The organism is Kitasatospora humi (genome assembly GCF_020907985.1).
GTDB classification, from domain to species: domain Bacteria; phylum Actinomycetota; class Actinomycetes; order Streptomycetales; family Streptomycetaceae; genus Kitasatospora; species Kitasatospora humi.
Genome location: NZ_JAJJPA010000003.1, coordinates 57672 through 286591, shown reverse-complemented (window position 1 = coordinate 286591; position 228920 = coordinate 57672). Strand labels below are relative to the sequence as shown.

Sequence of the window (228920 nt, the reverse complement as noted above, 5' to 3'; positions counted from 1 at the left end):
CCCCTGGTCGGTCAGCTCCTCCCACAGCACGTCCGGCACCGGGTGCCGCAGCATCGCCGCGGCGTCCTCGGCCTGCCCGGCGCTGCGCAGGCCGACCAGCACGCTCGCCACCGCCGGATGCCCGAACGGGAACCGCAGCGCAGCCGCCCGCAACGGGACCCCGTGCCGCTCGCAGACGGCCTTCAGCCGCAGCGCCCGGGCCAGCAGCTCGGCGGGCGCCGCCGCGTAGTCGAAGGTTGCACCCGGCGCCGGGTCGGCGAGCAGGCCGGAGTTGAAGACCCCGCCCACCACCAGGCCCACCCCGCGCTCCGCCGCCACCGGCAGCAGCTCGGCGAGGCCGCGCTGGTCGAGCAGGCTGTAGCGGCCGGCCAGCAGCACCACGTCGATGTCGGTCTCGCGCACGAACCGCGCGGGCAGTTCGGCCTGGTTCATCCCGACGCCGATCGCGCCGAGCACGCCCTCGTCCCGGAGCCGGTGGAGTTCGGGGTAAGCCTGGTCGAGCGCCTGCTCGGCGTGGTCGTCGGGGTCGTGCAGGTAGACGATGTCGATCCGGTCGAGGTCGAGCCGGGCCAGGCTCTCCTCGATGGAGCGGCGCACCCCCGCCGCGCTGAAGTCCCAGCGCCGCCGGTGGGTGGCCGGCACGGCGAAGCCGTCGGCCAGGTCGTCGCCACCGGCTCCCGGCGCCGGTTCCAGGATGCGTCCGACCTTGGTGGAGAGCACGTACTCGGCCCGGGGCCGACCGCGCAGCGCCTCGCCGAGCCGGTGCTCGGAGAGCCCGAGCCCGTAGTGCGGCGCGGTGTCGAAGTAGCGGATCCCCGCCTGCCAGGCGGCGTCCACCGCCTCCTCGGCCTGCGCGTCGCCGACCGGGGTGAAGAGGTTCCCGATCGCGGCGGCTCCGAAGGCGAGTTCGGTCACCGCCACGGCGCTGTGGCCGAGGCCGTGACGGCGCAGCGTCACGCGGTCGGCTGCGGGCCGAGCGCGCCCTCCCGGACGGGCCGTCACCCCTTCTGCTCCGGCCGCAGGCGCAGGCCCACCATTCCGCCGTCCACTGCGAGGGCGGTGCCCGTGGTGCTGCCGGCGGCCGGGGAGGCGAGGTAGGCGATGGCGGCCGCGACCTCCTGGGCCGTCACCAGCCGGCCCGTCGGCTGACGGGCGTTCAGCGCGGCCCGCTCCGCCTCCGGGTCCGCCGCGGCATCCAGCAGTCGGCCCACCCAGGGCGTGTCCACGGTGCCGGGGTTGACGCAGTTCACCCGGATCCCCTCCCGCACGTGGTCGGCGGCCATCGCCAGCGTGAGCGAGAGTACCGCTCCCTTGCTCGCCGAGTAGAGCGCGCGCTGCGGAAGGCCCGCGGTGGCGGCGATCGAGCAGGTGTTGACGATCGCCGCGTGGGCGGAGTGGCGCAGGTGCGGCAGGGCCGCGCGGGTGGTGCGGACGATGCCGAGCAGGTTGACGTCCAGCACCCGGTGCCACTCCCCCTCCGGGTTGTCCTCGACCGTGCCGGCGGCACCGATGCCCGCGTTGTTGATCAGGATGTCGATGCCTCCCAGGCTCTCGGCCGCACCGGCCACCGCGTCCCCGACCGAGACGCCGTCGCTGACGTCGGCGGTGAAGCCGAGCAGCGGTGCGGTGAGCCCGCTCGGGTCGAGGTCGAGCACGGCGACGTCGGCACCGCGTCCGCTGAGCAGCTCGGCGACGGCCAGCCCGATGCCCGAGGCGCCGCCGGTGACCACCGCCTTGAGACCCTCGAGTTCGCTCCGCTCGCTCATGCGGTCAGCTCCTTCGCGGATTCGACGGTGGCGGCGAGGTCGGCGTCGGCGAGGTCGGCGGCCCAGAACGCCCCGGTGGGGTAGGTGTAGGTGGCGATGGTGGCCGGGCGCAGCTCGGCGGAGAAGCCGGGCAGGCTGGGCGCCCGGTAGTGGCCGTCGTCGATCACGACGGGGTCGACGAAGTGCTCGTGCAGGTGGTCCACGTACTCGATGACCCGGTCCTCGATGGTGCCGGAGAGCGCGACGTAGTCGAACATCGACAGGTGCTGCACCAGTTCGCACAGGCCCACCCCGCCGGCGTGCGGGCAGACCGGGATGCCGAACTTCGCGGCCAGCAGCAGGACGGCCAGGTTCTCGTTGACCCCGGCGACCCGCGCGGAGTCCAGCTGGAGCACGTCGATCGCACCCGCCTGGAGCAGTTGCTTGAAGACGATCCGGTTCTGCACGTGCTCGCCGGTGGCCACCTTGACCGGGCTGACGCCGCGTCGGATGGCCGCGTGGCCGAGGATGTCGTCGGGGCTGGTGGGTTCCTCGATCCAGTACGGGTCGAACTCGGCGAGAGCGTTGGTCCACTCGATGGCCTCGGCCACGTTCCACCGCTGGTTGGCGTCGATGGCCATCCGGACGTCCGGGCCGACGGCGGCACGGGCGGTGCGGCAGCGGCGGATGTCGTCGGCCAGGTCGGCGCCGACCTTCAGCTTGATCTGGGTGAACCCGTCGGCCACCGCCTGCTGGGCGAGCCGGATCAGCTTCTCGTCGGAGTAACCGAGCCAACCCGGCGAGGTGGTGTAGGCGGGGTAGCCGCGCCGCAGCAGCTCGGTGGCCCGCTCGGCCGCGCCCTCCCTGCCCCGGCGCAGCAGTTCCAACGCCTCGTCAGGGGTGAGCGCGTCGCTGAGGTAGCGGAAGTCGACCTGGGAGACCAGCCACTCGGGGTCGGCGTCGGCGAGCAGTTGCCAGAGGGGCTTGCCCTCGCGCTTGGCGGCCAGGTCCCAGACGGCGTTGACCACGGCGCCGATGGCCATGTGCATCACGCCCTTCTCGGGCCCGAGCCAGCGGAGTTGGCTGTCGCCGATCAGGTCGCGGTAGAGCGCCCCGGGGTCGGCGCAGAGCTCGGCGACCGACCGGCCCACCACGTGGCCGCGCAGCGCCTGGATCGCGGCCACCTGCACGTCGTTGCCGCGTCCGATGGTGAAGGTGAAGCCGTGGCCTTGCGGGCCGCCGTCCGAGGTGCGCAGGACGAGGTAGGCGGCGGAGTAGTCGGGGTCGGGGTTCATCGCGTCCGACCCGTCCAGCTCCCGGGAGGTCGGGAAGCGGATGTCGTGGGTCTCGATGGCGGTGATCAGGGACAACATGCGGCCTTTCAGGCGGAGGCGAACGTCTGGCGCTGGGTGCCGAGGCCGTCGATGGACAGCTCGACGGTGTCGCCCGCGCGCAGGTACGGGTTGCCGGGCAGGCCCAGGGCCACGCCGGCCGGGGTGCCGGTGTTGATCACGTCGCCCGGGTTGAGCACCATGTACTGGCTCAGGTACCAGACCAGGTGGTCGACGGCGAAGATCATGTGCTTGGTGTTGCCGGCCTGCCGGGCCTCGCCGTTGACGGCGAGGCCCAGGTCCAGCGCCTGCGGGTCGCCGATCTCGTCGGGCGTGACCAGCCAGGGGCCGAGCGGGTTGAAGGACTCGCAGGACTTGCCGAGGTCCCACTGGCCGGAGTACTCCAGCTGGAACTCGCGCTCGGAGACGTCGTTGCTGATCGCGTAACCGGCGATCACCCCGTGGGCCTGGGAGGGTTCGGCGAGGTACTGGGCCCGGCGGCCGATGACCACGGCGAGTTCGACCTCCCAGTCCGTCTTCACGGAGCCGCGCGGGATCGGCACCCGGTCGTAGGGGCCGACCACGGTCGCCGGGTCCTTCAGGAACACCACCGGGCGCTCGGGGATCGCGGCGCCCGTCTCTTCCGCGTGGTCACGGTAGTTGAGGCCGATGCAGACCACCTTGCCCGGACGGGCGACCGGCGCGCCGACCCGCAGGCCGTCCGGGTGCAGCAGCGGCAGCGTGCCGGCCCCGAGCTCCCGGCGGACCCGCTCGATGCCGCCTCCGGCGAGGAAGGCGCCGTCGATCCGCGCGGTCAGCCCGGACAGCGCGTAGCTACACCCGTCCTCGGCGAGGACCGCCGGCGTCTCCGCTCCCGGATCGCCGAGCTGCATCAACTTCATGTCCGAATCTCCTCACGCTTCGAGGGCCACCGCCCCCGTCGCCGAACGCGTCTCGCGGTGACTGCCGCACCGGGCATGCGGGTTGCGCACATCCGACGCCTACCCAGGCGGATACATCCGATCTATGGGCGTGATCTGACAATACGTTTCACCTCCTTGGCGCCGCAAGGAGTCATCCGACGTCTATTCAATCCGTCGGGCTCAAGAGGAGAATTCCGCCTCCACCGGCAGGTCTTGACTCCAGCGCTAGGGCCGAGCCGCCGCGATGTCACATTTGCGAATCTTCAGAGGTCTCCCCTTGTCAGCCGGATTTCCGCCTCATAAGGTCCTGCCTACCACGATCCATCCGATGACTCCAGGAGGGCTCGGCAGCGCCGGCACCCACGCTCCGGCAGCGGCCGGCCCGCCGGGAGACCGTCCTGCCACGCTCCCCACCGGCGGTCCCGACCATCCGTCCCGGCCCCCGCCCCGGGCCCCAGGCCTTCCCAGCCAAGGAGACCACCCACCATGAAGTCTCGCTCCGTCAGAATCGCGGCCACGGCCGCCACCGTCGTCGTGCTCGCGGGCTTCGCCACGGCTTGCGACCGGGGCAGCTCGGCCGCCGCCGGCAAGCCGAAGATCGGCATCGACCTGCCCCGCGCCGACACCGACTTCTGGAACTCCTACGCGCAGTACATCAAGTCCGACGCCTCGTCCCAGGGCCTGGACACCCTGCCGGTCAGCAATTCGCAGAACGACGTGACCAAGCTGGTCGCCAACGTGCAGGTCTTCGAGAACACCGGCGCCAAGGCCGTGGTGATGGCCCCTCAGGACACCGGCGCCATCGCCTCCACCCTCGACGCGCTCGCCTCGAAGAAGATCCCGGTGATCAGCGTCAACACCCGCCCCGACAAGGGGCAGGTCTACATGGTGGTGCGCGCCGACAACCGGGCGTACGGCACCAAGGCCTGCGAGTTCCTGGGCAAGCAGCTCGGCGGCAAGGGCAAGGTCGCCGAGCTCCAGGGCGCCCTCGACTCGATCAACGGCCGGGACCGCTCCGAGGCCTTCGCCTCCTGCATGAAGAGCGAGTTCCCCGGCATCCAGGTGATCGAGCTGGCCACCGACTGGAAGGGCGACGTGGCCTCCGCCAAGCTCCAGTCCACCCTGGCCGCCAACCCCGACCTCAACGGCATCTACATGCAGGCGGGCGGTGCCTTCCTGCAGCCCACCCTCGCCCTGCTCCAGCAGAAGGGCCTGCTCAAGCCCGCCGGCCGGCCCGGCCACATCACCATCGTCTCCAACGACGGCATCCCGCAGGAGTTCGACGCGATCCGCCAGGGCCAGATCGACGCGACCGTCTCCCAGCCCGCCGACCTCTACGCCAAGTACGCGCTCTCCTACGCCGAGGCCGCCGCCGAGGGCAAGACCTTCCAACCCGGCCCCACCGACCACGGCTCCACCATCATCTCCATCCCCAACGGCCTGGAGGACCAGCTGCCCGCCCCGCTGGTCACCAAGGACAACGTCGACGACAAGAGCCTCTGGGGCAACAACGTCGGCCACTGACCGGCCCCGCGCCGCCTCCGGCCGCACCGTGCGGCTGGACCAGCCGGGACCGGGAACCTCCGCGAAAGGACACCCGCCATGGCGGACCCCAGCCCCGTCGTCGAGGCCGACGGGATCACCAAGCGCTTCGGCGCCACCGTCGCCCTCAGCGACGCCCGCATCACCGTCGCCCCCGGCGAGTCGCACGCCCTGGTCGGCCGCAACGGAGCGGGAAAGTCCACCCTCGTCTCGATCCTGACGGGCCTTCAGCAAGCTGACGCCGGCACCCTCCGCTTCAACGGTGAACCCGCGCCGGCCCCTGGCGACACGGATGCCTGGCGGTCCCGGGTCGCCTGCGTCTACCAGCGCTCCACCGTCATCCCCGCGCTCACCGTCGCGGAGAACCTGTTCCTGAACCGGCACGGCCTGAACGGGCAGCGCACCGGCCTGCTGCGCCCCGTCAGCTGGAGGCGCCTGCGGACCCGAGCTGCCGGACTCCTCGCCGAGTACGGCGTCGACGTGGACCCCCGGCTGCGGGCCGAACAACTCACCGTGGAACAGCGCCAGTTCGTGGAGATCGCCCGCGCGCTGTCGTTCGGCGCACGGTTCATCATCCTCGACGAGCCCACCGCCAAGCTGGACGCGCGCGGCATCGAGCTGCTCTTCGCCAAGCTCCGGGAGCTCCAGCGGCAGGGGGTCGCGTTCCTGTTCATCTCGCACCACCTCCAGGAGGTCTACGACCTCTGCACCACCGTCACCGTCTACCGCGACGCCCGGCACATCCTGACCGCGCCGGTCACCGAACTCGCCCACCACGCCCTGGTCGAAGCGATGACCGGCGAGCGGTCCACCGCCACCGAGCCGGCCTGGTCGGCCGGCGGCCGGGCGACCGCCGCAGGCGCAGCGCTCCTGGAGGTCGCGGACCTCGGCCTGGCCGGCGCCTACCGGTCCTGTTCGCTGACCGCCCGCGCCGGCGAGGTGGTCGGCTTGGCCGGCTCGGCCGCCAGCGGCAACGTCCGACTCGGCGAGACCCTGGCCGGACTGCACCGACCGCACACCGGCACCGTGACCGTCGCGGGCCGCGCGGTGCGCACCGGCAGGGTCCCCGCGGCGCTGGCCGCCGGGATCGGATTCGTCCCCGAGGACCGGCACCTCCAGGGCCTGGTCCCGCAGCGCAGCGTCGCCGAGAACGCCACCCTCACCGTCACCGACCAGCTCGGCCCGTACGGCACCGTGCTGCCCTCCCGCACCCGGGCCTTCGCAGCACGGATGATCAGTGACCTGGACATCAAGACGCCCGGCCCCGCCACCCCGGTCGCCGCACTGTCCGGCGGCAACCAGCAGAAAGTCGTCATCGCCCGCGCGCTCGCCACCGAGCCGCACGTGCTGGTCGCGGTGAAGCCGACCAACGGCGTGGACATCAAGTCCAAGGAGTCCCTACTCGGCACGGTTCGCCAGGTCGCCGACGCGGGCCGGACCGCGCTGATCGTCTCGGACGAACTCGACGACCTGCGCGTCTGCGACCGGGTGCTGGCGATGTTCCACGGGCGGATCGTCGCCGAGTTCCCGGCCGGCTGGCGCGACGAACAGCTGGTGGCCGCCATGGAAGGCGTGGCCGACCCCATCGAACCGAAGGACCGTCATGACATCCACTGACCTCGGCCGGCACCCGGACACGCTCGCCCCGGCCACCGGCGGTCGCCGCATCGACCTGGCGCGCTACCGCGACCTGTCGCTCGTACCGGTCCTGCTGGTCCTCGGGATAATCGGCTTCGCGGTCTCACCGGCCTTCCTCACCAGCGACAACCTGCTCGGCGTCGGCCAGCAGGCCACCGAGCTCAGCCTCCTGGTGCTGGCCGAGGCGCTGATCCTGATCGCCGGCCGGATGGACCTCTCGCTGGAGTCCACCATCGGCGTCGCCCCCGTGCTCGCCATGTGGCTGGTGCTGCCCGACCACGGCGGACGGTTCAACGGCATCGGCCTCTTCCCGACCTGGACCGCCATCCCGCTCTGCCTCGCCATCGGCGCGCTGATCGGCGCCGTCAACGGCTTCCTGATCCTCAAGCTGCGGCTGAACGGCTTCATCGTCACGCTCGGCGCGCTCACCCTGCTGCGCGGCCTCCAGGTCGCCGTCTCCCAGGGTCAGTCGATCGTCAACGTGCCGCCCTCGTTCCGCTACCTGGGCTCCAGCAGCTGGCTGGGCGCCCCCGCCGCGATCTGGATCTGCGCCCTGCTCTTCCTGATCGGCGGCTGCGCGCTCGGCTGGCTGCGGCACGGCCGGGCGCTGTACGCGATCGGCGGCAACGCCGAGGCGGCCCGGGCGGCGGGCATCCGGGTGGACCGGATCGTCTGGACCGTGCTGATCCTCGGCGGCACCCTCGCCGCTTTCGCGGGCATCCTCTACACCGGCCACTACGGCTCCATCTCCGCCGACCAGGGCAACGGCTGGATCTTCCAGGTCTTCGCCGCCACCGTCATCGGCGGCGTCAGCCTCAACGGCGGCCGCGGCACCCTGTTCGGCGCCCTGACCGGCGTGCTCACCCTCCAACTGGTCGTCAACGTCATGACGCTGGCCGGGGTCCCGCCGCTGTGGAACCAGTTCCTCAACGGCGCCATCATCATCCTCGCCCTGATCGTCTCCCGCTTCGCCTCCGGCGAGAAGCAGGAGTGACTGATCGTCAGTTCCGAAGTGCCGGCGCCGGCCGACCGGACCGGTGCGATCGACGCCGGCGAGGAGCCGCGATCGCGCCGGTCCGGCAGGCACGGCCGGCGGCCACCCACCCAGCAGGGCCCGGCGGACGCGCGTCTCCCGGAGCCCGATCAGAACGGAGGAACCGTCCCTTGTCCTACAGCATCCGAACGGGCGGACTGGAACGGCACACCGCCGCCGAGATCCTTCGCATCGAGCCCTGGGGGCCGGACGCCGTCCGGGTGCGGGCCTCGGCCGGGACCATCGATCCTGCCGCCCCCGGTGCGCTGGAAAGCCCCGCGCCGTCGCCGCACTGTCGGTGTCCGGCGACGGATGTGCCCGCCTGGTCAACGGCCGCCTCGCCGTCGATGCCTCACCGGACGGTCGGCTGACGTTCCGTCAGGTCGGTCGAGCCGCGAACTCCTCGCCGAGGTCGACGGTGACCAGGTCGACGAAGCCCGGCACCGCGGTCCTGGCCAGTTATTCGGCGGTGCCGACCACGTCGAGGGTCTGTCCGATGCCGCTGGTGGCGTCGTTGAGGATGAGCAGGCGCTGCCTGGCCCAGTACTCGGCGCTCATGTCGAAGCCCCAGTTGGCGACCGCGTGGACCCTGCCCTCGGCGTCCCGGACGGGCCACATGCTGGTGGCCCAGGCATTGGCGTAGGCGCTGCCCAGCGGGCGGAAGACCGTGATCAGGCGCGCGGCTTTCCCGGTCCTGGCCACCTCGGAGAGCTTGTTCGTGTACGCAATGTCATCGAGTTCGGGGATCAGCTCGCGGTACTTCTCGCCCAGCACCTGCTCCTCGGAGTGCGCCATCACCTCGCAGGCGACGGCGTTGACCCAGAGGAACCGCAGCTCGGGGTCGTACACCCCGAGGGCGAACGGGCACTGCTTCGAAGGCGCGGTCGGCGATCACCGGGCGCCGGCCCCACTGCTGGACGGTCATCGCGCGGCCCAGCGTCCGGCCGTCGGGGCCGTGCAGCGGATGGACCGTCACCACGGCGTCCACCGTCGAACCGTCCCGGTGGCGGAAGCTGACGGGGCCCGCGGGGTCGGGGCCGGTGCCGCAGCCCTCGGGGAACCCCTCCGGCGGATCGACGAGCAGGGCGGCGGCGGGTTGCCCGACGGTCTCCCGCGCCGTCCAGCCGAGCAGCTGCCGGCCGCCCCCGCTCCAGCCGGTCACCACGCCGCTGGGGTCCACGACGACGACGGCAGTGGGCGCATCCTGATTGCCGACCGTCTCCACGCGCCACGCCTCCGTCCGGGCAGCCGGGCACGCCGGAAGCGTTCCGGCGCCTGACCTCCAGCCTAGGGCGGGGCCCCGCCCGACGCGCTCCCACTCGGCGAGCCCATTCGGGGCGGCGCGCGGGCGGGGCTGACCGCCCGCCGCCGGTCGGGGCGGCAGGGCGGGGCGGAACCGGGTGCGCGCGTGAACGGGCGGGCCCACCCGGGGTCGGTCGGGACGTCGGTGGACCAGGACGTCGGCCGGCCGAGACGTCGGCCGGCCGAGACGTCAGACGGCCAGGAAGGCGGGGTGCAGCCGCCTGGTGTGGTCCACCTCCCGCACCGGCCCGCTCAGCCGCAGCGGCACCGTGTGCCGGACGTCGGTGCTGGAGGCCGCCAGCCGCAGCTCCAGGCCACCGGGCTCCACGATCCGCCGCCCGGCCCGCCCGGTGAACGACGCCAGGTCCGCCGGCACGGTGATCCGCAACCGGACCCGCTCCCCCGGCTCCAGGCCGACCCGGTGGTAGCCGATCAGCCGCTGCACCGGCTGCACCACCGAGGCGACGGGGTCGTGCAGGTAGAGCTGCACCACTTCGTGGCCGGCCCGCTGCCCGGTGTTCGCCACCGTCAGCAGCAGCTCGAACTCGCCGCCGGTGTCGGTCCGGTCGCGGGTCACCTCGGGTTCGGACCAGGTGAACTCTGTGTAGCCCAGCCCGTGTCCGAAGCCGTAGGCCGGCGTCGGGTCGCTGCTCGACACCGTGCCGGCCTGGGCGAGCCGGGGTGCCAGGTAGCCGGCGGGCTGTCCACCGGGCCGGGCCGGAATGCTGATCGGCAGCCGCCCCGACGGGTTGACTCGGCCGCTGAGCAGACCGGCGACCGCACGGGCGCCCTCCTCCCCCGGGAAGAAGGCCTGGACGATGGCGGCCGCCTCGCCCACCGCCCGCCCGAGCGCGTAGGGGCGACCGGCCAGCAGCACGAGTACCACGGGCGTCCCGGTGTCCAGCAGTGCGTCGAGCAACTGCCCTTGAACTCCCGGGAGTTCGAGGGACTCGGCGTCGCATCCCTCGCCGCTGGTGCCGCGGCCGAACAGCCCGGCGCGGTCGCCGAGCGCGAGCACCGCCACGTCGGCCCAGCGGGCCGCCGCCACCGCCCCGGCGAGGCCCGAGGTGTCGGTGGTGTCGACGCCGGTCCCGGGTGCGGTGACCACGTCCGCCTCGGGGAACTCCTCTCGGACCCGCTGCAGCAGGGTCGGCAGCTCGATGCCGGGCGGCAGGTCGGGGTGCCGGCTGCCGACGTGCACCGGGAACGAGTAGCAGCCCAGCAGCGCCTGCGCGGTGTCCGCGTTCGGTCCGACGACCGCGATCCGGCGCGGCCGGCCCAGCGGGAGGGTGCCGTCGTTGCGGACCAGCACCACCGCCGCCTCGGCGATCCGCTCGGCGAGGGCACGGTTGGCGGGGCCGTCCAGATCGATCCGCCCGCGCGGGTCGGCCTGCTCGCCCTCCTCCCCGTCCAGCACGGCCAGGCCGGCCAGCGCGCCCGGCAGCGGCGACCAGTCCGGGTCGAGCAGTCCGAGCTGCGCTTTCTGCACCAGCACCCGGCGCAGCGCGCGATCGACCAGGGCCTCGTCGATCCGCCCGTCGAGCAGGCCGTCCAGCAGGGGCTGCCCGAAGGTCTTGACGGTCGGCAGCTCCACGTCCACCCCGCTGGCCAGGGCCGTCACTGCGGCCTCGGTCCAGTCGGCGGCGACGCCGTGCAGGAGCTTCAGGAAGGCGATGCCGAAGTAGTCGGCGACCACCGTTCCGGTGAACCCCCAGCGCTCCCTGAGCAGCCCGGTCAGCAAGTCCGGGTCGGCTGCCGAGGGGACGCCGTCCGTGTCGGTGTAGGCGTGCATGACCGAGCGCGGCCGACCCTCCCGCACCGCCATCTCGAACGGGGGCAGCACCACGTCGGCGCGCTCGCGCGGGCCCATCGCGACCGGTGCCAGGTTGCGGCCGGCGCGGGAGGCGGAGTAGCCGGCGAAGTGCTTGAGGGTGGCGACGATCCCGGCCGACTCCAAGCCCCGCACATAGGCGGTGGCGATGGTGCCGACCAGGTACGGGTCCTCGCCGATGGTCTCCTCCACCCGGCCCCAGCGGGCGTCGCGGACCACGTCGAGCACCGGGGCGAGGCCCTGGTGGATCCCGACCGAGCGCAGGTCCCGCCCGATCGCGGCCGCCATCCGGCCGACCAGCTCCGGATCGAAGGTGGCGCCCCAGGAGAGCGGAACGGGGTAGGCGGTGGCGCCCCAGGCCGCGAACCCGGCCAGGCACTCCTCGTGGGCCAGCGCCGGGATGCCGAACCGGTTGGCCGCGGCGATCCGCCGCTGCGACCGGGCCAACGACAGCGCGCCGAGTGCCGGGTCGACCGGCGCCGTACCGAACGGGCGCGTCAACTGGCCCAGCCCGTGCGGCAGTAGGGCTTCGAGATCGACCGGCTCCTCCAGCTCGTGCTGGTGCGGGGCGACTTCGCCACCGTCGCCGGCGGCGCCGACCCAGACGCCGACCAGTTGGGCGATCTTCTCACGGGTCGTCATGACGGCGATCAGGGCGTCGGCCCGCGCCTGCGGGTCGAGCTTCGGGTCGCGCCAGGGCTGGGCGTCTTCCGTCACTGGTTCCCTCACTTTCCGCCGACCCCCATCAGCCCCTGGACCAGGGCGCGGCGGGCGAACAGGTAGACGCCGAGCACGGGCAGCATCGACAGCACCACGGCACTGAGCAGGCCGGGCGCGTTGACCCCGTGCTCGGTCTGGAAGCTGTAGAGACCGAGGGTGACGACCTTGGTCGAGTCCGACTGGGTGAGCACCAGGGGGAAGAGGAAGCCGTTCCACGCCTGGAGCGAGGCGAACACCACGATGGTGGCGAGTCCGCCCCTGGACAGCGGCAGCACCAGTTGCCGGAACACCCGCCACGGCGAGGCGCCGTCCACCGCCATCGCCTCGTACAGCTCCGGGGTGATGTCGCGCATCGCCCCGGTGAGGATCAGGGTGCAGATCGGCAGGCTGAAGGCGGCGGTGGGCAGCACCACGCCGGTCAGGTCGTCGTACAGGCCGGCCTTGCTGATCAGGTAGAACATCGGGACGATCACCGCCTGGGCCGGCACCGCGAGGCCGAGCAGGAAGACCCGGAACACGGTGCGCACGCTGCGCCGGCGGCTGCGCACGATGGTGTAGGCCAGCGGCGGCACCAGCAGCAGCACCAGGGCGACCACGCTCACCGTGACCACGCAGGTGTTGACGAAGTCCTGGGCGAAGCCCTGGGACAGGGCGTCGGTGTAGTTCGTCAGGGTCAGCCGCTTCGGGAGGGTCAGCGGGCCGTTGGTGGCGTAGTCCGACTGGGTGCGCAGGGTGGTGGTCAGCAGCACCGCCAGCGGCAGGCCGACGATGCCGAGCCAGAGCAGCGAGCCCAGCCCGGCCAGGTAGTTCGGGCGGACCGGCCGGCCGGTGCGGGATCCGGGCATTCGGGGATGGCTCATCAGATGCCCTCCGCGCCGGCGCGCATGGCGTCGTAGCCGGACAGCCGCACCATCGCCAGCGAGACCAGCGTGGCCACCACCACCAGCACCAGCGCGATCGCCGAGGCCCCGCCGAAGTCGAAGCTCTTGAAGCCCTGTTGGTACATGTAGTAGGCGCTGATCGTGGTCTCCGTCCCCGGGCCGCCCTGGGTGAGGATCAGCACGGTGTCGAAGGTGGTCAGGCCGCCGACGACCATCAGGACGGTCGAGGTGACCATGGTGGTGCGCAGTTGCGGGAGCGTGACGTGCCAGAACTGCCGTAGCCGACCGGCGCCGTCGATGGCGGCCGCCTGGTGGAGCACCTGCGGGATCGCGCGGGCGCTGCCCTGGTAGATGAGCGTGTGCAGCGGGGTCCACTGCCAGGCGCCGACGAAGGCGAGCACCCCGATGGCGCCGTCACGGCTGCCGAGCAGGTTGCCGTCGCCGAACAGCCAGGGTGCCTGGGCGGGCAGGCCGAAGTTGGGGTCGAGCAGCGCCCGCCAGAGCACCGAGACGGCGGTGGCGGAGAGCAGCAGCGGCACGAAGTAGATCGCGGACAGGATCGCCCGGTTGCGCTGGTGGCCGGCGGCCCAGACCCCGAGCAGCAGGCTGATCGGGGTCTGCAGCAGCACTCCCAGCGCGGTGAGCAGCGCGCTCAACCAGAGGCTCTTCAGCATCACCGGATCGTGCAGCAGGGCGGTCCAGTTGGCCAGTCCGGCGGCGCGCGGTGCGCCGATGCCGTTCCAGGTGGTGAACGAGAGCACGGCGACCAGGGCCAGCGGGACCAGGGCGAACACGGTGAAGAAGGCGGTGGCGGGCAGCGCCCAGACCAGGCCGGGACGGGTCAGGCCGGCCGGGCCCGAACGGGTCCGGGCGGCGCGGTCCGCCCGGGTCCGGTCGGCCCGGCCTGGACGGGTGGGGCCGGCGCGGTCGGGCGTGGGTGAACGGGTCATCGGTCCAGACCTCCGTACTCGGCCGGGTGGCTCAGGGGGTGGGGAGGGCCTGCATCGCCTGGATGAAGCCGTTGGCGTCCAACTGGCCGTCGAAGAAGCGCTGGACGGCCTGGTGGATCGGGGTCATCGCGGACGGCGGGTAGGCCTGGTCCCAGGAGAGCTGGAAGGAGGGGGCCCGCTTCACCAGGTCGTACTGGTACTGCGAGTACGCCGGACTCGCCGAACCGGACAGGAAGTCGGGGGTGTTGGTGGTGGTCGGCAGGTTGCCGATGGCCAGCTGCGCCTTCACGAACTCGTCCGAGTACATCAGCTTGAGGAACTGGGCCACGGCGTCCGGGTACTTGGTGGTGCTGCGCACCGAGTAGAAGTTGTTGGTGTTGCCCACCAGGTCGTTCGGGTCGCCCTGGCCGTCGGCCACACCCGGGAAGGCGCCGTAGCCGAGCTGGTCCTTGGCGAAGTCGGGGTTTGCGGACTGCTGGGTGGCGTACTCCCAGGAGCCCATCAGCTCGAACGCGGCCTTGCCCTTGGCCAGCAGGGCCGGTGAGCCGCCGTCGGTGAACTTGACCGAGTCGTAGGTGGTGCCGAAGGCGCCGGCGTCGATCAGTTGCTTGAGCAGGCCGAGCGCCTTGGTGCTCTCCGGGCTGTTCCAGGCGCTCTTGTCGCCGCCGACGGCCTTCTGGAACAGGCCGGGGCCGGCCTCCCGGTCGAAGAGGTACTCGAACCACATCAGTTCGGGCCACTGGTCACCGCCGCCGAGCGCGATCGGGGTGATCCCCTTTGCCTTCAAGGTGCGGATCTCGTCCAGCAGTTGGTCCCAGGTGGTGGGCGGGGTCAGTCCGGCGTCGGCGAGCACCTTCTTGTTGTCGAAGAGCAGCACCGGCTGGGTGCCGCGCATCGGGACACCGTAGGACTTGCCGTCCACGACGGCGGTGTTGAACACCGAGGGCAGGAAGTCGGCCTTCAGCGCCGGATCCTTGGCGATCATGTCGTCCAGTGGCATCAGCAGCCCGGCCTTGACGAACGGCGCGATGCTGCCGCCGCCCCAGTTGAAGAACACGTCCGGAGCCTGCGGGTTGTTGATGACGGTCTGCAGCTTGGTCTGGTAGTCCGCGCCGGGAATGGTGTCGAGCACCGCCCTGACCTTGGAGGTCTTGTTGAACGTGTCGACGATTCTCTTCTCGACGGTGTTGCCCGCGTCCCCGTAGACGAGGACGTGGATGACGCCCGAGCCGCTCGCCCCGCCGGCGCTGCCGGAGCCGCAGCCGGTGACCAGCGAGAGCGCGGCCGCGCAGACCACGGCGGTGGCGGCCAGGGAGGTGCGGGAAGGCCCGGGGGCGCGGGAAGGGCGGGAAGGGCGGGAAGGGCGGGAAGGGCGGGAAGCCCGACGGTGGAGGGCGGTCGAGACGTGCCTCATCGCCTGCTCTTTCGATTGTTTCGGATTGATGACCGAATGTTGTGGGGAAACGTAAGCCGGGTGCCTGAGTGCGTCAAGACTTCGCACAGGCCCACCTTGCCGCTCCCGGGCGTCGAGCAGGGGGCTACCATCCGTGCTGTGAAGCGTTCAGGAAACGGGAGTTCGCAGGCAGCAGCCAACGAGGAGGCGGCCGTGACGGGAACGGCGACGCTGGCGGAGATCGCCAGAGAGGCCGGGGTTTCGGCTCCGACAGTTTCGAAGGTCTTGAACGGCCGGGCCGACGTCGCCCCGGCCACTCGGGAGCGGGTGGAGGAGCTGCTCCGGGCGCACGGCTACCGCCGGCGGCGGGGCACCGGCCACGCCGCGCCGCTGCTGGAGCTCGTCTTCCACGAGCTGGAGAGCCCCTGGGCGATGGAGGTGATCCGCGGCGTGGAGAACGTGGTCCGCGAGGAGGGGCTGTCGGTGGTGCTGTCCGAGTCCTCCGGGCGGCTCAGCATCGGCCAGTCCTGGGTGGACGGGGTACTGGCCCGCCGGCCCACCGGCGTGGTGCTGGTGCTCTCCGGCCTGGACCCGGCCCAGCGGGAGCAACTCACCAGCCGGGACATCCCGTTCGTGGTGATGGACCCGGCCGGCGACCCGGGCCAGGAGGTGCCGGCGGTCGGCGCCACCAACTGGACCGGCGGCCTGGCGGCCACCCGCCACCTGCTGGAGCTGGGCCACCGGCGGATCGCGGTGATCGCCGGGCCGGGCCGGATGATGTGCAGCCGGGCCCGGGTGGACGGCTACCGCGCGGCCCTGGAGACGGCCGGTGTGCCGTTCGACCCGGCGCTGGTGCGCGAGGGCGACTTCCACCACGAGGCCGGCTACCTCGCCGGCCTGGAGCTGCTGCGCGGCCCGGACCGCCCCACCGCGGTCTTCACCGGCAACGACCTCCAGGCGCTCGGGCTCTACCAGGCGGCCCGCGAACTGGCCCTGCGGATCCCCGAGGACCTGAGCGTCGTCGGCTTCGACGACCTCCCGCTGGCCCGCTGGGTCGGGCCGCCGCTGACCACGGTCCGCCAACCGCTCACCGAGATGGCCGAGGTGGCCACCCGGATGGTCCTCGACCTGGCCCGCGGCAGCCGACCGAGCACCCTACGGGTGGAGCTGGCGACCACCCTGGTGGAGCGCGGCAGCACCGCCGCGGCGCCGGCCGGCTCCTGACGCCCCGTCGCGCGCTCGCCCGGGCTCCCGTCCGTCTGGCGATCGGCAACGGTATCGAAACATTCGAAGCCGGTTATGCTCGGTCGTCGCCATGAAGTCAGGCCGGCGGCGCGGGGCCGAAGAACCGACTCTGCCGGTGTCGGTTCGCCGTCCGAGTGGACGGAGTGCACGTGGCAGTCCCCGCGGCACCGATGCGCCCCACGGCCCGGCGCACCCCACTGGCGGGTGGGGTGCGCCGGGCCGCCGACGGACTGAGGCGGCGTCACTTGGCGTGGGCACCCCTGCGGCGGCGTCCGCGCAGGACCAGCACGCTGCCGGCGCCGATGGCGATCAGGCCGCCGACAGCGCTGTAGAGGACCGCGCTGCTCATGCCGGTGAAGGCCAGGCCGCCGGCCGTGCTGGTCTCGGTCGGCTTGGCGTTCGGCGTGGCGCCCGCGCTGCCCTGGGCGGGCCGGCCGACGGCTCCGGCGGCCGCGGCCTGGGCGCGACTGCCGACCGTGCCGGCGGCCGAGGGAACCGGCGCGGCGGCGGTGGGCGCGGGGGCGGTCGCGGTCGGCGGCGCGGCGGGCGACGGGCTGGTGGCCGCGCCGGCCGTCGAGGCGGGCTTGAGCTGGAGGGTGGTGATCGAGTACGGCGGGAGCGTCTGACCGGCCGCCGTGCCCTGCGCCGCCGTGGTCAGGGCGGTGGCGCCCTTGGTGTAGGAGACGGTGGTGACGGTGCCCGGAGCCGGGGTGTACCCGGTGTAGGAGAGCGACACCTGCGCGGCGTTCCGCGGGTCCTTGTTGATCAGCATCACGTTCAGGCCGCCGTTGGCGGTGCGCACGGCGTGCACGGCGACCGAGGGGTTCGCAGAGGAGGACTTGACCATGGTGTCGCCGGGCTGGGCCAGCGCGGTCAGCGAGCGGATGCCCCAGTAGCTGGGGAAGGGGGTTTCGCGGGCCGGTTCGCAGGTCCCGCCGGAGCATCCTCCGACGGAGAGCACGCCGCCGTCCTGGTAGTCGGTCTCGCCGTTGACGATGGTGGGCTTGCCCGGGCCGTTGTGCAGGTCCCACCAGTCGACGTTGACGGCGCCCTGCTCGAGCCAGCTCATGTACGTGTCCGGCGCGAACAGCGCCGCGGTCTGGCTGGTCTGGGCAGGCGACATGGCGCTGTCGGTCTCGGTGATCGCGATCTCCACCGAGGCGGCGTGCGGGCCCGCGTAGGCGTTGAGCAGGGAGCGGACCGCGGCGGTGGTGCCGGGGATCTGTGCCGGGGTGTTCAGGATGTCGGCCGTGCCGGCGCCGGTCGGATACCAGTGGATGATCACGAAGTCGATCGACTTGCCCACGATGGAGAGCACCGTGCGGTTCCAGTCGGCGTTGTCGCCACGGGCCGTGATCCCGTCCGGCCAGGAGCCCGGGGTGGTGAGCACCGCCCCGATCTTCACCGTCGGGTCCACGGCCTTCATCGCCTTCGCGTAGGCGAGCAGGTTGGTGGCGTACGCCGTCGGGCTCGTGTCGGCGTGGGTGTCCACCTCCCATTTGCTGCCGTAGTGCCCGTTGCCGGGGATCTCGTTGCCGATCTCCCAGTACTTGACGCCGTAGCCCTTGTCGACGTTGGCGTACTTGACCCAGTCGGCGGCCTCCTGGGCTGTGCCGGAGCCGTAGTTGGCGGTGATGATCGGCTGGGCGCCGACCGCCTTCGCGGTGGCCATGAAGTGGTCGAAGTCGGTGCCGGGTGCGGCCCAGCTGCCGCCGGTGACGGTGTGGGTCTTCCAGTGGTAGGCATCGGCGACCGAGCCGCCGGGGAAGCGCAACTGCCGCACCCCGGCCGCCTTCATCAGCGAAGCCGCCGAGGAGTCGTTCATGTAGGTGTCGTAGACCGCGGTGTTGAGTCCGACCGCGCCGCTGGGCACGGTGCCCAGCGCGGCGCCGGCGTCGACGGTGACCGCGACGGTCGGCGCGGCGCTCGCCCCGGGCGCCAGGGCGCCCGCGCCGGCCCCGGCCAGCAGAGCCGCCACCGCCCCGGCCGCGATGCGGCGGCGGGTGCGGCCACGGCGGTGCGTGCGGCCCCCGGGCTCGGGCTGCTGCAGGGGCCGCGCGGCGGTTGTCGGGTCGTCAGGTGACACGTGTGGCTCCCGATCGGAGTGCGTGGATACGGCCGGGCGCGGCGAGCTGACAGCGGCTCACCCGCGTCCTTCACCCCTCAGTGGCCGCCCGGCGCGGAAAGGTTGCCGTCCTGCTCGATTTCTTTCGGACCGTCCCGCCCGGCTCGATCGCGTCGCCGCGGGTGCGGACTCGCGTACGGTCATCCTGGTCGGGAGGATGGGCGGGCTCGGCTCCTGCCCCTCGACGGCTGCCACGAGCGTGCGCGCCGGTTCGTGTCCGAGCGAACGCGCCGGTTGGTGAACGGTCGTCAGCGGCGGGTCCGCGCACGAGGCGGCGGCGAGGTCGTCGAAGCCGATCCGGCGACGTTCTCGGGGAGGCGCCGACCGTGCCGGCGCAGCGTGCGCAGCGCGCCCGGCGCCATGCCTCGTTGGCCGCGGCGGCTACTGAGCGGGGGAGACCCTCGTGAGTCCGCGCATCCCGCGCTCGTTGCTCCCCGCCGACGGCACCCGCCGCCGGCCGCACGCGTCCCGCGGCGGCTCACAGCGTCCGGCGGCGCCGGTCACAGCGCCTTGCGCAGCCAGTCCACCACGCCGCCGACGTGCACCGCCGCGCGGACCTTGGCGGTCTCCACGTCGTGCGCCACGAGCGCGTCGAGCAGCGCACGGTGCTCGGCCATGGTCCGCTCCGCGGCCTGCGCCTGCGTGACGCCCCGCCAGATCCGGGCGCGGGCCGTCCGGTGGGCCAGTGAGTCCAGCAGCGAGGCGAGCACGGCGTTGCCGCTCGCCCGGGCGATCAGCCGGTGGAACTCCAGGTCGTTCGCCACCAGTTCCTCGACCGTCGCGTCCGGTCCGACGCCGTCGAGCAACTCGGCCATCTCGGCCAGTTGCTCCTCGGTCGCCCACTGGGCGGCCAGCCCGGAGGCCGCCGCCTCCAGCACCGACCGCACCTGGAACAACTCCACCACCGACTCGTCCTGGTGCAGGTCCAGGATGAAGGTGAGCGCCTCCAGCAGCAGCGACGGCTCCAGACTGGTCACGTAGGTGCCGTCGCCCTGCCGCACGTCCAGCACGTTGAGCAGGGACAGCGCCTTCACCGCCTCCCGCAGCGAGTTCCGCGAGAGCCCCAGCTGCGCCGCCAGGTCGGGCTCCTTGGGGAGCCGGTCGCCGGGCTTGAGGTGGCCGGAGAGGATCATCGACTTGATCTTCTCGATGGCCTCGTCCGTCACTGCCACGTCAGTGCCTCCCAGCGCTCGGATGTCCGACCGGCCATTATGCCCCTCCGCCCGGGCAGGGGCCGGGCCGCGGTGGTTCCCGCCCAGCACCGCCGACGGGACGGCAGCAGACCAGCCGCCGGTCCGGCGAGCCGGGGAGCCACCGGGCCGGCCCCGGTGCTGCGGCCGGGTGAGCCACCGGGCCGGCCGCGGCACTGCGGCCGGGTGAGTCGTCGGGCAACCGGGTCGGGCCCGGCCGACCAGGCAGCCGGGTGGCTCGGGACCGCAGCCGTCGAACCGGTCGAGCGACACGCCACCGGATCGAGTTCGACCAGCCCGTGGCAGGGCAGTCGGCACGGCGAGGCCACAGCCGGGCGAGCCGGTCAGGCGAGGGGCAGCCGGGTCGGGTCCCCGATGATCTGGCGGGCCGTCAACAGGGCGGCGCCGAGCAGCGCGCCGCGCCGCCCCAGCGCCGAGGGGCGCAGGGCTTCGGGCGGCCACGGCCGGACCGTGACCCGGGCGGCCAGCTCCGCCCGGACCGCCGGCAGCAGCCAGTCGGCGAGCTCGGCGTAGGCGCCGCCCAGCACCAGGCCGTCCGGGTCGATCAGGTTCACCGCCGAGGCGAGCGCGAAGCCCAGGGCGCGCCCGGCGCGTTCCAGGGCCCGCAGGGTCGCCCGGTCCCCGGCGCCCGCCCGCTCGGCCAGCAGGGCGACCGGGTCGCCGGACCCGGCGAGCCCGGCCTCGCGCAGCACGGCCGCCTCGCCCGCGTACTGCTCCAGGCACCCGCGCGAACCGCACGGGCAGGGCTCGCCGTCCGGGTGGATGGGGATATGGCCGAGCTCGCCGGCGAAGCCACGGGCGCCCCGGAACAGCTGCCCGTCGACGACCATGGCGGCGCCGATGCCGGCCTCGGCGGAGACGTGCACGAAGGTCTCGGCGCCGTGTTCGGCTTGCCAGTACTCGGCCAGCGCGCCGAGGTTGGCCTCGTTCTCCGGTACGGGCACGGTGTCCGGTTCGGGCCAGTGGTCGGCGGGGCGGACGGCGTGCCACCCCAGGTTGGGGGCGTGCTCGATCAGCCCCTGCCCCGCGTTCGGCACCACGCCCGGCACGGCCAGCACCCGGCCTTCGACGCGCAGGCCGAGCCCGGCCGCCTCGGCCTCCGCCTCGGCGCCGAGCGCGGCGACCTCCGCCAGCACCCGCCCGGCGGGCCGGCCCGCGTTGGTGCGCTCCACCCGGCGCCACACCCGGGGTTCGCCGCGCAGGTCCACCACGCACGCACCCAGGTGCGTGACGCCGACCTCCAGTCCGAGGCCCGCCGGTCCCCGGTCGTTCACGGACAGCGCCCGGCCGGGCCGGCCGACCCGGCCGCTGGGCGCGGTCTCCGCCTCGGTCAGCGCGCCGCGGCCGATCAGCTCGTCGACCAGCGAGGAAACCGCCGCCCTGGTCAGCCCGGTGAGCCCGGCGACGTCGGCCCGGGAGAGCGGACTCTGGCCGGCGACCGTCCCGAGCACCACGGCGAGGTTCTGCCGGCGCATGTCCTGCTGCGAGGCCGGCCCGCCCTCCGAACTCCTGAACACTTCGCCGACCGCCACTGAGCGCCTTCCCTCCTACCCGTCCCGCGCCGGGGCGCCCAGCGACGCTCCCGCCCGACGCAGGGTATCCGTGATCCTCTCAAGCGCCGCACCGGCCGGCGCCACCGGCTCCAGCGCCGGTCTCGCGCCTTCGCTGCTCCCCCACCACAGCACCCTGCAACGCCCCTGCCCGGCGCAGCGTGTCCGCGATCCTCCCAACCGCCACACCGTCCCGCGCCACCGGCTCCAGCACCAGCCCGTCGGCCGTCCGCCAGCGCCGTGCCACCGCATCGGCCGCCTCGCCGGTCAGCAGCGCGGCCGCCTGCGCCGCGGCGCCGAGTGCCACCAACTCACCGGCGGCCGGCACCTGGACGGCGCGGCCGCTCAGGCGCAGGACGGTCCGCTGCCATGCCCTCCCTCGGGCGCCGCCGCCGATCAGCAGCAGCGGTACGTCCTGGTCGGGGCTCTCCCCCGCCACGCGCAGCACATCGTCCAGGGCGGTGAGCAGGGCGTGGGCCGCGCCGTCGTAGGCGGCCTGGAGCAGCTGGCCGGGAGTGGTGTCGTGGCGCAGGCCGTGCACCAGGCCGGAGGCGCCGGGCAGGTCGGGGGTGCGCTCGCCATCGAGGTAGGGCAGCACTACGACGGTGCCGCCGGCCTCGACGTCCTCGCGGTCGCGGCCGAGCAGCGCGGCGAAGCGGTCGACGGCCAGCGTGCAGTTGAGCGTGCAGGCGAGCGGCAGCCAGTCGCCGAGGGCGTCGGCGAAGCCGGCCACCGTCCCGCTCGGGTCGGTGGGCCGTCTGCGGCCGACGGCGTAGACGGTGCCGGAGGTGCCGAGGCTGAGCACCGGCTGACCGGGCGTCAGACCGAGTCCGAGCGCGGCGGCCATGTTGTCCCCGGTGCCGGTGGCGACCAAGGCGCCCTGACGCACCGGCAGGTCTGGGCCGACGGCTCCGGCCCGCTCGCCCGGGGGGAGGACCGGCGGCAGCAGCGCGGGGTCGAGGCCGATCCGGTCGAGGACCTCCCGGTCGTAGCCGTCCGGGCCCCACCATCCGGTTCCCGAGGCGTCGCCACGGTCCGTCGCCGGCTGTCCGGTCAGACGCTCCGTCAGGAAGTCGTGCGGCAGCCGGACGGCGGCGACCCGGTCGGCGGCCGCGGGCTCGTTGGCACGCAGCCAGGCCCACTTGGCGGCGGTGAAGGCGGCGGTCGGGACGCTGCCGGTGCGGCGGGCGATCTCCTCCCGCCCGAACCCGTCGCGCAGCACCGCGGCCTGGGGCGCGGACCGGACGTCGTTCCACAGCAGCGCCGGGCGGACCGGCCGGCCGGCCGCGTCCAGGGCCACCAGGCCGTGCTGCTGCCCGGCGACCGACACGGCGTCCGCCTGGCCCGCCCAGCCGGTCCCGGCCACCGCCTCGCCGAAGGCCCGCCACCACTGCTCGGGGTCGCTCTCCCGGCCGGCCCCGTCGCTGACCGTGTGCGCGGCGCGCCCCTGGCCGAGCACGGCGCCGGTGTCGAGGTCGACGGCGAGGGCCTTCGTGGACTGGGTGGAGCTGTCTACTCCGATGACGACCCGCTGTGTGGCCATGTCTTCCTCCGGGGGTTTCTTCTGACGCCTCGGCATACTAATTTGTTTTTCGCCATGACAAACAGCCCCACGGCGAAAGAACTGGAGCCGCTCCGATGACCAGCGACCCGCTCGTCCCCACCCCCGCGCACAAGTTCACCTTCGGCCTGTGGACCGTCGGCTGGCAGGGGCGGGACCCGTTCGGCGACGCCACCCGTCCGGCCCTCGACCCGGTCGAGACCGTGCAGCGGCTGGCCGCGCTCGGCGCCCACGGCGTCACCTTCCACGACGACGACCTGATCCCGTTCGGCTCCTCCGGGGCCGAGCGCGAGCAGACCGTCAAGCGGTTCCGGGCCGCCCTGGAGGCGGCCGGCCTCAAGGTGCCGATGGCCCACCACCAACCTGTTCACCCACCCCGTCTTCAAGGACGGGGCGTTCACCGCCAACGACCGCGACGTGCGCCGCTACGCCCTGCGCAAGACCATCCGCAACATCGACCTGGCCGCCGAGCTCGGCGCCTCGGTCTACGTCGCCTGGGGCGGGCGCGAGGGCGCGGAGTCCGGCGCGGCCAAGGACGTGCGCACCGCGCTCGACCGGCTCAAGGAGGCCTTCGACCTGCTCGGCGAGTACGTCGAGCAGCAGGGCTACGACCTGCGCTTCGCCATCGAGCCCAAGCCCAACGAGCCGCGCGGCGACATCCTGCTGCCCACCGTCGGCCATGCGCTTGCCTTCATCAACGAGCTGGAGCACCCCGACCGGGTCGGCCTCAACCCGGAGGTCGGCCACGAGCAGATGGCCGGCCTGAACTTCCCGCACGGCATCGCCCAGGCGCTGTGGCACGGCAAGCTGTTCCACATCGACCTCAACGGCCAGTCCGGCATCAAGTACGACCAGGACCTCCGGTTCGGCGCCGGCGACCTGCGCCAGGCCTTCTGGCTGGTCGACCTGCTGGAGTCGGCCGGTTACGAGGGCCCGAAGCACTTCGACTTCAAGCCCCCGCGCACCGAGGACTTCGACGGTGTGTGGGCGTCGGCGGCCGCCTGCATGCGCAACTACCTGCTGCTCGCCGAGCGTTCCCGCGCCTTCCGCGCCGACCCCGAGGTGCAGGCCGCGCTCGCCGCGTCCCGCCTGCCCGAACTCGCCGTCCGCACCGCCGAGGACGGCCTGGCCGGCCTGCTGGCCGACCGCACCGCCTTCGAGGAGTTCGACGTCGAGGCGGCGGCGGCCCGGGGCATGGCCTTCGAGCAGCTCGACCAGCTGGCCTTGGAGCACCTGCTCGGCGCCCGCTGATGCCCGACGCCCGCTGACCGGGTGCGTGCCGCTGCCGGCGGAGCGGCACGCACCTGCCCGGAGGACGCCCTGTCAGAGCGGCCGGGGGCCCGCCGACCTGTGACGAAGGCGCTGTCACAGGCCGCATCCATCGCTCTGATTCGTAAAGTGCGGAAGGAATACCCGTGACCCCCACGCCTGAGTGGTTCAAGTCCAGCTACAGCAGCAACGGCGGCGCGTGCGTCGAGGTGGCCGCCAACATCCTGGGCACCATCCTCGTCGGGACTCCAAGGACCCCGTCGGGCCCGCACTCGCCTTCAGCCCCGAGGGTTTCGAACGCCTTCGTCCAGGGCGTAAAGAGCCGCGCCTTCCGCGGCGCCTGACGCCCAGCAGCGCCGGCCGGCCGAGAAGCCGGCTGGCCGGAGCTGCTGAACCCGCCGGACATGACCGGGCGGACCACCGCCCGACCCTACGGCAACCGTGTCGACTGGCCCACGGCTTGATTCTCCGATCCACCGCGGATGGCGCGCGGGGAGGCGCCGAGGTCGCGACGGCATGCCTTGTTGAAGGCCTGGAGGTCGGGTATTCCGACCGACGCCGCGATGGCGGGGATGGACAGGGTGGTGGCCTGCAGGAAGTGGCGGGCCCGCTCCATCCGTCGGGTGCGGAGGTGGCCGACGACAGTGCTCCCGGTGGCGGCGCGGAAGAGCCTGGTCAGGTGGTTGTGCGAGATGCCCGCCGCCTTCGCGATCTCCGCCACGCTCAGCGGCTCGGCCAGGCGTGCCTCGATCACCGCCAGAGCGGTTTCGACCGCCGGATGGGTCGCGGATGTACCGACCGTGCTCGGCCGCGCCAGCTGGGCCACCCGCCACAGCGCGGCCCAGACCTCGGCCGTCGCCCGCGCCGGCGAGTGCGGCCAGGCCGACAGCGCACTGTTCAACTGCGCGGTGAGCGGCGCGAGTTCGGTGCCGGTGTCCTGGATCACCGGGATGCCGAGCGGCGCGCCGGTCGATCCGAGGCGCAGGTGCACGTAGAGGTGCTCGGACCGGCCCCGGTAGCGGTAGCGCACCGTGGTGCCGGGCGGAACGAGGCTGACCCGGCCCGGGCGGATCGTGTGCGTGGTGTCGTCCAGCGTCAGGTCAGCCTCGTAGCCGTAGAGGTGCAGCTGCCACAGGTTCGGCAGCGAGAACACGTCCGCGCGACTGGCGCAGCCGTGCACGCCGATGCCGACGGCAGCCACACCGGGAGGCTCGTCGAGACGGGCGAGTGCGGTGTCCATGCCCGAGTTCTATCACCCCTCGCCACAGCGCTCCATGTGCCAGTTGCGACTTCCGAGCGGGCAGCGTGTGGTGAAAATTGACCAGTTGATGGCGAACCACGCCAACTCGCAGACCGGGTCCGCGGGTCTAGCGTCTCTCGCCATGGACAACAAACCGATCCTGCTCAACTCGGTTCAGATGGCCCGCTTCGTGGCGCGCGGATCCCTTCGGCTGGACGCGGTCGTGCCTGCGGACCTGAACGCCGAGGGGTTGGGCATACTGGCACAGGGGGTGCCGCCGGTCCGGTACGGTACGCCCCTGTCGCAGGCGTACACCCCGGACTCCTTCACCGCCAGGCTGCTGGCGATCCCGCAGGTCGAAGGCGCGTTGCGCAGCCTGGTCGGCCCCGAGCCGCTGGTGGACCACCACGCCGTCCACATCCGCGAACCTCGGTGCGGGGACGCGCAGCCGCTGCACGCGGACGCCATCATCGACGTCCGGCCGGACGCCTTCGACGTACAACTGATGTACTACCCGCAGGCGGTGACCCTGGAGATGGGCGGCACCCTCAGTGTCCCCGGCAGCCACCTGCGCCGGACCAACGAGACGGACACCGGCCGCTACCAGAACCTCCGCGGCCAGGACCGACTCGTCTGTCCGGCCGGAACGGTGGTGTTCCTGCACCACGGCATCTGGCACGGCGGCCGCCGCAACGACAGCGACACGACCCGCTACATGTTCAAGATCCGCTTCAATCCGACCGTCCGCCAGCGACTCCTCTGGGACACCTCGGACCTGAACGACCCGCGCGTGCGCTCCGAACTGGGCATCGCGTTCCCCTGGTACGAACAGGCCACCGGGCGCCTGGAGTTCTACAACCGTGCCCTGCTGTGGCGCGAACTGACCGGCGATCCCGACTTCGACCTCGACCACTGGGTGACCAGGGTCTCCAACCGGCCCCAGGAGGCAACGTCATGACGGTCGACCCGCAACTGACCACCGTCCCCGCTCCGGTGCTCCGCCAGCAGGTGCTCGTGCTGTACCTGCTCACTTCCGCGCTGGACTCGGAGGTGCTCGGCTGGTCGCGTTACGACGGCACCGGCCACACCTCTCCCACCACGGGAGACGGCGAGGAGCCGCCCTACGGCACCGGACTCGATGCGCTCAAGGACGGCTGGCGGCTGATCCAGGCCTCCCAACTCCTCCCTCCCCATCCGGGCCATGAGTACGACGTCTCCTTCCTCAAGCACGAGTTCTTCTTCGAGCGGATCGAGAAGCTCCGATCCAGCCCGTGAACGGTCCCGGGACGCCCGGACCGCTTTTGCGGCGGCCTGGTGGTGTGCCCGTCCGGGGCCGCTGCGTGGGTCGACGCACCCTACGACCTCCGGCTGTGAGTTCCTCGCTCAGTGCCGCCCCCTGCTCCCGGACGGGACGGCGATCGACACCGTGTTCGTCACCCACGCCAACGGGGACCACCTGTGGGGGCCGCCGCAGTGCCCGACGCACAGGTGATCACCAGGACGGAGGCCCTCGACCACCTGGACTACGACGACCCCTCGCCCCAGGCGATGCAGGGCCCGGTGCACGGCGGCGGTGATTCGGTGCTCGCCCGCTACCTGGAGCGGAACTCCGGGCGGTTCGACTGGTCCTCGGCCGCTCCGGCGGTGGTGAGATATCACGCCCATCCGGGTCCTGAACATCCCATGTATGCCGGAATCTCGATGTCGGCAACGGGCCACAACTCTAAAGCCTTCCGGCAGATCTGGCGCACCGTCACGGACATTGGCCCCGCTGGCACACACCGCGACTCACCCACCTGCGCGGATACATCCTATGTATGGCCATCCAGCAACCGGCCGTGCCCGATGCCTTGACAGTCGCCATGGGGCTGCCAGAATCGGCTGGACCCAATTGTTAACGCTCACATTGTCAACGTCATGGCTCGCGCGCTGCAGCCCGTGGCGAGCCGCACGGCACACGCCGCCCGAGCCTCGGTGCCGCGGACCAGCATCCCCCTCCCCCACCCGAACGACGAAGGGCCAGCCATGGCTATCAACAGACGTCTGTTCCTCTCCAGTGCCGCCGGCATCGTCGCCGCCGCGACGGCGAACCTGACGATCGGAACGGCGACGGCGCTCGCGGCTCCGTCGTCCTACTCGCCCACCTGGGCCTCGGTGGACCAGCACCCGCCGGCGCCGGAGTGGTTCCAGGACGCCAAGTTCGGGATCTACTTCCACTGGGGCGTGTTCAGCGTCCCGGCGTACGGCAGCGAGTGGTACCCGCGGAACATGTACATAGCCGGAAGCGATGTGAACAACCATCACATCGCCACCTACGGCGACCCTTCCGTCTGGCCGTACAACAACTTCATCGACGGGGCCCGCGACAAGGCCGGCAACTGGGTGCAGTTCGCGCCCAAGCTGGCCTCCCAGGGCGGGAACTTCGACCCGGACGCCTGGGCCCAGCTGTTCGTGGACGCGGGCGCCAGGTTCGCCGGGCCGGTCTCGGAGCACCACGACGGATTCTCGATGTGGAACAGCTCCGTCAACGAGTGGAACTCGGTGCAGCGCGGGCCGCAGCTGAACCTGCTGCAGATCTTCCGCGACGCCATCCGGGCCAAGGGCCTGAAGCTGCTGGTGGCGATGCACCACGCCTACAACTTCAACGGCTACTACGACCACGTGCCGGCGCAGCCGACCGCCAGCCTCCAGAAGCTCTTCGGCCAGCTCGACACCGCGACCGAGAACCAGCTCTGGTACAACAAGCTCAAGGAGGTCGTCGACCTCGCCCAGCCGGACATCCTGTGGGAGGACTTCGACCTCTCCAAGGTCGACGAGACGCAGCGGCTGAACTTCCTGTCGTACTACTACAACCAGGCCCTGAGCTGGGGCCGGGAGGTGGTGGCCACGTACAAGGACGGCTACGACAACCTCGGCGAGGTCTTCGACTACGAACGCGGCGGCCCGGGTGACATCGTCAACCCGTACTGGCTGACCGACGACAGCATCAGCAGCTCCAGCTGGTGCTACACCGTCGGCATCGGCTACTACACCACCCAGCAGATGCTGCACGCGCTGATCGACCGGATCAGCAAGAACGGCAACATGCTGCTCAACATCGCTCCCATGGCGGACGGCACGATTCCGCAGGGGCAGCAGGACGTCCTGCTCGGCATCGGCGACCACCTCAAGCGCTTCGGCGAGTCCCTGTACGCCACCCGCGCCTGGACGGTCTACGGGGAGGGCCCGACCAAGATGGGCGGGGGCTCGTTCACCACCCCGGTGGCGGGCACGAACAAGGACTTCCGGTTCACCCGCAGCAAGGACAGCACCGTCCTGTACGCCACGGTCCTGGGCTGGCCCGGGAGTTCCACGACCATCAGCACCCTGGCGAGCGGCCGCATCGACCTCAGCTCGCTGACCTCGGTCCAACTGCTGGACTCGAACGCCGGCACGTACGTCAACCTGCCCGCGCCGACCCAGGCCGGCGACGGGCTGCACCTCACCCTGCCGTCGTCCCCGGCCCCGTTCAGTGCCCTGGCCTACGTGCTGAAGTTCACCTTCTCCGGACAGATCCCGGTTCTCAAGCCCGGGGGCACCGGCGTGGTCACCGCGTACAGCGACGTCTCGTACGCGGGTACGGCGGCCGGGCTGGTGCTGGGCACCTACACGGCCGCCCAGTTGCAGAGCGCGGGTCTGGCGGCGCGGACCATTTCCTCCGTGCGGGTACCGGCCGGCTACCAGCTGATCGGCTACTCCGGCGACAACTTCACCGGCACCGCGTGGACCTTCAGCGCGGACAACCCCGACCTGCGCAACACCGGCGACAACGACGCCATCACCTCGCTGAAGGTGATCTTCAACCCGTCCACCTACTTCCGGATCAGCAACGTCACCGACGGACTGGCCCTGGACAGCGGCGGCAACGTCGCCTACGGCAGCAACTTGAAGCAGTGGACCTGGGACGGCAGCACCAACCTCCAGTGGCAGGCGGTCGATCTGGGCAACGGGTACTACCGGTTGGTCAACCGCACCAACGGCATGGTCGCCGACGGCTGGGGCGCCACCGGCTACGGGGCACCCGCGCAGCAGGCCACCTGGAACGGCGGCAACAACCAGCAGTGGCAGATCACCGACCACGGCAACGGCCTCTACAGCATCGCCAACCGCACCACCGGCCTGGTCCTGGACGGCGGCGGCCAGGTCGCCTCCGGCTCCGTCACCAAGCAGTGGGGCTGGAACGGCAGCCCCAACCTGCAGTGGTCCTTCATCCCGCAGTAGCCCGGCGCCCAGGCGGTTCGTGACCCGCTCCGGAGACCTGCGGCGCCGACCCGGATCACCCGCCGACCCGTCGACGTGGCTGCCGCACACCACGAGTGGTGTGCGGCAGCCACGTCGTTCCGGGCCGTTCCATTCGCGCGGGCTGCTACTTCAGCGGCGCCCTCGGCGTCACGGAGAAGTGGGAAGAGTCCGGGAACGGCTGCCAGGTCCCGACCTGCCGGTATCCCCACGACTCGTAGAGCCGCCGCACCTTCGGGTGCTCCGAATCGACCAGCAGAACCGCGAGCGCTTCGGACCTCTCCGTCAGCAACGCCTCGTCCAGCAGCTGGGACGTCCCGGTCCCGCGCCGTCTCGGAGGTCGGTCGGCAAGTCGCCGTAGCGGTAGTGCCGCAGCTCGATCAAGGTCGGCTCCATTCTGCTCGAAGCGGTCCGCCCCTCGGCACCGCGCAGAACGCCAACCACGTCGGGCGAGGCTGGTCGGTGGCACTGCCGGGCGTTTCCACCGGCCGCCGGACCGATGGGAACGCCCGGCTCCGCGTCAGTCCGCGAAGGTCTCGCGCAGGCGCTTCTTGTCCGGTTTGCCGACGGACGTCAGCGGGATGGCGTCCACCAGGTGGAGGGCCTCCGGGGCGTAGATCCGGCCCTTCTTCGCGGTGACGAAGGCGCGGATCTCGTCGAGCCGGGGCTGCCGGCCGGGGGCGGGGACGACGGCGACGTGGACGTGTTCGGCCTGCTGGGCGTCGCGCACGCCGTAGACGGCACACTGGGCGATCGCCGGGTGGCCGAGCAGGAGTTCCTCGACCTCGGTCGGGTAGACGTGGCCGCCGACCACGATGATCAGGTCCTTGGCCCGGTCGGCGAGGTGGAGGTAGCCGTCCGCGTCGAAGTAGCCGATGTCGCCGGTGTCCAGCCAGCCGTCGCGAATCACCTGGGCGGTGAGGTCCGGCCGCTTCCAGTAGCCGGCCATCAGGCCGGCCGAGCGGACGTGCACCGCGCCCTGCTCGCCGGTCGGCAGCTCGGTGCCGTCGGCGGCACGGATCACCACCTCGACGTCGGGGAAGGGCCGGCCGACCGGGAGCGGGCCGTCGGCGAACCGGGCGTGCTCGGCCGGGGTCAGCACGGCGATCTTCTGCGCCTCCGACATGCCGTAGAGGCCGACCAGGACCGGTCCGAACACCTTGACGGCCTCGCGCACCCGGGTCGGCGAGGCGGCGCAGCCGCCGTAGTCGACCCGCTGGAGGCTGCTCAGGTCCGTGCGCCCGATGTCCGGGTGGTCGAGCAACTGGTAGAGCAGGGGCGGCAGCAGCCACAGGTCGGTGATGCGCTCGCGCTCGATCGCGGCGAGCACCTCGCCGGGGTCGAAGGAGCGCTGGATGACGACCGAGCCGCCGCGGTGGAGCACCACGTCGGTGAGGATGCCGGCGAGGTGGGCGAGCGAGGTGGCGGCGAGGAGCCGGGGCGGCTCCTCCTCCGATCGGCCGGCGAACGGGGTGTCGAAGTTGCTCCGGTAGGGGCCGTGCAGGCTGAGGATGCCCTTGGGGATGCCGGTGGTGCCGCCGGTGTGCCGGATGCCCAGGTCGTCGTCGGGGCGGATCGGGACGGCGGGCTCCTCGGCGGGCCGGTCCGCGGCGGCGGCGATCGCGTCCTCGCCGATGCCCTCCGGCGCCGGCCCGAGGGTGAGGACCGTCGGCACGTCGATCAGCGGCAGCAACTCGACGGCGTCCGCGTACCGTTCGGCATCCACGAGCAGGACGGTGGTGTCGACGCTGGCCACGATCTCGGCGAGGACCGGTATGCCCATGCCGTCGTACAGGTTCACCACCCGCGCGCCCGCCAGACCCGCGGCGTAGCGGGCGCTGAGCGCCTCGGCGGTGTTGCCGGTGAGCAGCGTGACGGTCGCGCCGCGGGCCACGCCCCGGGCGATGAGCTCGTGGGCGAGGCGGTAGGTGGCGGCGGTGAAGTCGCCTGCGGTGATCTCGACGCCGTCCGGGGTGGTGACGGCGCGTCGGCTCGGGGTTGCGGAGAGGGAGCGGAGGATCAGGGCGGGGGCGCTGACGAACTCCTGGTCGGTGGCGGCCGCTTCTTCCTTGTGGTTTACAACCATGTCGTCAGGCTAACTCCACCACCCGCCCGGCGGGGGCGAGTTCCGGCCAAACTGTTCGTCTGCAACTCAACTGTCAGCACGCCCCACTGAAAACACGTCAGCCGGCCGCACAGCAGACCGGGAGCGGCCTACCCCAGCGCGCGGACCCGCTCGACGGAATCGGCCGGCAGGCGGCGGCAGAACTCCAGGTGGTCGCCCCCGTAGCCGCGGGGCCCGCACTCGACGACCAGCAGCAGGCCCAGGTAGAGCTGATAGAGGGTGAGCCGGCGCCGGAAGGCCGGGCCGAAGTTCAGGGTGCCGCCCGCCGCCGTGCAGCCGGCCACCAGGTCGCTCTCCGGACCGGCGTCGCCGCCGAACGCCAGGGAGACCAGTTCGGCGGCCGGATCGCCCCAGAACGCCCGCTCGTGGTCGATGAGTCCGGTGATCCGGGCGGCCGTTCGCTCGTCGCCGGGGTGGACGAAGACGTTGCCCGGCCACAGGTCGAAGTGGACCAGCCGGGGCTCGGTGACCTGGTCGGGGGCGTGACCGCCCTCGGCCACCAGCGTCCGCAGCTCGGCCGGTGGCACGTCCAGCGGCGACCAGCGGTCCGGTCCGGGCGGCGGGGTGTCGGTGTCCCTGTCGTCCGGACCGGTGTCCAGGCTGGCGGTGGGTCAGCCGAGGGTCCACTTCTGGTTGCTCTGGCCGCTGCAGGTCCACAGTTGGGCGAGGGCGCCGTTGGCGGTGGAGGCGCCGGACACGTCCAGGCACAGGCCGGACTGGACGCCGGTGATGCTGCCGTCGCCGTTCAGGTGCCACTGCTGGTTGGTCTGGCCGTTGCAGGGCCAGACGTCCACCTTGGTGCCGTTGGTGGTGCCCTTGCCGTAGGCGTCCAGGCACAGCCGGTTGCCGCCGCCGTAGACGGTCAGCTGGTCGGAGGCGGTGTGGGTCCAGATCTGGTTCGAACCGCCCCAGCAGTCGTAGACCTGCACCTGGGTTCCGGCCGTGGTCGAGGCGTTCGGCACGTCCAGGCACTTGCCCGCACCCACCGCGTGCACCTCACCGGTGGTACCACCGCCCCCGGAGCTCGAACCGCCGAGCGCGGAGAGCGCCGCGCCGTACGCCGGCTTGGGCTGGTCGTTGCCGTCGTACATGGTGGCCGCGCCGTAGCCGGGGAAGGCGCCCGGGATCCAGGAGTGCGCGTCGTCGATGCCCCACTGGCTCACGCCCACGCAGCGGGAGACGGCCAGACAGTCCCGCACCACGGCGGCGTAGTCGGTGGCCTGCTGCTGGAGGTCGCTGCCGGATGCCGGGAGCTGCACCCGGTCGTCCAGTTCCGTGACGGCCACGTCCAGGCCCAGGTTGGCGAACCGCTGCATGTTGGCCTGCATGTCGGAGGGGACCTGTCCGACGATGAAGTGGCTCTCGAACCCGATGCCGCCCAGCGGAACCCCCTGGGAGAGCAGGGACTGGGCGAGGTTGTAGAGGGCGTTGCTCTTCGCGTTCTCGCCCTCGATGCCGTAGTCGTTGATGTAGAGCTTGGCGGCCGGGTCGGCGGCGTGCGCGGTGCGCAGCGCGTCGGCGATGTATCCGGAGCCCATCGCCTGGTAGAACACGTCACCGACGAGGGACCCGTCGCCGTTCATCGGCTCGTTGACCACGTCCCAGGAGTAGACCTGGCCCTTGTAGTGGGTGGCCTCGGTGGTGATGTGCGATTCCATGGCGGACTGCACCTGGTTCCGCGGCAGGTCGGACACCCAGGAGGGCAGCTGGTTCTGCCACACCAGGTTGTGGCCGCGCACCCGCATGCCGTGCGCCTGGGCGTACTGCACGAGCTGGTCGCCCGGGCCGAAGTCGTACGAGCCGTTCGACGGCTCGATGGTGTCCCACTTCATCTCGTTGCCCGGGGTCAGCGCGTCGAACTGCGCCCCGGCGACGGCCGTTTCACCGCTGACGCCGAGGTCGCTGTCGTCCAGGGCGGTGCCGAAGTACCGGCCGTCCGCTTCCGCCGCCGCCTTCAGCGTGCTGCCGGCCGCCTGGGCCGGGGCCGTCGCGGCCAGCGCGCCGGTTCCGAGCACCAGCGCCAGGGCGGCTGCGGCGGCCGAGGCGTGTCGAAGTCTGATCATGGTCTTCCTGCGGGGCATGTCCGACCTCCAGGGTCGCTCAGGGGAAGGCGCGCACCCGCGAGGTGGGCGGGTCGTGGCGCGCGGGCGAGCGGGCGGCGGCGCGGGGTGGGCGCACCGCCGGTTCCGGGGAACAGGAGCATCGCGGCGACCGTCCGGCAACGGCACTCGTCCTCGTCGGGGAGGTGCTCCCGTGGCTTCCCGTGGCTAGGTAACTCGGAGCCCGCGGGAACCGTCAATACGCTGTTGAAAGTTTCGCGGACGTTTCGGAAATCCTTCCTGGCCAGAGCACTTGAAGGAGCGGCTGAACCCCGCGGCCCAGGTGCCGACGCCGTCGGAGCGTCCACCGCGATCCTCACCCGAACACTTGACAGGTACTCGGCTCTGGCTGCACCGTCTCCTCCCAGAGCATCTCCACGCCCGACGGACCGGCATCCTCGGGCGTAGGTATGTTAGCGCTAACAACACCCACCCGCTGCGCTGTTCAGGGAGTCCACATGAGCAACATCCGTCTACGGCACCGCCTGCGGCGGCCGCTGCCACCCGGCATGCTGGCCCGGGCAGGCGCGGCGGTGGCGATCCTCCTCGGCGGTCTGGTCACCGCCGGGGCCACCGCCGGCCCGGCCCAGGCCGCCGCCCAGGGGCCGTGCGACATCTACCAGGCCGGCGGCACGCCGTGCGTGGCCGCACACTCCACCACCCGCGCGCTGTACGGCTCGTACGGCGGCCCGCTCTACCAGGTCCGGCGCGCGTCCGACGGCAGCACGGCCGACATCGGCGTGCTGAGCGCGGGCGGCTACGCCAACGCGGCCGCGCAGGACTCCTTCTGCGCCGGCACGTCCTGCGTCATCACCGTCATCTACGACCAGTCCGGCAAGGGCAACAACCTCACCCAGGCCCCCGGCGGCGGGGCCGCCGGGGGACCCGACAACCTCGCCAACGCCACCGCCGCGCCCATCACCGTGGGCGGCCACGAGGCGTACGGCGTCTACATCCCGCCGGGCACCGGCTACCGGAACGACCACACCAACGGCATCGCCACCGGCGACCAGCCCGAGGGCATGTACGCCATCCTCGACGGCACCCACTACAACGGCGGCTGCTGCTTCGACTACGGCAACGCCGAGACCAGCAACACCGACACCGGCAACGGCCACATGGAGGCCATCTACTTCGGCAACATCAAGGTCTGGGGCTACGGCACCGGCAGCGGCCCCTGGGTGATGGCCGACCAGGAGAACGGCCTGTTCTCGGGTGTGAACGCGGGCTACAACGCCAACGACCCGAGCGTCAACGACCGCTTCCTGACCGCCATCGTCAAGGGTGAGCCCAACCAGTGGGCGATCCGCGCCGGCAACGCGCAGTCCGGCGACCTGTCCACCTTCTACAGCGGGCCCCGCCCCAACGTCCAGGGCTACAACCCGATGCACAAGGAGGGCGCCATCATCCTCGGCATCGGCGGCGACAACAGCAACGGCGCCACCGGCACCTTCTACGAGGGCGTGATGACCTCCGGCTACCCCTCCGACGCCACCGAGAACGCCGTGCAGGCCAACATCACCGCCGCCGGCTACGGAACGTCCAGCAGCGCCGGCGCGACCGGTGAGGTGCACGCGGTGGGTGCGGGCAAGTGCCTGGACGTGCCGAACGCCTCGACCACGGCCGGTACCCAGGTGCAGGTCTACGACTGCTGGGGCGGTTCGAACCAGATCTGGACCCACACCGCCTCCGACCAGCTGACCGTCTACGGCGGCGGCAGCCGGCTGTGCCTGGACGCCTACGGCAAGGGCACCACCAACGGCACCAAGGTGGACGTCTGGCCCTGCAACGGCCAGACCAACCAGCAGTGGCACCTGAACGGCGACGGCAGCATCACCGGCGTCCAATCCGGCCTGTGCCTGGACGTGTCCGGCGCCTCCACCGCCAACGGCGCCCTCGCCCAACTGTGGACCTGCAGCGGCCAGAGCAACCAGAAGTGGACCCTCGGCTGACCCACCGCCAGCCTGGACACCGGTCCGGACGACAGGGACACCGACACCCCGCCGCCCGGACCGGAACGGCACACCGTCAGCGGCCCGAGCCGGCCGCCCGCCGCCCGCCGCCCGCCGCCCAGGGAACCCCGTGGATCCGGGCGCGCGCGTACACGGTCCGCCCGCCAGGCCGGAGTGCGCCTGCCCGTCCCCGACCACGGGGACGGGCCCCGGACCGCGTGACACCACCGGTCCGGAGCGGCGAACGGCCGCCCCGGACCGGGGCGTTCCCATCACCACTTTCGGAGCCCACCACCCCGCAGCCCACCACTCCGCAGCCCACCTCGACCGGGCCACCCTCACCGTGATGAGCCGCCGGCTCGCCCGTCGACGGGCTGTGAGTGGCTCCCGACGTGGTCGGACGGCCCGATCAGCCGCGCGAGGTTCGGCGGGCACCCCGTCGTGCTCAGCGGGACTTCCCACGTGCCGCAGGTCAGGTGGGCGTCACGGGTCTGCCCTCGGCCGGCGCCGGGCACGTGCCCCAGGTGATCCTGGCCGCGGTCTCGTCGGCGTTCTTGGCGGAGGCCGCGGCCGGTTGCGCGCCCTTCGCGTTCGCGCCGCACGCGACCAGCGTGGTTCCTGCCAGCGTGCCGGCCAGCACGGCGGCGGCCAGTCGGCGGCCCCTGGGGAGAGGGCGCTTCGCGGATCCGCGTGTCGTGGTCATCGTTTTCGTCCTTGGCTACTCGGCTGGGCGGCCTGCATGGTCCGGCCGTTGGGGTGACCGTTCGAGTCAACAAGAGACCGCCGTCCGCGCGTCACCGTGCAGAGGACAAGCCGGGTAGCTCGCTCGGGGGACGCCGGGCCGAGCCGTCGGGAATCGACGACAGGCGGGAACGCGGGACGCCTCGGCCCAGAAACGGTGGTAGCGCCCGCCAGGCTGGGCGGTGCCGACCGGTGGGTCCGCCCCCGGCGTAGCACTGCGGGGACCAGCACGGAGCCGCTTTCCGGGGCAGCGGGCCGCCCGGCTTGACGGGATGTAAGTTACAAGGCCTTTGTGGGAGCGCTCCCGCGCATCTTGACGGCATTTCAGAACAGCTGGCTTGATGTGAAGGGGGTCGACAGGCCCGAAGTGGACGCGCTCCCACGATCCCCCCACCACCCGTCAGGAAGCCCACCCGTCTGAAAGGACCCGGACGTGCCCCATCCCGTCCTGCGTCGCCTGCGCACGGCAGCGGCCACCGCGCTGCTCGGCGCCACCGGCCTGCTGCCGGGCATCGGCGCTGCCACCCCCGCGCACGCGGCCACCGTCCATGTCGCCAACCCGTTCGTCGGCGCGACCGGTTATCTCAACCCCGACTACGCGGCCGAGGTCAACGCCCAGGCCGCCGCCGACGGCGGCGCGCTGGGCGCCCTGGAGTCCCAGGTCGCCGCCAACCCGACCGCCGTCTGGTTGGACCACATCGGCGCGATCACCGGCGACGCCGGCCACCTCGGCCTCCAGGCCCATCTGGACCATGCCCTCGCCGAGCAGCAGGGCACGACGCCCGTCGTCTTCCAGGTCGTCATCTACGACCTGCCGGGGCGGGACTGCGCCGCTCTCGCCTCCAATGGCGAACTGCCGGCCACGGCAGCCGGGTTGACAGCCTACGAGACGCAGTACATCGACCCGATCGCGGCCATCCTGGCCAACCCGAAGTACGCCGGCATCCGGGTCGCGGCCGTCATCGAGCCGGACTCGCTGCCCAACGCCGTGACCAACCAGTCCAAGCCGGCCTGCGCCACCGCCACCCCGTACTACGAGTCGGGCATCGAGTACGCGCTCGACAAGCTGCACGCGGTCCCCAACGTGTACGACTACCTGGACATCGGCCACGCGGGCTGGCTCGGCTGGTCCACCAACATGGTGCCCGCGGGCCAGGAGTACGCCAAGATCGCCCGTGCCACCACGGCCGGGTTCGCCAGCGTGGACGGCTTCATCAGCGACACCGCCAGCACCACACCGCTCAGCGAGCCGTTCCTCCCCGACTCCAACCTGACGGTGGGCGGGCAGCCGCTCAAGTCGGCCAACTTCTACCAGTACAACCCCGAGTTCGACGAGTACCACTACGACACCGCGATGTACTCCACCCTGGTGTCCGACGGCTTCCCGAGCACCATCGGCATGCTGGTCGACACCTCGCGCAACGGCTGGGGCGGCTCCGCCCGGCCCACCGCGCTCAACTCCGGCCCCACCACGGTCGACACCTACGTCGCCGCCAACAAGGTCGACCAGAAGCCCTTCCGCGGCGACTGGTGCAACATCAACGGCGCCGGCATCGGCGCACGTCCGCAGGCCCAACCGTACGGAGCCAACAACCCGATCATCGCGTTCCTCTGGGTCAAGCCCCCGGGCGAGTCGGACGGCGACTACCCGACCGCCACCCACCCCCACGGCGACCCGCACTGCGACCCGAACGGCACCCAGACCGACGGCAACGGCGGCACCTACCCGACCGACGCGATCCCCGGCTACGACGTCCCGGCCGGCCAGTGGTTCCCCGCCCAGTTCCAGCAGCTGGTGCAGAACGCCTACCCGGCGTTCGGCGGCTCCGGCGGCAGCACCGGTCCGACCGTGCCGAGCGGGCTGACCGTCACCGGCACCACCAGCAGCAGCGTGTCGCTCAGCTGGACCGCGTCCACCGACCCGGCCGGCGTGACCGGCTACTCGGTCTACCGCGACGGGGCCAAGATCGCGACCGTGACCGGCACCGGCTACACCGACTCCGGCCTCTCCCCCGCCACCAGCTACCAGTACACCGTCACCGCGCAGGACGCGGCGGGGAACGTCTCCGCCGCCTCGACCGCGGTCCGCGCCACCACGGCGGCATCCGGCGGTGGCGGCGGAAACGCCGGCTGCTCGGCCGCGTACACGGTCGCCAACGACTGGGGCAGCGGCTTCACCGCCAACGTCACGGTGACCAACACCGGCACCGCGGCGACCAAGTCCTGGACGGTGACCTGGAGGTGGGGCGGCAACCAGCAACTCACCAACAGCTGGAACGCGACCACCGCCCAGAGCGGCACCGCGGTGACCGCCGCCAGCGAGTCCTACAACGGCGCGCTGGCGCCCAACGCCACCACCGGCTTCGGCTTCCAGGCGAGCTACTCGGGCGGCAACACCGCACCGACCTTGACCTGCACCGCGAGCTGACCTCACTCGGCCGGGGCCGCACGGGCGGTCCCGGCCCCACCCCCGAGGAGTTCGGCATGCCCCGCACCGCCCTTCCCCGCACCGCCGCACTCGCGGCCGCCGCCGTCGCCTGCGCCGCCCCGGCGCTGCTCCCCCTCACCGCCTCGGCGGCCTCCTCGGCTCCGGCCCCCGCCGCCGGCATGTCCTGCGGCGTGAGCTACGCCGTCAACGACTGGGGCAGCGGCTTCACCGCCAACGTCACCATCACCGACACCAGCACCACACCCATCACCGGCTGGACCCTCGGCTACGCCTACACCGGCAACCAGACCCTCCAGAACGGCTGGAACGGCACCTGGACCCAGACCGGACAGACCGTCACCGTCACCGATCCCGGTTACGCCACCACCATCAACCCCGGCGCCGGCTACACCACCGGCGCCAACTTCACCTACACCGGCACCAACACCGCCCCCACTGCCTTCACCGTCAACGGCACTCCCTGCGGGCCCCAGTCGAGCCCGTCGCCGAGCCCCAGCCCCACCCCGACCCCCACCCCTACCCCCACTCCGACGCCGAGCGGACCGGCCCCGGCCGTGCACGTCTCGGGCAGCACGCTGGCGACATCCGACGGCACCCCGATCACCCTGCACGGCGTGGACCGCTCCGGGGCCGAGTTCATGTGCGTCCAGGGCCACGGCATCTTCGACGGCCCGGCCGACCAGGCGTCGGTCACCGCGATGAAGTCCTGGCGGATCAACGCGGTCCGCGTGCCGCTCAACGAGGACTGCTGGCTCGGTCACTCCAACGTCGATCCCGCTTACGCCGGTTCGGCGTACATCAGCGCGGTGCGCGGCTACGTCGACCTGCTGCACCGCAACGGCCTGGTGGCCATCGTGGACCTGCACTGGACCGACGGGCTGTACACCGGACCGTCCGCCGGCTGCTCGGACGCCAACGCAACCTGCCAGAAGCCCATGCCGGACGCCGCCGGCGCGATCCCGTTCTGGACCTCGGTGGCGCAGACCTTCAAGGGTGACGACGCGACCGTCTTCGACCTGTTCAACGAGCCGTACCCGTCACGCGCCACCGGGAGCGAGGCCAGTGGCTGGGCCTGCTGGCGGGACGGCGGCAGCTGCCCGGGGATCGGCTACCAGGTCGCCGGCATGCAGGCGATGGTCGACGCGGTGCGCTCGACCGGCGCGGACAACGTGCTGATGCTGGGTGGCCAGGAGTACGCCAACGACCTGACCCAGTGGGCCGCGTACCGACCGACCGATCCTGACCGCAATCTCGCGGCGTCCTGGCACTCGTACAACTTCAACGCCTGCAGCAGCAGTTCCTGCTGGGACTCGCAGATCGCCCCACTGGCGGCCCAGGTCCCGGTGGTGGCGGGCGAGTTGGGTGAGAACGACTGCGCCCACGGCTACCTGGACACCCTACTGCCCTGGCTGGACCAGCACGGCGTCTCGTACCTCGCCTGGGCCTGGAACACCTGGGACTGCGGCAGCGGACCGGCACTGATCAGCGCCTACGACGGCACGCCGACGGCGTTCGGTGCGGGCTACCGGGCCCATCTGGCCGGCTCGTAGTCATGCCGACTCCCGCACCACCAGTTCCGTCGGCAGCACCACCTGCCGACGGAACCGGCCCGGCTCCGCGACCTCCTTGATCAGCAACTGGGCCATCAACCTCCCCATCTCCTCGGTCGGTTGACGGACGCTGGTGAGCGGCGGCTCGGTGTGGCGGGCCACCACGGAGTCGTCGAAACCGACCACGGCGACGTCCTGCGGCACCCGCCGGCCGGCCTCGCGCAACGCCTGCAGCGCACCCGCCGCCGTCAGGTCGGAGGCGCAGAACACCGCGTCCAGGCCGGGCCGGCGGGCGAGCAGTTCGCGCATGCCCTCGCGCCCCGCGTGCTCGGTGAAGTCCCCGTGGGCGACGAGCCCTTCGTCATACGGCAGTCGGGCCTCGGCGAGCGCCTGCCGGTAGCCGGCCAGGCGCTCCGCGGCGCCCTCCATGTCGAGCGGGCCCGCCACCGTCCCGATGGCCGTCCTGCCCCGGGACAGCAGGTGCCGGACGGCCGCTCGGGCACCGCCCGCGTTGTCGGCGTGCACATAGCTCAGCGTCTCCTGCGCCGAGCGGCGGCCGCCGAGCACGGCGGGCAGCTCCAGCCGTTCCAGCAACTCGGGGAGCGGGTCATCCTGGTGCACCGAGACCAGCAGGACGCCGTCCACCCGGCGGGCGGTGAGATAGCGGGTCAGGCGCTCCCGCTCGTGTTCGTCGCGAACCAGGACCAGAAGCAACTGCAGTTCGGTTCCGGCGAGTTCGGCGGAGACACCGGTGATGATGTCGGAGAAGTAGGGTTCGGAGCTCAGTTTCGCGACGCTCTCGGGGATGACCAGCGCTACCGCGTCGGTCCGGGAGGTGACCAGGGAGCGGGCCGCCTGGTTGGGGACGTAGCCGAGTTCCGCGATGGCCTGCTCGACCGCCGCCCTGGCCTTGGCGCTCACCTTGGGCGAGCCGTTGACCACCCGGGACACCGTCCCCCGGCCCACCCCGGCCCGCGCGGCCACCGCCTCCAGGGTGGGGCGGGCAGCGGACTGCTGCTGCTCGGCTCGGCTCATGCTCGATCTCCCGGCGGACGGTGGGCGACTGACGGCGGACGACCGCGACGAGGGCTGCCCGACGACACGGTCCGGTAACGGAGCCGGTGCACGCCCTTGACACGCCATCATGCGGCGAAGCAATCTTCCCACATCGCAAATGGGAGCGCTCCCACAGCGGTCCCGCCTCCGGCCGGCACCACGCGGCGCAGTCACGAAGCACTCTGTTGCAAGGAGATTCGGCATGCGGAACCCAGGCACCCCCCACGGCGGCGGAAGGGCCGCCGCCCTCCCCGTGCGCAAGCCGCTGACGAGCGCCGCGGCCGCGGCCCTGTGCGCCCTGCTGGTCGCCGGCTGCGGCAGCTCGGGCTCCGGCTCGGCCACGACCGCGGCCTCCGGCGCCAGGATCACCCTGACCGTCGGCGACTACGGCACCTTCGGCTACAAGGAGGCCGGCCTGTTCGACGAGTACATGCGGGAACATCCCGGGGTCACCATCGTCGAGCACACCGTCGAGCAGGAGAGCGACTACTACCCCGCCCTGGAGACGCACCTCGCCTCCGGCAGCGGTCTGGACGACATCCAGGGGATCGAGGTCGGCCGGATCGCCCAGGTGGTGAAGAGGCAGGCGAACCAGTTCGTCGACCTCGGCAAGGCGGACGGGGTCGACAAGAGCGACTTCCTGCCGTGGAAGTGGCAGCAGGCCACCACCTCGGACGGCCGCACCATCGGCCTGGGCACCGACATCGGCCCGATGGCGATCTGCTACCGCAAGGACCTGTTCCAGCAGGCCGGTCTGCCCACCGACCGCGACCAGGTCGCCAAGCTCTGGCAGGGCGACTGGGCCAAGTTCGTCGAGACCGGCAAGGAGTACCAGGCCAAGGCACCCGCCGGCACCTTCTTCACCGACTCCGCCGGCGGCCTGTTCAACGCCGTGGTCTCGTCCGGCACCACGCAGTACGACAACGGCAGCGGCCAGTTGGACTACAAGGACAGCCCCACCGTCAGGACCGCCTGGAACCTGGCGACCGGGGCGATCCGGGCCGGGATCAGCGCCGGGCTCAAGCAGTTCGACACGCCGTGGTACCAGGCGTTCGCCAACTCCAGGTTCGCCACGGTGGCCTGCCCGTCCTGGATGACGGCCATCGTCTCGGACAAGTCGGGGAGCGCCAACAAGGGCAAGTGGGGCATCGCCGCGGCCCCGGCGGCCGGCAACTGGGGCGGCTCCTTCCTCGCCGTGCCCAAGGCCGGCAAGCACCAGAAGGAGGCCGAGGCGCTCGCCGCCTGGCTCACCGCACCCGCACAGCAGGCCAAGGTCTTCACCACCGTCGGCAACCTGCCCTCCAACGCCAAGGCGCTGAGCCGGCCGGAAGTGCAGAACGCCGAGCTCGACTACTTCGGCGACACCCCCACCGGCCAGATCTACGCCGCCACCGCGCAGTCCATCCAGCCGACCGTGATCGGCGAGTGGGACGGCCTGGTCAAGGACACCCTCACCAACGGCGCCCTGCTCAGCATCGAGCAGCACCAGAGCGACCCCGCCAAGGCGTGGAACGAGGCCGTCAAGGAGATCGACGACAAGGTCGGCGACTGACCGGCGGCTGCCCGCCGCCCGTCCGTCCGTCCCAGCCCTGCCCGGCCCCGCCGGGTCAGCCCCGCTCGTCAGAGAGGTCACCGCCATGCTCGACGAGGCCGTCCCGGCCACCTCCGTCGGCACCCCGCACCACGCTCCCCCATCGACCCGTGCCTGGCGCACCCGGCTCTACCGGTGGGACCTGAAGGCCTCGCCGTACCTGTACATCGCGCCGTTCTTCGTCTGCTTCGCGGCGTTCGGCCTGTTCCCCCTGGTCTACACGGGCTGGGTGTCGCTGCACGGCGTCGACCTGCAGACGCCCGGCCAGATGCAGTGGCGCGGCTTCGGCAACTACACCCGGCTGCTCCACGACGACCTGTTCTGGAACGCCCTGCGCAACACCGTCACCATCGGCGTGCTGTCCACCGTGCCGCAGTTGCTGATGGCGCTCGGACTGGCGCACCTGCTCAACTACCGCCTGCGCGGCCGGGCGTTCTTCCGGATCGCGATGCTCGCACCCTACGCGACCTCGATCGCGGCGGCGACGCTGGTGTTCTCGCTGCTGTTCGGGCGGGACTACGGGATGGTCAACTGGCTGCTGGGCCAACTGGGCGTGGGCCACATCGACTGGGAGGGCGGCACCTGGAGCTCCCAGATCGCCGTCGCCACGATCGTCACCTGGCGCTGGACCGGATACAACGCGCTGATCTACCTCGCGGCCATGCAGGCGGTCCCGCACGACCTGTACGAGGCGGCAGCACTCGACGGTGCCAACCGGTGGCAGCAGTTCCGGCACGTCACCGTGCCGTCCATCCGGCCCACCATCCTGTTCACCATCGTGGTCTCCAGCATCGGGGCCACTCAACTCTTCGGCGAGCCCCTACTGTTCGGCGGCGGCGCGACCGGCCACAGCGGGGGTTCGGCGCACCAGTACCAGACCCTCGGGCTGTACCTGTACGACCAGGGCTGGTACGCCTTCCACCTCGGTCGGGCCGCCGCCGTGGCCTGGACGATGCTGCTGATCCTGCTGGCCATCGGCACGCTCAACCTGCTCCTGGTCCGCTTCCAGCGCGCCCGGAACGGGGGTTGAGCACGATGGCCGTCAACCTGGGACGGCGCGCGGGGGCGCGCGGCCTCACCGGAGCCGGTCCGGTCACCTACGCGGTGCTGACCGCGGTCGCCGTCCTCTCCCTCTTCCCGCTGTACTGGACCCTGGTCGGCGCCTCGACCTCCGGCACCCGGATCGCGCAGACCCCGCCCCCGCTGCTGCCCGGCGGCAACCTGTGGCACAACCTGGACATCGCCTGGAACCAGGTCCACATGGGACGGGCGCTGCTCAACTCGGTGGTGGTGTCGGGCTGCGTGACCGCCAGCACGGTGCTGTTCGCGACCCTGGCCGGCTTCGCCTTCGCCAAGCTGCCGTTCCGGGGCCGCAACGCGCTGCTGAGCCTGGTGGTGGCGACCATGACCGTGCCAGCCCAGTTGAGCGTCATCCCGCTGTACCAGATCATGGCGCGGCTGCACTGGACCGACCGGCTGCAGTCGGTGATCCTGCCCAATCTGGTGGCCGCCTTCGGGGTGTTCTTCATGCGGCAGTTCCTGTCGCAGGCCCTGCCGGTCGAGCTGGTCGAGGCGGCCCGGGTGGACGGCGCGGGCAGTCTGCGGATCCTCCGGAGCGTGGTGCTGCCGATCGCCCGGCCCGGCATGGCCGTGCTCGGCATGCTGGTCTTCGTGCAGTCCTGGAACGACTTCTTCTGGCCGCTGATCGCGCTGAGCCAGAGCAATCCCACCGTCCAGGTCGCGCTGGCCGGGCTCGGCGGCGGCTCGTACGACTCGGACCAGGCCGTCATCCTCACCGGCGCGCTGGTCGGGACGGCGCCGCTGCTGCTGGTGTTCGCCCTGCTGGGCAGGCAGGTCGTCGGCGGCATCACCGCCGGCGCGGTCAAGAACTGACGTAACGTCAATTCGTCCCGACTGGAAGGAGCTATCCATGACTGCCGCACGGGCCGGGTCGGCCCCGGCCGACGCCTCCGGTTCCGCGTTCCCCGCCGGTTTCCTCTGGGGAGCCGCGACGGCGGCGTACCAGGTCGAGGGGGCCGTCGACGTGGACGGCCGGACGCCCTCGATCTGGGACACCTTCAGCCGGATCCCGGGGCGGACGGCCGGTGGCGACACCGGCGACCGCGCCACCGACCACTACCGCCGCTACCGCGAGGACGTCCGGCTGATGGCCGAACTGGGCCTGGGCGCCTACCGGTTCTCGGTGTCCTGGTCACGGGTGCAGCCGACCGGGCGCGGGCCGGCGGTCGAGCGGGGCCTGGACTTCTACCGCCGCTTGGTGGACGAGCTGCTGGAGTACGGCATCGCGCCGGCCGTGACGCTCTACCACTGGGACCTGCCACAGGAGTTGGAGCAGCTCGGGGGCTGGCCGGCCCGCGACACCGCGGAGCGCTTCGCGGACTACACCGCGCTGGTGGCCGACGCGCTCGGGGACCGGGTGGGCCTCTGGACCACCCTCAACGAGCCCTGGTGCTCGGCCTTCCTCGGCTACGGCTCGGGCGTGCACGCTCCGGGCCGCGCCGACTGGGCCGCCGCCCTGCGCGCGGCCCACCACCTCAACCTGGGCCACGGCCGGGCGGTCGAGGTGCTGCGCGCCGCGCTGCCCCGGGACGCGCGGATCGCGGTGTCGCTCAACCTGCACGAGGTGCGGCCGCTCACCGAGTCGGCGGCGGACCGCGAGGCCGCCCGCCGGATCGACGCGGTGGGCAATCGGATCTTCACCGGGCCGATGCTGCACGGGAGTTACCCGGAGGATCTGCTCGCCGACACCGCGCAGCTGGTCGACTGGCCGGCGCTGGTCCACGACGGCGACCTCTGCCGGATCGCGCGGCCGATCGACCTGCTGGGCGTCAACTACTACACGCCGGCGGTCGTTTCCGCGCCGGCGGACGACCAGCCCAGGCGTGCCGGGGCCGCACGTGACGCCGGCCACGGCGATGGTGCGCAGTCGCCGTTCGCGGGCTGTGCCGACGTGCTCTTCCACCGGGCCGCTGGCGAGCGCACCGCCATGGACTGGTCGATCGACCCGACCGGCCTGTCCGATCTGCTCCTGCGCCTGCACCGGGAGCACCCCGGGCTGCCGCTGATGGTCACCGAGAACGGTGCGGCCTTCGACGACCGGCCGGCTCCGGAGGGCGCGGTGCACGATCCGCGGCGCATCGACTACCTGCGCGGACACCTGGCCGCCGTCCGGCGGGCGATCACCGCGGGCGCGGACGTCCGCGGCTACTTCGTCTGGTCGTTGATGGACAACTTCGAGTGGTCCTACGGCTACGGCAAGCGGTTCGGCCTGTACTACGTGGACTACCCCACCCAGACCCGGATCGCCAAGGACAGTGCCCGCTGGTACGCGGAGGTGATCCGGCGCGGCGCCCTGCCCGACCGGGCGTGAGCGCCGGCGTCGGATCTCTTGACGCTGATCGCTCAACCGACCAAGCTGGCAGGTGTGGTGGCCCGGCGGGGTGACGGGTCCCGAAGGGGTGGGTTCCGGTGTAGAGGACCGACCTAGGACGGCCCCATGCCCCAGTTCATCCGCAGCGATGACCCTGCTCCGACGCTTGCCGAGGTCGCCCGCCGCGCCGGTGTCTCCACCGCGACCGCCTCCCGGGTGCTGAACCGCTCCGCCCGGGTCTCCAGCGAGGTGGCGGCCCGAGTGGAGCGCGCGGCGCGCGAGTTGGCGTACGTCCGCCGCAGGGCGCCCAGTGCCCGGGAGACCGGCGTGGTCGCCGTCGTGGTCTTCGCTGATCCGCCGCAGTACCACGCGGACGCCTTCCACGTCCGGCTGCTGGCCGGGCTGCGGCGCTCACCACCGGGCGCTGAACGGGAGTTGGCCGTCTTCACGGTGCCCAGGCGGTCCCGGCGGCCGCCGCTGGTGCGCTACCTGTGCGGCGGCCACGTCGACGGGGTGCTGCTGGTAGGGCCTTGGGGTGACACCGCGCTCGCCCGGTTGCTGCACGCGGCCAGGGTGCCCGTGGTCTCCCTGGGCCGGCCGCCGGAGCCGGGCGCGGTGGCGTTCGTGGACGCGGACAACCTCGCTGGCGCCATGGACGCGGTGCGTCGGCTGTGCGCGTCCGGGCGCCGCTCGGTGGCCACCATCGCGGGACCGCCGGACACCGCGGCCGGCGCGGACCGGCTGGCGGGCTACCGCCAGGCGGTGGCCGCGGTGGCCGCGGTACGGCCCGCCGTGGCGTACGGGGACTTCAGCAGCGCCTCCGGCGAACACGCGATGGAGCGGCTGCTGGACCGGCGCCCCGATGTGGACGCGGTGTTCGCCGCCTCCGACCAGATGGCCGCGGGAGCCCTCCGGGCCTTGCGGCGACGCGGCTTGCGGGTACCCGAGGACGTGGCGCTGATCGGCTTCGACGACGCTCCCGTCGCGGCCCGGTCCCGGCCGGGGCTGACCACGGTCCGCCAGCCGGTGGAGGAACTCGGCTCGCGTGCCATGGAGTTGCTGCTCCGCAACCCGGCGCGCGGCGAATCGCTGGTGCTCCCCACCCGGCTGGTCGTCCGGGTGTCGGGCTGACCGCACCGCGCGCCGCCGGCGCCGGGACTTCCTGCGCGGCGGTGTTGGCGCAGCCGCCCGCCGTGCGTGTCGTGGCGTCAGCCGCGGCTGGAGAAGTGCTTGGCGCGGAGCCGGTCGGCGAGGATGGCGATGCCGAGGACCGCGCCGAGGACGATGTTGGTGTAGTTCGAGTTGACCTGAAGCGTGGTCAGGCCGTTGTTGATGAGCTCCAGCAGCACGGTGCCCGCGACGATGCCGAGGATCCGCCCCTGCCCGCCGGTGAGGCTGACGCCGCCGATCACGGCGGCCGCGATGGCCGAGAGCTCCCACCCGACGCCGACACCGCTCGCGGAGCCGACGCCCATCCGGCCCAGCACCAGCATGGCCGCGAAACCCGAGAGGAGCGAACTGGTCACGTACATCGAGACGATCCGCCGGTCGCCGCGGATGCCGGCCAGCCGCGCCGCCTCGGGGTTGCCGCCGACGGCGTAGACCTGGCGTCCGGCGAAGGTGCGTTCCAGGAAGAACCAGGCCGCCACCGCCACGATCACGAAGAGGATCAACGGGACCGGGATCTGGGCGAGGTAGGACTGCCCGATGTCACCGAAGAAGCCGGAGATGCCGACGATGGACGTCCCGGAGGTGATCGCCAGGGTGACGCCCTGGGCGACGGTGTAGGTCACCAGGGTGACCACGAACGGGGGCATCTTCAGCCGGGTGACCGCGAGCCCGTGCCACAGGCCGACCAGTCCGGTGATGGCCAGGGTGGCCGGCACCGCGACACCGGCCGGAAGTCCGGCCCGCACGTTGAACCAGGAGATGAGGATCACCGAGGTGCCCAGCAGCGCACCGACCGACAGGTCGATCCCACCGGTGAGGATCACCAGCGACTCGCCGATCGCGATCAGGCCGTACTGGGCGAGGTCGAAGCCCATGCCCTGCAGGTTGACCGCGCCGGCGAAGGTGGACCGGGCCAGTGCGAGGGCGATGAACACCGCGGCGCACGCCACGACGACGCCCACCTCGGGAGTCTCGACCAGCGAGCGCAGCCGGTTGCGCGAGGTCACTCCGGCCCCCGCGGCGACGGGGGTGGTCTGGGTGGTCATGCCGTTGCCTCCGAGCCTGCTGTCAGCGGCTGCGTGCCTGCCGCCGCCGTCATGATCCGTTCCTTGCTGAAGTGTTCGCGCGCCAGATCGGCGACGATCCGCCCCTGCGCCATCACGACGATCCGGTGGCACATCCGCAGCAGCTCCTCCAGTTCCGAGGAGGCCACCAGGACCGCCAGGCCGTTCTCCGCGGCGGTGTCGATGAGCTGGTAGATCTCGGCCTTCGCGCCGACGTCCACGCCCCGGGTGGGTTCGTCCAGGAGCAGCAGATCGGGCTTGGCGTGCAGCCAGCGCCCGAAGACGACCTTCTGCTGGTTTCCGCCGGACAGGTCGCCGATCGGCTGCTCCTGGGAGTGCAGCCGCACCCCCAGGTCCTTGACGATCTGCCGCGAGCGCTCCTTGTCCCCGCTGGGGGTGAGGACGCCGTGCCAGGAGTCGCGGCGCAGGGTGGCAAGGGTCGCGTTCCACCGGACCGGGTGCTGGAGCAGCAGGGACTGCTCCTTGCGGTCCTCGGGGACCAGGCCGATCCCGGCCGCGACGGCCTCGGCCGGGTGCCGCGGCCGGAACGGCTTGCCGTTGAGCTCGGTCTCGCCGCCGGTGCGGGGCTGCGCGCCCATGATCGTGTGCAGCAGGCGGCTGCGGCCGGAGCCCATCAGGCCGGCGACGCCCACGATCTCGCCGGCTTTCAGTTCCAGGTCGACGGGGCCGAGGCCGTCGGCGGTCAGGGAGCGGGCGACCAGGACGGTGCGATCGGTCCGGGAGGCGGGCGGAGCGGCGTCGGACTGGGCGAGCTCGCTGCCGACCATCTCGCGGATCATGCGTTCCTCGGTGGCCTCCTCGGGGGTGAGGTCGGCCACCAGTCGGCCGCCGCGCAGCACGACCACGCGGTCGGCGATGTCGCGGACCTCGTCCAGCCGGTGGCCGATGAACAGGACCGCGCCGCCGTTCGCGGTGTGCCGGCGGGCGAGGCCGAGCACCTTGGCGGCCTCGACCGGGCCGAGGGAGGAGGTGGGCTCGTCCAGGATGAGGACCAGCGGCCGGTTGCCCCAGGCCTTGGCGATCTCGATCATCTGCCTCAGCGGTACCGGGAGTTGATCGACCGGGCGGTCGACGTCGATACCGTCCACGCCGACGTCCGCGAGCAGGTCCCGGGCCTCCTGGCGGGTGCCGGACCGGTCGAAGAGCGCGCGCCGCAGCCGGCCGGCCCGTTCGGTGGCCCGGGTGTGGCGGCCCAGCAGCAGGTTCTCCGCTATGCTGAGCCCGCCCACCAGGGGGAACTCCTGGGCGACCAGGCTGACGCCGAGCGCCTTGGCGTGGTCCGGCCGGCCCGGCTGGAGGGCCTGCCCCGCGATCAGGACCTCCCCCGCGGTCGGGGAGACGGTGCCGGAGAGCACACCCATCAGGGTGGACTTGCCGGCGCCGTTCTCCCCGACGACACAGGTGATCTGGCCGCGCTTCAGGTCGAGCTCGGGAATGTCCAGCACGGTGACCGGCCCGTAGCTCTTCCGCACCGCGCGCAGGACCGCGGCCGGTCCGCTGCGCGTGGGGGAAGCGTTGGTGGTCACGTGGCTCACCCCGTGATGCCGAGCTGGGTCTGCTTGGCCTGGTAGTCGCTCAGGTTTCCCTGGGTGACCACGCCGACGCCGGAGCTCAACGTCGTCCCGTCGGACTCCAGGTACTGCTTGACCAGCCCCATCGTGGCGTCCTTGCCGAGAACCTTGAGCGCGGCCAGCAGGTAGGCGCCGGTGTAGCCCTGCTGGTAGGGCGACTGCACCACGGTGGCCTGGATGACGCCCTGCTGGATGAACTTCAGGGTCTGCGCGTCGGAGTCGTCCGAGATGACCTTGACCTTGCCGGACCTGCCGGCGGCCTGCACGGCCTGGGCGGCGGAGGGTCCGTCGTAGGAGTAGACGCCGTAGAGGCCGGTCACGTCGGGGTCGGTCTGGATGGCCGTCTGCGCGTTGGTCAGCGCCTTCGAGGCGTCCATGCTGTCGGACAGCTTGTTGACCACCTTGATGCCGCTGCCCTTGAGCGCGTCCTCGAATCCCTGGATCCGCTGCACGGCGTTGGATGCGGTGAGCGAGCCGACCAGCACCACCACCTCGCCCTTGCCGCCGAGCGCGGCCTTCATCGCCTCGCCGGCCTTCTGCCCGGCCTGGTAGTTGGGGGTGCCCAGGTAGAGCGCGGCGCCGTCCTCGGGGGGCAGCGGGGAGTCGATCGCCAGCACCGGAATGCCGGCCGAATTCGCGGCCTGGATGGGCGCCTTGATGGCGGTCGGGTCGATCGCCGATACCGAGAAGGCGGAGATGTCCTGGCCGCGCATGGTCTGGATCATCGAGAGCTGCTGGTCCAGCCGGCCGTTCGCCGGGGCCTGGAAGGTGCCCTTCACGCCGAGGTCGGCCAGGCCCTTGTCGAAGCCGACCTTGCCGGCGTTCCAGTAGTCCACCGAGACGTTGACCACCATCGCCAGGTCCAGCTTGGACAGGTCCTTGCCCTGCAGGGCGGCCTTCAGCGCGTCGTCCAGCTTGACCAGGTTCGCGTCGTTGAACGTGATGTCACCCTGGATCACGGGTGCGGCCGCGGTCCCGGTGGGGCCGGCACCGCTGCCGCCGCTGCCGGCCCCCTGCTTGGAGCAGGCGGTCGCGGTCAGGGCGAGCGAGGCGACGGCCGCGATGGCGGCGAGGCGGAGGCCTCTGTGGGAGCGGATGCTGATGGCGCTCATGTGTGGTGTCCTCTTCTGGTCTCTTGCCGGGCGGTGCGGGGTGGTGCGGGGTGGTGCGGGGTGGTGCGAAAAGCTGCGGTGAACAGGAAGATCCCGGCAGGGGCTCCTGTCCTTGACCGGTTGCGGGGTCGGACCGACCGGATCCGCGACCGCTGGGGTCAGCGGTCGGGCCTCGCGCTACTGGCTCTGACGATCAGTTCGGGTGCGACGATGGCCACGTGGTGGTCGCCGTCGAGCCCGGCGGCTTCGGAGTCGGGGAACTGGATGCGGTGCAGCAGCAGTCCGAGGCCGCGGCGCCCGAGTTCTCCGAAGTCCTGGCGGACGGTGCTGAGCGGCGGGTTGAGGAACCCGGCTTCGGGGATGTCGTCGAACCCCACCACGCTCACGTCCTCGGGAACCCGGCGCCCCCTTTCGTGGAGGGCCCGCACGAATCCGAGCGCCATGTGGTCGTTGGCGCAGAAGACCGCGGTCATCCGCGGGTCGTCGACCAGTCGCAGGGCCGCCCGGTATCCCGACCGGGCCGACCAGTCCCCCACCGTGCTCTCGGGCACCGGCCGCTCGCGGTCCTCGAGCGTGCGCCGCCAGCCCGCCTGACGGGCCTTGGCCTCCAGCCAGTCGTCGGGTCCCGCGACGTGGTGGACCGTACGGTGCCCCTGGTCGAGCAGGTACCGGACCGCGGCCCGGGCGCCGGCTTCGTTGTCCACCCCCGCTCCGGACAGCCGGCCCGGGTCCGCGGGCCCGACCGTCACCATGGGGACGGTGGTGATCTGGCGTGCCAGCGCCGCCATCGCGGAGGCCCGCGAGGCGATGACGGCGATTCCTTCGACGGCCTGGTCCCGGAGCCGGTCCACGGCTTCGTGGACGGACCGGGTGTCCTGGTGGCGCAGGCTCGCGATGCTGAGGAAGTAGCCTGCGCCCCGCGCGGCCTGCTCGATCCCGTAGAGCATTTGGGAGGGCCCGTAGAGGGTGCTGTCGAAGCTGATCACACCGAGGGTCCGGGAGCGACGGGTGACCAGCGCTCGAGCCGCGGTGTTGGGACGGTAGTCCAACGTCCGTATTGCCGCGAGCACGCGTTCCCGGGTCTGCGCGCGGACGTTCGGACTGCCGTTCAGCACCCGCGAAACGGTCTGGTGGGATACGCCGGCCAGCGCGGCCACGTCCGCCATCACCGGCTGTGCGCCGCTAGCGGATCTGGCTTCCGGCATGGCCTCTCCCGAATCAGGGCTTGCGAGGTTCTCAAGGACGGTGCGAGGGCGGCAGCTTGCCGTCCCGTTTCGACGTCACGGTATTGTTAGCGCTAACAAAACTCTCCGTCAATGGGTTCGGTGGGTCACGTTTGGATCTCTGGCACCCCGTGGTGACTCCTCGGGAAGCGATGTCTCCCCGCCGCCGGGGCAGGGTTGAGTAGGCTGCGGGGTGCAGCCGGTCCGTGGGTGCCGCAGCAGTGGGACAGAGCCGTGGAGGGCATGTGAGTGAGGCCGCCGACAGGCGCGCACCGACGATGGCGGATGTCGCCAAGGTGGCGGGGGTGTCCCACCAGACGGTGTCGCGCGTCCTCAGCGATCATCCCAATGTGCGCGAGTCCACCCGCATCCGGGTGCGGGAGGTCATCGCCGAGCTGGGGTACCGCCCCAATCCCGCCGCGCGCGCCCTGGTCACCAAGCGCTCCCGCACGCTGGGCGTCGTCGCCGCGAACACCACTCTGTACGGGCCGGCCAGCATCCTGGCCGGCCTCGAACACGCCGCCCGCGACCAGGGGTACCTGGTCGCGGCGGTGAGCCTGGACGAGCTGAGCGAGACGGCGCTGCGGAAGGCCCTGGAGCACCTGGCGGCCTGGGGCGTCGAGGGCGCCGTGGTGATGACGCCGCACGAGCGGACGGTCACCGCCCTGCTGCGGCTGGCGGCGCCCTTCCCGATCGTGACCGTCGAGGGCGGCCACGACCTGGATGTGCCGGGCGTGGCGCTGGACCAGTACGCCGGCGCCCGGATGGTCACCGAGCACCTGCTGTCGCTGGGACACTCCTCGGTGTGGCACGTCGCCGGGCCGCGCCAGTGGCTGGAGGCGGAGGGCCGCTACCAGGGCTGGCGTGCGGCCCTCGACGACGCCGGGGTCCCGGTCCCGCAGTCCCTCAGCGGGGACTGGAGCGCCGCGTCGGGCTACCAGGCCGGGAAACTGCTGGCCGCGGCCCACGCCAGCCTCGACGAGGCCTCGAAGCCGACAGCGGTCTTCGTCGCCAACGACCACATGGCCCTCGGGGTGCTGCGCGCACTGCGGGAGGCCGGGCTGCGCGTCCCGGAGGACCTGGCCGTGGCCGGGTTCGACGACCTGCCGGAGTCGGACTACTTCGTTCCCCCGCTGACCACCGTCCGGCAGGACTTCGCGGCCATCGGCAGGGCGGGGGTCGGCCTGCTGCTGCAGCGGATCGAGGCCCCGTCGGCCGCGCCGGTTCACACCACCCTCATGCCGGAGCTCGTGGTCCGTTCCAGCACGGGTGCACCGGCCGGCCGCTGACCCGCCGCGGCGGTGCCGAAGCGGTAGACGGTGGTGGAGCGGTACTCCTCCCCGGGGCGCAGGACGGTGGAGGGGTAGTCGGGGCGGTGCGGGGAGTCGGGGTAGTGCTGGGTCTCCAGCGCGATGCCCGCGTGGCGCCCGTGGGGGGCGTCGGCCGGTCCGGTGGTGCCGTCGAAGTGGTTGCCGGCGTAGACCTGCAGTCCGGGTTCCGTGGTGTGGCACTCCAGCCGGCGGCCGGTGGCGGGGTGGTCGAGTTCGGCCACCAGGCGCGGGCCTGCGTCCGGTCCCGGGCGGAGCAGCCAGTTGTGGTCGAACCCGCCACCGGCGAAGTTGAGTTGCGGGTGGTCGGCGGTCAGGCGGCCGGCCAGCCGAACCGTCCGGGTGAGGTCGAACGGCGTGCCCGCGACCATGGCGGGCGGGCCGAGCGGGATCAGCTCGGCGTCGACCGGCAGGTACGCGTCCGCGTGGACGCGAAGCGTGTGGTCGCCCACCGTCCCACCGCCGGCGAGGTTGAAGTACGCGTGGTTGGTGAGGTTGACGACCGTGGGGGCGTCGGTCACCGCGCGGTACCGGATGGTCAGCGTGCCGAACGGGTCGAGCAGGTAGCTGACTTCCACCTCCAGGGTGCCGGGGAACCCCTGGTCCCGGTGCGGGCTGGTCAGCTGGAAGCGCACGCCCGCCTGGTCGGCCTCCTGGATCGGGCTGCTCCGCCAGAGCCTGGTGGCGAACCCGTCCGGTCCGCCGTGCAGGGTGTGGCCGGTGCTCTGGGAGTCCAACTGGTGGAGGGCGCCGTCGATCGGCAGTTCGCCACGGGCGATCCGGTTGCCGTACCGGCCCACGGTCGCCCCGAAATACGCTCCCCCACTGATCAGTTGGTCCCAGCCGACCGCACCGAGCACGACGTTGGCGGTGCGGCCGTGCCGGTCCGGCGTGCGGACGGCTTGGAGCCTGGCGCCGAAGTCGAGCAGGTCCGCGGTGACACCGGATGGCGAACTGACGGTCCACAGCACCGATGTGCGCCCGTCGGGCAGGAGGTCCACGCCCGTCTGGCGGAAGGTGGGGCGTCGGTCGGGCATGGGTGCGGTTCCCTGGGGTTCGGGCGTCCGGCGGAAGGTGGCCGCCCGGACCGGCTCCGGTGTCGGGGCGGCGGGAGTTCCGGCCCGGGCGGCGGACTGGGGGCTAGAAGCCCTGGGCCAGGCGGTAGTAGGCCTGGTTCCAGCGCAGTTCGCGGGTGAAGCGGCGGATGCTGGTGCTCTCGTCGATGACGACGAGCTCGACGGCGAGCATCTCCGCGAGGTCGTCCAGGACGTCGGTGCCGAACGCCCGGGTGAGCACGGTGTGGTGCGGGGCACCGGCGGTCAACCAGGCCTCGGTGGAGGTGCGCAGGTCGGGCCGCGGCTTCCAGACCGCGCGGGCCACCGGCAGGCTGGGCAGCGGCTCGGCGGGCTCGACGACCTCGATCTCGTTGGCGACCAGCCGGAAGCGCTCCCCCATGTCGGCCAGGCCCACCACGACGGCCGGACCGGGCTCGGCGTCGAAGACCAGGCGCACCGGATCCTCGCGGCCGCCGATGGAGAGCGGGTGGATCTCGCAGGACGGGGTGCCGGTGGCGATGGAGGGGCAGACCTCCAGCATGTGGGCGCCCAGGATCAGTTCGTTGCCGGGCTCCAGGTGGTAGGTGTAGTCCTCCATGAAGGAGGTGCCGCCGGGCAGGCCCTCGGCGGCGGCCTTGAGGGTGCGCAGCAGGACGGAGGTCTTCCAGTCGCCCTCGCCGCCGAAGCCGTACCCGTCGGCCATCAGGCGCTGGACGGCGAGGCCGGGCAACTGGCGCAGACCGCCGAGGTCCTCGAAGTTGGTGGTGAAGGCGCGGAAGCCGCCGTCGGTGAGGAAGCCGCGCAGGCCCAACTCGATGCGGGCGGCGTAGCGCAGCGCGTCGTGGCGCTCGCCGCCGGCGCGGAGTTCGGGGGCCAGCTGGTAGAGCTCGTCGTAGTCCTTCACCAGGTCGGTGATCTGCGCGTCCGCCACGGCGTCCACGACGGCGACGAGGTCGTTGACGCCGTAGGTGTTGACGGAGACGCCCAGGCGCAACTGCGCCTCGACCTTGTCGCCCTCGGTGACGGCGACGTCGCGCATGTTGTCGCCGAAGCGCGCCAGCTTGAGCGTGGCGAGTTCGGCCCGGCCGGCGGCGGCGCGGGCCCAGTCGGCGATGCGGCCGGCGACGGCGGGGTCGCTCGCGTGTCCGGCGACGGTCTTGCGGGCGACGCCGAGGCGGGACTGGATGTGGCCGAACTCGCGGTCGCCGTGGGCGGCCTGGTTCAGGTTCATGAAGTCCATGTCGATGGTCGCCCACGGCAGCTTCGCGTTGGCCTGGGTGTGCAGGTGCAGCAGCGGTTTGCGCAGCGCGTCGAGGCCGGCGATCCACATCTTCGCCGGGGAGAAGGTGTGCATCCAGGCGATCAGGCCGATGCAGGAGTCCTCGGCATTGGCCTCCAGGCAGACCCTGCGGATGGACGCGGCGTCGGTGAGGACGGGCTTCCAGATCAGCCGGACCGGGATCCCGGCGCGGGCCAGCTGGTTGACGGCCTGGCGGGACTGCTCGGCGACCTGGTGCAGCGTCCGTTCGCCGTAGAGGCCCTGGCTGCCGGTGAGGAACCAGACCTCGCGCCCGGAAAAGACTTCAGTCACTGGGAGTCGCTCCTTCAGTGGGCAGCGGGCTGCTGGCCGTAGACGTGTCGGTAGCGGAAGTTCAGGCTGTCGATGTCCGCCTGGGCGATGGGCAGCGGCTCGCCGAGCTGGCGGGAGATGTGGACCGTGCGGGCGACGTCCTCGCACATCACCGCGGCCTTGACCGCGGCCTTGGCGTCCTTGCCGATGGTGAAGACGCCGTGGCTCATCATCAGGACGGCGGGCGAGCGGTGGCCGCGCAGGGTGTCGACGATCCCGCGGCCGATCGAGTCGTCGCCGATCAGGGCGAACGGGCCGATCGGGATCTCGGCGCCGAACTCGTCGGCCATCGCCGTCAACACGCACGGGACGGCCTCGCCGCGGGCGGCCCAGGCGCAGGCGTAGGTGGAGTGGGTGTGCACCACGCCGCCGACCTCGGGCATGTGCCGGTAGACGTAGGCGTGCGCGGCGGTGTCGGAGGACGGGCTGTGCTCACCGGCGACCACGTTCCCGTCCAGGTCGCACAGGATCATGTTCTCCGGGGCCAGTTCCTCGTACGGGACGCCGCTGGGCTTGATGACGAACAAGTCCTCGCCGGGAACCCGTCCGGAGACGTTGCCGGCCGTCCACACGACCAGGTCGTAGCGGACGAGTTCCTGGTGCAGGTCACTGACTTGACGGCGCATCAGCTCGATGGCATCGGTCATGGCTGGTCAACCCTCACAGTTCGAGTCGCTGGAGGCCTCGCGGACCTCGCTCACGGCGGCGTTGCGGATGGCGCGCAGGCGGTGCAGTTGCTTGTCCGGGCCGGTACCGAAGTGGTCGTGCAGCAGCCGGTACTCCGCGTAGAGGGCGTCGTAGGCGTCGGCCCGCGCGGGATCGGGCAGGTAGGCGTGGCGCTCGACGCGGCCCATGACGGCGGCGGCGGTGCGCACGTCGGGGTGGGCCCCGGCGGCGACGGCGGCATGGATGGCGGAGCCGAGCGCGGGCCCCTGCTCGGAGGCGGCCAGGGAGACCGGACGCCGCAGCACGTCGGCGTAGACCTGCATCAGCAGGGCGTTCTTCTTCAGCCCGCCGGCCACCACGAACTCGGTGACCGGAACCCCGCCCTCGTCCAGGGCCTCGACGATCGCGCGGGTGCCGTAGGCGGTTGCCTCCAGCAAGGCCCGGTAGACCTCCTCGGGCCTGGTGGCCAGGGTGAGGCCCGCGATGACGCCCGACAGGTGGTGGTCCACCAGGACCGAGCGGTTGCCGCCCATCCAGTCCAGCGCCACCAGGCCGTGGCCGCCGACCGGCTGGTCCGCGATCTTGCGGGAGAGCAACTGGTGCAGGTCCTCGCCGGTGGCCTCGGCCTCCCGGAGGTAGTCGGCGGGGACGCCCTGGCGCAGCCACCAGGCGAAGATGTCGCCGACCGCGCTCTGCCCGGCCTCGTAGCCCCAGGCACCGTCGACGATCCCGCCTTCGACCGCGCCGCAGATGCCCGGCACCTCCGCGAGGGCCTGTCCGTTGACGACGTGACAGGTGGAGGTGCCCATGATGGCCAGCAGCCGGCCGTTGTCCACGGCCCGGGCGGCCGGGGCGGTGACATGGGCGTCCACGTTGCCGGCCGCCACCGCGATGCCCTCGGGCAGACCGGTCCAGGCGGCGGCCCGCGGGGTCAGCGAGCCCACCCGGGAGCCGAGCGCGGCGAGCGGGTGCTCCAGCCGGGTGCGGGCGAAGTCGGCGAACCCGGGGTGCAGGGCGGCCAGGTACTCTTCGCCCGGGTAGGCGCCGTCCTGGAAAATGCCCTTGTAGCCGGCGGTGCAGGCGTTGCGGGACTCTTCACCGGTGAGCTGCCAGACGATCCAGTCCGCGGCCTCGATCCAGCGCTCACAGGCCTCGTAGACCCGCGGATCCTCCTCCAGTACCTGGAGCGCCTTGGCGTACTGCCATTCGGCGGAGATCCGCCCGCCGTAGCGGTGGATCCACTTCTCGCCGCGGGCATGGGCCAGGGCGTTGATCCGGTCGGCCTGCGGCTGGGCCGCGTGGTGCTTCCAGAGCTTGGGCCAGGCGTGCGGGCGGGCGGCCCACTCGGAGGTCTCGGCCAGCGGGGTGCCGTCGGCGCGGACCGGCAGCACGGTGCAGGCGGTGAAGTCGGTCCCGATGCCGATGACCGCGGCGGGATCGACGCCCGCCGCGGCCACGGCCGCCGGCACGGCGGTGCGCAGCACCTCGCGCCAGTCCTCCGGGTGCTGCAGCGCCCAGTCGGGCGGCAGCAGCCGGCCGGTGCCCGGAAGGCGGTCCTCGATCACGGCGTGCGGGTAGGCGTGGACGGCGGTGCCCAACTCCTCGCCGTCGCGGACCCGGACGACCACGGCCCGGCCGGAGAGCGTCCCGAAGTCGACGCCGACTACGCAGCGATCGTCCTGGTCGTCGGCGCCGGTGGCCCGGGCGGAGAGCGTCTCGGTCACAGTTTCGTCCTTCGTGCGCGGCGGGGGTGGAAGGCGGCCGGCCGCCGAAACGTTCCGCACGACGGATCGGCGGCCGGCCCGGAGTTCCGCCACCTCACCCTCACAAGGCGCGGAACCGTCACCGGCCGGAGCGGCCAGGCGGGAGCCGCCAACCGGTCGGCTGGGCGCCACGGTAAGAAGCGGGAAGCGGAGGGCGGTTGACGCGTTCCGTCGCGCTCCTCACCGTGCTGCGAGCAAGGATGTTAGCGCTCACAATAGCGACCCACAAGAGCCTCACCAAGGGGACGGACGGCCGGCGCAGCCACTCCGGACCGGACGGATTCCGGTGCAGCCGGGCCGATGGCCCAAGGCGACCGCCGAACGGTCACGGCCGGGGATGGGCGGGGGTGGGCATGCTCCACCAGGCATGGAAGAGCCGCGCCGAGGTGGCGGCATCCGCCCCGGGCCCCGCTCGGCGGCGGGAGCACACCGCCCGCCGGGCGGCCCGCACCGGCAGCGGGCCGGTGCGAGCCGGTGCGCCGACCCGGCTGATCCGCCACCGAGGCGCGGTCACGCCGCCCACCACGAAGAAGACTGGATTCACGCGAAGAGGCGGCCGAGAAAGACGCGGTTCACCGTGCCCTGCTCAATCACCAGGTCGGCCGACGCTACGACGGCCCCTCCCCGAGCGCCAGGTTGCGGTGACGCGGTACCAGGACCCGCCCCGCGACCGGCTGCCGGCGGACTCGCCCGAATGGTGCCGGCAGGTCTTGGCTCACGCGGCACCGGGTATTGGTCGAGTACGGAATGACAGCCTGTCAGGTGATGGGATGGAGGACTCCTCATGGCCCTGAAGCCGGCCTTCGCGACGGTGCTCGCGACCGCCGCCGCTGCCGCCCTGGCCCTCGGGCCGAGCGGTGCGGCCTCCGCCTCGGTCCGGGTGACCGCCGGCGGCAACAACGGCGCCTCGGTGGGTGGCGTCACCGGCGTCCCGGCGGCGGGCACCGGGGAGGACTGCCCGTACACCGCGTTCTGCATCTACACCGGGACCGCCTGGTCCGGCACCCGGTTCGACCTGTACAGCTGCTCCACCTTCAACCTGTACGGCTGGAACGGCGCCGGCTCGTGGGCCAACCACCAGACGGCCGGCCAGGAGGCCTGGATCCTGGGTGCCAACGGCAACGTCATCACCACCGTTCCCGCCACCGGCGGGCCCGACAACCAGATCCTGCAGGGCAACTACGACTGGTCACCCGCGTGGCACGTGAAGCCCTGCTGAGCCGACGGGCCGCCCGGTCGGCGGCCACGGCCGGCGTCAGATCCAGTCCCGGCGCCTGAAGACGGCGTACAGCAGGACCGACAGGACGATCATGATGATGGTCGAGGCCCAGAAGCCGCTCTGGGCGCCGAACCCGGGGTAGGGGACGTTCTGACCGTAGAAGCCGGTGACGGCCGTGGGCACCGCGATGATCGCCGCCCAGCTGGTGACCTTCTTCATGATCATGTTCATCCGGTTGCCCTGCACGGTCAGGTTGGTCTCCATCACGGTGGTGACCAGGTCGCGCAGCGACTCGGTCCACTCGGTGGCGCGCAGCACGTGGTCGTAGACGTCCTGGTAGTACGGCATCATCTGCTCGCTGACCAGGTGGATGTCGCGGCGGAGCAGCGAGTTGACGACCTCGCGCATCGGCAGCACCACGCGGCGCAGCTTGACCAGGCTCTTGCGCAGCTCGAACGAGGTGCGCTGAACCTCCTGGATCTGCTGGGGACCGTCCTCGAAGAGCAGGTCCTCCAGTGCCTCGATGCGGTCGTCCAGTGCCTGGACCGCGTTGAAGTGGCCGTCGACCAGGTAGTCCAGCAGCCCGTGCACCAGGAAGCCGACGCCCTGCTTGGCCAGGTCCGGGGCGTTGTCCCAGCGCTCGACGACGTGGTCCATGTCGCAGTGGGTGCCCTTGCGGATGGTGATCAGGGCGTTCTGGGTGATGAAGGCGGAGATCTCCTCCGATCCGAACTCGCCGGTCGCGTCGTCGAGCGCGACCGCGTAGGCGGACAGGAACAGGTGGGTGCGGTAGCGGTCGAGCTTCGGTCGCTGGTGCTCCTGGCGGGCGTCCTCGACCGCGAGCGCGTGCAGGCCGAACTCCTCGGTGATCATCTCGAAGTCCGCGGAGTCCGGATCGCTGACGTCCAGCCACACCGTGCAGTCGGGGTCTCCTATGTAGTCGGAGATGTCCTGAGCAGGGAAGTCCTCCAGCTCCAGGTTGCCGTTGCGGTACAGGCGGGTGCGCGTCATGGCGGACACCTTAGCCCCGACCCGCGGCGCGGCTCGGACTGGTGCCGCCCCGAGGCGCGTCGACTGGACGAGCAGCGGCCGGCATCAAGAGATCGTTAAGGAAATCAAAGAAGCTCATCCGACTTGACCTACGATCTTAAGGCGCTATGCTCATATCACCTGAAAAACAAAGGACCGCAGCGAGCGGATCCACGACTGAGGGAAGTGCAGCACACCATGGCCGAGTCCACCCGGGTCATCGTCGGCGTCAGCGGTTCGCGGCGTAGCGCGGCGGTCCTGCGACGCGCCGCCGCGGAGGCGGCTCGACGCGGTGTCGAGCTCGTCCCGGTGATCGCCTGGACCCCGGTCGGCGGCGAGCCGGCCTACCGCGCCCACCCCTGCCCCTCGTTGGCCGCCGCCTGGGAGAAGGCCGCCCGCGCCCGCCTCGACCAGGTCTTCGACGAGGTCTTCGGCGGCTACCCGGTGAACCAGCCGATCACCCCGGTGGTGATCCGCGGCGAAGCCGGACCCGCGCTGCTCCAGGTCGCCGACCGGCCCGACGACCTCCTGGTGATCGGCTCCGGCCGCCGCGGGCGGCTCCAGCGCCTGCTGCACGGCGAGGTCGCCCGCCACTGCCTGGCCCGCGCCCGCTGCGCCGTGACCGTGGTGCCCGCCGAGGCCCGAGTGCCCGTCGCGCGTCGCGGCGGCGGGCTGGACCTGGTCAAGGCGGCCTGAGGCCGCCGCCGCACCGGAACGAACCACCCGGTCCGAAGTGGGTGCTGCTCCGTCGGCGGTGCCGCCACGGAGCGGAACGGCCTGGATGCACGAGCACCGGTGCGCCGTGGACCCGTGCTTCCAGCTACCCGGTCATCCGGAAATTGCGAGCAACCGCCTGCCCGAGTACCGCAGACTCGGAGCGAGCACTTCTCACACCGGAGGACGTTTCATGGTTGACCGGCCCTTGACCCTGCTCGCGGTGCACGCGCACCCCGACGACGAAGCCACCGGAACAGGGGGCGTCCTCGCGCGGTATGCGGCGGAGGGCATCCGCACGGTCCTCGTCACGTGTACGGACGGCGGTTGCGGTGACGGGCCGGGCGGCGTGAAGCCGGGCGAGCCCGGGCACGATCCGGCCGCCGTCGCCGCGATGCGCCGTCAGGAACTCGAGGCGAGCTGCGCGGTCCTGAAGGTCAGTCACCTCGAGCTGTTGGGGTACGCCGACTCCGGGATGATGGGCTGGTCCGCCAACGACGCCCCCGGGGCCTTCTGGCGGACACCCGTGGAGGAGGGCGCCGCCCGCCTCGCCGAGCTCCTGCGGCACTACCGGCCCGACGTGGTCGTCACCTACGACGAGAACGGGTTCTACGGCCACCCCGACCACATCCAGGCGAACCGCGTCACGATGGCCGCGCTGGCGATGACCGGGATGACGCCCAAGGTGTACTGGACGACGGCGCCGCGTTCGATGATGCAGCGGTTCGGGGAGGTCATGCGCGAGTTGGGCGCGGACTGGGAGGAGCCGGATCCGGCGGAGGCCACCGCGATGCCCGAGATCGGACTCCCCGACGAGGAGATCACCACCTGGGTGGACACCACCGAGTTCGGCGGCCAGAAGTTCGATGCGCTCGCGGCGCACGCCAGCCAGGGCGAGAACATCTTCTTCCTGAAGATGGGCAAGGAGCGGTTCACCGAGCTGATGGGCGTGGAGACCTTCGTGCGGGTCCAGGACGCCACCGGCGTGGCCGTGCCCGAGGACGACCTCTTCGCCGGGCTGCGCTGACCCCGGCGCGAGCCGCGCCGGTGGCGACCGGGCCTGGCGGAAACCAGGTCCGTTCGCCACCGGTCAGTCGGCCGAGGCGTCGATCGCCGGCGCCGCGTGATCCCCTCCAAAGCCCCCTCCCCCTGGTGGCGGACCAGCGCCATCCGGCGTATCCGATCCCGCCGAGCCGGGGACCGCCGGGGCCGGCGCCCTACGGTGGGTGGATGACGGATCGCCCGACGGGTGGGTCTGCCGCGAGCCGTACGGGCTACCTCTGGGCCGCGGCCGCCTTCGCTGTCTGCATGGCGGGCACCACCCTGCCCACCCCGCTCTACGGCCTGTACCAGCAGCAGATCGGCTTCTCCGAGCTGACGGTGACCGTTGTGTTCGCCCTCTACGCCTTCGGCGTGATCGGTGTCCTGCTGCTCTTCGGCAGCGTCTCCGACTCCGTCGGACGTCGACCGGTCCTACTGTGCGGGCTGGCGCTCGCGGCCGCGAGCGCCGTCGCCTTCCTCGCCGAGCAGGGCCTGCCGCTGCTCTTCGTGGGCCGCCTGCTGTCCGGACTGTCGGCGGGCCTCTTCACCGGCACCGCCACCGCGTACATCCTGGAGCTCGCCCCGCCCGGGCGCCAGGCCCGCGCCGGCCTCGTCGCGACCGCCGCCAACATGGGCGGCCTGGGCTGCGGACCGCTGCTGTCGGGCTTCCTCGCCGAATACGCGCCCGGCCCGCTGGTCCTGCCGTTCGTCGTGCACCTGGTGCTGCTCGCCGCGTCGTTCGCCGTCACCTGGTTCCTGCCGGAGACGGTCCCCGGGGCCCACCCGCTGCGCAGCGCCCGGCCGCAGTGGCCCGCGCTGCCACCCGAGGTGCGCGGGGTGTTCGTGCCGGCGGGGATCGCCGCCTTCGCCGGGTTCTCGCTGCTGGGCGTCTTCACCGCGGTCAGCCCGGCGTTCCTGGCCAAGAGCCTGGGTGTCCAGAACCACGCGGTCGTCGGTCTCATCGTGTTCGCGGCCTTCTTCGCCTCCACCCTCGGCCAGCTCCTGGTGCCCCGGCTCGGCAGTGCGCGGGCCATCCCGCTGGGCTGCCTGGTCCTGATCGCCGGTCTGGCCCTGCTCGCCGCCTCGCTGGCGTGGACCACCCTGCCACCGCTGGTGCTCAGCGCCCTCGTGGGGGGCATGGGCCAGGGCATGGGCCTGCGCGGTGCCGTGGGCGAAGTCGCCGCCGCCGCTCCCGACGAACACCGCGCCCGCGCCCTCTCGGCGCTCTTCGTGGTCGCCTACTTCGGCATCTCCATCCCGGTCATCGGTGTCGGCCTGCTCAGCGAACCACTCGGTCTCGCCCACGCGGGCCTGGTGTTCACCGCCTGCATGGCGGTACTCGCCGCCGTCTCCGGCGGCTACCTGCTGCGCCGCGCCCACGCCCACGCCTGACCGCGTCGAGCCGGCCGGGGCCGCCGTTGCGGCGGACCCGGCCGGCGGGTCACCGAACCGACCGGCCCGCTCGCCTCACCCCTGGATCCGCCGCCACCCCGCCTCCCCCTCCAGTGCGTACCCCAGCTCCAGCAGCAGCCGCTCCTGCCCGTGCGCCGCCGACAGGTGCACCCCGATGGGCAGGCCGTCCGCCGTCTGACCCGTGGGCAGCGAGATCCCCGGCCCGCCGGTCACGTTGTTGACCGGGGTGAACGCCACGTACCGGTGCAGTCGCTCGATCAGCTCCTCGAACGGCACGTTGGGGCTCAGGTGGCCCAGCGGCGGGGTGGTGTGGGCGAGCACCGGGGAGAGGATCACGTCGTGGGCCTCGAACACCGAGGCGTACGCGTGCTCGGTGGCCTGCAGGCGGCGCAACACCCCTGGGGTGCGCAGGAATTCGCGGTGGAAGGTGCGGCGCAGGCCGAGCGTCAGGCCGTCCAGGCGGCGCGACTGGAAGCTGCGGTCCAGCAGCAGCTTTCCGGTGGCGGCGATCAGGAAGGCGATGAAGCCCCAGTAGAGGGTGAAGTCCCGCTGGAACTGCTCGCCGAAGGGCAGGGTGGCCGGTTCGACGTGGTGGCCGAGATCGGCCAGGCGGGCGGCGGTCCACTCGACGGCGACCCGGGTCTCGGCGTCGGTCGACGCAACCGGCGAGTCCACCACCAGGCCCACCCGCAGCCGCCGGGAGCCCGGGCCCTCGACCAGGCCCAGTGGGGGCAGCGAGGACGGGCGGTGGTGCTGCTCGGCGGCGGCGAAGAAGGCGGCGGTGTCGCGCACCGACCGGGTCACCACTCCGTCGGTCACCAGGTCGATCGGCAGCCGCCGACCCTGGTCGTTCAGGACCAGCCGGCCGCGGGTCGGCTTGAGGCCGACCAGTCCGCAGCAGGCGGCCGGGATCCGGATCGAGCCGCCGCCGTCATTGGCGTGCGCGATCGGCACGACGCCCGCGGCGACCAGGGCGGCCGCGCCGCCCGAGGAGGCACCCGGCGAGTGCGTGGTCCGCCAGGGGTTGCGCACCGGTTCTCCGGTGCCGAACTCGGTGGAGGCGTTGAGACCGAACTCGGGCAGCCGGGTCTTGCCGAGCACGGTCACGCCGGTGGCGAGGAGCTGTGCGGCGAAGCCCGACGTGTAGCGAGCGGGACGGGGGTGGAAGGCCGCGCTGCCGTGCCCGGTGGGCATACCGCGCAGGTCGACGTTGTCCTTCAGGAAGGTGGGCACGCCGTGCAGCAGCGCGTCGCGGCGGTGCCGGCCGACCTTCGGCGCCTGGTACGACGCGAACGCGACCGGGGCCAGTGCGTCCTCCACCTGCCGGGCGCGCCGGGCGGCGGCCTCGGCCAGTTCCTCGGGGCTGACCTCGCCGTTTCGCACCAGCCGGGCCAGCGCGACCGCGTCGTGTTCGCCCAACGCATCGTCGCCGAATGCGTGCACCCGCTGCTCCGCGGTACGAGCCATGCGAACCCCATTCCTACCGGCCGGTAATGTCATCGCGGCCGCAGTCTAGAACCGATGAGCGGCAGCGGTCAGCCGAATCATCGTCAGTTGGCCCATCAGCCGTGGCAACTCGGGCCGCGCTCCGGTTCGCCGCCGTGCCCGACGGCGGAACAGCGGGCATGCCGATCACCGTCGTCGCCGCGGAGAGGGTCCTCGCCGAGAACTCCGCGCCGTGGCTGCTGGAGCCGGGGCTGACCGTCGTCGGGGCCGGTCAGGCGTCATGCCGTCCTGCGGATGCCCTGGTACGCCGTTCCGGCATGACGGCGGGGCGCAGAAACGATCATGCCGCGCGAGGGTTGAGCGGGCTCGAACTGGGCAGACGCAAGGACGTCGGCTCGGCCGAGCTCCGGGCCCCAGCCCCCGAGGAGGTCGGATCGTGGATCCCGTCCAGCGCTATGCCGTCTCCCTCCCAGGCCCAGTCTGCGGGCACCGGCCCGCGACCGTGGTCGTGGTGCACTGGACACCAAGATCCGTCGACGGTAACTCCGTCTACACGGACGAGACCGGGGAGTTCCAGGTCTCGATCAACGCTGATGGCGTGGCCAGCCGCTTGGACGCCGATGAGGGCCACCAGCACCAGTGCCTGCACGCAGTACCCCTGCCGCGCACCGGCTCCCCCGTGGGGTGACACCCTCACCCCCGCTGCCCGGCGACCGACACCCGCGGTCGCCGGGCAGCAGTCTGTGGGCTGCCGCCTGCGGCGTTACGATAAGAGAACTGATGATCACAGCAGGTAGCCCGTGTCGTACGCCGCCGGCCCCGGCCCTCCCCGGTCGACCAGGCGCCTCCGCCGAAGGAGCAGCCCCATGCCGTCCACCGCCCGCCGGCTGCTCGGCTGCCTCGGCCTGCTGCTGGCCACCTCCTGCAGCTCCGCCGCACCGGCCCCGGGGAGCGGCGGACCGAGCACCTCTCCTCCCCCGGCCACCACACCGTTGACCGCCGACGCGGCGGCGGCCCTCACCACCCAGCTGACGCCCGACCAGCTGGCCGGCCAGCGGGTGATCTACTCCTACCAGGGGCTGACTCCGCCCGAGCCGCTGCTCACCGCCGTCCGCGCCGGGCGGGCCGCCGGTGTGATCTTCTTCCGCGGCAACACCACGGACCCGGACCGGTTCCGCCAGGCGGTGGCCCAGTTGCGGCAGGCGCAGCAGGAGAGCCCGGTGCACCTGCCGCTGCTGTTGATGACCGACCAGGAGGGCGGCCTGGTGCGGCGGTTGCCGGGCGCACCCGAGCTGTCCCAGAAGGCGGTGGGCCTGCAACCGAACCCGGTCACGGCCGCGGCCGACGCCGGCGCCCGGGCCGCCGCCAACCTCAGCTCCTACGGCCTGAACGTCAACCTGGCCCCGGTGCTGGACGTCTCGCACCAGAACGGCGACTTCACCGACCGGACCCAACGCTCCTACGGGCGGGACCCGGCGGCCGTGGCCAGGCTGGGCCGAGCCTTCATCACGGCCCAGCAGCAGCACCAGGTGGCCGCCACCGCCAAGCACTTCCCGGGCTTGGGAACCGCCGCGGGCGACGCCAACACGGACACCGGCCCGGTCACCCTGCCGGCCCCGCTCAGTCGGCTCGGCCGGGTGGACGAGGCGCCCTATCCGGCGGCGATCAAGGCGGGGGTGGACTTGGTGATGGTGTCGTGGGCGGTGTATCCGGCGCTGGACCCGGCACGTCCGGCCGGTCTCTCAGCGACGGTGGTCCAGGGCGAGCTGCGCGGCCGGCTGGGCTTCACCGGGGTGACGGTCACCGACGCGCTGGAGGCCGGCGCGCTGTCCGGCTTCGGCGACGTCGGCGCCCGGGCCGTCGCCGCCGCGGGCGCCGGCATGGACCTGCTGCTCTGCTCGGCCCAGGACGCGAACCAGGGGGCCGATGCCACGGCCGCGCTGTCCGACGCCCTCGCCACCGGCCGCCTGAACCGCGCCGAGTTCAGCGCCGCCGCCGCCCGGATCGCCGCGCTCCGCGCCCGCCTGGCCTGACGCACGGCCGCGACCGGCCCGTTGACCTGGCTTACAGTCAGCCGTCACCAGACCGCGACCGCCAATATGACTTGATGAAGCGTCAGCAGATCAGCCAGGTACCGGCTCTGGCGAAAACGACGTGACGCTGTCCGACATCGCCACCTAGGGTGGCCGGATGCGACACGACAAGCAGGTCCTGGTCTTCGACGCGGACGACACGCTGTGGGAGAACAACATCCGCTTCGAGCGGGCCATCGACGCGTTCCTGGACCTGGTGGTTCCACCCGCGGCGGGCCGGGAGGCCGCCCGTGCCGAACTGAACCGGATCGAGGCGGCCAACGCCAGGACGCTGGGATACGGCGCCAAGGTCTTCCGGCGCAGCATGGGCGAGTGCTTCGAGCTGCTGCACCGGCGGCCGCTCACGCCTCAGGAGGCTGCCCGGCTGGCCGAGCTGGCCGCCTCGATCACCAGCGCCGAGGTCGAGCTGATCCCGGGCGTGGCCGACACCCTCGCCGCCCTGGCCGATCGGCACCACCTGATGCTGCTCACCAAGGGCGACACCGGCGAGCAGCAGGCCAAGGTGGACGCCTCCGGCCTGGCCGACCACTTCCGGTCGGTGCACATCGTCGCCGAGAAGGACCTCGCCACCTACCGTCAGCTGGTCGACGAGCACGGCCTGCTCCCCGAGCTCACCTGGATGATCGGCAACTCGCCGAAGTCGGACATCCTGCCGGCGCGCCGGGCCGGGCTGAACGCGGTGTTCATCCCCAACCCGCACACCTGGGTGCTGGACGACGCCGAGCTGGATCCGGCGGACACCGGCGTCCTGCGCCTCGCCGCCTTCACCGAGCTGGGCGAGCACTTCTGATGGCCCCGCAGCTGACTCCCTCGGTCTCCTGCGTCTTCGTCTGCCATGACGGTGCGGGACGCGTGCTGCTGGCCCGTCGGGGTGCGGCGGCGCGGGACGAGCCGGGCCGCTGGGACTGCGGCGCCGGGGCACTGGAGTTCGGGGAGAGCTTCGAGGCTGCGGTGACCCGCGAGGTGTGGGAGGAGTACCGCGCCGCGGCGTTGGCGATCGAGGTGCTGGGCGTGCGCAACGTGCTGCGCGGCGATCCGGTCGACTCGCACTGGGTGGCCGTGGTCTGCGCGGTGCTGGTGGACCCGGCGCAGACGACGATCGGCGAGCCGCACAAGTTCGACCGGCTCGACTGGTTCGCCCCGGACGGCCTGCCGGCGCCCCTGCACTCGCAGTTGGCGCCCACCCTGGAGCTGGCGCTCGGCCGGTTGCGGGCGCCCGGGCTCTGACCGGCCGCTCAACGCCGTCACGCCACGGTCACGCCGCCCGCCTGGGTCACGTCGCCCTGACGCCTGACCCGCTGCCGTCAGAGCTCGGCGGGCCAACCGGCCCTCAGAGTTCGGCGGGCCGGCCGGACGTCAGAGCTCGGCGGGCCGGCCGGACGTCAGGGCGACGGCCGCCTCCGGCGAGTAGAGCGAGAAGGTCAGCGACTCCTGGAGGTAGAGCCGCACTTCCTCGGTGTCGTGGGAGAGGTAGCCGATCGACAGGTCCTGGCCGAGGTGGAGCTCGAAGTCACCGCCGCGGGTGGAGAGCACCACCGCGCCGGCCAGCGCCGGGGCCCAGATGATCTCGCCGGTCACCACCCGGGCCAGGTGCTGGCGCACCGGGTAGCCGTGGTTGGAGGTCTCGTTGACGGCGGTGTAGGCGTCGGCCCCGAGCAGCAGCGAGTACGGCCCGTCGACGCCGGCCAGGCGCAGCGTGCTGAGGGCCCGGCTGACCGCGTCGGGGTAGTCGGCGACGTCGTCGGGCAGCGTGATCGGGCCGCTCTGCGCGCCGCTGCGCACCCCGGTGATGCCGGCGGCCGGCCAGCCCTCGAAGACGGCGGTGTCCTCGGCCTGGGCCATGGTGCGGGCGGCGTCCTTGACGGGCTGCCAGTCGGAGTCCTTGCTGCCGCGTTCGACGTTGTCGATCTCCTGGCGGGAGAGGATGAAGGGCACCCGCAGTTCGACCACCGGCCGGGCCTCGCGGGCCCGGGCCTCGGTGCCGGGGACCAGCGGCTCGATCGGCCGCCGGTGTCCGGAACCGACGGCGGCCAGCTCCAGGCCGGCGGGGCCGGACAGGTCGACCACCCGGCGGCCCGCCAGGTGCAGGATGAAGGTGCGGCGGGCCTCCTCCTCGATCTCGGCCCAGGCTTCGCCGGAGATCGGGGCCAGGTCGCGGTGCAGGTTGTTCATGGGTGCGGGCTCCTTCTGAGGCTGCCGATGCCGAGGGATCCGTCGGCGGGGGAGCTGGGTGGTGCGGCGGCCTGCTCGCCGTCGGTAGCGGGCGCACCGGGCGCCGGCGGCACGCCGCCCGGCACGACGGCGGTCGACGCCGCGGCTTCCGGTCTCCCGGCGGCGGGCGGCGGGTCGTCCAGCAGGTCGGCGGACGGCACGAAGAACAGGCCGCCGGTGACCGCGGTGGAGAAGTCCAGGATGCGGTCGTGGGTGGCCGTGCCGTGGCCGAGGAACATGTTGCGCAGCATCTCCTCGGTGACCGCGGGAGTGCGGCAGTAGCCGATGAAATAGGTGCCGAACTCGCCGTCGCCGTAACTGCCGAACGGCATGTTGGCGCGCAGGATCTCCCGCTCGGTGCCGTCGGGTGCCGGGTCCAGGCTGGTCAGCGCGACGTGCGAGTCGGCGGGCTTCAGCTCGTCGGGCAGTTCGATGTCGGCGAGCTTGGTGCGGCCGATGACCCGTTCCTGGGCGTCGGTGCCGAGTTCCTGCCAGGCCGTCAGATCGTGCAGGTACTTCTGGACGATGACGTAGCTGCCGCCCGCGAAGTCCGCGTCCTCGGCGCCGATCAGGGTGGCGGCGTCGGCTTCGGCCTCCTCCGGGTTCTCGGTGCCGTCGGCGAAGCCGAGCAGGTCGCGCCGGTCGAAGTACTCGAATCCGACGGTGTCGTCGGCCACCCGGACCGCGTCGCCCAGCCGGGCCATGATCTGCCCGGCCAGTTCGAAGCAGACGTCGGCCCGTTCGGCGCGCAGGTGGAACAGCAGGTCCCCGGGGGTGGCGGGGGCCGTGTGCCGGGGGCCGTGCAGCTCCCGGAACGGGTGCAGTTCGGCCGGGCGCGGCCCGCTGAAGAGCCGGTCCCAGAGTGCGGAGCCGATCCCGGTGACGCAGCTGAGCCGGCGGTCGGGCACCCGGAACCCGACGGCGCGGCGCAGCCCGGCGAGCTCGGGGAGCAGCCCGCGGACCGCGCCCTCGCCGCCGGGCCGGACGGTCAGCACCAGGAACCGCCCGGCACGGGTGAGCGGGGTGCTGATCGCCTGGGGTCTCGCGTCGGTCACCGCGGCTGCTCGCTGCGGTCGCCGGCCCAGAGGGTGTGGAAGGTGCCCTCGCGGTCGACCCGCTGGTAGGTGTGAGCGCCGAAGAAGTCGCGCTGGGCCTGGATCAGGGCGGCCGGCAGGCGGGTGGCGCGCAGCGAGTCGTAGTAGGCCAGTGCGGTGGCGAACCCGGGGGTGGGGATGCCGAGTTGGGCCGCGGTGGTGACGACCCGCCGCCAGGCGGACTGGGCCTCGCCGAGCGCCTTGGTGAAGTACTCGTCGGCGAGCAGCGTGGGCAGCTGGGGGTCGGCCTGGTAGGCGGCGGTGATCCGGTTGAGGAAGCGGGCCCTGATGATGCAGCCGCCGCGCCAGATCGCGGCCATGTCACCGAGGTTGATGCTCCAGCCGTACTCGGCGCTGCCGGCCTGGATCTCGTGGAAGCCCTGCGCGTAGGCGACGATCTTGGAGGCGTAGAGGGCGTGCTCGACGTCCTCGGCGAACCGGTCGGAGGCGGCGCTGTCCAGCCAGGTCTCGGTGGGGCCGGGAAGGTCGCGGGCGGCCTCGCGCAGCGCGGCGCTGCCGGAGAGGGAGCGGGCGAAGACGGCCTCCGCGATGCCGTTGACCGGCACGCCGAGGTCGAGTGCGGTCTGCACGGTCCAGCGTCCGGTGCCCTTCTGCTCGGCCCGGTCCTGGACGATGTCGACGAACGGCCGGCCGGTCTCGGCGTCGGTGTGGCTGAGCACCTCGGCGGTGATCTCGATGAGGTAGGACTCCAGTCGGCCGGAGTTCCAGCCCTGGAAGATCTTGGCGATCTCGGCGGGCTGGCAGCCCGCGCCGTGCCGCAGCAGGTCGTAGGCCTCGGCGATGAGCTGCATGTCGGCGTACTCGATGCCGTTGTGCACCATCTTGACGAAGTGTCCGGCTCCGTCGGGGCCGACGTGGGTGCAGCAGGGGCGGCCGTCGACCTGGGCGGCGATCGACTCCAGCAGCGGGCCAAGGCTCTGGTAGGCCTCGGCGGTGCCGCCCGGCATGATGCTCGGGCCGTTGAGCGCGCCCTCCTCGCCACCGGAGATGCCGGCGCCGACGAAGTGCAGGCCGCGCTCGCGCAGCGCGGCCTCGCGCCGCCGGGTGTCCTGGAAGTGGGCGTTGCCGCCGTCTACCACGATGTCACCAGGCTCCAGGAGCGGCACGAACTCGTCGATCACGGCGTCGGTGGGGGCGCCGGCCTTCACCATGATGACGAGCCGTCGGGGGCGCGCGAGGCCGGCGACCAGGTCCTGCGGGGTCTCGGCCGGAACGAAGTCGCCTTCCTGGCCGAACTCCTCGACCAGCGCCCGGGTCCGGGTCGGCGTCCGGTTGTAGAGGGCCACCCGGTGGCCGTGCCGGGCGAAGTTGCGGGCCAGGTTGCGACCCATGACAGCGAGTCCGATGACGCCGATGTCGGCAGGTGTCCGCACGCTCATGCAGGGGGCTCCAGTCGTTCGTCTCGTGCCGCGGATGGGCGGTGGGCCGGACCGGCCGGTGTCGTGAGGATGGCCTCTGCCAGCCTGCCGTGCCCGGATGGCGCGCGCACTTCGAAACGCCAGTCGGTACCGCGACGACATCCGTACGGCGCCCGAAGAACGTGTACTACGAGTCTGTCAGCCGCGGCCCCTCCCTCGACCCTGCCCCGCCCCGCCCGCCCGGACTGTCACAAGTAGCCGAGGGCCCTCGGTGACCCTCGGCCGGCAGGGGGCGGGGCGGGGAGCACGGGCGGGGCGCGGCGGGAGCACGGAGGCGCGGCCGGGCGGCGCAGCACGGGCAAGGCGGCGCGGCGCGGCCGGGCGGCGCAGCACGGGCAAGGCGGCGCAGCGCGGGCAAGGCGGCGCGGCACAGCCGGACGGGCGGACGGGCGGGCGGGCAGGCAGGACGGCCGGGCGGCGCAGCACAGCCGGACGGACGGGCGGGCGGGCGGCCGGGCAGGGCGGGAATCGGAGCGGCAGCCCAAGAGGCCGTTCTGAGCATGCCAAGATTGACATTCCGTCAGGGCCCCGCCCGTGCTCCACCCGCCGGGCGACCGATCCAGGAGGCCGCCTTGAGCCCGTTCGCCAAGCACGCCCACGCCACCCACTCCAAGCTCTGCCAGTTCCCGCTCCCCCACGACTACTTCCGCGACCTCGCACCGCTGCGCTACCGGACCCCCGACTTCAGCCGCGACCTGCTCACCACCACGGTGGCCGAACTGCGCCACCGCCGCGGCCGCAGCCGGCTGAAGGTGGTCGACCTGGCCTGCGGTTACGGAGTCAACAGCGCGCTGTTGAAGCACGGCGTGGACTTCGCGGGCTTCGCGCGCCTGTACCGGCGCCCGGCCGGGCCGGAGGGCGCGGTGGCCCGCGACCGCGCCCACTTCGAGGCCCGGCTGATCGACCCGGAGCTCACCGTGGTCGGCGTGGACACCTCGACCGCCGCCACCGGCTACGGCCTGGCCACCGGCCTGCTCGACGCGGTGGTCAGCACGGACCTGGAGCACGGTGAGCCGACCGAGGCCGACCGGGCGGCGCTGGCGGACGCGGACCTGGTACTGGCCACCGGCGGGGTCGCCACCCTGGCCCGGGTGCTGGCGCTGCAGACCACGCCCCCGGTTGTGCTCGGCTGGCCGCTCTACGGGCAGTCCACCGAGGAACTGGTCGACTGCCTCACCACGCACCGCCTCACCGTCTCCAGCCCCGACACCACCCCGCGCCACCAGCGGCACTTCGCCAACCCCCATGAGCGGGAGGCCTACCACTACAGCTTGCGGCGCCAGCGCCTCCAGGTGGCCGGCTCGGCAGCCGAACGCAGCCTGTGCGTCACGCCGCTGCTCGCGCTGCCGCACGCCTGAGCGACCGCTGGGCGTGGTGCCGGCCGGCCCGGCCGTGCGCCCGCTGACCTCGCCGGATGCGCGGCCCGGCCGGCGGCGCCGGCGACGACGGGAGACCGGCGGGCTCGCCCTCGCGCAGAGCCGGCGGCGCTGCCCGGCGCCCCACCTCCGGGGCCGCCGGCCGGCCACCGGACCCGCGGACCACACCGGCCTGCCCGGAACGTCGTTCCGGCCGCCGCGCCACTACCGGCGGCGACGCGGTGCGAACCGGATGGCAGCGTCCGATGCCGACCACCGGCACCGGTGCGGCGCGGTACGGCTCAGCGCCCGCCGCGGAGCGCCAGTCGGCCGCCGATCGACCGCCGCACTGCCGCGTGCCGCCCCCGGCGACGGCCGGCGGTGCGGTGGCGACCGGGGTCGGTGAGGCTGAGCAGCAGAGCGAGGGCCGGTGGCCCGGTCAACAGCAGCACGGTGAGCATCAAGCCCGGCACCTCTTCCGATCGTGAGCGAACGGCTCAAGGAAGTCTCGCCGGTGACGGCCGCACGGCAACCGTCCGTCACACCGGCGAACCAGGCCGATCACCCGCGCCGCGCAACCACGGTTCCGGCGAGCGGCCGCACCGCCGTCCCGTCCGGGTGATTACCCGTAACCCGGGCCGTCGACCCGCCCGGACCGGATCCGCCCCGGGGCGCGCTGATCCGCGGTGGGCGCGGGGCCAGGCCCTAAGCTCCCGACCAGCACTCCGCGCGGACCAGGGGAGGCAGTGAGGTGCGAGCGATGCTCCACGGCGCGTGGCGGACCGTACTGCCCGCGCCCGGCGATCCGCACGGGCCGCTGCCGCCCCTGCTGCTCGGGCTCACCGTACTCAGCGGAATGATCGACGCGGCGAGTTACCTGATCCTCGGTCACGTCTTCGTGGCGAACATGACGGGCAATGTGGTCTTCCTCGGCTTCGCCCTGGCCGGGGCGCCGGGCTTCTCGGTCAGCACCCAGCTGGTCGCCCTGGCGGCGTTCGCGGTCGGCGCGTTCCTCGGCGGGCGCCTGCTCGGCCCGCTGCCGCACCGTGGCCGCGTGGTGCTGCGGGCCGGGCTGGTGGAGACGGTGCTGCTGGCTGCCGCTGCCCTGGTGCTGGCGGTCGACCCGGTCGTCGAGCCGGGCAGCACGGGCAGCTCCCGCTATCTGACCACCGCCGTGCTGGCCATCGCGATGGGCATCCAGAACGCGCTGGTCCAGGTGATCGCCGTGCCCGGACTGACCACCACGGTGCTCACCCGCACCATCACCGCCGTCTTCACCGATTCCGGACGCACCGGCCGCCTGCGGGAGCAGGGTGGTCGTCAGCTGCTCTCGGTCCTGACCCTGGCCGGCGGCGCGACCGCCGGAGCGGCGTTGGTGCTCCACAGCGATCAGGCGGGCGCCGTCGCCGTGCCCGCCGCGCTCGCCGCCCTGGTCACCCTCGGCGCCGCCGGGTCGACCCGCTCGGACGGCGAGTGGGCGACGCCGCGCTGACAAGCCGGGTCGACGTGCTCCGGCGGGGACGGCGGGGACGGCGAGGACGGCGAGGACGGCGGGGACCGGCGGGGACCGGCGCACTGTCCGGACGTTGCGGGGGACGCCAGCCGGTGCCGTTCGCTCGCGGCAACGGAGTCGCCTCAGTTGAGCAGCAGGAACGCGTCCCACGTCGGCGGGCCCGCCGACGGGTTTGCGTGCGCGTGCAGAGCGAGCGCCGCCCCGGCCGTCCCCTCCAGCAGCCCGGGCGGCTCGTCGGCGCCGAGCGCCGCATCGAGCTGACGGGTGACCGCGTCGGCCAGCCCGGGGAGCCGGCCGGCCAGTTCGGTGGAGCCGGAGTCCTCGGCCATCCGCTGGGTGATTCGCAGCAGGCCGCCGGTGCCGTGGCAGAGGCCGACACCCTGCAGGTGCCAGGTGGAGGGGTCGCGCAAGGTGTCCACCAGTGCGGCGACGGCGGTGCCGCGCCAGTCGGCGCGGCCCAGGGCGGCACCGGCCAGGAACAGCGCCCGGGCGACCCCAGGGGTTCCGTAGCACCAGGCGGCGCGGGTGGGCGGATCGGCGGGCAGTCGGCCGGCCTCCTCGTCCTCGACCCGCAAGGTCATCGGCCACCGACCGTCAACTCGCCGGGCGACCAGCCAACTGGCCAGCGCCTCGATCGCCGTGTCCTGCCCGGGCACCTGAACGCCCTGCAGACGGGCCAGCGCCAGCAGGGCGAGCGGCCCCGGAACGCCGTGCGCCAGGCCGAGGTTGAGGTGGCCCCTGGGGTACGCGGGGTCCGCTCCTGGCAGTCCGGGGCCGCCTGCGGTCCACCAGCGCGGCAGCCCGCCCCCGCGCTCGGCCCCGTTCTCGCTGCTCGGTTTGGCCAACTCGGCCAGTGAGCCGATCAGTTCAGCCAGCGCAGGGCCGTCCGGTTCGAGGGCGAGCAGCAGCCGCCCCAGGCCCGTCGCGCCGGAGACGACGTCGAAGGTGTGCATCCGCAGGCCGGCGCCGGCAGCCAGCTCCTCCCGGAGTGCGGCACCGCGCCCGGCGGCGGCCTCCCGGACTCGGGGGGCCAGGCCGTCGAGCAGGGTGCGGTACTCGCCCGGCTGCCGTGCCATGGTGCGGGCGGCGTAGGCCAGTGCGGCGACTCCGGAGTACAGTCCCCCACCGCGCATCGCCCCGGGGGACTTCACGGCGGCCGCAAGGTGCCCGTGTGCCGCTCGGCGCAGATCGGCACCGTCCGCGCCATCGGCCAGCAGGGCGAGTGCGACGGCGGCGCCGGCCCGGCCCGCCGCGAGCGAATGCTCGGGGCCCTGCGGTCCGGTGGCGAACGCCTCGGGCGCGCTGAGCAGTTCGGTCACCCCGCGAATGGCATCCAGGGCGCTCACCTGCTCGACCGCCGGGCCCGGTGGGCCTCCACGGCGCCCCTGGCCAGCGCATGGGCCCGGCGTTCCGCCTCGCGGTCGATGCCGACCAGCCGGTTGTGGCTCATGTGCAGCAGGGAGGCCAGCACCGGATCGGCCCACGAGCGGTCCAGTCGCGCCGCGTAGCCGGCGAGGGCCGCCGCCCGCTGCTGCCAGGCCCCGGCCAGTGCGGGATCGGCCGGCAGCAGGCCGCCGACCGGCACGCTCGGCCCGTCGGGGCCGATCGCCGCCAGGGCTGCCGCGCGCTGCGCACGGAACGCCTGGTGGTGCTGCTCCGACTTGGGGTAGGCCGCCGCCAGCCAGGCACCGACCGGTGCCCCGTCGACCGCACCGCGCAGGAAGTCCCGTGCGATGCCGGCCGTGTTCACCGCGGCCAGCAGGTCCCGGGAGAGACCGCGCTGCGCTCGGGCCAGCCGCAGCGCGGCGAGCGCGACCAGGCTGTCGGCATGGAACACCCGTTCGGCGTCCGCCTGGAGCTCCGGTCCGCCGTAGCGGTCGGTCTCGGGCGCGTAGCTCTCCAGGCGCAGGTCGGCCGCGAGGCCCGTCCGGCGCAGCTCGACCGCCCAGTCGTGCAGGGCGGGCAGCAGGCCCGTGGCCAGGGCCGGCGGCGCACCGTGGAAGCGCAAGCGCAGGTGCGGTGCCGGGTCCTGGTAGCGGATGAAGAACCAGCGGTCCACTTCATCCGGCAATGCATCGAGCAGCCTGGGAAGTTGCTCGACCAGGATCTCCTCGTGGCGCGTCTCGGCGGCTGCCAGGCGCGCGAACAGCCATGGGCCACCTGGAAGTTCGATGCTGCGTGGATGCCGAGCGGGGAGTGCGCGGCGCGGCCGGGGGGTGGTTCGCGGGGTGGCCCGGCGGCGCAGCGGGACGACCAGCTCCACGGTGTGTGCGCCGTCCGGCCCGCACAGCCAGCCGCCGTCACCGACGGGGGCCAGTTCCTCCTGCAGCACGGTGGGTCCGTCGGACCGTGCTTGACTGTGCAGCAGCCTTTGGTGCCATGGGAGTTCGAGGTCCAGACTGATCCGCTGGTCGCCGCTCACCAGGCGGACGGCAGCGGGCACGCCCCACCGCCGGCGCCAGCGGGCCAGCCCCTCGGCCCACTGCTCGAAGGGCGCCGATGCCGCCGGAACGGGCGTGGTCAACCGCCAACTGGCCGGTGACAGCACCACTCTGCCGCGACGGACCCGGGGCAGCGCGGGAGCGCTGCCGGCCGCGCCCCAGTCCCAGGCCTGCCAGAGACGCTGCCCGGTGAGCTGCACCTCCTGCAGGAACCGGGCCACGTTGGGCGCGCCCGTACGCAGGTTGAGCGCATGGCGGGCGGTGGCCCGGACCTCCCGGCCCAGGCTGCGGGAGTGGACGGCGAGCCGTTCGAGGTGGGCCACCACGACCAGGTCGTCCAGTGGCAGCACGGCCGGGCCGCCCGCGTCGGGGAAGGCGCTGACCACCACCCGGTGGTCGAGCCAGCGCGGGGTCAGCGCGATGTTGGCGTGGCGTGGCCGGTAGGGGGTGAACTCCAGGTGCGCTTCAACCACCTCACCGTCTCCGTCTCCGTCTCCCGCAGCCCGTGCCAGCAGCGCTCCGCCCGCATCGCATCCGTCCCCGCCGCGTACGTCCACGCCGGGTCCGGCCTGGTTGGGTCCGGCCTGGTCGGGTCCGGCCTGGTCGGCGAGCAGGCCGGCGAAGCGGCCGAAGGTCGCGCCGGCCCGGTCACTGCCGGCGGTCGGGGAGAGCACCAGGCGGAACTCCCCGGCGTCCAGCGCCTCGACGGAGTCCGCTGCCAGTTCGGCGTACAGCTCCAGCTCGGCGGGCGGAGTCAGGGCGGCTCCGTCCACCGGGTCGCCGGCCGTCAGCCGGTCCAACAGCTCGTCGTCCAGCAGCACTTCGGGCAGCAGGCCATCCGCTCCCCGGTCGGCGAGGGCGCCGGCCGCCAGTTCGGCCAGGAGCCGGTCTCGCGCCTTGTCGGCCTCGGTGCGGGCGCGGGCGGGCTGCGGGTTGGCCGCACCCCGGCCGCCGACCGGGCGCCGGTAGCCGGCAGGCGGCCCCAAACCGGTGTCGGTGTCGAGCAGTTCGGCCAGTGGCACGGGACTGTCCAGCCCGTACCGTTCGACGAACTCGGTGTGGTAGGTGCGCAGGTGCTCGGGTGCGGTGGTGGGCGGGGAGAGGCGCCAGAGGACGGTGGCGGCCTGCTCCATCTCGGTGCGGACCTGCTCGGGCAGCGTGACCTCGGCATCCAGCGCGAGGTGGGCGTGGATCGGTCGGTCGGCCGGGGCGAGCCGGATCATCCGCGCCCGCGCCGCACGGATCAGCTCACCGCCCTGTCCGCGCCCCACTGCCGCCGCGTGCGCCAACCGGTCGCGGATGTCCGCCAGTTCGGAGCGGATCGAGTGGTCTTCCGGCAGCCGCTCCAGCACATGGCCCAGTAGGTCCCGGCAGCTCTGACCAGGTGTCAGATCGGTGTGCAGGAAGCCCTGGTGGACCAGGGTGCGGACCAGGGCCGCGATCGCCTCGGCGGGAGCCGACGGGAACTCGGCTGCCAGTGCGGCGAGCAACTCGCCGTGCGGGATCGGCACGGTGGCGGCCCGCATGGCGGCCCGGACCACAGCGGTGGCCCGCACGGTTCGCTCGGCGATCGGCTGTCCCGCACCGGCTGCGGGTCCGTGCTCGGGCAGGTACGGCAGGACGAGCCGGTCGCCGCGCAGCACGGCCTGCTGGTCCAGCACCAGGCGCAGCCGGGGCAGCACCGTCGGGTCGGTCCGCAACCGGTCCAGCAGTGGCAGCAGCCAGCCGAGGTCCGGGCGCAGGGCCCGACGGTAGGCCCCGCTCCAGCGGACCTTGGCCGCCGTGTCGAAGCGTGCCGTCGCAACGGCGGCCAGCAGCCCGAACGGAGTGGGCCTGGTGGCCATCCGCAGCCGGTAGCGGCTGACCGCCTCGGCCGCGCGGCGCAGGGCGGCGGCGCGAGGAGCGGCGCCGGCGGCGACCTGGTCGAGCACGTCAGCCAGGGAGGGGCTGGAGACCTCGATCGCCTCCCGCAGGACCGGGTCCGCGGCGGCCTCGGCGAGGTGTGCCAGTAGCCCGGCCGCGCTGTCCCCCTGCGGGTCCGCGGCCCCGGCCGGGACCGTTCGGCGGTGCGAGCGCGGCAGCGCCGGGGCCCGCAGCAGGACCGGGCCGGTCGCGGTGAAGAGCGTGCCTTGCCGCGCCCTGTGCGATGTGCCCACGGTGCTCCTCGTGCCTGATGCGTCGTTCCTGGGTGCCGTCACCCGGCCCGGGGACGGCATGTCGGTCTGTGTGTATCCCGGCGGTCGACAGCTGTCCACCATCGGTCGAAAGCCGCCAACAGGCGTCGATGATTGGCTTGATTCGTCCATCCGGATGTGCAGAGCCATTGTCCGGGCGTTCACCTGCTGCCTAACGTCCGCTGCAGTCCGCCGCGGCCAGTCGCGGTACCGACGAAGGGAGGCCCCCATGGCCGACAACATGCAGGAGCTGTTCGACCTCGATGTGCAGGACCTGGTCTCGACCGAGCTCGGCGAGCAGGAGGAGGCCGTGATCAGCCTCTCCTGTGACGGGTCGTGCCACCGCCCGCTCTGCATCTGACCCAACCGGAGTCAGGTAGCGCAGCACGGGGCGCGGTTGCCCAGGTCGTCCAACGGCCCGGGCAGCCGCGCCCTTTCGCGTGCGCCGGCTCAGTCCCCCAGCACTCCGGCCCTGCTGCCCACCGCAAGAGCGGGCAGCGGCCCGCGGGCCAGGCGCAGCAGTTCCTCGGGCGTCAGTTGGTCCAGCCGGGCGCGGCCGAGCCGCAGCACCTCGGCGGCCGTGGCCAGCAACTCCGCCTCGCCGGCCGGGCGTTCCGGCAGACCGGCCGCCCAGTCGCCGCCGGCCAGCCAGTCGCCGAGGGCGCCGCGCAGCCGTCCCGTGCCCGCCTCCCGGATGGTGAACGAGAGGTGGACCGACAAGTCCTGGCTCCCCGTCGCCGCATGCGGGGCGCCCCGCGGCACGTACAGCACCTCGCCCGCCTTGAGCACCGACCTCAGCGCCACCGCACCGGGTTCGGGTGCGAGGCCGGGACGCCAACGGCCATCGGCCGGGGCCTCGTGGACGATCCACTCCTTCTCCCCGGCGAGTTGGACGACCAGCACGTCGGCGTCGTCCCGGTGGACATCGAGTCCGCGCCGGCCGGCGCCGGTCGCGAAGCAGAACGCCTCGGTGCGACGGCCCAGTTCGGCCGCGAGCTCGGCGGCCAGCGCGCACACCGACGGGTGCCACTGGTCCAGCTGCGGGAGCAGCAGCGTGGCGCCGTCGGCCAGCAGGGCGGCGATCCGCTCGGGGTCGGCGAAGCCGTCCTCCCGGCGTCCGGCCACGACGCGGGTGGTGCAGAACTGCGCGGCCGGCACCACCTCGCCGTCCCGGACCATCTCGACGTACGGCACCCGCAGCAGGCCGCCCCGCAGCGCCTCGTCCAGATCGCCGGGCGTGGGCAGCCCGGACAGCCGGTCGGCGGGGCGGAACACTTCCGGCTGCCGCTGCGCCAGCGCCTTGGCGAAGGCCGCCCCGTCCCCGACCAACCCGGCCAGTACTCCCGCCATCATCCGTCCTCTCGTCCAGTGGCCGGCCACCGGCCGACCGTCCCATGACGAACGGATGGCGGCCGGGCGCGGGTTTACCGCGGCTCCGCCACCCGATCGGGAACCGGCCACCTTCACGCCACCGGCGGGCTTCACCGCACCCTCGGGACCGACCGGATGCCGACCACGGTCCGCCCTGGTCAACGCGGCGTGCCGGGCCCAGCGGAGAGCGTCACCGCCGGCCACCCCCGCCGACCGCCGAGCCCTGGAGAAGGCACCGTGGGAAACATCACACCGTCCTCGTGGCGCCCGAAAGGCCTTCAGCAGACCGGCGCGGACCGTGGCGTCGCGCCGCAGCGGACGGCCCCTCGTTCGCCACGGCTGTATTCCCGCCGCCCGCGTAACCAGCATCACGCTCTGCCACCCCACACCTACGGTGGCGTAGGTCACTTGAGATAGTGAACTATTCACCGCATGGCTGACCAACTGGAGACCCTTGCCCTCAGCTCCTACGCAGCCCTCGGGGACAGCTTCACCGAGGGTCTGAACGACCCCGCACCGGACGGCGGTTTCGCCGGCTGGGCCGACCGGCTCGCCGGAATGCTGGCCGAACGCCGACCGGCCGGTGAGTTCCACTACGCCAACCTCGCCGTGCGCGGGCGGCTGCTCGACCAGATCGTCGTCGAGCAGATCCCGCGGATCCGACAACTCGAGCCTGATCTGGTCACCTTCTGCGCGGGCGGCAACGACATCCTGCGGCCGGGCAGCGACCCGGACGTGGTTGCCGAGCGGTTCGAGGCGGCGGTCCGCGAGCTGCGGGAGTCGACGGGCAAGGTGCTGATCTGCACCGGCTTCGACACCCGCGGCGTGCCGCTGCTGAAGCACCTGCGCGGCAAGATCGCCACCTACAACGTGCACCTGCGCGCGATCGCCGACCGCAACGACTGTGCGGTGGCCGACCTTTGGTCGCTGAAGACCATCCAGGACCGCCGGGCCTGGAGCGAGGACCGGCTGCACCTGTCTCCCGAGGGACACCAGCGGGTGGCCCTGCTAGCCGCGCGGGCACTGGGCCTGGCGACCGAGATGGACCCGGCTGAGCCCTGGCCGCTCGAACCTCCGCACACCGCCGCCGAGTTGCGCCGGGAGAACTTGCTGTGGGCCCGCGAGCACCTGCTGCCGTGGGTGGGCCGCCGGCTGCGCGGCGAGTCATCAGGCGACCACGTGCAGGCAAAGCGGCCGGAACTGCGGCCGCTCTGAAGCGACTTGGCGGGCGGGGACCAGCCATCCGGTCCCCGCCCGCCAAGAGCGCGCAGCCCCAGGTCACTTGGGACCCGGCACCTGATCAGCCGAACTGCCAGAGCACCCCGTGACCGGCGACGAGCGCCACCGCGAGCACCACCAGGTCGGCCGCGCCCAGAGTGAGCCCGAGCAGTGCCCGGCCCCGGCGCGCCGTGCCGCGGGTCAGCGCGAGGCCGCCGAGGACCAGGGCGATCGGCCCCAGGACGAGGTTGAAGAGCAGCAGTCCGATCAGACCCAGGACGAACGAGGCGACGGCCATCCCGTCGGCCTCCCGCCGCCGCACCCGCTCGGCGACCGAGGGCGTGGCGGCGGTCGGCGTGGCGGGGGTGACGGGCGCGGTGGCTGTGGGGGTCTCCATGGTTTCCTCCCGGGTTCCTTGCTGACCTCGGTGGAGCGTCAGTGCTTCCCTGCTGATCTCGGTGGGGCGCCGGCGTTCGTTCCTTGCCGGCCCCAGTGCCCGGTCAGTGCCGGCGCAGCTTGCCCAGGCCCTCGCGGGCCGCGAAGGCGAGCAGCCAGAAACTGATGGCGCTCGCCGCGAAGACGAACCCCAGCAGCGAGGTGTGCGCCGCGGCACCGACCACCAGACCCAGCGCGAGCAGTGCGGCGAAGAACATGATCGACCCTTCGACAGAGGCGGACCGGGACGGCCGGTCACCGGTCGGCGGCCAACTCAGCTAACAAGTGTTCGCCGACATCTCCCACTCTACGCCTCCGCACGGATGGCGGAAGTCGGCAAACAGTTGTTTACTGAATGATGTGAGTCACACCCCCGCACCGACCTCGGCCGCCACCCCGCCGACCGGAACCCGCCAGGCCCAGAAGGAGCAGAGCCGCCGCGCGCTGCTGGACGCCGCCCTGCGCCTGTTGGACCACCAGAACCTCAGCGGCCTCGGCGTCCGCGAGGTGACCCGGGAGGCCGGCCTCTCCCCCGCCGGCTTCTACCGGCACTTCCGCGACCTCGACGAGCTGGGCGTGACCCTGGTCACCGAGGCGCTGGAGAACCTGCACCTGCTGGTCCGCCGGGTCCTCGCCGAGCAGGGCGAGCCGATCGAGCTGATCGATCGCACGATCGCGGTGATCGCCCGTCATGTCCGCGAGTACCGCCCGCACATCCGGTTCCTGGCCCGGGAGCGGCACGGCGGGGTGCGCCGGGTGCGCGAGGCGATCGCCGCCGAGCTGTCCGTCTTCACCGAGGAGACCGCGCTCGCGCTCGGCGCCCTGCCGCAGAGCGCCGGCTGGAACGAGGCGGAGCTGCGGATGCTGGCCGGCCTCTACGTGGAGCACATGGTGTCCACCGCGGCCGCCTTCATGGAGGCACCGGCCGGCTCCAGGGCCGCCGAGCGCCGCATCGCCGCCCTGGCCCGTGACCAGCTGCACCTGATCAGCATCGGCCACCGGCACTGGCTGGCCGAGCGGCCGGGCGGCGCGGAGCAGCGGCCTCCGGCGACCGAATGAATGCCCACCGGCCGAATGGGTGCCCACCGGCCGGGTGAGTGCCCGGCAGCCGGGCGAGCAGCCCAGGCCGGGCGAGGGTCCCCGGCCGGGCGAGCAGCCCAGGCCGGGCGAACGTCCCCGGCCGGGCGGGCGTCAACGACTGGTTGACCGTGTGACGACGAAACCATCGGACGGGTGACATCCGCGCCGGCCCAGTGTCCTCCCGCAGGGCGCCGCGTTGCACCGGGCGTCGGTATGCAAAGCCGGCGGCCGGCCAGTGGCAGCCCGGTTCGCCGGCCCTGTGAAAGGAACGATTCATGCTCAAGAAGGTCCTGGCGAGCGCTGGTCTCGCCGCGGCGGCAGTCGCCGCGATGGCCGGCCCCGCGAACGCCATTGCCGACCACGACGGCTCGGCGGCCTCCATCCAAGGCAACGGCGGCACCAACCACACCGACACCGTCGGCGACTTCAGCCCGAACTTCCACACTGCCGACAACCTGAACCTGTGCCTGCCCCGGATCGACCACGTCCAGGTCGGGGCGCTCGCCGTCAACGTCGAGGTGCCCATCGCCAACCAGCAGGCCCAGCAGATCTGCAACGTGGGCCAGACCACCCAGACCACCGGCGACGGCGGGCTGCTGTCGCACGCCATCGGCTGATCCGGCGGTTCACCGGCACTCCGGTTCGGGGCGGGTCCGTATTGACGGGCCCGCCCCGCATCCGCGTTCGGCGCGCTCCGCCGGCCCGGCCACCAACGCGCCGCACCGCTACGGCACGGGTCCGGCCCGCACCCCGAGCGGGGTGCGGGCCGGACCGGTCGAACGGGCTCAGAAGTTGATCATGTGCCCGGACAGGCCGTGGATGGCCTCCTTGACCGCCTCGCCCAGGGTCGGGTGGGCGTGCACGTTGCGGGCCACCTCGTGCACCGTCAGGTCCCACTGCTGGGCCAGGGTCAGCTCGGGCAGCAGCTCGGTGACCTCGGGGCCGATCAGGTGGGCGCCGAGCAGCTCGCCGTGGGTGTTGTCGCTGATCACCTTGACGAAGCCGATCGGGTGGCCGAGGCCGTGCGCCTTGCCGTTCGCGGTGAACGGGAACTTGGCGACCTTGACGTCGAAGCCCTTCTCACGGGCCTGCGCCTCGGTGTAGCCGAAGCTGGCCACCTGCGGCTGGCAGTAGGTGGCGCGCGGCACCATCACGAAGTCGATCTCCATGGTCTCGGCGCCGGCGATGGTCTCGGCGGCGATGACGCCCATGGACTCGGCGGCGTGCGCCAGCATCAGCTTGGCGGTCACATCACCGATCGCGAAGATGTGCGGCACGTTGGTGCGGCCGCGACCGTCCACGGCGATGGCCCGGCGCTCGGTCAGCGCGACGCCGGTGGCCTCCAGGCCGTAGCCGTCCACCCGCGGGGCGAAGCCGATCGCCTGCAGCACCTTGTCGGCCTCCAGCACCCGCTGCTGGCCGTCCTTGGTGACGGTGACCTTCACCTTGCTGTTCGGGTCGCTGTCGTCGATCGCGTCGACCCGGGTCGAGGTGAGGAGCTCGATGCCCAGCTTCTTGTACTGCTTGGCCAGCTCGCTGGAGACGTCCGCGTCCTCCAGCGGGACCACCCGGTCGAGGAACTCGACGATTGTCACCTTGACGCCGTAGGAGTTCAACACGTAGGCGAACTCGACACCGATCGCACCGGCACCGGCGATGATGATCGACTCGGGCAGGTCGTCGCTGAGGATCTGCTCCTCGTAGGTCACGACCCGGTCGCTCAGCTTGGTGCCGGGCAGCAGGCGGGTGGTGGCCCCGGCCGCGATGATGCAGTGGTCGAAGGTGACGGTCGCGAAGCCGCCGGCGGTCAGCGCCACCTGCAGGGTGTGGTCGTCGACGAAGGTGCCGCGGCCGTCGTACTCGTCGATCTTGTTCTTCTTCATCAGGTAGTGGATGCCGGCGACCCGGCCGTCCGCCACCTTGCGGCTGCGCTTGAACGCCTCGTTGTAGTCGAAGGTCACCTGGCCCTCGACCTTGATCCCGTAGGTGTTCGCCTCACGGGTGAAGATCGAGGCCAGCTCGGCGTTGCGGAGCAGCGCCTTGGAGGGGATACAACCGACGTTCAGGCAGACCCCGCCCCAGTACTTCTCCTCGATGACCGCGGTCTTCAGCCCCAGCTGGGCCGAGCGGACGGCCGCGGTGTAACCACCCGGGCCCGCCCCCAGGACAACGACGTCGTAGTGCGTGGTGCTCATGATCCTCGTTCCGGCGTATCGGTGAGAGACGACTCGTCTAAGACTGACGTCGACGACTGTATTCCCGTGGCGCCACCCGCCACTACGCGGGCTGCTCCTCCACGTGGCCGAGGAACTCCAGCAGCGCCTCGTTGACCTCGGCCGGGCGCTCCTGCTGGGTCCAGTGACCACAGCCGGGCAGGGTGATGCTGCGGTACAACCCGGGTGCGGTGACGGGCAGTTGCTCGCGCAGCTCGGCCACGCCGCGCAGGGCGGTCACCATGTCGCGGTCGCCGACCAGGTAGAGCGCCGGGACGCTGATGCCCAGCCCCTGGAAGGCGGCGAGCAGCTCCCAGTTGCGGTCGATGTTGCGGTACCAGTTGAGCGGGCCGGTGAAGGCGTGCTCGCCGTGCCGGGCGTAGTCATCGACGAAGGCCTGGATGTCCTGCTCGGTCAGCCAGCCGGGCAGTCCGGCGACGTCCCCGAGCAATCCGGCCAGCCCCTCCCCCTCGGGCACCACCCAGGGCCGGGGCTCGCGCCCGCTGTCGCCGCTGCCGCCGACCAGCACCCGGCGGAAGGTGGCGGCGGGGTCGGCGGCCAACTCGCGGTCGGCCACCCCCTCGGCCTGGAAGTACAGCTGGTAGAAGCGGTCGCCGTAGAGGTGACGGCTGACGGCGGTGGGAGCCAGCCCGCCCGGCAGCGACGGCGGCACGCTGAGGCCCGCGACGCCGCGCACCAGGTCGGGGCGGAGTGCGGCGGTGAGCCAGGCGACCGGCGCACCCCAGTCGTGCCCGACCACCACGGCCGACTCCTCGCCCAGCGCCTTGATCAGCGCCACCACGTCGCCGACCAGGTGGAGCAGCGTGTACGACGCCACATCGGCGGGGCGGTCGCTGCGTGCGTAGCCGCGCTGGTCGGGGGCCACCACCCGGTAGCCGGCCGCGGCGAGGGGCTCGAACTGGTGCCGCCAGGAGTACCAGCTCTCGGGGAAGCCGTGCAGCAGCAGGACCAGCGGCCCCTCCCCCTGCTCGGCGACGTGCAGACGTATTCCGTTGACCTCGACGGAACCGTGCGTGAGCGGGTTGACCACGGCTACTCCTCGGTGGGGACTCGGCTGGGAGCAGCATAGGCCGCGCCGCCCGTGGAACAGCCCCGCGCCCCGGCCCGCCGGAGCGGGTCGGGGCGCGGGGCGTGCGCCGCGGACGGCGTTGGCCGCGGGGTCAGTTGACCTCTGGTCAGATGCTCAGCACCTGGCCGGGCATGATCAGGTTCATGTCGCCACCGATGACCTTGGCGTTCTCGTTGTACAGCGACTGGACGCTGACGCCGTGGGCGGCGGCGATGGCGCTCAGGGTGTCACCGCTCTTGACGGTGTAGCTGCCGCCGTTGGCCTTGGCGACGCGGTGGTCGCGGTGGCCCTGGCCCGCGTCGGACTTCGGCGCGGCGGGGGCGGCCGGCTTGGCGGGCTGCTGCGGGGCCGGGGCGGCAGCCGGCTTGGCGGGCTGCTGCGGAGCCGGGGCGGCAGCCGGCTTGGCGGGCTGCTGCGGAGCCGGGGCGGCAGCCTGCTTGGCGGGCTGGTGCGGGGCCGGGGCGGCAGCCTGCTTCACCGGGGCGCTCTGCTTGGCCGGGGCGCTCTGCTTGGCCGGGGCGGCCGGGGCGCTCTTCGCGGGAGTGCTGGTGGTGTTGTTGGTGGTGGCGGTGGCCGGGGTGGAGGTGTCCACCTGGGCGGGGGCGCCACCGGCGGTCAGGCCCGCCTTGACGGAGCAGATCGGCCAGGCGCCCGGACCCTGGTCCGCCAGGACCTTCTCGGCGACCGCGATCTGCTGCGCCTTGGTCGCCTGGTAGGCGGCCGGCGCGTACTGGGTGCCGCCGTACGCGGCCCAGGTCGACGGGGTGAACTGCAGACCGCCGGAGAACCCGTTGCCGCTGTTGATGCTCCAGTTGCCGGTGCTCTCGCACTGGGCGACCGCGTCCCAGGTGGAGGTGGGCGCGGCGGAGGCCGTGGTGGCCGTGACGAGGCCCGCCACCGGAAGGGCGGCGATCACGCCACCCATGAGGGCCATCCGGACCCGGTTGCGCTTCTTCGGGGTCTCGGTGGCGGCGGTGGTGGTGGCGGCGTTCTCGTTACGGAAAGTCAATGTTGTCCCTCTCGACAAGGTCCCAGGGGCCGCACGGAACCAAGGCCAGGTGTCTGACGTGGTTCCCGGCCGCGCCGGTTGGACGGAGGGTGACGTGTCCGACGTCCCGCATCCGTCCCGGCGCACCCGCTCCGCACCACGTGAATCGCGGTGGGGCGTTCGGGTGATCCCGGGTAGCGCTCGCTGCGCTGAGATCGAAGTTAGGCAACCGGATGTCCGGTTTCAACCATTTTGGATCCCCGCAGGTCAGAGCCCATTACCCGCGGAAACTCCAGGGATAAATCGGACCAAAACCACCGAAAACTCGGCAAAGCGCCAAGGCTTTCCGAGCTCCGATGTGATGCAGCCCACCGGAAAATGGCGTCCGATTGTCGGCTGAGCGTCATCCCCGCGCCGCGCTCGGTGAGAATCCGGGCCTCCCGTGGCCCGGACCACACGCGCGGGCCGGGCCCACCACCGCTCCACGGCCCTGGTCACCCCCGCTCCACGGCCCTGGGTCACCCCCGCTCCACGGCCCTGGTCACCACCGCTTCACGGCCACACGAGCTCGCGCGTCCAGGCGTCACCGACCCGGCGGTAGACCAGCCTGACGTGGTGCCGTTCGGCAGCGCCCTGCCAGAACTCCACCTGCTCGGCCCGCACCCCGTACTCGGCATACCCCGGGTCCACCAGGTCCGGCGCCTCGGCCAACCGCCGGTCCGCCTCCTGCCAGGCCGCGCGGAACTCGTCCGAGTCGGCCAGCGGCTCGCTCTGCCGCCCGACCAGTGCCGCCACCCGACTCTTCCGGCTCAGCCGCCGGAACACCTCGGCCATCCGCTCGGCCGGCGTGGTCACCACCGGTCCGCGAAGCCGCACCTGCCGGCCCTGCGCCGGCCAGTACCAGGTGAGCGACGCACGGGGGTCCGCCGCCAGCTGGCGCCCCTTGGGGCTGCTGGCGCCCGCGTGGAACGACCAGACACCCGCCTCGGGGTCCACTTCGCGCAGCGTCACCACCCGCCCGTCCGGGGTGCCGTCCAATCCGGTGGTGCCGAGCACCGCCACCTGCGCGTCGGGCACCTCTGCCCGCAGCGCCCCCGTCAGCCAGTCGACGAACAGCTCCACCGGACCGGCCGGCGCCGCCTCGGGGTCGAAGCCCGGCAGCTCGCGGGCCATCGCGGGGCGGGCGAAGAGCAGCTCGCGCAGTTCGGCGAGCCGGCGGTCCGGCGTCCCGGTCATCGGGGCTCCACGAGGTCTTGGTCGGCGTTCCGGTCGGCGTTCCGGTCGGCGCCCCGGCCGGCACCCTTGTCCGTGCCTTCGTCGACGTCTTGGCAGACGCCTTGGTCGGCCCAGGCCGCCAGGGTCCGGCGCGACCGCAGCCGCACCTCGCGCCCGGTGATCGGATCGGTGAACTCCAAAGTGGTCGCCAGCAGCTGCAGCGGCCGGCTGAAGTCGTCCGGTGCGGCGGGCGGCAGCACCACGGGATAGACCGGGTCGCCGACGATCGGCGCGCCCAGCGAGCTCATGTGCAGCCGCAGCTGGTGGGTACGCCCGGTCAGCGGCTCCAGCCGGTAGCGGGCGAGCCCGCCGCGCCGCTCCAGCAGCTCGACCCGGCTGACGGCGTTCACCTCCCCGGGCTCCTCCCGGGCCGCGATCACCCCGCGCTCCTTGACCATCCGGCTGCGCACGGTGCGCGGCCGCTCCAGCTCGGGCCGGTAGGGCGCCACCGCCTGGTACTCCTTGTGCACCAGGCGGTCCCGGAACAGCCCCTGGTAGGCGCCGCGCGCCCAGGGGTCGGCGACGAACATCACCAGGCCGGCGGTCAGCCGGTCCAGCCGGTGGGCGGGCACCAGGTGGGGCAGGTCCAGCTCGCTGCGCAGCCGGGAGAGCGCCGTCTCCACCACATGACTGCCGCGCGGCGTGGTCGCCAGGAAGTGCGGCTTGTCGATCACCACCAGGTGCTCGTCCCGGTGCACCAGCTCCACGGGGAACGGGACCGGCGCCTCGGCGGGCAGGTCGCGGTGGAACCAGACGCTGGCACCGGGGCGATAAGGGGTGGCGGCGTCGATCGGGCCGTCGGCGGTGACGACCTCGCCGTCCCGGAGCATCTCGGCGAGCCGGGCCCCCACCCCGTCCGGGAGCCGGTGCGCCAGGTAGTCGGCGACCGTGGCCCAGGAGCCGTCCAACGGCAGGCGGACCCGCACCGGGTCGACGCCCTGCCGCTGCGGCAGCGGGGCGGGGGCGGGCAGGGTCCGACGTCTCATGCCGCAGAGCTTATAGAGGAGCGTTCCCAGGAAGCCCGCGGGTTCCCGCCGGGGCCGGACGGATCGGCCGTGCCCGGTCCGGTCGGCTGCCGATTTCCGGGCCGGCGCGGGTCAGGCCGGGTATGGTCGTTCGTCGGCCACCCTCACAGCTGCGAATGCGAGGTCAGATGTCGGTCCTCCCCGACGAGTTGCTCCCGCTCGAACTGCTTCCGCAGACCCGCCGGGCCCTGCTCCACCGGATCGCGGTCGGCCAGGCGGAGGGCCGGACGCCCTCGCTGGTCGGGGCCGTGATGCGGGGCGGGCGGATGGCCTGGTCCGGTGCGCGCAGCATGATCGAGGGCCATGCCCCCGACGCCAACGTGCAGTTCCGGATCGGCTCGATCACCAAGACCTTCACCGCGGTGCTCGTGCTGCGGCTGCGCGACGAGGGCCTGCTCGATCTGGCCGATCCGCTGGAGCAGCACCTGCCCGGCACCGCCGCCGGGCACGCGACCATCCGCGAGCTGCTCTCGCACACCGCGGGACTGGCCGCGGAGCCGCCCGGCCCGTGGTGGGAGCGCACCCCGGTCCCGCTCCGCCCGGAGCCGGCCGATCTGCTGGAGGAGCAGCCGTTCCGGTTCCCGGCCGGGGAGCGCTTCCGCTACTCCAATCCGGGTTACGCGCTGCTGGGCGCCCTCGTCGCGCGGCTGCGCGGCGAGCCGTGGGGGGAAGTGCTGCGCCACGAGGTGCTGGAGCCGCTGGGCCTGATCCGCACCACGCTGCTGCCGCAGGCGCCGCACGCGGGCGGGTTCGCGGTGCACCCGTGGGCCGACGTGATGCTGCCGGAGCCGCTCACCGACACCGGGGAGATGGCCCCGGCTGGCCAACTCTGGTCCACGGCAGCCGACTTGTGTCGGTGGGCGGCATTCCTGGTCGGCGGGGACGACAAGGTGTTGAGCGCCGAGACGCTGGCCGAGATGCGTCGGCCGGCCAGCGCGCCGGAGGGCGACTGGACGCTCTGCTACGGCCTGGGCCTGCAACTGAAGCGGCACGGCGGCCGGCTGCTGGCGGGCCACGGCGGGTCGATCCCGGGCTTCGTGGCCGGGCTGTGGGCGAGCGAGAGCGAGGATCTGGCGGGCGTCGCGCTGGCCAATGTGACGTCCGGCACGTCCGCCGGGACCATCGCCGCCGATCTGGTGCGCATCGTGGCCGAGCACGAGCCGCGGTTCCCCACGCCGTGGCGCCCGTTCACCGACGCCGATCCGCGACTGCTGGCGCTGACCGGCCCCTGGTACTGGGGGACGACCTCGCTCGCCGTGCACCTGCGGGCCGGCGGCGAGCTGGAGCTGCGGGAGCTGACCACCGGCTCGACACCGACTCGGCTGCGCCCCGAGGCCGACGGCAGCTGGACCTGCCTGAGCGGCTACTACGCGGGTGAGCCACTGCGGGTCGGCCATGCCGCCGACGGCTCGGTCACCCACCTTGACCTGGGCGGACTCATCCTGACGAGGCAGCCGTACGACCCGGCGGAGGCGATTGCCGGAGGTGTGGACCCGACCGGCTGGCACGCCGGCTGACCTGCTGTCAGCAGGCCCCTGTCCACCCCCGTGGCTGCTGCGGCCGAAACATGAGACAGCTCACATCAGCTTGTGATACGGCCATTGGTTTGTTTACGGTTCTTCTCGTTCGTCCTCACACGAACCTCGCTCTCCGGAACGCCGAGCCTTGCCGCCGGACCGAGCGAGCACGTGCACCCAAGCACCACGGCAAGGGCGGGGGAACCACAGGTAAGACCGCCCCACCTGGAACTTCTCCGGGCGGGGCTTGGGGTGAAGCCGTGCCTAGCGCGGCCGGGCAACTCCAGCCCGAACCCGACAGCTCACCTCGCAGGCGTGGGAGAGGAACACTTCATGCTTTCGACCAACGGTCGTCCCAGCCTGCCCAGCCGCTCCGCCCTCAAGCGCGCCGTCTCCGTCGCCGTCCTGGCCGGTGTGGGTGCGGGTCTCCCGCTGATCGCCGCCGGTGGCGCCAACGCGGCCACCCCGCAGCACCAGGGCTCCACCTACGGCCACCACGCCGTCCAGGCCGCCCCGGTCCACGCCGCGACCCCGGCCGCCCCCGCGAGCTACACCGTCGTCGCCGGCGACACCCTGTTCAAGATCGCCAACGCCCACAACGTGCAGGGTGGCTGGCAGAAGCTGTACGAGCTGAACAAGTCGGTCCTCCCCTCGGGCCCGAACGTGATCTACCCGGGCCAGCACCTGACCCTGGGTGGCGCCCAGCAGCAGGCCGCCGCCCCGGCGCCGGCCCAGCAGAGCGCCCCGGTCCAGCACCAGTCCGCGCCGGCCGTCCACACCACCGCCGCCGTCGCGCAGACCGCCACCAAGGCCGCCGCCCCGGCGCCGGTCGCCGCCGCCCCGGGCTCGCTGCAGGCGCTGGCCGCCTCGATCGTCCCGGCCGACCAGCTGGCCTCGTTCGACCAGATCATCAGCCACGAGAGCGGCTGGAACGTGAGCGCCACCAACCCGAGCTCCGGCGCCTACGGCCTGCCGCAGGCCCTGCCCGGCAACAAGATGGCGTCCGCCGGTGCCGACTGGCAGACCAACCCGGCCACTCAGCTGCGCTGGGCCCTGCAGTACATGAACCAGACCTACGGCAGCCCGAACGCCGCCTGGGCGTTCTGGCAGGTCCACCACGCCTACTAAGAGGCTGGTGCCCCTGACTCACCGGTCGGACCTGTCCGACCGACCGGTGGCGCTGTACCGCTGACTCCCTCTCAGCCCTCGGCCGGTCGGCCCGACTCCGCGTCGGGCCGACCGGCTTCGGCGTTTCCCGGGACGGCCCCGGGCTCCATCGGACAGCCTCGGGCCTCGGATGAACGGCCTCGGGCCTCGCGGCGGAACGGCCTCGGGCCGCATCGCGACGGCCTCAGGGCTCATCGCGACGGCCTCGGGGCTCGTCGAACCGCCTCGGGCCTCGTCGCGACGGCCTCGGGCGCCGTCGGGACGACCTCGGCGGGGACGTGCCGAGCGGGCCCGGGCGGACGTCAGTCGGCTTCGCCGTAGCGGACCAGGTAGCGCGCGAAGCCGGCCAGGTCCTCGTCGTCCCAGTCGGTGAACCGCTCCAGGAACGACTGCCGGCGCATCTGGTAGGCCTCGTTGAGCAACTTCAGACCCGCCTCGCTGGGTCGCAGGATCTGACCGCGGTGGTCGTCGGGATCCACCTCCCGGACGATCACCCCGAGTTTCTCCAGGGCGCCGACCTGCCGGCTGACCGTGGACTTGTCGAGCATGAAGTGGGCCGCCAGGTCGGCTGCCCGGCAGCCGCCGCGCTCGTTCATCAGGTCGAGCATGCTGTAGCTCACCAGGGACAGCTCGGGGTGCAGCTGCGAGGCCTTGTGCCGGGCCCGCCGGGCGAAGGCGGTCAGCTCGCGCTGGATGGTCTCGATCGAGGCGTCTCGGCCGGACAACGACGTCTCCTACAGGACAAGGGCTACGGTTACCAGTGGGTGCTGGTTGCAGAGCACAACATTACTGCCGGCGTGGCCACCCGCGGTGACCTGGCCGCCCTGTCACGGCTGACGTGCTGTCAGGTATTTTCTAGGGTGGCGCCTGGGACGGGCGGCCCGCCGGTCCCGCGACTCGGGAGAGGTGGCAGTTCACCATGCGGCTGGGAGTTTCCCTGGAACCGCCGCGCTGGCCGACGGGTGCCGGCGGACTGGTCCTGCAGACCGCGCTGCTGGCCGAACGGCTCGGCCTCGACTACCTGCTGGCGTCGGACCACGTGCTGCACAGCGAGGGCGGCGCCGTGCTCGACCCGCTGACCCTGCTCTCGGCGGTGGCCGGGGCGACCTCGCGGATCCGGCTGGCCACCAGCATCCTGGCGCTGCCCTACCGGCACCCGCTCACGGTCGCCCAGCAGGCGGCAGGACTGGACGTGCTCTCCGGCGGACGGTTCGCGCTCGGTGTCGGCACCGGCTGGGATCCGGCGGAGTTCGCCGCTCTCGGGCTCGACGTACGGCAGCGCGGCGCCCGCACCGACGAGGCACTGGCCGTGCTGCGGGCGCTCTGGAACGGTGTGCCGGTCGACTTCGAGGGTCGGTTCACCACGCTGGCCAAGGCGGTGCCTGCGACGGCGCCGCGTGCCAAGGGCGGACCGGAGATCTGGGTCGGCGGGCACAGTGACGCCGCACTGCGGCGGGCGCTGCGGTTCGGTGACGGCTGGCACGGTGGGGTGAGCACGCCGGAGCAGGTGCACGAGGTGCGGCGGCGGCTGGCTGCCCACGGCGAGCAGCTCGACCGGGATCCGGGGGATCTGATGCTCTCCTCGGTGTGCTTCCTGGTGCCGCCGGGGTTCGAGCCTTCGGTGCCACTGCCCGGTGAGCCACTGGGCGGGCCCGGCGCGAGCACGGCACAGCTGGTCGATGCGCTCGGCCGGCTCGGCACCGCAGGCCTGTCGCTGGTCTCGCTCTGGATGCCGCTGGACGCACGGCAGCTGAACGACGCCCTGGACTGGGTGGCCGCCGAGCTGCTGAGCCGGCTGCGCGGCGTCGAGCCGACGGAGTAGCGCCACCACTGCGCACGGTGCGCGGGTGCGGGGCGATCGCCCTCCCCAGCCGCGCACCGTGATCAGCCGAGCAGGTGCGCTGCGACCGGCTTCCCCACCCGCGCACCGTGACCAGCCGAGCGGGTGCGGGCCGATCGCCCTCCCCACCCGCGCAACGTGATCAACCGAGCGGCTGCGGCACGGCGCCCTCGCGCGCAAGCAGGAACTCCTTGCGCTCCAGCCCGCCCGCGTAGCCGGTGAGGGCGCCGTTCGCGCCGACCACCCGGTGGCACGGCCGCACGAGCAGCAGCGGGTTGGCCCCGATCGCGGCACCGACCGCCCGCACCGCCGCGCGCGGTGCCCCGATCCGCTCGGCGAGCCGTCCATAGGTGGTGGTGGCGCCGTACGGAATGGCGTCGAGGGCCTGCCAGACCCGCCGCTGGAACTCCGTGCCCGCGGCCCGCAATTCGATGGTGAAGTCGGTCAGCTCACCCGCGAAGTAGCCGCGCAGCTGCTCGGCGATCCCGGCGAAGGCCGCCGGTTCGTCCACCCAGCCGTCCTGGAGGACGGCGGCGCGCTTCTGCCCGGACATCGAGAGCGAACGCAGCGCGACACCACCCGGGGCGGCGGCGTCCCGCTCGCCGACCAGCAGCAGCGGCCCGAGCGGGCTGTCGACGGTGGTGTGGACGATGCCGCCCATCCCCGTGCTCGTCATCGTGCTCGATTGAACGGTGCTGCCCACAGCGGTCTGCCTCTCTTTCCCTGCTGATTCTGCTACCTCTCCACTGTGCCGCCTCCGGAAGGCCGGGACCGGCGGATTTCGGACCTGGCGTTCTGGTCGGGCCCTGGTCGGGCTCGGCGCCGTCGCCGCGGCAGTGGTCTCGCGAGAAGACTCCGGCTCGCACGGGAGTGCGATCGCCGCGATGCCAGCCGGCAGCTGCGCCTTCCCCAGCCGGGCTGTGATGCCCGGGCCGTGACCGGGCGGACCCACGACACGGCCTCAGCACCGCAGCTCCCGGTTGTCACACCCGCCGTCTAGCGTCTCCACCGTGCCCACCGCGACCGCCCTGCCGCTCTCCCTGCCCGACGACCTCATCGCGCTCCAGCAGCAACTGCTGTGCGCCGACCGGGCGGTGGGCGACTACGCACTGGCCGTGCGGGACCGCCGCCGGGCCGCGTTCCCCGCTCCGCACCAGGCGGTCCAGCGCTGCACCTGGGAGGACGCGGAGCAGCGCGAGTTCGACCGCCGCTGGGCGGAGTACGAACGGGCCGGCGCCGCGCTGCGAGCGCACCCTGTGCTGCTCCGCGCCCGGGTGCTGGGGATCGAGCCGGCCGTACTGCAGGCGCTGCGCCGGGTCACCACCGGCTGTTGACGGCCGGTCAGTCGCCCGCTCGCGGGCTGACACCGCGCCCGAGGGTGCGGGTCACCCGGATCTCGATCACGACCCGCTCGGGGTTCGGCCTCGGCGTGCGGTAGCGGCGGGTGTAACGCTCCTCCGCGTCGGCCACCGCGGCCGGTTCGGTCCGCAGCAACGCCCGCCCCTCCAGGGTGGCCCACCGCCCGCCGTCCACCTGGCAGAGCGCCACCCTGGCCCCTTCCGGGCCGGCCGCCGCCACATTGCGCGCCTTGCGGCTGCCCGCGCTGGTGATCACCCGGGCGGTCCCGGTCTGCGGGTCGAAGGTGGCGCCCACCGGAACCACGTGCGGGGTGCCGTCGGGCCGCAGGGTGGTCAGGGTGCAGAGGTGGCGCTCGACCCAGAAGGCCAGGAACTCGGGAGACAGTGCGGCGGCGTTCATGCGCTCACCCTAGCCAGCCGTTGACGGTGCTCGTACCGCCCCCTGGTTCACCGAGCCCCACTCCCGGAACGATCGCGGGCGGCGCGGGCAGGTCGTCGGCGCCCAGCGCAGCGCCCGGATCGGCCGCACTGAGCCCGGCCGGCTCTCATCAGGTGGGCCGTTCGGCCCAGGCACAAGGTGACCGTCGCAGCGGCTACCGCCGCCGTGTTCTCCCGGCGGCCCCTGCCACCCCCGTGCCGGCGTGGACGGGCTTTGCGCACGGCACAACCTGCAAGGTGGGCTCCCTTCGCCGGCATTGTCCGGATCAGGTGTTGGAGGTCGCCTTCCGGTCTCACAGACCTTTCAGCCTCTCAGCCCGACCGCCGACAAACAGCCCCGCGCGGAGCCTCCGCCCATCACCCGGGGCCCATCCGGTCGAACTCCCTCGCTCGCCCTGCAGGCCACCTTCCAGGTTACTCGCGCTCCTGCCCCGCACCAAGGCCGAACGGGCCCACTTTGCCGGGTGGCAATTGCGAGCCGGGGCCCACCGCGCCGGAGGCGGGAGCCTCCCCCCTTTGCCCCGGGAGGGGCATCCCGGTCAGCAGCAGAACCCGCCGAAGGCGTGCCGCGGGCGAAAACCGCTCACTCAGCCAGGCACCGGCGGCCGCCTGAGGATCGGCGGCCTCGCGCGTGTCGCCGCCTTCCAGCGCGCCTGCGCCTTCCTCCGCGCCGAAGCCGGGGTGGAACCCGCCGGATCGGCTCGTGGTCCTCGTGGTCCTCGTGGTCCTCGTGGTCAGCGCGGCTGCGGTGTCCTGCAAGTCACCGGCCCCGCACCAGGGGCCGGCTGTAGCCTTCCCCCGATCGACCGTCCGGGACCCACCGACACGTACGTACGGAGCCGCACACATGACCCGGGCCGAACACACCGTGATCCGCGGGAGCGTCCGCCTCTCCTGTCGCGACACGGACGGCACGGGCCGGCCCGTCGTTCTGCTGCCCGGTCCGGCCGGGCACGCCGGCGAGTGGGACGCCCGCACGGCACGGCTGTGCCCCCGTCACCGCGTGGTCGCGATCGACGAACGCCGGCCCGGCGACGTCTCGCGCGCCGCGTACGTCGCCGACACGGCGACGGTTCTGGAGGCGCTTGACCTGCGCGAGGCCGTACTGGTCGGCCAGTCACTTGGTGGCCACACCGCCATGCTCACCGCCGCCACCCACCCCGAGCGAGTCGACGCGCTCATCCCGATCGAGGCCGGGGCAGCCGCGGCGAGCCCCAACGTCCAGTCAGAGCTGAGCGATTGGCTCGCCTCTGGCCCTGCCCGTTCCCCTCCCGCGAGGCAGCCGCCGTTCTGCCGGTCTCCTGGTCGGCGACGGCCCGACCGCACAGGTCGAGCTGCCGGTCCAACTGCTGTGCGTGCTGCACCCGCAGGAGTTCCTCGGCCGAGGCGTGCACGGGCAGTTCGGCACGCCTCCGGGCGGGGCACCCTGTCGCGCACGTTTGGTCCAGTGCCTTCAACGGTGCCGCCCCGGTGGCGCGGCGCAGCCGACCCTGGGAGCCGTACTCAGCGAACTCCAAGCAGTAGCGGAGCAGGGCAGCCTGTCACGGTGTCACGGAAACGCCCCGCCGCCCGTCGGTGATCGCCGTTACGCTGCCGCCATGATGAGACGTCAGCTCGCCGCGCTGGCCGTGGCACTGCTCTTCGCCGGTACCGCCACCGCGTGCGACAGCGCGAAGTCGACCGGGTCGGCGGACGTCGCCGACTCCTCCGGGCCCGGGGCGTTCCGCGTCCCCGCAGGGCTCACCGCAACCTGCAAACTCCTGAGCTATGCATCCTTCGCCGACCCCCTGGGAGCGCCGACCGATACGAACACCATCGGCAACACAACCTCCGCCACGGACACGGAGCAGACGGTCGACTGCCGACAGGACGTCGGCCACCAGATGAACGGAACGCCCGACTACTCGAAGCCAGGAGGCACGGTCGAGACCAAGCTGACATTCTGGCACGACGTCGACACCTCGAAGACGGAGCTCCCGACCGAGCAGGGCACGGACCGGGACGAGCTCGCGAAGGACGCCGCCACAACCCCGGTGCCAGGCGTGGGAACCGAAGCGTTCCGCTTCATCAACAAGGTGTCCATGCCGACCGTCGAGACGCTCACGCTGGTGGTGCGGCAGAGCAACCTGTGGCTCACGGTGCAGGTGGACGTCTCCAGCACCACCCCGCTCACGGACCAGCTTCTCACCTCGGTCTTCGACCGGATGGCCGACTACGCGAAGGCAGCCCTGCCGGTGGTCCAGCACGCCGGCACCGCGCCGACCGGCTCCTGAACCGGTCCCTGAACCGCCCCGAACCCGGTCGGTCCGGGGCAGGGCGTGGCACTCATCACCGTGTCGATGCCGTGCTGCACGGTTGGGTGGCAGCCTGACCGAGCAGCCGTAGAGCCAGGCGGATCGGGTGGGGCTGATCGTGATGCGGCGGCTCACCAGTAGCCGGCAGCCGACGCTCTCTCCGTCAGCCCGTACCGCCCTCTGTGCGCAGGGCCCCACTCCCCCAATAATGTGCATGCCAGTATCGGCGAACCCGCACGGCTACCAAGGGAGTTCCTTCATGGACCTGACCGGACCTCAACTGAGTCGGCGCGACTTCACCCGCTCCGCGGTCGTGCTCGGCGCAGCGGGTGCGCTGGCCGGGCTCGGCGCCCTCAGCACCGCCCGCGCCGCATCGTTGCCCGGCGGTGCCGACTGGCTGGCCGCGCTGCCCGACAGCTCACCACTGGCCCGGCTGACCCTGCCCGGCACCCATGAGACCTGCGCGCTCTACGGCGGCCCGCTCGTCCAGTGCCAGAACCTGTCCGTGCCCGACCAACTCGGCGCCGGGATCCGCTTCCTGGACATGCGCTGCCGGGCGATCAACGGCGTCTTCGCGATCCACCACTCGCAGTTCTTCCAGAACGTCTTCTTCGGCGACATCCTCAACGACTGCCAGGCATTCCTCGCCCAACACCCCGGTGAGACCGTGCTGATGCGGGTCAAGCAGGAGTACTCCACGGTCTCCGACGCGGACTTCGCGGCCGTCTTCGACACCTACCTCAGTCGCTGGCCAGGCCTGTTCTGGATGGAGGACCGGATCCCCGCCCTGGGCGAGGTGCGCGGCCGGGTGGTGCTGCTCGCGGACAACGGCGGCCTGCCGGGCATCGGCTGGAACGGTCCGCTGACGGACCTGGAGGACGACTACGACATCGGCACCATCTTCGACTTCTACTCCCGCAAGTGGCCCGAAGTCCAAGCCCATCTGAACGCGGCCGGAGCCGCCACCGATCCGCAGCGGCTCTTCATCACCTTCACCTCGTCCTCCGGCTGGGGCCTGTGGCCGCAGCAGGCCGCCGACGCGATGAACTCCGAGCTCTCCGGCTACCTGCCGGGGCTGGACCACGGCAGCCGCCCGGCACTGGGCGTCGTCCCGATGGACTTCGTCACCGCGACCTCCCCGGCCGCCTGGTACGGCCTCAACTTCGGTGTCTGACTCGCGCGTTCGCAAGGCTCGCTCGTGGCTGCCGCGCGGCGGGCGCGCCGCGCGGCAGGCGCGATCAGGGTGAATGGATCAGGTCAGGGTGGATGGATCAGGTCGTCGCCATGCCGGAACTGAGTGGCGAGGCCGTGCATCACCTGAGGTCCCAGGGCACTTCTGACGTCCCCGGGGTCGCAGAGACCTCCGCCACCTCCGGCCTTTCGGGGGCGCCTGAGGCTCCTGCGGTCCCCGACGCCTCCACCGTCCGGGATTCGTCGGATCTGCGGTTCATGGCGCGCCACTCGGGCCGCAGGCCGGTCAGGTTGGTGACCAGTGCGTAGGCGGTGCCGCCGATCAGCAGCGCCGGCACCAGGCCGACGGCGCCCACCACGACCCCGCCGAGGATCCCGCCCAGCGGAACACCGGCCCAGCTGACCGCGTCACCGATCGCGCCCACGCGGCCGAGCATGTGACGCGGGATCCGCTCGTACTCGATCGCGCCCAGGATCGGGTTGAGGAAACCGGCGGAGAAGCCGTTGCAGAGGAAGACCAGCACGACCGCCGGCAGCGGCAGCCCGAGGGCCGGCGCGACGAACCGGGGTGCTCCGGCGAACAGGAAGGCGAGGAAGAAGACCGGTCGGCGCGGCAGCTTGTGGGCGGCGGCCGCGGCGATCAGGCTGCCGCCCACGCCGGCGAAACCGCTCACCGCGAACAGCAGGCCGAGCACGCTCGCGCCGTGGTCCGACCGCTCGACCCAGACCGGCAGCAGCACCGAACTGAACGCCGCGTCCAGCAGATTGGTCAAGGCGACCATGGCCGTGAGGGCGAGCAGCAGGCCATCGGAGCGCAGGAAGGCCAGCCCCTCGCCGAACTGCCGCCAGTAGCCGACCTCTGGTGCCTGGCCGCCGGTCGCGCCGGCTTCCGTCACGGACTCGGCCGACCCAGCGGGTACGCCCGATCCAGCGGGCGCGCCGCTGCCCTGCGGCAGGCCGAGGCCGACGGCCGCCGCGACCACCACGAAGGAACCCGCGTTCACCAGCACCGCGGTCATCGGCCCGCAGAGCGTCACCAGCAGGCCGCCGACCGCCGGCCCGAGGGCGCCCTGGGCCAGCCGTTCCGCCACCGAGACCATCCCGCTGGCCCGTTCCAGCGGTTGCCCGGCACGCTCGGCGAGTTCCGGCACCATCACGTACTTGGCGAGGTCGCCCGGTCCGCGCATGGTGCCCAGCACCGCGGTGATCACCAGCAGCAGCGGGAAGGAGAGCAGACCCGCTGCGTGCAGCAGCGGCACCAGACCGGCGGCGACGGCACTGAACAGGTCGGCGGCGACCGAGGTCCTGCGGGCCCCCAACCGATCGACCAGCGGCCCACTCAGCGCCTTGGAGACCACGTACGGCGTCAACTCGCAGGCGGCGACCAGGCCGGTGCGGGCCGCGCTGCCGGTGGTGACCAGGACGAACCACGGCAGGGCGATGGCGGCGACCCGGGTGCCCAGTAAGGAGACACCGTTGGCCATGAGCAGCCGGGTCAGCGGACCCGGTATCCAGGCCGACGACTTCACTCCTGGTCCCCGTCCGGAAGCTCCGGGATCTGTTGGATGATCAGGCCGATGCGCGCGGTGCCGGCCGGCGCAGCCTCGGCGGTGTCGGGCAGGTCGCGGCGGTAGCGACGGACCACCGCGACCAGTTCGGCGTTCAGCTGGTGCGCCTCCTCGGGCGTCAGGCGCAGCGACCAGTCGCTGAGGTCGAAGGTGTCCCGCCATGGATCGGCCATCGTCGGCAGCTCGTTGACGACGCGTTGGACCCGTCGGCTGAGGGCGGCGACCACGGACTGGAGGTACGCCTGGCCGGCCTCGCTGTTCGCCAGTTCGAGTTCGTTGAGGCTGGTCATCAGGTGCACGGCCCGCCACCAGCGCTCGCGCGCGTTGCCGCGCTCGGTGTCCTCGATGACGAAACCGGCGGCGGCGAGCCGGCGCAGGTGGTAGCTGGTCGCGCCGGAGGTGAGTCCGAGCCCGGTGGCCAGCTTGGTGGCGGTGGAGGCGCCGTGCCGGCGCAGCAGGCCGAGCAGTTGGACCCGGACCGGGTGGGCGAGGGCTCGCAGGCCCTTGGCGTCCAGGACGACGTGGGAGGGGGATTCGCTCATTGGTAGTTGGAGGCGCGGTGCCCTGTCGGGCCCGGTTCCTCCGTCCCCTTTCAATCCGTGCGTGCGGTTTTCCCGCACACGGCTTACCGATGATCTTCTTGACATGGTTACGCGGTCTTCGGATAGCGGATGGTGCCCCGCAGGCGGTGCAGGCCGTGCCCGTTGAACCACTCTTCCGTCCAGACCGCGGCCTGCCCTGCACGCAGGTTGCGACCCCGCTTCTTCACCATGAGGCTGCGAAGCCGCCACACCACGTAGGCATCGACCTGTCTGAACTTCCGGGCGGCGTTCCCGGTTCGGAAGTAGGCGCCCCAGCCGCGCAGGATCGGATTCAACTCCGCGATCACGTCACGGATATCCCATCCCGACCGGCGGCGGTCGGTCCTGTCGTGGACCTTCTCCCGGAGTCGCTTCATCGCCGCCTGTGACGGCCAGCGATGCAGGTAGAAGCGCCGCTTACGGTACTTCTCCCACATCCGGCCCGAGAAGCGGGCTCTGAAGTGGCAGCCGAGGAAGTCGAGTCCTTCCCGGCCCTCTCTGAGGTCGACCACCTTCGTCTTATCCGGATGAAGCTCCAGCCCCAACGAGCCGAGGATCTCCCCGACCGCCGCCAAGGCCACCTGGGCATTGGCCACCGACCGACACAGAACGACACCATCGTCCGCGTACCGGACCAGCTCACCGACACCTCGCCGAGCAAGCTCGGCGTCCAGGACGTGCAGGTAGATGTTGGCCAGCAGAGGTGAGATCACCCCGCCCTGCGGAGTCCCGGCGACCGTCCGCCGAACCTCCCCGTCCACCATCACACCCGCCTGAAGCCACAACCGCAGCAGCTTGAGCACCCTGCGGTCCGACACCCGCCGACCGACTTCCGCGAGGAGGCGACCGTGGTCGATCTCGCCGAAGAAGTTGCGGATGTCGAACTCCACGACGACACAGCGGCCCTCGATGAAGCCCGTCCGAAGACGCTCCATCGCCTGCAACGCCGACCGCCTGGGCCGGTACCCGTACGAGGACGGCAGGAAATCCGCCTCGAACACCGACTCCAGGACGATCTTCGCCGCCTGCTGGGCCACCCTGTCGCGCACCGTGGGAATGCCCAGCGGCCGCTTGCCACCCTGTGGTTTCGGGATGTCCACGCGCCTGGCCGGCGCGGGACGATACGTGCCTGAGCGGAGAGCCTGCTGGAGTTCGCCGAGCATCCGGCCAACCCCGTACCGGTTCTCCACGAACTCCAGGGTGACCCGATCCACCCCAGCGCTCCCTCTGTTGGCCCGGACCCGCTCCCACGCCTCCCACAGGACGTCACCCCTGTGGACACGGTCGTACAGGGCGTGGAAACGCCGCTCCGGCGACTGCTTGGCCGCAGTCCATAGCGCGCGTTGAAGTTGTCGCACTTTCAGGACGGACGCACGTCCGTCCACTACGACGGAGTCTCCCCCGCCGGGGTAGTTGACCGGACTCTCTCCGGCCATGCCCTCGCGCTTACCTCCGCCACGAGCGTGATCAAAGTTGGGGCCCTTCCCTCCTGGCGCGTTGTGTTGCACACCGATCAGCGGTACTACGACCCCATCGGACTCCCGCTGCCCTCCGGACGACTTCACCATCGGCTTATACGTCCGGTCTCTTGCCCGACGAAAGGCGTGGTCAGACGGGTCTCTCCTGTTCCGGCCCAGACTGTGCACACGTGCCGCCCTCCGTACCCCGGGAGAACCCCAAGGGCTGACCCCGGAACAGGGCCCCTGGGACGTGGCCTTCGCCCCGGCATGACGGGCTCGGCTTCTCCGCTGTACGTGTGACGAGGCTGCAAGGTTCGCTTGACGCTACGGCCCGCGTGCTTGCTCCCTCCGAAGAGGCTCTTGACATCCCGCTCAGCCCGCCGCGTCTCCACGACGAACCGGGACCTGCTACCGGGCACTCCGGTGTCTACCCGGACGGGACTCCCACCCGCGAGCCTGGACCAGCTTTCAGGACGCAACATGGCGCCACGCTAGTTGCGGCTCGGCGACCGGTGCTTCTCCATTCCTGATCGGTCTGGCCGGCCGGGCCACCGGGCACCGCAGCGGGCCCTCAACCCCCGAGGTCCAGCTCGCACCAGAGCGTCTTGCCGGACGGCGGGTAGGGCTCCGTGCCCCAGCGGTCGGCGAGGGCGTCCACGATCAGCAGACCGCGCCCCGACTCGGCGTCAGCCGACGCCTCGCCCGCCTGCTGCCGCGGCAGGCGCTCACCCCGCGGGTCGGTCACCTCGATCCGCAGGAGCTTCGGCAGACCGGCGAACGGATCGAGGGAAAGCCGGAGTTGGAACCCGAATCCGCGACGGCGTCCGTGCGTGATGGCGTTCGACGCGAGCTCGGCAACGATCAGCGTGACGCGCTCGACCATGTGCGAGTCGGGCTTCCAGCCCCACGCGCACACCTGTTGGACGGCGTGCAGCCTGGCCCGCCGAGCGCCGAGCGGGGTGGCCGGGAGGTGCCACCAGACCCGGGACACAGGGTCGGGCTGCTCCGCAAGAGTGAAATCAGTCGTCATGTCATTCAGCGTGGCGACTTGCGCGTACGCTGACCAGGGCGACTACCGGTACTCACCGTAAGCGTACGAGTGCGCTGTGCGGGCTTGTCCGGGTGGGCGGTCGTAACCGAATTGATCGTGCGTCAGGGGCGGTGGTCATGATGACGATTGCTGAGCAGGACGAGGAAAGGCGCCCGGAGGCGCCGGAAGACCACGAGGGTGCGGCCGACTTCTTCCGCGCCATCGGCAAGATGATCAAACTGCTGCGCGAGCGCAAGGGCTTGACGCAGCGCGAGTTCGGCCAGCTGATCGGCTACGGCGAGGACCAGGTCTCCTCACTGGAGCGCGGCCGGCGCACCCTGCACCCCGACATGCTGGAGGTCGTGGACAAGGTGCTGGACGCCGGCGGGCTGCTGCTGGCGCTGAAGCCCGACTTGGAGGCGGCGAAGTCGCGGGCCCGGGTGAAGCATCCGGCATGGTTCCGGGACTTCGTTCGCCTGGAGTCGGAGGCAGTGGAGCTGCACGGGTACAGCACTCACTTCATCCCCGGCCTCCTCCAGACCGAGCAGCACGCGCGGGCGCTGCACTACATGCGTCGGCCGCTGCTGGCCGAACAGATCATCGAGGAGCGGGTGATGGCCCGACTGGCCCGCCAGGCGATCCTGGACAAGTGGCCGCTCCCCGACTTCAGCTGGATCATCGAGGAGGCCGTCGTGCGGCGGCCGCTCGGCGGCTGGGACGTACACCACGGGCAACTTGAACAGCTGATCCGCGTCGGCCGCCAGCGCAACGTGTCGATTCAGGTCATGCCGATGGACCGCACCGAACACGCGGGCATGAGCGGACCGTTCACCCTCCTCACCCCGAAGGGCCGGCCGCAGGTCGGCTACCTGGAGGTGCAGAACATCAGTCGTCTCTGCACGGTGACGGAGGAGGTCCGTATCCTGGCCTCACAGTACGGCCTCCTCCGGGCTCAGGCGCTCACTCCGTCCGAGTCCGCGACTCTGATTCTAAGGATCCTGGGAGAACGATGAACGCCACGGAACTCGCCTGGTTCAAGAGCAGCCACAGCAGCGCCGAGGGCGGCGAGTGCGTGGAGGTCGCCAAGACCCCCACCACCATCCACGTCCGCGACTCCAAAGACCAGCACGGCCCCGCCCTCACCCTCACCCCCGCCGCCTGGTCCGCCTTCCTCCAACTCGCCACCCGCCACTGACCCTCAGGAGCAGGCCCGTGGAACTCACCTGGTTCAAGAGCAGCCACAGCAGCGCCGAGGGTGGCCAGTGCGTGGAGATCGCAAAGACCCCCACCACCATCCACGTCCGCGACTCCAAAGACCAGCACGGCCCCGCCCTCACCCTCACCCCCGCCGCCTGGTCCGCCTTCCTCCAACTCGCCACCCGCCACTGAACCCCGCCCGGCCGGTTGCCAGTTGTCCGGGGCGACCGGCCCGACGGGTCACCCCGTAGGCACCCCCGAGCCGCACCGCTCCAGGTTCAGCTCGGCCCGGGTGGCCCTTGATGGTGCCGGCGGGCAGAGGTGGCGAGCCGGTCGGCGAGCGCGATGACGAGGTCTCGGAGTTCGTCCGGTCGCTCGATGACGAACGGCCGGTCGAGCGAGGCGAGTACAGGAGGCAACCAGTCGAGCCGTTCTGCTCTCAATTCGACGTGGAGCCAGCGCTCGGCGTGCGGATCCGTGCCTTCCGCAGGCTCCGGCTCCGTCACGCTCGCGATGCTGGCAGGCAGTCGGGCGCGGATCTGTTCGACCGTCCCGTGGATCCGCAGGGTCACTTCGTGCCGGTACGCGGCCTCGGCGAGCCCCGACAGGACGCGCTGTGCCGGGTCGAGTCCGGTGGGCGGCTCGAATGAGCCCGGCAAGCTCCGCGCGTCCGCGATGCGGTCGAGCCGGAAGGTCCGGTCCTGGCCGATCTCGGGATCGGAGCCCGTGACGTACCACCGGCCGGAATGGGTGACGATCCCGTACGGGTGCAGCGTGCGTTCGCTGCGTCGGCCGTCTCGGGCGGTGTACCTGATCGAGAGCGGGCGGCGATGGCGTACCGCATCGGCGACCGTGAGCAGGACCCCTGTCTCCGGCGTGGCCGACTCGCCCGGCGGTGCCGTGAAGGCGAGGGTCTCCATGACGGCGTCGAGCCGGCGGGCGAGACGCTCGGGCAGGACCCGGCGGATCTTGGCCGCCGCCGTCTCGCCCGCGGTCTCCGTCGCCGTCAGCAGCCCTGTCCTGCGGCCGGCGACGAGGCCGAGCAGCACGGCGAGCGCCTCGTCGTCGTTGAGCATGAGCGGCGGCAGGCGGTACCCGGGGGCGAGCCGGTAGCCGCCGTAGCGGCCACGGACCGCCTCGACGGGGATGTCGAGGTCGACCAGGTGGTCCACGTACCGCCGCACGGTGCGCCCGTCGACGCCGAGCCGGTCGGCGAGTTCGGCCACCGTTCTGACGCCACCCGACTGCAGGAGTTCCAGGAGGGTGAGCACGCGGCTGGTAGGTCGGCCCATGTCACGAGCCTAGCTCTGATACCGGACCGATTCTGTCCACTATCTGTCCTAGCGTGCGAGGTGCAACGGCTCCAGCAACCTGAGGAGAGCACCATGAACCTCGTTTCGATGCGGATCATCACCAGCGATGTCGCGCGCCTCGTCGACTTCTACGAGCGGGCCACCGGAGTGCGGGCGGACTGGTCCACCGAGGACTTCGCCGACCTGCGGACCGCCCGCGCGACCCTGGCGATCGGCAGCACCCGCACCGTGGCGCTGTTCGCGCCCGGTTCGGCCCGTCCGGCCGACAACAGCAGCGTGATCATCGAATTCCTCGTCGCCGACGTGGACGGCGTGTACCGGCAGCTGGCCGATTTCGTCACCGACTTCGTGACCGAGCCCACCACGATGCCCTGGGGCAACCGGTCGCTCCTGGTCCGCGACCCGGACGGCAACCTCGTCAATTTCTTCACCCCCGTCACCCCTGCGGCCATCGAGAAGTTCGCCCGCTGACGGAGACGAGAGGCGAACTCTCCCGCCGTGGGAGAGTTCCACCGGCAACCGGACTTGACCCTTCCACGGCGGCACCGCGGATCGTTGCGTCAGCGGCCACCCCGGCCGTCAGAAGAAGGGACGCCGATCATGCCGACCATCCGTACCCCCGACGGCACACAGCTGTTCTACCGGGACTGGGGCACCGGACGACCGGTCGTATTCATCCACAGCATGCTGATGAGCAGTCAAATGTGGCAGCACCAGATGCAACACCTGGTTGAACACGGTCACCGCACGATCGCCTACGACCGCCGAGGCCACGGGCGCTCCGACGACCCCGGCACCGGGTACGAGTTCGACACCCTTGCCGACGACCTGGCCGCCCTGCTGGAGGCGTTGGACCTCACCGACGTCACCCTGATCGGGCACTCGATGGGCGGCGGCGAGGTGGTGCGGTACCTCAGCAGGCACGGTGACCAACGCATCTCCCGCATCGCGCTGGTGGGTTCGACAGTCCCGCACCTGGATGTCGAGCCCACCGTGGCGGCAGCGCTGCTCGACCGGCTTCGGGTCGGCTACGGCCAGTGGGTGGCGGAGAACGCCCGACTGTCCTTCGGTGACGGGCTGCCCGGCTGTTCGATACCGCAGGTGGAGAAGGACCGGACCATTCAGGACTGGATGGGCGTGTCGCTCAAGGCGGCGGTCGACTGCACCGCCGCCAACACGGCGGCCGACTTCCGGGCCGAGCTGCGCCGGATCAGGCTCCCGGCGCTGGTCATCCACGGCGACAGCGACGCCTTCGCCCCCTTGGAAGCCTGCGGCCGCCGCTCGGCGGAGCTGATCCCCGGCAGCAGGCTCGTGGTCTACCGGCACGCCTCCCACATGCTCCACCTGTCGCACCGGCGACAGCTCAACGCCGACCTGGTGGCGTTCGCCCACGCCGCCCCGACCGTCCCTGGTCGCGGACCGCACTGACAAGCCGCTGCCCGAACCTCCGCGAACCTGCTGGTTCCTGCCCTCGGGGCGGACCAACATCACGCACTCCACGAAAACGCTTGCGCAAGTGGTGAAGCTTCCCCTCACCAGCCGGCGATCACCTCGCGCCCCTGCGGGACGGCGAGGTCGAGCAGGCCGGGGAAGCGGGCATCCAGGTCGTCGCGGCGCAGGCGGTTCAACCTCCGGGTGCCCTCGTCGTGTTGGCGGATCACGCCGGCCTCGCGCAGCACCTTGAAGTGGCCGCTCTGGGTCGACTTGCTGACCGGCAGCGCGAACGTGGTGCAGGCCAGGGCGCCGCCTTCGCGCTCGGCATCGGCCAGGCGGGCCACGATGGCCAGCCGGACCGGGTCACTGAGGGCGGCCAGCACGGCGGTGAACCGCAGTTGGTCGCGGTCGGGGTGGACGAGTTCGGTCGCGGTACGGCTGGCCATGGTCCCAGCATATCCAGCATGTTCAGGATGTCCGAACACATGCTATGTTCGGCAGACTCGAACATGTCTACTGGGAGCGCCCATGCCCCTCGATCACCCCACCGCCGCACACCGCAGCCGGCCGCCGCACCACGACCCTTCGAGCGGGAAGACCAACTCCGCGCAGAAGGACCCGCGTTCAGCCTTACGCTTCTGGTCCACCGGCTACGTACTGCTGATCCTGCTCACCGGCACCAACCTGCCGACCCCCCTGTACCGCGGCTATGCGGCGCGGTTCGGCTTCTCGCCCCTGGTCGTCACACTGATCTTCGCCGCCTACGTGGCCGTACTGATCCCCTCGCTCCTGCTGGCCGGCCCACTCGCGGACGCGCTCGGGCACCGCGCCGTGCTGCTGCCGGCCGTCGCCGTGGCCGCGCTGGGCTCGCTGGGCTTCGCCCTCGCCACCAGCACGGCATGGCTGTTCGCCGCCCGGATCCTCCAGGGCCTCGCGGTCGGCGCGGCTTCCGGGCCGCTGACCGCCGCGCTGACCGAACTCGAACCGGCCGGCGACCGGCGCAAGGCGGCCCTGGTGTCGACCGCAACGTCCGTGGCAGGCCTGGGACTCGGGCCGGTCCTGGCCGGCCTGCTCGCCCAGTACGCCCCCGAGCCGCAGGTGCTGCCCTTCGCGCTCGAGATCGCGCTGCTGGTGCCGGCCGCGGTAGCGATCGCCACCCTCCCGGCACCGGACGCGCGTACCCGCTGGCGCCCCCGCCGCCCCGAAATCCCCGCTGCCATGCGGACGTTGTTCGCCAGCAGCGGGACGACCGGCTTCCTCGCCTTCGCCGTGGTCGGGCTCTTCCTCACCATGATCCCCACCTATGTCGCCACCCTCTCCGGCAGCAGGAACCTGCTCCTGGGCGGTGCCGCCGTGGCACTGCTGCTGGCCTGCTCGGCGATCACCCAACTCCTCTGCTACGGAAGGCCGGTCCGCACCCTGGAGCTCATCGGACTGCCACTGCTGGCAAGCGGGTTGCTGCTGCTCGCCCTCGCGGGCGGCCTCTCCTCGCTGCCCCTGCTGCTCACCGCCACCGTCGTCGCGGGCGTCGGCCAGGGGTTGGCCTTCCTCGGCGGCCTCACCGCCGTCAACCAGGCCGCCCCCGCCGAACGCCGGGCCGACGTGCTCTCCAGCTTCTACGTGATCCTCTACCTCGGCGTCGGCCTACCCGTCGTCGGCGTCGGCTTCCTGGCCGCGTTCACCGGGCTCCTCGCCGCCGTGCAGTACTTCGCCTGCACCGCCGCCGTACTGTGCCTGGTGCTGCTGCTCACCCTCGCCCGAGCCCGCACCCGAACGGCCGGCCGAGCCCGAAACTGAGCCCGCACCCGAACGACCGGCCGAGCCCGAAACCGAGCCGCACCCGCCGCCGGGCCGCACGGCCCGATCCGCGCGAGCCCCGACCGGGCCGCCACCACGTCCGTGCGCCTGCCCCACCACACCACCAGGCTCCGCACCTGCGCCCACCGAAACGCCGCGTACTCGGGTGGGACCGCCAACGGGCTTGTGCCGAGCCGACCTTCTGGTACGGTTCTGCCCGGTTGGCCCGCCGAGGGCCGCTGCCGCTCCGCCGATCGCGGGGCCCGACCGAGGAGGTGAGACCCATCAACGCTGCTGTTGTCCGGGTACTCACCCCGCGCGGTCGCCGTTCGTCGAGCTGAGCCGCGAGAGTACCCTTCGGATCCCCGGAAGGCTCTCCCATGACCGCTCTGCCCGACTCCGTTCGCTCCGCCACCATCCCCGCCGTCGCCGCGACGCTGCGCACCGCCGGCTGCGTCTTCGCCGAGGAGGAGGCGGAGCTGCTGCTCGCCGCCGCCCGCTCCGATGCCGAACTGGCCCGCATGGTCGACCGCCGGGCGGCCGGGCACCCGATCGAACACATCGTCGGCTGGGCCGACTTCTGCGGTCTGCGGATCGCGGTGGACGCCGGGGTGTTCGTGCCCCGGCGGCGCACCGAGTTCCTGGCCCGGCAGGCGCTCGGGCTGGTCCGCACCGGGTTCCGGACCGTCGACCTGTGCTGCGGTTCGGGGGCGCTCGGCGCGGTGCTGGCCGCCGCCGTCGACCTGGAGCTGCACGCGGCGGACATCGATCCGGCCGCGACCGCCTGCGCCGCCCGCAACCTGGCGGACCGCGGCGCGGTGTGGACCGGCGACCTGTTCGATCCGCTGCCGACCGGGCTGCGCGGCGCGGTGGAGCTGCTGATCGCCAATGTGCCCTATGTGCCGACGGACCGGCTGGCCCTGCTGCCCGCCGAGGCCCGCGAACACGAGGCCCGGGTGGCGCTGGACGGCGGCCCGGACGGGCTGGCCGTGCTGCGCCGGATGGTCGCCGAGGCACCGGGTTGGCTGGCGCCCGGTGGCACGTTGCTGTTCGAGACCAGCGAGCGCCAGCTGCCGGCCGCGCTGTCGGTGGCGCGTGGCGCCGGCCTCGCCGCCCGGGTGGTCGCGGACGAGGAGCTGGACGCAACCGTGGTGATCGCCACCCGCGACGCCACCCGCCGGTGAACGCCACGGGGGACACCACCCGCCCGTGAACGCCACCCCGCTCATGAACGCCCCCCGTGACGTCACCCGCCCGGAAACGCCGTCCCCCCGTGCGCCCATGACCGGCCCCCCTTCCACCGCCGGACGTAAAGTGATATCACTTTGCTAGGTCTGTGATTACGGACTCAACGGAGGATTCGAGAGGAGCCGGTCCGATGGCCGCTCAGCAACACCCCACCGCGACGCCCCAGATGCCCACCCCCAAGGTCACCGAGCGGCTGGTAACCGGCCGCGCCGGCCTGCCGATGCTCGGAGTCTGCCTGCTCTCGGTGCTCGGCGGCGTCGCGCTCACCATCGTCGGGATTGCCGAGCTGGCCGCGCACCACGGCAGCGCGCCGGGCATCGCGCTGGTCTGCGTCGGCCCGCTGCTGGCCGTCACCGGCCTGCTGCTGTGGGCCGGCCTCACCGTGGTCGCCCCCGGCGTGGCCCAGGTGGTCATGTTGTTCGGCCGCTACCGGGGCACCATCCGGGCCGACGGCCTGACCTGGGTCAACCCGCTCACCTCGCGCCGCCGGATCTCCACCCGGATCCGCAACCACGAGACCGAGACCGCCAAGGTCAACGACGCCGACGGCAACCCGATCCAGATGGCCGCCGTGGTGGTCTGGCAGGTCGAGGACACCGCCAAGGCCGTCTTCGAGGTGGACGACTTCGTGAAGTTCGTCGGCATCCAGACCGAGACCGCCGTCCGGCACATCGCCAACAGCTACCCGTACGACTCGCACGAGCCCGGCCAGCTGTCACTGCGGGACAGCGCCGACGAGATCACCGCGCGGCTCTCCGAGGAGATCGGCACCCGGGTGGCGTCGGCCGGCGTCAAGGTCATCGAGTCCCGGATCACCCGCCTCGCCTACGCCCCCGAAGTCGCCCAGGTGATGCTGCAGCGCCAGCAGGCCGGCGCGGTGGTCGCGGCCCGCAAGCTGATCGTCGAGGGTGCGGTCGGCATGGTGGAAGCCGCCTTGGACCGGCTGGCCGAGCGTGACGTGGTCGAGTTGGACGAGGAGCGCAAGGCGGCCATGGTGAGCAACCTGCTGGTGGTGCTGTGCGGCGACCGCGGCACTCAGCCGGTGGTGAACACCGGTTCCCTGTACCAGTAGGAGAATGCGCAGGTGGCGACCGAGCGGAAGAAGATCCTGTTGCGCCTGGACCCGGCGGTCCACGACGCACTGGCCCGCTGGGCCTCGGACGAACTGCGCAGCACCAACGCCCAGATCGAGTTCCTGTTGCGCCGGGCCCTGACCGAAGGCGGCCGGATGCCCGGTGGCGTGGGCCGGCTGCCCAAGCGCGGCCGGCCCACCAAGGAGAGCACCGGCTCCGGCAGCGAGAGCACCGACTCCGGCGGCACCGACTCCGGCAGCGGCAGCTCCGACGCCGAGGAGTAGGAGGGGGAATCCTCATGATCCGCGTACCCGACACCCTGCAGGGCAAGCTGTTCCTGCTCGCCTACGACCCCGACAAGGGCCGGCTGACCAGCCGCTCCAACCTGGACCTGCTGCTGCGCGCGGCGGGCCTGGCCGACCTGCTGCGGCTCGGCCTGGTCCGCGACGACCGGGGCAGGCCGGTGGCCGTCGCGCCGGCTCACGCCGACCTTGACCCGCTGCTCGCCGAGCTGCTGGAGCTGATCGCCCGGAGCCGACCGTGCTCCTGGCAGCGCTGGATCGGCCGGCGCCGGCCGACCGTGCGCGAGGTCCGCGGCAGCCTCGCCGACCAGGGCGTGGTGCGCCTGGAGGAGCGCCGGGTGCTGGGGCTGTTCCGCTCGGTGCGGATCGAGCCGCGCGACCCGCGGGTCCGCGAGCGGCTGACCGCCGCCGTGTCGGCGGCGCTGTGCGATCCGATCAGCCGGGTCGAGGCCGCGGACGCGGCACTGGTGGCACTGGCCCGTGCGGGCGAGCTCACCGTGGTGCTGAGCCGTCGGCAGTGGCGCGAGGAGAAGGCCAGGATCGCCGAACTCACCGACCTGTGCGGGCCGGTGCCGAGGGCATTGCGCCGGGCGATCGGCTCCAGGAGAACTGCGAGTTGAACCGGCGCGGCTTCGACGGAACTGACGTCGTGTGAACCGTCGAAGCACCGAGACGAGTTGACGCAAGAGCGTCAACTCGCCTTTCAGTGCTGCTAGTTCCTGGTGGCCACGGCCCGCAGGAAGAACACCAGGTTGGCCGGACGCTCCGCCAGGCGGCGCATGAAGTAGCCGTACCACTTTACGTGGCCCCGATCATGCTCCCAGGGCGGGCCTCTGGGTTGCGCTACGGGGAGTCACTTATGGCTGCGACCTGCTGAGACGTGGTGATACCTGGTCATCGCTGCCGCCCTCGGTGTCCCGCTGCGCGCCCTGATCCCGTAGTCGGTGGCCGACGCGCCCCACGAGACGCGCCGGCCACGCCCAGGCCCGCAAGGCCCAGGTGGTGTTACTGCAGGTGCGCGCTGATCCGACGATCAGTCAGCGCGCCCCATGATGAACCACTTGCACGGCGCGGCCGAATCCTGTCCGACCGGCCCCGGAACGAACGGGGGCGCGTCTTCCTCCCCTGCCTGCTGCCGCCGGACAGTAGCCACCAGCTCCGCATAACGAGGGTCGATCCACTCCTCCATGCCTACCTCCTGTCATCGGTGGCAGCAGGCTACGCGCGCCAGCCCACTGTCAGGCACGGCCGCCCGGGCTGGTGCACGGCTTCTCCGGCTTCGGCATCGGCCGAATCTGGCAGTTCGGGGAGTGCTGGCAGTTCGCGGCCACCGGGATCCGGTCGTCCGTCGGGCCCACCCACAACTCCTCGTCGACCTCGAACCCGGCCGCACGGATCAGCTCCTCCGTGCGGTCCAGGATCGGCGGGTCGAAGAACATCGGGTTGTACCCCGGGGTGTGGTGGACGAACGGCCCGAACTTCGCGCACAGGCGGGCGTACAGCTCGGTGTGCACGATGAGGGCGTGCCAGCCCTCGTCCACGATCCGGCTCGGCGCCATGGCGTGCTCGGGGAACATCGCGCCGGCCACGACGAACTTGATGGCCTCGCAGGTGATCCGGGTCGCCTGCCGGCCCTCCATGCCCGGGTTGTTGTCCAGCACCGTGTGGACCACGCTCGCGAAGTCGCGCGGGTCGATGTAGTCGCGCGGGTCGCGCATGCCACCGTCGGACGGCGGCATGGGCCCAGGCGGACGCTCGGTCGGAACCGACATACTGGTGTCTCCTCACACTGAGGCCGGCCGGCCACCAGCCGGTGGCCGGATCGTTCGGTGTTGCGGACCCCGCCCCGGCCGGACGGCTCGCCGGCAAGTCGGCCGGGGCGGGGTTGTGCCCCACGTCAGGAGGCTGCGGGGGCCACTCCTGACGTGGGAGATTTCGACGGTCAGTGCCAGCGGCGTCCGCGCCGCCGACGGGCCTGCCGATGGGACGTGAGTCCGCTGACGGTAGGCGGCCGGCCGACGTAGACGCGGCGAACCTGCAGACTGCGGTCGACCGGGGTGCTCACTGACGACCCCGACTCGTACTCAGCTCCGGCATGGCGCCCCGAAGGCAGCCCGCTGCGCCGGATTCAGCAGGCTCCAGGGCCTCCGGGCCGGTCGACAGGCCCGGCTCGCCCTGGCTGTCGCCTTCGGGTTCGCTACCCCACGTCTCCGACCGCCGGGAGCACTTGCCCTCGGCCCGGTGCTGACGCCGCTTCACCCGCACGTCAGACAGAGCGGACTCATCCTGGTAGCTACCGGTCTCGTCCGTCACCCACGCGCGGGACGCCATGATGTCCAGGCAGCGGCACGTGTTGCAGTCCCGGGCCTCCAGCGGAACGGGCCCGTCGGCGTTCACCGGGCAGCCTCCACCCCAGCGCGTAGCAATGACGGCGGGGTCAGCGTGCCGACCACGCGGGGTCGGTGGATCCACTGCTCGGGGCACTCCTGCGGGAGTTCGGGATCCAGAGTTGGTAGCGCAAGGTGGGAGCCGGCGCCGAAGAGCACGCACGTCGGATCGATCTCCCGCCAGTCAGCTGGCCCGTCAGCCTCGATCGACACGAGCCAGTAGACGTGCCCGGCGCCGCGGTGGTGCAGTACCGGGCCGAGCACCGGCAGCGCGTCCGTGGAGCGCAGCGCGGCCAGGACCGCCAGCCCGGGTGCCTCGTCCATGCGGACGGCGTCCCAGCGCACTCCGCAGGGCAGCGAGGCGAGCCACCCCGGATCCCAGCCCCACCGGACGACGACATCGTGCCGGTCGGGGCCGGCGGCACTTGCCAGCCAGATGGCTGGCGGCATCGCGGCCCACTGCGCGGCCTGCATCGGTGGCGTCACCGGATCACCCTCGCTGCAGCGTTGTTGGCGTGCTCAGCGCATGCGACGACCGCCCACCCGAGGCGAGCAGCACCCGCCCGGGTGTACACGTGGCCCGCCGGACTGAACGGCCCGCTATCGCTGCCGCAGTCGATGCAGGCCCTCGCGTGGAGTTGCGCGTCCGTCGGGCTACGCCTTAGCGGCACCACGCGCACAACGTCGTTCTTCAACGTCATCGTCACGCTTCCATGCTGGTGTGCCTGCTCTTTCCGTGGCAGCGCGCACAGAGCACAGGGCTGAGCGTTCGTTTCACACTCCGTGTGATTCCAAGTCGCGTACAGTCAGGCGGGCCGCACTTCTGATAGGTGATCAGATGGCCCCGAATACACAGCTCGACATCCTCTTGGACGAGGCAGGCTGGTCCCACGCCGGACTTGCCGCCCGCGTGAACCGCGCGAACGCAGCCCGTGGGAAGACCAGCCGCTACGACCACACCGCCGTGACCCGCTGGCTCCGCGGCCAGCGACCACGCGGTGAAGCGCCCGATCTCATCGCTGAGCTCTTGACCAAGCACCTCGGCCGACCGGTCAGCCTGGACGATATCGGCATGGGCAAGCCCAACACCTTGCCCCCGCCGACCAGCCTCGGCACCTACATCGACCGTGCCACAGCGCTATGGCGCTCCGACCAGCAGCGGCGCGTCGAACACGAGCAGCAGGACGCCGTAGTGGGGACTTCGGCCATCGTGCCTGTCTGGGAGTGGGAGAACCCACCAGACGACGCCGACGTGTCCCACGCTGGCAGCCTGCGCGTCGGTGCGTCCGACATCGAGATGCTGCGGGGCGCGCGAAGCCGTTACGAGCGGATGTACCGGGCGTCCGGCGGCGTCGCCACCCGCAGCCGGGTCGTCGCTTTTCTCGCCGATCACACCGCGCCGCTGGTCCGCGGAACCTATACCGACGCGATCGGCCGGGACCTACTCCGGGCCACCGGCGGCCTCGTCGCGGTCGCCGGGATCTGCGCGTACGACTCCGACCACCAGGGCCTCGCCCAGCGGTACTTCCACCACGCGCTACGCCTCGCCAAAGCCTCCGGCGACCGGGCGTTCGGCGGCTACGTCGTCGCACTCCTCACCAACCAGGCGCTGTTCCTGAAGGACTACCGCCAGGCGGTCGCGTTCGCCGAGGCCGGCGTCCGCAGCGCTGGCGGCGCGCTGAGCCCGGCGCTCGCCACCGACCTGTACGCCATGCAGGCCAAGGCGTTCGCCCGCATGGGCGACGCCACCGGCGCCCACCAGGCCATGAGCCGAGCGGAGAGCGCTGCAGCGGCAATCCGTCGGGACGAGGAGCCACCGGAGACTGGCTACGTCCAACCAGGCCTGGTGGAGGCCCAGCTGGCCGAGGCGCTCATCAGTCTGGGCGACTGGACGCCCGCACGGTCCTACGCCGAGGAGGCTGTGCGCGTGCAGGCACACCCGCGCGGGCAGGTCCACCGCATGGCCACCCTGACGACCGTCGACCTCGGCCGCGGGGAGGTCGAGCAGGCGGCAGGCAATGCGTTGGAGGCGCTGTCGCTCGCGGCCGGGATGGAGTCAGAGCGCCTCCGGGATCGGTTCGTGGCGTTGCGTCGACAGCTGGCGCAGCAGCAAACCGCGGCCGCCCGCGACGCGGTCGACCGGATCGACGCCTCGCTCGCTGTCCCGATCTGACTGGATACCCTGGCCGGACCTGGCCAGTGTGAGGAGAGCAGCGGATGTCGGTGTGGAAGAACCTCGGTGAGCGTTCGGTCTACGAGAACCCTTGGCTCCGAGTGCACCTCGCCGACGTGGAGTTGCCCGACGGCCGGCACCTCGACCACTACGTGCTGCGGCAGCGCCCCGTCGCGCTGGCCACCACGGTAAACGAACGGAACGAAGCGCTTCTGCTGTGGCGGCACCGCTTCATCACCGACAGCTGGGGATGGGAGCTGGCCGCCGGCGTCGTTGAGGAGGGCGAGGACCTGGAGGCGGCCGCGGCCAGGGAGATGCTGGAGGAGACCGGCTGGCGCCCCGGGCCGCTCCGACACCTCCTGACCGTCGAGCCGTCGAATGGCCTCGCCGACGGACGCCACCACGTCTACTGGTCCGAGACTGCCGAGTACGTTGGCCATCCCGAGGACGCATTCGAGTCCGAGCGGCGCGAATGGGTACCGCTTCGCGAGGTCCCGACCCTGGTGGCCAAGGGTGAGATTCGCAGCGCGAACGCGGTAGCTGCGCTCCTCCTGCTTCACCACCTTCGGATGAAGTAGCGGACTCGATCGACCTGGCTAGCTCCCCGAGGCCGACCGCCTGGCGAGCTGGCATTCGAACGCATGAGCGATAATGGTGGCGTGTACAGCCCGACCTGCCCCGCCGACGCGCAGCCGGCCGACCGCGCCGAGATGGCCGGCCGGCCAGCACCCCACCACCCCCGTGACCGGCGAGATGAAGAAGTCCACGTACGGCGTCGGCATGCGCTACCGCGTCTGCGGCATCCCGGGCGTCAAGGACGAGTCCTTCGTCAAGCTGAAGGACGTCAAAGACTGGCTAGCCTCGGCGCAGACCGACAGCCGCCGCGGCACGTTCATCGACCCCGAGCTCGGGCAGATCCTCCTCGCGGACTACTTCAACAGGGTCTACTGGCCGGGCGTCACCGTCGGCCTCGGTACGGCGGAGACGATGGAGCCGAAGATCCGCAACCACGTGTTGCCGCACCTCGGCCACCTGCCCATCGTCACCATCGACGAGGAGCATCTGCGGGTCTGGGTGGCCACGCTCCTGAAGAAACTGGAGCCCTCCACAGTCCGCGTGATCTACGACTATCTCTCCGCGATCCTCGGCAGCGCCGTCCCGAAGCGACTCACCCGCAACCCCTGCAGCACCCGCGGCATCAAGCCCAAGGCGCCGGATGTCAAGGCGAGGGCGTTCACCAAGGTCCAGAGCCTGAGCGTGCGAGAAGGGATGCGTCCCCCGCAGCCGGATCGCCTTCGACCTCGGCACCGGCAGCGGCCTGCGGCAGGGAGAGGTGTTCGGCCTCTCCCCCAGCGACATCGACAAGTCCGCCGAAGAGCTGAACATCCGTCGCCAGCTCCAGATCGACAAGCACGGACGCCCGTACTTCAAGCTCCCCAAGGGCAACAAGGAGCGCTCAGTCCCTCTCTCGGCGGGCCTCAGCCCCTCTCTGGAGGAGTACCCGGACGACTTCAAGCCCGTGCGGGTGACACTGCCGTGGCGCGGCCCCGGCGGTCCGGAGAGCGGCGAGCTGACGACGACGCTGCTGATGACGACGCGGTACGGCAATCCCATCAACCAATCGTCGTGGAACTACGACGCCTGGAAGCCCGCGCTCGCCGCCGCCGGCCTGATCGACCCGTGGGACAGGAGCCGCGCCTCGCACCACCGCGGCGGCTGGCCGGCTGCGCGCGAGCTCGGGTTCCACATCACGCGACACACCTACGCCTCCGTGCAGTTGCAGGCCGGCGAGTCCATCGTCGCGCTGTCGCAGTGGCTCGGCCATGACGACCCCGGGTTTACGTTGCGCAGGTACACGCACTTCATGCCGGACGATGGCCGGCGCGGGCGTTCGGCGATCGATGCGTGGCTGGGCCTGGGCGCGGGCCTGCTGCCGTACGAGGTGCTGGAACCGCTGGGCACCCAGGAGCGCTTGCTGGTCGGCGAGTTGGGGCTGCTATACCTCGTCGCCGTTCCGAAGGGCGCCGAGTGGACGGTGTCGCTGGTTCGCGGCCCGGGCCAGCGGCCGCTCGGCCAGATCCTGGTCAGCCGCGGAACCGCCGACCGCGTCCTGGAGACGGCGGGCGCTTGGCTGCGCGCGAACGGACCGGCGCTTGGCGGACAGGTCGTTGAGGTGAAGAATATGAGCGAGCCCCCGTCGGCGAAGCGGGTGGCTGCGGCCCTTGGCCGGGTGGTGCTGGCTGCCGACGTGGCCGCCGACTTCCTCGCGGCGCTCGCAGCGTGAGTTGAAATGGATCTCTATGTGCACTCTATGGGGGCCGACGAGGTACTTCGACAGCCCTAGAGGTGTAGACCAAAGAAGTGACTATGCGGCGGAGCTGAAATCAGCTCCGCCGCTGGTCATGTGGCCTATGGTCAGCTCTTGGTGGCCATGGCCCGCAGGAAGAACGCCAGGTTGGCCGGACGCTCCGCCAGGCGGCGCATGAAGTAGCCGTACCACTCCTCGCCGTAGGGCAGGTAGACGCGCATGGTGTTGCCGGCCTGGGCGAGGCGCAGCTGCTCCTCCGGGCGGATGCCGTAGAGCATCTGGTACTCGAAGCTGTCCCGGGCGCGGCCGTTCCACTCGGCCAGCTGGCCGGCGATCTTGATCATGTTGGGGTCGTGCGAGGCCACCATCGGGTAACCCTCGCCGCCCATCAGGACCTTGAGCGCACGGACGTAGGCGAGGTCGACCTCGTGCTTGCCCTGGAACGCCACCGACTCGGGCTCCTTGTAGGCGCCCTTGCAGATCCGCACCCGGGAGCCCGCGCCGGAGAGGTCCTTGCAGTCGGCCTCGGTGCGGCGCAGGTAGGCCTGCAGCACGACGCCCAGCCACGGGAAGTCGGCACGCAGCTCGCGGGCGATCGACAGCGTCGAGTCCGTGGTGGTGTGGTCCTCCATGTCCAGGGTGACCGTGGTGCCCGCGTCGGCGGCGGCCTGGCAGATCCGCCGGGCGTTCTCCAGCGCGATCTTCTCACCGTCCACCGGGAGGAACTGGCCCACCGCGGAGAGCTTCACGGAGACCTCGGCGTTCGCCGCGAGGCCGGTCTCCTTGAGGGCGGCCAGCAGGTGCTCGTAGGCCTTGGCGGTGCCGGCGGCCTGGTCGGCGTCCTTGGTGTCCTCGCCGAGGTGGTCGAGGGTCACCTTGCGGCCGGTGGCGACCAGCTCGTCCGTGGCGGTGATGCCCTGGTCGAGCAGCTCGCCGGCGACGAAGCGCTCGACTATCGCATGGGTCGGGGGGAACTTCTCGACCATGGTGCGCACCTGCGGGGAGCGGGACGCGGCGAGCAGTGCGGAACGGAGCATCGGGACTCCTGTGGGGGATGGGCAGGGTGCGAGGGGTGCGGGGGCGGCGGTGAGGGTGGCCGCCGCCCCCACGGGGTTGTCGCGCGCGCCGCCGCCCTCGACGGGGCGGCGGCGGGCGACGGGAGGCACTGGGCGAGGGATGTCAGCCCATGTGCGGGTAGCGGTAGTCCGTCGGCGGGACGAACGTCTCCTTGATGGACCGCGTCGAGGTCCAGCGGGCCAGGTTCTGCTTGGCGCCCGCCTTGTCGTTGGTGCCCGAGGCCCGGCCGCCGCCGAACGGCTGCTGGCCGACGACCGCACCGGTCGGCTTGTCGTTGATGTAGAAGTTGCCGGCCGCGAACCGCAGCTTCTCGGCCGCGTCCTGGGCCGCCGCGCGGTCCTGGGAGATGATCGAACCGGTCAGGCCGTAGGCGGAGACCGACTCCATCTGGGCCAGCATCTGCTCGTACTCGTCGTCCTGGTAGACGTACACGGCGAGGATCGGGCCGAAGTACTCGTCCCGGAAGTACTCCGAGGCCGGGTCCTGGCAGACCAGCACGGTCGGACGGACGAAGTAGCCCACCGAGTCGTCGTAGGTGCCGCCGGCCAGGACCTCGACCGTCGGGTCGGCCTGGGCGCGGTCGATGGCGGCCTTGTTCTTGGCGAAGGCGCGCTCGTCGATCACGGCGCTCATGAAGTTCGACAGGTCGGTGACGTCGCCCATGGCCAGGCCCTCGACCTCGTCGCGGAACTCGTCCTTGAGCGAGGCCCAGATCGAGGCCGGGACGTAGGCGCGGGAGAGCGCCGAGCACTTCTGGCCCTGGAACTCGAAGGCACCGCGGGTCATCGCGGTCTTCAGCACCTGCGGGTCGGCGGACGGGTGGGCGACCAGGAAGTCCTTGCCGCCGGTCTCGCCGACGATCCGCGGGTAGGAGCGGTAGTTCTGGATGTTGTTGCCGACCTCGCGCCACAGGTGCTGGAAGGTCGCGGTGGAGCCGGTGAAGTGGATGCCGGCCAGCGCCGGGTGCTTCAGGGCCACCTCGGAGACGGCCAGGCCGTCACCGGTCACCATGTTGATGACGCCCTTGGGCAGGCCCGCCTCCTCCAGCAGCTGCATCAGCAGGTGCGCGGAGAACTGCTGGGTGGGGGACGGCTTCCAGATGACCACGTTGCCCATCAGCGCCGGGGCGGTGGGCAGGTTGCCCGCGATGGCGGTGAAGTTGAACGGGGTGATCGCGTAGACGAAGCCCTCCAGCGGGCGGTGGTCGCTGCGGTTCCACACGCCGTCCGAGGAGATCGGCTGCTCGGCGATGATCTGCCGGGCGAAGTGCACGTTGAAGCGCAGGAAGTCGACGAGCTCGCAGGGAGTGTCGATCTCGGCCTGCTGGGCGGTCTTGGACTGGCCGAGCATGGTCGCGGCGGCCATCGTCTCGCGCCACGGGCCGGCCAGCAGGTCCGCGGCCTTGAGGAAGATCGCGGCGCGGGAGTCGAAGGAGAGCGCCTGCCAGGCGGGGGCCGCGGCGAGGGCCGCGTCGATGGCGTCCTTGGCGTCGGCCTGGGTGGCGTTGCGCATGGTGCCGAGGCGGGCCGCGTGGTTGTGCGGCTGAACGACGTGGATCTCCTCGCCGCCACCCATCCGGCGCTCGCCGTTGATGGTCATGGTCAGCTGGACGGGCTCCTGGCCCCCCAGCTCCTTCAGCTTGGCCTCCAGCCGGGCCCGCTCGGGGCTGCCGGGGGCGTAGCTGTGGACCGGCTCGTTCACCGGCGCGGGGACCTGGGTCACGGCATCCATGAGTGCGCGCTCTCCTTCGAGTCGTGGGGGCCCTCGGGTAGGGCAGCGGGGCCGCCGTCGTTCACACGGCCGCCATGAAGGAACGTTAAGCCGCCGCAGCCACCCCCTAGGTTGGCCAGGCGGCTAAAGTCATCCATACGGCATTGTTCAACCGGATGAAGGTGAGCCGATGACAACTCCGGCCGCTGGAATCCCACTGCGTCACCTGCTGATGTCGCTCGGCGAGCCTCTGGTCGAACTCCAGGCCGCCCCCGCCGGGTTGGACGTGCCGGTGCGCGAGGTGGCGATCCTCGACCCCGAGGACCCGGCCACCGCCGCGACCGGCGAGCTGGTGCTGGCGATCGGCGCCCGCGGCCGTGCCGCACTGCCCGCGCTGCGCGCCGCCGGACGGGCCCGGGCCGCCGCCGTCGCCGTCAAGCTGGACGGCCCCGGGCAGGCCGACGCACTGCGCGAGGCCGCCACCGAGGCCGGGGTGGCCCTGCTGTCGGTGCGCCGGGAGACCCGCTGGGAACACCTGGACGCACTGGCCCGCGCGATCATCAGCGGGCCGGACGCGCCGGAGACCGCCGAACACAATGCCGGCGACCTGTTCTCGCTGGCCCAGACCACGGCCGTGCTCACCGGCGGCATCGTCTCCATCGAGGACACCTCCAGCCGGGTCCTCGCCTACTCCCGCTCCGCCGCCTTGGACGAGGTCGACGACCTGCGACGGCTCTCCATCCTGGGCTGGCAGGGCCCCGAGCCGTACCTGTCCAAGTTGCGCGAGTGGGGCGTCTTCCAGCACCTGCGCAGCTCGGACGAGGTGATCGCGGTCGACCCGCACCCCGAGCTCGGACTGCGCCGCCGACTCGCCATCGGGATCCGGGCCGGCGCCCAGCCGCTCGGCACCATCTGGGTGCAGGAGGGCTCCCGGCCGCTCGCCCCGCAGGCCGAGCAGGCGCTGATCGGCGCCGCCCGGGTGGCCGCCGCGCAGCTGGTGCGGCGGCGCCGCGAGCTCTCGGCCGACGTGCGGCTCACCCAGACGCTGCTGATCGGCCTGCTCGAAGGCAGCACCGGGCCGCAGTCGCTCGCCACCCACCTCGGGCTGCACCCGCAGCGCCCGGCCACCGTGCTCGGCTACGCGGCGGTCGGCACCGACGCCTCCCGGGCCGACGTGACCGGGCTGATCTCGGTGCACACCGCGGCCCGGCACCGCAGCGCGCTGCTCGCGCCGATCGACTCCCGGGTCTACGTGCTGCTGCCCGACCTGCCGGCCGCGCTGCCGGTGGCCACCGTGCGCGGCTGGGCCCGGGAAGTGGTCGAGGCGGCCCGCGACCACCTGGGCGTGCAGCTGCGGGCGGCGATCGGCAGCACCGTGACCGGGCTGGCCCAGGTGCCGGCGTCCCGCGCGCAGGCCGACCGGATCCTGGACGCGATGGGGCGCGGCGGGGTGATGCCGCAGGTCGCCGCGCTGAGCGACGTGCAGGCCGAGGTGCTGGTCAGCGAGACGCTGGCACTGCTCCAGGAGCGGGCCGAGCTGCGCGACCCGCGGCTGGTGGCGCTCACCGACTACGACGCCCGGCACGGCACCCAGCTGGCCGAGTCGGTGCTGGCCTGGCTGGACGCGCTGGGCGAGGTGCGGGTGGCGGCGCAGGTGCTGCACATCCATCCGAACACGCTGCGCTACCGGGTCCGGCGGGCCGAGCAGCTGACCGGGATCGACCTGGCGCAGCCGCAGCAACGGCTGCTGGCGATGCTCCAACTGCGCCTGCCGAGCGCCTAGCGCCGAGCCGGCCGAACTCCCAGTCGGCAGCCAGGCAGCACCTGGCCCCGCCGAAAACAACGCCCAGCCGGCGCCCAGGGCAGCGCCTGCCGAGCGCCCAGCGCCACGACGACCAAGGGCCCTGGTCGAGGTGACCAAGGCCCTTGCTGTGCAATCCGGTGGGCGATACTGGGATCGAACCAGTGACCCCTTCGGTGTGAACGAAGTGCTCTCCCGCTGAGCTAATCGCCCGGGTGCAGGGAAAACCTTATCCCATCCGCGGCAGTGCCCCGGACGGCCCATCCGCGGCAGTGCCCCGGACGCCGCCCCCTCACCGCCGGCGCTGCCGCCGCCACACGTCCCAGGCGGCCAGCCAGCACGCCTCCGCCTCCGGGTCGCCGCCGCACTCCCGCACCCGCACCCAGGCCTGCTGGGCCGGCAGGCTGGGCACCTGGCTGGCGAAGACCGTGTGGCGGATCGTCTCCTCCACCGCCGCCCGGCCCTCCTGGGAACCGACCAGCCAGTCCACCTGGTCGGCCAGCCGGCAGAGCTGGCCGACCATCAGCTCCAGGGCGGTCCGCGCTTCGCTGCGGGTCTCCGAGGCGTAGTGCATCTGCTGGCGCACCGCCGCCGACCAGTGCTCAACCGGCTCGCCGACCCGCAGCCGCCGCGGCAGCCGGACCCGGCCGTCGGAGAGCCGGTGGGCCCGCTCGGCCAGCGCCCGCTCCACGCTGGACTCCGCCAGCAGCCGGTGCGCGTCCAGGCCGGTCAGCGCCGCCTGCCCGCGCCGGGCCTGGGCGATCCGGGCCTGCCGTCCGGTTTCCAGCTGGCGCAGCAACTCGGTGCGGCCGGTCAGGTAGCGGTCGTAGTCCGGCCCGCTGAGCTGGTCCAGCTCCACGTCACCGGGGGCCACCCCGCGCCCGCAGAGCAGCACCACCGAGCCGTCCACGGTCAGCCGGCCGGCCCAGACGGTGCGGGACTGGCCGCCCGGCCCCGGGCCGCTGCCGCGCTCCTCGTGGATCTGCACCGGCACCGGCTCGCCGTCCACGGTGATCCACTCCCGCAGGGTGCGGATCCGGGACGGGCAGTCGCCCTCATCCAACCCGAGGTACTCGTAGATCCGGTCGCGTTCCCGCTCGATCAGCTCCTCGGGCTCCGGCAGCGCGGTGTAGCGCTCGATGCCCGGCTGGTAGGTGCGCACCGTGACGTACGGGCCGTCCAGCGAGCTCCAGTCGCCTGACCGCACCTCGAACCACGAGACCTCGTCGCCGAGCATCTCGTAGTCGCTCAGCGCGTCGCTGTCCACGGCCGTCGGGCCGCCGGCCGCCGGCGGCACACCCCGGGCGCCCCGGCCGGACCGGTCCACCCCGTAGACCTGGAAGTCCAGTTCCTCGAAGACCGCCCGCACCGCCCGCTCCTGACCCCGCAGGTGCTCCTCGCCCGACTCCACCGCCCAGCTCTCACCGCTGATCGTCACCTTCGCCGCTCCCCCGGGCTCGCCGTTCCTCGATCGCGCGACCGGCCCCACCAGTCCCGGACCGCGTCCGCCCACGATACGTGTGCTCGACCTGGCGGGCCATCAGCTTCGCTCGTACGGCTGGTAGATCGCGCGACCCCTCCCGCCCACCCCTGGTCCGGCCCTATGGTGGCGGTGCCCACACCCACGCGGGGGCGCCGCCTCGTCGGCCACCTGGAGCAGCCATGGACTCGAACCGGTACCGGTTGGTCAGCGTCTGGCAGCTGCCCGCGCCGCGGCACGGGGTCTACCAGGCGCTGCGCGACGTGCCGGAGTATCCGCTCTGGTGGCCGCAGGTGCGGGAGGTGCGGCGGCTGGACGACCGCACGGGGCGGCTGCGGATCCGGTCGGCGTTGCCCTACCAGCTGCTGGTCACGGTGCGGGAACGCCGCCAGGACGAGGCCGCCGGGGTGCTGGAGGCCGAGTTGGCCGGGGACTTGGTCGGCTGGTCGCGGTGGACGGTCGACCCGGACGGGCCGGCGGCCAGCCGCGCCGTCTTCGAGCAGGAGGTCCGCCCCGGCAAGCCGCTGATGCGGTGGCTGGCGCTGCCCGGCCGGCCGCTCTTCCTGGCGAACCACGCGCTGATGATGCGCGCCGGGGAGCGCGGGCTGCGGCGTCGACTGCTCGGCTCCCCGGCGGCCGCCTCCGTCAGTTCCGGGAGCGGGCCTTGAAGGCCGCCTTGCGGGCCTCCTTCGCCACCCGCTTGTCCGGGTGCAGCTCGCCGATCGTCTCCAGCACCTGTGCCGTGTAGGTGTGTTCGACCCGCCACAGCTCACCGAAGAAGGCCGCCGGGTCATCGGTCACCGGCATCCGGGCGATCAGCTCCCGTTCCAGTTCGCGGTCGCCTTCGAGGTCCAGCAGCTGCCCGGCGTAGGTGTCCACGGTGGTCCACAGCACCATCGGGCGGTCGGGCTCCGGCACGTCGGAGGCGCCCTGGGCGAGCAGCCAGGCCCGCGCCGCGCCGCCCAGCTCCCGGTCGGCCAGCACCTCGCGCACCGCCGGCTCGGCCACCTCGCCCAGCTCGCCGAGCGCCAGCTGGGCCAGCAACCGGCGCAGCGGGGCGACCGGGTCGCTGCCCCGGGCGGCCGCCAGCAGCTCGCGGGCGGCGCCGAGCGGTTCGCGGCCGGCCAGCCAGATCCGGATCTCCTGGTCCGGCAGCACGTTCACGGCCTCGGCGATGCCCTGGAGCAGGGCGGTGGCGTCACCGGTGGCGTACTCGCCGATCAGCGGGGCGTCGTAGCCCTTGTCCAGCAGCCACTGGCGGATGCCGTACTGGCCGAGCGGGGTGAGCTTGACCAGGCCGAAGCGGGCAGCCTCGGCGTCCTCGGCCTCGGGGCTCAGGGCCGCGGCGGCGGCACCGTCCGCCGCCGCCTCCTCCTCGGCCTCCTCGAAGAGCTCGGGGTCGATCGGCTGGTACTCCAGCAGCCCGATCTCCTCCAGGTCGGACAGCATCGGGTCGAGGGCGACCATCACGTCGGTGATGTCGCCGAGCATCTCCTCGTCCGGCTCCTCGCCGTCGGGCACCACCAGCAGGGCGGCCAACACGCCCAGCGGGACGGTCTCCTGGCCGGGCTCGGCGAAGGCGGTGGCCTCATAGAGCACCTGCAGGGCCTCGTCCAGCAGCTCGGCGGCCTCCGCCTGGACCTCCTCGTACTGGCTCAGCAGCTCCTCGGCGCGCGCCTCGTCGGCCTGCTCGCCGGCGTCCGGCTCGGAGTCCAGCGGCTCGATCTCGGCGGCCAGCTCGGTGACCACCTCGGCGGCGGACAGCCACAGCTCCAGCACCGCCTCCGCGTCGCCGGCCTCCACCGGGGCCAGCTCCTGGCTCGGGCCGGCCACCCGGTTGCCGTCGGCGTCGTGCGCGGGCACCACCAGCTCCAGGTCGCTCGCCAGCGACCAGATCCGCAGCGCCTCCAGCACCGTGTCCTCGGGGACGTTGCCCTCGGCGGGGGCCAGGCCCAGGTGACGGGCGGCGGCCACCTGGTCGGCCGGCAGCAGATCACCGAGCTCGTCCACCGGGCGGGTCGGGGCCGCCCATCTGGCCAGCCGGACCGCCAGGGCCAGCAGCGGCACGGCAGCGGCCTGCGCGGCCAGCTCGGCCTCCGGCAGCAGGCGCACCGGCGGGACCAGCACCGACTGGTCGTCGGCGTCCTCCCCGTCGTCGAAACCGTGGGCGCCGTAGAGGTCGGCCAGCTCGAAGTCGGCGGGCAGCAGGCTCTCCGACGGCTGCGTTCCAGGCCCGGTCGCCGACGGGTGGTCAGGGGTCTTGCGGCGTCGTCCGGGCATCGGGAGCGGTCTCCTCATGTGGGGGTCTGCACTGCGATCAGCGTATCGGCCGTCCCGGCGCCCGTGCCCCACCTACGGGGGCGCGCGCCGCCGCTGTACGCCTCTCCTGCACCACCACGCTGTCCGTGCCCCTGCCGCACCACCGCACTGCCCCTGTTCCGGCGGCACCACCCCCGGCCGACGCCCGGACGCCCGACGGCACCCGCCTGCCCACGTGCCGGCGGCACCACCCCCGGCCGACGCCCAGACGCCCGACGGCACCCGCCTACCCACGTGCCGGCGGCACCACCCCCGGCCGACGCCCAGACGCCCGACGGCACCCGCCTACCCACGTGCCGGCGGCACCACCCCCGGCCGACGCCCAGACGCCCGACGGCACCCGCCTACCCACGCACCGCACCCGGCTGCCCACGTGCCGGCGGCACCACCCGGCCGCCCATGTGCCCGTCGGCACACCAGGCTGCCCGCATTCCTGCCCCCACCAGCCCGTATCCTTTTGCATTACTACACATCACATTCCCCGCACCACCTCGGCACCCCGACCCTGGCCACCACAGCAGGTCACGGACGGACCGCCCCGGCACACCCCGCCGGCCCGGGGTGGCGCCCGGCCACATCAGGAGACCCCTGCCATGGCGGACCTCTCCCCCGCCGGCCCCGGCCTGCCCTCAGGGCGGCTGACCGGTACCCGGCTCTCGGAGGCCCTGCTTCCCCTGGAGCTCGCCCCGCGCGACCAGCTCCAGCTCTCCGCGGTCAGTCGCTGGAACGCGGCCCGCGGCGTGCGCGTCGGCCTGGTCGCCGCCGCCCTACTGCTCCTGCTGATCGGGGCCAACCTGGCCACCCCGGTCTACCCGCTGCTCCAGCAGCGCATGGGACTGACGGCCCTCGACACCACCCTGCTCTTCACCGTCTACGTCTTCGTGCTGATCCCGGTGCTCGCCGCGGTCGGCCACTGGTCCGACCTGCTCGGCCGCCGCGCCCTGATCCTGCCGGCCATCCTGCTGGCCGCCGGCGGCGACGCGCTCTTCGCCACCGCGCACGGCTTCGGCCAGCTGGCCGCCGGACGGGCGATCCAGGGCGTGGCGGTGGCGCTCTCCACCGGGGCGGCCGGAGCCGCGCTCAGCGACCTGCTGCCCGACCACCAGACGCTGGCCGCGAAGCTCACCCTGGCCTGCTCGGCGGGCGGCGTCGCGCTCGGCCCGATCGTCGGCGCCTCCCTGGTCACCGGCCGCGACCCGCTGCTCACGCCGTTCCTGGTGCACGCGGTGGCGCTGCTCGTGCTCTGCGTGCCGCTCGCCGTGGTGCACCCGCGGCTGCCCGGCGCCCGCCGCCACCCCGCCGAACCGCCCCGGATCACCACCCCGCCGCACCTCAAGCCCCGCAAGCTGGCGCTACCGGCCCAGGGCCGCCGGATGTTCCTGCTGGCGGCCGGCACCGGGTTCCTCTCCTACGCCGTCTTCGGGGTCTTCCTCAGCCTGGCGCCCGCCTTCTCGGCCCAGCTGCTGCACACCCGCGCGCCGATGGCCGGCGCCGTGGTGGCCGCCCTGCTGCTCGGCTCCTCAGCCGGCGCCCAGCTGCTGATCCCACCCACCAGCAGCCCCCGGCTGATCGCCCTCGGCCTGACCGGTCTGGCGGCCGGCCTCACCCTGGTCGTCCTCGCCGCCTACGCCCACCTGCCGGCCCTGCTCTTCGTCGGCAGCGTGCTCGGCGGCGCCTGCCAGGGCATCGCCTTCCGATCCCTCTTCACCACGGCCATCGCCGCCATGGACCCGGCCAAGCGGGCCAGCGAGATGAGCGCCCTCTGGGTCATCGTCTACCTGGGCAGCTCCGCCCCGATCGTCGCCGTGGGCGCCCTCGCCCGCAGCTACGGCCTGCTGCCGGCGGTCAGCGGCTTCGCCGCCGTCGCCGCGACCGCCTGCCTGGCCCTGGCGGGGGCGGTGCTGCGGCGGCGGTAGGTCAAGGCCGCCACGGGCGCCAGAGCGAGGTGTCGATCTCGATGCCGAAAGGCTCCGGAAGAACGACTGGGTCACCGAACTTCCAGCTCTGGGAGGTTTGGTAACGGCCCTCCGCGCGGTCCGGCTCACTGAACAGGGTGATCCCGGACTGCCGCGGGTCGCGGTCGACGAGCAGGTAGTACGGCACACCGCAGCGGGCGTAGCCGGTCCACTTGGTGGCGCGGCGACCCAAGACCGGTTGACGGTCGTTGTGCGCGTTGGATTTGGACGTGACCTCCACGACCAGCTCCAACTGATGGGGAAACACGAACAGACGCTCTTCCGCTTCACACCAAGCGGCGACCTCTGTCCGCATGATCGCGAGATCGGGTTGGTACCCGTCCCCGATCTCGGTCAGATCCAGGTTGAAGGCCTGGACCGGGGTCCAGGGAGTCTCGGGCCCCACCTCGGCTCGGACGACAGCGCGCTGGATCCGGGTCAGGATCATGGCGTGCGAGAACACAGCCGCAGGCGACACGACGATCTCCCCACCGACCACCTCCACCCGCGTGCCGTCGTCCGGCAGGTGGAGGTAGTCGTCGAGCTCACCCCGCACCCACATCGCATACGGGGAATCGGGCAACACGTAATGCGCGATCGCAGCTACGGACACCTCGACGCTCCTTCCACGCTCGCGAGCCCATCGTGGCCGCCTGCAGCCAGATATACCACTGCCGGGTGGCTCGTTCCCCCAAAGGAACGAGCCACCCGGCAGCGGTGTTGACGATCTCGAAGCTCTGAAACCTCAGACGTTGAAGCCCAGCGCCCTCAGCTGCTCGCGGCCGTCGTCGGTGATCTTGTCCGGGCCCCACGGCGGCATCCAGACCCAGTTGATCCGGAGGTCCTTGACCAGGCCGTCGGTGGCGCTCTTGGCCTGGTCCTCGATGACGTCGGTGAGGGGGCAGGCGGCGGAGGTGAGGGTCATGTCGACGGTGGCGACGTCGTCCTCGTCGATGTGGACGCCGTAGATCAGCCCGAGGTTGACCACGTCGATGCCGAGCTCGGGGTCGACGACGTCCATCAGGGCCTCGGTGAGGTCCTCGACGGAGACGGTGCCGGCGGTGGTGCCGACGATGCCGACCGGGCCCTCCGGGGTGTCAGGGGTGTCACTCATGGGGTGGGGTTCCTTTGGTCGGGTGGGGTCAGGCGGGGTGGGCGGCCAGCGCCTTGGCGGTGGCGTCCTTCCAGGCCATCCAGCTGAGCAGGGCGCACTTGACACGAGCCGGGTACTTGGAGACGCCGGCGAACGCCACCGCGTCCTCCAGCAGGTCCTCGTCGCCATCGGACTGGCCCTTGCTCTGCATCAGCTCCAGGAAGGCCTCCTGGATCTGCTGGGCCTCGCCCACCGGCTTGCCGACCACCAGGTCGTTGAGCACGGAGGCGCTGGCCTGGCTGATCGAGCAGCCCTGCGACTCGTAGGAGACGTCCGCGACCACGGCGCCGTCCAGCCGGACCCGCAGGGTGATCTCGTCACCGCAGGTCGGGTTGACGTGGTGCACCTCGGCGTCGCCGTCCCGCAGCCCCTTGCCGTGGGGGTTGCGGTAGTGGTCCAGGATGATCTCCTGGTACATCGAGTCGAGCTTCATGTCACCGGTCCCTGTCCTCAGCCGAAGAAGTTGCGGACGTGGTGCAGCCCGTCGATCAAAGCGTCCACCTCGCCCGGCGTCGAGTACAGATAGAACGACGCCCTGGTGGTCGCCGGAATTCCGTACCGCAGGCAGACCGGCCGCGCGCAGTGGTGGCCGACCCGGACCGCGATGCCCTGCTCGTCCAGCACCTGGCCCACGTCGTGCGGGTGGATGTCGCCCAGCACGAAGGAGATCGCGGCGCCGCGGTCCACGGCCGTGTTCGGGCCGATGATCCGCAGGTCCGGCACCTCCTGGAGCCGGTTGACCGCGTACTCGGTGATCGCGTGCTCATGAGCGGCGATCTCGGCCATGCCGATGTCGGAGAGGTAGTCGATCGCGGCGCCCAGGCCGACGGCCTGCGCGATCGGCGGGGTGCCGGCCTCGAACTTGTGCGGGGCCGGGGCGTAGGTGGACGAGCCCATGGTGACGGTCTCGATCATCTCGCCGCCGCCGAGGAACGGGGGCAGGTCCTCCAGCAGCTCCTGGCGGCCCCAGAGCACGCCGATGCCGGTGGGCGCCAGCATCTTGTGGCCGGTGAAGGCGACGAAGTCGGCCTCCAGCGCCTGCACGTCCAGCACCATGTGCGGGGCGGCCTGGGAGGCGTCGATCACCACCAGCGCGCCGACGTCCTGCGCCCGGCGGACGATCGTCTCGACCGGGTTGACGGTGCCCAGCAGGTTGGAGACCAGGGTGAAGGAGACCACCTTGGTCTTCTCGGTGATCAGCTCGTCGATGTTCGACAGGTCGAGCCGGCCCTCGTCGGTCAGCCCGAACCACTTCAGCTTCGCGCCGGTGCGCTGCGAGAGCAGCTGCCACGGCACGATGTTGGAGTGGTGCTCCATCTCGGTGATGACGATCTCCGAGTCGGCGTCCACGCGGTACGGCTCGTCAGCCCAACCGAGCATGTTGGCAACGAGGTTGAGCGACTCCGAGGCGTTCTTGGTGAAGATCACCTCGTCCCGGCTGGGGGCGTTGACGAACGCCGCCACCTTGTCCCGGGCCCCCTCGTAGAGCGCGGTGGCCTCTTCGGCGAGCACGTGCACCCCGCGGTGCACGTTGGCGTTGTGCTGCTCGTAGTAGGCCGCCAGCACGTCCAGGACCTGCCGGGGCTTCTGTGAGGTCGCCGCGTTGTCCAGGTAGACCAGGGGCCTGTCGTCGTGCAGCAGCCGCTGCAGGACCGGGAAGTCCTTGCGGATCGCGTCGGTGTCCAGCAGCCCCGGCAGAGTCAGGTTCGTCACGCGACAGCGCCGCCCTTCACATAAGCCTCGTAGCCCTCGTTCTCCAGCTTGTCGGCCAGCTCCGGACCGCCGGACTCGACGATCCGGCCGCCGGCGAAGACGTGCACGTAGTCGGGCTGGATGTACCGCAGGATGCGGGTGTAGTGGGTGACCAGCAGGGTGCCGACCTCACCGGTGGCACGGACCCGGTTGATGCCCTCGGAGACGATCCGCAGCGCGTCGACGTCCAGGCCGGAGTCGGTCTCGTCGAGGATCGCGATCTTCGGCTTCAGCAGCTCCAGCTGGAGGATCTCGTGGCGCTTCTTCTCACCGCCGGAGAAGCCCTCGTTGACGTTGCGCTCGGCGAAGGCGGGGTCCATCTGGAGCGCCGCCATGGTCTCCTTGACCTCCTTCACCCAGGTGCGCAGCTTGGGGGCCTCGCCGCGGACCGCGGTGGCCGCGGTGCGCAGGAAGTTGGAGACCGACACGCCCGGCACCTCGACCGGGTACTGCATCGCCAGGAAGACGCCGGCGCGGGCGCGCTCGTCCACCGACATGGCGAGCACGTCCTCACCGTCCAGCAGCACCTGGCCGCTGGTCACGGTGTACTTGGGGTGGCCGGCGAGCGAGTAGGCCAGGGTCGACTTGCCGGAGCCGTTGGGGCCCATGATGGCGTGGGTCTCGCCCTGCTTGACCGTCAGGTCGACGCCCCGCAGGATCTCGCGGGGACCGTTCTCCGCCTCGACGGAGACGTGCAGGTCACGGATTTCAAGGGTTGCCATGGTGCTCAGGACTCCTGGGTGACGGAGACGAGCACGTCGTCCCCTTCGATCTTGACGGGGTAAACGGGAACCGGCTTGGTGGCGGGCAGTCCGGAGGGCTTGCCGGTGCGCAGGTCGAAGCTGGAGCCGTGCAGCCAGCACTCGATCCGGCAGTCCTCGACCTCACCCTCGGAGAGCGACACGTTGGCGTGCGAGCAGATGTCGTTGATCGCGAACACCTCGCCCTCGGTGTGCACGACGGAGACCGGCACCCCGTCGACCTCCACCCGCTTGGGGGTGTCCTCGGCCAGCTCGCTCAGCGCGCAGACACGCATGTAGCTCACGCGACACCCGCCAGCTCGGACTCGATCTTCTCCATCAGCTGGTCGTGGATCTCCGCCACGCCGATCTGCTGCACCAGCTCGGCGAAGAAGCCGCGCACCACCAGGCGGCGGGCCTCCTCCTCCGGGATGCCGCGGGCCTGCAGGTAGAACAGCTGCTCGTCGTCGAAGCGGCCGGTCGCCGAGGCGTGGCCGGCGCCGACGATCTCGCCGGTCTCGATCTCCAGGTTGGGGATCGAGTCGACCCGGGCGCCGTCGGTGAGCACCAGGTTGCGGTTGTGCTCGTAGGTGTCGGTGCCCTCGGCGGCGGCGCGGATCAGCACGTCGCCGACCCAGACCGCGTGGGCGTCCTTGCCCTGCAGCGCACCCTTGTAGACCACGTTGGACCGGCAGTGCGGGGTGTCGTGGTCGATCTGCAGCCGGTGCTCCAGGTGCTGGCCGGCGTCGGCGAAGTAGAGGCCGTACAGCTCGGCCTCGCCGCCGGTGGCCGAGTAGGTGACCCGCGGGTGGATCCGGACCAGGTCGCCGCCGAAGGTGACCACCACGGACTTCAGCGAGGCGTCCCGGCCGACCAGCGCGGTCTGCTGGGCGGTGTGCACCGCGTCGCGCTCCCAGTCCTGCACCGAGACGAAGGTGAGCTTCGCCCCGTCGCCGACCAGCAGCTCGACGTTGGCCGCCCGGGTGCCGGAACCGGTGTGGTTCAGCACCACGACGGCCTCGGCGAACGGCTTGACGTCGATCACCACGTGGGCGAAGCGGACGCCGCCCTCGCCGTGCACGTCGATCTTCACCGGCTCGTTCAGCACCGCGTCCTTGGGCACGGTCACCACCAGCGCCTCCTCGAAGGCGCTGTAGGCCTGCGCGGCGACCCGGTCGACGGGCTTGCCGGCCTTGCCGAGCCGGGCGTCGTCGCGGCCGACGGTCTCGGCGGTGACGCCGTCCGGCAGACCGAGCTCGACCTTGTCGGTGCCCTTGTCGGCGCTGACGGCGGTGCCGTCGTGCAGACCCGCCAGGCGGTGCAGCGGGGTGAACCGCCAGTCCTCCTCGCGGCCGGTGGGCACCGGGAAGTCGGTCACGTCGTAGGACGGCTCGACGGCGACGCGGGCGTCGATCGGCTGCCGCACCTCGGCGCGGCCGGTGCCGGGGCCGGCCAGCTGCGCACCGGCGCCGGCGGTCCCGACCTCGATCGACCCGGCGGTGGTGGAGCCGGAAGTGTTCTGCTCAGCCATAGCTGTTCGTGGTGCTCACTTTCTCAAAGTTCGGATGGGTGACGGTCGCTGACGGCGCGTCAGCCGACCGAACCCTCCATCTGCAGCTCGATCAGCCGGTTGAGCTCCAGCGCGTACTCCATCGGCAGCTCGCGCGCGATCGGCTCGACGAAGCCGCGGACGATCATCGCCATCGCCTCGAACTCGGTCATGCCACGGCTCATCAGGTAGAAGAGCTGGTCCTCGCTGACCTTGGAGACGGTCGCCTCGTGGCCCATCGACACGTCGTCCTCGCGGACGTCCACGTACGGGTAGGTGTCCGAGCGGGAGACGGTGTCCACCAGCAGCGCGTCGCAGAGCACGTTGGACTTGGCGCCCTTGGAGCCCTCGCCGATCTCGATCAGACCGCGGTAGGAGGTCCGGCCGCCGCCGCGCGCCACCGACTTGGAGACGATGTTGGACGAGGTGTTGGGCGCCAGGTGCACCATCTTGGCCCCGGCGTCCTGGTGCTGGCCCTCACCGGCGAACGCGATCGACAGGGTCTCGCCCTTGGCGTGCTCGCCCATCAGGTAGACGGCCGGGTACTTCATGGTGACCTTGGAGCCGATGTTGCCGTCGATCCACTCCATGGTCGCGCCCTCGTAGGCCACGGCGCGCTTGGTGACCAGGTTGTAGACGTTGTTCGACCAGTTCTGGATGGTCGTGTACCGGCAGCGGCCGCCCTTCTTGACGATGATCTCGACCACGGCGCTGTGCAGCGAGTCCGAGGAGTAGATCGGCGCGGTGCAGCCCTCGACGTAGTGCACGTAGGCGTCCTCGTCGACGATGATCAGGGTCCGCTCGAACTGGCCCATGTTCTCGGTGTTGATCCGGAAGTAGGCCTGCAGCGGGATGTCGACGTGCACGCCCTTCGGCACGTAGATGAACGAACCGCCGGACCAGACGGCCGTGTTCAGCGCGGCGAACTTGTTGTCGCCGGGCGGGATCACGGTGCCGAAGTACTCGTGGAACAGCTCCGGGTGCTCGCGCAGCGCGGTGTCGGTGTCCAGGAAGATGACGCCCTGCTGCTCCAGGTCCTCGCGGATCTGGTGGTAGACCACCTCGGACTCGTACTGCGCGGCGACACCGGCGACCAGGCGCTGCTTCTCCGCCTCCGGGATGCCGAGCTTGTCGTAGGTCGCCTTGATGTCGGCCGGCAGGTCCTCCCAGGACTCGGCCTGCTTCTCGGTCGAGCGCACGAAGTACTTGATGTTGTCGAAGTCGATGCCCGAGAGGTCGGAACCCCAGGTCGGCATCGGCTTCTTGCCGAAGAGCTTCAGGCCCTTGAGGCGCAGGTTGAGCATCCACTCCGACTCGGACTTCTTCGCCGAGATGTCGCGGACGACCTCCTCGCTCAGGCCGCGCTTGGCCACAGCACCGGCTTCATCGGAGTCCGACCAGCCGTACTCGTAGGTGCCCAGACCCTCGAGCTCCGGGTGGGAAACGGTGTCAGTCATGCGGGGTTCCTCCGCGCGGACGTAGCGGGTGGTTCGGTGGTCGTACCGGCATTCGGCGCGGCACCGGAACCCCGACGGGGCGACGGTGCGGCACCGGGTGCCGGCACATAGGTGGTGCAGACCCCGTCGCCGTGGGCGATGGTGGCCAGCCGTTGCACGTGGGTGCCCAGGAGCTGGGAGAAGACCTCGGTCTCCGCCTCGCAGAGCTGGGGGAACTGCTCGGCAATGTGCGCGACCGGGCAGTGGTGCTGGCAGAGCTGGGCGCCCGCCGGGGCCTTGCCGGCCGATCCGCTGGGCACTCGCCGCACCGTGGCAGCGTACCCGTCGGCGCTCAGGGCCTCGGCGAGCGCCTCGGTCCGCTGATCGGCCGTGGCCTGCTCCAGCGCACTGAGGTACTTCTCACCCTGCCGCCCGAACCGGGCGCGGGCGAACGCGGCGACCGCCTCCTGGCCCGCCTCGCCGCCACCGCTGGCCTCGGCGATCCAGCGCAGCGCGTCGGCGGCGAGCTGGTCGTAGGCCTGGTAGAAGGCGTCCCGGCCGGACTCGGTGAGGGCGAAGACCTTGGCCGGGCGCCCCCGGCCGCGACTGCCGTAGACCCGCTGTTCGCGGGAGGCGACCAAACCGGCCGCGACTAGGCCGTCCAGGTGACGACGGACGGCTGCGGTGGTCAGCCCGAGCCGGCTGGCCAGGTCGGCGGCGGAGGACGGGCCGTGGTCCAGGATCGAGCGGGCGACCCGGTCCCGGGTCGCCCGGTGGCCGTCCAGCAGGACTTCCGCCGAGGTCGCGGGCACGGAGCAGTTGGGGGCCGACTCGGCCTCCTGCTGCGTCATGTGCTCCCGCGCGTTTTTCACAACACCATTGTTGCGTAATTGGCTCCGGCCGAACAACCGGTGATCGACGCCCCAGCGGTGGGATCCGTCACTCAGGCAAGCCTTACCTGGGCCTTCCTGCGGTGTTCGCGGCGGACCGTGCCGGCGGGCCGCGTGTCAAGGGCTCCTACACTGCCGGGTATGCATCCGAACCCCGCCGTCGAGATCGCCGGCCTGGTCAAGCGGTACGCCGGGAAAACCGCGGTGGACGGCCTGGACCTGCGCATCGACCGCGGCGCCGTGACCGCCGTCCTCGGCCCCAACGGCGCCGGCAAGACCACCACCATCGAGACCTGCGAGGGCTACCGCCGACCGGACGCCGGCACCGTGCGCGTGCTCGGCCTCGACCCGGTCCGGCAGGCCGCCGAGCTGCGCCCCCGGATCGGCGTGATGCTGCAGGCCGGCGGCGTGTACGCGGGCGCGCGGGCCGTCGAGATGCTCCGGCACACCGCCAAGCTGCACGCCCACCCGCTGGACGTGGACGCCCTCGTCGAGCGGCTCGGCCTGGACTCCTGCGGCCGCACCGGCTACCGCCGGCTCTCCGGCGGCCAGCAGCAGCGCCTGGCGCTGGCGATGGCCGTGGTCGGCCGCCCCGAGCTGGTCTTCCTGGACGAGCCCACTGCCGGCTTGGACCCGCAGGCCCGCCGCGCCACCTGGGAGCTGGTCCGCGACCTGCGCCGCGACGGCGTCACCGTGGTGGTCACCACCCACCACATGGAGGAGGCCGAGGAGCTCGCCGACCGGGTCGCCATCGTCGACCGCGGCAAGGTGATCGCCGAGGGCAGCCCGGCCGAGCTGTGCCGCGGCGGCGCCGAGGACAGCCTGCACTTCGAGGCCCCCGCCGGACTCGACCTCGGCGGCCTGGTCAAGGTGCTGCCCGACGGCGCCACGGCCACCGAGCCGACCCCCGGCCGCTACCGGGTGCAGGCCTCCCCGGTCGACCCGCAGCTGGTCGCCACGGTGACCGGCTGGTGCGCGAGTGCCGGGGTACTGGCGGAACGGATGACGGTGCGGCAGCGCACCCTCGAAGAGGTCTTCCTCGAACTGACCGGACGGGAGCTGCGCTCATGACCACCTATTCGCCCGCCCCCGGAGCGGCCCCGGTCGGCCGGATGCTGCTGGCGCAGACCGCCTTCGAGACCAGGATGCTGCTGCGCAACGGCGAGCAGCTGCTGCTCACCGTGGTGATCCCCACCGTGCTGCTGGTGCTGTTCAGCGCCGTGGACGTGGTCTCGGTGACCGGCCCGGGCAAGCGCGTCGACTTCCTGGCCCCGGGTCTGCTGGCGCTCGCGGTGATGTCCACCGCGTTCACCGGGCAGGCCATCGCCACCGGCTTCGAGCGGCGCTACGGCGTGCTCAAGCGGCTCGGCGCCAGCCCGCTGCCGCGCTGGGCGCTGCTCACCGCCAAGACCGGCTGCGTGCTGGTCACCGAGGCGCTGCAGGTGGCGCTGCTGTCGGTGATCGCGCTGGCGCTCGGCTGGTCGCCGCACGGCGACCCGCTCTCGGTGATCGCGCTGCTGATCCTCGGCACCGCCGCGTTCTCCGGACTCGGCCTGCTGATGGCCGGCACCCTCAAGGCCGAGGCCACCCTGGCGGCGGCAGGCAGGGCAGGATCTGGCCCCCGTCGGTGAACGTCCAACCGTTGTTGTCGCCGGGCTTCGGGTCGGGGTCGTCGCCCGCCACCACCTTGATCTCATAGGTGATCGGCTGCGGGTGGTCGATCGGAACGTCGAAGACCTGCTTGAGCTCCTTGCCGAAGTTCTGGTTGTCGAGCTCGACCTTGCCACCGATGGTGACGACGACGCTGTTCGCCACCTTGTCGTTGTAGTTCTCCAGGTCCACCGAGAGCGAGTTGCAGGTGGCGTGGTCAGTGTGCCCGTGCGCCGACGCGACACCCGCGAACGTGACAACGCCGGCCACGGCGAGCGCCCCGGCCCCAGCCAGGCGGCCCGACAGCCGCCTCAGTCGTGCCATAACGTGATCCTCCCCAACTAGGCTGCGCAGCACGGACGTTGCATGATCGTGAGCGACCGGCTACATGTGGTGCCCGGGACTCTACCGCCCAACCCGGCAGCACGACCCCCGAACAGAACGACTGGAACAGAACTGGCGCTTCGGGACTATTCATGCCTGGAATCACGCACAGGCGTAAGCCCCCCCTGGCGATCACCCCGACCACCGGGGCACGCAGGACCCATTGACGCGGCGTCAGCCGTCTCCCCCGCACTCCGCCGCCCGGCCACCACAGCGACCCCACCGGCGGTCTGGTACGAGTGCGCCCTCATCGGTGCCGCACCCGCCACACCGGGGTTGGTTACGGACCGGCCGAGTGTGGCCTACGGTTGGACCTCTCGTATGCCCAAGTCACGGAGTAGGCGTGCCCGGTAAGCCAACGGTCGATGCGGTGCTGTTGACCATGAACGACCGTCCTGCCGAACTGCGGCTGGCCATGGAGTCGTTGCTCTCCCAGTGCGAGGTCGACCTCAGGGTCGTCATCGTCGGCAACGGCTGCGAGCCCGACTACGTGCCCTCGGGGGTCAGGGCGGTGTCGCTGCCTGAGAACGTGGGGATCCCCGGTGGCCGCAATGTCGGTGCCGAGGCGCTCTCCGGAGAGGGCTCGGGCGAGTTCATCCTGTTCTTCGACAACGACGCCGTCCTGCCAGAGCGTGACACGGTCGCGAGGCTCGCCGCCGAGTTCGATCGGCACCCTGATGCCGGGTACGTCCAGCCACGGATCGTGGATCCGGCCGGCGGCACCACACTTGGCCGATGGGTTCCACGCCTGCGATCGAAGGATGCGGCCAGGCCTGGTGTCGTCACGGTGATGGCGGAAGGGATCGTGCTCGTCCGGCGGGCGGACTTCGAGGCCGTGGGCGGCTGGCCCGGGCACTTCTTCCTGTTCCACGAAGGCGTGTGGCTCTCGTGGCACCTGTGGGACCTGGGCCGGATCGGCTGGTACGCGGCGGACGTCGAGGTGCACCATCCGGCGACGGATCCGGCCCGCCACGAGCCCTACTACCGGATGGTGGCGCGCAACCGTGTCTGGGTCGCGTACCGGCTGCTGCCGGCGCCACTCGTGCCGCTCTACCTCGCCGCCTGGGTGGTGATCAGTGTCTGGCGGTTCCGGTCGTCGGGGAACCTCGGAGTGTGGTTCCGGGGCCTGGCCGAAGGACTGGCACGCGGCCACGGCGAGCGCCGGCCGATGTCGTGGCGGACGGTGTGGCGCCTCACCCGGGCCGGCCGGCCACCGATCGTCTGACGCCCCCGCCCTTGTGCCCCCGCCGAAAGATCCGCTATAAGCCCACCTAGGATGAAGGGCGTGCGTACCCCCTTCTCGCTGCTCGCCGAGCGCTGGCAGCCCTCCCCCGCCATCGTCCGCCGGGCCGCGCTGTCAGCCGTCGTGATGGCGGTCGTGATCGTGGTGACCGGTGGCGCGGTGCGGCTGACCGGGTCCGGGCTCGGCTGCCACACCTGGCCCACGTGCACTGGCGAGAGCATCACGCCGACGCCCGCCAACGGGCTGCACGGCAAGATCGAGTTCACCAACCGGATGCTGACCTACGTGCTGTGCGCGGCGGTCGGCTGGTTCATCCTGGCGGCCCGGTGCTCGCGGCCCTGGCGGCAGAGCCTGACCAGGTGGGGCTGGGCGCAGTTCTGGGTGGTGATGAGCAACGCGGTGCTGGGGGGCATCACGGTGCTGGTCGGCCTCAACCCCTACGTGGTGGGCGCGCACATGCTCTCGGCGCTCGCGCTGCTGTGGATCGCGGTGCTGGGCTGGGAGCGGAGCAAGGAGGGCGACGGGCCGGTGCGGCCGCTGGTGGCCGAGCCGCTGCGCAAGCTGAGCTACCTGCTGGTCGCGGTGGTCTGGGGGCTGGTGGCCGCGGGCACCCTGGTGACCGGCGCCGGGCACCACCCGGGCGACTCCAGCGACGTGCCGCGGATCTCGTGGCTCAGCTACGACCAGCTGACCCAGGTGCACGCGGACTTCGTCTTCCTCACCGTCGGGCTCTCGCTGGCGATGGTGTTCATCCTGGGCGCCGTGAAGGCGCCGGCGCCGGCCAGGGCGCGGGCCCGGGAGCTGTTCCTGGTGCTGCTGGCCCAGGCGGTGATCGGGTACGTGCAGTACTTCACCGACGCGCCGGAGGTCCTGGTCGGCCTCCACATGCTGGGCGCCTCGCTGGTGCTGATCGCCGCCGTGCGGATCCCGCCGGCGCTGCGCACCCGGGGCGAGCTGCCGACCGACCTCCCGGCCCAGGCGGCCGCCATGGAGACGGCCGCGGCCTGAGCAGAGAAGAGCGAGCACGCACGGCAGAGGCCCTGACCCCCACTCCGCACCCGGGGGGTCAGGGCCTCGCCGTTCCGGCGGTCGGACGATCAACCGCCGAGCTGGATGCCGGCCATCCGCTTCCACTCGTACTGGCCGGTGCGCACCTTGAGGCCGAGCTCGCCCTCGAAGGAGTCGTGCAGGGTGATGCCGGCCAGCTCGGCGGCCCGGCGGCCGACGGCGTAGTCGGGGGCCACCTGGTCGCCCCAGGAGCCGTCCGCGCCGACCACCACGATCCGGGTGGCGGACCGGCCGACGTACTCCACCACACCCTCGGCGCTGCCTCCGTGCTGCTTGCTGAAGGCGGTCAGGTGCTTGGCGAGGCGCTTCGCGCGACGCTCGGTGCGGGCGTCGGCGGCGGGGGCGGGGGTCTCTGCGCTGCTCATGTCCGGCATGCTACCCACGGGTAGTGGCACTGGCGACGCCCGGGGCGTGTGCCACGGGCCACAACCCAGCCTACGGCCTAGCCTTGGCCCCATGACCTTCGACGGCTGGCCCGCCGAGGCCCTCGAGTTCTACGAGGGTCTGGAGGCGGACAACTCCAGGACCTACTGGTCCGCGCACAAGGCGGTCTACGAGGAGGCGGTGCACGGGCCGATGGCCGCGCTGCTGGCGGAGCTGGCGGACGAGTTCGGACCGGGCAAGATCTTCCGACCCAACCGGGACCTGCGGTTCAGCGCCGACAAGTCGCCCTACAAGACGCACATCGGAGCGCTGTTCGAACGAGGTGGCTACGTCCAGCTCTCGGCCAACGGTCTGGCCGCCGGGCTCGGCATGTTCCACCTGGCGGCGGACCAGCTGGACCGCTACCGCCGCGCGGTCGCCGAGGACGTCACCGGCCGGGAGCTGGAACGGGTGATCGCGGCGCTGGCGAAGAAGCGGATCGAGGTGGTGGGGAGGGACTCCCTGAAGAGCGCACCGCGCGGCTACCCGAAGGACCACCCGCGGATCGAGCTGCTGCGGCACAAGGGCCTGATCGCCTGGCGGAAGTGGCCGGTGGAGCCGTGGCTGGGCACGGCGGAGGCCAAGAAGGAGGTCGTCGCCTTCCTGCGCGGCGCCCGCCCCTTGCACGACTGGCTCGGCACCCGGGTGGGGCCGAGCCAGTCGTAGGTCACCGGGGTCAGCGCAGGAACGGGTCCACCGCGACCGCGACCATCAGCAGTGTCAGGTAGGTGATGGACCAGTGGAAGAGCCGCATCTCCTTGAGCTTGGCGCCCACCACCCCGGCCTTGGCGCGCGAGTACAGCCCGTGCGCCTCCTTCAGCCAGAAGGCGCCCAGCAGCGCCGCCGCGCTCGGGTAGAGCCAGCTGGTGTGGTCCAGCGGCCAGAGCGCCAGCGAGACCACCACCATGACCCAGCTGTACGCGACGATCTGCTTGGCCACCGCCAGGTTGCCGGAGGTCACCGGCAGCATCGGCACCCCGGCCTTGGCGTAGTCGTCGCGGACCTTCATCGACAGCGGCCAGTAGTGCGGCGGGGTCCAGAAGAAGATCACCAGGAAGAGCACCAGCGGCGCCCAGGAGAGCGAGTCGGTGACCGCCGCCCAGCCGACCAGCACCGGCATGCAGCCGGCGATCCCGCCCCAGACGATGTTCTGCGCGGTCCGCCGCTTCAGTCCCATGGTGTAGACGAAGACGTAGAACAGGTACCCGGCCAGCGCCAGCCCCGAGGCCAGCCAGTTCACCAGGAAGCCCAGCCAGAGCGTGGCGGCCACACCGAGCGTGATGCCGAAGACCAGCGCCTCGCGCGGCGAGACCATCCCGGTGACCAGCGGGCGCCGCTCGGTCCGGCTCATCACCGCGTCGATGTCGCGGTCGTAGTACATGTTGAGCGCGTTGGCGCCGCCGGCCGACAGGTAACCGCCGAGCACGACCTCGAGCACCGTGAGCAGGTTCGGCACCCCGCGTTGCGCCAGGAACATCACCGGCACGGTGCTCATCAGCAGCAGCTCGATGATCCGCGGCTTGGTCAGTGCGACGAATGCCCCGACACGGGCCCCCAGCGGCCGGTGTGGGGGGATCGTCCCGAGGACCCCGGCGGGGCGGGATTCGACGGCGGTCACGAACACCCCAACTGAAGATGAATCTTCGCAGACGTCCCCGGGTCGAATGTGCTCGTGAATCCGTTCACGCTGCGCGTACCACGCCACCTTAGACGGTGCATAGATGGCGATCCGCTCCGGGGTCTCCCGACGGGGCCCCGGCGCACTCCGGCGGGTGAACCGCGCAGTTCGCCGGGGAGCGGGCCCGGCGGCACCGGGTGAAGGTGGTACCGGCGGGCGTCACCGCACTCCACACAGTACGGCCGGGAATCCCAGCTCAAAACTCCCGGTTGCGCCACGACGGAAGGCGGGCCCCGGCGCGGACGGTAGGCTCGGCCATTGAAGCGGGAACCCTCCGTGACCGGCTACACCGAACATGCGTCAGGCCCACAGTGTCGTGGCCGCCGACCCGGTCCCTTCACGGGGTCACACCTCAATACGGAAGGAGCCCTGAGAAGGGTGAGCACGACGCCGACGAACGCAATTGACTGGTCCGCGCTGGACGAGCGCACGGTGGACACGGCCCGCGTGCTGGCCATGGACGCGGTGCAGAAGGTCGGGAACGGACACCCCGGCACTGCGATGGCCCTCGCTCCGGCCGCCTACATGATCTTCCAGCGCTTCCTGCGCCACGACCCGACCGACCCCAACTGGGTGGGCCGCGACCGCTTCGTGCTGTCGCCGGGTCACACCAGCATGACCCTGTACACCCAGCTCTTCCTCTCCGGCTACGGCCTGGAGCTGGACGACCTGAAGTCGTTCCGGGTGCACGGCAGCCGGACCCCGGGCCACCCGGAGCACGGCCACACCGCGGGTGTCGAGACCACCACCGGCCCGCTCGGCCAGGGCATCGCCAACGCCGTGGGCATGGCGATGGCGGCCCGCTACGAGCGCGGCCTGTTCGACCCGGACGCGGCGCCCGGCACCTCGCCGTTCGACCACACCATCTGGGCCATCGTCTCCGACGGCGACCTGGAGGAGGGCATCTCGGCCGAGGCCTCCTCGCTGGCCGGCCACCAGAAGCTGGGCAACCTGGTCGCGCTCTACGACGACAACCACATCTCGATCGAGGGCGACACCCAGACCGCCTTCTCCGAGGACGTGCTGGCCCGCTACGAGGCCTACGGCTGGCACGTTCAGCGGATCGCCCCGAAGGCCAACGGCGACGTCGACGTGCAGGCGCTGGCCGCCGCGCTGACCGCCGCCAAGGCCGAGACCTCGCGCCCGTCGATCATCGGGATGCGCACCATCATCGCCTGGCCGGCGCCGAACGCGCAGGACACCGCCAAGGCGCACGGCTCGGCGCTCGGCGCCGAGGAGATCGCCGCCACCAAGAAGGTGCTGGGCTTCGACCCGGAGCGCACCTTCGAGGTCAGCGACGAGGTGCTCAGCCACGCCCGCCAGGTGATCCAGCGCGGCAAGGCCGCCCGTGCCGAGTGGGAGCAGGGCTACCTGGCGTGGCGCGACGCCAACCCGTCCCGCGCCGCCGAGTTCGACCGGATCCAGGCCGGCGAGCTGCCCAACGGCTGGAAGAAGGAGCTGCCGCAGTTCCCGGCCGGCAAGGACGTCGCCACCCGCAAGGCCAGCGGCGACACCCTCAAGGCGCTGGGCGCGCTGATCCCGGAGCTGTGGGGCGGCTCGGCCGACCTCGCCGAGTCCAACCTCACCACCATCGACGAGGGCAGCTCGTTCCTGCCCGACGGCAACCCGCTCAAGGGCGCCGGCCCGTACGGCCGGACCATCCACTTCGGCATCCGCGAGCACGCCATGGGCTCGACCATGAACGGCATCGCGCTGCACGGCAAGACCCGGGTCTACGGCGGCACCTTCCTGGTGTTCTCCGACTACATGCGCCCGGCGGTCCGACTGGCCGCGCTGATGAAGCTGCCGGTCACCTACGTCTGGACGCACGACTCGATCGGCCTCGGCGAGGACGGCCCGACCCACCAGCCGGTGGAGCACCTGGCCGCGCTGCGCGCCATCCCGGGCCTGTCGGTGGTCCGCCCGGCCGACGCCAACGAGACGGCCGTCGCCTGGCGCACCGTCCTGGAGCGCCAGACCGTGCACCCCGGCCCGGTCGGCCTGGCGCTGACCCGCCAGGGCGTGCCGACCTGGGACCGCGAGGTCTTCGGCTCCGCCGACGGCACCGCCAAGGGTGGCTACGTGCTGGCCGAGGCCTCGACCGGCGTGCCGCAGGTGATCCTGATCGGCACCGGCTCCGAGGTGCAGCTCGCGGTCAAGGCCCGCGAGACCCTGGAGGCCGAGGGCATTCCGACCCGCGTGGTATCGATGCCGTGCGTCGAGTGGTTCAACGAGCAGGACCAGGCCTACCGCGACCAGGTGCTGCCGCCGAGCGTCAAGGCCCGGGTGTCGGTCGAGGCCGGCATCGCCCAGGGTTGGCGCGAGCTGGTCGGTGACGCCGGCCAGATCATCAGCCTGGAGCACTTCGGCGCCTCCGCCGACTACAAGGTGCTGTACCAGGAGTTCGGCATCACCGCCGAGGCGGTGGCGCACGCGGCGCACAAGTCGCTGCGCTCGCTGGAAGCCGTCAACCGCTGATCCGGCCGCCCCGGCTGCACGATACGAAGAGGGACTGAACATCATGACTGACGCACTGAAGCGCCTCAGCGACGAAGGCGTGTCGATCTGGCTGGACGACCTGAGCCGGACCCGCCTCAACACCGGCAACCTGGCCGAGCTGGTGCAGAGCAAGCACGTGGTGGGCGTGACCACCAACCCGACCATCTTCCAGAAGGCGATCGCCGGCAGCGGCGACACCTCCTACGACAGCCAGCTGCGCGACCTGGCCGTCCGCAAGGTCACCACCGAGGAGGCGATCCGCATGATCACCACCTCGGACGTGCGGGACGCCGCCGACGTGCTGCGCCCGGTCTACGACGCCAGCAACGGCCGCGACGGCCGGGTCTCCATCGAGGTCGACCCGCGGCTGGCCCACGAGACCGCCCCCACGGTGGCCGAGGCCAAGCAGCTGTGGTGGCTGGTGGACCGTCCCAACGTGTTCATCAAGATCCCGGCGACCATGGGCGGCCTGCCCGCGATCAGCGAGGTGATCGGCCGGGGCATCAGCGTCAACGTCACCCTGATCTTCTCGCTGGACCGCTACAAGGCCGTGATCGACGCCTTCCTGACCGGCCTGGAGCAGGCCAAGGCCAAGGGCATCGACCTCTCCTCGATCGAGTCGGTGGCCTCGTTCTTCGTCTCCCGCGTCGACACCGAGATCGACAAGCGGCTGGACGCGATCGGCACCGACGAGGCCAAGGCGCTGCGTTCCAAGGCCGCGCTGGCCAACGCCCGGCTCGCGTACCAGGCGTACGAGGAGGTCTTCGGCTCGGTGGACGGCAAGAAGCCGGCCTCGGAGCGCTGGAAGGCCCTGGAGGCGGCCGGCGCCAAGCCGCAGCGCCCGCTCTGGGCCTCCACCGGTGTCAAGGACCCGTCGCTGCCGGACACCCTGTACGTCACCGAGCTGGTCGCCCCCGGCACCGTCAACACCATGCCCGAGGCCACCCTGGACGCCACCGGCGACCACGGCCAGGTCACCGGTGACACCATCACCGGCGACTACGCCGGCGCCAAGGCCGTGCTGGACGCGCTGGCCGAGGTCGGCGTGGAGTACGACGACGTGGTGCAGGTCCTGGAGGACGAGGGCGTCCAGAAGTTCGAGGCCTCCTGGCAGGAGCTGCTCGACACCGTGACGGCCTCGCTGGCCGACTTCGCCGACGGCAAGTGACACCTACTCGCACCGAAAGCTGAGGGCGGAGCCCACCAGTGAGCAATGCACAGGAATTTCCTGACCTTGAGGGGGCCGAGGTGACGCAGGGCGACAACGTTGCGCGACCGGTGAACCCGCTGCGGGATCCGGCCGACCGCCGGCTGCCGCGGATCGCCGGACCGTCCGGTCTGGTCATCTTCGGTGTCACCGGGGACCTGTCCCGGAAGAAGCTGATGCCGGCGATCTACGACCTGGCCAACCGCGGCCTGCTGCCGCCGGGCTTCTCGCTGGTGGGCTTCGCCCGCCGGGAGTGGGAGGACGAGGACTTCGCGCGGGAGGTGCACGACGCGGTCAAGGACCACGCCCGCACCCCGTTCCGCGAGGAGGTCTGGCAGCAGCTCGCCAAGGGAATGCGGTTCATCCAGGGCGACTTCGACGACGACGACGCCTTCGACAACCTGCGCCAGACCATCGAGGACCTCGACAAGGCGCAGGGCACCGGCGGCAACTTCGCGTTCTACCTGTCGGTCCCGCCGCGCTTCTTCCCCAACGTGGTCCAGCAGTTGAAGAAGCACGGGCTGGCCGACCCGCCGGCCGGCTCCTGGCGCCGCGCGGTGATCGAGAAGCCGTTCGGCCACAACCTGGAGACCGCCCAGGAGTTGAACCGGATCGTCCACGAGGTCTTCCCGCGTGACGAGGTCTTCCGGATCGACCACTACCTGGGCAAGGAGACGGTCCAGAACATCCTGGCGCTGCGGTTCGCCAACTCGATGTTCGAGCCGATCTGGAACCGGTCGTACGTCGACCACGTGCAGATCACCATGGCCGAGGACATCGGCATCGGCGGCCGGGCCGGCTACTACGACGGCATCGGCTCGGCCCGTGACGTCATCCAGAACCACCTGCTCCAGCTGATGGCGCTGACCGCCATCGAGGAGCCGGCCTCGTTCCACCCCAAGGCCCTGGTGGCGGAGAAGCTCAAGGTGCTCAGCGCCGTGCAGCTGCCCAAGGACCTCGGCAAGCACACCGTGCGCGGCCAGTACGCGTCCGGTTGGCAGGGCGGCGAGGAGGTGGTCGGCTACCTGGACGAGGACGGCATCAACCCGGAGTCCAAGACCGACACCTACGCGGCGATCAAGCTGGAGATCAACAACCGCCGCTGGGCCGGGGTGCCGTTCTACCTGCGCACCGGCAAGCGGCTGGGCCGCCGGGTCACCGAGATCGCGGTGGTCTTCCAGCGCGCCCCGTACCTGCCGTTCGACTCCTACGCCACCGAGGAGCTGGGGCAGAACGCCCTGGTGATCCGGGTGCAGCCGGACGAGGGCGTCACGGTGCGGTTCGGCTCCAAGGTGCCGGGCACCTCGATGGAGGTCCGGGACGTGACCATGGACTTCGCCTACGGCGAGTCCTTCACGGAGTCCAGCCCGGAGGCCTACGAGCGGCTCATCCTCGATGTGCTGCTCGGTGACGCCAACCTCTTCCCGCGTCACCAGGAGGTCGAGCTGTCCTGGCAGATCCTCGACCCGATCGAGAAGTACTGGGAAGAGCACGGCAAGCCCGCACAGTACCCGGCCGGCACCTGGGGGCCGGTCGAGGCGGACGAAATGCTCGCACGAGACGGCAGGAGCTGGCGCCGGCCATGAGGATCGACCTGACGGACACCACGTCCAGCAAGATCAACAGCGCCCTGATGGACGCCCGCCGGGCCAGCGGCTCCACCGCGGCCGGCATGGTGCTCACCATGGTCATCGTGGTGGACGAGGGCAGCGCCTACGACGCCCTCAAGTCCGCCAACGACGCCTCCCGTGAGCACCCCTCGCGGATCCTCGCCGTCATCAAGCGGGCCGGCCGTTCGCCGCGGGCCCGCGCCGGGGCCCGGCTGGACGCCGAGATCCTGGTGGGTTCGGCCGCCGGCTCGGGCGAGACGGTGGTGCTGCGGCTGCACGGCGAGCTGACCTCGCACGCGCAGTCGGTGGTGCTGCCGCTGCTCCTGCCGGACGCCCCGGTGGTGGTCTGGTGGCCGGAGAACGCGCCGCTGAACCCGGCCCAGGACCCGCTGGGTGCGCTCGCCCAGCGCCGGATCACCGACGCGGTCACCGCCGAGTCGCCGGTCGGCCAGCTGGCCGTGCGCGCGGACAGCTACACCCCGGGCGACACCGACCTCGCCTGGACCAGGATCACCGGCTGGCGCTCGATGCTGGCCGCGGCCCTGGACCAGAAGCCGGTCCGGATCACCGGTGCGGTGGTCGAGGGCGAGTCCTACAACCCCAGCGTCGAGCTGCTCGGCCTCTGGCTGCACGACCGGCTGCACGTCCCGGTGCAGCGGATCGTCACCGACGGTCCGGGCATCACCGCGGTGCGGCTGCGCACCAAGGACGGCGACATCGTGCTGGACCGGCCGGACGGCCTGATGGGCACCCTGTCCATCGCGGGCGCGCCCGACCGGATAGTGGCACTGAAGCGGCGCGACACCGCCGAGCTGATCGCCGAGGAGCTGCGCCGGCTGGACGAGGACGCCATCTACGCGGCGGCCGTGCGGACCAGCGTGGAGAAGCTCACCGACGAGGAGGCGGCGGTGGAGTCCAAGGCCGCGACCGCGCCGGTCGCCGAGGCGGTCGCCCAGGCGGCCGGCGAGGTGGCCGAGGAGGACACCGAGGCGGCGACGAAGCCGGCGGCCAAGAAGACCGCAGCCAAGAAGAAGGCGGGCGCGTGACCGGCGTGCCGCAGCTGGTGGTGCACCGCGACAAGGAGCTGATGGCCCGGGCGGCCGCCGCGCGACTGATCACCAAGATCGTCGACGCGCAGGCCGCCCGGGGCACGGCCTCGGTGGTGCTCACCGGCGGGCGCAACGGCAACGCGCTGCTGGCCGCGATCGCCGAGTCCCCCGCCCGGGACGCGGTGGACTGGTCGCGGCTGGACCTGTGGTGGGGCGACGAGCGCTTCGTGCCCGCCGCCGATCCGGAGCGCAACGCCGTCCAGGCCAACGACGAGCTGCTGTCCAAGGTCCCGCTGGACCCGGCGCGGGTGCACATCATGCCCGCCTCGGACGGGGTGGCGGGCGCCGATGTGGAGGCCGCCGCGGAGCGGTACGCCGAGGAGCTGGCGGCCGCTGCCGGCCCCGAGGACCACATCGGGGTGCCGGCCTTCGACGTGCTGCTGCTCGGCGTCGGCCCGGACACCCATGTCGCCTCGCTCTTCCCCGAGCACCCCGGCGTGCGGGAGACCGCGCGCACCGTGGTCGGGGTGCGCGGGGCGCCCAAGCCGCCGCCCACCCGGATCTCGCTCACCCTGCCCGCCATCCGGGCGGCCCGCGAGGTCTGGCTGCTGGCGGCCGGCGAGGACAAGGCGGACGCGGTGGCGCTGGCCCTGACCAGCCCGGGTGAGCTGCAGGCCCCGGCCTCCGGCGCGTACGGCACGGTCCGCACCCTCTGGTTGCTGGACCGGGCGGCGGCCGGCAAGCTGCCGCCGGCGCTCTACCCTCCGGCCTCGGCCTGAGCCGGCCGCCGTCAGTCCCCGGTCGTGGGGGCTGACGGCGGCCGGGAGGTGCAGCCAGCCCGTGGGCGGGGGCAGCGAAATGACTGAGGGGCGGTGCGCACCAGCGCACCGCCCCTCAGCCGTGTGTGACTACCGCTCAGATCTCGCCACGCAGCTTGGCCAGCGCCTCCGCCAGGATCGCCTCGCCGTCCGCGTCCGTGCGGCGCTCCCGGACGTAGGCCAGGTGCGTCTTGTACGGCTCGTTGCGCGAGGGCGCCGGCGGGTTGTGCTCGTCCTGCCCGGCCGGGAACCCGCAGCGCGGGCAGTCCCAGGTGTCCGGGATGACGGCGTCGGCGGCGAAGCTGGGGCGCGTCTCGTGCTTGTTGGCGCACCAGAAGGAGATCCGGTTGCGGGGAGCGGACTCGCCGCGCTCCGCCTCACCCATCGGGCCGGCCCCGACCCTGCTGCCTCGAATGGCGTTGCCACTTGCCACGATCTGACTCCCTGCATGCCCTTGACTGCCTGGAGGCGCCCAGGCACTGCCGACCGACCGCCCGCTGCGGACGGTGGCAAGTTGTCCCAGTGTACGGAGCGGATAAGGATCTGTCCGCACCGGCTTCGGAACTGAGTCCGGATCAGCCCTTGACCTTGATCAGCAGACCCAGTACGACGATGCAGGCGAACCAGGCAAGGCCGATGATGATCGTGATGCGGTCGAGGTTCCGCTCGGCCACCGCCGAACCGCCACCCGTCGAGAGCGCGCCGCCGCCGAACATGTCGGACAGGCCGCCGCCCTTCCCCTTGTGCAGCAGCACCAGGACGACCAGCAGCACGCTGAAGACGATCAGGGCAATCGAGAACCCGAGAACCACGGCGGGACCAACTCTCTCGTTCAAGGCTCATTCGGCTGAGACCAACCAGGGCCGGACCCCCCGGGAAAGGAGGTCCGGCCCAAAGACTACGTTGCTGCGGGGGCGTTAGCCTACCGCCTGCTCCCGGTAACGCACGATCTTGACGAACTCGTCCGTGTCCAGCGAGGCGCCGCCGATCAGACCGCCGTCGATGTCGGGCTTGGCCATCAGCCCGGCCACGTTGCCGGCCTTCATCGAGCCGCCGTAGAGCACCCGCACCTTTTCGGCCAGCTCGGCGTCGTACAGCTCGGCCAGCCGGGCCCGGATCGCGGCGCAGACCTCCTGTGCGTCCTCGGGGGTGGCCACCTCGCCGGTGCCGATCGCCCAGACCGGCTCGTAGGCCACCACGATGCTCTCGGCCTGCGCGGCGGGCACCTCGGCCAGCGCGCCGTCCAGCTGCGCCAGCGTGTACTCGGTGTGGGTGCCGGCCCTGCGGACCTCCAGCGGCTCGCCGACGCACAGGATCGGGGTGATCCCGTTGCGGTAGGCGGCCCTCACCTTGGCGTTGACCAGCTCGTCGGTCTCGCCGTGGTACTGGCGCCGCTCCGAGTGGCCGATCACCGCGTAGCTGCACTTCAGCTTGGCCAGCATCGGACCGGAGACCTCGCCGGTGTAGGCACCGCCGTCGTGCGCCGAGATGTCCTGCGAGCCGTACTTGATCTTCAGCTTGTCGCCGTCCACCAGGGTCTGCACCGAGCGCAGATCGGTGAACGGGGTCAGCACCGCGACCTCGACCGCCTTGAAGTCCTTGTCGGACAGGGCGAAGGCCAACTTCTGGGTGTGCTGGATGGCCTCGAGGTGGTTGAGGTTCATCTTCCAGTTGCCCGCCATCAGCGGGAGACGGTCAGTCATGGGTCAGGCCTCCAGGGCGGCGATACCCGGGAGCGTCTTGCCCTCCAGGTACTCCAGGCTCGCGCCACCGCCGGTCGAGATGTGTCCGAACTTGTTTTCGTCGAAGCCGAGGGTGCGCACCGCCGCGGCCGAGTCGCCGCCGCCGACCACGGTGAAGGCGTCGCCGGGAGGGGTCGACGCGGTGAGCAGGGCCTGGGCCACCGCGCGGGTGCCGTCGGCGAACTGCGGGTGCTCGAAGACGCCCATCGGGCCGTTCCAGAAGACCGTCTTGGCGTCGGCCAGCTTCTCGGCGAAGAGCGCGGCGGTCTTGGGGCCGATGTCCAGGCCGAGCTTGCCCGCCGGGATCGCGTCGACGTCGACGACCTCGAAGTCCTCGACCGGGGTGCCGGTCTTGACGTCCGGGAAGGAGCCGGCGACCGCGGTGTCCACCGGAATGATGAACTCCACGCCGTTGGCCTTCGCCCGCTCCAGGTACTCCAGCACCACCGGGATCTGGTCCTCCTGCAGCAGCGAGCCGCCCACCTCGTGGCCCAGGGCCTTGAGGAAGGTGAACATCATGCCGCCGCCGATCAGGATCCGGTCGGCCTTGCCCAGCAGGTTGTCGATCACCCCGACCTTGTCGGAGACCTTGGAGCCGCCGAGCACCACGGCGTAGGGGCGCCGCACGTCCTCGGTCAGCCGCTTGAGGACGCCCAGCTCCTTCTCGATCAGCAGGCCGGCCGCGTGCGGCAGCCGGGCCGGCAGGTCGTAGACCGAGGCGTGCTTGCGGTGCACCGCGCCGAAGCCGTCACCCACGTAGAGGTCGGCCAGCTCGGCCAGCCGGTCGGCGAAGGCACCGCGCTCGGCGTCGTCCTTGCTGGTCTCGCCGGCGTTGAAGCGCAGGTTCTCCAGCAGCGTGACCTCGCCGTCGCCGAGAGCGGCGACGGTGGCCTTCGCGCTGTCACCCACGGTGTCGGTCGCGAAGGCGACCGGCCGGCCGAGGAGCTCGCCCAGGCGCACGGCCACCGGCGCCAGCGAGAACTGCGGGTCCGGCGCGCCCTTGGGGCGGCCGAGGTGGGAGGCGACGACCACCTTGGCGCCGCGCTCCAGCAGCGCGGCGATGGTCGGCGCGACGGCGCGGATCCGGCCGTCGTCGGTGATCGTGGTGCCGTTCAGCGGCACGTTCAGGTCGGCGCGGACGAACACCCGCTTGCCGGACACGTCGAGGTCGTCGATGGTCTTCACGGTCTTCGATCTCCTGGGAAAGGGGTGGCGCTGCACAGGCGGCGCAGCACCGAGCCGCACCGCCGGAGCGGGCGGAACAGCGGTGAGGGTGGGCAGGGACAGGGCCCGGAGGCGGAGTGTGCCGCCGTCCGGGCCCTGCCCGTCACATCACATGCTCCCGCAGGGTCAGAGCTGCTCACCCACCAGGGTGGTCAGGTTGACCAGGCGGTTCGAGTAGCCCCACTCGTTGTCGTACCAGCCCAGCACCTTGACCTGGTTCCCCTGAACCATGGTCAGCTGGGAGTCGAAGATGGTGGAGAACGGCGAGTTCACGATGTCGGAGGAGACGATCGGGTCCTCGGTGTACTGCAGGATGCCCTTGAGGCTGCCCTCGGAGGCCTTCTGGAAGGCCGCGTTGACCTCCTCGACGGTCACGTCCCGCTCCAGGGTGACGACCAGGTCGGTGATCGAACCGGTCGGCACCGGAACGCGCAGCGAGGTGCCGTCCAGCTTGCCCTTCAGCTCCGGCAGCACCAGCGCGGTGGCCTTGGCGGCACCGGTGGAGGTCGGAATGATGTTGAGGGCGGCGGCCCGGGCGCGGCGCAGGTCCTTGTGCGGGAAGTCCAGCGTGACCTGGTCGTTGGTGTAGGCGTGCACCGTGGTCATCAGACCCTTCACGATGCCGAAGCTCTCGTTCAGCACCTTGGCCATCGGCGCCACGCAGTTGGTGGTGCAGGAGGCGTTGGAGATGACGGTGTGCTTGGCAGGGTCGTACTTGTCGTCATTGACACCCATGACGATCGTGACGTCTTCGTCCGTCGCCGGGGCAGAGATGATGACCTTCTTGGCGCCGGCGGTGACGTGCTTCTTCGCCGCCTCGGCCTTGGTGAAGATACCGGTCGACTCGATCACGATGTCCACGCCCAGCTCGCCCCAGGGGAGGTTCGCGGGGTCGCGCTCGGCCAGCACCTTGAAGGTGTGGCCGTCGACGGTGATGGAGTCGGCGGTGTGGGTGACCTCCCCATTGAGGGTACCCAGGATGGAGTCGTACTTGAGCAGGTGAGCCAGGGTCTTGGTGTCGGTCAGATCGTTGACACCGACGATCTCGATGTCAGCGCCCTGAGCCTTGACCGCGCGGAAGAAGTTGCGGCCGATGCGGCCGAAACCGTTGATGCCTACCCGGATCGTCACTTACCGATCTCCTTTAGGTACGCCGGATGGACCCGACGGGGGGTTTGAAATGGGTTGTCCCCGACCACCCATGACCCTACCCCCCCTGACGCCGCACAGGCACATCCCCTGTGGCCTACGCCATGTCGTGGCGTACTTGCGGCCAATCTTCGATGTGACGTAATGGGCCCGGTGGGGCGCACCGCGGTTTGCGGTGCGCCCCACCGGGCCCGATCGGGAGTGCGGTCGGCCGTGCGCCGTCCGGCGTCAGCTGAGCGCCATCTCCTCGGTGAGGCTCGCCTCGGTGCCGGGCAGGCCGAGCTCCATCGCCCGCTTGTCGGCCATCGCCAGCAGCCGGCGGATCCGGCCGGCCACCGCGTCCTTGGTCAGCGGCGGGTCGGCGAGCGCGCCCAGTTCCTCCAGCGATGCCTGCTTGTGCTGCATCCGCAGCTGGCCGGCCGCGGCCAGGTGCTCGGGCACCTCGTCGCCGAGGATCTCCAGGGCCCGGGCCACCCGGGCGCCGGCCGCCACCGCGGCCCGGGCCGAGCGGCGCAGGTTGGCGTCGTCGAAGTTGGCCAGCCGGTTGGCGGTGGCCCGCACCTCGCGGCGCAGCCGGCGCTCCTCCCAGGCCAGCACCGACTCGTGGGCGCCGAGCCGGGTGAGCAGCGCGCCGATCGCGTCGCCGTCCCGGATCACCACCCGGTCGGCGCCGCGCACCTCGCGGGCCTTGGCCGGAATGCCCAGCCGGCGGGCCGCGCCGACCAGGGCGAGCGCGGCCTCGGAGCCGGGGCAGGTGATCTCCAGCGAGGAGGACCGGCCCGGCTCGGTGAGCGAGCCGTGGGCCAGGAAGGCGCCGCGCCAGGCCGCCTCGGCGTCGCAGGTGGCACCGGAGACCACCGCCGGGGGCAGGCCCCGGATCGGGCGGCCGCGCCCGTCCACCAGCCCGGTCTGCCGGGCCAGCAACTCGCCGTCCTTGATCACCCGGACCACGTACCGGCTGCCGCGCCGCAGACCGCTGGGAGCCATCACCACCAGCTCGGAGCCGTGCCCGAAGATCTCCAGCAGGTCCTTGCGCAGCCGTCGGGCCGCAATGCCGGTGTCCAGCTCCGCCTCGATCACGATCCGACCGCTCACAATGTGCAGTCCGCCCGCGAATCGCAGGATCGCCGACACCTCAGCCTTGCGACAGCAGGCCCGGGTGACGGGGAGCCGGCTGATTTCATCCTTCACCGCTGCCGTCATCGCCATGGGCCGATCCTTCCATGTGTCCGGAAAATCCGGTCGTACGCGGCAGCCAGAAGCTCGGGGTCGTGTCGCGGACTGCCGTCCTTGGCGGCCACCGTGTCCAGCACCAGGGCCGCGCCCATCCGCTCGGCCGCCCGGTGCAGGCCGGCCAGGTCGGCCACGCCGAAGGCGCCACCGGTGACCGCCCGCTCGTCCACCAGGATCGCATCCACGTCCAGGTCCGGGGCGTGGTCGGCGATCACCTCCAGGTGGCGCTGCGGGGTGAAGCCCTCGGTCTCGCCGGGCTGCGGGGCCAGGTTGAGGCAGAGCAGCCGCCGGGCCTTGGTCGACACCAGGGCCTTGGCCAGCTCGGGCACCAGCAGGTGCGGCAGCACGCTGGTGAACCAGGAGCCGGGGCCGAGCACCACCCAGTCCGCCTCCAGCACGGCGGTCACCGCCTCGGGCACCGCCGGCGGTTCCTCGGGCAGCAGCCGCACCGACTGCACGGTGCCCGGGGTGATCGCCACGTCGGCCTGGCCGCGCACGGCGGTGACCGCGGCGGGGTGCGCCGGGTCGTGGCCGCGCACCTGGGCCTCGATGTCCAGCGGGACGGCCGACATCGGCAGCACCCGGCCCTGCACGTTGAGCAGCCGGCCGACCCACTCCAGCGCCGCCACCGGGTCGCCGAGCTTCTCCCAGAGCGCCACGATCAGCAGGTTGCCGACCGCGTGGCCGCCCAGCTCGCCGGTGCCGGTGAAGCGCTGCTGGAGCACCTCGGACCAGGTGCGGCCCCAGTCGTCGTCGCCGCAGAGCGCGGCCAGCGCCTTGCGCAGGTCGCCGGGGGGCAGCACGCCCAGCTCGGCGCGGAGCCGGCCGCTGGAGCCGCCGTCGTCGGCGACGGTGACCACGGCGGTCAGGTCGGAGGTGAGGCGGCGCAGCGCGGAGAGCGAGGCGGACAGCCCCTGGCCGCCGCCGAGGGCCGTGATCCGCGGCGCGGTGCCGCCCCGGGAGCCTCGTGACGGGGAGCCCCGCTCGGCGGCCTTGTGCTGGTGCTGCTGCCGCCCTGGCGAGTACCCCGTCACACCTACCCCACGTTCCTGTCCTCGGTGGGCCCTCGGCCCGCCGCTACTCCCGTCCCATGTCGCGGTGCACCAGCACCGTCTCCACGCCGTCCGCGACCAGACGCTTCGTCAATCGCTCCGACATCGCGACGCTGCGATGCTTGCCACCGGTGCAGCCTACGGCAAGCGTCATGTACCGCTTACCCTCGCGGCGGTAACCCTCGGTGATAATCCGCAGCAGCTCGGCGTAACCGTCGAGGAACTCCTTGGCGCCGGGCTGCTGGAACACGTACTCGGCCACCTCGGTGTCGGTGCCGGTACGGGCCCGCAACTCCGGCACCCAGTGCGGGTTCGGCAGGAAGCGGCAGTCGACCACCAGGTCGGCGTCGACCGGCAGGCCGTACTTGAAGCCGAAGCTCATCACGGTGCAGCGCAGTTCGGGCTCGTCGTGGTCGGCGAACTGGGCGTCCAGCTTGGCCCGCAGCTGGTGCACGTTGAGGTCGGTGGTGTCGATCACCAGGTCGGCCTCGCCGCGCAGTTCGCGCAGCAGGTCGCGCTCCTGGGCGATGCCGTCCACGATCCGGCCGTCGCCCTGCAGCGGGTGCGGCCGGCGCACGCTCTCGAAGCGGCGCACCAGCGCCCCGTCGCCGGACTCCAGGAAGACCACCCGCAGCCGGATGCCGCGCTTCTCCAAGTCCTCCAGGGAGGTTCGCAGGTCGTCGAAGAACTGCCGGCCGCGGACGTCGATCACCACGCCGATCCGGGCCACCGCACCCTGCGAGCGGGCGCCCAGGTCGACCATGGTGGGAATGAGCGCCGGCGGCAGGTTGTCGACCACGAACCAGCCGAGGTCCTCCAGGCACTTGGCCGCGGTGCTGCGGCCGGCTCCGGACATGCCGGAGATGATCACCAGTTCCGGTGCGGTCTCACTCGCGGCTCCCTGCGGCCGGGTGGTACCCCCGTCATCGGACACTGTCACTTCGGTTCCCCGCTCTCGGTACTCGCCAGGCTCTCGTCGATCGTGCCCCCGGGCACGGCATCCTCAATGATCTCGCCCGTGGCGGTGTTCACGGCGAATGCCGCGGGTGTCCGGGAGGACAACGCCGTGACAACAGTTTCGGCGGTCCGGCGCCCGATCCCCGGGACCTCGCAGATCTCCTCGACCGTGGCGGCGCGCAGCTTCTTCACCGAGCCGAAGTGCTTGAGCAGCGCGGTGCGGCGGGTCTGGCCGAGGCCGGGCACCGCGTCCAGGCCGCCGGTGGTCAGCCGCTTGGTGCGCTTGGAGCGCTGGTAGGAGATGGCGAACCGGTGCGCCTCGTCGCGGACCCGCTGCAGCAGGTAGAGGCCCTCGCTGCTGCGCGGCAGCACCACCGGGTCGTCCTGGCCCGGCAGCCAGACCTCCTCCAGCCGCTTCGCCAGGCCGCACAACGCCACGTCGTCGATCCCCAGTTCGTCAAGCGCGCGCCGGGCAGCCGCCACCTGGGGCTGGCCGCCGTCGACCACCAGCAGCTGCGGCGGGTAGGCGAAGCGCTTGGGGCGGCCGTCGTCGGTGCGGGGGCCGGCCGGGTCTTCGTCGGCCCCGGTCTCCTGAACGGCCCATTCGCCGGTCTGCTCGCGCTCCTGGAGGTAGCGGCGGAACCGGCGGCTGATCACCTCGTGCATCGAGCGCACGTCGTCCTGGCCGGAGAAGCCCTTGATCTGGAAGCGCCGGTACTCGCTCTTGCGGGCCAGACCGTCCTCGAAGACCACCATGGAGGCGACCACGTCCTCCCCCTGGAGGTGGGAGATGTCGAAGCATTCGATCCGCAGTGGCACGCTGTCCAGCTCCAGCGCGTCGGCGATCTCCTGCAGGGCCCGGCTGCGGGTGGTCAGGTCGGAGGCCCGCTTGGTCTTGTGAAGTGCCAGCGCCTGCTGGGCGTTGCGCTCCACGGTGGCCATCAGGTCCTTCTTGTCACCGCGTTGCGGCACCCGCAGGTCAACCTGGGCTCCCCGCAAGCCACCCAGCCACTCCTGCACGGGAGCGACCGGATCGGGCAGCGCGGGCACCAGCACCTCGCGCGGCACCGACTCGCTGCCGCCGCCGTAGAGCTGCTGGAGCGCATGCTCCACCAGCGCGGCGGTGTCGACGTCCTCGACCTTGTCGGTGACCCAGCCGCGCTGGCCGCGCACCCGGCCGCCGCGGACGTGGAAGATCTGCACGGCCGCCTCCAACTCGTCCTCGGCGAGGGCGAGCAGGTCGGCGTCGGTGCCGTCGGCCAGCACCACCGCGTTCTTCTCCATCGCGCGCTTGAGCGCCTCGATGTCGTCGCGCAGCCGGGCCGCCTTCTCGTACTCCAGCTCGGCGGCGGCCTCGCGCATCTGCTCTTCCAGTCGGCGCACGTGGTTGCCGGTGCGCCCGGCCATGAAGTCGCAGAACTCCTCGGCCAGCGCCCGGTGGTCGGCCGCCGAGACCCTGCCCACGCAGGGCGCGGCGCACTTGCCGATGTAGCCGAGCAGGCAGGGGCGACCGACCTGCTGGGCGCGCTTGAAGACGCCGTTGGAGCAGGTGCGGACCGGGAACACCCGCAGCAGCAGGTCGACCGTCTCCCGGATCGCCCAGGCGTGCCCGTAGGGCCCGAAGTAGCGCACGCCCTTCCGGTGCGCCCCGCGCATCACCTGGACCCGGGGGAACTCCTCGTTGAGGGTGACCGCGAGCTCGGGGTAGCTCTTGTCGTCGCGGTACTTGACGTTGAACCGCGGGTCGAACTCCTTGATCCAGGAGTACTCCAGCTGCAGCGCCTCGACCTCGGTGCCGACCACGGTCCACTCCACCGAGGCGGCGGTGGTGACCATGGTGGCGGTGCGCGGGTGGAGGTTGGCCACGTCCTGGAAGTAGGAGGAGAGCCGCTGGCGCAGGCTCTTGGCCTTGCCGACGTAGATCACCCGGCCGTACTCGTCCCGGAACCGGTAGACCCCCGGAGAGGTCGGGATCGCGCCGGGTGCCGGGCGGTAGGTGGACGGGTCAGCCATGCGGTTCGGTCCCCCTCGTACGTTCTGACAGTCGAAACCCTAGCTCTAGCTGGGAGTGACCGTGAGCTGCCCGTTGTCCACGGTCACCGGGTAGTCGGGCAGCGGCTTGGGCGCCGGGCCGTCGGTGACCGAGCCGTCCGCGATGGCGAACCGGCTGCCGTGGCAGGGGCACTGGATGGTGCCGGCGGCCACCTGGTCGACGATGCAGCCGGCGTGGGTGCAGCGGGCGCTGAACGCCTTGTACTGGCCCTGGGTCGGCTGGGTCACCACGATCCGCTGCTCCCGGTAGACCGTGCCGCCGCCGACCGGCACCGCCGAGGCCGGGCCGAGCTGCACCGGGGCGGCGGACTTCTGGCCGGAGGTGGCCGAGCTGCCGGCCGAGCCGTTGGTGGAGCCGGCCGAGCTGTCGGTGGAGCCGGCCGAGCTGGAGCAGCCGGCGACCGCGAGCGCGGAGCCCCCGGCCAGCACGGCGGCCCCGCAGCAGAGCAGGGTCCGGCGAGAGGTGACGGGCGATTCGGTCATGTCGGACATGTGGTGCTCCTGGAAGTGAGCGCTGGGGGAACGGGCGCAGTCTAGCTCCGCTCCCCCGGCGCTCCCGGCCGCTTGCTACTTCCTGACCGCCGCGCGCCTGCGCGCCCCGCGCGGGGCCGGCACCGGCGCCTCGTCGGTGACCCGGTCACCCAGGATGTCGCGCAGGAACTTGCCGGTGTGGCTGGCCGTGACCTGGGCGACCTCCTCCGGGGTGCCCTCGGCGACCACGGTGCCGCCGCCGCTGCCGCCCTCGGGACCCATGTCCACGATCCAGTCGGCGGTCTTGATCACATCGAGGTTGTGCTCGATGACGATCACCGTGTTGCCCTTCTCGACCAGACCGGTGAGCACCTTGATCAGTTTGCTGATGTCTTCGAAGTGCAGTCCGGTGGTCGGCTCGTCCAGCACGTAGACCGTGCGGCCGGTGGAGCGCTTCTGCAGCTCGGAGGCGAGCTTGACGCGCTGCGCCTCGCCACCGGAGAGGGTCGGCGCGCTCTGGCCGAGCCGGACGTAGCCCAGGCCGACGTCGGTCAGCGTCTTGAGGTGGCGGGCGATCGCCGGGACCGCCTCGAAGAAGTGCAGCGCCTCCTCGATCGGCATGTCCAGCACCTCGGCGATGGACTTGCCCTTGTAGTGCACCTCCAGGGTCTCCCGGTTGTACCGGGCGCCGTGGCAGACCTCGCAGGGCACGTAGACGTCCGGCAGGAAGTTCATCTCGATCTTGATGGTGCCGTCGCCCGAGCAGTTCTCGCAGCGGCCGCCCTTGACGTTGAACGAGAAGCGGCCCTGCAGGTAGCCGCGCACCTTGGCCTCGGTGGTCTCCGCGAAGAGCTTGCGGACGTGGTCGAAGACACCGGTGTAGGTGGCCGGGTTGGACCGCGGGGTGCGGCCGATCGGCGACTGGTCGACGTGCACCACCTTGTCCACCAGGTCGGTGCCGGTGACCCGGGTGTGCCGGCCCGGAACGGTACGCGCGCCGTTGAGCTCGCGGGCCAGGTGGGTGTACAGGATGTCGTTGACCAGGGTGGACTTGCCCGAGCCCGACACCCCGGTGATCGCGGTGAAGGTGCCGAGCGGGAAGCTGACCGAGATGTCCTGGAGGTTGTTCTCGCGGGCGCCGTGCACCGTGATCTGGCGCTTCTTGTCGCGCGGGCGGCGGACCGGCGGCACCGGGATCGAGCGCTTGCCGGCGAGGTACTGGCCGGTCAGCGACTCCTGGTTGGCCAGCAGCTCCTTGAGCGCCCCGGAGTGCACCACCTTGCCGCCGTGCTCACCGGCGCCCGGGCCGATGTCCACCACCCAGTCGGCGGTCTTGATGGTGTCCTCGTCGTGCTCGACCACGATCAGGGTGTTGCCGATGTCGCGCAGCCGCACCAGGGTCTCGATCAGCCGGTGGTTGTCGCGCTGGTGCAGACCGATCGACGGCTCGTCCAGCACGTAGAGCACGCCGACCAGACCGGAGCCGATCTGGGTGGCCAGCCGGATCCGCTGCGCCTCGCCACCGGAGAGGGTGCCGGCCGCGCGGTTGAGCGAGAGGTAGTCCAGTCCGACGTCGACCAGGAACCGCAGCCGCTCGTTGACCTCCTTCAGCACCCGCTCGGCGATCTTCTTGTCGCGGGCGGTCAGCTTCATCCCGCCGAGGAACTCGGCGCAGTCGCTGATCGACATCGCCGAGACCTCGGCGATCGACCTGCCCTGCACGGTGACCGCGAGCACCACCGGCTTGAGCCGGGTGCCCTCGCAGGCCGGGCACGGCACCTCGCGCATGTAGCCCTCGAAGCGCTCCCGGCTGCTGTCGGTCTCGGCCTCGCTGTGCCGGCGCTGGACGAACGGGATCGCGCCCTCGAAGCCGGTGACGTACGAACGCTCGCGCCCGTAGCGGTTGTTGTAGCGGACCTCGACCTTGGCCTTGTGCCCGTAGAGCAGCGCCTTCTTGGCGCGGGCCGGCAGCCCGGCCCAGGGGATGTCGGTGCGGAAGCCCAGCTCGGCGGCCAGCGCGCCGATCAGGCGGCCGAAGTACTCCCGCATGTGCCCGCCGGACCAGGGGTGGATGGCGCCCTCGTCCAGGGACTTCTCCTCGTCGGGCACCACCAGCTCCGGGTCCACCTCCATCCGGCTGCCCAGGCCGGTGCACTCCGGGCAGGCGCCGAAGGGCGAGTTGAAGGAGAACGAGCGCGGCTCCAACTCCTCGAAGGAGACGTCGTCGTACGGGCAGTAGAGGTGCTCGGAGTACATCCGCTCGCGCTCCGGGTCCTCGGCGTCGAGGTCCACGAAGTCGAGCACCACCATGCCGCCGGAGAGCTTGAGCGCCGTCTCGACCGAGTCGGTCAGCCGGCGCTTGGCGCTGTCCTTGACCGTGAGGCGGTCGATCACCACCTCGATGGTGTGCTTCTCCTGCTTCTTCAGCTTGGGCGGCTCGACGAGTTGGATGGTCTCGCCGTCCACCCGGGCCCGGGCGTAGCCCTTGGACTGCAGGTCCGCGAAGAGGTCGACGAACTCGCCCTTGCGCTCCCGGACCACCGGGCTGAGCACCTGGAAGCGGGTGCCCTCGGTGAGCTTCAGCACCTGGTCCACGATCGCCTGCGGGGACTGCTTGGCGATCGGGCGGCCGCAGTGCGGGCAGTGCGGCTTGCCGACCCGGGCGAAGAGCAGGCGCAGGTAGTCGTACACCTCGGTGATGGTGCCGACGGTGGAGCGCGGGTTGCGGTTGGTGGACTTCTGGTCGATCGAGACGGCCGGGGAGAGGCCCTCGATGAAATCGACGTCGGGCTTGTCCATCTGGCCCAGGAACTGCCGGGCGTAGGAGGACAGCGACTCGACGTAGCGGCGCTGGCCCTCGGCGAAGATCGTGTCGAACGCCAGCGAGGACTTGCCCGAACCAGAGAGGCCGGTGAAAACGATCAGGGAGTCCCGGGGCAGGTCGAGCGAGACGTTCTTCAGGTTGTGCTCGCGAGCACCGCGGACGATGAGGCGGTCGGCCACTGCTTCTGGCGCCTTTCTCCGGGTCGGGCAGAACATCGGTCTTATTCAGTGTCGCCGACCAGCATATAGCTCAGGCGTTCGAATTCCGGCGCTGTCCAGCCGGGCCCACCCGAACGAGTGAAGCGGATCGCACTGACAATCGAGCCCCGCTCCGAAAAGCCGCTGCTCACCGCACCCGGCGGCGATAGCCTCGCCGTGCAGGACAACGACCGGATACCCGTCAAGCAACGCGGAGGCCCCCTTGACCCAGCAACTCGCCCCCGGCGACATCGCCGCCGGCACCATGCAGGCCGTCGCCGAGAGCACCGAGCGGGTGCTGCGCACCGTCGCCGAGCTGACCCCCGAGGCGGTCGCCGAGCCGTCCGCGCTGCCCGGCTGGACCCGGGGGCACGTGCTGGCCCACCTCGCCCGCAACGCCGACTCCCTGGTCAACCTGCTGGAGACCGCCCGCACCGGTGTGCAGATCCCGCAGTACGCCAGCGAGGACGCCCGCGAGGAGGGAATCCGGCAGGGCGCGCCGCGCCCGCCGGCCGAGCAGCTGGCCGACCTGGAGGCGAGCGCCGAGCGGCTGGCCCGGGCCGCCGCCGCGCTGTCCCCCGAGAACTGGTCGGCCGAGCTGAAGCACCGCTTCGGCTACGTCTTCCCGGCGTACGAGGTGCCCGGCAAGCGCCTCGCCGAACTGGAGTTCCACCACGTCGACCTGGCCGCCGACTACACCCCGGCGCACTGGCCGGCCGACTTCGCCGGCGACCAGTTCGCCAGGCTCTGCGAGAACCTGGCCGGCGTCGAGCTGCCCACCGTCGAGCTGCTCAGCGACGACACCGGGCACCGCGCGCTGATCGGCGCCGCCGGGCCGGTCGAGCTGCGGGTCGAGGGCCCGATCCGGGCGCTCACCGCCTGGCTCTCCGGCCGCTCCGACGGCGACGGGCTGCAGGTCCACCAGGGTGACGGCCCGCTGGCCGACCCGCGCACGGCGCTGCCCGCACTCCCGCCCATGGGCTGACGCACCATCATGGTGCCTGTCCCTTCACAGTGAGGAGCAACCCTTGAGCTACCACGGAGCCGTCACGGTCGGCGGCCGGCCGGATGTCCGGGAACTCGCCCACCTGATGATCACCAAGGTCGCGGTCGGCCCGTACGACAACAACGCCTACCTGCTGCGCTGCCGGGCCACCGACGAGCAGCTGCTGATCGACGCGGCGGCCGACGCACCCACCCTGCTGGAGACCATCGGCGACGAACTGGCCACGGTGGTCACCACGCACCGCCACCAGGACCACTGGAACGCGCTGGCCGAGGTGGTCGCCGCCACCCGGGCCCGGACGGCGGCCGGCGAGTTCGACGCCGAGGCCATCCCGGTCCGCACCGACCTGCTGCTGGCGGACGGCGACACCCTCACGGTCGGCCAGTGCGCACTGACCGTGCGCCACCTGGTCGGCCACACCCCCGGCGCGATCGTGCTGATCTACGACGACCCGGAGGGACACCCGCACGTCTTCACCGGCGACTGCCTCTTCCCCGGCGGGGTCGGCAACACCTGGAACGATCCGGAGGCCTTCGACAGCCTCTACCGGGACGTCACCACCAAGTTGTTCGACGTGCTGCCGGACGAGTCCTGGGTGTACCCCGGTCACGGCAAGGACACCACCCTGGGCGCCGAGCGCCCGCACCTGGCCGAGTGGCGCGAGCGCGGCTGGTGACCGGCCGCGGCCGGTCGCCGCTCAGCCGGTCGCCTTGGAGCGCCGGGAGACCCACAGACTGCTCGCCGTGGTCACCGCCAGCACCGCGGCGATGAAGCCCAGCGAGAGCGGGATGCCGATCTCCGGAACGTGCACCCCGCTCTCGTGCAGCGCGTGCAGCACCAGCTTGACGCCGACGAAGCCGAGGATCAGCGCCAGGCCGTAGCCGAGGTGCACCAGCCGGCCCAGCATGCCGCCCAGCAGGAAGTAGAGCTGGCGCAGGCCCATCAGGGCGAAGGCGTTGGCGGTCAGCACGATGTAGGCGCTCTGGGTCAGACCGAAGATCGCCGGGATCGAGTCCAGCGCGAACAGCAGGTCGGTGGTGCCGATCGCGAGCATCACCACGGCCGACTTGGAGACCGACGGGAACCGCTTGCGGATCGCGACCAGCATCCGGTTCTCGTGGAACTCCTCGTCCTCCGGGCGGCCGGCCCGGGCCTCCGCGAACAGCTTCCAGGCGGTCCAGATCAGGAACGCGCCGAACAGGTAGAAGATCCAGGAGAAGGCGGCGATCAGGGCGGCGCCGAGGGCGATGAAGACCGCCCGCAACACCAGGGCGATGATCACGCCGACGCTCAGCACCCGGGACTGGTCCCGGGGCGGCACCGCGAACTTCTTCATGATCAGCAGGAAGACGAAGAGGTTGTCGACGCTCAGCGACTTCTCGGTCAGGTAGCCGGCGAAGAACTCCCCGGCCGGCCGGGAGCCGTTGTGCCACCACAGGAAGAGGCCGAAGAGCACCGCCAGCGCGATCCAGACCCCGGTCCAGATCCCGGCCTCCTTCATGGAGACCTCGTGCGGTCGGCGGGCGTTGATGATGAAGTCGGCGGCGATCAGGGCCACCAGCGCGGCCACGGTCGTGGCCCACTGGGCGACGGAAACGTCCACGAGTGCTGCTCCTCCGGCAATGACGAGTCTGCCGGAGGTCTTCTCAGCCCGCGTGCGCCACGCGGGCCGGTGCACCCGGGCGGACCGATCGACGGCCGCCGTGCTGACGGGGACACCGCGGGGAGTACTCCCCTCCGATTGACAAGGAGAGTACCAGGAAATCCAAAGAGAAGGTAAAGGAGGCTGCTGCTCAGAGGTAGGGCTCGATGGCCGGCAGCATGTCCTGGAAGGTGCGGGCCTTGGCCGGGGCACCGATCGCCTGCATGCCCCAGCCGCCGGACGCCTCGCGGAACACCTTGGCCATGATCTGCCCGGTGTGCCCCCCGCCGCCGGTCAGCTCGTAGCGCGCCAGCTCCTGGCCGTTGGCCTCGTCGACCAGCCGGCAATGCGCGTTCTGCACCTCGGCGAAGGTCTGCCCGGTGTACGAACTGACGGTGAACACCACCTGGGTGATCTGAGCCGGGATCCGGGTCAGGTCCACCACGATCGACTCGTCGTCACCTCCCGAGCCGACCCCGCCCACCAGGTTGTCACCGGTGTGCCGCACCGAGCCGTCCTTGCTCACCAGCTGCTGGAAGAAGACCACGTCCTTCGGGGTGTGCTCGGCGTAGAGCAGGGCCGAGGCATCCAGGTCGATCTGCCTGGTGCGACTGCCGAACAGCCCCCGCTTCGGCGCCGCCCGCCAGCCCAGGCCCATCCGGACCAGACTGAGCGTCTCCCCGCTCGACTTCCGCAGGCTCACCTGCTGACCCTTGGTCAGACTCACCGACACGGCGCCATCCCCCCTCTTGCTCCTCATGCTCCTTTCACCCTAAGCCCGGGCCCGGCGCGGCCACCAGGCCGTCAACCGATGCCGGCCTCCCGCATCTGGCGCAGCTCCTTCTTCAGCTCCTTGACCTCGTCGCGCAGCCGGGCGGCCACCTCGAACTGCAGCGAGGCGGCCGCGGTGTGCATGCGCTCCGTCATGTCCTGGATCAGCTGGGCCAGTTCGGCGGCGGGCAGGCTGCCGGGCTCCTTGCGGTCGGCGCCCAGGGCCGGCACCGGCGCCGCCTTCTTGCCCTTGTCGGCGCCCCGGTAGCCGGTGGACAGCAGCTCCTCGGTGTCCACTTCCTCGCGGGCCAGGGTGTCCAGGATGTCGCCGATCTTCTTGCGCAGCGGCTGCGGGTCGATGCCGTGCTTCTCGTTGTAGGCCTGCTGCACGGCGCGGCGGCGGTTGGTCTCCTCGATCGCCTTCTCCATCGAGGGGGTGATCCGGTCGGCGTACATGTGGACCTGGCCGGAGACGTTGCGGGCGGCGCGGCCGATGGTCTGGATCAGCGAGGTGCCGGAACGCAGGAAGCCCTCCTTGTCCGCGTCCAGGATCGCCACCAGGGACACCTCGGGCAGGTCCAGGCCCTCGCGGAGCAGGTTGATGCCGACCAGCACGTCGAACCTGCCGGCCCGCAGCTCGCGCAGCAGCTCCACCCGGCGCAGCGTGTCGATGTCGCTGTGCAGGTAGCGCACCCGGATGTCGAGGCCGAGCAGGTAGTCGGTGAGGTCCTCGGCCATCTTCTTGGTGAGCGTGGTGACCAGCACCCGCTCGTCCTTCTCCACCCGGGCCCGGATCTCGTGCACCAGGTCGTCGATCTGACCCTCCGTCGGCTTGACGAGCACCTCGGGGTCGATCAGGCCGGTCGGGCGGATGATCTGCTCCACCTGGCCGTCGCCGCGGGACAGCTCGTACGGGCCGGGGGTGGCGGAGAGGTAGACGGTCTGGCCGATCCGCTCCAGGAACTCCTCCCACTTCAGCGGGCGGTTGTCCAGCGCGGACGGCAGCCGGAAGCCGTGGTCCACCAGGGTGCGCTTGCGGGAGGCGTCGCCCTCGTACATCGCGCCGATCTGCGGGACGGTCACGTGGGACTCGTCGATCACCAGGAGGAAGTCCTCCGGGAAGTAGTCGAGCAGGGTGTTCGGCGGGGAGCCGGGCTCGCGGCCGTCGAAGTGCATCGAGTAGTTCTCCACCCCGGAGCAGGTGCCGATCTGGCGGAGCATCTCGATGTCGTACGTGGTGCGCATCCGCAGCCGCTGGGCCTCCAGCAGCTTGCCCTGCTTCTCCAGCAGCGCCAGCCGCTCGACCAGCTCGGCCTCGATGCCGTTGATCGCCCGCTCCATCCGCTCCGGCCCCGCCACGTAGTGCGAGGCGGGGAAGACGTAGACGGAGTCGTCCTGGCTGATGATCTCGCCGGTGAGCGGGTGCAGGGTGTAGAGCGTCTCGATCTCGTCGCCGAACATCTCGATCCGGACCGCGAGCTCCTCGTAGACCGGGAAGATCTCGATGGTGTCGCCGCGGACCCGGAAGGTGCCCCGGGTGAACGCCAGGTCGTTGCGGGTGTACTGGATGTCGACGAAGCGGCGCAGCAGCGCGTCCCGGTCGATCTCGTCGCCGACCTTGAGCGGGACCATCCGGTCGACGTACTCCTGCGGGGTGCCGAGGCCGTAGATGCAGGAGACCGAGGCGACCACCACCACGTCCCGCCGGGTGAGCAGCGAGTTGGTGGCGGAGTGGCGCAGGCGCTCGACCTCCTCGTTGATCGAGGAGTCCTTCTCGATGTAGGTGTCCGTCTGCGGGACGTACGCCTCGGGCTGGTAGTAGTCGTAGTACGAGACGAAGTACTCGACGGCGTTGTTCGGGAGCAGCTCGCGGAACTCGTTGGCCAGCTGGGCGGCCAGCGTCTTGTTCGGCGCCATCACCAGGGTGGGGCGCTGGAGCTTCTCGATCATCCACGCCGTGGTGGCCGACTTGCCGGTGCCGGTGGCGCCGAGCAGGACGACGTCCTTCTCACCCGCGCGGATCCGGCGCTCCAGCTCGGCGATGGCCGTCGGCTGGTCGCCGTTGGGCTGGTAGGGGCTGACGACCTCGAAGGGCGCCGTGGTCCGCTCAATGCTCGTGATGGGTCGCACGATCCCACCGTACGACCCGGGACCGACAAACCGAGCGGTCTCCCGCCGCCGAGCGGGCGGGACTCAGGCCGTGGGGGCCTCGAAGCTCATGGCCGGGTCGTGCGCCGGATCGAGACGGACCACGACATCGAGGGCCCTGGCCAGGCGTTCGATGAGCGGAAGCGTCGGATCGGTGCCGCTCTCCTCGATGCTCTCGATCTCCTCCTCGGTCAGCCCCGCCCGCTCGGCGAGCTCCGAGGGGCTCCAGCCGAGCGCCGACCGACGCGCGTACACCGCTTCGGCCAGCGCCATGCGTCGACCAGCTGCCAGGTACTCCTCGCTCACCCGGTGCTCCGGCGGCACTGTCCACCCGGCGTGGTGGGCGCTGCTCATCCTCGCTCCTCCTCCCGGCCGTAGGTCTCGTGGTCACCGGCGGGCAGGTGCTCCGCCTCGCACAGCTTCTGTGCCCGGTGGGCACGCTCGACCTGCTCGGCCTCGCGGGTCCTAGTCTTGCGGAAGACCGTCAGCAGTACAGCCCGCCGTCCCGGCGCGAGCCAGTAGGTCACCCGCATCGCACCGATCCGCAGCCCCCGCACCGGCCCGCCGAGATGGCTCGCGAGCGGGAACGGCAGCGCACCACCCTCCTCCGCCAGCCGGTCAGCGAACCGCTCCGCGGCGCGGTACTCGGCCATCGAGCAGTGTTCGAGCCACTGCCGGACCTCGGGTTCCAACTCGATGCTCCAGTTGCACAGCTCTGGCCGGGCAGGCATGAACTTCCCTCCGCACGCTTCCCTGTGGGGGTCAACGTGCGTGGGGGCGGCGGGTCACGGGAGACGGGAAGCGGACTACTTCGCGGAGTCGCGGGCCAGGGCGACGAGGCGGGAGATGGCGCGCAGGTACTTCTTGCGGTAGCCGCCCTTGAGCATCTCGTCGGAGAAGACCTGGTCGAAGGGGATGCCGGAGGCGGTGATCGGGAGCTCGCGGTCGTACATCCGGTCGGCCAGGACGACCAGGCGCAGGGCGGTGGACTGGTCCTCGACCGGGCAGACGCCGCGCAGGCAGACCGCGTGCACGTTGTCGAGCAGCGCGCCGTAGCGGCTGGGGTGGACGGCGGAGAGGTGCGCCAGCAGCGTCGGGAAGTCGTCCAGCGAGGCGCCCGGCACGGTGGCGGCGCGCTGGGTGACCTCGGCGTCGGTGTAGGGCGCCGGGGCGGCGGGCAGGCCGCGGTGGCGGTAGTCCTGGCCGTCGATCCGCACGGTGGTGAAGTGCGCCGAGAGCCCCTGGATCTCGCGCATGAAGTCGGTGGCCGCGAACCGGCCCTCGCCCAGCTTCTCGGGCAGCGTGTTGGAAGTGGCCGCCAGCTTGACCCCGGCCTCGACCAGCCGGGACAGCAGGGTGGAGACCAGCACCGTGTCGCCCGGGTCGTCGAGCTCGAACTCGTCGATGCAGAGCAGCTTGTGGTCCGAGAGGGTCCGCACGGCCTGCTGGAAACCGAGCGCGCCGACCAGGTTGGTCAGCTCCACGAAGGTGCCGAAGGCCTTCGGCCCGGGGGCGGCGTGCCAGAGCGAGGCCAGCAGGTGGGTCTTGCCGACGCCGTAACCGCCGTCCAGGTAGACCCCGGCCGGGCCGGCGGGTGCGGCGGCCTTGCGGAACCAGCCGCGCTTGGGCGCGGCGGCGGTCAGCCCCGCGGCGAACCCCTCCAGCACCCGGACCGCCTCGAACTGGCTGGGCTGCGTCGGGTCGGGCAGGTAGGAACCGAAGCTCACGCCCGCGAACCGCGGCGGCGGGACCATCTCGGCGACCAGTCGCTCGGCCGGCACCGAGGGCCTGCGCTCGGCGAGCGCGGCGGGGCCGGCGGCGGTGGTGGCGGCTATGGCATCTGGGTGGGAGGCTGCGGGCACGGTTCCCAAGCCTACTGGCCGTGGAAGACTCGCTGTCATGCGCCAGCTGATCTCTCCGTCACAGTCCCCCGCCCTCGCCGCCGCCCTGGAGGAGGACTCCCTCGCGGCCCTCGCCGAGGTCTACGCGTACCCCGCGCAGGTGGAGGGGGGCAGGGCCTGGCTGCGGGGCAACATGGTCTCCTCGCTGGACGGCGCGGCCCGGTTGGGGGGGCTCTCCGAGGGGCTCTCCAGCGAGGCCGACAAGCGCGTCTTCGGGGTTCTGCGGGCGCTGTCGGACGTCGTGCTGGTCGGCGCCGAGACGGTGCGGGCCGAGGGCTACCGGCCGGCCCGGGCGCGCGCCGAGTTCCAGGCGGCCCGGGCGGCGGCCGGGCAGGGCCCCGCGCCGGCGATCGCGGTCGTCAGCCGCTCGCTGCGGCTCGACCTGACCGCCCCGCTGTTCACCGAGCCGCTGGTGCCCACCGTGGTGATCACCACCGAGGACGCCCCGGCGGCGGCCCGGGCCGCGGTGGCCGAGGTCGCCGAGCTGGTCATCGCGGGGCGGGGCGACGTCGACCTGCCCGCCGCGCTCGCCTCGCTGACCGCGCGCGGCTGGACCCGGCAGCTGTCGGAGGGCGGCCCGCGCCTGCTGGCCCAGCTGACGGCGGCCGGGCTGCTGGACGAGCTGTGCCTCTCGCTGGCGCCGCTGCTGACCGCCGGCGACTCGCCGCGGATCACGCACGGCGCCCCGCTGGTGGACGCGCAGCGGATGCGGTTGGTGTCGCTGATCGAGCAGAAAGGTTTCCTCTTTGCCCGTTACTGCCGCACTGCCGTCAGCTGACGGACAATGTGATCACTCCCACGTGGCGCCAGTGCTGCATGCGCCGCGTGATGAAAGCTTCCTCCGGGCACTATGAGAGGGGACGCCGGACCCCGGGGGCCTGCAACACGGAAGGGATTCTTGTGTTCAAGACCGTACTGATGATCGAAAAGGCGCTCTCCGACGCCGACGTGGAGCTGGTCACCACGCTGCACGGCGAGGAGGAGGTCTCCTTCGTCGTCCTGATGCAGCCCCGGGGCAAGACGGACGAGCTGCTGCGCGCCCTGGACGACGTGGCCCTCGGGCACCTCGACAAGGCGGTGCACGAGCACGACGAGCACAGCGGTGCCAGCGTGGCGGGCGAGTCGCTGCAGCACAGCCTGCGGCACCTGCACGCGGCCGGTGCCGAGGCGGTCGGCCAGCTGGTCGAGGACCATCCGCTGGACGTCCTGCGCGCGGTGGTCGAGCAGACCGGCGCCGACGAGGTGCTGGTGCTCACCGCGCCGCACTTCGTGGAGGAGTTCTTCCACCGCGACTGGGCCTCCCAGGCCCGCCACAAGGTCGGCGTCCCGGTGCTGAAGCTGTTCGCCAGCGAGACCTGACCGGAGCCGAGCCGCGTTCGACGTGGTGCAGAATCGTCCTGCGGGCAGGCCCCGACCTGCCGCCGGGGGGACCCCCTCGCGAGGACGATTCGCCACTTCATTACGGAGCACTCCCTTGAACGACGCCGCCCACGACCTGCACGCCCCGCACTTCATCGGCATCGGCGGCGCCGGCATGTCCGGTCTGGCGAAGATCCTCAGCGTTCGCGGGGCCAAGGTCTCCGGCAGTGACGCCAAGGAGTCCGCGACGGTGCTCGCACTGCGCGCCCTCGGCGCCGCGGTCGCCGTGGGCCACGCCGCCGAGAACGTGCCGGACGGCGCCAGCAGCATCGTCGTCTCCAGCGCGATCCGGGCGGACAACCCCGAGCTGGCCGCCGCCCGCGAGCGCGGCATCCCGGTGGTGCACCGCTCGGACGCACTGGCCGCGCTGATGGGCGGCCGCCGGGCCCTGGCGGTGGCCGGCACCCACGGCAAGACCACCACCACCAGCATGCTCGCCGTCGCCCTCGGCGCCCTCGGCCTGGACCCGTCCTACGCGATCGGCGGCGACCTGGACGCGCCCGGCTCCAACGCCCACCACGGCACCGGCGAGATCTTCGTGGCCGAGGCGGACGAGAGCGACCGCAGCTTCCACAAGTACGCGCCCGAGGTGGCGATCATCCTCAACGTGGAACTGGACCACCACGCCAACTACGCCTCCATGGACGAGATCTACGAGTCCTTCGAGACCTTCGTCGGCCGGATCCAGCCCGGCGGCACCCTGGTGGTCTCCGCGGACCACCCGGGTGCCCGGGAGCTGACCTCCCGGGTGGTCGGCCGCGAGGACCTGAACGTGGTGACCGTCGGCGCCGCCGAGGACGCCACCGTGCGGGTGCTCTCCGTCGTGCCGCGCGGCATGACCAGCCAGGTCACCGTGGAGCTGGAAGGCGCCGAGCTGGCCTTCACCGTCTCCGTCCCCGGCAAGCACTACGCGCACAACGCGGTGGCCGCGCTGGCCGCCGGCATCGCGCTCGGGGTGCCCGCCGAGCAGCTGGCCGAGGCGCTCGGCTCCTACACCGGGGTGCGCCGCCGGCTGCAGCTCAAGGGCGAGGCCGCCGGGGTCCAGGTGATCGACTCCTACGCCCACCACCCCACCGAGATGTCCGCCGACCTGGAGGCGATCCGGGACGCGGCCGCGGGCCGGGTGCTGGTGCTGTTCCAGCCGCACCTGTTCAGCCGCACCCAGCAGCTGGCCGAGGAGATGGGCCGGGCGCTGGCCCTCGCCGACGCCTCGGTGGTGCTCGACGTCTACCCGGCCCGGGAGGACCCGATCCCGGGCGTCAGCAGTGAGCTGATCATCGACGCCGCCCGCCGGGCCGGCGCCGACGTGACCGCCGAGCACGAGTTCGGCGCCGCCCCCGCCCGGCTCGCCGGGATGGCCAAGACGGGCGATCTGGTTCTCACCATGGGAGCCGGGGACGTCACCAACCTCGGCCCGGCGATCCTCGAGGAGCTTGCCCGATGACGTACGAGATCCAGAAGACCGACGACGAGTGGCGCGCGCAGCTCAGCCCGGCGGAGTACCAGGTGCTGCGGCGCGGCGGCACCGAGCCGGCGTTCCGCGGTGAGTACACCGACACCAAGACCGTCGGGGTGTACGCCTGCCGGGCCTGCGGCGCCGAACTGTTCAGCTCCGAGACCAAGTTCGAGAGCCACTGCGGCTGGCCGAGCTTCTTCGACCCGCGCAGCTCCGACGCCGTCGAGCTGCTGGAGGACCGCTCGCACGGCATGGTCCGGGTCGAGGTGCGCTGCGCCCGCTGCGGCAGCCACCTGGGCCACGTCTTCGAGGGCGAGGGCTACCCCACCCCGACCGACCAGCGCTACTGCATCAACAGCATCTCGCTGACGCTCAAGCCGGCGCAGTAGCGCCCGGCAGCACCTGACCGGCCCCTGACGGACCGGCGGCCGGCCCCGGTGCCCGGCTGCCGGTCCGTCAGGGGCCCTTGCGTTGGTCACGATTCGGTATCGCGCACCGGCCGGCCCTGCCGATTGTCGGGCCGGAGGTCTAGAACAAGGCCCATGTGGTTGCTCTTCCTGGTGCCGGCCTGCGTCGTCGCGGTGGTCTCCTGCCTCCGCCTGGTCCGGGCCGCGGCCACCGCCGACGCCATGACGGACCAGGTGCGCGAGGAGACCCGGGCCGCCTCGCTCGGGCTCTACGAGACCGCGTACCTGGCCGGCGGGCCGAGCCGGGTGGTGGAGCTGGCGCTGGTGCTGATGAGCGGCCGCGGCCGGCTGCACCTGGCGCACACCGGCTGGACCACGGTGGTCGACCCGGTCGGGCGCAACCGGCTGGAACGGGCGCTGATCGACGCGATCGGCCCGGAGGGCCAGTGCCGCACCGGCGAGCTGCGGCAGAGCCTGGCGGGGCATCCGGCGGTGGCCGAGATCGGGGTGCGGCTGTCGCTGGCCGGGCTGGCCACCCCGGTCGGGATCCGGGAGAACACGCTGCTGGCGGTCCGCCAGGTGCGCCAGGCGCTGGTGCTGGCGGCACTGCTGCTGGTCGGCGCGATGACGTTCAGCTGGCCCGGGCAGCCGAACGGCGCGGCCGCCTTCGCCTGGTTCTCGCTCCCGCTGATCCTCACCACCGGCACCCTGCTGATGGCCCGGGTGGACGTGCACCCGTACACCCGGTGGGCGGCGCCGGCCGGGCAGCGGCTACTGGAGGAGCTGCGGCTGCCCCGGCAGCCCCGGGGCACCGAGCCGGACGCCGAGCGCCTGCTGCTCACCGCGGTGGCGATGGGCGGGGCCGGCGCGGTGCCGGACGCCCGGCTGCGGATGGCGCTGCGCGGCTGACCCGCCCGACGGGCCTCCCCCCGGCCTTCGGCCGGGGGGACCCCCGTGCCGCCCGGCACCCCGTGCGGTGCTCAGACGAGGCCGTTCAGCAGCTCGCCGATCGGCTTGCGGCGACCGGTGAAGAACGGCACCTCCTCGCGCACGTGCAGCCGGGCCCGGGACGGGCGCAGGTCGCGCATCAGGTCGACGATCCGGTGCAGCTCGTCGGCCTCGAAGGCGAGCAGCCACTCGTAGTCGCCCAGCGCGAACGAGGCGACCGTGTTGGCCCGCACGTCCGGGTAGCCGCGGGCCATCATGCCGTGCTCGGCCAGCATCTGCCGGCGCTCCTCGTCGGGGAGCAGGTACCACTCGTAGGAGCGGACGAACGGGTAGACGCAGACGTACTCGCGGGCCCGCTCGTCGGCCAGGAAGGCCGGGATGTGCGACTTGTTGAACTCGGCGGGCCGGTGCAGCGCCATGTTGGACCAGACCGGCTCCAGCAGGCGGCCGAGGCCGGTGCGGCGGAACCGGTTGTAGGCCTCCTGGAGGTCGTCGGAGTCCTCGGCGTGCCACCAGATCATCAGGTCGGCGTCGGCCCGCAGGCCGGAGACGTCGTAGCTGCCGCGGATGGTGACGTCCTTGGCGTCCAGCTGCTCGAAGAGCTCCTCGACCTCGGTGGCGAGCGCGGTGCGGTCCTCGGGGAGCGCGTCCTTCAGCCGGAAGACCGACCACATGGTGTAGCGGATGACCTGGTTCAGGTCGCGGGCCTTCTTCTTCGGCTGCTGCTCGGTGGTCTCAGTCATGTCCTCTATCGTCCCTTCGGTTCCCGCTGCCCCGGGGGCAGGGAAGTCAGTACGTCATCGGCGGCCCGCCGGGCGCTGCCCACGCAGGCCGGGATGCCCACGCCGTCGAAGGCCGCGCCGGCCAGCGCCAGGCCGCCGAGCCGCTGCGCCTCGGCCCGGATCCGGGCCACCCGCTGCTGGTGGCCGACCGGGTACTGCGGCAGGCCGGCCGGCCAGCGGGTGACCTCCGTGGCGTACGGCACGGCGGTCAGGCCGACGGCCTCCCGCAGGTCGTCGAGGGAGCGCCGGACCAGCTCGGCGTCGTCCAGGCCGAGGGCGGCCTCCTCGCGGTAGCGGCCGAGCGAGGTGCGCAGCAGGAAGGCCTGCGGCGCGGACTCCGCGAGCCAGCCCCACTTCTGACTGGAGAAGGTGGCGGCCTTGATCTGCCGCCCGTCGACCGGCGGCACCAGGAAGCCGCTGCCGGGCGGCGGTTCGGGCAGGTCGGTGCGGTGGAAGGCCATGGTGACCAGGGCCATGCCGGCGTACTCGACGGCGGCCAGCTCGGCGGCGGCGGCCGGGGCCTCGACGGCCAGCAGCCGGGCGGCGACCGGGGCCGGCACGGCGAGCACCACCGCGTCGCAGGCCTCGCCGTCCACCGACCAGCCGTCCGGGGTGCGGCGCAGCTCGGTCACCGGGGAGTTCAGCCGCAGCTCGACGCCGGCCCGGACACAGGCCTCGGCGACCGCGCCCGGCAGGGTGCCGATCCCGCCGGGCAGGCCGGCGAAGACCGGGCCGCTCACCTGGGCACGGTCCAGCAGCCGGCGCACTCCTTCGACCAGCGAGCCGCCGCCCTGGGCGACGGCGAGCAGCTGGGGCACCGCGGCGCGCAGCGAGATCTCCTCGGCGCGGCCCGCGTAGACCCCGCCGAGCAGCGGCTCGACCAGCCGGTCCACCACCTCCCGGCCGAGCCGCTCGGCCACGTAGGCGCCGATCGCGACGTCGTCGCCCACCTCGGCGGGCTGCTCCTGCCGCACCCGGTCCAGACCGGCCTCGCTGAGCACCGCGGCGGCGGCCAGCGCCTCCAGGTCGCCCGGCACTCCCATCAGTTGACCGCCCGGCAGCGGACGCAGCGCGCCCCGGGTCCAGACCGCGGCCTTGGCGGCGGTGGGGGCCTCCAGGAAGTCGCCCAGCCCGACCTCGCGGGCCAGCCCGACCGCCTCCGGGCGGCGGGCCAGCATCGATTCGGCGCCCAGGTCGACGCGCACTCCGCCGACCTCGCCGCCGCGCAGCTTGCCGCCCAGCCGGTCACCCGCCTCGCGCAGCACGACCCGGGCGCGAGCCGGTCCGCCGACCGCGCCGCCCAGGTGGGCGGCGGCGGCCAGGCCGGCGATGCCGCCGCCGATGACGACGGCCTTCGGCAGTGGTTCAGCCATGAGCGGTTCAGCCATGCTTCGCAGTCTCGCAGAGCTTACGAAGTGCGCGGTCAGCGGGCGCTGGCCTCGTGCACGAAGGCGACGAGGCGGCTGAGCGCGTCCGGGTCCATGTTCGGCGGCACGCCGTGGCCCAGGTTGAAGACGTGGCCGCTGGTGCCCAGCGCGGAGGCAGCGTGCAGCACCTCGCGGGTCTTGGTCTCCACCACGCGGGTGGGGGCGAAGAGCACCGCGGGGTCGAGGTTGCCCTGCAGCGCCTTGCCGGGGCCGACCCGGCGGGCCGCCTCGTTCAGCGGGACCCGCCAATCCACCCCGACCACGTCGGCGCCGGCCTCGCCCATCAGGCCGAGCAGTTCGCCGGTGCCGACGCCGAAGTGGATCCGCGGCACCCCGTAGTGGGCGACCGCGTCGAACACCTTGGAGCTGGCCGGCAGCACGGAGCGGCGGTAGTCGTCCGGCGCCAGCGAGCCGACCCAGGAGTCGAAGAGCTGCACGGCCGAGGCGCCGGCCTCGATCTGCACCTGGAGGAAGGCGGATGTGATCACCGCGAGGCGGTCCACCAGCTCGGCCCAGAGCTCCGGCTCGCCGTACATCATGGCCTTGGTCAGCTCGTGGTTCTTCGACGGGCCGCCCTCGACCAGGTAGCTGGCCAGGGTGAACGGCGCACCGGCGAAGCCGATCAGCGGGGTGCCGCCGAGCTCGTCGACCAGCAGGCCGACCGCCTCGGTGACGTAGGGGACGTCGCCGGGCTCCAGCGGGCGCAGCCGCTGCAGGTCGGCCCTGGTGCGGATCGGGTCGGCGATCACCGGGCCGATGCCGGGCTTGATGTCGACGTCGATGCCGATCGCCTTGAGCGGCACCACGATGTCGCTGTAGAAGATCGCCGCGTCCACCTTGTGCCGGCGGACCGGCTGCAGGGTGATCTCCTTGACCAGCTCGGGGCGCATGCAGGAGTCCAGCATCGGGACGCCCTCGCGCACCTTGTGGTACTCGGGCAACGAGCGGCCGGCCTGCCGCATGAACCAGACCGGGGTGTGCGGCACCGGCTCGTGCCGGCAGGCGCGCAGGAAGGCGGAGTCGTACGCGGCGCTGCGGTGCGCGGCGGGCTGGGCTGCGGTCGTCTCACTCACCCCCTCATCCTCCCACGCGCCGTGGTCCGCACCGGTCCCGGAGGCCTCTGAAGATCCTTTTCTCCGCCCGGGCTGCGTGCCGGTCCTGGGGGAACTGCCGCGCAGGGCCTAGTCTTCAGCTCATGGCATCGGTCGGTGGGAACCCCGCGCAGCACGGCGGAACGAACAAGGAGTCGGCTTCCTCTCCCGCGGCGGAGCCGCCGGCCAGCCTCTTCCGCGGCGTCGTCGAGACGCTCGCGGCCGTACCGGTGCGCCCCGAGGTGCAGCTGTCGGCCACGCCGGCGCCGCGTCGGCTGGCCCCGTTCAGTTGGGCGGTGACCGCAACGGTCGAGGTGGAGGGCGAGGAGCTGGCCGACGGGCGGTTCGTGCTGCTGTACGACCCGGCGGGCCAGGAGGCCTGGCATGGCGAGTTCCGGGTGGTCACCATGGCCCGGGCCGAGCTGGAGCCGGAGATCGCCGGTGATCCGATGCTGGGTGAGGTCGGCTGGTCCTGGCTGATGGACGCGCTGCAGGCGCACGGTGCCGGGTACGCGGAGCCGGGTGGCACGGTGACCCACGCCGCGTCGCAGTACTTCGGCGCGCTGTCGGACCGTCCGGACAGCACCGAGATCGAGCTCCGGGCCTCCTGGACACCGGCCGACGGCCGCTTCGAGCGGCACCTGACGGCCTGGGCGGACCTGCTCTGCGTCTGTGCCGGGCTGCCGCCGACGGCACCCGCGCCGCAGCCGCCGACCGACCCCGCGTCACTCGGCGGAGTGGTCCCGATGCCGGCGCGGCGCCGCCCCCGCTCACACTGAAGGCTGACGGCCAAACAGGTCCCCGCAACCCGGGTACCCCCTGCTCACGGGTGTGACGGGTGGTCAACCGACTACCTCAGGCTGACCGTTTCACGCCGTTTGTGTTCGATTTCGACCGTTTGCTTGGCATGTCGTATCAATCATCCGCTCGATTCGTCCGTATTGTGACTCACTAGATCGTGATCATTCGCTAAAGCCGGGCACGGATGATGCCGAAGCAGTCTGTGACCCTTTAAACACGCGGAACACTCCGACTCCTTCGCCCATCGGGGTTCCGTCCGCCACTCCCCTCAGGAGGCACGGTGTCGGTCCTGCTAGAGCACCCCGCAAACGTGGTCGCCTACCGCCCGACCAAGCCCACCGCGATGGTGGTGATCGCCGACCCCCGGGTCCGCAGCACCGTCACGCGTCATCTGTGGGCACTCGGGGTGCGCGACGTCATCGAGGTTTCGTCGATCGCGGAGGCCCGCCCCCGGGTCTCCACGCCACGCGACATCTGTGTGGCGGATGTCCATCTCCCCGACGGTTCGGGCCTGACCATCCTGGCCGAGACCCGGGCCGCGGGCTGGCCCAACGGCCTGGCACTGTCCGCCGCCGACGACATCGGCGCGGTGCGCAGTGCGCTGGCCGGGGGCGTCAAGGGCTACGTGGTCACCGGCACCCGCACCAATGTCGCGATGCCGGGCCGCCCCGGCCTGCCGCTGGGCGCGGCCGGCCTGGCCGGACGGATGCGCCGCCCCGGAATCCCCGGTGCCCCCGGCCACCTGGGTGCGCCCGGCGGTCCCGGCGCCCCCGGTGGTGCGCCCGGCGCGGCACCGGCTGCCTACCGCGAGCTTTCCGGCCGTGAGGTGGAGGTGCTGCGGCTGGTCGCGGAGGGCCAGTCCAACAAGGCGATCGGTGTCGCCATGGGCCTGTCCGCGCTGACCGTGAAGAGCCACCTGGCCCGGATCGCCCGGAAGCTGGGCACCGGGGACCGGGCCGGCATGGTCGCGGTCGCGCTGCGCACCGGCATCATCCACTGAGCGTCCGCTCGCGGTCCGGAGGAACGTTTCCTCCGGACCGCCGTTGGCATTCGAGCTGGTCCGCGCCAGACGATCAGGGTCCACCCGGCGGGGCTCGTCGTACTCTTGGTGGGTGACCGACGCCGCTGAAGCCATCGCCGTAGAGACCGCCCCGGTGCCGCTGCTCGAACCCCGGGAGGGGCTGCCACCGGTGGTCGCCGACCAGGCGGGGCTGGCCGCGGTGCTCACGGCGTTCGCATCGGGCACCGGTCCGGTCGCCGTCGACGCCGAGCGGGCCTCCGGCTACCGCTACGGCCAGCGCGCCTACCTGATCCAGCTGCGCCGGGCCGGCGCCGGCACCGCGCTGATCGACCCGATCGCCTGCCCCGATCTGAGCGGGCTCGGCGAGGCCCTGGCCGACACCGAATGGGTGGTGCACGCCGCCACCCAGGACCTGCCCTGCCTGGCCGAGGTGGGGATGCGCCCGGCACGGCTCTTCGACACCGAGCTGGCCGGCCGGATCGCAGGCTTCCCCCGGGTCGGGCTCGGCCCGATGACCGAGAACGTGCTCGGCTACCGGCTGGCCAAGGAGCACTCCGCGGTGGACTGGTCCACCCGCCCGCTGCCCGAGCCCTGGCTGAAGTACGCCGCGCTGGACGTCGAGGTGCTGGTCGACCTGCGCGACGCCCTGGAAGCCGAGCTCACCGCGCAGGGCAAGCTCGCCTGGGCCCTGGAGGAGTTCGCCTCGATCGTGGCGGCGCCCCGGCCCGCTCCCCGGGTGGACCCCTGGCGCCGCACCTCCGGCCTGCACAAGGTCCGCCGCCGCCGGCAACTGGCCGCGGTGCGCGAGCTGTGGCAGACCCGGGACCGGATCGCCCAGGAGCGCGACGTCTCCCCCGGCCGGGTGCTCTCCGACGCGGCGATCGTGGCCGCCGCGCTCGCCCTGCCGACCAACGTCGGCGCCCTGCAGGCGGTGGCCGGCTTCGGCCCCCGGGTGCACCGGCGCCAGCTGGAGCAGTGGCTGGCCGCGCTGGACCGGTCGCGGGCCGTGCCGGAGACCGAACTGCCGCCGGCCACCGCGCCGCACGAGGGTCCGCCGCCGCCGCGGGCCTGGGCCGAGAAGGACCCGGTGGCCGCCGCCCGGCTGACCGGCGCCCGGGCCGCGGTGACGGAGCTGGCCGAGAAGCTGAAGCTGCCGGCCGAGAACCTGATCACCCCGGAGCTGATCCGCCGGGTCTCCTGGGAGCCGCCGACCGAGCCGACCACCCCGGCCGTGGGCGGCGCGCTGCGGGCGCTCGGGGCTCGCGGCTGGCAGGTCGAGCTGGTGGCCCCCGTGGTGGCCCAGGCCTTCCTCAAGGCCGCCCGCAGCCAGGCCTGAGGCCTGGGGCGGGCCCGACCCGCGGGACGTGGCGGGGGCCACAGCCCAGTTGGCGGACCCGACCCTGGGCAAGTTGGTTACCGACCAGTAGCATGGCCGGTGAAGCAGCGCTGCTCGTGTTGCGAGCGCACTCCTGCGCACCATGCCATGTCCCCTGGGAGGAGAGCCCCCGTGCCTCGTACCTCGCGGGACGTCGTCTTCGTCGACGGCGTCCGCACCCCGTTCGGCAAGGCCGGCCCGAAGGGCATCTACCACGAGACCCGCGCCGACGACCTGGTCGTCAAGTGCATCCGGGAGCTCGTGCGCCGCAACCCGAACCTGCCCGTCGAGCGCATCGACGAGGTCGCCGTCGCGGCGACCACGCAGATCGGCGACCAGGGTCTGACCATCGGCCGCACCGCCGCGCTGCTGGCCGGCCTGCCCAAGTCGGTGCCCGGCTACGCCATCGACCGGATGTGCGCCGGCGCCATGACCGCCGTCACCACCACCGCGGGCGGCATCGCCTTCGGCGCCTACGACATCGCCGTGGCCGGCGGCGTCGAGCACATGGGGCGGCACCCGATGGGCGAGGGCGTCGACCCGAACCCGCGCTTCGTCTCCGAGAAGCTGGTCGACGAGTCCGCCCTGTTCATGGGCATGACCGCGGAGAACCTGCACGACCGCTTCCCGCACCTCACCAAGGAGCGCTGCGACGCCTATGCGGTGCGCTCCCAGGAGAAGGCCGCCAAGGCGTACGCCAACGGCGACATCCAGCCCGACCTGGTGCCGATCGCGATCCGCAACACCAACCCCGAGGTCGGCGAGACCGGTTGGGGCCTGGCCACGGTCGACGAGCCGCTGCGCCCGGGCACCACGATGGAGTCGCTGGCGGGCCTGAAGACCCCGTTCCGCCCGCACGGCAACATCACCGCCGGTAACGCGGCCGGCCTGAACGACGGCGCCACCGCCTCGCTGCTGGCCGCCGAGGACGTCGCCCGCGAGCTCGGCCTGCCGGTCAAGATGCGCCTGGTCTCCTACGCCTTCGCCGGTGTGGAGCCCGAGGTCATGGGCATCGGCCCGGTGCCGGCCACCGAGAAGGCGCTGGCCAAGGCCGGTCTGACCATCGAGGACATCGGCGCGTTCGAGATCAACGAGGCCTTCGCCGTGCAGGTGCTGGCCATGCTCGACCACTTCGGCATCGCCGACGACGACGAGCGGGTCAACCCCTACGGTGGCGCCATCGCCTTCGGCCACCCGCTGGCCTCCTCCGGCGTCCGTCTGATGAACCAGCTGGCCCGCCGCTTCGAGCAGCGCCCGGACGTCCGCTACGGCCTGACCGCCATGTGCATCGGCTTCGGCATGGGCGGCACGGTCATCTGGGAGAACCCGCACTTCGAGGGTGGTAAGTGACCATGACGAGCACCACTGAGCTGCTGACCCGCGGCGCCGAGCTCTTCCCCGGCGAGGTGGTCACCACCGCGCACGTGCGCCACCTGGACCTGCCGCTGCAGGCCGGCAAGCTGGCCATGATCACCCTGGACAACGGCTTCGACCACACCAAGCCGACCACCTTCGGCCCGGGCTCGCTGCTGAAGCTCTCCGAGGCGCTGGACCAGGTCGAGGCGGAGGCCGCCGAGGGCAAGATCACCGCCGTCGCGATCACCGGCAAGCCGTTCATCTTCGCGGTCGGCGCCGACCTCAAGGGCGTCGAGCTGCTCAAGGAGCACGGCGACGCGCTGGCCATCGGCAAGGGCGGCCACGAGGTCTTCAAGCGGATCGCCGCGCTGCCGGTGCCGAGCTTCGCGTTCTACAACGGCGCCGCGATGGGCGGCGGTGTCGAGGTGGGCCTGCACTGCACCTACCGCACCGTCAGCTCGGGCGTGCCGGCCTTCTCGCTGCCGGAGGTCTTCCTCGGCCTGGTCCCCGGCTGGGGCGGCTGCACCATCCTGCCGAACCTGGTCGGCCCGGCCAACGCGGTCAAGGTCATCATCGAGAACTCGATGGCCCAGAACAAGCAGCTCAAGGGCAAGGAGGTGTTCGAGCTCGGCATCGCGGACGCGATCTTCGAGCCGGCCGACTTCCTGGAGCAGTCGATCCTGTGGGCCGCCAAGGTCCTCAAGGGCGAGGTCGTCGTCGAGCGTCCGGAGATCGACCGGGGCGAGAACTGGGACCAGTGCATCGCCTGGGGCCGTGCCGTCGCCGACGGCAAGGTGCACGGCGCGGCGCCGGCCGCCTACCGCGCGCTGGACATCATGGCCGCGGCCAAGGACGCCGACCTGCAGAAGGGCTTCGACGCCGAGGACCAGGCGCTGGCCGACCTGATCATGGGTGGCGAGCTGCGGGCCGGCATCTACTCCTTCAACCTGGTGCAGCGCCGGGCCAAGAAGCCGTTCGGCGCCCCGGACAAGTCGCTGGCGCGCCCGGTCTCCAAGGTCGGCGTGGTCGGTGCCGGTCTGATGGCCTCCCAGCTGGCGCTGCTCTTCGCCCGCCGCCTGGAGGTGCCGGTGGTCCTCACCGACATCGACCAGGAGCGGATCGACAAGGGCGTCGGCTACGTCCACGGCGAGATCGACAAGCTGCTCGCCAAGGGCCGGGTCAACCAGGACAAGGCCAACAAGCTCAAGGGCCTGGTCAGCGGCCACCTGGACAAGGCGACCGCCTTCGGCGACGCGGACTTCGTGATCGAGGCCGTGTTCGAGGAGATGGGCGTCAAGCAGAACGTCTTCGCCGAGCTGGAGGCCGTGGTCTCGCCGACCGCGATCCTGGCCACCAACACCTCCTCGCTGTCGGTCACCGAGATGGCCTCCAAGCTGCAGCACCCGGAGCGCGTGGTCGGCTTCCACTTCTTCAACCCGGTCGCGATCCTGCCGCTGCTGGAGATCGTCCGGGCCGAGAAGACCGACGACGCCTCGCTGGCCACCGCCTTCGCGGTCGCCAAGAAGCTGAAGAAGACGGCCGTCCTCACCAAGGACGCCCCGGCGTTCGTGGTGAACCGGATCCTGACCCGCTTCATGGGCGAGATCCAGAACATCATCGACGAGGGCACCTCGTTCGAGACCGTCGAGAAGGCCGTGCAGCCGCTCGGCCTGCCGATGTCCCCGATCGCGCTGCTGGAGCTGGTCGGCCCGGCCATCGCGCTGCACGTCTCGGAGACCCTGCACGGCGCCTTCCCGGAGCGGTTCACCGTCTCCGAGAACCTCGCCAAGGTGGTCAAGGCCGGCAAGCGCGGCTTCTACGTCTGGCAGGACGGCCGGCAGGTGCTCGACCCCGAGGTGCTGGAGCTGCTCTCCTTCGGCGACAGCGTGCTCACCGAGGAGCAGGTCCGCGAGCGGGCGCTGGACGCGGTCGCCCAGGAGATCGGCCTGATGCTGGACGAGGGCGTCGTCGGCGAGGCGCAGGACATCGACCTGTGCATGATCACCGGCGCCGGCTGGCCCTTCCACCTGGGCGGGATCACCCCGTACCTGGACCGCGAGGGCGTGTCCGAGCGGGTGAACGGCAAGCGGTTCCTGGCCCCGGGCCTGGCCAGCGTGCCCGCCTGAGCCCGACCCGGCTCCCCCGGCGAAACCGAAGGGCGCCTTCCTCCGACCCCGGAGGGAGGCGCCCTTCCGCGTCCGGAGCGCTCCGGTATACACCCAAACCGGGCAAAGAGCATAATGCCGTTAGGCCAAGCGGTTCCGACCTGCACAGTCGAAGGAGGCGAGTCGTATGGCCCACGTCTCACATCGAGCCGGTGATATGGGCACCCATCCGGACATCGCGGAGATGCGCGCCCGGTACGCACGCATGATGGACGGGCCGTCCGGAGTCGCCGTGGACGGCCTGGTCGTCCTGGCGGGCCTGTACCTGGCGATCTCGCCGTACGTGGTGCACTTCAGTGCCGCCAGCCACGAGCTCGTGGTCACCAACGTGATCCTCGGCATCGCCATCGCCGTCCTCGGGCTCTGCCTGACCCTCGCCCCGGCCCGGATGTTCGGGCTCACCTGGGCGATGTTCGCGACCGGCGTGTTCCTGATCATCTCCCCATGGGTGGTGACCGTCGGCCACAGCGCGAGCCGGGGCATCATCTGGAACCAGGTGGTGATCGGGGCCGTGACCTGCCTGCTCGCCCTCACCGCGGGCGGAGTGATGGGCAGGCAACGCCGCCGCCGCGCCTGACCCCCGTCCGAACGAGAGGACCTGCCCGGCCGCGAACGGCCGGGCAGGTCCTCTGGGTCCGGGGCGGCGTCAGGCCTCGACGGTCTGGGCCACGTCCAGCCGGGCGACCAGCGCGGTCACCTGACGGGCGATGTCGGGGCCGGTCAGGCCGATCTCGGCGAGGATCTCCTCGCGCTTGGCGTGGTCCAGGAACTCCTGCGGGATGCCGAAGTCGCGCAGCGGCAGGTCCACCTCCGCGTCGCGCAGCGCCTGGGCGACGGCCGCGCCGACCCCGCCGGCCCGCCCGTTGTCCTCGACCGTCACCACCACCCGGTGCTCGGCGGCGAGGCCCGGCAGCGCCGCGTCCACCGGCTTGACCCAGCGCGGGTCGACCACGGTGGCGGTGATCCCCTGGGCGTCCAGCAGCGCGGCGGCCTCCAGGCAGATCGGGGCCAGCGCGCCGACCGACACGATCAGCACGTCGGCCCGCTTCTCGCCCTCGACGACGGCCTCGGTGGAGCCGTGCAGCACGTCCATGCCGCCGATCCGACCGAGCGCGGCCACCGCCGGGCCGACCGCGCCCTTGGAGAAGCGCACCACCGTCGGCGCGTCCTTGACCTCGACGGCCTCGCGCAGCTGGGCGCGCAGCTGGTCGGCGTCACGCGGGGCGGCCAGCCGCAGGCCGGGCACCACCTGCAGGATCGACATGTCCCACATGCCGTTGTGGGAGGCGCCGTCGGTACCGGTGATGCCGGCCCGGTCGAGCACGAAGGTGACGCCCAGCTTGTGCAGGGCGACGTCCATCAGCACCTGGTCGAAGGCCCGGTTGAGGAAGGTCGCGTAGACCGCGACCACCGGGTGCAGCCCGGCGGTGGCCAGACCTGCGGCCGACACCGCGGCGTGCTGCTCGGCGATGCCGACGTCGAAGGTGCGCTTCGGGAAGGCCTTGGCGAAGTCGGCCAGGCCCACCGGGTGCAGCATCGCGGCGGTGATCGCCACGATGTCCTTGCGCTCGCGGCCGAGCTCGACCATCTCCTCGCTGAAGACCGAGGTCCAGTCCTTGCCGGAGCTCTTCACCGGCAGGCCGGTGTCCGGATGGATCACGCCGACCGCGTGGAAGCGGTCCTCCTCGTTCTGCAGCGCCGCGTGGTAGCCGCGGCCCTTCTCGGTGATGCAGTGCACGATCACCGGGCCGCCGAAGCCGCGGGCCTTGCGCAGCGCCGACTCCAGCGCGGTGATGTCGTGGCCGTCGATCGGGCCGAGGTACTTCAGGCCGAGGTCCTCGAACATGCCCTGCGGGGCGATGAAGTCCTTCAGGCCCTTCTTGGCGCCGTGCAGCGCGCCGGCCAGGCCCTCGCCGATCACCGGGGTGCGCTGCAGCGCCTCCTTGCCCCAGGTGAGGAAGCGCTCGTAGCCCTGGGTGGTGCGCAGCGTGGTGAGGTGGTTGGCCAGGCCGCCGATGGTGGGCGAGTAGGAGCGCTCGTTGTCGTTGACCACGATGACCAGCGGGCGGTCCTGGGCCTCGGCGATGTTGTTGAGGGCCTCCCAGGCCATCCCGCCGGTGAGGGCGCCGTCACCGGTGACCGCGACCACCGGGCAGTCCTTGTGGCCGAGCAGCTGGTTGGCCTTGGCGATGCCGTCGGCGTAGCCCAGCACCGTGGAGGCGTGCGAGTTCTCGATCATGTCGTGCTCGGACTCGGCCCGGGAGGGGTAGCCGGACAGGCCGCCCTTCATCTTCAGCCGGCTGAAGTCCTGACGGCCGGTCAGCAGCTTGTGCACGTACGACTGGTGGCCGGTGTCGAAGAGGATCCGCTCACGCGGCGAGTCGAAGACCCGGTGCAGCGCGATGGTGAGCTCCACCACTCCGAGGTTGGGACCCAGGTGCCCGCCGGTCTTGGAGACCTCCTCGATGAGGAAGGTCCGGATCTCCTCGGCGAGGGCAGTCAGCTGCCCCGGGGTGAGCCGGTCGAGATCGCGCGGCCCCCGAATGCGGGTCAGCAGGGACACCCGTTCCTCCTCTGTCGGTGTGGGTGCGAGTGGGCTGCGGCCCGCTCGACTGGTCGAGTCTAATGTCCGCCGGTGCGGCACTTCGCGCCGGGAGCATGTCTGCGGGGCGCGCGAAAGCCCGGAACGCGCCCCCGCGCGCCAGTGCGAAGGACTGGCTGGGCGCAGGAGCGCGTCCCGGGCCTGCGGCGGGTCAGCCGCGTCCGGAGGACTTCTGGGTGCGACGCGAGACGGAGTCCAGGACCACCGCGGCCAGCAGCACCGCGCCGGTGATCATGTACTCGATCGACTGGCTGGTGTTCTGCATGTCCAGGCCGACCATGATGGACTCGATCACCAGCGTGCCCAGCAACGCCGACCAGGCCTTGCCGCGACCGCCGAACAGGCTGGTGCCGCCGATGACGGCCGCCGCGATGGCGTCCATCAGGACGTTGCCGCTCCCCAGCTGCTTGTCGGCGGAGCCGGACTGCGAGGCGAGGAACAGGCCGCCGACCGCGGCCAGGCCGGCCGAGATCATGTAGACCGAGATCCGCACCCGGGCCACGCTGATGCCGGCCCGGCGGGCCGCCTCGATGCCGCCGCCGACCGCGAACACCTGGCGGCCGTAGCGGGTGCGGCGCAGCACGAAGTCGGAACCGATCACCACGGCGAGCAGGACGACCAGCGCCAGCGGCATGCCGCGGTCCTGGTTGAACATGTAGGCCACCACGAAGGCGAGCACGGCCAGCCCGGCGGCGCGCACCGCGATCTCGGTGACCGAGCGGGCCGGCAGCCCGGCCTGGCGGCGGTTCCGGGCGGCCAGCAGCGTGGCGACCAGGTAGCCCGCGACGCCGATCGCGGCCAGGCCGTAGGCGACGGCGACGTCGTCGAAGAAGTAGTTGTCCAGCTTGGCGATCACGCCGTTCGGGATGTTGTTGAGGGTGCCGGTCTTGCCCATCACGACGCCCTGCAGACCGTTCCAGCCGAGGAAGCCGGCCAGCGTCACCACGAACGCCGGCACGCCCAGCTTGGCGAAGAAGAAGCCGTGCAGCGCGCCGATGGCCAGCGCGCAGCCGACCGCGAGCAGGATCGCCAGCCACTCGTTGACGCCGTGCTGGACGGCGGCCACCGCGGCGATGGCCGCCGAGGCGCCGGCCACCGAGCCCAGCGAGAGGTCGATCTCGCCGAGCAGCAGCACGAAGACGATGCCGACCGATATCAGCCCCGGGCCGGCGAGGTAGAGGGCGATGTTGGAGAGGTTGCCGGCGGTCAGGAAGTGGCTGTTCAGCGACTGGAAGATGATCGCGATCGCGACCAGTCCGACCACCACCGGCAGGGAGCCGAGGTCGCCGCTGCGCAGCTTGCGCTGGAACTCGGCGAGGTAGCCGTTGAGGCCCTGCTCGCGGACCAGCAGCCGGGGGTCGACGGCCGGGGCCGCGGGGATGGACTGGGACGCCGTGCCCTGGGAGGTCATCTGGGTTGCCTTCTGGTCGCTCACTTGGTGCCCTCCGCCTCTGCGACGCGCGCCTGACGGCGGGTCACCGCGTTGTCGGTGGCGCCGGTGATGGCCGAGATGATGGTTTCGTGGCTGGTTTCGGCGATCTTGAAGACGCCGTTGTTGCGGCCCAGTCGCAGCACGGCGACCTGGTCGGCGACGGCCCGCACGTCCGCCATGTTGTGGCTGATCAGGATCACGCCGAGGCCGCGGTCGCGGAGCCGCTCGACCAGGTCGAGCACCTGGGCGGTCTGCTCCACGCCGAGCGCGGCGGTGGGCTCGTCCAGGATGACGATCTTGGGGTCGCCGATCAGCGCGCGGGCGATGGCGACCACCTGGCGCTGGCCGCCGGAGAGCGCGGCCACCGGGATCCGCACGCTGGGGATCCGGATGGAGAGCGTGTCGAGCAGCTCCTGGGCCTTCTTCTCCATGGCGACCTCGTCCAGTCGGCCGCCGCGCATCAGCTCCCGGCCGAGGAAGAGGTTGGCGACCACGTCGAGGTTGTCGCAGAGCGCGAGGTCCTGGTAGACCGTCGCGACGCCCAGCGCCGTGGCGTCCTGGGGGCGGTTCAGGGTGACCTTGCGGCCCTCCCACTCGATGCTGCCCTCGTCGATCGTGTACACCCCGGCGATCGTCTTGACCAGGGTGGACTTGCCGGCGCCGTTGTCGCCGACCAGGGCGACCACCTGGCCGGCGTGCACCTCGAGGTGGACGCCGGTGAGCACCTGCACGGCGCCGAAGCGCTTGGAGACGTCGTGCAGGGCGAGGACGGGTGTGTCTGACTGAACCATCGTGGCTCCTTCGGGGTCGTCAAAAGGGGCGCACGTGGCTCTGCTGGGAGGCCGGGTACGCCGGAGTGCCGCGCGGGGCGCCGACCGGACCGCCTCGGGTCCGGTCGGCGACCGGCTGTGAAGGGGCGCTGGATTACTGGAGGTTGGCGTCCTTGCAGGCCTGCGCGTACTGCGCGGTGCAGATGTCCGAGACCTTGTAGAGGCCGTCGGCGATCACGGTGTCCTTGATGTTGGCCTTGGTCACCACGACCGGGGTGAGCAGCAGCGAGGGGACGTTGGTGCCGCCGCTGGTGGTGGTGGCGGTGGCGACGCTGGTGACGTCCACGTTGTGCAGCAGGTTGACCGCGATGGTGGCGGCGCCCTCGGCCTCCGGCTTGTAGGCCTTGTAGATGGTGTAGGCCTGGTCGCCGGTGAGGATCCGCTGGATCGCGTCGGAGGCCGCGTCCTGGCCGCCGACCGGCACGCTGATGCCCTGGGCCTTGAGCGCGGTGATGATGGCGGCGGCCATGCCGTCGTTGGCCGAGTAGACGGCCTGGAAGCCGTTCTTGCCCAGCGAGGTGATCGCGGCGCCGATCTTCTGGCTGGCCACGGTGGGCTTCCACTCGCCGGACTGCTCGTAGACGATCTTGCCCACGGCGCTGTCCAGCACCTTGTGGGCACCCGCCTTGAACTGGCCGGCGTTCGGGTCGTTGTCGTCACCGTTGATCATGACGACGTTGGCGGACTTGGCGTTGCCGCCCAGCGCGTTCACCAGCGCCTGGCCCTGCAGCTCGCCGACCTTCTCGTTGTCGAAGGAGACGTAGGCGGAGACCGGACCGGCGGCGAGCCGGTCGTAGGCGATGACCTTGACGCCCTTCTTCTGCGCGTCACTGACCCAGGAGGCGGTGCCCGCGGCGTTCACCGGGTCGAGCATGATCACCTTGACGCCCTGCGAGACCAGGGTGTCGAACTGCTGCTTCTGGGTCGCCGCATCGCCGTTGGCGTTGTTGTACTTGACCGTGCAGTCCGCGCAGAGCGACTTGACCTTGGCCTCGATCAGCGGCTTGTCGAAGGACTCGTAACGGACCGACGAGGAGTTCTCGGGGAGGAGCAGGCCGATGGTCTTGGTGTCTCCCGAGCTCGCGGAGTTGGAGCTGCTGCCACCGGCCTTGCCACAGGCGGCCATGGTGAGAGCCATCGAAACCGCGGCGGTGCCGATAACGACGCGACGCATCATTGCGTTCATGTGGGGGGAGCCTCCCTGACAGAGCCGCAACGTTGCGGCGAGGTGGGATGGAGTCAACCCCCCACCCTGCCGCGTCGTCAACATATGAACCCAGGCCCACCCGGATCCAAATGTATTCGTTACCTTCCTGAAGGCTAAGCCGAGACCAAACTGTCCGATCCTGTCCCGTTTTCGTCCCCCTTGCGGGGGACCGGTGGAGCGTCAGGCACGTGCCGCCGCGGCCGGCGTGGCGTGTCCGATTGCCCCGGTTTCGCCCATCTCGCTCATCACCAGGGCGAGGGCGCCGAGCACCTCCGCGCGACCGCCCAAGGTGCCTGGCACGATCGACAGCTGACGCGCCGCCGAGGGGATCGCATAGCGCGCCACCGAGTCCCGGATCGGAGAAAGTACCAGCTCACCGGCCTCTGCGAGGTCACCACCGAGGATCACCCGACGGGGATTCAGCAGATTGCACAGGGTCGCCACACCGGTGCCGATCTGCCGCCCGGCGTCCGCGATCACCCGTCGGCAGCCCAGGTCGCCCTGCTGGGCCAGCCGGACCACCTCGGACAACGTCAACTCGCGCTGGTGACTAGCGTTCAAGAGGTTGAGCAGGTAGCGGGATCCCACGAAAGTCTCCAGGCAGCCGCGGTTGCCGCAGCGGCAGACCGGCCCGGACTCGTCCAGCGTGATGTGCCCGATCTCGCCGGCGGTGCCGCCCGGCCCGCGGTAGATCTGCCCGTTGATGACCAGGCCGGCGCCCACCCCGCTGGCCACCTTGATGTAGGCCAGGTCGGCCAGCCCGCGCCCGGCCCCCCAGACCAGTTCGCCCAGCGCGCCCAGGTTGGCGTCGTTGTCGACGTGCACCGGCATGCCCAGGCGCTCGGACAGCTCCCGGCCCGGCGCGATCCCGGTCCACCCCGGCAGGATCGCGGTGGAGCCGAGCGCCCCGGTCTCCACGTCGATCGGCCCGGGCACCCCCAGGCCCACCCCGATCACCTTGTCCGGCCGGAACCCGGCCTGCTCCAGCAGTCGCGCCACCAGCGCCTCGGCCCGGGCGAAGCCCTGCTCGGCGGAGACGTCCACGTTCATCGGCTCGGACTCCTCGGCGAGCACCCGGTGCGCCAGGTTGCCGACCGCCACCCGCAGGTGGGAGTGGCCGAAGTCGACGCCGACCACGATCCCGGCGTCACCGCTCAGCGAGACGCTGCGGGCCCGGCGGCCTCCCGAGGAGGTGTCGGCCACCACCACCGTGCCGCTCTCCTTGAGCTCGCGCACGATGTTGGAGACCGTCGCCGCGGAGAGTCCGGTGGAACGGGCGATCTCCGCCTGGGTCAGCGAACCGGCCATCCGGACCGCGCGCAGCACCCGCTCGAGGTTGGCGCGGTGCAGTGAGGACTGCGAACCCGGCGTGTCCATGGACATGAATTACCCTCCTCAGGGTCCGGGAACCCGACCGTTCCCGCCCCGCGCCGCGCCATTGCGACGGAGCTCCGTCAACCAGAAGTTCACCTTCAACTTGTGAACTCTATGCCGAGAGCCGCGGTGCGTGCGCTCCCGCCCGGTCGGACCGCCCCGGCGGGAGGCTCGGGCCCTTGGACAGCCCCGAACGGCCCACCTCTACGATGTCCGTTGTTCCCAGCCGCCTCTTCGGCCTCCAGTGTCGCATCGGCCTGGATCAGGCGGACCACACCAACGATCGATAACGGGGCATCACATGGCAGGCGATCAGCCGGACCAGAAGACCCAGCTTGACGGAGCGTCGGTACCAGCGCCGAGCCAGCCGGCCGGCGCGGGCGCCGAGGACGTCAGCTACCAGCCGACCGAGCTGGCCTTCCCGGCGCAGCCGCCCGCCGGCGCCGCACCCGCGGCACCCGGCACGCCGCCCCCGCCCTCCGGCGCCCCGGCCGGCCCGTACGCCCCGCAGGCCGGCGGCTACGGCTACCCGCAGGGCCAGCCCTATCCGACGCCCACGCCGCAGGCCGACGGCTACGGCTACCCGCAGGCGCAGTCGTACCCGACGCCCGCGCCGGGGCCGCAGTCCGGCTACCCCGGTTACGCCCAGCCCCAGCCCGGCTTCCAGCAGGCCGCCGCCCCCGGCTACGCCTACCCCGGCGCGCCGGGTGTCCCCGCCCCGACCAAGCAGCGCAACCCGGTGATGCTGTTCGGCGCGATCGCCGGCAGCGTGCTGGCGATCGGCATCGTGATCGGGCTGATCGTGCTGTTCTCCACTCCCCAGCACCCTCCCGCGACCACCGGCTCCCCCACCGGCGGCCCCAGCGGCAGCGTCGCCTCCGGCCAGCTGACCGACCTGTGGACGGCGCCCAAGTCCGGCGACAGCGGCGACAACCGCATGATCGGCTCCTGGGTCACCGACAAGCTGGTGATCCGCGGCGACGCCGGCGCACTGACCGCCTACAACCTCAGCGACGGCAAGGTCGCCTGGACGCTGCCCGCGCCCAGCGGCACCAAGGCGTTCTGCAGCATGTCCAAGACCACCAACAAGGCCGGCCTCGGCGCCGTCAGCTTCAACCTGGGCGACGACGACTGCGCGGCGATCGGCGCCGTCGACGCGACCAGCGGCACGCTGAAGTTCAAGGTCGGCAGCCCGCTGCCGGACCAGAAGAGCTTCGACACCGCGGTCACCATCACGGACAACGCCATCGGCGCGGCCAGCAGCGGCGTGCTGGGCGGCTTCAGCCTGGCCGACGGCCACCAGCTGTGGAAGTACTCCCCCCGCGGCCAGTACTGCAACGGGACCGCGGACGCCGCGGGCGGTCTGATCGTGCTCAGCGACTACTGCGCGGACGGCTCGCCCAAGCAGCTGCTCCAGGTGATGAACGCGGACACCGGCAAGGTCGGCACCAGCATCCCGCTGCCCAACGAGAACGACCGGCTGTCCCAGATCGTCCAGACCAAGGGGATGCTGGTCGTGCAGATCAGCGCCGACGCCGACGGCGACTACATGTTCGCCATCGACTCCAACGGCAACCAGCTGCCCAAGATCCCGCTGAAGGTGACCGGCGAGGACAAGATGCGCCCGTCCGCGGCCTCGGCGGCGGTGTCGCACAACCTGGTGCTCGGCAACACCCTGTACATCGAGGTCGACAAGAGCAACAAGACCGCGATCCGGGCCATCGACCTGACCAGCGGCAAGACCCTGTGGACCACGGACGGCGGCGCCCAGCAGGGCCTGCGCCTGGTCGACGAGGGGGGCGACTCCCCCACCGTGATCGCCATCAACGGCTACGACCAGGGCGCCCAGGTCGGCTCGCTGTCCGCCACCGACGGCTCGTTCAAGGCCAGCGCGACCTTCGCCCAGAAGGACTCCCTCTCGATGACCTTCCAGGACTCCGAGGTCATGCACTCCGACGACGGCCGGGTGCTGGTCCTCGACGGGCTGCCGATCGAGCACAGCGCCGTCATGTACGGCTCAAAGAACTGACCGTTCGTCACCCGGTGGGTGCACGCTGCTGCGTGCACCCACCGTTCGGCTTTCCGCGCGGTCAAAAGGATGCTTCCCGAGCCGGGCGACGTGGGAGGATGCGGCCAACAAGCCTGACGAAGGAGTCCTGCGAGTGCCTGGCACCAACTTGACCCGTGAGGAGGCCCGCACCCGGGCCGCGCTCCTGCACGTGGACGCGTACGACATCGAGCTCGACCTGAGTTCGGCCCGGGAACTGGAGACCTTCCGGTCCACCACCACCGTCCGGTTCACCGTCACCGACCCCGGCGCCGCCACCTTCATCGACCTGGTCGCGCCGACCGTGCACGAGATCGTGCTGAACGGCCGCCAGGTGGACGTCTCGGCCTTCGCCGACAGCCGGATCACGCTGACCGGGCTGGCCGCCGAGAACGAACTGCGGGTGGTCGCCGACTGCGCCTACACCAACACCGGTGAGGGCCTGCACCGGTTCACCGACCCGGTGGACGGCGAGACCTACCTCTACAGTCAGTTCGAGGTGCCCGACGCCCGCCGGGTGTTCGCCTCCTTCGAGCAGCCCGACCTGAAGGCGCGCTTCTCCTTCACCGTGCACGCGCCGCGCGGCTGGGTGGTGGTCTCCAACTCGCCCACCCCGGAGCCGGTCGGCGAGGGCGAGAAGCAGACCTGGTCGTTCGCCCCCACCGGGCGGATCTCCTCCTACATCACCGCGGTCATCGCCGGCCCGTACACCGGCGTCTTCGACTCCTACACCGACGGGGACCAGGTGGTGCCGCTGGGCATCTACTGCCGCCCGTCGCTCAAGGAGTACCTGGACGCCGAGGCGATCTTCGACATCACCCGGCAGGGCTTCCGGTACTTCCAGGAGAAGTTCGACGTCCCCTACCCGTTCGAGAAGTACGACCAGCTCTTCGTCCCGGAGTTCAACGCCGGCGCGATGGAGAACGCCGGTGCCGTCACCTTCCGCGACCAGTATGTGTTCCGCTCCAAGGTGACCGACGCCTCCTACGAGATGCGGGCCACCACCGTCCTGCACGAGCTGGCCCACATGTGGTTCGGCAACCTGGTCACCATGGAGTGGTGGAACGACCTCTGGCTCAACGAGTCGTTCGCCACCTACGCGGAGATGGTCGCCCTGGTCGAGCCGGCCGGCACCAAGTGGCCCAACGGCTGGACCACCTTCGCCAACCAGATGAAGACCTGGGCCTACCGGCAGGACCAACTGCCCTCCACCCACCCGATCATGGCCGAGATCAACGACCTCGAAGACGTCATGGTCAACTTCGACGGCATCACCTACGCCAAGGGCGCCGCGGTGCTCAAGCAGTTGGTGGCCTACGTCGGCCAGGACGCCTTCTTCAAGGGCGTGCAGGCGTACTTCAAGCGGCACGCCTGGGGCAACACCACGCTCGCCGACCTGCTCGGCGCGCTGGAGGAGACCAGCGGACGCGACCTCAAGGCCTGGTCCACCGCCTGGCTGGAGACCGCCGGCATCAATGTGCTGCGCCCCGAGATCCAGGTCGACGCCGACGGCGTGATCACCTCCTTCGCGGTCCGCCAGGAGGCCCCGGCGCTGCCCGAGGGCGCCCGCGGCTCGGCCGCACTGCGCCCGCACCGGATCGCCATCGGCAGCTACGAGTTGGTCGACGGCGCGCTGGTGCGCACCGACCGGATCGAGCTCGACGTGGACGGCGAGCTGACCCCGGTGCCGGAGCTGGTCGGCCGCCCCCGCCCCACCGTGGTGCTGCTCAACGACGACGACCTGAGCTACGCCAAGCTGCGCCTGGACCCGGTCTCGCTGACCGCCGTCACCGGCCACCTCGGCGACTTCGCCGACCCGCTGCCCCGCGCGCTGGTCTGGGCCGCCGCCTGGGACATGACCCGGGACGGCGAACTGGCCACCCGTGACTACCTGGACCTCGCGGTGGCCGGCCTGCCCAAGGAGACCGACATCGGCGTGGTGCAGTCGGTGCACCGCCAGGTCAAGCTGGCCCTGGACCTCTACGCCGACCCGGCCTGGCGCGAGACCGGACTGGCCCGCTGGGCGGCCGTCGCCGAGGAGCGGCTGTGGGCCGCCGAGCCGGGCAGCGACCACCAGCTCGCCTGGGCCAAGGCGCTCGCCGCGGTGGCCCGTTCGGCCGAGCAGCTGGACCTGCTGGCCGGACTGCTCGACGGCACCGCGGAGTTGGCGGGCCTGGCGGTCGACACCGACCTGCGCTGGGACCTGCTCACCCGCCTGGTCGCCACCGGCCGGGCCGGCGACGACGCGATCGCCGCCGAGCTGGAGCGCGACAACACCGCGGCCGGCCAGGAGAAGGCCGCCACCTGCCGGGCCGCCCGGCCCACCGCCGAGGCCAAGGCGCAGGCCTGGGCGTCGGTGGTCGACTCGGACGAGCTGACCAACTACGTGCAGGACGCGGTGATCAGCGGCTTCAACGTGGCCGACCAGCGCGAGCTGCTCGCCCCGTACGTGGCCAAGTACTTCGAGTCGCTGACGTCGGTCTGGGAGACCCGCAGCCACGAGATCGCCCAGCAGATCATCATCGGCCTCTACCCGACCCTGCAGCTCAGCCAGGCCACCCTGGACGCCACCGACGCCTGGCTCGCCGGCGCCGACCCGGCCCCGGCCCTGGCCCGCCTGGTCGTCGAGTCCCGCTCCGGCGTCGAGCGGGCGCTGCGGGCGCAGGCCGCGGACGCGGCGGCGAACCGCTGAGCGGGTGAGCCTGCCCAGCCGGGAGCCCGGGCACGCCGCGTGCCCGGGCTCCCGGCTCTTGCGGCTAGCGGAGCCCTCCCGCCCGCGACGATGACGAAGGTCGCCGTCGGCCTTCGCGCGGCCCTCGCCCGGTGACCGCTCGCCCGCGCAGCCCCGCCCGCGCAGCCCTCGTCAGGGCAGTGTCAACTCGAAGGCGGCACCCGCCCCCTGCGTCGGAGCCAGGACGAGGTCGCCGCCGTGCGCGCGGGCGATGGCCCGGGCGATGGCGAGGCCGAGGCCGGTGCCGCCGGTGCTGCGGGCGCGGGAGTGGTCGGCCCGGGCGAAGCGCTCGAAGAGGTGGGGGCGCAGCGCCTCGGGGATGCCCGGACCGTCGTCGAGGACGGTCAGCCGGCGGTCGGTCAGGCGCAGTGTGACGGTGGTACCGGGCGGGGTGTGGCGGTGGGCGTTGCCGAGCAGGTTGGCGACGACCTGGCGGAGCCGGTCCTCGTCGCCGACGGCCGACACCGGCTCGGCGGGCAGGTCGAGGCGCCAGTGGTGGTCGGGGGCGGCCGCCCGGGCATCGGCGGTGCAGTCCAGGGCGAGCCGGGTCAGGTCGACGTCGGCGCGGGCCAGTGGGCGGCCGGCGTCCAGGCGGGCCAGCAGCAGCAGGTCGTCGACGATGGCGCCCATCCGGCGGGACTCCGCCTCGATGCGTTCGAGGGCGTGCCGCACCGGTGGCGCGATCTCGGGGTGGCGCAGGGCCAGCTCCGCGTGGCCGCGCACGGTCGCCACCGGGGTGCGCAGCTCATGGCCGGCGTCGGCGGCGAAGGCGCGCAGCCGGTCCTCGACGGTGTGCCGCTGGGCCAGCGCGTCCTCGACGTGGCCGAGCATCCGGTTGAGGGCCAGGCCCACCCGACCGGTCTCGGTGCGGGGGTCGGCCGCCTCCTCGGGCACCCGCTCCTCGATCTCCACCTCGCCGCGGGCCAGCGGCAGTGTGCTCACCCGGGTGGCGGTGGCGGCGATCCGGTCCAGCGGGCGCAGCGCGAGCCGCAGCCAGCCGGTCCCGGCGAGCCCGGCCACCAGCACCGCCAGGCCGAAGACGACCACCTCGATCGTGATCACCTGGTGCATGGTGTCCTCGACCGGCCGCATCGGCAGGCCGGTGACCAGCACGTCGCCGTCCTGCCCGGCGACCGCACGGACCCGGTACTCCCCCGGGCCGCTCAGCTGCACCGTGCGGGCCGGGCCGCCGACCGGGAGACCGGCCAGCGCCAGCCGGTCGGCGGCGTCGAGGGTGACCCGGTCGTCGGTGTCGGCGGGGGTGGTGCCGGCGGCCACCGCCGGGTCGTCGGCGTCGCCGTCCACCACCCGGGCGGCGGTCACGGTGCCGTTCAGCAGCCGGGCGCCGAGGGTGCCCGGGGCCTGCGCCCGGGTGTCGCTGCGCCCGTCGCCGGTGTGCTCCAGGCTGGCGGCGTAGCGGCCGCCGGTGTCGGCGAGCTGCTGGTCCAGGCGGTCGAGGAGGCCGCTGTGCAGCGCGCTGGTCACCGCCAACCCGACCCCGACGAAGATCAGCAGCAGCAGCGCCAGCAGGCCGGTGATCAGCCGGGCCCGCAGCGAGCGGCCGCGCGGCTCCAACCGGAACGGCTTCAGCGAGGGCTGCCTCATGTGGCGGCTTTCAGCAGGTAGCCGGCGCCGCGGACGGTGTGGATCATCGGTGCCCGCCCAGCGTCGATCTTCTTGCGCAGGTAGCTGATGTAGAGCTCCACCACGTGGGCCTGGCCGCCGAAGTCGTAGGACCAGACGGCTTCCAGCAGCTGCGGCTTGCTCAGCACCTGGCGCGGGTGCCGCATCAGGTGGGCGAGCAGCGCGAACTCGGTGGGGCTCAGGTCGATCGGCTGCCCGCCCCGCGTCACCTCGCGGGAGGCCTCCACCAGCACCAGGTCGCCCAGGACCAGCGCCTCGGCCGGCGGGGCGGCGGCCGGCTCGGCCCGGCGCAGCAGGCCGCGCAGCCGGACCACCACCTCGGCCAGGCTGAACGGCTTGGTCACGTAGTCGTCGCCACCGGCCGCGATGCCGGCGATCCGGTCCTCCACGGCGTCCCGGGCGGTCAGGAAGAGCACCCGGGTCTCGGGGCGCTCGGCGTGGATCCGCTCCAGCACGGCGAGCCCGTCGAGGTCGGGCAGCATCATGTCGAGCACCACGGCGTCCGGCGCCCAGCTGCGCACCGCCGACACCGCCTCCGCGCCGGTGGCCGCGCCGACGGCCTGCCAGCCCTCGTAACGCAACGCCCCGCAGAGCACCTCGACAAGATCGGGTTCGTCGTCGACGACCAGGATGCGGCGGGTCATGTCAACCATTCTGCCCGGCCGGGATGAGAAAGCCCTGAGATCCCGCACCCCCTGGACCGCTCTGAGCTGGGAAAACGCACCCGGACGAGACCGGACTCATAGGGAACTGAGAGGTGCGGATGGCAGGGTGGCGGTTCGGTGAGCAAGGAGGACGGAGTGAGCACAGCGACTCAGCACCGCGGCCGGCGGGCGGCGCCGACCCCGGTGCGGCCGCCCGAGCTGGCCAAGGCCGCCCTGCCGACCCTGGTGCCGGTCCTGATCGCCGTCGGCGCGCTCGCCGTGCTGGCCATCTGGTGGCGGGACACCTCGGCGGTGCGCGGCGCCGACGAGTGGCTGACCGGCGCCTCCCGGATCGCCGGGCTGCTGGCCGGCTACGGCGCGCCGGTACTACTGCTGCTGATGGCCCGGATCCCGGTGCTGGAGCGGGAGGTGGGCGCCGACCGACTGGCCCGCTGGCACGCGATCGGCGGCCGCTACGTGGTGAGCCTGGTCCTGGTGCACCTGGTGACCGTGATCTGGGGTTACGCCCTCACCGCGCACCGCGGCCTGGTGAGCGAGACCGGGCAGCTGGTCTTCCACTACCCGGAGATGCTCAAGGCGACCCTGGGCACCCTGCTGATGCTGGGCACCGGCGTGGTCTCGGCCCGGGCCGCCCGCCGCCGACTCAGCTACGAGGCCTGGTACTACCTGCACCTGGCCACCTACCTGGCGATCGCGCTGGCCTTCGCCCACCAGCTGGCCAACGGCGCGGACCTGATCGAGGGCCCTGGGCTGCTCGCCTGGTGGGCGCTCTACCTGGGCTCGTTCGCGATCCTGGGCTGCTTCCGGCTGCTGCTGCCGTTCCTGCGGGACCGGCGGCACCGGCTGCGGGTGGCCGAGGTGCGGCCGGAGGCGGACGGGGTCGTCTCGGTGTTCCTGACCGGCCGCGATCTGGAGGCGCTGCGCTGCGAGCCGGGGCAGTTCTTCCGACTGCAGTTCATGACCCCGGGGCTGCGCTGGGCGGCCAACCCGTACTCGCTGTCGGCGCCCCCGCACCCGCGCTTCCTGCGGTTCACGGTGAAGGACTTGGGCGGGCACAGCGCGGCGGTCGCCCGGCTGCGGCCCGGGGTGCGGGTGCGCGCCGAGGGCCCGTACGGGGCGTTCACCGCGCGCCGCCGGGTGGCGCCCGGGCGGCGGGTGCTGCTGATCGCGGCCGGGGTCGGGATCACGCCGATCCGGACGCTCTTCGAGACCCTGCCGGCCCACCAGGGCCAGTTGACCCTGCTGTACCGGGCCCGGCGGGCCGAGGACGTGCTCTTCCGGGACGAGCTGGAGCGGGTGGCCGCACGCCGCCGGGCCCGGCTCGAGCTGCTGCTGGGCGATCGGCGCACGGTCGGCGACCCTCTCACGGCGGCCTCGCTGGCCCGCCTGGTGCCCGGGCTGAAGGGGCACGAGGTCTTCCTCTGCGGCCCGCCCGGGATGATGGCCGCCACCGTGCGCGAGCTGCGCGCGGCGGGGGTGCCGCAGCACCTGATCCACCACGAGTCCTTTGAATTCTGACCGCCCGTACCGAAGGAGCGTCGACTGATGCGCCGAATGATCGTCACCAGTGCGGCCACCGCAGCCGGGATCGTGCTCCTGCTCTCGCTGAAGCCGCACGGCAGCGCCTCGGCCCAGTCGTTGCCGGTGATCTCCTCGGACACCGGGGCGGCCCCGGCACCGGCCTCGTCGGGCGCGAGCGGGAGCGGAACGTCGACCGGGCCGACGTCCGGGTCGTCGTCCCCGGCCGCCCCGGCCGCCGGCGGCACCCGCACCGTCACCGGCAGCGCGGTGGACACCCGGTACGGCCCGGTCCAGGTGCGGATCACCCTGACCGGCAGCAAGCTCACCAAGGTGGACGTGATCCAGTACCCCTCGGAGAGCAACCGCGACGAGGAGATCAACAGCTACGCGCTCCCCGAGCTCAACCAGGAGGCGATCGCGGCCGGCAACGCCAACATCGACTCGGTCTCCGGCGCCACCTACACCAGCGACGGCTACACCCGCTCGCTGCAGAGCGCCCTCGACCAGGCCGGCATCCACTGATGCTGCGCCACGCCGAGGAGGTGATGGGCACGGTCGTCTCGTTCGCGGTTCCGAACGCCGACGACCCTGCGGTGCTGGCCGGGCCGATCGCCGAACTGCACCGGCTGGACCGGCTGTTCTCCACCTACCGCCCGGACAGCGACATCAGCCGGCTGGGCCGCGGTGAGCTGACCGTGGAGCAGTGCGACCCGCTGGTGGCCGAGGTGCTGGCGAGCTGCCGGGCGGTCACCGCGGAGAGCGACGGCTGGTTCAGCATGGGGGTCCCCCCGGCCGAAGGCCGGGGGAGGCCCGGCGGGCGGCTGGACCCGTCCGGCTGGGTCAAGGGCTGGGCGGTGGAGCGTGCCTCGGCGCTGCTCACCGCCGCCGGGTTCACCGACCACACGGTGACCGGCGGCGGCGACGTGCAGGCCCGGGGCCAGGCGGCGCCGGGTCGGCCGTGGCGGGTGGGAGTCGCCGACCCGCAGCGCCCCGACCACCTGGTCGCCGTGGTCAGCGCCGCAGGTGACTTCGCGGTCGCCACCTCCGGCACCGCCGAACGCGGCGCGCACATCATCGATCCGCGCACCGGCCGCCCGGCCGACGAGCTGCTCTCGCTCACCGTGATCGGCCCCGGACTGGCCCGCACCGACGCCTACGCCACCGCCGCCTTCGCCATGGGCCCGCGCCGCGCCCTCCCCTGGCTCACCGCCCTGCCCGGCCACGAAGCCCTCGCCGTCCTCCCCGACGGCACCCGCCTGGGCACCCACGGCCTGCCCCACTACCTGGCGAACCCGACCTGACATGACACGAGGACCGATGACCGGCGAGGACGCCTGCTTCTCTCCATGCCCGCTCCGGTTGGTCGGTACTATCGCGCCCACGCCTGAACGATCAGCGTTCCCAGGTTGTCCGGCTCGGGGGCCTCCAGCACCTTGGCATAGACCTCCAGGAAGCCGACGTTGCGCAGGACGCCCTCCCACATTTCCGGCGAGTACGCCCAGCGCTGGACGGGCAGCACCCGGCCCCGGAAGCCGTTACCGTACATCCCCTGGGCGCCGTAGCAGCCTTCCACCGGAGGGGCGCACGAGAACACCAGGACGCCGTTGTCGGTCAGGTGGTCGCGGACCGGCTCCAGCCACGCGCGGGGATCGGTGAACCACAATGCGCCCCAGTTGGAGAAGATCGCGTCCCACTTCTGGGTGGTGCCAGCGAGGTAGGTCAGGACATCCGAGCACACGAACTCGGCACCGTCCTGGGGCCACCGCTGGCGGCAGTGCTCGATCTGGACCGGGGAGATGTCGACACCGACGGCGCGGACGTTCTTGCGGGCGAGGTAGGCGGTCATATCGCCTGTTCCGCAGCCTAGTTCCAGGGAGGTCTCCGGCTGTCCCAGCAGTTCCTCTGCCGGTCCGTGGCGGTCGTACTGCGTCCATCCGAACCCGCGCTCCCGGGACTCCTCCACGGTGATCGGGGCCTCGGCGTAGCGGTTCCAGTAGGTCAGAAGGTCCATGGGCAGGACGCTACTCATGCGGTCCCTTGATCGCCAATTCGCGGTATTTTCGGGCGAGTTGGGTGGAAATCTGGGCATGCGGAGGCCGGCACCTGGAATGGTGCCGGCCTCCGGTTCACTCGCTCAGTGGCAGCCGCTCTGCGTCCGCGAGGAACACGGGGTGCAGTTCGTGGCGTCCTTCTCCCACAGGGCCACGTCGATCTCGAACCCGAAGGCCGCGATGGCTTCGGCGGTGCGCATCACCGACCCGTCGCACTTGCGCTCGATGAACGGGATGTGGTCGAGGAACTGGCCGTAGTGCTGGTCGCAGAACTCCCTGTAGATCTTGGTGTCGAGGATGAGCTGGTGCACGCCCTCGTCGACCAGTTCGCCGCACCCGAGGCCCGGCGTGCCGGACTGCATGGCGGTGATGAGGTAGGCGATAGCCTGGCCGAACACGCGCTCGGCCATGACGGTGTCCCAGGTGTGGTGGTCCCGGATGAGGAGCGCGATCTCCCGGTCCCACACCTCCGGGGTCACGTAGTTGCGGGGGTTGCGGGTGATGGTCGGTGTTGCCACTGTGCCCTCCGATTGTCGAGTCGGATTGCTGGGTGGTGCTCACCGCCGCGTCAGTGCACGGCGGAGTCTTGGGGGACGGCAGCCCCGCTGGCAGGGCCGAGTCAGACCCGCTCGATCTCGAAGGCGAGGACGGCGAGTGGTGCGCTTCCACCGATGCCGAGGGGGATCGGTCTGCCCTCGCACCGGGTGGCATCAACGACGGTAGTGAGTAACCATCTGGCCACTCAACGTACTTGCAGCTGATTGCAGATTTAGCCGAGAGAATCCAGTGCAGCGTTGATCAACTGACGGGCCTTCATGCCGTGGACCGCCAGCTCACCAAGCTCCGCGAAAACGCGGCCGTATATGGCGATTTCGGTCGGCTGGGTGATGGTCAGGTAGCCGGAGACCAGCTCGACGCTGACCTGTTCCGTGTCGTAGATCCAGAACCCTTCGACCGGCCACGCCCTCTCACGATCGGGCCGGAACGGGATCACACCCAAGCTGACGGCCGGCAGCCGGCCGACGGCCAGCAGATGGTGGAGTTGTTCGCGCATGACCTCGGGTCCGCCGAGCCCGTTGCGGAGGACGCTCTCCTCGACCAGCAGGACGAACCGATGGCCGCCGCCGTGGAGGACGTGCTGGCGGGCCATCCGCTCCTCCACGGCGCCCGGTACGTCGTCGACCAAGCCGCGGCGGTCACGGATCGCGGACAGGATGGCGGTGGTGTACTCGCGGGTCTGCACGAGCCCGGGGAGAAGCCACGGGGCGTACGCGCGAAACCGCTGGGTGCGCTCGTAAAGGGGGCGCACGGATTCCTGGGCGGCGCGCAGCCCGTTGCGCTCCATACGCCGCCATTCCAGGAACATGGCATCGGCCTGGCGGCTGCGGGCGATGAGGTCTGCGGCCTGGTCGTCGGCACCGCAGGCAGTACACCAGGCTCGGATGTCGGCGTCGGACGGCCCAGTCTTCGCGTTGATGATGCGGCTGGTCTTGGCGGCGTTCCAACCGCACAGGGCCGCCAGCTCCTGCCCTTGGAGCCCGGCGTCCAGCATCAGCTCGCGGAGACGGTCCGCGACGGCCTTGCGGGCGGCCTGAGCACTGGAGGACCGGGAGGAGGGCATGAGCTGGCGGTCCGGTGGGCGTTCAGATCTTGTACAGCTCGTGGTCGGTGGCGCGGGCCCACACCGATTCGAAAGCCGAGCCGCACAGCGTCGCCACGGCCGGGTCAGTGGTCGTCTCCATGTCCGGGTCGGCCCACTGCCCATCCCCGGTGAAGTGGTTGAACAGGGCCACCTGGCCATCGAACAGCCAGAAGTCCACGCCCGGAAGCGCGATGTCTGTGGTGTTTCGGCGGGGCAGCCACCGGACCTGCTCGCCGGCCGCGACGTTCGGAAACGTCACGTCGTACTCGTACTTGATGTAGTCGTGCACCGGCTCCGAGACGATCCGGGCACGGCGGATCTCTACGCCCCGGCTGACGGCCCCGGCCACTGTGTCGCACCACGGCCGCCACCATGAGGCCCGGTCTTCCCGGTCGATGCGGTAACCCTCCTGCCAGCGGATGAACCCGGGGTCGTCCAGCATGTAGGAGTCGCGCATCTCCAGGTGCACCGCGGAGTGCTGCGCGTGGGCTAGGGCCTCAAGAAACATTGGGGTCCTTGTCGTCGGGCCGGGGGATGAACTGGATCATGTTGGCGGGCAGGCGGATCATGAACTCGTGGTCGGGGATGTCGGTGGTGTGGCCGGGGACGGAGCCCACCTCCCGAGCCTGGCGGATGTCCTCCGCGCTGGCCTTGTAGGACTGGATGAGCAGGTCGCCGGTCTCCTCCTCCAACCAGATGGTCGGCGAGCCATTGTCGGGGGTGTTCGGCCAGATCCCCAAGAACCGTAGCGTCATGGTGCCCTCCCGTACATGTCGGTTGCACGCGCTTGCGGGACACGCTTTCGCCGACCTGGCGGATCGTCAAGAGCGTGTTGAGTCATTGCGATGGGAAACGACGAAGCCTCCGGCCAGCACTCGATGCGCTAGACGGAGGGGCTTCGTCAGAAGCAGACACCCGGGGCCTCCGCATTCGGGAGCCGCATCACAGCTGCGGATTAGTGCGCAGCAGCCAGCTCGCTGCCTGTGAGGGCACTGGTGAACGCGGCGAACGCGGTGCCGGTGAAGCGGAGGGCGGGGCCGTGCGGGTTCTTGGAGTCCCGGACTGCGACGCCGGTGGTCCCATCGGCCGCGCACTCGACGCATTCCTCATTGCCTCCGCTGTAGCTGGACTTGCGGAAGGCGACGGCTTCGTGAGCAAGGGCGTTGGGCATGGCGAACCTCCGTGGCTCGGCTCGTGAGCGGGGTGCGAGGACCCATGCCGAGTATGCCCACCGGGTGCGGTATTCGGGTGCGGAAGGCCGGACTTGGGGGCGCGCGGTCGGCAGTGCGACCCCGGCGGTGGGCGGGCGCCGGGGGCCTAACGATACTGCTGTCCGGTCAGTGGTCGGCCAGGTCGCCGTTCTTGACGCCGGCGACGAAGCTGCTCCAGGACTCCAACGTGAAGCCGCCCAGGACCGGGCCGAGCTTGTAGTCCTTGGTGTCGCGGACCGAGACAGCGCCGTCGGGCCGGATGCCGACCTCGATGCAAGCACCATTCTGGTCGCCGCTGCAGCTGGCCTTGCGCCAGCTGCGGGCACCCTGGTCAAGGGCGTTGCGCATGGTCATCCTTTCGCCGGGGGCCAGCCAACTCTCAGTGGTTGGCGAGGGCTTCCTGCAAGTATGACCGAGAGTCGGGCACGGATTTCGCCTGGGCCCGGAGGAGATCGAACTGCTCGGTATGCCGCTTCAGGGTGTCCTCGTCGTCCGAGAAACTGAGGCTGTTTTCGTAGTACACCACCCCGTCGACCGGCGCCCCGCCGAAGTTGAAGAGGATGAACGGGCCAGCAGTGCCGACGTGCACGCCGGTGGAGAACGGCAGAATCTGCAGCTTGATGTTGGGCTGCTCCGACAGTTCGAGCAGGTGCCGGAGCTGGTCCTGCATCACCTGTGCGCTACCGACCGGCATGCGGATCGCCGCTTCTCCTATGATCGCCCACAGCTTGGTCGGCTGGTCGCCGCCCAGCAGCTGCTCCTTGCGGGCTGCGCGGGTGGCGACACCCTCGGCCAGCGGCAGCGGGTTCTGCTGCTCCCACAGATGTTGGCGGCGCGCGAGCAGCTCGGTGGTGTAGGCCTCGGTCTGGAGCACGCCCGGCACGATCAGCGGTTCCCAGGTGCGAATCTCGCCGTCGCGCGCCAGCAGCTCGGCCTCCACGAGGTACGAGAATGCCGGGTGGAGGTTGGCGCCCACGGCAGTCCACCAACCGCGCTGCTTGCCCTGGCGGGCAAGGTCGGTCAGCTGCTTGACCAGCACTTCGTTGCCATCTACGCCGTAGACCTTGCTGTAGGCGATGGCGTCGTTCACCTTGACCAGTGTCTCGCCGGACTCGTGCCGCAGGACGGTGAAACGGTTGAGGTCGAGGATTTTGGCGACCTCCTCGAGGCTCAGACCGGCCTCCTCGCGCAAGCGCCGGAGCTTGGTCCCGAGGATCTGCCGTAGGAACGGCACATCCTTCCGTGCGGCGACCCGATTACGTGGCATCTGTCGGCTCCTGTCGTTCACCTGATGTCACGTCAAGTGTGCAGCACGGTAGCCATGGAACGTCAGTTCTCTTCAGCACATGTGCCGTTCAGCAGACTTGCATTAGCTCTGAGAATGCGGGATGGTAGGCGCATGCACACCAATAGTGATCGCATGATCACGAATGGTGATCATTTTCGCGCGGCTTGGCCTGGCGTGGCGCACTGCCCTGCCACTGCCCGCCAGCCGCTCTTCGTACCGCTCCTGCATGCCGCTTGCGGCACTTGGAGGTAAGTCATGCATGCGGTTGTTCTCATGCTCCCGGCCAGGCCCGAGGCGATCCGCGAGGTCCGCCAGCGGCTCCGATACGTCTTGGAAGCCCAGGAGTTGCTGAACCAAGAGCAGATCGCCGACCTGCTGGTCATGGTCTCCGAGGCCGCGACCAACGGACTGCGGCACGGTTGCGATCAGGCCCGCGACGACGAGCAACTCACCGTCGCCGTACGACTGGTGGATGGCGCGCGGGTACGGGTCGAGGTGACCGATCCGGGAACCGGGACCGCGCAGAAGCCCGAGCCCGGGGAGGAGGACGAGCACGGGCGCGGGCTGCAGATCATCGCCGAGCTGTCGTCCGCCTATGGTGCGGTGTACGGCGAGGAGGGGGCGCGCACTACCTGGTTCGAGCTGCCGGCGCGCGCCGCGCTCCCGGATCCGACCGACGGCGACGCGACAGCTGGTCGCGGGGCAGTAGAGGGCTACCTGCTGGAGGCGCCGCCCAAAGCCGTCCCCACCCAGAACCGCCGCGCATCTGCGCGGCGTGCGGCCTGACCCTTCAGGCGGCCCGGGGCGACTCCGGGCCGACTCGTACGAATCGAGGTCTCTCCTTGAACAGCACGATTCCATTCGCTGCGCTGCCCCTGCTGCCGGGCCAACTCCGCGACCTGACCGGCGCCCTGGAGCTGGCAGGCGACACGCTGTCGCAGTTGCCGCGAGACGGGGTACGAACCGATTGCACGGTCGGTATCGACGCGCGGATCACACCGACCTTCACGGCCGAGACGCCGGCGGCCGTCTTCCAGCTCGCGAGCGACTACTTCGGCCAGGCCGGCCACTGCGAGATCAACGGGGTCAGCTGGGCTGAGCGGTCCGACAGTGGCCAGTGTGAGCTGACCGTCCTCACCGCCTGGGCAGACATCGCCGTTGACCCCGAAATGCCCGGGGAGCTCGGCGGTTCAACGCACCACGGATCCCTGTCGCTGCCGCCGGAGCGGACAGCGGCACTGGCCCACGACGTGGCGCAGGCCCGTGCCGCGCTGCGTGCGACGCCGAGCAGTTCGGCCTCCGGTGAGATCACGGTCCTGCTGGACGCCACTGTGGCGTTCACCGGGACCAGAGCATGGGAGGTCTTCGCCACCGCGGCCGCATTCGTCGACGCCCCGGGCCGGGTGCGCGTCCACGCCGCCGTGTGGAAGGGCTGCAGAGGCCGGTACACGTTGTGCCTGTGCGTCAGCCGACCAGACGAGGACGTCACCGAACCGCCGCGGCGGGAACGACCGACCACACGGTGACCGGCGGCGGCGACGTGCAGGCCCGGGGCCAGGCGGCACCCGGGCGGCCTATGGGGGTACCCCCGGCCCAAGGCTGGGGGAGGGTGGGAGTCGCCGACCCGCAGCGCCCTGACCACCTGGTCGCGGTGCTCAGCGCCGAGGGTGACTTCGCGGTCGCCACCTCCGGCACCGCCGAACGCGGCGCGCACATCATCGATCCGCGCACCGGCCGCCCGGCCACTGAATTGCTCTCACTCAACGTGATCGGCACCGACCTGGCCCGCACCGACGCCTACGCCACCGCCGCCTTCGCCATGGGCCCGCGCCGCGCCCTCCCCTGGCTGACCGCCCTGCCCGGCCACGAGGCCCTCGCCGTCCTCCCCGACGGCACCCGCCTGGGCACCCACGGCCTCCCCCGCTACCTGGCCGCCCCGACGGCGTAGCGGTGACCCGCCGGCGCGGCGTCCGCACGAGCCGCGCGGCAATGGCTAGAGCATCCGGCTGAGCCGGCGGCGCGCCGGCTCGCTGTGCCGCTTGGCGTGCCAGGGGCGGGAGGTTGACATGCCCGTGATCTGGGGATGGCTCTTTCGTGCGGATCGGATCCAGTGGCCAGCCCGAACGTGTTGCTGTCATCGGGGTGGGCATCCTCGGGGCCAGCGTGGGCTGGAACCTGACCCGGCACGGCGTCAAGGTGGTCTTCCTCGACGCGGGCCAGCCGGGCGAAGGCGTCACCAACTGGTCCTTCTCCTGGGTCAACGCCAGCAACAAGACCGTGAGCAGGTCCTACTTCGACCTCAACGTCGCGAGCATGGAGGCGTACCACGAGCTCGCCAGGACCATCGGGCCGGACTCGTGGTGGTATCCCCGTGGCCACCTGCGCTGGGCAGACGACCCCGCGGCGGAGACGAAGCTCCTGGAAACAGCGGCGCTGCTAGCCGACTGGGACTACCGGGTCGAGCTGCTCACGGGGGCCGAGGTGCGCCGCCGCCTCGAACCTGCTCTCACCTTGCCCAACGAGGTTCCGGTCGCGTTCTATCTCGACGAAGCCTGGGTGCACGGGCGTCATCTTGTCGGCCGGCTGGTCGACCTGGCTGTCGCTGCGGGCGCCGAGCACCGGTTCGGCACCGCGGTCCGTGACATCGGCACCCGTGCCGACGGAGGTGTTCGGACTGTGGCTCTGTCCGATGGGAGCCGTCTGGACGTGGACATCGTCGTGAATGCCGCGGGCCCTGGCGCCTCCCACATCGCCGGGCTCGTCGCACGGCACCTGCCGATGCGCTGGGAACCCGGCGTCGTCACGCGGATCGGCTGTGATCGCGTCCCGGTCCACCGCCCCATGCACGCACCTCACATCGAGATCCGTCCTGACGGAGACGCCTCGGTGGTCCTCCACAGCCGCGAGATCGATGCGCTCATCGACACCGGCAAAGATCCGGCGGAGCTTGCCCGGTTGCTCCAGGAATCGGCACGACGCGTCGTTCCCGAGCTCGGCAACTCCCGCACCACCCGGACACGGGTATCCAACCGACCCATCCCAGCCGACGGGTTCCCGTCGGTGGGAGCGGTACCGTCTGTGCCGGGCTACTACGAGGCCGTTGCCCACAGCGGGATCACACTCGGGCCGGTCATCGGCACGCTGCTCGCTGCGGAGATCCTCAGCGGGAAGAGAGATCAGACGCTTGCGGACTTCCGCCCGGAGCGTTTCTCCCCGTGACGGCCCAGGCTGGCGCTGGCCAGCCCAATGCCCAACCGCCGATCGGCTCGCAGGGCTGTTGCCAACCCCGTCATGCCGCACATCGGACGGCTGGACGCGACGGAAAGGCGGAGAGCCGTACCGGCTGCCGGAGCCGTCGGAATGCCTCGTCGTCGCCCTGGCCGGCCTCCTCGCCGGCCTCCTCGCCGGCCTCCGAGCAGTCTGCAAGCCATCGACCACGATCCGGCCTTACGGCGTAGACCCACCCTGCGATTCGCCGGGCCGCGGGTGCCTCAGGTACCCGGGGCCTCGGCGTTCGCCGGCCGCATCGCAGTTACGGATCAGTGCGCGGTCGTCAGCTCGCTGCCAGTGAGGGCACTGGTGAAAGCGGCGAAGGCGGCACCCGTAAAGCGGAGGGCGGGGCCGTGCGGGTTCTTGGAGTCCCGGACTGCGACGCCGGTGGTCCCATCGGCCGCGCACTCGACGCAGTTCTCATTGCCCCCGCTGTAGCTGGACTTGCGGAAGGCCAGCCCGGTGGCGGCGGCGTCGGGGTAGTGGTTCACGCGATCTTGTCTCTCTGTGCGGTGATGAAGGCGAGCGAATCGTCCTTCGTCATGGCCTCGGACGTGATGTCCCGGAAGCTCGCCCGGTAGCGGTCGACTCCGTCCGCGTCCTCGACGAACAGACTGCTCATCAGGCCTTCGATCAGGACGACGTCGAATTCGGGACGGTGGGTGAAGCCGTAGATGGCCATCGCGCCACCCATGCCCGGGTGGATGGATGCGCTGGACGGCATGACCAGGGTGGTGACGTTGGGCTGCCGGTTGAGGAGGAGCAGTTTGTCCAGCTGCGGGCCCATGATGTCGGGGCGGGAGCGGTTGGCGAGCAGCGCGGACTCATGGATGATCGCGTAGAGGTTGACCGGGTTGGGGCGGGTCAACACGGCTTGTCGTGCCATCCGTACGGCAACCTGGTCCTCGATGGTGCCGCCCATGCCACCGCCCAGGCGCTCGATGACGAGGCGCGCGTAATCAGGCGTCTGGCACAGGCCGGGGACGTAGGCGGGTTCGTATGTCTCGATCTTGGAGGCATCGGCCTCCAGGCGGACCATGTCGAACGCGACTGAGTTGAGCGCGTCGCTGTAGCCGAGCCACCAACCCCGGCGGCTGGCGCCGTCCTTGGTGATCTCTACCAGGTGGGTCCTGGAGCTCTCGTCCGAGACTTCGTAGTGGTCAAGGAGTCGGATCACATCGGCGACCTTGGCGGCGACCTGGGCATTCTCGATCCGGGTCACCTTGGTCTGGCTCCAGCCGAGCACGTCGGCGACCTGCTCGGCGGTCAGACTCTTCCCCTCGCGCAATCTGCGCAACACGTTCCCGAGTTGGCGCCGGCGCAGTGTCGAGTGAGCCATCCCCTGCCCTTCCTGTAGTTGAACAGTCTGCCCGCCGGGCAGGCGTACGCGCCACCAGCAATCGGGAGTGTACGCAGCCGATCGGCGTTCTAATTCGCATATATGCACACCTTGACGAATGAGTTGCTTTGATCTTGGCATCTACTCCATGCTGCCTGTGACGAACCGCTCGCCGACTGTCACTCAAGTCGGCGTGGTTCCTCACGACTGCACGCTGGCCGGTACTTGATTCGCCGTCAGGAGCTCGAATCCCGCAGTCCGGCCCCACCCTCTCGCCGCCCGGCTCGTCGCCGATGCGGCACTTGGAGGTCATCTGATGTCCGCGATTGAACTCACCGCTCCGGCCGAGCCCGAGGCGATCGGCGAGGTCCGTCATCGGCTCCGACAGGCCATGGAATCCCGGGAGTTGCTGGGGTCGGAGCAGATCGCCGACCTGCTGCTCATGGTCTCCGAGGCTGCGACCAACGGACTGCTGCACGGCTGCGATCCGGCGCGCGACGACGAAGAACTCACCATCGCCGTGCGGCTGATGGACGGCGTGCGAGTGCGGACCGAGGTGACCGATCCGGGAACAGGGGCAGCACGGCAACCCAAACCGGGCGAGGAGGACGAGCACGGGCGAGGGCTGGAAATCATCGCCGAGTTGTCGTCCGACTTCGGGGTGGTGTTCAGCCCGGAAGGGGCGCGCACCACATGGTTCGAGCTGGTCGCGCGCACTGCCCTCCCGGAGCCGGACAGTGATGTGACGGCCAATGCCCGGGAGGCTCGGCGCTGCGACGCACCGCGGACCTCTGTCGCTGCCGCCGGAGCGGGCAGCGACACTGGCTGACCGGCCTGCCCGGCTACGAGGCCCTCGCCGTGCTCCCCGACGGCACCCGTCTGGGCACGCCGGGCCTGCCCCGCTACCTGACCGACCCGGCCGCGGCGCAGCGCGGTACGGACGACACGCCGGGCTGATGATCACCTGATCGGCCGGGGGCGTGCCGACACTGAAGCGTGGACGACACCCCGCAGAGGCCCCCGAGCGGCCACCCGCACGAGCCGCATCAGCCGGCCGCCGAGGGCGGCCTGAGCACCCGGCTGAACTGGCTGCGGGCCGGGGTGCTGGGCGCCAACGACGGGATCGTGTCGACGGCGGGGCTGGTGGTCGGGGTGGCCGGCGCCACCAGCTCGTCGACCGCGCTGCTCGCCGCAGCCCTGGCCGGGCTGCTGGCCGGAGCGCTGTCGATGGCCTCCGGCGAGTACGTCTCGGTGAGCGCCCAGCGGGACTCGGAGCGGGCCGCGCTGGCCGTGGAGGAGCGCGAGTTGGCCGAGCAACCCGATGCCGAACTGAGGGAGCTGACCGGCTTGTTGGCGCAGCGCGGGCTGACCGAGGAGGTGGCCCGCGAGGTCGCCGAGCAGCTCACCGCCCAGGACGCGCTGAGCGCGCACGCCAGGGTGGAGCTGGGCATCGACCCCGAGCAGATCTCCAACCCCTGGCACGCCGCCGGGGCCAGCTGCCTGGCCTTCACGGTGGGCGCACTGCTGCCGCTGCTGGCGATCGTGCTGCCGCCGGTCGCGCTGCGGGTGCCGGTGACCGTGGTGGCGGTGCTCTGCGCGCTGATGATCACCGGCTGGGTGGGCGCCCGGCTGGGCGACTCGCCGGTGCGGCCGTCGGTGCTGCGGAACGTGGCGGGCGGCGGACTGGCGATGGCGATCACCTATGCGGCGGGCTCGCTGATCGGGCGCTCGGGGATCTGACTCGGGGATCTGATCAGAGCCGCACCGTGAGGAGCGGCAGCATCCGGCCGGGAATCGAGCCGGACGGCGTCTCGCCGGTGCGCACCGCGCCCTGCGCGGTGTAGAAGTCGGCCGCGTTGGGGTCGGCGTCGATGGTCAGCGAGGTGAAGCCCGCTGACCGGGCCAGCTCCAGCAGCTGGTGGTAGAGGCGCTTGCCGACGCCCTGGCCGATCACGGTCGGTTCGACGAAGAGCATCTCCAGTTCGCCCTCCGGTGCCGTCCCGGCCAACCGGCCGAAGCCGAGCAGGACGCCGTCCCGGTCGGCGACCAGGGCGCGCCCGGGGACGAGTTGCCCGGGTGTCACGGTGAGTTCGGCCCGGACGGCGGCCATGAAGGCTTCGTCGTACCCCCAGTGCCGCTTGGAGCGCAGCACCAGTGCGGTGAGCTCGGCGGCCTCGGTCGGGCGGGCCGGCCGGACCCGGATCAGGGAATCACTGCTCATCGCCCCACCGTGGCACACGACCCGGCGCCCCCGCCCGCGAATTCCTCGCGAACGGGGGCGCCGGCAGCTGAGCGACTCAGCGGGTGGTCTTGCCCTTGCTGCTGTTGCGGGTGCCCAGCAGGACCAGGCCGGTGATCACCAGGAACGAGACGACCGGGATGGCCACGTACAGGCCGAGGGTCTGCGCGACGGACAGACCGTTGCCCGGGTCGTCACCGTCGTCCCTGGTCAGGGCGAAGGCGGGCGACGACAGCAGCATCATCAGCGTGGCCGCTGCGGAGACCGCACCAGCGCGCAAAGCGTTCCTCTTGTCCACGTTCCCCAAGGTACCGGCCCCTTATCGGGCGCCGCGCGGCGGGGTCGGCCTTCCGGGTCCGGGCCGGTCGGCGGCCAACCGGGGGGTCAGCCGGTCGGCGGTGGCGCGCGGGCCCGGCGCGCCGGCCAGCCGCTCCAGGGTGACCGGGACGCCCGCACCGTCGGCCACCGGCAGCCGCCAGTTCGGGTACTGGTCCCAGGTGCCGGGCAGGTTCTGCGGGCGCGGGTCGCCGACCATGTCCGGCAGCCAGACCCCGACCAGCTCGGCCGGGGTGGCCAGCAGGAAGTCGTAGAGCGCGGCCTGGTCCAGCTCGGCACCCTCGGGCAGCATCCCGATTCTGATCAACTCGTCCCGCCAGTCAGCCAGTTCGGCTGCGGCAAGCTCCTGTTCCTCGGCCAGCGGGCGGGCCAGCAGGCCGAGTTGGTGGCGGAGCACGACGTGCTCGCCGGACAGCCGGGCGGCGGTGCTGGGCAGGTCGTGGGTGGTGAGCGTGGCCAGGCAGCCGGCCCGCCAGCGCTTGGGGTCCAGCGGCGCGCCCTTGGGGCCGAGCTCGCCGGCCCAGTCCCGCTCGAACCAGAGCACCGAGGTGCCGAGCACCCCGCGGGCGGCCAGCTGTTCGCGCACCCCGGGCTCCACGGTGCCCAGGTCCTCGCCGATCACCGCGGTGCCGGCCCGGTGCGCCTCCAGGGCGAGCACACCGAGCATCGCCTCGGCGTCGTAGCGGACATAGGTGCCCTCGGTCGGCGGGCGGCCGGCCGGCACCCACCAGAGCCGGAACAGGCCCATCACGTGGTCCATCCGGATCGCCCCGGCGTGCCGGGCGGCGGCCCGCAACAGTTCGGCCAGCGGTGCGTAGCCGGCCGCGGCGAGTGCGTCCGGGCGCCACGGGGGCAGACCCCAGTCCTGGCCGTGCGCGTTGAAGGCGTCCGGCGGGGCACCGACCGAGATGCCGCTCGCCAGGTAGTCCTGCAGCGCCCAGGCGTCGGCGCCGCCGGGGTGGACGCCGATCGCCAGGTCGTGGATCAGGCCGATCGCCATCCCGGCGTCCAGCGCGCCCTGCTGGGCGCGGCCGAGTTGCTCGTCCAGCAGCCAGGTCAGCCAGCGGTGGAACTCCACCCGGTCGGCGAGTTCGGCACGGGCGGCGGCGACCTGGGGGTTGCCCGGATGGCGCAGACCGGTCGGCCAGTGCTGCCAGTCGCCGCCGTGCTCCTCGGCGAGCGCGCACCAGGTGGCGTACCGGTCGAGCCAGTCGCCCTCGCGGCGGACGAACGCCTGGTAGGCGGCGTCCCGGCCGGGTCCGCGCGGCACGGTGTGCAGCAGTTCCAGGGCCTCGCGCTTGACCGCCCAGACCGCGTCCCGGTCGATCAGTCCGTCGTGGTCGAGCACCTCCGCGCGCAACCGCCCGGCCCGCTCGGCCAGTTCGTCCAGTCGGGCCCGGTCGGCGGGCTGGACGCGGGCGAACTCGGGCACCGCCTCGATCCGCAGGTGGACCGGATCGGCGAAGCGCCGGCTGGACGGGCGGTAGGGCGAGGGGTCGGAGGGCAGCGTGGGCAGCGCCGCGTGCAGCGGGTTGATCTGCAGGAAGTCGGCGCCCAGCGCCGCCCCCGACCACTGGGCGAGTTCGGTCAGGTCACCCAGGTCGCCGATGCCCCAGGAGCGTTCGGAGAGCACCGAGTAGAGCTGGGCGAGGAATCCCCAGCCGCGTCCGGGCAGCGGTTCGAGTCGCTGCGGGGCCACGATCAGGGTGGCGGACTCGGTGCGGTCGGCCAGCTCCAGCCGTAGGGTGTGCCGGCCCAGCGGCAGGTCGGCGGGCAGCCAGTGCGACCGGCCGGGCGGCACCTCCCACTGGCCGCCGTCCTCCAGCTCGATGGTCAGCCGGGCGGCGGCGGGCACGTCCAGCGCGCTGCGGCGGCCGGCCCGAACCACCAGGGTGGGCGGCAGCAGCCGGGCGGCCTGCGCGGCGCGGCGCTCGGCGAGGGCCTGTTCGACCGCCTCCGGGCTGGTCGCGTCCACGCCGAGCGCGGCCAGCACCGCGATCAGGGTGGCCGCGGGCACCTGGACGTGCCGGCCGTCGCCGGGGTCGTAGCTGGCGTCCACACCGTGGTGGTGGGCGAGTGCGACCAGCCGGGCGCTCGGGGCGTCCGGGGCCGCCGGGTCGGCGCCGGCCGCACCCGGTGATTCGTCACGGTTCTCGTCGGAACGGTCGTGGTACGCGGCCAACGCGGTCTCCTACCAGAACTCGAAGGGCAGTCAGGATCCACTCCTACCCGGGGCGTCCGGCCGCCATCCGCCGCGGCGCGCCGACCGCGCGCACAATGCCCGCTTGCACACATGCCTGCGGCACGTGCGCGCCGTTTGGGCAAATTCGGATGAAACGGTCATCACAGCAGGTCACATTGACACTGACGCGTCGAAACTGGTGGGCTTTGGCCGCGTGGTCCGAGAAGGGCGGCGGGGGCCTTCGGCAGGACGCGCATGCTCGTCGACCACCCCCGATACGGCCGACTGCCCCCGGCCGCAAGGAGGCCCCGTGCAGTCCCGTGTGTCGGCAGCCGCCGGGAGGCGGCTGCGGCAGCAGCTCGAAGCCAGCCCAGCCCTGCGCGAGGTCCTGCACCATCCCGCCGTCGAGGTCACCCGCCGGGCCACCGCCCGCACCGCACGCCTGGTCGCACCGCGCACCGCGGACCGGCTGATCGCGGACCTCAAGGGCACCGAACCGCTGCTGGCCGAGGGCCGGACGAGGCCGCTGGCCGGAGTCACCACCGACCGGGCCGGCGCCACCGAGCCGTCGGCGCACCGCCGGGCCGGTCTGCGGGTGGCCGCCACCCTGTCCGCCGCCGCGGTCATCGGCGGCCTGGTCGCCACCGTGCCGACCGCCGCGGTGGCCGCGCCAGCCGCCGCGCAGAGCGCCGCCCAGCTGCCCGGCACCCGCACCCCGCTGGGCAGCCTGACCGACCCCCAGGTCTATCCCCGCCCGCAGCAGTTGCGCGTGTCCGGCAGCCCGGTCACGGTGCCCGCCGAGGTGTCGCTGATGGTCGGCGCCGACCTGGACGCGGGCGCGCTCGCCGCCGTCCGCCAGGTGCTGCTCAGCGCGGGCGCCGGCAGCATCGTCACGCCCGAGCAGGCGGCTCCCGCGCCCGGCTCGCTGCTGGTCTACGTCTCCTCCCCCAAGCCGGGCGGCCGGACCGACCCGGCCGCCGCCAAGGTGCTGCAGGCACTGGGCGCCGCCGACCCGGCCGGCCTGCCGGACGGCGGCTACACCCTGGCGGCCGGTCAACTCCCGGTGGCCGGCGGCAGCTACGGCGCGGTGGTGCTGGCCGGCGTGGACGGCTCCGGCGCCTTCTACGCCGCGCAGACCCTGCGCCAGCTGCTCACCCGGGTGCCGGCCGGCCTGGGGCAGGGCGTCGGCTCGCCGGGGGCACCCGCCGGCGCGCCCCAGCCTCCGGCCGGGGGGACCGCCACGACCGGTGGTAGCGCCGGCGGCTACGGCTTCCCGGCGGTGACGGTGCGTGACTGGCCGAGCGGCGCGCCGGTGCGCGGCACCGCGGAGTCCTTCTACGGCACGCCGTGGAGCAGCGAGCAGCGGCTGGCGATGCTGGACTTCCTGGGCCGGACCAAGCAGAACTTCTTCCTCTACGCCCCGGGCGACGACCCGTACCGCCAGGACCGGTGGCGCAGCCCCTACCCGGCCGACCAGCTGGCCGACCTGCGGGCGCTCGCCGAGCGGGCCGCCGCCAACCACGTCACCCTCGGCTACGCGGTGGCCCCCAGCCAGAACTTCTGCTTCAGCTCCTCCGCCGACCTGGACGCGCTGCTCGCCAAGCTCGACGGGCTGCGCCAACTCGGCTTCGGCGCCTTCCAGTTGCAGTTCGACAACGTGAGCTTCGACGACTGGCACTGCGGTGACGACCGGGACGCCTTCGGCTCCGGCCCGGCCGCCCACGCCAAGGCGCAGGCCAAGCTGGCCGCCGCCGTGCAGAGCCGGCTGATCGCCACCCACCCGGAGCTGGCCGCGCTCACCGTGCTGCCCACCGAGTTCCACCAGCAGGGCAGCACGCCGTACCGCAAGGCACTGGCCGCCGCGCTGCCGCAGGCCGTCCAGGTGGCCTGGAGCGGCGTCGGGCTGATACCGAGCGCCATCACGGCCGCTCAGACCACCGACACCAGCGCGGTGTTCGGCCACCCGCTGGTCACCATGGACGACTACCCGGTCAACGACTCCACCCCGGACCGGCTCTACCTGGGCCCCTACACCGGCCGCGACCCGGAGGTGGCGAGCCGCTCGGCGATGCTGCTGACCGCCGGCATGCGCCAGGCCGCCGCCTCCCAGCTGCCGCTGGCCACCGCCGCCGACTTCGCGTGGAACCCCACCGGCTACCAGGCGCAGGCCTCCTGGCAGTACGCGCTGCGCGAGCTGGCCGCCGAGGCCGCACCGGCCGGCGCCGACGACGCGGGCCCGGCGCTGGCGGCGCTCACCGCGCTGGCCGGCAACAGCTCCTCGTCGCCGCTGTCCAGCACCGAGTCGGGCTACCTGACCCCGCTGATCAGCGCGTTCTGGACGGCCCTGCAGCCCGGCGGCGGCAGCGTCGACCTGAACGGGCTGCAGCGGGCCGCCGATCCGCTGCGGGCGGCGTTCGCCACCATGGCCGGCGCCCCCGACATGCTGCGCGGCACCGACACCGGTGCGGGCTCCGGCATCGGCGGCTCCACCCTGGTGGCCGAGACCTCCCCCTGGCTGAGCCGGCTGAGCGACTACGGCCGGGCCGGCGAGGCCGCGCTGGACATGCTGCTGGCCCAGCACGGGGGCGACGGCGCGACCGCCTGGAACTCCCGGGTGACGCTGCGCCGGCTGCGGGACCGGCTGGCCGCGGCCGGTCCGGTGACGATCGGCGCCGGGGTGCTCGACCCGTTCCTGGACCGGGCGCTGAAGGCCGCCGACAGCTGGTCCGGAGTCTCGGCCGGCGCCCTCACCCCGACCAGCACCATGGGCAGCGCCAACGGCCACGGCCCCGCGCTGATGACCGACGCCGACCCGGGCAGCTTCTACTGGAGCTCGGCCCCGCCGCAGCCGGGCGACTCGGTCGGCGTGGACCTGGGTGACGGCCGCCCAGTCGGCACCGTGACGGTGACCATGGGCGGCTCGGACGGCGGCGACGCGCCCGGCGGCGACGCGGCCGCGGCCGCCGACGACTACCTGCGCGACGGGGTCCTGGAGTACTCCACCGGCGACGGCGGCTGGCACCAACTGGCGGTGGCGCACCAGCAGAAGACCGTCACCGCCGAGCTGCCGGCCGGCGCGGTGGTCCGGGCGGTCCGGCTGCGCGCCACCAAGTCCCAGCAGAACGCCGTGGCGGTGCGGGACTTCAGCGTCACCGCGCCGGACTCCCCGGCGATGACGGTCTCCGGCGGCCCGGCCGCCGCGCCCGGCTCCTCGGCCGCCTCGGTGCTGGACGGCGACCCGGACACCGCCTTCCGGGCGGCCGCCGCGCCGACCGCCGCGACCGCGCCGCTCACCGTGGAGCTCGGCTCGGTGCGCCCGCTGGACCGGCTCACCGTGCTGACCGACCCGGCGGTGCACGCCACCGCGACCGTGTCCGTGCGGTACGCGGACGGCAACTGGGTCGACGTGGGCACCCTGCACCCGGGGTACAACGAGCTGCCGGTGGGCGGCCGGCCGACCGGTGCGGTGCGGCTGACCTGGCAGCCGGGCGGCGACGCGCCGGTCGTCAACCAGATCGTGCCCTGGTACGCGGACACCCCGGTGGCCCGGCTGTCGCTGGCCGACCCGGTGCTGGACGTGATCGCGGGCGCCCCCGCCGCCGGCACCCAGGCGGTGGTGGACGCGCTGCGCCCGGACGGCGCCGGCGGCGAGATCCGGGCCTCGGCGCCCAGCGGGGTGCCGGGCATCACCGTGACGCCGGCGCCGGCGGCGGGGCAGCCCGGTGCGGCGGTGAGCGTGCCGCGCGGCGGGCGCGTCAGCACGCCGGTGCAGGTCAGCGCGGCGGCCGGGACCCCGTCGGGGACGTACCAGGTGCCGGTGGACTTCACCTCCGGTCAGGTGACGCTGCACCAGACGCTCCAGGTGCACGTGGTGCCGCCGACCGGCGGCCCGGACCTGGCGCCCACCGCGACCGCCCGCTCCTCGGGCGACGAGACGCCCAAGTTCCCGGCCTCCGCCGTGAACGACGGCGACCCGAGCACCCGCTGGTCGTCCCCGGCGGTGGACAACGCCTGGGTGCAGCTCCAGCTGCCGCGGGCCACCCACCTGGGCGAGGCGGTGCTGCACTGGCAGGACGCCTATGGCGCCGCCTACCAGCTGCAGACCTCGACCGACGGGGTGAACTGGACCACCGTGGCCACCGTGGCGAACGGCAGGGGTGGCACCGAGACGGTGCGGTTCGACGCGCCGGGCGCGGTCTACCTGCGGATGCAGGGCATCAGCCGGGCCACCAAGTACGGCTACTCGCTCTACGGGATCGAGCTGTACGCGGTCGACGACCCGGCGGCGGCGCCCACCCCGCCGGTGCCGCCGTTCGGGGTGCCGACGCCCACACCGACCCCGGGCGGGGTGCCCGCCCCGACGCCGTCGCCGAGCGGGTCGGCCTCGCCCAGCCCCGCGGTGCCGTCGCCCGCACCGACCGCGCAGCCGACCGGTGACCCGAGCCCCGTCCCCGGCCCGTCGCCCACCCCGGGCCCGACCCCCGGGGCCGCCGCAGGGCGCTGAAACGCGGCGGGCCGGCGGCGCTCCCTCCTGGAGGGGGCGCCGCCGGCCCATGGGGCTACCGGCGGTACTGCGGCCCGGGCTGGTCAGGCGATGATGCTCTCCGGCTCACCGCGGTGGACAGGACGCGACCGGCCCAGCGGAACCGGTGCTCCCGCGTGGTCGGTATGGACATGGTGTTCGAAGTCACGGAACTGGTCCGTGCCGCCGTACGGCTCCAGGTAGGGCCGCCAGCGCGGGTCCTTGATCCCGGTTCCGATGATGCGCCAGGCCAGCCCGCTGGGCGGGGCCGGAGGTCGCTTCATCCGCCACCCGAGCTCGGTCAGGTGGCGGTCGGCCTTCATGTGGTTGCAGCGGCGGCAGGCCGCCACCACGTTGTCCCAGCGGTGCTGCCCGCCGCGACTGCGCGGGATCACGTGGTCGACGCTGGTCGCGGCGGCCCCGCAATAGACGCATCGCCCGTGGTCACGGGCGAAGAGTGCGCGGCGGGTGAGCGGTACTGGCCCGCGGAACGGCACCCGGACGAACCGGGTCAACCGCACCACGGAGGGCGCCGTTACGGCGCTGGTGGCGCTGTGCAGGGTGACACCCGAGTCCTCCAGGCTGACCGCCTTGTGATTGAGGACCAGGATGAGGGCGCGGCGCGTCGATACGACCCCTAGGGGCTCGTACGACGCGTTGAGGACCAGGACATGCGGCACGGATGCCTCCTTGGACGCCTGCGGCGCGTGGCTCGCGCCGGGACGAGCGGATGACCGCGCATCGCTGCGCGATCTCCCCCAGTGTCGCCTTACGACTTTGTACGGCGCCACCACTACCGGGTAACAGGCGGACGCGGGTTCCGCGCTCGCCGGTGCTACCTGTCTCTATGCCCAAACCGGCCGTTCGGCGCACCGACCTGCGCTCGCTAGGCTGTGCGCCGAGTTTTCCCGCGGGCACAGGAGGGCCTCGTGACCGACGTCACAACCAGCACCAGGGAGGCGGCCGGCTGGCTGGACGCCAACTGGGAGTCGTGGATCGACGGAACGCTGCGCATCGTCGTCATCGTGCTGCTCGCGCTGGTGCTGCGGGCAGTGGTGCGCAAGCTGATCGACCAGCTGATCCACCGGATGACCCGGGAGGCGGAGCACAGCGACAACGAGACCAGCAGCCGGCTGGGCGGGCTGCTGGTGAACCCGGAGCGGCGCGGCCAGCGGGCGGCGGCGATCGGTTCGGTGCTGCGCAGCGTCGCCTCGTTCTCGATCCTGGGCACCGCCGCGCTGATGGTGCTCTCCGAGGTCGGGGTGGACCTGGCGCCGCTGCTGGCCAGCGCCGGGGTGGCGGGCGTGGCGCTCGGTTTCGGCGCCCGCAACCTGGTCACCGACTTCCTCTCCGGGGTCTTCATGATCATGGAGGACCAGTACGGCGTCGGGGACGAGATCGACATGGGGGTGGCCACCGGCACCGTGCTGGAGGTCGGGCTGCGGGTGACCAAGCTGCGCGGCGACAGCGGTGAGATCTGGTACATCCGCAACGGCGAGGTGAAGCGGATCGCCAACATGAGCCAGGGCTGGTCGACCGCGACGGTGGACGTCCAGGTCGGCTACCGGGAGGACCTGGACAAGGTCGAGGCGCTGATCCTGACCGCGGCCGAGGCGTTCGCCAAGGAGTCGCCCTGGGACGAACTGCTCTGGGAGCCGGTGCAGGTGCTGGGCGTGGAGTCGGTCTCCGCCGACACCGTGGTGCTGCGGGTGCAGGCCAAGACCATGCCGAGCAGGGCGCAGCTGGTCGCCCGGGCGCTGCGCGGACGGCTGAAGGCGGCCTTCGACGGGGCCGGGATCAAGCTCAAGGAGGAGGCCGCCGGGTCGTCGGCCGCCCCGCCCGCGCCGAGCGCCATCGCCGACGCGCAACCGCCGTCCTCGCTCGCCGACCCGGCCTCGGCCCGTTCGCTGAGCGCCCGTCCGATCCCGCCGCCGACCCCGGAGGAGCAGCAGGCGTTCAGCAAGCTGCCCTGACCCCTCCCTCCCCCCCGGTGCCCCGGCCGCCCGCGCGGCCGGGGCACTGCTGTCGGCGCGCCTCTCGGGCCGGCGGTTCCATTGACAGGGCTTGGATTGTTAGTAAAGTTTCCAATTGTCCAAGGGCCCGCCGACCCGGGAGGATCGAGCACGTGAACGACACCTCCGCCACCTCCGCACCGCGCCCCGGCACCCCGAGCCGACTGCGGGCCATCAACGACCGGGCCGCCCTGGACCTGCTGCTGGCCCACGGTCCGCTCTCCCGCACCCGGATCGGCGCCCTGACCGGCCTCTCCAAACCCACCGCCTCCCAACTGCTGGCCCGCCTCGAGGCCGCCGGGCTGGTCGTGCCGGTGGGCACCACGGTCGGCGGGCCCGGTCCCAACGCCCAGCTCTACCAGGTGAATCCGGCGGCCGGTTACGTCGCGGGCCTGGACGTGACGCCCGGCCAGATCCGGTTCGCGGTGGCCGACATCACCGGTCAGACCCTCGCCGAGCACCTGCTGCCCACCCCGGGCCGGCAGGCGGCCGGCACCGCCACGGAGGACCCGGCCGGAGGCTGGGGGAGGATCGCCGACGGCCTGGCCGCCACCGTGGAGCGGGCCGGCCTGGCCCCGGGCCGGCTGACCGCCATCGCCATCGGCACCCCCGGCGCCCTGGACCCGCAGACCCAGAAGCTGCGCTACGCCGCCCACCTGCCCGGCTGGCACTGCGCCGGGCTGCTCGACCGGCTCACCGAGGCACTGGGCGCACCGGTGGCGATCGAGAACGACGTCAACCTCGCCGCCGTCGCCGAGCAGGCGCTCGGCGCGGCGAGGGACTGCTCGGACTTCGTGCTGCTCTGGGCCGAGGAGGGGATCGGCGCGGCGATCGTGCTCGGCGGCCGGCTGCACCGCGGCCACACCGGCGGCGCCGGCGAGGTCGGCTACATGCCGGTGCCGGGCGCCCCGGTGATCCGCAACGTCCGGCGGAAGAACTCCGGCGGCTTCCAGCAGCTCGCGGGCGCCGCCGGGGTGCTGGCCCTGGCCCGGCGGCACGGCCTGGCGGCCCGCAGCGCCGAGGCGGCGATCGGCAAGGCGCTGGCCACCCCGGGCGCGGGCGACGAGTTCCTCGCGGTGCTGGCCGAGCGGCTGGCCACCGGGCTGGCCGCGATCGTCGCCGTGATCGACCCCGAGCTGGTGGTGCTCTCCGGCGGGATCCCCACCGCCGGCGGCGCCCGGCTGCGCGACCTCGTCCAGGAGCAGCTCACCGGCCTGGCCGTGCCGCGCCCGCGACTGCTCAGCAGCACCGTGCCGGGCTCCCCGGTGCTGCACGGCGCGCTGCAGCGGGCCCTCGGCACGGCCCGGGAGCAGGTCTTCACCACCGACTGACCCACCACCCACCCATCCACACGACAGGGGTCGAGTGCTGATGTCCCTGAAACTCGCCGTCGTCGGCGGCGGCTCCACCTACACGCCCGAACTCGTCGACGGCTTCGCCCGGTTGCGTGACGGCCTGCCGATCGGCGAGCTGGTGCTGATCGATCCGGCCGCCGACCGGCTGGAGCTGGTGGGGGCGCTGGCCCGGCGGATCCTCGCCAAGCAGGGGCACCCCGCGACCGTGCGCACCAGCACCGCCCTGGACGCCGGGGTGGCGGGCGCCGATGCGGTGCTGCTGCAGCTGCGGGTGGGCGGGCAGGCAGCCCGCGCCCAGGACGAGGGCTGGCCGCTGGAGTGCGGCTGCGTGGGCCAGGAGACCACCGGGGCCGGCGGGTTGGCCAAGGCGCTGCGCACCGTGCCGGTGGTGCTGGAGATCGCCGAACGGGTGCGCCGGGCCAACCCGGCCGCCTGGATCGTGGACTTCACCAACCCGGTGGGCATCGTCACCAGGGCCCTGCAGACCGCCGGCCACCGGGCGGTCGGGCTGTGCAACGTGGCGATCGGGTTCCAGCGCAGGTTCGCCGCCCACCTGGGGGTGGCGCCGGAGCTGGTCCGACTGGACCACGTGGGCCTCAACCACCTCACCTGGGAGCGCGGCGTCACCCTGCTGGACGCGCCCGGCGCCCCCACCGGGCGCGAGGTGCTGCCCGAGCTGCTGGCCGACTTCGGCACCGAGATCGCCGACGACCTGCGTCTGCCGCTGCCGGTGATCCGGCACCTGGGCGTCGTGCCCTCCTACTACCTGCGCTACTACTACCAGCACGACGCGGTGGTCGCCGAACTGCGCGAGCAGGGCACCCGGGCCGCCCGAGTGGCCGAGATCGAGCGGGAGTTGCTGCGGCTCTACGCCGATCCGGCGCTGGACACCAAGCCGGAGCTGCTGAGCCGGCGCGGCGGCGCCTTCTACTCGGAGGCGGCGGTGCAGCTGATCGCGGCACTGCTCGGCACCGGGGGCGGCCCGGGCGTCCAGGTGGTCAACACCCGCAACGACGGGGTGCTGCCGTTCCTGCCGGACGACGCGGTGATCGAGGTGCCGGCCGCCGTGGACGCCGCCGGAGTACGGCCGCTGCCGCAGCGGCCGGTGGAGCCGCTGTTCGCCGGACTGATCGCGGCCGTCACCGCCTATGAGCACCTCGCCCTCCAGGCCGCGCTCAAGGGCGGCCGGGGGCGGGTCTTCGACGCCCTGCTGGCCCATCCGCTGGTCGGGCAGATCGAGTTGGCCGATCGGCTGACCGACGCCCTGATCGCACACAATAAGCCGCATCTCAGCTGGACCTGACGGAGCATCATGTCGCATCCCCTGGTCGGTGTGCTCGCCGTGGACGCCGGCAACAGCAAGACCGACGTCGCCCTGGTCACCGCCGACGGCACCGTGCTCGGCACCGCCCGCGGCGGCGGCTTCGACCCGCAGGCGCACGGGCCGCGGGCCGCCGTGGCCGGGCTGGCCCCACTGGTCGCCGCCTGCGCGGCGGCGGCCGGCCGGAGCGCCGACGGCCTGCTGGTCAGCCATGTGCAGGCCTGCCTGGCCAACGCCGACCTGCCGGCCGAGGAGCGGGCGCTGACCGCCGCGCTCACCGAGCAGGGCTGGGGAGCCACGGTGACGGTGGCCAACGACACCTTCGGGCTGCTCCGCGCGGGCACCGACACGCCGTACGGGGTGGCGGTGGTCTGCGGCGCCGGGATCAACTGCGTGGGCCTGGCGCCGGACGGCCGCACCGCCCGGTTCCCGGCGCTCGGGCAGCTCACCGGCGACTGGGGCGGCGGGGCCGGGCTGGCCGCCGAGGCGATGTGGCACGCCACTCGGGCCGAGGACGGACGCGGGCCGGCCACCGCGCTGGCGCCGGCCGTCGCGGCCCACTTCGGGCTGGCCTCGGCGACCGCGTTCGCCGAGGCGCTGCACCTGGGCGAGGTCGGCCGGGTGCGGCTGCACGAGGTGGTGCCGCTGCTCTTCGACTGCGCGCGCGGTGGCGACCCCGCCGCGCTGGCGCTGATCGACCGGCAGGCGGCGGAGATCGCGGCGCTGGCCCGGGTGGCGCTGACCCGGCTCGACCTCCTGGCGACCCCCACCCCGCTGGTGCTCGGCGGCGGGGTGCTGGCCGCCGGCCAGCCGCTGCTGCTCGACAACCTGCACGCCCGGCTGCGCACCGAAGCCCCGCTGGCCCTCCCGCGGATCGTCACCGCGCCCCCGGTGCTGGGCGCCGCCCTGCTCGGTCTGGACCGCCTGGGCAGCCCGCCCGGGGCGCACCGACGGCTGCGCGCCGGCTACCGGCGGCCGGTGGTGGCCGCGTAGCAACACTTGGCCGAAACGCCCGCACGGCACGCGTGCCGCCGGAATACTGGGGCGGTTGCGATGGTGACGCCCCGAGAGGTGCCGTGATGGCCGACGGTCCGTTGGAGATCTTCGAGCAGT

General features: G+C 72.0%; 207 protein-coding genes, 1 tRNA gene, 3 pseudogenes and 1 riboswitch (2 of these 212 cut by a window edge). Of the genes and pseudogenes, 95 read left to right on the top strand and 116 right to left on the bottom strand.

Translation table 11 applies throughout. From position 1 onward, the window contains the following. The 4 genes in view from LN042_RS05405 to LN042_RS05390 are tightly spaced (at most 47 nt apart) and all read right to left on the bottom strand, a layout consistent with a single transcriptional unit that may run on beyond the window. A protein-coding gene (locus LN042_RS05405) for an aldo/keto reductase (RefSeq protein ID WP_230049038.1) crosses the window boundary here: on the bottom strand, positions 1–951 show its 5' portion. 63 nt of this gene lie to the left of the window's left edge; 951 of the gene's 1014 nt are visible here — the first part of the coding sequence; its start codon is at positions 949–951; its stop codon lies beyond the left edge, outside the window. A gap of 47 nt (positions 952–998) precedes the next feature. Continuing rightward, on the bottom strand, positions 999–1766 hold the full coding sequence (locus LN042_RS05400) for an SDR family NAD(P)-dependent oxidoreductase (RefSeq protein ID WP_230048902.1): 768 nt from the start codon (positions 1764–1766) through the stop codon (positions 999–1001). Further along, on the bottom strand, positions 1763–3118 hold the full coding sequence (locus LN042_RS05395) for an L-fuconate dehydratase (protein WP_230048900.1): 1356 nt from the start codon (positions 3116–3118) through the stop codon (positions 1763–1765). Before LN042_RS05395 ends, LN042_RS05400 begins: the two co-directional genes overlap by 4 nt. Before the next feature lie 8 nt (positions 3119–3126). Continuing rightward, the gene (locus LN042_RS05390) at positions 3127–3978 is read right to left on the bottom strand and encodes a fumarylacetoacetate hydrolase family protein (protein ID WP_230048899.1); all 852 of its coding nucleotides are present in this window, start codon (positions 3976–3978) and stop codon (positions 3127–3129) included. Between the two features lie 507 nt (positions 3979–4485). On the opposite strand from LN042_RS05390, the gene LN042_RS05385 reads away from it, so the two are divergent. From LN042_RS05385 to LN042_RS05375, 3 genes are all read left to right on the top strand, one after another. Next, on the top strand, positions 4486–5523 hold the full coding sequence (locus LN042_RS05385; protein WP_230048897.1) for a sugar ABC transporter substrate-binding protein: 1038 nt from the start codon (positions 4486–4488) through the stop codon (positions 5521–5523). Positions 5524–5601: 78 nt separating this feature from the next. Further along, a complete protein-coding gene (locus LN042_RS05380) occupies positions 5602–7158 on the top strand; it encodes a sugar ABC transporter ATP-binding protein (RefSeq protein ID WP_230048895.1) in 1557 nt (518 codons plus the stop codon). After that, a complete protein-coding gene (locus LN042_RS05375; protein WP_230048893.1) occupies positions 7145–8173 on the top strand; it encodes an ABC transporter permease in 1029 nt (342 codons plus the stop codon). Before LN042_RS05380 ends, LN042_RS05375 begins: the two co-directional genes overlap by 14 nt. Before the next feature lie 498 nt (positions 8174–8671). Here the strand turns inward: LN042_RS05375 and LN042_RS05370 are convergent, their stop codons facing one another. The 6 genes from LN042_RS05370 to LN042_RS05345 all read right to left on the bottom strand — a co-directional run bounded on the left by LN042_RS05370 (position 8672) and on the right by LN042_RS05345 (position 15310). Then, positions 8672–9061: a PAS domain-containing protein gene (locus tag LN042_RS05370; RefSeq protein WP_230048891.1), complete on the bottom strand. Its 390-nt coding sequence runs from the start codon at positions 9059–9061 to the stop codon at positions 8672–8674. Beyond that, positions 8943–9374, bottom strand: a complete 432-nt coding sequence (locus tag LN042_RS05365) for a PAS domain-containing protein (RefSeq protein WP_230049036.1) — start codon at positions 9372–9374, stop codon at positions 8943–8945. Before LN042_RS05365 ends, LN042_RS05370 begins: the two co-directional genes overlap by 119 nt. 330 nt (positions 9375–9704) lie before the next feature. Next, on the bottom strand, positions 9705–12062 hold the full coding sequence (locus tag LN042_RS05360) for a beta-xylosidase/alpha-l-arabinosidase (protein WP_230048889.1): 2358 nt from the start codon (positions 12060–12062) through the stop codon (positions 9705–9707). 8 nt (positions 12063–12070) lie between these two features. Further along, complete coding sequence (locus LN042_RS05355; protein ID WP_230048887.1) at positions 12071–12925, bottom strand: carbohydrate ABC transporter permease; 855 nt, start codon at positions 12923–12925, stop codon at positions 12071–12073. Further along, positions 12925–13896, bottom strand: coding sequence for a carbohydrate ABC transporter permease (locus LN042_RS05350; RefSeq protein WP_230048885.1), 972 nt, complete (start codon positions 13894–13896; stop codon positions 12925–12927). The genes LN042_RS05355 and LN042_RS05350 overlap by 1 nt, the downstream gene beginning before the upstream one ends. 31 nt (positions 13897–13927) lie before the next feature. Further along, complete coding sequence (locus LN042_RS05345) at positions 13928–15310, bottom strand: extracellular solute-binding protein (protein WP_230048883.1); 1383 nt, start codon at positions 15308–15310, stop codon at positions 13928–13930. A gap of 192 nt (positions 15311–15502) precedes the next feature. On the opposite strand from LN042_RS05345, the gene LN042_RS05340 reads away from it, so the two are divergent. After that, positions 15503–16513: a LacI family DNA-binding transcriptional regulator gene (locus tag LN042_RS05340; RefSeq protein ID WP_230049035.1), complete on the top strand. Its 1011-nt coding sequence runs from the start codon at positions 15503–15505 to the stop codon at positions 16511–16513. 262 nt (positions 16514–16775) lie between these two features. Here the strand turns inward: LN042_RS05340 and LN042_RS05335 are convergent, their stop codons facing one another. The 5 genes and pseudogenes from LN042_RS05335 to xylB form a co-directional block, all read right to left on the bottom strand. Beyond that, positions 16776–18620 carry a cellulose-binding protein gene (locus LN042_RS05335; RefSeq protein ID WP_230048881.1) on the bottom strand — a complete coding sequence of 615 codons (1845 nt, stop codon included), beginning with the start codon at positions 18618–18620 and terminating at the stop codon, positions 16776–16778. Positions 18621–18782: 162 nt separating this feature from the next. Continuing rightward, positions 18783–19021: pseudogene (locus LN042_RS05330) on the bottom strand (substrate-binding domain-containing protein); the annotation flags it as partial. A gap of 138 nt (positions 19022–19159) precedes the next feature. After that, positions 19160–19831, bottom strand: a complete 672-nt coding sequence (locus LN042_RS05325) for a FadR/GntR family transcriptional regulator (protein WP_230048879.1) — start codon at positions 19829–19831, stop codon at positions 19160–19162. Between the two features lie 362 nt (positions 19832–20193). Further along, positions 20194–21345, bottom strand: a complete 1152-nt coding sequence (locus LN042_RS05320; RefSeq protein WP_230049033.1) for an ROK family transcriptional regulator — start codon at positions 21343–21345, stop codon at positions 20194–20196. Positions 21346–21481: 136 nt separating this feature from the next. After that, complete coding sequence (xylB, locus tag LN042_RS05315; protein WP_230048877.1) at positions 21482–22963, bottom strand: xylulokinase; 1482 nt, start codon at positions 22961–22963, stop codon at positions 21482–21484. Between the two features lie 95 nt (positions 22964–23058). Here xylB and xylA point away from each other — a divergent pair. Continuing rightward, positions 23059–24232, top strand: a pseudogene (gene xylA, locus LN042_RS05310) (xylose isomerase). Between the two features lie 164 nt (positions 24233–24396). After that, positions 24397–24594, top strand: a complete 198-nt coding sequence (locus LN042_RS37620) for a DUF397 domain-containing protein (RefSeq protein ID WP_230048875.1) — start codon at positions 24397–24399, stop codon at positions 24592–24594. An 86-nt stretch (positions 24595–24680) separates the two neighbouring features. Here LN042_RS37620 and LN042_RS05300 read toward each other — a convergent pair whose 3' ends face one another. Then, complete coding sequence (locus tag LN042_RS05300; RefSeq protein ID WP_230048873.1) at positions 24681–25490, bottom strand: AraC family transcriptional regulator; 810 nt, start codon at positions 25488–25490, stop codon at positions 24681–24683. A gap of 142 nt (positions 25491–25632) precedes the next feature. On the opposite strand from LN042_RS05300, the gene LN042_RS05295 reads away from it, so the two are divergent. The 3 genes from LN042_RS05295 to LN042_RS05285 all read left to right on the top strand — a co-directional run bounded on the left by LN042_RS05295 (position 25633) and on the right by LN042_RS05285 (position 29750). Then, on the top strand, positions 25633–26448 hold the full coding sequence (locus tag LN042_RS05295; RefSeq protein WP_230048871.1) for a phytanoyl-CoA dioxygenase family protein: 816 nt from the start codon (positions 25633–25635) through the stop codon (positions 26446–26448). Further along, positions 26445–26765 carry a hypothetical protein gene (locus tag LN042_RS05290; RefSeq protein WP_230048869.1) on the top strand — a complete coding sequence of 107 codons (321 nt, stop codon included), beginning with the start codon at positions 26445–26447 and terminating at the stop codon, positions 26763–26765. Before LN042_RS05295 ends, LN042_RS05290 begins: the two co-directional genes overlap by 4 nt. A gap of 750 nt (positions 26766–27515) precedes the next feature. Beyond that, positions 27516–29750, top strand: coding sequence for an alpha-L-fucosidase (locus LN042_RS05285; RefSeq protein ID WP_230048867.1), 2235 nt, complete (start codon positions 27516–27518; stop codon positions 29748–29750). A gap of 538 nt (positions 29751–30288) precedes the next feature. Here the strand turns inward: LN042_RS05285 and LN042_RS05275 are convergent. From LN042_RS05275 to LN042_RS05265, 3 genes are all read right to left on the bottom strand, one after another. After that, positions 30289–31854 carry an AMP-binding protein gene (locus LN042_RS05275; protein ID WP_230048865.1) on the bottom strand — a complete coding sequence of 522 codons (1566 nt, stop codon included), beginning with the start codon at positions 31852–31854 and terminating at the stop codon, positions 30289–30291. Positions 31855–31982: 128 nt separating this feature from the next. After that, positions 31983–32420, bottom strand: coding sequence for a phosphotransferase family protein (locus LN042_RS05270; protein WP_230048863.1), 438 nt, complete (start codon positions 32418–32420; stop codon positions 31983–31985). An 84-nt stretch (positions 32421–32504) separates the two neighbouring features. Then, positions 32505–33956, bottom strand: a complete 1452-nt coding sequence (locus LN042_RS05265) for an endo-1,4-beta-xylanase (RefSeq protein WP_230048862.1) — start codon at positions 33954–33956, stop codon at positions 32505–32507. 494 nt (positions 33957–34450) lie between these two features. On the opposite strand from LN042_RS05265, the gene LN042_RS05260 reads away from it, so the two are divergent. Continuing rightward, positions 34451–35944 carry an arabinofuranosidase catalytic domain-containing protein gene (locus tag LN042_RS05260; protein ID WP_230048860.1) on the top strand — a complete coding sequence of 498 codons (1494 nt, stop codon included), beginning with the start codon at positions 34451–34453 and terminating at the stop codon, positions 35942–35944. A gap of 472 nt (positions 35945–36416) precedes the next feature. Here LN042_RS05260 and LN042_RS05255 read toward each other — a convergent pair whose 3' ends face one another. Then, entirely contained in the window at positions 36417–36647 is a 231-nt protein-coding gene (locus tag LN042_RS05255) for a hypothetical protein (protein WP_230048858.1), read from the bottom strand. A 471-nt stretch (positions 36648–37118) separates the two neighbouring features. On the opposite strand from LN042_RS05255, the gene LN042_RS05250 reads away from it, so the two are divergent. Both LN042_RS05250 and LN042_RS05245 read left to right on the top strand, forming a co-directional pair. Then, positions 37119–39113 carry a glycoside hydrolase family 6 protein gene (locus tag LN042_RS05250; RefSeq protein WP_230048856.1) on the top strand — a complete coding sequence of 665 codons (1995 nt, stop codon included), beginning with the start codon at positions 37119–37121 and terminating at the stop codon, positions 39111–39113. A 56-nt stretch (positions 39114–39169) separates the two neighbouring features. Next, positions 39170–40684: a cellulase family glycosylhydrolase gene (locus LN042_RS05245; RefSeq protein ID WP_230048854.1), complete on the top strand. Its 1515-nt coding sequence runs from the start codon at positions 39170–39172 to the stop codon at positions 40682–40684. Here LN042_RS05245 and LN042_RS05240 read toward each other — a convergent pair whose 3' ends face one another. Beyond that, on the bottom strand, positions 40685–41719 hold the full coding sequence (locus LN042_RS05240) for a LacI family DNA-binding transcriptional regulator (protein WP_230048852.1): 1035 nt from the start codon (positions 41717–41719) through the stop codon (positions 40685–40687). It abuts the gene before it with no gap. A gap of 223 nt (positions 41720–41942) precedes the next feature. Between LN042_RS05240 and LN042_RS05235 the strand changes: the two genes are divergently transcribed. The 5 genes from LN042_RS05235 to LN042_RS05215 all read left to right on the top strand — a co-directional run bounded on the left by LN042_RS05235 (position 41943) and on the right by LN042_RS05215 (position 47853). Further along, on the top strand, positions 41943–43292 hold the full coding sequence (locus LN042_RS05235; RefSeq protein ID WP_230048850.1) for an ABC transporter substrate-binding protein: 1350 nt from the start codon (positions 41943–41945) through the stop codon (positions 43290–43292). Between the two features lie 85 nt (positions 43293–43377). Beyond that, positions 43378–44361, top strand: a complete 984-nt coding sequence (locus LN042_RS05230; RefSeq protein WP_230048848.1) for a carbohydrate ABC transporter permease — start codon at positions 43378–43380, stop codon at positions 44359–44361. Positions 44362–44366: 5 nt separating this feature from the next. Continuing rightward, on the top strand, positions 44367–45224 hold the full coding sequence (locus LN042_RS05225) for a carbohydrate ABC transporter permease (RefSeq protein ID WP_230048846.1): 858 nt from the start codon (positions 44367–44369) through the stop codon (positions 45222–45224). 37 nt (positions 45225–45261) lie between these two features. Then, complete coding sequence (locus LN042_RS05220) at positions 45262–46722, top strand: glycoside hydrolase family 1 protein (RefSeq protein WP_230048844.1); 1461 nt, start codon at positions 45262–45264, stop codon at positions 46720–46722. Between the two features lie 126 nt (positions 46723–46848). Beyond that, on the top strand, positions 46849–47853 hold the full coding sequence (locus LN042_RS05215) for a LacI family DNA-binding transcriptional regulator (RefSeq protein ID WP_230048842.1): 1005 nt from the start codon (positions 46849–46851) through the stop codon (positions 47851–47853). 77 nt (positions 47854–47930) lie between these two features. Here the strand turns inward: LN042_RS05215 and LN042_RS05210 are convergent, their stop codons facing one another. The 4 genes from LN042_RS05210 to LN042_RS05195 form a co-directional block, all read right to left on the bottom strand. Then, positions 47931–48938, bottom strand: a complete 1008-nt coding sequence (locus LN042_RS05210; protein WP_230048840.1) for an ABC transporter permease — start codon at positions 48936–48938, stop codon at positions 47931–47933. After that, the gene (locus tag LN042_RS05205; RefSeq protein WP_230048838.1) at positions 48935–50503 is read right to left on the bottom strand and encodes a sugar ABC transporter ATP-binding protein; all 1569 of its coding nucleotides are present in this window, start codon (positions 50501–50503) and stop codon (positions 48935–48937) included. Before LN042_RS05205 ends, LN042_RS05210 begins: the two co-directional genes overlap by 4 nt. A gap of 5 nt (positions 50504–50508) precedes the next feature. Further along, positions 50509–51660, bottom strand: coding sequence for a substrate-binding domain-containing protein (locus tag LN042_RS05200; RefSeq protein ID WP_230048836.1), 1152 nt, complete (start codon positions 51658–51660; stop codon positions 50509–50511). Between the two features lie 158 nt (positions 51661–51818). Continuing rightward, the gene (locus LN042_RS05195) at positions 51819–52865 is read right to left on the bottom strand and encodes a LacI family DNA-binding transcriptional regulator (protein WP_230048834.1); all 1047 of its coding nucleotides are present in this window, start codon (positions 52863–52865) and stop codon (positions 51819–51821) included. Between the two features lie 296 nt (positions 52866–53161). On the opposite strand from LN042_RS05195, the gene LN042_RS05190 reads away from it, so the two are divergent. Next, positions 53162–54172, top strand: a complete 1011-nt coding sequence (locus tag LN042_RS05190) for a LacI family DNA-binding transcriptional regulator (protein WP_230049031.1) — start codon at positions 53162–53164, stop codon at positions 54170–54172. Here the strand turns inward: LN042_RS05190 and LN042_RS05185 are convergent. From LN042_RS05185 to LN042_RS05165, 5 genes are all read right to left on the bottom strand, one after another. Next, positions 54109–55248 carry an aldose epimerase family protein gene (locus LN042_RS05185; protein WP_230048832.1) on the bottom strand — a complete coding sequence of 380 codons (1140 nt, stop codon included), beginning with the start codon at positions 55246–55248 and terminating at the stop codon, positions 54109–54111. The genes LN042_RS05190 and LN042_RS05185 overlap by 64 nt on opposite strands. 103 nt (positions 55249–55351) lie before the next feature. After that, the gene (gene araA / locus LN042_RS05180) at positions 55352–56857 is read right to left on the bottom strand and encodes an L-arabinose isomerase (RefSeq protein WP_230048830.1); all 1506 of its coding nucleotides are present in this window, start codon (positions 56855–56857) and stop codon (positions 55352–55354) included. Positions 56858–56871: 14 nt separating this feature from the next. Beyond that, positions 56872–57543 (bottom strand): L-ribulose-5-phosphate 4-epimerase, encoded by a 672-nt coding sequence (locus LN042_RS05175; RefSeq protein WP_230048828.1) that lies wholly within the window; start codon positions 57541–57543, stop codon positions 56872–56874. 6 nt (positions 57544–57549) lie between these two features. Next, a complete protein-coding gene (gene araB / locus LN042_RS05170; RefSeq protein WP_230048826.1) occupies positions 57550–59286 on the bottom strand; it encodes a ribulokinase in 1737 nt (578 codons plus the stop codon). A 364-nt stretch (positions 59287–59650) separates the two neighbouring features. After that, a complete protein-coding gene (locus tag LN042_RS05165; protein ID WP_230048824.1) occupies positions 59651–59869 on the bottom strand; it encodes a hypothetical protein in 219 nt (72 codons plus the stop codon). Positions 59870–60109: 240 nt separating this feature from the next. Here LN042_RS05165 and LN042_RS05160 point away from each other — a divergent pair, with 240 nt between their 5' ends. Further along, complete coding sequence (locus LN042_RS05160; RefSeq protein WP_230048822.1) at positions 60110–60544, top strand: peptidase inhibitor family I36 protein; 435 nt, start codon at positions 60110–60112, stop codon at positions 60542–60544. A 36-nt stretch (positions 60545–60580) separates the two neighbouring features. Here the strand turns inward: LN042_RS05160 and LN042_RS05155 are convergent, their stop codons facing one another. After that, positions 60581–61555: a magnesium transporter CorA family protein gene (locus LN042_RS05155; protein ID WP_230048820.1), complete on the bottom strand. Its 975-nt coding sequence runs from the start codon at positions 61553–61555 to the stop codon at positions 60581–60583. 216 nt (positions 61556–61771) lie between these two features. Here LN042_RS05155 and LN042_RS05150 point away from each other — a divergent pair, with 216 nt between their 5' ends. The 3 genes from LN042_RS05150 (at position 61772) to LN042_RS05140 (ending at position 64720) form a co-directional block, all read left to right on the top strand. Continuing rightward, positions 61772–62269, top strand: coding sequence for a universal stress protein (locus tag LN042_RS05150; RefSeq protein WP_230048818.1), 498 nt, complete (start codon positions 61772–61774; stop codon positions 62267–62269). A 211-nt stretch (positions 62270–62480) separates the two neighbouring features. Continuing rightward, a complete protein-coding gene (locus tag LN042_RS05145; RefSeq protein WP_230048816.1) occupies positions 62481–63314 on the top strand; it encodes a PIG-L family deacetylase in 834 nt (277 codons plus the stop codon). A gap of 203 nt (positions 63315–63517) precedes the next feature. Beyond that, complete coding sequence (locus LN042_RS05140; RefSeq protein WP_283843560.1) at positions 63518–64720, top strand: MFS transporter; 1203 nt, start codon at positions 63518–63520, stop codon at positions 64718–64720. A gap of 75 nt (positions 64721–64795) precedes the next feature. On the opposite strand, the gene LN042_RS05135 is transcribed toward LN042_RS05140, so the two are convergent. Further along, positions 64796–66208: an amidase gene (locus tag LN042_RS05135; protein ID WP_230048814.1), complete on the bottom strand. Its 1413-nt coding sequence runs from the start codon at positions 66206–66208 to the stop codon at positions 64796–64798. A gap of 415 nt (positions 66209–66623) precedes the next feature. On the opposite strand from LN042_RS05135, the gene LN042_RS37615 reads away from it, so the two are divergent. The 4 genes from LN042_RS37615 (at position 66624) to LN042_RS05115 (ending at position 69507) form a co-directional block, all read left to right on the top strand. Beyond that, complete coding sequence (locus LN042_RS37615) at positions 66624–66875, top strand: DUF6296 family protein (protein ID WP_230048812.1); 252 nt, start codon at positions 66624–66626, stop codon at positions 66873–66875. 178 nt (positions 66876–67053) lie between these two features. Then, positions 67054–68220: a glycoside hydrolase family 3 N-terminal domain-containing protein gene (locus LN042_RS05125; protein WP_230048810.1), complete on the top strand. Its 1167-nt coding sequence runs from the start codon at positions 67054–67056 to the stop codon at positions 68218–68220. A 157-nt stretch (positions 68221–68377) separates the two neighbouring features. Continuing rightward, positions 68378–69070, top strand: coding sequence for an HAD family hydrolase (locus LN042_RS05120; protein ID WP_230048808.1), 693 nt, complete (start codon positions 68378–68380; stop codon positions 69068–69070). After that, a complete protein-coding gene (locus LN042_RS05115) occupies positions 69070–69507 on the top strand; it encodes an NUDIX domain-containing protein (protein WP_230048806.1) in 438 nt (145 codons plus the stop codon). Before LN042_RS05120 ends, LN042_RS05115 begins: the two co-directional genes overlap by 1 nt. A gap of 129 nt (positions 69508–69636) precedes the next feature. Here the strand turns inward: LN042_RS05115 and LN042_RS05110 are convergent, their stop codons facing one another. Genes LN042_RS05110 through gnd form a run of 3 tightly spaced genes read right to left on the bottom strand, consistent with a single transcriptional unit; the run spans position 69637 to position 72985 of the window. Then, positions 69637–70452: a family 1 encapsulin nanocompartment shell protein gene (locus LN042_RS05110; RefSeq protein ID WP_230048804.1), complete on the bottom strand. Its 816-nt coding sequence runs from the start codon at positions 70450–70452 to the stop codon at positions 69637–69639. Continuing rightward, positions 70449–71546: a Dyp-type peroxidase gene (locus LN042_RS05105; RefSeq protein ID WP_230048803.1), complete on the bottom strand. Its 1098-nt coding sequence runs from the start codon at positions 71544–71546 to the stop codon at positions 70449–70451. Before LN042_RS05105 ends, LN042_RS05110 begins: the two co-directional genes overlap by 4 nt. Further along, complete coding sequence (gene gnd / locus LN042_RS05100; protein ID WP_249800617.1) at positions 71543–72985, bottom strand: NADP-dependent phosphogluconate dehydrogenase; 1443 nt, start codon at positions 72983–72985, stop codon at positions 71543–71545. Before gnd ends, LN042_RS05105 begins: the two co-directional genes overlap by 4 nt. 611 nt (positions 72986–73596) lie before the next feature. Between gnd and LN042_RS05095 the strand changes: the two genes are divergently transcribed. Continuing rightward, a complete protein-coding gene (locus LN042_RS05095; protein WP_230048801.1) occupies positions 73597–74382 on the top strand; it encodes a hypothetical protein in 786 nt (261 codons plus the stop codon). A 299-nt stretch (positions 74383–74681) separates the two neighbouring features. Here the strand turns inward: LN042_RS05095 and LN042_RS05090 are convergent, their stop codons facing one another. After that, positions 74682–74840 (bottom strand): hypothetical protein, encoded by a 159-nt coding sequence (locus LN042_RS05090; protein WP_230048799.1) that lies wholly within the window; start codon positions 74838–74840, stop codon positions 74682–74684. Positions 74841–75139: 299 nt separating this feature from the next. On the opposite strand from LN042_RS05090, the gene LN042_RS05085 reads away from it, so the two are divergent. Next, positions 75140–75871 carry a YoaK family protein gene (locus tag LN042_RS05085; RefSeq protein WP_230048797.1) on the top strand — a complete coding sequence of 244 codons (732 nt, stop codon included), beginning with the start codon at positions 75140–75142 and terminating at the stop codon, positions 75869–75871. A 143-nt stretch (positions 75872–76014) separates the two neighbouring features. On the opposite strand, the gene LN042_RS05080 is transcribed toward LN042_RS05085, so the two are convergent. Further along, positions 76015–77238, bottom strand: coding sequence for a lanthionine synthetase C family protein (locus tag LN042_RS05080; protein ID WP_230048795.1), 1224 nt, complete (start codon positions 77236–77238; stop codon positions 76015–76017). Beyond that, entirely contained in the window at positions 77235–80489 is a 3255-nt protein-coding gene (locus LN042_RS05075) for a lantibiotic dehydratase (protein WP_230048793.1), read from the bottom strand. The genes LN042_RS05080 and LN042_RS05075 overlap by 4 nt, the downstream gene beginning before the upstream one ends. Positions 80490–80736: 247 nt before the next feature. Here LN042_RS05075 and LN042_RS37160 point away from each other — a divergent pair, with 247 nt between their 5' ends. Continuing rightward, positions 80737–80868: a hypothetical protein gene (locus LN042_RS37160; protein WP_283843559.1), complete on the top strand. Its 132-nt coding sequence runs from the start codon at positions 80737–80739 to the stop codon at positions 80866–80868. An 89-nt stretch (positions 80869–80957) separates the two neighbouring features. Here the strand turns inward: LN042_RS37160 and LN042_RS05070 are convergent, their stop codons facing one another. After that, positions 80958–81857 (bottom strand): JmjC domain-containing protein, encoded by a 900-nt coding sequence (locus LN042_RS05070; protein WP_230048791.1) that lies wholly within the window; start codon positions 81855–81857, stop codon positions 80958–80960. Between the two features lie 453 nt (positions 81858–82310). On the opposite strand from LN042_RS05070, the gene LN042_RS05065 reads away from it, so the two are divergent. After that, positions 82311–83093, top strand: a complete 783-nt coding sequence (locus tag LN042_RS05065; RefSeq protein ID WP_230048789.1) for an SGNH/GDSL hydrolase family protein — start codon at positions 82311–82313, stop codon at positions 83091–83093. An 85-nt stretch (positions 83094–83178) separates the two neighbouring features. Here the strand turns inward: LN042_RS05065 and LN042_RS05060 are convergent, their stop codons facing one another. Both LN042_RS05060 and LN042_RS05055 read right to left on the bottom strand, forming a co-directional pair. Next, positions 83179–83493: a DUF4190 domain-containing protein gene (locus LN042_RS05060; protein WP_230048787.1), complete on the bottom strand. Its 315-nt coding sequence runs from the start codon at positions 83491–83493 to the stop codon at positions 83179–83181. Positions 83494–83596: 103 nt separating this feature from the next. Beyond that, entirely contained in the window at positions 83597–83749 is a 153-nt protein-coding gene (locus LN042_RS05055; protein WP_230048785.1) for a hypothetical protein, read from the bottom strand. Positions 83750–83891: 142 nt separating this feature from the next. Between LN042_RS05055 and LN042_RS05050 the strand changes: the two genes are divergently transcribed. Together LN042_RS05050 and LN042_RS05045 are read left to right on the top strand one after the other, a co-directional pair. Beyond that, entirely contained in the window at positions 83892–84590 is a 699-nt protein-coding gene (locus LN042_RS05050; RefSeq protein ID WP_230048784.1) for a TetR family transcriptional regulator, read from the top strand. Between the two features lie 296 nt (positions 84591–84886). Beyond that, a complete protein-coding gene (locus tag LN042_RS05045) occupies positions 84887–85228 on the top strand; it encodes a rodlet layer protein (protein WP_230048782.1) in 342 nt (113 codons plus the stop codon). 168 nt (positions 85229–85396) lie between these two features. On the opposite strand, the gene lpdA is transcribed toward LN042_RS05045, so the two are convergent. The 5 genes from lpdA to LN042_RS05015 form a co-directional block, all read right to left on the bottom strand. Then, a complete protein-coding gene (gene lpdA / locus LN042_RS05040) occupies positions 85397–86806 on the bottom strand; it encodes a dihydrolipoyl dehydrogenase (RefSeq protein ID WP_230048780.1) in 1410 nt (469 codons plus the stop codon). An 82-nt stretch (positions 86807–86888) separates the two neighbouring features. Next, a complete protein-coding gene (locus LN042_RS05035; protein ID WP_230048778.1) occupies positions 86889–87875 on the bottom strand; it encodes an alpha/beta fold hydrolase in 987 nt (328 codons plus the stop codon). A gap of 145 nt (positions 87876–88020) precedes the next feature. Further along, positions 88021–88923 carry a LysM peptidoglycan-binding domain-containing protein gene (locus LN042_RS37155; protein WP_283843558.1) on the bottom strand — a complete coding sequence of 301 codons (903 nt, stop codon included), beginning with the start codon at positions 88921–88923 and terminating at the stop codon, positions 88021–88023. A 531-nt stretch (positions 88924–89454) separates the two neighbouring features. After that, positions 89455–90138 (bottom strand): pyridoxine/pyridoxamine 5'-phosphate oxidase, encoded by a 684-nt coding sequence (locus tag LN042_RS05020; RefSeq protein WP_230048776.1) that lies wholly within the window; start codon positions 90136–90138, stop codon positions 89455–89457. Continuing rightward, the gene (locus tag LN042_RS05015; RefSeq protein ID WP_230048774.1) at positions 90135–91163 is read right to left on the bottom strand and encodes a pseudouridine synthase; all 1029 of its coding nucleotides are present in this window, start codon (positions 91161–91163) and stop codon (positions 90135–90137) included. Before LN042_RS05015 ends, LN042_RS05020 begins: the two co-directional genes overlap by 4 nt. 167 nt (positions 91164–91330) lie before the next feature. Here LN042_RS05015 and LN042_RS05010 point away from each other — a divergent pair, with 167 nt between their 5' ends. Then, a complete protein-coding gene (locus LN042_RS05010) occupies positions 91331–92719 on the top strand; it encodes a serine hydrolase domain-containing protein (RefSeq protein WP_230048772.1) in 1389 nt (462 codons plus the stop codon). Positions 92720–92926: 207 nt separating this feature from the next. Continuing rightward, positions 92927–93050, top strand: a riboswitch (cyclic di-AMP (ydaO/yuaA leader). A gap of 2 nt (positions 93051–93052) precedes the next feature. Next, positions 93053–93847, top strand: coding sequence for an aggregation-promoting factor C-terminal-like domain-containing protein (locus tag LN042_RS37150; protein WP_283843556.1), 795 nt, complete (start codon positions 93053–93055; stop codon positions 93845–93847). 341 nt (positions 93848–94188) lie between these two features. Here the strand turns inward: LN042_RS37150 and LN042_RS04995 are convergent, their stop codons facing one another. After that, positions 94189–94611: a MarR family winged helix-turn-helix transcriptional regulator gene (locus LN042_RS04995; RefSeq protein WP_230048770.1), complete on the bottom strand. Its 423-nt coding sequence runs from the start codon at positions 94609–94611 to the stop codon at positions 94189–94191. Between the two features lie 194 nt (positions 94612–94805). Between LN042_RS04995 and LN042_RS04990 the strand changes: the two genes are divergently transcribed. Further along, the gene (locus tag LN042_RS04990) at positions 94806–95708 is read left to right on the top strand and encodes an LLM class flavin-dependent oxidoreductase (RefSeq protein WP_230048768.1); all 903 of its coding nucleotides are present in this window, start codon (positions 94806–94808) and stop codon (positions 95706–95708) included. Between the two features lie 160 nt (positions 95709–95868). On the opposite strand, the gene LN042_RS04985 is transcribed toward LN042_RS04990, so the two are convergent. Further along, the gene (locus tag LN042_RS04985) at positions 95869–96402 is read right to left on the bottom strand and encodes a methylated-DNA--[protein]-cysteine S-methyltransferase (RefSeq protein ID WP_249800615.1); all 534 of its coding nucleotides are present in this window, start codon (positions 96400–96402) and stop codon (positions 95869–95871) included. A gap of 334 nt (positions 96403–96736) precedes the next feature. Between LN042_RS04985 and LN042_RS04980 the strand changes: the two genes are divergently transcribed. After that, positions 96737–97060: a hypothetical protein gene (locus LN042_RS04980; protein WP_230048766.1), complete on the top strand. Its 324-nt coding sequence runs from the start codon at positions 96737–96739 to the stop codon at positions 97058–97060. A 7-nt stretch (positions 97061–97067) separates the two neighbouring features. On the opposite strand, the gene LN042_RS04975 is transcribed toward LN042_RS04980, so the two are convergent. Continuing rightward, positions 97068–97484 carry a TIGR03618 family F420-dependent PPOX class oxidoreductase gene (locus LN042_RS04975; protein ID WP_230048764.1) on the bottom strand — a complete coding sequence of 139 codons (417 nt, stop codon included), beginning with the start codon at positions 97482–97484 and terminating at the stop codon, positions 97068–97070. An 885-nt stretch (positions 97485–98369) separates the two neighbouring features. On the opposite strand from LN042_RS04975, the gene LN042_RS37610 reads away from it, so the two are divergent. The 3 genes from LN042_RS37610 to LN042_RS04960 all read left to right on the top strand — a co-directional run bounded on the left by LN042_RS37610 (position 98370) and on the right by LN042_RS04960 (position 100990). Continuing rightward, positions 98370–99101: an alpha/beta fold hydrolase gene (locus tag LN042_RS37610; protein WP_308191764.1), complete on the top strand. Its 732-nt coding sequence runs from the start codon at positions 98370–98372 to the stop codon at positions 99099–99101. Between the two features lie 19 nt (positions 99102–99120). Next, the gene (locus tag LN042_RS04965) at positions 99121–99795 is read left to right on the top strand and encodes a hypothetical protein (protein ID WP_230048762.1); all 675 of its coding nucleotides are present in this window, start codon (positions 99121–99123) and stop codon (positions 99793–99795) included. Positions 99796–100030: 235 nt separating this feature from the next. Next, positions 100031–100990: a phosphatidylinositol-specific phospholipase C gene (locus tag LN042_RS04960; protein WP_230048761.1), complete on the top strand. Its 960-nt coding sequence runs from the start codon at positions 100031–100033 to the stop codon at positions 100988–100990. Positions 100991–101129: 139 nt separating this feature from the next. Here the strand turns inward: LN042_RS04960 and LN042_RS04955 are convergent, their stop codons facing one another. From LN042_RS04955 to LN042_RS04940, 4 genes are all read right to left on the bottom strand, one after another. Further along, positions 101130–102491 carry an MFS transporter gene (locus LN042_RS04955; protein WP_230049018.1) on the bottom strand — a complete coding sequence of 454 codons (1362 nt, stop codon included), beginning with the start codon at positions 102489–102491 and terminating at the stop codon, positions 101130–101132. A gap of 41 nt (positions 102492–102532) precedes the next feature. Beyond that, positions 102533–103117: a helix-turn-helix domain-containing protein gene (locus LN042_RS04950; RefSeq protein WP_230048759.1), complete on the bottom strand. Its 585-nt coding sequence runs from the start codon at positions 103115–103117 to the stop codon at positions 102533–102535. A gap of 107 nt (positions 103118–103224) precedes the next feature. Next, positions 103225–104592, bottom strand: coding sequence for a group II intron reverse transcriptase/maturase (ltrA, locus tag LN042_RS04945; RefSeq protein ID WP_249800614.1), 1368 nt, complete (start codon positions 104590–104592; stop codon positions 103225–103227). A 595-nt stretch (positions 104593–105187) separates the two neighbouring features. After that, positions 105188–105646 (bottom strand): ATP-binding protein, encoded by a 459-nt coding sequence (locus LN042_RS04940; RefSeq protein WP_230048755.1) that lies wholly within the window; start codon positions 105644–105646, stop codon positions 105188–105190. A 137-nt stretch (positions 105647–105783) separates the two neighbouring features. Here LN042_RS04940 and LN042_RS04935 point away from each other — a divergent pair, with 137 nt between their 5' ends. From LN042_RS04935 to LN042_RS04925, 3 genes are read left to right on the top strand one after another with little or no spacing between them, the layout of a single operon-like run. Next, positions 105784–106659 (top strand): helix-turn-helix domain-containing protein, encoded by an 876-nt coding sequence (locus LN042_RS04935; RefSeq protein WP_230048753.1) that lies wholly within the window; start codon positions 105784–105786, stop codon positions 106657–106659. Then, positions 106656–106841, top strand: a complete 186-nt coding sequence (locus LN042_RS04930) for a DUF397 domain-containing protein (RefSeq protein WP_230048751.1) — start codon at positions 106656–106658, stop codon at positions 106839–106841. The genes LN042_RS04935 and LN042_RS04930 overlap by 4 nt, the downstream gene beginning before the upstream one ends. Positions 106842–106858: 17 nt before the next feature. Further along, a complete protein-coding gene (locus LN042_RS04925) occupies positions 106859–107035 on the top strand; it encodes a DUF397 domain-containing protein (RefSeq protein ID WP_230048750.1) in 177 nt (58 codons plus the stop codon). An 86-nt stretch (positions 107036–107121) separates the two neighbouring features. Here the strand turns inward: LN042_RS04925 and LN042_RS04920 are convergent, their stop codons facing one another. Further along, on the bottom strand, positions 107122–108135 hold the full coding sequence (locus LN042_RS04920; RefSeq protein ID WP_230048748.1) for a helix-turn-helix transcriptional regulator: 1014 nt from the start codon (positions 108133–108135) through the stop codon (positions 107122–107124). A 93-nt stretch (positions 108136–108228) separates the two neighbouring features. On the opposite strand from LN042_RS04920, the gene LN042_RS04915 reads away from it, so the two are divergent. Continuing rightward, the gene (locus LN042_RS04915) at positions 108229–108627 is read left to right on the top strand and encodes a VOC family protein (protein WP_230048746.1); all 399 of its coding nucleotides are present in this window, start codon (positions 108229–108231) and stop codon (positions 108625–108627) included. Positions 108628–108756: 129 nt separating this feature from the next. After that, complete coding sequence (locus tag LN042_RS04910; protein WP_230048744.1) at positions 108757–109584, top strand: alpha/beta fold hydrolase; 828 nt, start codon at positions 108757–108759, stop codon at positions 109582–109584. Between the two features lie 104 nt (positions 109585–109688). Here LN042_RS04910 and LN042_RS04905 read toward each other — a convergent pair whose 3' ends face one another. Then, complete coding sequence (locus tag LN042_RS04905) at positions 109689–110036, bottom strand: ArsR/SmtB family transcription factor (protein ID WP_230048742.1); 348 nt, start codon at positions 110034–110036, stop codon at positions 109689–109691. Between the two features lie 82 nt (positions 110037–110118). On the opposite strand from LN042_RS04905, the gene LN042_RS04900 reads away from it, so the two are divergent. From LN042_RS04900 to LN042_RS04880, 5 genes are all read left to right on the top strand, one after another. Next, entirely contained in the window at positions 110119–111387 is a 1269-nt protein-coding gene (locus LN042_RS04900; RefSeq protein ID WP_230048740.1) for an MFS transporter, read from the top strand. 380 nt (positions 111388–111767) lie between these two features. Continuing rightward, positions 111768–112571, top strand: a complete 804-nt coding sequence (locus tag LN042_RS04895) for a putative protein N(5)-glutamine methyltransferase (protein ID WP_230048738.1) — start codon at positions 111768–111770, stop codon at positions 112569–112571. A 194-nt stretch (positions 112572–112765) separates the two neighbouring features. After that, on the top strand, positions 112766–113707 hold the full coding sequence (locus LN042_RS04890; RefSeq protein ID WP_372495675.1) for an SPFH domain-containing protein: 942 nt from the start codon (positions 112766–112768) through the stop codon (positions 113705–113707). A gap of 12 nt (positions 113708–113719) precedes the next feature. Further along, on the top strand, positions 113720–113992 hold the full coding sequence (locus LN042_RS04885; protein ID WP_230048736.1) for a type II toxin-antitoxin system antitoxin: 273 nt from the start codon (positions 113720–113722) through the stop codon (positions 113990–113992). A 14-nt stretch (positions 113993–114006) separates the two neighbouring features. Beyond that, the gene (locus LN042_RS04880) at positions 114007–114630 is read left to right on the top strand and encodes a GOLPH3/VPS74 family protein (protein WP_230048735.1); all 624 of its coding nucleotides are present in this window, start codon (positions 114007–114009) and stop codon (positions 114628–114630) included. Between the two features lie 413 nt (positions 114631–115043). Here the strand turns inward: LN042_RS04880 and LN042_RS04875 are convergent, their stop codons facing one another. The 3 genes from LN042_RS04875 to LN042_RS04865 all read right to left on the bottom strand — a co-directional run bounded on the left by LN042_RS04875 (position 115044) and on the right by LN042_RS04865 (position 116883). Further along, entirely contained in the window at positions 115044–115199 is a 156-nt protein-coding gene (locus LN042_RS04875) for a hypothetical protein (protein ID WP_230048733.1), read from the bottom strand. Positions 115200–115248: 49 nt separating this feature from the next. Next, positions 115249–115782, bottom strand: coding sequence for a glycine-rich domain-containing protein (locus tag LN042_RS04870; RefSeq protein ID WP_230048731.1), 534 nt, complete (start codon positions 115780–115782; stop codon positions 115249–115251). Between the two features lie 621 nt (positions 115783–116403). Next, complete coding sequence (locus LN042_RS04865; protein ID WP_230048729.1) at positions 116404–116883, bottom strand: hypothetical protein; 480 nt, start codon at positions 116881–116883, stop codon at positions 116404–116406. Positions 116884–117235: 352 nt separating this feature from the next. On the opposite strand from LN042_RS04865, the gene LN042_RS04860 reads away from it, so the two are divergent. The 3 genes from LN042_RS04860 (at position 117236) to LN042_RS04850 (ending at position 120854) form a co-directional block, all read left to right on the top strand. Beyond that, positions 117236–118570 (top strand): NsdA family TPR-like regulatory protein, encoded by a 1335-nt coding sequence (locus LN042_RS04860; protein WP_230048727.1) that lies wholly within the window; start codon positions 117236–117238, stop codon positions 118568–118570. A gap of 44 nt (positions 118571–118614) precedes the next feature. Beyond that, positions 118615–119148 (top strand): NUDIX hydrolase, encoded by a 534-nt coding sequence (locus LN042_RS04855; RefSeq protein ID WP_230048725.1) that lies wholly within the window; start codon positions 118615–118617, stop codon positions 119146–119148. A gap of 710 nt (positions 119149–119858) precedes the next feature. Further along, positions 119859–120854: a site-specific integrase gene (locus LN042_RS04850; protein WP_308191768.1), complete on the top strand. Its 996-nt coding sequence runs from the start codon at positions 119859–119861 to the stop codon at positions 120852–120854. 131 nt (positions 120855–120985) lie between these two features. On the opposite strand, the gene LN042_RS04845 is transcribed toward LN042_RS04850, so the two are convergent. Beyond that, positions 120986–121915 (bottom strand): proline dehydrogenase family protein, encoded by a 930-nt coding sequence (locus LN042_RS04845; RefSeq protein ID WP_230048722.1) that lies wholly within the window; start codon positions 121913–121915, stop codon positions 120986–120988. A gap of 142 nt (positions 121916–122057) precedes the next feature. Then, positions 122058–123686 carry an L-glutamate gamma-semialdehyde dehydrogenase gene (gene pruA / locus LN042_RS04840; RefSeq protein WP_230048720.1) on the bottom strand — a complete coding sequence of 543 codons (1629 nt, stop codon included), beginning with the start codon at positions 123684–123686 and terminating at the stop codon, positions 122058–122060. Between the two features lie 169 nt (positions 123687–123855). Between pruA and LN042_RS04835 the strand changes: the two genes are divergently transcribed. Further along, entirely contained in the window at positions 123856–125448 is a 1593-nt protein-coding gene (locus tag LN042_RS04835) for a PucR family transcriptional regulator (RefSeq protein ID WP_230048718.1), read from the top strand. Positions 125449–125607: 159 nt separating this feature from the next. Here the strand turns inward: LN042_RS04835 and LN042_RS04830 are convergent. Together LN042_RS04830 and LN042_RS04825 are read right to left on the bottom strand one after the other, a co-directional pair. Further along, positions 125608–125679 (bottom strand) — tRNA-Val (locus LN042_RS04830). A 79-nt stretch (positions 125680–125758) separates the two neighbouring features. Next, positions 125759–126904, bottom strand: a complete 1146-nt coding sequence (locus LN042_RS04825; RefSeq protein ID WP_230048716.1) for a hypothetical protein — start codon at positions 126902–126904, stop codon at positions 125759–125761. A gap of 224 nt (positions 126905–127128) precedes the next feature. On the opposite strand from LN042_RS04825, the gene LN042_RS04820 reads away from it, so the two are divergent. After that, a complete protein-coding gene (locus LN042_RS04820) occupies positions 127129–127614 on the top strand; it encodes an SRPBCC family protein (protein ID WP_230048714.1) in 486 nt (161 codons plus the stop codon). Here the strand turns inward: LN042_RS04820 and LN042_RS04815 are convergent. After that, on the bottom strand, positions 127592–129226 hold the full coding sequence (locus tag LN042_RS04815) for an amino acid adenylation domain-containing protein (protein ID WP_230048712.1): 1635 nt from the start codon (positions 129224–129226) through the stop codon (positions 127592–127594). The genes LN042_RS04820 and LN042_RS04815 overlap by 23 nt on opposite strands. A 632-nt stretch (positions 129227–129858) precedes the next feature. Between LN042_RS04815 and LN042_RS04810 the strand changes: the two genes are divergently transcribed. Continuing rightward, positions 129859–131181 (top strand): MFS transporter, encoded by a 1323-nt coding sequence (locus LN042_RS04810; RefSeq protein WP_230048710.1) that lies wholly within the window; start codon positions 129859–129861, stop codon positions 131179–131181. Between the two features lies 1 nt (position 131182). Here LN042_RS04810 and LN042_RS04805 read toward each other — a convergent pair whose 3' ends face one another. The 9 genes from LN042_RS04805 to LN042_RS04765 all read right to left on the bottom strand — a co-directional run bounded on the left by LN042_RS04805 (position 131183) and on the right by LN042_RS04765 (position 138701). Continuing rightward, complete coding sequence (locus LN042_RS04805; RefSeq protein ID WP_230048709.1) at positions 131183–131833, bottom strand: Uma2 family endonuclease; 651 nt, start codon at positions 131831–131833, stop codon at positions 131183–131185. Between the two features lie 132 nt (positions 131834–131965). After that, positions 131966–132334 (bottom strand): metal-sulfur cluster assembly factor, encoded by a 369-nt coding sequence (locus tag LN042_RS04800; RefSeq protein ID WP_283843555.1) that lies wholly within the window; start codon positions 132332–132334, stop codon positions 131966–131968. A 28-nt stretch (positions 132335–132362) separates the two neighbouring features. Further along, positions 132363–132806, bottom strand: a complete 444-nt coding sequence (gene sufU / locus LN042_RS04795; RefSeq protein ID WP_230048707.1) for a Fe-S cluster assembly sulfur transfer protein SufU — start codon at positions 132804–132806, stop codon at positions 132363–132365. 17 nt (positions 132807–132823) lie between these two features. Next, complete coding sequence (locus tag LN042_RS04790) at positions 132824–134077, bottom strand: cysteine desulfurase (protein ID WP_283843566.1); 1254 nt, start codon at positions 134075–134077, stop codon at positions 132824–132826. A gap of 5 nt (positions 134078–134082) precedes the next feature. Then, positions 134083–134847, bottom strand: coding sequence for a Fe-S cluster assembly ATPase SufC (sufC, locus tag LN042_RS04785; protein WP_230048705.1), 765 nt, complete (start codon positions 134845–134847; stop codon positions 134083–134085). A gap of 5 nt (positions 134848–134852) precedes the next feature. Beyond that, on the bottom strand, positions 134853–135161 hold the full coding sequence (locus LN042_RS04780; RefSeq protein ID WP_249800650.1) for a bifunctional 3-phenylpropionate/cinnamic acid dioxygenase ferredoxin subunit: 309 nt from the start codon (positions 135159–135161) through the stop codon (positions 134853–134855). Positions 135162–135166: 5 nt separating this feature from the next. Beyond that, positions 135167–136396 (bottom strand): Fe-S cluster assembly protein SufD, encoded by a 1230-nt coding sequence (gene sufD / locus LN042_RS04775; RefSeq protein ID WP_230048703.1) that lies wholly within the window; start codon positions 136394–136396, stop codon positions 135167–135169. 59 nt (positions 136397–136455) lie between these two features. Continuing rightward, a complete protein-coding gene (sufB, locus tag LN042_RS04770; RefSeq protein ID WP_230048702.1) occupies positions 136456–137871 on the bottom strand; it encodes a Fe-S cluster assembly protein SufB in 1416 nt (471 codons plus the stop codon). Next, positions 137868–138701 (bottom strand): helix-turn-helix transcriptional regulator, encoded by an 834-nt coding sequence (locus LN042_RS04765; protein ID WP_230048701.1) that lies wholly within the window; start codon positions 138699–138701, stop codon positions 137868–137870. Before LN042_RS04765 ends, sufB begins: the two co-directional genes overlap by 4 nt. 180 nt (positions 138702–138881) lie before the next feature. Here LN042_RS04765 and LN042_RS04760 point away from each other — a divergent pair, with 180 nt between their 5' ends. Then, positions 138882–139811 (top strand): ABC transporter ATP-binding protein, encoded by a 930-nt coding sequence (locus LN042_RS04760; RefSeq protein ID WP_230048700.1) that lies wholly within the window; start codon positions 138882–138884, stop codon positions 139809–139811. Then, positions 139808–140341, top strand: a pseudogene (locus tag LN042_RS04755) (ABC transporter permease); the annotation flags it as partial. The gene LN042_RS04760 and the pseudogene LN042_RS04755, both read left to right, overlap by 4 nt. Here the strand turns inward: LN042_RS04755 and LN042_RS04750 are convergent. Further along, positions 140313–140714 (bottom strand): hypothetical protein, encoded by a 402-nt coding sequence (locus LN042_RS04750; RefSeq protein ID WP_230048699.1) that lies wholly within the window; start codon positions 140712–140714, stop codon positions 140313–140315. The pseudogene LN042_RS04755 and the gene LN042_RS04750 overlap by 29 nt on opposite strands. A gap of 442 nt (positions 140715–141156) precedes the next feature. Here LN042_RS04750 and LN042_RS04745 point away from each other — a divergent pair, with 442 nt between their 5' ends. Then, on the top strand, positions 141157–141999 hold the full coding sequence (locus tag LN042_RS04745) for a glycosyltransferase family 2 protein (RefSeq protein WP_230049010.1): 843 nt from the start codon (positions 141157–141159) through the stop codon (positions 141997–141999). A 51-nt stretch (positions 142000–142050) separates the two neighbouring features. Then, complete coding sequence (locus LN042_RS04740) at positions 142051–143025, top strand: COX15/CtaA family protein (protein WP_230048698.1); 975 nt, start codon at positions 142051–142053, stop codon at positions 143023–143025. Between the two features lie 89 nt (positions 143026–143114). On the opposite strand, the gene LN042_RS04735 is transcribed toward LN042_RS04740, so the two are convergent. Further along, on the bottom strand, positions 143115–143450 hold the full coding sequence (locus tag LN042_RS04735) for a hypothetical protein (RefSeq protein WP_230048696.1): 336 nt from the start codon (positions 143448–143450) through the stop codon (positions 143115–143117). 91 nt (positions 143451–143541) lie between these two features. Here LN042_RS04735 and LN042_RS04730 point away from each other — a divergent pair, with 91 nt between their 5' ends. Further along, positions 143542–144174, top strand: a complete 633-nt coding sequence (locus tag LN042_RS04730; RefSeq protein ID WP_230048694.1) for a DUF2461 domain-containing protein — start codon at positions 143542–143544, stop codon at positions 144172–144174. A gap of 10 nt (positions 144175–144184) precedes the next feature. On the opposite strand, the gene LN042_RS04725 is transcribed toward LN042_RS04730, so the two are convergent. Continuing rightward, entirely contained in the window at positions 144185–145132 is a 948-nt protein-coding gene (locus LN042_RS04725; RefSeq protein WP_230048692.1) for a heme o synthase, read from the bottom strand. 432 nt (positions 145133–145564) lie between these two features. On the opposite strand from LN042_RS04725, the gene tkt reads away from it, so the two are divergent. The 5 genes from tkt (at position 145565) to pgl (ending at position 152330) form a co-directional block, all read left to right on the top strand. After that, a complete protein-coding gene (tkt, locus tag LN042_RS04720; protein ID WP_230048690.1) occupies positions 145565–147664 on the top strand; it encodes a transketolase in 2100 nt (699 codons plus the stop codon). A gap of 43 nt (positions 147665–147707) precedes the next feature. Further along, positions 147708–148853 (top strand): transaldolase, encoded by a 1146-nt coding sequence (tal, locus tag LN042_RS04715; protein ID WP_230048688.1) that lies wholly within the window; start codon positions 147708–147710, stop codon positions 148851–148853. 110 nt (positions 148854–148963) lie between these two features. Then, positions 148964–150478 carry a glucose-6-phosphate dehydrogenase gene (gene zwf / locus LN042_RS04710; protein WP_230049008.1) on the top strand — a complete coding sequence of 505 codons (1515 nt, stop codon included), beginning with the start codon at positions 148964–148966 and terminating at the stop codon, positions 150476–150478. After that, positions 150475–151548 (top strand): glucose-6-phosphate dehydrogenase assembly protein OpcA, encoded by a 1074-nt coding sequence (gene opcA, locus LN042_RS04705; RefSeq protein WP_230048686.1) that lies wholly within the window; start codon positions 150475–150477, stop codon positions 151546–151548. The genes zwf and opcA overlap by 4 nt, the downstream gene beginning before the upstream one ends. Further along, on the top strand, positions 151545–152330 hold the full coding sequence (pgl, locus tag LN042_RS04700; RefSeq protein WP_230048684.1) for a 6-phosphogluconolactonase: 786 nt from the start codon (positions 151545–151547) through the stop codon (positions 152328–152330). The genes opcA and pgl overlap by 4 nt, the downstream gene beginning before the upstream one ends. A gap of 136 nt (positions 152331–152466) precedes the next feature. On the opposite strand, the gene LN042_RS04695 is transcribed toward pgl, so the two are convergent. From LN042_RS04695 to uvrA, 11 genes are all read right to left on the bottom strand, one after another. Beyond that, positions 152467–152802: an RNA polymerase-binding protein RbpA gene (locus LN042_RS04695; protein WP_308191761.1), complete on the bottom strand. Its 336-nt coding sequence runs from the start codon at positions 152800–152802 to the stop codon at positions 152467–152469. Positions 152803–152944: 142 nt separating this feature from the next. Continuing rightward, a complete protein-coding gene (secG, locus tag LN042_RS04690) occupies positions 152945–153181 on the bottom strand; it encodes a preprotein translocase subunit SecG (RefSeq protein ID WP_230049005.1) in 237 nt (78 codons plus the stop codon). Between the two features lie 105 nt (positions 153182–153286). Further along, positions 153287–154072: a triose-phosphate isomerase gene (tpiA, locus tag LN042_RS04685; RefSeq protein WP_230048682.1), complete on the bottom strand. Its 786-nt coding sequence runs from the start codon at positions 154070–154072 to the stop codon at positions 153287–153289. A 3-nt stretch (positions 154073–154075) separates the two neighbouring features. Next, positions 154076–155296: a phosphoglycerate kinase gene (locus LN042_RS04680; protein WP_230048680.1), complete on the bottom strand. Its 1221-nt coding sequence runs from the start codon at positions 155294–155296 to the stop codon at positions 154076–154078. 165 nt (positions 155297–155461) lie between these two features. Beyond that, positions 155462–156466 (bottom strand): type I glyceraldehyde-3-phosphate dehydrogenase, encoded by a 1005-nt coding sequence (gene gap / locus LN042_RS04675; RefSeq protein WP_230048678.1) that lies wholly within the window; start codon positions 156464–156466, stop codon positions 155462–155464. A 246-nt stretch (positions 156467–156712) separates the two neighbouring features. After that, on the bottom strand, positions 156713–157693 hold the full coding sequence (whiA, locus tag LN042_RS04670; protein ID WP_230048676.1) for a DNA-binding protein WhiA: 981 nt from the start codon (positions 157691–157693) through the stop codon (positions 156713–156715). Next, positions 157684–158751, bottom strand: coding sequence for a gluconeogenesis factor YvcK family protein (locus LN042_RS04665; RefSeq protein WP_372495674.1), 1068 nt, complete (start codon positions 158749–158751; stop codon positions 157684–157686). Before LN042_RS04665 ends, whiA begins: the two co-directional genes overlap by 10 nt. Positions 158752–158794: 43 nt before the next feature. Then, positions 158795–159709, bottom strand: a complete 915-nt coding sequence (gene rapZ, locus LN042_RS04660) for an RNase adapter RapZ (protein ID WP_308191760.1) — start codon at positions 159707–159709, stop codon at positions 158795–158797. Then, complete coding sequence (gene uvrC / locus LN042_RS04655) at positions 159706–161739, bottom strand: excinuclease ABC subunit UvrC (RefSeq protein ID WP_230048675.1); 2034 nt, start codon at positions 161737–161739, stop codon at positions 159706–159708. Before uvrC ends, rapZ begins: the two co-directional genes overlap by 4 nt. Before the next feature lie 45 nt (positions 161740–161784). Further along, the gene (locus LN042_RS04650) at positions 161785–162270 is read right to left on the bottom strand and encodes a Rieske (2Fe-2S) protein (RefSeq protein ID WP_308191759.1); all 486 of its coding nucleotides are present in this window, start codon (positions 162268–162270) and stop codon (positions 161785–161787) included. A 75-nt stretch (positions 162271–162345) separates the two neighbouring features. Next, positions 162346–165252, bottom strand: a complete 2907-nt coding sequence (gene uvrA / locus LN042_RS04645; protein ID WP_230048673.1) for an excinuclease ABC subunit UvrA — start codon at positions 165250–165252, stop codon at positions 162346–162348. 241 nt (positions 165253–165493) lie between these two features. On the opposite strand from uvrA, the gene LN042_RS04640 reads away from it, so the two are divergent. Both LN042_RS04640 and LN042_RS04635 read left to right on the top strand, forming a co-directional pair. Further along, positions 165494–166255, top strand: coding sequence for a maleylpyruvate isomerase family mycothiol-dependent enzyme (locus LN042_RS04640; RefSeq protein ID WP_230048671.1), 762 nt, complete (start codon positions 165494–165496; stop codon positions 166253–166255). A 43-nt stretch (positions 166256–166298) separates the two neighbouring features. Further along, positions 166299–166952, top strand: coding sequence for an MBL fold metallo-hydrolase (locus tag LN042_RS04635; RefSeq protein WP_230048669.1), 654 nt, complete (start codon positions 166299–166301; stop codon positions 166950–166952). A gap of 21 nt (positions 166953–166973) precedes the next feature. On the opposite strand, the gene LN042_RS04630 is transcribed toward LN042_RS04635, so the two are convergent. The 6 genes from LN042_RS04630 to zapE form a co-directional block, all read right to left on the bottom strand. Continuing rightward, complete coding sequence (locus LN042_RS04630) at positions 166974–167879, bottom strand: TerC family protein (protein ID WP_230048667.1); 906 nt, start codon at positions 167877–167879, stop codon at positions 166974–166976. Positions 167880–168069: 190 nt separating this feature from the next. Next, a complete protein-coding gene (locus tag LN042_RS04625) occupies positions 168070–168651 on the bottom strand; it encodes a TerD family protein (protein WP_230048997.1) in 582 nt (193 codons plus the stop codon). Positions 168652–168722: 71 nt separating this feature from the next. After that, a complete protein-coding gene (gene uvrB, locus LN042_RS04620; protein WP_230048665.1) occupies positions 168723–170819 on the bottom strand; it encodes an excinuclease ABC subunit UvrB in 2097 nt (698 codons plus the stop codon). A 63-nt stretch (positions 170820–170882) separates the two neighbouring features. Then, positions 170883–171191 (bottom strand): helix-turn-helix domain-containing protein, encoded by a 309-nt coding sequence (locus tag LN042_RS04615; protein WP_230048663.1) that lies wholly within the window; start codon positions 171189–171191, stop codon positions 170883–170885. Further along, the gene (locus tag LN042_RS04610; protein WP_230048661.1) at positions 171188–171568 is read right to left on the bottom strand and encodes a type II toxin-antitoxin system RelE/ParE family toxin; all 381 of its coding nucleotides are present in this window, start codon (positions 171566–171568) and stop codon (positions 171188–171190) included. The genes LN042_RS04615 and LN042_RS04610 overlap by 4 nt, the downstream gene beginning before the upstream one ends. Before the next feature lie 75 nt (positions 171569–171643). After that, positions 171644–172738 carry a cell division protein ZapE gene (gene zapE, locus LN042_RS04605; protein WP_249800610.1) on the bottom strand — a complete coding sequence of 365 codons (1095 nt, stop codon included), beginning with the start codon at positions 172736–172738 and terminating at the stop codon, positions 171644–171646. On the opposite strand from zapE, the gene LN042_RS04600 reads away from it, so the two are divergent. The 5 genes from LN042_RS04600 to LN042_RS04580 all read left to right on the top strand — a co-directional run bounded on the left by LN042_RS04600 (position 172737) and on the right by LN042_RS04580 (position 176929). Beyond that, positions 172737–173516: a pyrimidine reductase family protein gene (locus LN042_RS04600; protein WP_230048659.1), complete on the top strand. Its 780-nt coding sequence runs from the start codon at positions 172737–172739 to the stop codon at positions 173514–173516. The genes zapE and LN042_RS04600 overlap by 2 nt on opposite strands. Positions 173517–173638: 122 nt before the next feature. After that, the gene (locus tag LN042_RS04595) at positions 173639–174097 is read left to right on the top strand and encodes an indole-3-glycerol phosphate synthase (RefSeq protein ID WP_230048657.1); all 459 of its coding nucleotides are present in this window, start codon (positions 173639–173641) and stop codon (positions 174095–174097) included. A gap of 115 nt (positions 174098–174212) precedes the next feature. Next, entirely contained in the window at positions 174213–175601 is a 1389-nt protein-coding gene (gene murC, locus LN042_RS04590) for a UDP-N-acetylmuramate--L-alanine ligase (protein WP_283843554.1), read from the top strand. Further along, a complete protein-coding gene (gene msrB / locus LN042_RS04585) occupies positions 175598–176002 on the top strand; it encodes a peptide-methionine (R)-S-oxide reductase MsrB (RefSeq protein ID WP_230048655.1) in 405 nt (134 codons plus the stop codon). Before murC ends, msrB begins: the two co-directional genes overlap by 4 nt. Before the next feature lie 153 nt (positions 176003–176155). Then, positions 176156–176929, top strand: coding sequence for a TIGR04222 domain-containing membrane protein (locus LN042_RS04580; protein ID WP_230048653.1), 774 nt, complete (start codon positions 176156–176158; stop codon positions 176927–176929). 71 nt (positions 176930–177000) lie between these two features. On the opposite strand, the gene hemQ is transcribed toward LN042_RS04580, so the two are convergent. The 3 genes from hemQ to hemE are packed head-to-tail and all read right to left on the bottom strand — an operon-like array spanning position 177001 to position 180250. Further along, positions 177001–177711 (bottom strand): hydrogen peroxide-dependent heme synthase, encoded by a 711-nt coding sequence (hemQ, locus tag LN042_RS04575; RefSeq protein WP_230048651.1) that lies wholly within the window; start codon positions 177709–177711, stop codon positions 177001–177003. Between the two features lie 5 nt (positions 177712–177716). Beyond that, entirely contained in the window at positions 177717–179138 is a 1422-nt protein-coding gene (gene hemG / locus LN042_RS04570) for a protoporphyrinogen oxidase (RefSeq protein ID WP_230048648.1), read from the bottom strand. Between the two features lie 35 nt (positions 179139–179173). Further along, on the bottom strand, positions 179174–180250 hold the full coding sequence (gene hemE / locus LN042_RS04565) for a uroporphyrinogen decarboxylase (protein ID WP_230048646.1): 1077 nt from the start codon (positions 180248–180250) through the stop codon (positions 179174–179176). Between the two features lie 122 nt (positions 180251–180372). Between hemE and LN042_RS04560 the strand changes: the two genes are divergently transcribed. The 6 genes from LN042_RS04560 to LN042_RS04535 all read left to right on the top strand — a co-directional run bounded on the left by LN042_RS04560 (position 180373) and on the right by LN042_RS04535 (position 187563). Beyond that, positions 180373–181047 (top strand): DUF3000 domain-containing protein, encoded by a 675-nt coding sequence (locus tag LN042_RS04560; protein ID WP_230048645.1) that lies wholly within the window; start codon positions 180373–180375, stop codon positions 181045–181047. 302 nt (positions 181048–181349) lie between these two features. Further along, positions 181350–182069: a response regulator transcription factor gene (locus LN042_RS04555; RefSeq protein WP_230048643.1), complete on the top strand. Its 720-nt coding sequence runs from the start codon at positions 181350–181352 to the stop codon at positions 182067–182069. Between the two features lie 112 nt (positions 182070–182181). Beyond that, positions 182182–183426, top strand: coding sequence for a ribonuclease D (locus LN042_RS04550; protein WP_230048641.1), 1245 nt, complete (start codon positions 182182–182184; stop codon positions 183424–183426). 171 nt (positions 183427–183597) lie between these two features. After that, positions 183598–184815 carry a thiolase family protein gene (locus LN042_RS04545; protein ID WP_230048639.1) on the top strand — a complete coding sequence of 406 codons (1218 nt, stop codon included), beginning with the start codon at positions 183598–183600 and terminating at the stop codon, positions 184813–184815. 2 nt (positions 184816–184817) lie between these two features. Further along, positions 184818–186947 (top strand): 3-hydroxyacyl-CoA dehydrogenase NAD-binding domain-containing protein, encoded by a 2130-nt coding sequence (locus LN042_RS04540; RefSeq protein ID WP_230048637.1) that lies wholly within the window; start codon positions 184818–184820, stop codon positions 186945–186947. A 166-nt stretch (positions 186948–187113) separates the two neighbouring features. After that, positions 187114–187563: an SPW repeat protein gene (locus LN042_RS04535; RefSeq protein WP_230048635.1), complete on the top strand. Its 450-nt coding sequence runs from the start codon at positions 187114–187116 to the stop codon at positions 187561–187563. A gap of 69 nt (positions 187564–187632) precedes the next feature. Here the strand turns inward: LN042_RS04535 and dxs are convergent, their stop codons facing one another. The 5 genes from dxs to LN042_RS04510 form a co-directional block, all read right to left on the bottom strand. Then, positions 187633–189549, bottom strand: coding sequence for a 1-deoxy-D-xylulose-5-phosphate synthase (gene dxs / locus LN042_RS04530; RefSeq protein ID WP_230048633.1), 1917 nt, complete (start codon positions 189547–189549; stop codon positions 187633–187635). Positions 189550–189739: 190 nt separating this feature from the next. After that, entirely contained in the window at positions 189740–190999 is a 1260-nt protein-coding gene (locus tag LN042_RS04525) for a sugar ABC transporter permease (RefSeq protein WP_230048991.1), read from the bottom strand. A 20-nt stretch (positions 191000–191019) separates the two neighbouring features. After that, on the bottom strand, positions 191020–191811 hold the full coding sequence (locus LN042_RS04520; protein WP_230048631.1) for an ATP-binding cassette domain-containing protein: 792 nt from the start codon (positions 191809–191811) through the stop codon (positions 191020–191022). Positions 191812–191944: 133 nt separating this feature from the next. Beyond that, a complete protein-coding gene (locus LN042_RS04515; protein WP_230048629.1) occupies positions 191945–193036 on the bottom strand; it encodes a sugar ABC transporter substrate-binding protein in 1092 nt (363 codons plus the stop codon). 201 nt (positions 193037–193237) lie between these two features. Beyond that, complete coding sequence (locus tag LN042_RS04510; protein WP_230048990.1) at positions 193238–194434, bottom strand: ROK family transcriptional regulator; 1197 nt, start codon at positions 194432–194434, stop codon at positions 193238–193240. A 298-nt stretch (positions 194435–194732) separates the two neighbouring features. On the opposite strand from LN042_RS04510, the gene LN042_RS04505 reads away from it, so the two are divergent. After that, positions 194733–196460: an outer membrane protein assembly factor BamB family protein gene (locus LN042_RS04505; protein WP_230048627.1), complete on the top strand. Its 1728-nt coding sequence runs from the start codon at positions 194733–194735 to the stop codon at positions 196458–196460. Between the two features lie 133 nt (positions 196461–196593). Continuing rightward, on the top strand, positions 196594–199170 hold the full coding sequence (pepN, locus tag LN042_RS04500) for an aminopeptidase N (RefSeq protein WP_230048625.1): 2577 nt from the start codon (positions 196594–196596) through the stop codon (positions 199168–199170). A 171-nt stretch (positions 199171–199341) separates the two neighbouring features. Here the strand turns inward: pepN and LN042_RS04495 are convergent, their stop codons facing one another. Continuing rightward, positions 199342–200814, bottom strand: coding sequence for a sensor histidine kinase (locus tag LN042_RS04495; protein ID WP_230048623.1), 1473 nt, complete (start codon positions 200812–200814; stop codon positions 199342–199344). Further along, positions 200811–201506 (bottom strand): response regulator transcription factor, encoded by a 696-nt coding sequence (locus LN042_RS04490; RefSeq protein ID WP_372495673.1) that lies wholly within the window; start codon positions 201504–201506, stop codon positions 200811–200813. The genes LN042_RS04495 and LN042_RS04490 overlap by 4 nt, the downstream gene beginning before the upstream one ends. A 147-nt stretch (positions 201507–201653) precedes the next feature. Between LN042_RS04490 and LN042_RS04485 the strand changes: the two genes are divergently transcribed. Genes LN042_RS04485 through LN042_RS04475 form a run of 3 tightly spaced genes read left to right on the top strand, consistent with a single transcriptional unit; the run spans position 201654 to position 204340 of the window. Continuing rightward, positions 201654–203036, top strand: coding sequence for a ferredoxin reductase family protein (locus LN042_RS04485; protein WP_372495672.1), 1383 nt, complete (start codon positions 201654–201656; stop codon positions 203034–203036). A 27-nt stretch (positions 203037–203063) separates the two neighbouring features. Then, the gene (locus tag LN042_RS04480; protein ID WP_230048619.1) at positions 203064–203561 is read left to right on the top strand and encodes an FMN-binding protein; all 498 of its coding nucleotides are present in this window, start codon (positions 203064–203066) and stop codon (positions 203559–203561) included. Next, the gene (locus LN042_RS04475) at positions 203561–204340 is read left to right on the top strand and encodes an FAD:protein FMN transferase (RefSeq protein ID WP_230048618.1); all 780 of its coding nucleotides are present in this window, start codon (positions 203561–203563) and stop codon (positions 204338–204340) included. The genes LN042_RS04480 and LN042_RS04475 overlap by 1 nt, the downstream gene beginning before the upstream one ends. Positions 204341–204408: 68 nt before the next feature. On the opposite strand, the gene LN042_RS04470 is transcribed toward LN042_RS04475, so the two are convergent. The 8 genes from LN042_RS04470 to LN042_RS04435 form a co-directional block, all read right to left on the bottom strand. Beyond that, entirely contained in the window at positions 204409–205050 is a 642-nt protein-coding gene (locus LN042_RS04470) for a class I SAM-dependent methyltransferase (RefSeq protein WP_230048616.1), read from the bottom strand. A gap of 123 nt (positions 205051–205173) precedes the next feature. Beyond that, positions 205174–205608 (bottom strand): glycine-rich domain-containing protein, encoded by a 435-nt coding sequence (locus tag LN042_RS04465; protein WP_230048614.1) that lies wholly within the window; start codon positions 205606–205608, stop codon positions 205174–205176. A 251-nt stretch (positions 205609–205859) separates the two neighbouring features. Then, positions 205860–206711: a helix-turn-helix domain-containing protein gene (locus tag LN042_RS04460; protein WP_230048612.1), complete on the bottom strand. Its 852-nt coding sequence runs from the start codon at positions 206709–206711 to the stop codon at positions 205860–205862. Positions 206712–206733: 22 nt separating this feature from the next. Next, positions 206734–207240, bottom strand: coding sequence for a DUF6879 family protein (locus LN042_RS04455; protein WP_230048610.1), 507 nt, complete (start codon positions 207238–207240; stop codon positions 206734–206736). Beyond that, a complete protein-coding gene (locus tag LN042_RS04450) occupies positions 207230–207487 on the bottom strand; it encodes a hypothetical protein (protein ID WP_230048608.1) in 258 nt (85 codons plus the stop codon). Before LN042_RS04450 ends, LN042_RS04455 begins: the two co-directional genes overlap by 11 nt. A 200-nt stretch (positions 207488–207687) precedes the next feature. Further along, positions 207688–207903, bottom strand: coding sequence for a DUF397 domain-containing protein (locus LN042_RS04445; protein WP_230048606.1), 216 nt, complete (start codon positions 207901–207903; stop codon positions 207688–207690). A gap of 166 nt (positions 207904–208069) precedes the next feature. After that, positions 208070–208291 (bottom strand): DUF397 domain-containing protein, encoded by a 222-nt coding sequence (locus LN042_RS04440; protein WP_230048604.1) that lies wholly within the window; start codon positions 208289–208291, stop codon positions 208070–208072. 31 nt (positions 208292–208322) lie between these two features. Then, entirely contained in the window at positions 208323–209210 is an 888-nt protein-coding gene (locus LN042_RS04435) for a helix-turn-helix domain-containing protein (RefSeq protein ID WP_230048602.1), read from the bottom strand. Positions 209211–209486: 276 nt separating this feature from the next. Between LN042_RS04435 and LN042_RS04430 the strand changes: the two genes are divergently transcribed. The 4 genes from LN042_RS04430 (at position 209487) to LN042_RS04415 (ending at position 212450) form a co-directional block, all read left to right on the top strand. After that, entirely contained in the window at positions 209487–210017 is a 531-nt protein-coding gene (locus tag LN042_RS04430; RefSeq protein ID WP_230048600.1) for an ATP-binding protein, read from the top strand. A 56-nt stretch (positions 210018–210073) separates the two neighbouring features. Next, a complete protein-coding gene (locus LN042_RS04425) occupies positions 210074–210757 on the top strand; it encodes a hypothetical protein (RefSeq protein WP_230048598.1) in 684 nt (227 codons plus the stop codon). Next, positions 210655–211179 carry an FAD:protein FMN transferase gene (locus tag LN042_RS04420; protein WP_372495671.1) on the top strand — a complete coding sequence of 175 codons (525 nt, stop codon included), beginning with the start codon at positions 210655–210657 and terminating at the stop codon, positions 211177–211179. The genes LN042_RS04425 and LN042_RS04420 overlap by 103 nt, the downstream gene beginning before the upstream one ends. A gap of 146 nt (positions 211180–211325) precedes the next feature. After that, a complete protein-coding gene (locus LN042_RS04415; protein ID WP_230048596.1) occupies positions 211326–212450 on the top strand; it encodes an NAD(P)/FAD-dependent oxidoreductase in 1125 nt (374 codons plus the stop codon). Positions 212451–212770: 320 nt separating this feature from the next. Here LN042_RS04415 and LN042_RS04410 read toward each other — a convergent pair whose 3' ends face one another. Both LN042_RS04410 and LN042_RS04405 read right to left on the bottom strand, forming a co-directional pair. Then, the gene (locus tag LN042_RS04410) at positions 212771–212992 is read right to left on the bottom strand and encodes a DUF397 domain-containing protein (protein ID WP_230048594.1); all 222 of its coding nucleotides are present in this window, start codon (positions 212990–212992) and stop codon (positions 212771–212773) included. Continuing rightward, positions 212989–213840, bottom strand: coding sequence for a helix-turn-helix domain-containing protein (locus LN042_RS04405; protein ID WP_230048592.1), 852 nt, complete (start codon positions 213838–213840; stop codon positions 212989–212991). Before LN042_RS04405 ends, LN042_RS04410 begins: the two co-directional genes overlap by 4 nt. 316 nt (positions 213841–214156) lie before the next feature. On the opposite strand from LN042_RS04405, the gene LN042_RS04400 reads away from it, so the two are divergent. Both LN042_RS04400 and LN042_RS04395 read left to right on the top strand, forming a co-directional pair. After that, a complete protein-coding gene (locus tag LN042_RS04400) occupies positions 214157–214669 on the top strand; it encodes an ATP-binding protein (protein ID WP_230048590.1) in 513 nt (170 codons plus the stop codon). Positions 214670–214908: 239 nt separating this feature from the next. Continuing rightward, positions 214909–215580, top strand: coding sequence for a VIT1/CCC1 transporter family protein (locus LN042_RS04395; protein ID WP_230048986.1), 672 nt, complete (start codon positions 214909–214911; stop codon positions 215578–215580). Positions 215581–215593: 13 nt separating this feature from the next. Here LN042_RS04395 and LN042_RS04390 read toward each other — a convergent pair whose 3' ends face one another. From LN042_RS04390 to malQ, 3 genes are all read right to left on the bottom strand, one after another. Next, a complete protein-coding gene (locus tag LN042_RS04390; RefSeq protein WP_230048588.1) occupies positions 215594–216061 on the bottom strand; it encodes a GNAT family N-acetyltransferase in 468 nt (155 codons plus the stop codon). Positions 216062–216137: 76 nt separating this feature from the next. Beyond that, on the bottom strand, positions 216138–216377 hold the full coding sequence (locus tag LN042_RS04385; protein WP_443667696.1) for a hypothetical protein: 240 nt from the start codon (positions 216375–216377) through the stop codon (positions 216138–216140). 21 nt (positions 216378–216398) lie between these two features. Continuing rightward, the gene (malQ, locus tag LN042_RS04380) at positions 216399–218597 is read right to left on the bottom strand and encodes a 4-alpha-glucanotransferase (protein ID WP_372495670.1); all 2199 of its coding nucleotides are present in this window, start codon (positions 218595–218597) and stop codon (positions 216399–216401) included. A 310-nt stretch (positions 218598–218907) separates the two neighbouring features. Between malQ and LN042_RS04375 the strand changes: the two genes are divergently transcribed. Then, the gene (locus tag LN042_RS04375; RefSeq protein ID WP_230048584.1) at positions 218908–223101 is read left to right on the top strand and encodes a glycoside hydrolase family 84 protein; all 4194 of its coding nucleotides are present in this window, start codon (positions 218908–218910) and stop codon (positions 223099–223101) included. Between the two features lie 83 nt (positions 223102–223184). Here the strand turns inward: LN042_RS04375 and LN042_RS04370 are convergent, their stop codons facing one another. Further along, positions 223185–223799, bottom strand: a complete 615-nt coding sequence (locus LN042_RS04370) for an HNH endonuclease (RefSeq protein ID WP_230048582.1) — start codon at positions 223797–223799, stop codon at positions 223185–223187. 249 nt (positions 223800–224048) lie between these two features. Here LN042_RS04370 and LN042_RS04365 point away from each other — a divergent pair, with 249 nt between their 5' ends. The 5 genes from LN042_RS04365 to LN042_RS04345 form a co-directional block, all read left to right on the top strand. Continuing rightward, positions 224049–225092 carry a mechanosensitive ion channel family protein gene (locus LN042_RS04365; RefSeq protein ID WP_230048580.1) on the top strand — a complete coding sequence of 348 codons (1044 nt, stop codon included), beginning with the start codon at positions 224049–224051 and terminating at the stop codon, positions 225090–225092. A 152-nt stretch (positions 225093–225244) separates the two neighbouring features. After that, the gene (locus LN042_RS04360; RefSeq protein WP_230048579.1) at positions 225245–226462 is read left to right on the top strand and encodes an ROK family transcriptional regulator; all 1218 of its coding nucleotides are present in this window, start codon (positions 225245–225247) and stop codon (positions 226460–226462) included. A gap of 46 nt (positions 226463–226508) precedes the next feature. Continuing rightward, positions 226509–227789, top strand: coding sequence for a 6-phospho-beta-glucosidase (locus LN042_RS04355; RefSeq protein WP_230048982.1), 1281 nt, complete (start codon positions 226509–226511; stop codon positions 227787–227789). A gap of 9 nt (positions 227790–227798) precedes the next feature. After that, the gene (locus LN042_RS04350; protein WP_230048577.1) at positions 227799–228800 is read left to right on the top strand and encodes an N-acetylglucosamine kinase; all 1002 of its coding nucleotides are present in this window, start codon (positions 227799–227801) and stop codon (positions 228798–228800) included. An 86-nt stretch (positions 228801–228886) separates the two neighbouring features. Then, on the top strand, positions 228887–228920 hold the 5' end (the start) of the coding sequence (locus LN042_RS04345) for a nuclear transport factor 2 family protein (RefSeq protein ID WP_230048575.1). Its footprint extends 362 nt past the window's final position; only the first 34 of its 396 coding nucleotides appear in the window; the start codon lies at positions 228887–228889; its stop codon lies off the right edge, out of view.

What these genes read in the sequence shown, in the direction of transcription:
- LN042_RS05375 (WP_230048893.1), top strand. Translation starts at nt 7,145, where the DNA reads ATGACATCCACTGACCTCGGCCGGCACCCGGACACGCTCGCCCCGGCC.
- LN042_RS04460 (WP_230048612.1), bottom strand. Translation starts at nt 206,711, where the DNA reads ATGCCCTCCTCCCGGTCCTCCAGTGCTCAGGCCGCCCGCAAGGCCGTC.
- LN042_RS05160 (WP_230048822.1), top strand. Translation starts at nt 60,110, where the DNA reads ATGGCCCTGAAGCCGGCCTTCGCGACGGTGCTCGCGACCGCCGCCGCT.
- LN042_RS04965 (WP_230048762.1), top strand. Translation starts at nt 99,121, where the DNA reads ATGATGAGACGTCAGCTCGCCGCGCTGGCCGTGGCACTGCTCTTCGCC.
- LN042_RS04745 (WP_230049010.1), top strand. Translation starts at nt 141,157, where the DNA reads ATGAACGACCGTCCTGCCGAACTGCGGCTGGCCATGGAGTCGTTGCTC.
- LN042_RS04450 (WP_230048608.1), bottom strand. Translation starts at nt 207,487, where the DNA reads ATGACGCTACGGTTCTTGGGGATCTGGCCGAACACCCCCGACAATGGC.
- hemQ (WP_230048651.1), bottom strand. Translation starts at nt 177,711, where the DNA reads ATGACTGAGACCACCGAGCAGCAGCCGAAGAAGAAGGCCCGCGACCTG.
- LN042_RS04735 (WP_230048696.1), bottom strand. Translation starts at nt 143,450, where the DNA reads ATGAGCAGCGCAGAGACCCCCGCCCCCGCCGCCGACGCCCGCACCGAG.
- LN042_RS05215 (WP_230048842.1), top strand. Translation starts at nt 46,849, where the DNA reads ATGCCCCAGTTCATCCGCAGCGATGACCCTGCTCCGACGCTTGCCGAG.
- LN042_RS05295 (WP_230048871.1), top strand. Translation starts at nt 25,633, where the DNA reads ATGGACAACAAACCGATCCTGCTCAACTCGGTTCAGATGGCCCGCTTC.
- LN042_RS04835 (WP_230048718.1), top strand. Translation starts at nt 123,856, where the DNA reads ATGACAACTCCGGCCGCTGGAATCCCACTGCGTCACCTGCTGATGTCG.
- sufD (WP_230048703.1), bottom strand. Translation starts at nt 136,396, where the DNA reads ATGGCTGAGCAGAACACTTCCGGCTCCACCACCGCCGGGTCGATCGAG.
- LN042_RS05015 (WP_230048774.1), bottom strand. Translation starts at nt 91,163, where the DNA reads ATGAGACGTCGGACCCTGCCCGCCCCCGCCCCGCTGCCGCAGCGGCAG.
- msrB (WP_230048655.1), top strand. Translation starts at nt 175,598, where the DNA reads ATGACGTACGAGATCCAGAAGACCGACGACGAGTGGCGCGCGCAGCTC.
- LN042_RS04560 (WP_230048645.1), top strand. Translation starts at nt 180,373, where the DNA reads ATGGCATCGGTCGGTGGGAACCCCGCGCAGCACGGCGGAACGAACAAG.
- LN042_RS05395 (WP_230048900.1), bottom strand. Translation starts at nt 3,118, where the DNA reads ATGTTGTCCCTGATCACCGCCATCGAGACCCACGACATCCGCTTCCCG.
- LN042_RS04405 (WP_230048592.1), bottom strand. Translation starts at nt 213,840, where the DNA reads ATGGCTCACTCGACACTGCGCCGGCGCCAACTCGGGAACGTGTTGCGC.
- LN042_RS04525 (WP_230048991.1), bottom strand. Translation starts at nt 190,999, where the DNA reads ATGACCTCCCAGGGCACGGCGTCCCAGTCCATCCCCGCGGCCCCGGCC.
- LN042_RS04430 (WP_230048600.1), top strand. Translation starts at nt 209,487, where the DNA reads ATGCATGCGGTTGTTCTCATGCTCCCGGCCAGGCCCGAGGCGATCCGC.
- LN042_RS05175 (WP_230048828.1), bottom strand. Translation starts at nt 57,543, where the DNA reads ATGACCGATGCCATCGAGCTGATGCGCCGTCAAGTCAGTGACCTGCAC.
- LN042_RS04910 (WP_230048744.1), top strand. Translation starts at nt 108,757, where the DNA reads ATGCCGACCATCCGTACCCCCGACGGCACACAGCTGTTCTACCGGGAC.
- LN042_RS05290 (WP_230048869.1), top strand. Translation starts at nt 26,445, where the DNA reads ATGACGGTCGACCCGCAACTGACCACCGTCCCCGCTCCGGTGCTCCGC.
- whiA (WP_230048676.1), bottom strand. Translation starts at nt 157,693, where the DNA reads ATGGCGATGACGGCAGCGGTGAAGGATGAAATCAGCCGGCTCCCCGTC.
- sufC (WP_230048705.1), bottom strand. Translation starts at nt 134,847, where the DNA reads ATGGCAACCCTTGAAATCCGTGACCTGCACGTCTCCGTCGAGGCGGAG.
- LN042_RS37150 (WP_283843556.1), top strand. Translation starts at nt 93,053, where the DNA reads ATGCTTTCGACCAACGGTCGTCCCAGCCTGCCCAGCCGCTCCGCCCTC.
- LN042_RS04855 (WP_230048725.1), top strand. Translation starts at nt 118,615, where the DNA reads ATGTCGGTGTGGAAGAACCTCGGTGAGCGTTCGGTCTACGAGAACCCT.
- LN042_RS05085 (WP_230048797.1), top strand. Translation starts at nt 75,140, where the DNA reads ATGCTCCACGGCGCGTGGCGGACCGTACTGCCCGCGCCCGGCGATCCG.
- tal (WP_230048688.1), top strand. Translation starts at nt 147,708, where the DNA reads ATGACTGACGCACTGAAGCGCCTCAGCGACGAAGGCGTGTCGATCTGG.
- LN042_RS37160 (WP_283843559.1), top strand. Translation starts at nt 80,737, where the DNA reads ATGGCCGACAACATGCAGGAGCTGTTCGACCTCGATGTGCAGGACCTG.
- LN042_RS04845 (WP_230048722.1), bottom strand. Translation starts at nt 121,915, where the DNA reads ATGCTCCGTTCCGCACTGCTCGCCGCGTCCCGCTCCCCGCAGGTGCGC.
- LN042_RS04475 (WP_230048618.1), top strand. Translation starts at nt 203,561, where the DNA reads ATGCTGCGCCACGCCGAGGAGGTGATGGGCACGGTCGTCTCGTTCGCG.
- LN042_RS05400 (WP_230048902.1), bottom strand. Translation starts at nt 1,766, where the DNA reads ATGAGCGAGCGGAGCGAACTCGAGGGTCTCAAGGCGGTGGTCACCGGC.
- sufB (WP_230048702.1), bottom strand. Translation starts at nt 137,871, where the DNA reads ATGACTGACACCGTTTCCCACCCGGAGCTCGAGGGTCTGGGCACCTAC.
- LN042_RS04960 (WP_230048761.1), top strand. Translation starts at nt 100,031, where the DNA reads ATGCCAGTATCGGCGAACCCGCACGGCTACCAAGGGAGTTCCTTCATG.
- lpdA (WP_230048780.1), bottom strand. Translation starts at nt 86,806, where the DNA reads ATGAGCACCACGCACTACGACGTCGTTGTCCTGGGGGCGGGCCCGGGT.
- LN042_RS05150 (WP_230048818.1), top strand. Translation starts at nt 61,772, where the DNA reads ATGGCCGAGTCCACCCGGGTCATCGTCGGCGTCAGCGGTTCGCGGCGT.
- LN042_RS04740 (WP_230048698.1), top strand. Translation starts at nt 142,051, where the DNA reads ATGAAGGGCGTGCGTACCCCCTTCTCGCTGCTCGCCGAGCGCTGGCAG.
- LN042_RS05070 (WP_230048791.1), bottom strand. Translation starts at nt 81,857, where the DNA reads ATGGCGGGAGTACTGGCCGGGTTGGTCGGGGACGGGGCGGCCTTCGCC.
- LN042_RS05155 (WP_230048820.1), bottom strand. Translation starts at nt 61,555, where the DNA reads ATGACGCGCACCCGCCTGTACCGCAACGGCAACCTGGAGCTGGAGGAC.
- tpiA (WP_230048682.1), bottom strand. Translation starts at nt 154,072, where the DNA reads ATGACTGACCGTCTCCCGCTGATGGCGGGCAACTGGAAGATGAACCTC.
- LN042_RS04445 (WP_230048606.1), bottom strand. Translation starts at nt 207,903, where the DNA reads ATGCCCAACGCCCTTGCTCACGAAGCCGTCGCCTTCCGCAAGTCCAGC.
- LN042_RS04880 (WP_230048735.1), top strand. Translation starts at nt 114,007, where the DNA reads ATGATCCGCGTACCCGACACCCTGCAGGGCAAGCTGTTCCTGCTCGCC.
- LN042_RS04895 (WP_230048738.1), top strand. Translation starts at nt 111,768, where the DNA reads ATGACCGCTCTGCCCGACTCCGTTCGCTCCGCCACCATCCCCGCCGTC.
- LN042_RS05300 (WP_230048873.1), bottom strand. Translation starts at nt 25,490, where the DNA reads ATGGACACCGCACTCGCCCGTCTCGACGAGCCTCCCGGTGTGGCTGCC.
- LN042_RS05110 (WP_230048804.1), bottom strand. Translation starts at nt 70,452, where the DNA reads ATGAACAACCTGCACCGCGACCTGGCCCCGATCTCCGGCGAAGCCTGG.
- LN042_RS04920 (WP_230048748.1), bottom strand. Translation starts at nt 108,135, where the DNA reads ATGGGCCGACCTACCAGCCGCGTGCTCACCCTCCTGGAACTCCTGCAG.
- LN042_RS05230 (WP_230048848.1), top strand. Translation starts at nt 43,378, where the DNA reads ATGCTCGACGAGGCCGTCCCGGCCACCTCCGTCGGCACCCCGCACCAC.
- LN042_RS05350 (WP_230048885.1), bottom strand. Translation starts at nt 13,896, where the DNA reads ATGACCCGTTCACCCACGCCCGACCGCGCCGGCCCCACCCGTCCAGGC.
- LN042_RS05125 (WP_230048810.1), top strand. Translation starts at nt 67,054, where the DNA reads ATGCCGTCCACCGCCCGCCGGCTGCTCGGCTGCCTCGGCCTGCTGCTG.
- LN042_RS04940 (WP_230048755.1), bottom strand. Translation starts at nt 105,646, where the DNA reads ATGACGACTGATTTCACTCTTGCGGAGCAGCCCGACCCTGTGTCCCGG.
- xylB (WP_230048877.1), bottom strand. Translation starts at nt 22,963, where the DNA reads ATGGCCACACAGCGGGTCGTCATCGGAGTAGACAGCTCCACCCAGTCC.
- LN042_RS04440 (WP_230048604.1), bottom strand. Translation starts at nt 208,291, where the DNA reads ATGCGCAACGCCCTTGACCAGGGTGCCCGCAGCTGGCGCAAGGCCAGC.
- LN042_RS05240 (WP_230048852.1), bottom strand. Translation starts at nt 41,719, where the DNA reads ATGAGCCGAGCCGAGCAGCAGCAGTCCGCTGCCCGCCCCACCCTGGAG.
- LN042_RS04600 (WP_230048659.1), top strand. Translation starts at nt 172,737, where the DNA reads ATGCGCCAGCTGATCTCTCCGTCACAGTCCCCCGCCCTCGCCGCCGCC.
- LN042_RS04915 (WP_230048746.1), top strand. Translation starts at nt 108,229, where the DNA reads ATGAACCTCGTTTCGATGCGGATCATCACCAGCGATGTCGCGCGCCTC.
- LN042_RS04540 (WP_230048637.1), top strand. Translation starts at nt 184,818, where the DNA reads ATGACGAGCACCACTGAGCTGCTGACCCGCGGCGCCGAGCTCTTCCCC.
- LN042_RS04350 (WP_230048577.1), top strand. Translation starts at nt 227,799, where the DNA reads ATGTCGCATCCCCTGGTCGGTGTGCTCGCCGTGGACGCCGGCAACAGC.
- LN042_RS04820 (WP_230048714.1), top strand. Translation starts at nt 127,129, where the DNA reads ATGGACTCGAACCGGTACCGGTTGGTCAGCGTCTGGCAGCTGCCCGCG.
- LN042_RS05385 (WP_230048897.1), top strand. Translation starts at nt 4,486, where the DNA reads ATGAAGTCTCGCTCCGTCAGAATCGCGGCCACGGCCGCCACCGTCGTC.
- LN042_RS05045 (WP_230048782.1), top strand. Translation starts at nt 84,887, where the DNA reads ATGCTCAAGAAGGTCCTGGCGAGCGCTGGTCTCGCCGCGGCGGCAGTC.
- LN042_RS04510 (WP_230048990.1), bottom strand. Translation starts at nt 194,434, where the DNA reads ATGGACACGCCGGGTTCGCAGTCCTCACTGCACCGCGCCAACCTCGAG.
- LN042_RS05390 (WP_230048899.1), bottom strand. Translation starts at nt 3,978, where the DNA reads ATGAAGTTGATGCAGCTCGGCGATCCGGGAGCGGAGACGCCGGCGGTC.
- LN042_RS04505 (WP_230048627.1), top strand. Translation starts at nt 194,733, where the DNA reads ATGGCAGGCGATCAGCCGGACCAGAAGACCCAGCTTGACGGAGCGTCG.
- LN042_RS04990 (WP_230048768.1), top strand. Translation starts at nt 94,806, where the DNA reads ATGCGGCTGGGAGTTTCCCTGGAACCGCCGCGCTGGCCGACGGGTGCC.
- LN042_RS04515 (WP_230048629.1), bottom strand. Translation starts at nt 193,036, where the DNA reads ATGAACGCAATGATGCGTCGCGTCGTTATCGGCACCGCCGCGGTTTCG.
- LN042_RS05220 (WP_230048844.1), top strand. Translation starts at nt 45,262, where the DNA reads ATGACTGCCGCACGGGCCGGGTCGGCCCCGGCCGACGCCTCCGGTTCC.
- LN042_RS04875 (WP_230048733.1), bottom strand. Translation starts at nt 115,199, where the DNA reads ATGGAGGAGTGGATCGACCCTCGTTATGCGGAGCTGGTGGCTACTGTC.
- LN042_RS05255 (WP_230048858.1), bottom strand. Translation starts at nt 36,647, where the DNA reads ATGACCACGACACGCGGATCCGCGAAGCGCCCTCTCCCCAGGGGCCGC.
- zapE (WP_249800610.1), bottom strand. Translation starts at nt 172,738, where the DNA reads ATGACAGCGAGTCTTCCACGGCCAGTAGGCTTGGGAACCGTGCCCGCA.
- LN042_RS05115 (WP_230048806.1), top strand. Translation starts at nt 69,070, where the DNA reads ATGGCCCCGCAGCTGACTCCCTCGGTCTCCTGCGTCTTCGTCTGCCAT.
- uvrC (WP_230048675.1), bottom strand. Translation starts at nt 161,739, where the DNA reads ATGGCTGACCCGTCCACCTACCGCCCGGCACCCGGCGCGATCCCGACC.
- LN042_RS04455 (WP_230048610.1), bottom strand. Translation starts at nt 207,240, where the DNA reads ATGTTTCTTGAGGCCCTAGCCCACGCGCAGCACTCCGCGGTGCACCTG.
- LN042_RS05235 (WP_230048850.1), top strand. Translation starts at nt 41,943, where the DNA reads ATGCGGAACCCAGGCACCCCCCACGGCGGCGGAAGGGCCGCCGCCCTC.
- LN042_RS05285 (WP_230048867.1), top strand. Translation starts at nt 27,516, where the DNA reads ATGGCTATCAACAGACGTCTGTTCCTCTCCAGTGCCGCCGGCATCGTC.
- LN042_RS04810 (WP_230048710.1), top strand. Translation starts at nt 129,859, where the DNA reads ATGGCGGACCTCTCCCCCGCCGGCCCCGGCCTGCCCTCAGGGCGGCTG.
- LN042_RS05120 (WP_230048808.1), top strand. Translation starts at nt 68,378, where the DNA reads ATGCGACACGACAAGCAGGTCCTGGTCTTCGACGCGGACGACACGCTG.
- sufU (WP_230048707.1), bottom strand. Translation starts at nt 132,806, where the DNA reads ATGAAGCTCGACTCGATGTACCAGGAGATCATCCTGGACCACTACCGC.
- LN042_RS04985 (WP_249800615.1), bottom strand. Translation starts at nt 96,402, where the DNA reads ATGACGAGCACGGGGATGGGCGGCATCGTCCACACCACCGTCGACAGC.
- LN042_RS04650 (WP_308191759.1), bottom strand. Translation starts at nt 162,270, where the DNA reads ATGTCCGACATGACCGAATCGCCCGTCACCTCTCGCCGGACCCTGCTC.
- LN042_RS04950 (WP_230048759.1), bottom strand. Translation starts at nt 103,117, where the DNA reads ATGAGCGAATCCCCCTCCCACGTCGTCCTGGACGCCAAGGGCCTGCGA.
- LN042_RS05195 (WP_230048834.1), bottom strand. Translation starts at nt 52,865, where the DNA reads ATGCCGGAAGCCAGATCCGCTAGCGGCGCACAGCCGGTGATGGCGGAC.
- LN042_RS04890 (WP_372495675.1), top strand. Translation starts at nt 112,766, where the DNA reads ATGGCCGCTCAGCAACACCCCACCGCGACGCCCCAGATGCCCACCCCC.
- LN042_RS04580 (WP_230048653.1), top strand. Translation starts at nt 176,156, where the DNA reads ATGTGGTTGCTCTTCCTGGTGCCGGCCTGCGTCGTCGCGGTGGTCTCC.
- LN042_RS37610 (WP_308191764.1), top strand. Translation starts at nt 98,370, where the DNA reads ATGACCCGGGCCGAACACACCGTGATCCGCGGGAGCGTCCGCCTCTCC.
- LN042_RS04780 (WP_249800650.1), bottom strand. Translation starts at nt 135,161, where the DNA reads ATGCGTGTCTGCGCGCTGAGCGAGCTGGCCGAGGACACCCCCAAGCGG.
- LN042_RS05190 (WP_230049031.1), top strand. Translation starts at nt 53,162, where the DNA reads ATGGCGGATGTCGCCAAGGTGGCGGGGGTGTCCCACCAGACGGTGTCG.
- LN042_RS04390 (WP_230048588.1), bottom strand. Translation starts at nt 216,061, where the DNA reads ATGAGCAGTGATTCCCTGATCCGGGTCCGGCCGGCCCGCCCGACCGAG.
- LN042_RS04975 (WP_230048764.1), bottom strand. Translation starts at nt 97,484, where the DNA reads ATGAACGCCGCCGCACTGTCTCCCGAGTTCCTGGCCTTCTGGGTCGAG.
- LN042_RS05225 (WP_230048846.1), top strand. Translation starts at nt 44,367, where the DNA reads ATGGCCGTCAACCTGGGACGGCGCGCGGGGGCGCGCGGCCTCACCGGA.
- LN042_RS05265 (WP_230048862.1), bottom strand. Translation starts at nt 33,956, where the DNA reads ATGATCAGACTTCGACACGCCTCGGCCGCCGCAGCCGCCCTGGCGCTG.
- LN042_RS05090 (WP_230048799.1), bottom strand. Translation starts at nt 74,840, where the DNA reads ATGCTCACCGTGCTGCTGTTGACCGGGCCACCGGCCCTCGCTCTGCTG.
- ltrA (WP_249800614.1), bottom strand. Translation starts at nt 104,592, where the DNA reads ATGGCCGGAGAGAGTCCGGTCAACTACCCCGGCGGGGGAGACTCCGTC.
- LN042_RS04750 (WP_230048699.1), bottom strand. Translation starts at nt 140,714, where the DNA reads ATGGCACGACTGAGGCGGCTGTCGGGCCGCCTGGCTGGGGCCGGGGCG.
- LN042_RS04470 (WP_230048616.1), bottom strand. Translation starts at nt 205,050, where the DNA reads ATGGACCTTCTGACCTACTGGAACCGCTACGCCGAGGCCCCGATCACC.
- LN042_RS04435 (WP_230048602.1), bottom strand. Translation starts at nt 209,210, where the DNA reads ATGCCACGTAATCGGGTCGCCGCACGGAAGGATGTGCCGTTCCTACGG.
- LN042_RS04765 (WP_230048701.1), bottom strand. Translation starts at nt 138,701, where the DNA reads ATGACGCAGCAGGAGGCCGAGTCGGCCCCCAACTGCTCCGTGCCCGCG.
- LN042_RS04520 (WP_230048631.1), bottom strand. Translation starts at nt 191,811, where the DNA reads ATGGTTCAGTCAGACACACCCGTCCTCGCCCTGCACGACGTCTCCAAG.
- LN042_RS04900 (WP_230048740.1), top strand. Translation starts at nt 110,119, where the DNA reads ATGCCCCTCGATCACCCCACCGCCGCACACCGCAGCCGGCCGCCGCAC.
- LN042_RS05185 (WP_230048832.1), bottom strand. Translation starts at nt 55,248, where the DNA reads ATGCCCGACCGACGCCCCACCTTCCGCCAGACGGGCGTGGACCTCCTG.
- LN042_RS05020 (WP_230048776.1), bottom strand. Translation starts at nt 90,138, where the DNA reads ATGACCGGGACGCCGGACCGCCGGCTCGCCGAACTGCGCGAGCTGCTC.
- LN042_RS04535 (WP_230048635.1), top strand. Translation starts at nt 187,114, where the DNA reads ATGGCCCACGTCTCACATCGAGCCGGTGATATGGGCACCCATCCGGAC.
- LN042_RS04930 (WP_230048751.1), top strand. Translation starts at nt 106,656, where the DNA reads ATGAACGCCACGGAACTCGCCTGGTTCAAGAGCAGCCACAGCAGCGCC.
- LN042_RS05135 (WP_230048814.1), bottom strand. Translation starts at nt 66,208, where the DNA reads ATGGCTCGTACCGCGGAGCAGCGGGTGCACGCATTCGGCGACGATGCG.
- LN042_RS05260 (WP_230048860.1), top strand. Translation starts at nt 34,451, where the DNA reads ATGAGCAACATCCGTCTACGGCACCGCCTGCGGCGGCCGCTGCCACCC.
- LN042_RS04480 (WP_230048619.1), top strand. Translation starts at nt 203,064, where the DNA reads ATGCGCCGAATGATCGTCACCAGTGCGGCCACCGCAGCCGGGATCGTG.
- LN042_RS05200 (WP_230048836.1), bottom strand. Translation starts at nt 51,660, where the DNA reads ATGAGCGCCATCAGCATCCGCTCCCACAGAGGCCTCCGCCTCGCCGCC.
- LN042_RS05320 (WP_230049033.1), bottom strand. Translation starts at nt 21,345, where the DNA reads ATGCGCCGGCAGAACCTCGCCGTGGTGCTCGGGACGGTCGCCGGCCAG.
- LN042_RS05210 (WP_230048840.1), bottom strand. Translation starts at nt 48,938, where the DNA reads ATGACCACCCAGACCACCCCCGTCGCCGCGGGGGCCGGAGTGACCTCG.
- opcA (WP_230048686.1), top strand. Translation starts at nt 150,475, where the DNA reads ATGAGGATCGACCTGACGGACACCACGTCCAGCAAGATCAACAGCGCC.
- pruA (WP_230048720.1), bottom strand. Translation starts at nt 123,686, where the DNA reads ATGGATGCCGTGACCCAGGTCCCCGCGCCGGTGAACGAGCCGGTCCAC.
- LN042_RS05380 (WP_230048895.1), top strand. Translation starts at nt 5,602, where the DNA reads ATGGCGGACCCCAGCCCCGTCGTCGAGGCCGACGGGATCACCAAGCGC.
- LN042_RS04955 (WP_230049018.1), bottom strand. Translation starts at nt 102,491, where the DNA reads ATGGCCAACGGTGTCTCCTTACTGGGCACCCGGGTCGCCGCCATCGCC.
- hemG (WP_230048648.1), bottom strand. Translation starts at nt 179,138, where the DNA reads ATGGCTGAACCGCTCATGGCTGAACCACTGCCGAAGGCCGTCGTCATC.
- LN042_RS04730 (WP_230048694.1), top strand. Translation starts at nt 143,542, where the DNA reads ATGACCTTCGACGGCTGGCCCGCCGAGGCCCTCGAGTTCTACGAGGGT.
- LN042_RS04860 (WP_230048727.1), top strand. Translation starts at nt 117,236, where the DNA reads ATGGCCCCGAATACACAGCTCGACATCCTCTTGGACGAGGCAGGCTGG.
- LN042_RS04870 (WP_230048731.1), bottom strand. Translation starts at nt 115,782, where the DNA reads ATGTCGGTTCCGACCGAGCGTCCGCCTGGGCCCATGCCGCCGTCCGAC.
- LN042_RS05065 (WP_230048789.1), top strand. Translation starts at nt 82,311, where the DNA reads ATGGCTGACCAACTGGAGACCCTTGCCCTCAGCTCCTACGCAGCCCTC.
- LN042_RS05275 (WP_230048865.1), bottom strand. Translation starts at nt 31,854, where the DNA reads ATGGTTGTAAACCACAAGGAAGAAGCGGCCGCCACCGACCAGGAGTTC.
- gnd (WP_249800617.1), bottom strand. Translation starts at nt 72,985, where the DNA reads ATGAGCGTGCGGACACCTGCCGACATCGGCGTCATCGGACTCGCTGTC.
- LN042_RS04800 (WP_283843555.1), bottom strand. Translation starts at nt 132,334, where the DNA reads ATGAGTGACACCCCTGACACCCCGGAGGGCCCGGTCGGCATCGTCGGC.
- LN042_RS05060 (WP_230048787.1), bottom strand. Translation starts at nt 83,493, where the DNA reads ATGGAGACCCCCACAGCCACCGCGCCCGTCACCCCCGCCACGCCGACC.
- LN042_RS05010 (WP_230048772.1), top strand. Translation starts at nt 91,331, where the DNA reads ATGTCGGTCCTCCCCGACGAGTTGCTCCCGCTCGAACTGCTTCCGCAG.
- LN042_RS05355 (WP_230048887.1), bottom strand. Translation starts at nt 12,925, where the DNA reads ATGAGCCATCCCCGAATGCCCGGATCCCGCACCGGCCGGCCGGTCCGC.
- LN042_RS05140 (WP_283843560.1), top strand. Translation starts at nt 63,518, where the DNA reads ATGACGGATCGCCCGACGGGTGGGTCTGCCGCGAGCCGTACGGGCTAC.
- LN042_RS05145 (WP_230048816.1), top strand. Translation starts at nt 62,481, where the DNA reads ATGGTTGACCGGCCCTTGACCCTGCTCGCGGTGCACGCGCACCCCGAC.
- LN042_RS04610 (WP_230048661.1), bottom strand. Translation starts at nt 171,568, where the DNA reads ATGCCTGCCCGGCCAGAGCTGTGCAACTGGAGCATCGAGTTGGAACCC.
- LN042_RS05345 (WP_230048883.1), bottom strand. Translation starts at nt 15,310, where the DNA reads ATGAGGCACGTCTCGACCGCCCTCCACCGTCGGGCTTCCCGCCCTTCC.
- LN042_RS04815 (WP_230048712.1), bottom strand. Translation starts at nt 129,226, where the DNA reads ATGCCCGGACGACGCCGCAAGACCCCTGACCACCCGTCGGCGACCGGG.
- LN042_RS04935 (WP_230048753.1), top strand. Translation starts at nt 105,784, where the DNA reads ATGATGACGATTGCTGAGCAGGACGAGGAAAGGCGCCCGGAGGCGCCG.
- LN042_RS04495 (WP_230048623.1), bottom strand. Translation starts at nt 200,814, where the DNA reads ATGAGGCAGCCCTCGCTGAAGCCGTTCCGGTTGGAGCCGCGCGGCCGC.
- LN042_RS04490 (WP_372495673.1), bottom strand. Translation starts at nt 201,506, where the DNA reads ATGGTTGACATGACCCGCCGCATCCTGGTCGTCGACGACGAACCCGAT.
- LN042_RS04615 (WP_230048663.1), bottom strand. Translation starts at nt 171,191, where the DNA reads ATGAGCAGCGCCCACCACGCCGGGTGGACAGTGCCGCCGGAGCACCGG.
- LN042_RS05245 (WP_230048854.1), top strand. Translation starts at nt 39,170, where the DNA reads ATGCCCCGCACCGCCCTTCCCCGCACCGCCGCACTCGCGGCCGCCGCC.
- LN042_RS04400 (WP_230048590.1), top strand. Translation starts at nt 214,157, where the DNA reads ATGTCCGCGATTGAACTCACCGCTCCGGCCGAGCCCGAGGCGATCGGC.
- LN042_RS04905 (WP_230048742.1), bottom strand. Translation starts at nt 110,036, where the DNA reads ATGGCCAGCCGTACCGCGACCGAACTCGTCCACCCCGACCGCGACCAA.
- LN042_RS05055 (WP_230048785.1), bottom strand. Translation starts at nt 83,749, where the DNA reads ATGTTCTTCGCCGCACTGCTCGCGCTGGGTCTGGTGGTCGGTGCCGCG.
- LN042_RS04760 (WP_230048700.1), top strand. Translation starts at nt 138,882, where the DNA reads ATGCATCCGAACCCCGCCGTCGAGATCGCCGGCCTGGTCAAGCGGTAC.